The organism is Pseudomonas sp. 6D_7.1_Bac1, assembly GCF_025465945.1.
GTDB lineage: Bacteria > Pseudomonadota > Gammaproteobacteria > Pseudomonadales > Pseudomonadaceae > Aquipseudomonas.
Map to the genome: position 1 here is coordinate 57,207 of NZ_JANLNW010000051.1, position 230,686 is coordinate 287,892.

Below are 230,686 nucleotides of genomic sequence, written 5' to 3' on the forward strand. Positions count from 1 at the left end.
CGGCTGCGCCACCGAACGCAGCCTCGCAGGCTCGGCAGCTGCTACGGGAGTTGTACCCATAAATTATCGGAGCGCCACGATGTCCTCCTCGCCCCAACCGACCTGGCCCGAGGGCCATAAAGCCTGTCTCGCCTTGGCCTTCGATCTCGACGGCCCGACTGGCGATGCGATGCTCAATGGTTCGATCTGGCACAAGCCCGAGTATTTCGGTTTCGGCGGTTACGGGCCGTATCGGGCCTTGCCGCGGATTCTCGACCTGCTGGATGAGTTCCAGATCCCGACGACTTTCTTCGTCCCGGCCTGGGTCGTGGAAAACTGGCCGAAACAGTGCCAGTCGATCATCGAGCGCGGGCATGAAGTGGCTTACCACGGCTACAAACACGAGTCCTTCTATGCACTGACGCTGGAGCAGCAAAAGGACGTGATGAATAAAAGCCGCGAGGTGTTCTGGAAGCATCTGAACATCCGCGCAGAAGGCTTTCGCACCCCGTCCGGCGACTGGCGGGCCGAGACACCGGCCATGCTGGTGGAAGCCGGTGTCACGTACTCCAGCAGCATGCGCGGCGATGACCGGCCGTATCTGGTGAACGTGCCGGGCGTTGATACGCCGCTGGTGGAAATCCCCGGCCGCTGGGAAATGGACGACTACGCCTCCATCGCCTACACCCGTGCGCCGGACTTTCCCTCGGGACTGGACCGTACCGCCAGCTACGAGCTGACCCTCGACAACTGGTGCCGCGAGTACGACGGCGCGATGAATGAAGGGCTGTGCCTGACCACCCTGTTCCACCCCAAGATCACCGGCAAACCGGGGCGCATTCTGCTGCTGGAGAAACTCTTCGAGCACATGCGCCAGCGTGAAGACGTGTGGTTCGCCACCTGCCGCGATGTCGCCCATTGGTGGCTCAAGGAGCATCAACATGGCTGAGTCGACTGTCTGGCCCAAAGGCTACCGCTGCGCCGTGGTGTTGACCGTCGACTACAACGACGTACACGGCATCCTGACCCAGGCCCCGGAAGTCGCCGGCCGCGACAAGACCCTGTCGGTGTGGCGCTACGGTACCCAACGCGGGGTTGAACGTTTGCTCGCACTGTTCAAGGAACTGGGGGTGTCCAGCAGTTGGTGCGTACCGGGCATCGTGGCCGAAGAAAACCCGGAACATATGCGCTCTATCCAGGCGGCCGGTCATGAAATTGCCTGCGCCGGTTATCGGCATCAGAACTACGACACCCTGAGTCTGGCCGAGCAGACCGCCGCCCTTGAGCACGGCTGCCAGGCACTGGCGGCCATTACCGGCCAGCGTCCAAGCGGTTTCCGGATTCCCGCCGGCAACTGGGCGCCGGGTTTTACCGAGGCATTGCGCGAGCAAGGCATTCGCTGGTCGTCGTGCTGGCGCGGCGATGACCTGCCGTTCGCCCATCCGACAGCGCCCGAGGTGATCGAACTGCCGTTGCATTACGAGCTGGAAGACGAACCGTACTTCGCCTTCAACCTGAGCCCGGCGGTACCGCCAGCCCAATCGCGGATCGCCTCTTACAGCCACACCCTGGGCAACCTGCAAATGGACTTCGCCGGGTTTCATCGCTTTGGCCTGTGCTACGTGCTGCGCCTGCACCCGGAGATCATTGCCACACCGGGGCGCATCGGTGTCTTGCGCGAGTTGCTGCTGGGTATCCGGCAACGCGACGACGTGTGGATCGCCACGGCGGGTGAAGTCGCCCAGTGGTGGAGCGAGCGCGCCGCGCCGATGGACGAAGAACATCCGTCAGCCGTGTATGAGCGGCATTATCGAGCGTACTTGCCATGAGCGAACGATTGCAGCGTCTGGCGCAGTTTTGCGTCGAAACCCGTTTCGAAGACTTGCCGCCGGCGCTGGTTGCCCAAGCCAAGCGACACATTCTTGATACCGTCGGCGCGACCCTGGCCGGGGCCGCCAGTGAGATTGCCGTCGCCACCCGACAAACCTTCGCCAATGAAAGCGGCGAAACGCTGGTCTGGGGCACCGCGCAGCGCGTCGGTGCCGCACAGGCCGCAATGCTCAATGGCATCGCCGCCCACGCGCTGGAACTGGACGATACCGGCGGCTGCGATCACTCCGGCGCCGTGGTGCTGCCGGCGGTGATGGCGGCGGTCAGCCTGAATCCCGTACCGGTGAACGGTCACGAGCTGATCACCGCCGTGGTGATCGGTTATGAGATCGGTCGTCGCGTGCTTGAGGCCTGTGGCGGTTACTCGGCACACAACGGCGCCGGCTGGCACTCGACCGCCACCTGTGGCGTGTTTGGCGCGGCGGCGGCCAGTGCGCGAATACTCGGTCTTGATCAGGCACAGACCCTCGCCGCATTGGGCATCGCTGGCAGTTTCAGCGGTGGCCTGTGGGCGTTTATCCACGATGGTTCGCAAAGTAAAAAGCTTCATAGCGGACGGGCGGCGGAAGGTGGCCTACTCGCTGCGCGGTTTGCCGAGCAAGGGATCAGTGGGCCAACGAAGTTGTTCGACGACGTCTGGGGTGGTTTTCTCAAGACCCTCGCCGCTGAACACGCGCAGCCCGAGGCGCTGGACGCGGAGCTTGGCGTGGTGTGGAAACTCGCCCGCTGCTCGATCAAACCTTACGCCTCCTGCCGTGGCACACACTCGGCCATCGATGCCTTGGGTTTGTTGCTTGAGCAATTACAGATCGAAGCCGATCAACTGGAAGACGTTCACGTGTCGTTGTGCGGCTTTCTCAACGAGATGTGTGGCGGGCGCGATGTCAGCAGTTTGGCAGCCGCACAAATGAGCCTGCCGTATGCCCTCGCCGCTCGGCTGGTCTATGGTCATTGCCGGCTGGAAGCCTACGACGACGCGCGCCGTCAGTCAGCGGAAATCGTCCATTGGTTGCAGCGCGTTCACCTTGAAGTGGACCCGCAACTGTCAGAGGATGGCGAGCCGGTCGTGAGCATGCGCAGCCGCGATGGTCGTGAGGCCAGCCTGTGTGTCGAGGTGCCATTGGGGGCGCCGGGCAATCCATTGAGTGATGGAGCGCTGGAGGAGAAGTTTCTCCGCCTGGCGACGCGGGTGATGCCGGTAGAACAGGCGACTGGATTGCTGGAACGGTTGTGGCAACTCGAAAAACTGGAGTCGGTCGCAACGCTGGATCAACGACTTTCATTGCGAACACCAACCCCGTAGCAGCTGGCGCAGCCTGCGTTCGAGCGCGAAGCGGTCGCAATTCAGACAACCCGGTATTTCTGAAAACCGCATTGCCTGATTTTACGACTGCTTCGCAGCCGAACGCCGCCTTCGGCAGCTGCTACGGTGGGGTCGAAACGCTGGAATCGTATTTCAAGAACAAGGACTCGTGCACCAACGTGACCACTTACTCGCTCGTTATTCGTCGCCTGATGATCTGCTCGCTGACCATCGTCGTCAGTCGCGCCATCACCAGCCCGCTGCTGACGCTGTTCCTCAGCAACAAACTGGGCCTGAACCAGCAGGACGTTGGCCTGTTGCTCGGCATCGCGGTATTCATCGCCACCCTGCTTGCGCTGTATGGCGGTTACATCATCGACCGTCTGGAAAAGCGCCGGTTGCTGATTCTGGCAATGCTCTCCAGTTCCATCGGTTTTGTCCTGCTGACCTTCGCCCACAACCTTTACCTGACCACCCTGACGCTGGTGATTACCGAAACCGCTTCGGCACTGTTTTTGATCGGTTCCAAAGCGATCCTCAGTGAAAACCTGCCGATGGGCCAACGGGCCAAGGCGTTTTCGCTGCGCTACACCCTGACCAACATCGGCTACGCCACCGGCCCGATGCTCGGGGTGGTAATCGCCGGGGTTCAGCCGCTGGCACCGTTCCTGATTGCCGGTGGCATCGCGTTTTTCAGTACTTTCCTGATGAGAGGAATTCCCGGATCGGTCAAGGAAGCGGCTGTGGGTCAGCCGCAAAGTTTTCTTAAAACCCTGGTGACCCTGAAAAACGACCGCACGCTGATCATGTTTACCTGCGGCTGCCTGCTCAGCACCGTGGTCCACGGGCGTTTCACCCTGTACCTGTCGCAATACCTGCTGGTGACGCAAAACGAGCATATTGCGCTGAAAACCATGGCGGCGATCCTCGCCTGCAACGCGATCAGCGTGATCCTGTTGCAGTACCAGATCGGTCGTTTTCTCAAGCGTGAACAGTTGCGTTACTGGATCATCATTGGCAGCAGTCTGTTCATCGTGGGGCTGATCGGTTTCAGCTTCGCGCAGAACCTGGTGCAGTGGTGCCTGGCGATGTTTGTCTTCACCTTGGGCGAAATGATCATCTACCCGGCGGAGTTCCTGTTCGTCGACACCCTGGCCCCGGAAGAACTGCGCGGCAGCTATTACGGCGCGCAGAACCTGGCAGCGCTGGGCGGTGCGGCAAGCCCGGTGATTTGCGGCTTTTTGCTGACCCACACGGCGCCGGCGACGATGTTCTATGCCCTCAGCACACTGACGGCCATGGGCGGTTTGCTGTGTTTCCTGAGCGGACGACGCGTCGCCATACTTCAAAATTAATGCATTTAAACCGCATTAATATGAATTTGTCAGCTAGTGGATAGATCGGCACACTGTGCCGGTTCCTCCCCCAAATGTTGGAACGCTTAAAGGGCTTTCTGGTGATCCAGACGAGCCCTTCTTTTTGCCTGCTCATTGTCATTGGATCGTGTTCATCATGCTCGCTCGCTGGATACCCGCTGCCATCAACACCCGTCCCACCGAATGGAGCCGCGCTGCCATCGGTATGTCGTTGGGCACCCTATTGAGCGTCTGGGTCTGTGGCCAGGTGTTCGGCATGGACGTGGCCTTGCACCTGATCGGCCCGTTGGGCGCATCGGCGGTGTTGCTGTTCGCGGTGTCGTCCGGCGCACTGGCGCAGCCATGGTCGATTCTCGGCGGTTATTTGTGCGCCGCCGTGTTGGCGCTGCTGGTGGCCCACGTGCTGGGGCGAACCTTGGGCAGCGCCTGTCTGGCGGCCGGCATGGCGCTGATTCTGATGTGCTGGCTGCGTTGCCTGCATCCGCCGGCCGGCGCGTTGGCGTTGCTGCTGGTACTGGCTGACCCGGCGACCATCGCCATGGACTGGCGCGCGCTCGCTCCGGTGATGCTCGGCGCGACGTGCATGCTGCTCAGCGCCCTGGCCTATAACAACCTGACGCGGATCCGCTACCCCAAGGGCCACAGCGAACCGGTCGCCGTCGTACCCGCCGATCATCCGCCCGCAGACTCACAGGCGATCACCGCCGAAGACCTCAAACTGGCCTTGGCCGACCTGCAGGCGTTCTTCGACGTCACACCGGACGACCTTGAGCAACTGATCCACGCCAGCGAGCTGCACGCCAAGCGCCGCAGCATTGGTGAAGTGCTCGCCAAACGGGTCTAGGCCGCCGACAACTGCCGTGCGGGCACCGCCAGGCTCACCGCCCGCACCGACGCGCCGGCACTCAAGCCCAGTGCCTTGGCGGTTTGTGCGTCGACAATCAAGGTACCGGCAGCGACCCGTGCTGGCGCGGCGGTGATCCGGCAATCGGCGAACTGGCGGTTGTGAACCAGATAGACCGCCGCCTGCTCGCCCGGTGTGCCGATGCTCAGTTGCAGCACCTGACTGTCACGCACGGCGCGAATATCACCGGTCGCGCACTCGATCAACGGGCCGCCATCAAAGATGTCGATGTAGTCCTTGTGCTCGAACCCTTCGGCCTTGAGCATCCCCAGCGCCGGTTCGGTGTTGGGATGAACCCGGCCGATCGTCGCCCGCGCAGCCGCGGGCAGCAAGCAGGTCGGCAGCGGAAACTTGGGCATCAGTTCAGCGATGAAGGTCTTGTTGCCGAGCCCGGTGAGGTAGTCGGCGTCGGCGAAATCCATCTTGAAGAAATGCCGGCCCAACCCTTCCCAAAATGGCGAGACGCCCTCTTCGTCCGAGTAACCACGCATTTCAGCGATGACCTTGTCGCCAAAGTGCTGGCGAAACTCGGCGAGAAACAAAAACCGCGCCTTGGACAACAAACGGCCATTCAAACCGCTGCGATGACCGGCATGCAGAAACAACGAACACAGTTCTGATTGCCCGGTCATGTCATTGCCCAGAAACAACGTCGGCAAATGCTGGTTGATCCCGAGATCTTTCGAAGCGGCGACAAACAGTCCCATCCGGTAGTTGTACCAGGGCTCGCGCAGCCCAACCGCACCGGCCAGGGCACAGATACCGACCGCGTCCCCGCTGTCTGCCTCCAGTACAAACAGGTAGTCGGCATCAGCCCGTTCGGCTTCACCGGCAAAGGTTTTTTCGGCCCATTCCAGGCGCTGACGCAAGCGCGGGGCATCAGCCGGTAAGGTGGTCAAACCGGTGCCGGCGCTGTGGGCCAGGGCCAGCAACGCCGGCAGGTCATTCATCGTGGCAGGACGGACGATCATCAATGGTGCTCCTGTGGGCTCACGCGTTTAGGCAGATAGACTTCCGCGAGCATGCAGCGCGCACTGCCGCCGCCAATCCGCTCGATGGTGTCGATTTTCACTGGCAGGGGTCTGGCGTGTGCTTCGACCATCCGGCGCTGGTCGGCATGCAGCGACCGCCAGGCAGTGCGCGACATCACCAGCAACGGCTCGCCAGCGGCGTTGTGCACTTCGAGCATGTTGCCGGCGAACGATTCCAGCTGATCGAAGCTCAGGGTCATGACCTGCTTGCCGCTGCGTTCCAGGCGCGAATGCAAGGCTGAACGTTCGTTTCGATCATTGACCGAGTCGAAGCACGCCACCGCCAGGCGCGTGCCGACGCTCATCATCACGTTGGTGTGATAGATCGGCACGCCGTTACGGTCCATCGCATTGAACGCGCAGAGTTCATAACCGAGGTGCTCAACCACTTGATCCAGGGCCTTGGCGTGAGTGCGGGTCGAATAGCCGGCGTAGCAGATCCGTTGCTCCCGATCGAGGACCATGCTGCCGGTGCCTTCGAGGAACACGTCCTGTTGCTCAAGGCTGGAGAAATCGAGCAATTGCTCGACGCGGTAGGCATCACGCAGCCCGTCGAGCACGCCTTTGTCCCGCTCCAGGCGCCGGTTGTGGCCTTGCATCGGATACAGCACCAGGGTGCCGTCGGGATGGCTGCTCCACCAGTTGTTGGGAAAGATCGAATCCGGGGTGTGCGGGGCTTCGCTGTCGTTATGCACCATGACTTCAACCCCGTGCTCACGCAGGACCGCGACGTAACCGTCGAACTCTTGCAGGGCCTTGAATTGCACGTCCTCGGCCACGGCCGCCGGGCGCTGGAATCGGTTGTTGGCCGCTGTGTCCTGGTTAAAGGAGAAACGTGTCGGGCGAATCATCAAAACGGTATTGGTGGTTTGCATGGGCACAGAATCAATGAGGGTTCAGAGGCGCTCATTGTCTGATTCGGCGCCGGAAAAACCCGGCTGTTAAGGAGGGAGGCAGTGCTGGAAATGGCTGAAACCAGAGTGGTTTGCAGCCGATTTAGTGGGTGTGATAAATCATCTGAAAACGATGATTACCGTAGCAGCAGGCTGCGCCAGCTGCTACGGAACTTCGGCGCTTAGCCTTTCTAGGTTGAGGTCTTGACCATCGCCAGCTCAGGGTGGCTGACCAGTTTGTCGATGTGCAAATCCGGGTCGTCGAACCAGACTTCGGTCAACACCCGGTAGTGTTCCATGTCGCGACAGCGCATGCGCAGGCTATAGTCGAAGGCGCCGCTGATCAACTGGCATTCCAACACCTGCGGACAGGCGCGGACCTTGGCTTCGAAGGCTTTCTGTGCGGCGCGTCCGCTCTGGTTCGATAGCGCCACCAGCACCAGCAGCGACAAGCCGGGGGTCAGTTTTTTCTCGTCGAGAATCGCCCCATAGCCCCGAATGACACCGAGCTGTTCGAGCTTGCGCACCCGCTCAAGGCATGGCCTTGGCGTCAGGTGCACGCGCTCGGAAAGTTTCTGGTAGGTGATGCGCCCTTCGTGGCGCAGCACCTCAATGATTGCCTGATCGATTCGATCAAGCACGATCGACAGATCGCGGATGTCCGCCATGTACGCCTTGCCTCACTTCAAACAGCCCGATAGAAATTGCTGCAAACGTTCGCTTTTCGGCTGGTCGAGAATCTTTGCATCGCCCTGTTCCTCACCCGGCCTTGAGCACTTCGTTGTCACCAAAGCGTTTATACAGATTCGGTGCACCACCGCAAGGCCGGCCACACCCCACCCTGAAACCCTTGGCGCAGACGACTTCGAATGGAGCGCCAGAATGCCGGCAGACGATTGTGTCGAGGTGTCGTAAGGGCTGGCGCAGACAGCTCGCTTGTGCTGATGTCAGCATTTTCACAGCCGATTCTGTCGTGAACGCCCTATTGGGGTATTTATGCGATGAATGAGCGTGTGGGCATTACAAAAATGCAGACCTGACCTGCATCTATCACGGTTGTACATCGCAAATTTGCACTGTTACGATCCGGCATCGTTCGCGCGCGAACACTTCTATAAAGAACAATAAAAGCAGGGAGTTAGTGATGACTGCTCAGGTTTCATCCCAGGCGACACGGGGCATTGATGCCACCGCCAACGACGTGCTGGCCGAGGTTCGCAACCATATTGGCCACCTGACCCTCAATCGCCCCGCCGGCCTCAATGCCATTACCCTGGACATGGTCCGCAGCCTGCACCAACAGCTCGATGCCTGGTCCCGTGACCCGCACGTCCACGCCGTGGTGCTGCGCGGTGCTGGCGAGAAAGCCTTCTGCGCCGGCGGCGATATTCGCTCGCTGTACGACAGTTTCAAAAGCGGCGACACCCTGCATGAAGACTTCTTCGTCGAGGAATACGCCCTCGACCTGGCGATCCACCATTACCGCAAACCAGTACTGGCGCTGATGGACGGTTTTGTCCTCGGTGGCGGCATGGGCCTGGTACAAGGCGCAGACCTGCGAGTGGTCACCGAACGCAGCCGCCTGGCGATGCCTGAAGTGGCCATCGGTTACTTCCCGGATGTCGGCGGCAGCTACTTCCTGCCCCGTGTTCCCGGCGAACTGGGCATTTACCTTGGCGTCAGTGGTGTGCAGATTCGCGCCGCCGATGCGCTGTATTGCGGGCTGGCTGACTGGTACCTGGAAAGCGAAAAACTCGCCGAGCTGGATCAGCGCCTCGACAGCCTGAAGTGGCACGACACCCCGCTCAAGGACCTGCAAGGTCTGCTGGCCAAACTGGCGGTACAGCAACTGCCCGACGCACCGTTGCAGGCACTGCGGCCGGCCATCGACCACTTCTTCGCCCTGCCGGATGTGCCGAGTATCGTTGAGCAGTTGCGCAACGTTACGGTTGCCGACAGCCACGACTGGGCAACGGCCACCGCCGACCTGCTCGACAGTCGTTCACCGCTGGCCATGGGTGTAACGTTAGAGATGTTGCGACGCGGTCGTCAGTTGAGCCTGGAAAACTGCTTCGCCCTCGAACTGCACCTGGACCGCCAGTGGTTCGAACGCGGCGACCTGATCGAAGGCGTCCGGGCCTTGCTGATCGACAAAGACAAGAACCCACGCTGGAACCCTCCAACCGTGCAGGCTCTGGACGCCAGACAGGTTGCGAGTTTCTTCAGTGGTTTTGACCGGAGCGGGAGCTGAGCCATGCACGATATCGAATTGACCGAAGAGCAAGTGATGATCCGCGACATGGCCCGGGATTTTGCCCGCGGCGAAATCGCCCCCCACGCCCAGGCCTGGGAAAAGGCCGGCTGGATCGATGATGCGCTGGTGGCAAAAATGGGCGAGTTGGGTTTGCTCGGCATGGTGGTTCCCGAGGAATGGGGCGGCACCTACGTCGACTACGTGGCCTACGCGCTGGCGGTGGAAGAGATTTCCGCCGGTGACGGTGCCACGGGGGCCTTGATGAGCATCCACAACTCGGTGGGCTGCGGGCCGGTCCTCAACTATGGCACTGAAGAACAGAAACAGACCTGGCTGGCCGATCTGGCCAGCGGTCAGGCCATCGGCTGCTTCTGCCTGACCGAACCCCAGGCCGGTTCCGAGGCGCACAACCTGCGGACCCGCGCCGAACTGCGCGACGGCCAGTGGGTGATCAATGGCGCCAAGCAGTTTGTCAGCAACGGCAAACGGGCGAAACTGGCGATTGTGTTTGCCGTGACCGACCCGGAGCTGGGTAAAAGAGGCTTGTCCGCATTTCTGGTACCCACCGATAACCCGGGTTTTATCGTCGACCGCAGCGAACACAAGATGGGCATTCGCGCCTCCGACACCTGTGCGGTGACGTTCAACAACTGCATCATCCCCGAAGCCAACCTGCTGGGTGAACGTGGCAAGGGTTTGGCGATTGCCTTGTCCAACCTTGAAGGCGGCCGCATCGGCATCGCCGCGCAGGCGCTGGGCATCGCGCGTGCAGCCTTCGAAGCGGCGCTGGCCTACGCCCGCGACCGGGTGCAGTTCGGCAAGCCGATCATCGAACACCAAAGCATCGCCAATATGCTGGCCGACATGCACATGCAACTGAACGCCGCACGTTTGCTGATCCTCCATGCCGCACGGCTACGCAGCGCCGGCAAGCCCTGCCTGTCAGAAGCCTCGCAGGCCAAGCTGTTTGCCTCGGAGATGGCCGAGAAAGTCTGCTCGTCCGCCCTGCAGATTCATGGCGGCTACGGCTACCTGGAAGATTATCCGGTGGAGCGCTATTACCGCGATGCGCGGATCACGCAGATTTACGAAGGGTCGAGCGAGATTCAGCGGATGGTGATTGCGCGGGAACTCAAGAACTACCTGGTATGAGGCCTTAAAAGCATCGCGAGCAGGCTCGCTCCCACAATGACCTCTGCGTACCGGAGATCCAATGTGGGAGCGAGCCTGCTCGCGAAAGCGCCCGCGAGGGCGCTACATCATTTACCTTGGAACTCGGCCTCACGCTTGGCAATAAACGCTGCCATGCCCTCTTTCTGATCCTGTGTGGCGAACGCCGCATGGAATACCCGACGTTCAAAGCGCACGCCTTCGGACAGGCTGACTTCAAAGGCGCGGTTAACGCTTTCCTTGACCATCATCGCAATCGGCAAGGATTTTTTGGCGATCAGCGCTGCAACCTTCAGCGCCTCATCCAGCAGCTCATCCACCGGCACAATGCGCGCGACGATGCCGCAGCGCTCCGCTTCCACCGCGTCGATCAACCGCCCGCTCAGGCACATTTCCATGGCCTTGGCCTTGCCCACGGCGCGGGTCAGGCGTTGGGTGCCGCCCATGCCCGGCAGCACGCCGAGGTTGATTTCCGGCTGACCGAACCTGGCGTTGTCGCCGGCCAGAATGAAATCGCACATCAGCGCCAGCTCACAACCACCGCCCAAGGCGAAACCGGCGACAGCGGCAATGATCGGTTTACGTCGGTTGGCAACCCGATCACTGTCGCTGAACAGGTCGTCGAGGTAGATCTGCGGATAGGTCAGCTCGGCCATTTCCTTGATGTCGGCGCCGGCAGCAAAGGCCTTCTTCGAGCCGGTCAGCACGATGCAGCCGATGTCCGGGTTCGCTTCCAGACCGTCCAGCGCGTGGTTCAGCTCGCTGACAATCTGCGCGTTCAAGGCGTTCAGCGCCTGCGGGCGGTTGAGGGTGATCAGACCCACGCGGCCCTGGACTTCCAACAAAATCGTTTCGTAGTTCATGCAAGCGTTCCTTCTCAAAGATTGCGCGAAATGACCATGCGCTGAATATCGCTGGTGCCTTCATAGATCTGACAGACCCGCACGTCGCGGTAGATCCGCTCCAGCGGGAAGTCGCTCAGGTAACCGTAACCACCGAGGGTTTGCAACGCCATCGAGCAGACTTTTTCGGCCATCTCCGAGGCAAACAGCTTGGCCATCGAAGCTTCCACCAGCGCCGGTTTGCCGCTGTCACGCAAGGCCGCAGCGTAATGCACCATCTGCCGGGCGACGGCGATTTGCGTGGCCATGTCGGCCAATCGAAAGGCTACCGCCTGATGCTCGATGATCGCTTTGCCGAAGCTCTCACGCTCGCGGGCATAATCGCGGGCGGCTTCGAAGGCGGCGCGGGCCATGCCGACCGATTGCGAGGCAATGCCGACGCGTCCGCCTTCAAGGTTGGCCAGGGCGATTTTGTAACCTTCACCCTCCTCGCCCAGACGATTGGCCACCGGCACTTTCACGTCCTCAAAGAGGATCTGGCAGGTGTCCGAAGCGTGCTGGCCGAGTTTGTCTTCAATACGCGCCACCTTGTAGCCCGGTGAGTCGGTGGGCACGATGAAGGCGCTGATCCCGCGTTTGCCGGCACTCGGATCGGTGATCGCGAAGACGATCACCACCCCGGCGTTTTGCCCGGAGGTGATGAACTGCTTGCAGCCGTTGAGCACGTAGTGATCGCCGTTCAGCCGGGCACGGGTTTTCAGGCTGCTGGCGTCGGAACCGGCCTGTGGTTCGGTCAGCGCAAAGGCGCCAAGCATGGCGCCGCTGGCCAACGGTTTGAGGAAGCGTTCTTTCTGATCATCGTTGCCGAACTTGAGGATCGGCACGCAACCCACCGAGTTGTGCACGCTCATGATGGTCGAGCAGGCGCCATCGCCGGCGGCGATTTCTTCCAGGGCCATGGCGTACGCCAGGTAACCGGTGTCGCAACCGCCCCACTGCTCCGGCACCAACATGCCGAAGAAGCCCAGTTCGGCCATCTCGCCGATGGCCTCCTTGGGGAAGCGATGCTCGCGATCCCACTCGGCGGCGAACGGTTTGAGCCGTTCCTGGGCGAATTGCCGGGCCGCGTCGCTGATCTGTAGTTGTTCGTCAGTCGGTAGCATGTTGATTCCTTAATACAGGCATTCAACGGCCATGGCCGTCGCTTCACCGCCGCCGATGCAGATGGCTGCAACGCCGCGTTTCAGGCCTTTCTGGCGCAATGCCGAGAGCAAGGTCACGAGGATCCGCGCACCAGAAGCGCCAATCGGGTGGCCCAGCGCACAGGCGCCGCCGTGGACGTTGACCTTGCTGTGAGGAATTTCCAGCTTGGTCATGGTTACCAGGCTGACCACCGCGAAGGCTTCGTTGACTTCGAACAGCTCGACGTCATCCAGCGACCAGCCGGTTTTCTTCAGCAGTTTCTTGATCGCGCCCACCGGTGCTACCGGGAACAGCCCCGGTGTATCAGCGAAGGCTGCGTGACCGTGGATCACCGCCAGGGGTTTCAGGCCGCGCTTTTCCGCTTCCGAGCGACGCATCAGCAGCAACGCCGCCGCGCCATCGGAAATCGAGCTGGAGTTGGCCGCCGTGACCGTGCCGCCTTCGCGGAACGCCGGTTTCAGGCTGGCGATCTTGTCCAGTTTGGCTTTAGGCGGTTGTTCGTCATCGCTGATGAGTTTTTGCTCTTTACCGACCATGACTGAAAGCGGAACGATTTCAGCAGTGAAACTGCCGTCCTTGATCGCCTGTTGGGCACGGGTGGTCGAAGCCACTGCGAACTCATCTTGCGCTTCACGCGTAAAGCCATTGGCCTCGGCGCAGTCCTCGGCGAAGGTGCCCATCAGGCGGCCCTTGTCGTAGGCGTCTTCCAGACCGTCGAGGAACATGTGGTCGAGCACTTTGCCGTGGCCCATCCGGTAGCCACTGCGGGCGCGGTCCAGCAGGTACGGCGCGTTGGACATGCTTTCCATCCCGCCGGCGACTACCACATCAGCACTGCCGGCCAGCAGCATGTCGTGGGCCAGAATGGCAGCTTCCATGCCCGAGCCGCACATTTTGTTCAGGGTGGTGCAACGGGTCGATTTGTCCAACCCGGCGCCCAGTGCAGCCTGGCGTGCCGGGGCCTGACCGAGGCCGGCGGACAGCACGCAACCAAACAGCACTTCTTCTACCGCGTCGGCAGCCACACCGGCGCGCTCGACGGCAGCGCGAATCGCTGCGGCGCCCAGCTGTGGCGCGGTGAGGCTTTTCAGTTCACCTTGAAAACCGCCCATCGGGGTGCGGACAGCGCTGACAATAACAATCGGGTCGTTGGAAATAGTCATGACAAATACTCCTTATTTGGCGGCCATACGCAAGGCACCGTCGAGACGGATCACCTCGCCGTTGAGCATGCTGTTTTCTATGATATGCCTGACCAGAGCGGCGTACTCAACCGGTTTACCAAGGCGCGGCGGGAACGGCACGCCAGCGGCCAGCGAGTCGCGAACTTCCTGGGTCATGCCAGCCATCATCGGCGTTTCGAAGATGCCCGGGGCGATGGTCATCACACGGATGCCGAAGCGCGCCAGTTCACGGGCGGCGGGCAAGGTCAGGCTGACAATCGCACCTTTGGACGCCGCGTAGGCGGCTTGGCCAATCTGGCCGTCGAAGGCAGCTGCCGAGGCGGTGTTGATGATCACCCCGCGTTCACCGTCTTCATTGGCTTCGGTTTCGGCAATCGCCGCAGCCGCCAGACGCAGCATGTTGAAGCTACCGATCAGGTTGACGTTGATCACCTGGCTGAAACTGGCCAGCGCATGCGGGCCGTTCTTGCCGAGGATTTTCTCGCCGCGAACCACACCGGCGCAGTTGACCAGCCCGTGCAGGCCGCCAAAGGCTGCGACCGTTGCCTGCACCGCTGCTTCTGCGGCCGCTTCCTGGCTGATGTCTGCCACGACGCAGTGTACGCCGAGCCGTTTTGCCTGAGCGGCGACGGCTTCGGCATTCAAGTCCACCAGCATGACTTTGGCACCGGCACCCACCAGCATTTCAGCAGTGGCCGCGCCCAGGCCCGACGCACCGCCGGTGACGAGAAAAACCTTGTTTTCGATCTGCATCATTGTTTCCTTGGATTCAAGCTGAAACGTTCTTCGCTGCGGCCTCTTGAGCCTTGGCGATTTCCTGGTTGCGCAAGATAAAGCGCTGCAATTTGCCGCTTGGGGTTTTCGGCAATTCGCTGACAAATTCGATTTCACGCGGGTATGAGTGCGCCGCCAGACGCTTGCGTACATGCTGGCGCAGCTCTTCGGCGAGCTCAGGTGAAGCACGGTATTGCGCACTGAGCACGACGAAGGCTTTCACCAACTCGGTGCGCTCCGGATCCGGTTTGCCAATCACGGCCGCCTCAACAACTGCCGGGTGCTCGATCAACGCACTTTCAACGTCGAACGGGCCAACGCGATAGCCGGAGGTGGTGATCACGTCGTCACTGCGACCGACGAAGCTGATGCTGCCATCCGGGTTCAATTCGACGGTATCGCCACTCAGGTAATAGTTGCCGACGAAGGCTTTGGTGGGTGCGCCTTCGTAACCGGCAAACCAGCACATCGGCGATTGCGTGCGGTCAATGGCGAGGATCCCCGGCTGGCCGATCGACAATTCGTTGCAGGCCTCATCCAGCACCACGATCCGGTGCCCAGGCGAGGCAAAGCCTGCCGCACCGACATGCACCGGATGCTCAAGGCCATGGTGGTTGCACAGCACCATGCCGAGTTCGGTCTGGCCGTAATGGTCGTGGATCACCACGTCGAGGTTGTCGGCAAACCAGCGGATCACTTCCGGGTTCAACGGCTCACCGGCGCTGCTGACGATCCGCAGTTTGCCCCTGATCGAACGGGCGAATTCATCGCCGCCAGCGATCAGCAAACGGTAGGCGGTGGGTGAACCGGTGAGGTTGCTGATGCCGTATTTGTTGATCACCCGGCAGGTGCTTTCGAGGGTGAACGGGCCATCGTAAAAGGTGATCGGATGGCCCATGGACAACGGTCCGGTCACCCCAAAATAGATGCCATAGGCCCAACCCGGATCGGCGACGTTCCAGAACGCATCTTCAGGGCGCAGGTCCACCGCGTCACGGGTGTAGCTCTGAAACGCGACAATCGCCTTGAGCGGCACCGACAGGGCTTTCGACGGGCCCGTAGTACCTGAGGTGAACATCAGCAGGAACGGGTCTTCGCCGCTCAGCAGCAGCGGTTCGCATTGGGCGGAATAATTGGGCAGTTCGGCCCAAAAACTGAAGTCGCCGCGGACGATGCCCTGACCTTTCGGGCCACCCACGGTGACGATGCTCGGGCAGTCGGCGACTTCATTGAGCTTTGGACGATTGACTGCATCGGTCACCACCACGGCGGCACCGGAACTGTTGAGCCGGTGTTCGATGGCTTTCGGGCCGAAGGCGGTAAACAGCGGTTGGTAGACCGCGCCGATACGCCAGGTGGCGAAGACCACAATCAGCAACTCGACATTGCGTGGCAAGAGGCCGGCAACCTTGTCGCCCTTCTTCACGCCTTGGGCCAGCAGGAAGTTGGCAAAGCGCGCGGCTTTGTCCTGCAGATCGCTGAAGGTGTATGTGGCGCTGGCACCGTCGCGACCCTCCCAGAACAAGGCGATGCGTCCGGGCAAGGCATGTCGGTCGCAGCATTCAACGCAGGCGTTGAGGGCTGTCAACGAGCCTTTGAGCGCAGCATCGACGGTGTGCTGGTAGTTGAACTGTGAAGTCGCAGACAGGTAATCGCGCATTGCCAGAATCCCTCTGTATTTTTATTAGGTTGGGGGAACCGTAAAAATCAGGGAAATACTCGCTCCGCGGGCGACGCGGGACAATGGTCAAAGCTATCAAGTTGCGTGACTGGTTTGGCCAAGACTCAAGAGATGCGGCGTCTGGTCTGGCGCTTTCGCGAGCAGGCTCGCTCCCACAGGGGAACGCATTCCAAATGTGGGAGCGAGCCTGCTCGCGAAGAGGCCGGCTGCATCAATACAAAGTCTGGATCAGTTGGCTTCGTTGAGGATCAAACTGCGGTAATGCCCGGGATTGGACCCCGACCACTTGCGAAACGCCTTGTAGAACGAACTGGCATCGGCAAACCCAAGCCGGGTGGCGATTTCGGCGAAGCTGATCGAAGGTTCCGCCAGCCAGACAATCGCCAGTTCCTTGCGCACGCTGTCCTTCAATCCCTGATAGGTCTGCCCTTCTTCGGCCAGCCGACGACGCAGTGTCGAAGCGGACATACACAATTGTTGCGCCAGGCTGTCGGTTTCCGGCCACTGTTCGGCGGGCAGTTGCCGCAAATCGTGTTTGATCCGGCTGGCGAGGCTTTGCGGATCGCGGTACTTGACCAGGATATTGGCCGGCGCATGGGCCAAAAAGCGCTTGAGTTCGTCGCTGCTGCGTTTAATCGGTAGATCCAGGCAGTCGGCCGAGAAAATCATCCGTGTGCGCGGTCGGTCGAAGCGCAGATTCTGCGAAAACATCACCTTATAGTCATCACAGAAGTCCGGTTCCGCGCAGCGCAGTTCGATGGCCAGAATCGGTATCCGGCGCCCGGCCAGCCAGCAGGCAACGCCATGCACGATCATCCAATAGGTGAAATAAGTGAAGGCGCGACGCGGGTCCTGGTCGTCTTCGAGCAGGACGATTTCCGCCAGGCTTTGCTGATGAACCAACTGCGCCGGCATGCGCTCCAGCATCAACGACAAAAAACCCAGCCCGGACGTCAATCCCGCCGCCAGCGTCGGTTGGGCCATGGCACAACGGCAGAGAAACTCCAGGCTGCCGGATTTCAGCTGGCGCGGGTCCATGCCAAAGAACTCGTCGTCCATGCGCCGCGCCAATAGTCGCCACAACCTTGCATAAGCGGTGGCCGGAACACGAGCGTCAGCCACGTCAAGCAAGCGCGGCTCAATCCCGACCTTGAGCAATACCTCTTCGCTGTCCGCGCCCGGCTCGCAGCTTTGCAGCAGTGCTTCGCGCACCAAATGAATGGAGATGGTGTCTTTTTCCGACATTGAGCGTGGTGAACCCTTTTTTGTTTGTCGGCCATCTTAGCGCAGGCACCGTGTTCTTATCAGGCTGCGTCAGCTCCCGCGTGGGAATTAACCGTTAGCCTGCTTCCTTTTGTTTCTTGCCCACGCCATGATGCCGTTCTCTAACCGCCTGCCCGCGAACGAGCCCTCATGTCCGCACAACAAACGCCCCCCGTCAGCTCCATGGCGATCACCTTGCAGATCGTCTCCATCGTTTTTTATACCTTTGTTGCCTTCCTCTGCATCGGCCTGCCGATTGCGGTGTTGCCGGGGTATGTCCATGAGCAGTTGGGGTTCAGCGCTATCGTCGCCGGCCTGACCATCGGCTCGCAGTACCTGGCCACCCTGCTCAGCCGGCCCATGGCGGGTCGCATGTCTGACAGCATCGGCACCAAACGGGCGATTGTGTATGGCTTGCTGGGCATTGTGCTCAGTGGTGTGCTGACGTTGCTATCGACTTTGTTGCAGAGCCTGCCGTTGCTGAGCCTGATGATTTTGATCGGCGGTCGATTGTTGCTGGGGATCGCCCAAGGGTTGATCGGTGTCGGCACCATCAGTTGGTGCATGGGCCAGGTGGGTGCCGAGCACACTGCCCGCTCGATTTCCTGGAACGGCATTGCCTCGTATGGCGCGATTGCCATTGGCGCACCACTGGGTGTGGTGATGGTCGGTGCGTTGGGGTTCACGAGCCTTGGGATTGCGCTTTCTGTGTTGGCGCTGGCTGCGCTGCTGCTGATCCGCAACAAACCCTCGGTACCGGTGATTCGCGGTGAGCGGCTGCCGTTTTGGGCGGTGTTCGGGCGCATCGCGCCCTTTGGTGCGAGCCTGAGCCTGGCTTCGATCGGCTACGGCACACTGACGACCTTTATTACCCTGTTTTATATCAGCCGCGGCTGGACCGGTGCGGCCTGGTGCCTGACGGTTTTCGGCATCTGCTTCATCCTCGCGCGCCTGCTGTTTATCTCCAGCGTCAATCGTTTTGGCGGGTTCAGCTCGGCCATCGCCTGCATGAGCATCGAAACCCTGGGGCTGGGCCTGCTGTGGTTGGCACCGACAACGGCGGTGGCGTTGATTGGCGCGGGGCTCACCGGGTTCGGTCTGTCGCTGGTTTATCCGGCGTTGGGTGTCGAGGCGATCAAGCAGGTGCCGAGTACCAGTCGTGGCGCGGGTTTGAGTGCCTACGCGGTATTTTTCGATCTGGCGCTGGCGATTGCCGGGCCATTGATGGGCGCGGTGGCGCTGAATCTGGGTTACTCGTGGATTTTCTTCTGCGCAGCGCTGCTGTCGATCACCGGACTGGGGCTGACCCTGCTCCTGAAACGTCGCGCAGCACTCAGCCCACTGTAGACGCAGATTATGCCAGCCTACGGGGTTGTCTCGTCGGCGGTCTGCATCCCGGCCCGGCTTGGCTTGGCCAGTGTGTGAGAAAAGAAACGCCCGGCTTCGGAGATCAGGTTGCGGTGAATGTCCTCACGGTCAACACCGTCGGCATCGGTGCACAAGGCCGGCATCGCCGCGAGCTGCTCTTTGGTACACGGCGCCATGAACACGAAGTGCCCGGCCCCGGCCAGCAGTTTGAAATCCGGGGCAATGGGTAGTTTGCGAGCGAGCGCGGCGGCGTTTTTATCGAGCGCGACCAGTTTGTCGCCATCGCCGCTATAGAGCAGCACCGGCACATGCACGCCGGCCAAGGTATGGCGACCGAACTTCAGGCTCAGCGGCGCCATCAGCAACAGGGCGTGAACCCGCGGGTCAGCGACTGGCTGCAGGTCATCGCGGTCGACGATCAGTTCACCGTTGGTGCTGCAGGCGTCTCCGTCGTCAGGACGCTCCTTGCAGTAACGCCGCAAACGGTTCAGGTCCGGTGTGGCCCCCGAAAGAATCAAGGCGGTTTCACCACCGGCCGAGTAGCCGATCACCCCAACCTCGTCAGGATTGACGAACGGCGACAGCATGGGGTCAGCGAGGGTTGCAGTAATGGCTTCGGAAATCTGGATCGGCCGCCCATAGAGGTTGCTCAACGTACCGAGGCGGCTGTGGTCCTTGGAGTTGTCACCGGGATGAATCACCGCCACCACCACAAAGCCTTTACGTGCCAGCGATGTAGCAAGGTCATGCAAAGCCAATGGAGTACCGATGTTGCCGTGGGACAGCATCAGCATCGGAAAGCGCCCGATGGCGACTCTCGCGTCTTCGGTCGCCTGGATTTGATAGCCTTCGACCTTGCTTGAATGCTCGATGCCGGTCGACGGGTAAAAGGCGATGGCCCGCATCGGTTGCAAATCCAGCGGGTCGAGAAACGTCAGCTGATGGTAGCCAACGCTCCAGTTAGGGTGCGGCGCAGGCGCGGCTTGCACTGTGTTCAGGCTGCTGAGCAGGCAGATCAGTAACATTGCACTAAGTCGCACCATGGGATGCCCCACCTTGTTACCTGATTGGAATACCCGTTTTTTTTCCAATCCCTTGGATTTAAAGCCTTGCGCCAGCGTTTACCGCTTTCACGATCCATGCAGAACGGAGCCGATAACCCGACGCTGCATAACCTGGGCCAACACCTGAAACACCCGTACATTTTATTCAGAAACAGAAAACTCCGTACCCCGATCGTTTTACGACGATCAGGGTACAGAGTCTAGTGGGTATTGCCTGGGCTTCTTAACTCTTTACGAAAGCCTTACGCAGCAGCGAATAATTGCTCGCTGATCTGCGCCTGAGCGTCGCTCATGGCTTTGCTGCGAACGTCATCACCGTAAGCCAGGCCATGGGCGCGGACGAACTCGATGTCGGTGATGCCCATGAAGCCCAGCATGACTTTCAAGTACTCTTCGTGCGCTACGCCGGTCGGTTGACCCACGTGCATACCACCGGAAGTCGACACCACCACGACTTTCTTGTTGCCGCACAGGCCTTCAGGGCCGGCTTCGGTGTAGCGGAACGTCTGGCCGGCAACGGCAATGCGGTCGATCCAGGCCTTGAGTTGGGTCGGGATAGTGAAGTTGTACATCGGTGCTGCGATCACGACCGCATCGGCAGCGAGGAATTCGGCCAGGGTCGAAGCGCTCAGTTCGGCTTCATGCTGTTGCGCGGCGTTACGCAGATCCGCGGTGGTGCCGGCAGCGACCAGAGTGGCCGCAGAAAAGTGGCTGATCGCATCGCTGGCCAGGTCGCGGTAGGTAACCACGGCAGCAGGCTCGGCGCCTTTCCAGGCCTGGACGACACTGTGGCTCAGCTGACGGGAAGCCGAGTTGTCGCCAAGGATGCTCGAATCGATGTGCAAGAGTTTCATGTGGGATCTCCAAGTGAGGACCGCCACCGGGCGATCTAGTGGGGACAATCCTACAGATGAAACCAATAGCTGATTAGCCAGCAACAATGCGATAGTTCGTCCCACTGACAGGACAATCGAGTGCAGCCATGCAAGACCTCAATGACCTCTACTACTTCGCCAAAGTGGTCGAAGCCGGCGGTTTCGCCGCCGCCGGACGCTTGTTGGGCATTCCCAAGTCGCGGCTGTCGCGGCGCATCGCCGAACTTGAAGAGCGCCTGGGCGCCCGCCTCCTCCAGCGCACCACCCGCCAGCTCAAGCTGACGGCTGTCGGCGAGCGTTATTTGCGCCATTGCCAGGCGATGCTGCTGGAGGCCGAGATGGCTGACGAGGCCGTCGCCAGCATGTCCAGCGAACCCCGAGGGCGGTTGCGGGTGTCCAGCCCGGTGGGCCTGGCTCACGAGTTTCTCCCGGTGGTGATCAGCACCTTTCTGGAGAAGTTTCCCCAGGTGCAGCTTGAGATGCAGTTGCTCAATCGCCGGGTCGATCTGGTCAACGAAGGCATCGATGTTGCACTACGGGTGCGTGAGTTGGGTGATGAAGATCCGTTGCTGGTCACCCGCCGCTTGCGTCAGGCGCAAATGATGATGGTCGCCAGCCCGGCCTTTTTACGCGATCACGCCATCAACAACCTGGAAGACTTGAAGCAGGTTCCCGTGCTTGGCGCGCTGGAGGCCGATCGCATGGTGCATATACGCATGCTCGATGCCCAAGGCAAAACCTGTGACGTGACGCTGGAAGCACGGCTGGGGATCGATGACTTCATTGTCCGCAAGACCTGCGCCCTTGCCGGCCTTGGCTTTACCTTGCTACCAATGATGAATTGCGAACAGGAACTGGAAAACGGCACGCTGGTGCAGTTGCTGCCCGAATGGTCGCTGCCTGGCGGCTGGCTGCAAGCGGTCTACCCTCATCGGCGCGGCGTGCTGCCGGCGGTGCGCGCCTGGATTGATCATTTGACCGAATCATTCAACGCCTGCGGGGATCGACTGTTATGAAGGCTAAACCCATGACCGAGGAAGACGTGGCGCGTTTCTGCCTGGCACTGCCCGGCGCGCAAGAGGATTACAAATGGGGTGGCGTGCGGGTGTTTTCAGTCGCCGGGAACAAGATGTTCGCCCTGCAAAACCTGCGAGGAGAGTCATTGGCGTTCAAGGTCGACAAAGAGCTGTTTCTGGGGCATGTCGACCGCCCGGGCATTGGGCCAGCACCCTATCTGGCAAGGGCGCAGTGGATCATCATGCAAACGCCCTACCCGCTGGGTGCCGAAGAACTGCAAGACTTGCTGCAACGTTCTCACCAACTGGTGGTGAGCAAGTTGCCCAAGCGCGTGCAGGTCGGGTTGTTACTTTAGAACAGGCTAAAGAGGCCAGTGCCGAGGAATAGCTGGTCGATCCAGAACACCTGATGCAGCAGCACGATGATCCAGAACACCAGTTGATAGGACACTTTGCGCGTCTTGTGCCGAAACGCTTGCTGGGCAAGCAAGGCGCCCGGCCAGCCACCGGCCAGTTCGACTGCATGCAGTATGTTTTCCGGTGTCCGCCAGCGGTCTGTCCGAGCCTTGCGCTTGTCGTTCCAGTACAGGAAAAATGCCAGCAGGCTGACAATCGCATAGGCCGCGAGCGGAATCAGCGAGATCCCGCGCAACCCTAGCAGCGTCGAACCAACAGCCGGTAAGGCGCACAGCCCCAGGAACACCAGACCTTTGAGGCGCGGGTTTTGAATCCCGCGCCCATTGCGTGGCTCGATCATGACTCGGCGGCTGCCCAGTCGACCCAACCGAACTGCCAGGTTGCGAGGATCAGCAAGCCGAACGCGATCCGGTACCAGGCAAACGCTGCGTAGCTGTGGCTGGCAATGAACTTGAGCAAGCCCTTGACCGCGATCATCGCGAATACAAACGCCGTGATGAAGCCGATGGCGAACACCGGGAGATCAGCGGCCTGGAACAGGTCGCGATACTTGTAGCCGGAGTACACCGCGGCACCGACCATGGTCGGCATGGCCAGAAAGAACGAAAACTCGGTGGCGGTTTTACGCGACAGGCCAAACAACAAGCCGCCAATGATCGTCGAACCAGAGCGCGAAGTGCCGGGAATCATCGCCAGGCACTGGGCAAAACCGACCTTCAGGGCGTCTTTCCAGGTGATATCGTCAACGGTTTCAGCGTGCACGGTGTGCTCGCGACGCTCAGCCCACAACATGATGATCCCGCCCACCACCAGCGCCGTCGCCACAGTGATCGGGTTGAACAGGTATTGGTGGATCACATTGGCGAAGATCACCCCCAGCACCACTGCCGGCATGAAAGCGATCAACAGGTTAACGGTAAACCGTTGGGCACTGCGCTGAGTGGGCAACCCTGTCACCACGTCGAGAATCTTGCGGCGAAATTCCCAGACCACGGCCAGGATCGCGCCGAGCTGGATGATGATATTGAACGCCATCGCGCGCTCGCCACCGAAATTGAGCAAATCGGCGACGATAATCTGGTGCCCGGTACTGGAGATGGGCAGAAACTCCGTCAAGCCCTCTACAACGCCAAGAATCAATGCCTGAGCGGCGGTCCAAAAATCCATTAATCCCCCAATGAAGCGATGCCTCCAAGGCATGCCTCGTTAATAATATTTAAGCGTCCATGGCGATCAGCCGCCATTGAATGACATCGCGCACAATCCCTGTGCGAAACGTTAAAAATCTGCTGAAAAATCAGCGCACTTTCAGGTTTTTGCTGACGCGGCCGAAATCCTATCAGACATGCCTGAACAACGCTGCGCCGTTATTAGACTTGAGTAGGGTTGGCTCGCCTGCAAAAGCGTGCCTGAATGCTGGCGGTCGTTTATGACAAGAACAAGAACAGAAACCTGGAGTAACACAGTCATGAATAGCTTGCGCAGTGTGTCGATCAGCCGTCGTTTGTGGCTCATCTTGATTGTGGCTGTGCTGATGCTGTTGACGTTGGGTGTGCTGATGCTCAAGCAGATCCACGATGACCTTTATCAAGCCAAGGCACAAAAAACCCAGCACGTGGTGCAGACCGCCAGCGGCATTCTGGCCTATTACCACGACCTGGAAACCGCCGGCACCCTGACCCGTGAAGCGGCGCAGAAACAGGCATTGAGCGTGGTTCGCGGACTGCGCTACGACCAGAACGACTATTTCTGGATCACCGACCTGACGCCCGTGATGGTCATGCACCCCACCAATCCGAAACTCGAAGGCCAGAACCTTTCCTCGATCAAGGATCCGGACGGCTTCGCGCTGTTCAACGAAATGGCGGTCATCGCCAAGGCCAAAGGCGCCGGCATGGTTGACTATCGCTGGCCAAAACCCGGCGCCAGCACGCCGGTCCAGAAGACCTCCTACGTGAAACTCTTCGAACCCTGGGGTTGGGTCATTGGTTCTGGTGTGTACATCGATGACATGCAGGCCGAGTTCTACGCTCAGGCATGGCAAACCTCGTTTGTCGGGCTCGCCATCGCCGTGCTGATGGCGTTGTTGGTGACCGTGATTGCCCGCAGCATTGTGCGACCGCTCCAGGAAACCGTGAACGCCATGGCTAACATCGCCAGTGGTGAAAGCGATCTGACCCGTAGCCTCGATACCCACGGGCAGGACGAAGTGACCGAATTGGCGCGGCATTTCAACGCCTTCACGGCTAAATTGCGCCAGGTCATCAGCCAGCTGCAACTGTCCGCCAGTGCGTTGGGGCAGTCCTCCAGCGACCTGGGCAACGATGCCGCCCAGGCCCAGGCACGCAGCCAGCAACAGTCCCAACAAATGGAGCTGGTGGCGACCGCCATCAATGAAGTGACCTATGGCGTGCAGGACGTGGCCAGGAATGCCGAGCACGCCGCCAGTGAAATGCGCGACGCCCAAGCGCAGGCACAACAGGGGCAAGTGAACATTGATGGGAGCTTGCAGCAGATCGATCAGCTGTCGAGCACGATCGATCAAGCCGTCGAGGTCATCCGCACCCTGGCCGCTGAAAGCACCCAGATCGGCAGCGTGCTCGAAGTGATTCGCTCGATCGCCGAACAAACCAATCTGCTGGCGCTCAATGCGGCCATAGAAGCGGCCCGCGCCGGAGAGCAAGGGCGGGGTTTTGCGGTGGTGGCCGATGAAGTCCGGCTGCTGGCGCAGCGCACGCAAAAGTCCACGGCTGAAATCCAGTCAATGATCGAGCGCTTGCAAAACCATTCCGAGGCCGCGGTCAAAGTGATCGGTGACAGCAGTCGTGCCTCGCAGCTGACGATTGAACAGGCCGGGTTGGCCGGTGCCAGCCTCAATGCGATTGGCCAGGCCCTGCACAACCTCAACGGTCTGAACGCCTCGATTGCCAGTGCAACTCTGCAGCAGGCGCATGTGGTCGAGGACATCAATCAAAACGTCACCCAGGCGGCGGGTTTGTCTCACAGCACGGCATTGGCTGCTGAACAGTCGAGCGTCGCGAGCGTGCATTTGAAAGAGCTCAGCGAGCAGTTGAATGACCTGCTCAAGCAGTTTCGGGTGTAGACACATTTTGCGGTGAAACGCTGCCCCTGCGGTTACACGACTCGTAGCAGCTGCCGAGCCCGCGAGGCTGCGTTCGGCTGCGAAGCAGTCGTAAAAATCAGACACGATGTTTTTCAGGTCAACCGTGGAGGCAGGATTTACGGCCGCTGCGCAGCCGAACGCAGGCTTCGCCAGCTGCTACGAGGAATGTGCCTAGCCTGAGCCCCCTCGCCACAATCCCCACCTACGTTACAATCGGCGCCCTTTTCAACTTGACCAAGGAACCTTCATGTCCGGGCTTGAACTGTTTGCCGCCGCACTCGGCGTGATTGCCGTCTGGTTGACGGTCAAACAGAACCCCTGGTGCTGGCCGATCGGGCTGGTCATGGTGCTGCTCTATAGCTGGATCTTCTTCGAAGTGAAGCTGTATTCGGACATGCTGTTGCAGGTGATCTACGCCGGCTTGCAGCTCTACGGCTGGTGGCAGTGGACCCGCGCCGGTGAAGCGCAGGATGGACGGCAGGTCACGCAACTGGACGGCCGCTCGATGTGGACGGGGTTGGCCGTCGGCGCCCTCGGCAGCTTGCTGCTGGGCGCGGCCATGGCCCACTGGACCGACGCCGCTCAGCCCTGGCTGGATGCGGCATTGACCGGCTTCAGCCTGGTGGCGCAAGGGTGGATGGCGCAAAAACGCCTGCAATGCTGGCCGCTATGGATTGCCGTCGATGTGATTTTCGTCGGGTTGTTTATCTACAAGGGCTTGTACCTGACCGCTGCACTCTACGGCCTGTTTACGCTGATCGCCGTGCAAGGCTGGCGTGAATGGCGGGCCGATCCGGCGTTGCGCGCATGAAAGTATTGGTACTCACCGGCCCGGAATCCAGTGGCAAAAGCTGGTTATCGGCAGAGCTCCAACGCCATTTTGGCGGGCTACTGGTGGGGGAATACGTACGTTACTTCATCGAGCAGAACCCCCGTGATACCTGCCTTGCCGATATCCCGGAGATTGCCCGCGGTCAAATGGCCTGGGAGGACAGCGCTCGGGCCAAATGCCCTGAGTTACTGATTCTCGACACACACCTGTTGAGCAATGTGCTGTGGAGCCAAACCCTGTTTGGCGAATGCCCCGCGTGGATCGAAGAAGCGCTGCTGGCCAGGCATTACGACCTGCACCTGCTGCTTTCTCCCGAATCGATTGACTGGACGGACGACGGCCAGCGCTGCCAACCGGACCCAAGTCAGCGCCTGGCGTTCTTCAACGCGACCAAAACCTGGCTGGAACAGCACCAGCAAAGACTGCAGGTCATCAACGGCGATTGGGCCGAGCGCCGTCGTCAGGCCTTTGCTGCCGTGGAGCAATTGCTAACGTCGTGACGGCATCCCCGTTCAGAACTTCCCCCGGTTTCCCCCTGTTTTTAGAGCCATGTGTCCGTTTCTGAAACACTCCAATGCGGCGCAACTGCCCATATCAAAGGTCTTCATCCTCTTGTCATGCTGACTGTTAAGTCATTGATACACCCCCTCGCAAACTCTTGATCTAGAGCTTTTCGATCAGCATGACCGACGGGAGGCGGCATGCACCGTCTCACCGTTGATACAGCCCGAACATCGCCCTTCCCGACCTGCCCCTCAACGTATTGAATTCAATCAAAAAATAAAAAGCGGCACAGCTTCTGCTCTCTCCTTCACAACGCTGACCAGAGCCAGCGCGCACAAGAAGATGGAGTGCCGACGTGGAGACAATCAATAAAGGCTTTACCCTCCTCCTGCTGATCGGATGTGCGTTCAGCTCTGTTAGCAGTCTGCCTGTCCAGGCCGCCGATGGGATCATCATCATCCAGCGGGACGTCCAACCGCGTAACGCGACTCGCCGCCCCCTGGTTCCCGACCCTAACCCCCTGACCGTCAATGCCAACCCGTCCAAGCAAGTCATCAGTGCAACCAACGAACTGACGGACAGTGACATTTCCGGCATCAGCAGCGGTGCAAGCATCGCCGGCATCGTCGCTCAAGGCACCGGCGCGCTGAGCGGCAACATCAACGGTCAGTCACAACTACCCGGCTTGTCCGCTGGACATTCCGCAGGCTCCGGCAACGGTGTTGCCAATAGGATCAACAGCACCATTCAGCTAGGTCTGGGCGGTCTGAAAATGTTATCGGGGGGACAATGAAATGAATCGCACTCTGCTGATTCTGGCCATGTTTTGCAGTGCGCCGACCTTTGCCCAACCTCCTGTCATCGATACGGCCACCATCGACAACTCCGGCATGCAGTACCAGGGCAACTTCTCGGTCAACCAGGCTGCCGGCGATCAGCAACAACAGGCCAACGCCCGAGCCATCGCCATTGACACCAACGCCAGCGCCACCACGCAGATTCGCCAACGGTTGCGTACTCAAGTCGATCCCAGGATCGATGCCCAATCAACCATCAAAGGCAACGCCTTCAGTAACGGCAATGGCGTACTGGGGGTCAACCAGAGCTCGGGCACCAGCAACCAGCAAGCCAACGCCCTGCGGATAAGCATCAGTGCTACGCCGCAAAGTATCGACGACAGCGTCCTCAAGCAACAGAACGTGGCGCTGCTCAACAGCTCCGATTCAACGGATCTTACTCCTGGCCATCGCCAGGTCGCGACCAGCGACCAGGCCTTCACCGGTAGCCTTGGGGTGATCCAGTTGAATCAGAGCGCCGGGGTGGGAAACCGAACGGCCAACACCCTGAGCGTACGGGTCGCGGATTGACCCAAAAGGTAAAAAACAACACTTAACCTAAAATAAAGTACGGAGAATCAGCATGAAACCTTCAATGGCACTCAAGCCTCTGGTTTTCGCAATTGCTGCGGTAATGGCTATTGCTGTGCAAGCTGGCCAGGGTGGTGACGACAATCACCACCACCATCACCCAGTAGTCAATCCAAAAGACACCACCAATGCTGGCGCCACTGCCAACGCCACAGATACTCAAAGCAGCACTTACAACTACATCAGCAATGAAGGGACTAAAAACACTGCCAACATGACCAACTCGGCCACGGGCGCCTCCGGTAACGTGGGCGTCAACGTTGCAGCAGGCGACGGCAACCAACAAGACAATGCTGCCGCCATTGCCAGCGGCGATGGCTCGTTTGTCTTTGGGTCTGTGGTGGCAACCGCCAAGGTCACGCAAACCCAAAACAACAACGAGGTCGACAACGCCTCCACCAACAACAACGCCAACATGAGCGGTTCGGCCAACGGCGGCAGCGGCAACATGGGCATCAACATGGCTGCTGGCGACCTTAACCAACAGAAAAACACCATGGCGATCGCTGTGTCTGGCGGTAAGCACGCTACCGCAACCGCGAGTGCCGATCAAACAGGCCCAGGCCTGAAGGTGTATAACGACGCCGATCGGACGTACCGCCTCGATACGCTGTCGCGTACCACCACAGCCAGCGGCGATGAGTCTTTCAGCAAGTCCTCCGCATCGCACTCTGCTTCGGACTTTGCCAAGTACTCTGCTTCGGCCTTTGCTGAGCAATCTGCTTCGAAATCTGCTTCGAAATCTGCCAGCGACTCTGCTTCGCACGCTGCTGTTAGCGCTAATCTGGATGCGAACGTGGACGTGGACTTTAGCGCTAGCAAGAATAATGGCTGGCACCACAGCAGCAGCAGTGCGGATCTCAACGCATCGATCGACGCATCGCTCCAAGCATCGATCGACAAATCGCACAGCAAATCGAACAGCAAATCGAGCAGCGCATCGAGCAGCGCATCGGGCAGCGAGTCTTACGGCGCAGCTGGCAGCGAATCGAAAGACAAATCGCGTAGCTTCAGCGAGTCCAGTTCTTTTGACTTGAGCAACACCGTGACCTGGCAAGTGCTGACCCCAACTGGCTGGGCAAACCCTGTGACCAACACTGCTAACCTGAACGGTTCGGTTAATGGCGGCAGTGGCAACCTGGGCGTCAACGTGGCTGCCGGTGCTGGCAACCAACAAAGCAACTCGCTGTCCATTGCATCCGGTTGCAAAACCTGCCTGTAAACTAAGCTCCAGAGTCTGGAGAGCCCCCTTCGGGGGGCTTTTTTTCACTCTTGCACGAAGGCTTCCAACCATGCGCATTTTCGCCCTGGTGTTCCTGGTTTTTCTGGCTGGCCTGAGCGAAGCGGGACAAATGCCGCTTTCCGTCTTGCCAGGTGGAGCGGTCGTTTTCAAACCGATCCAGAGCATGCGTGAGCGCAAATTTGCCGACCTGGTCCAACAGAAAACCGACTTCAGTTGCGGTGCAGCTTCCCTGGCGACCATATTGCGCCAGGCCTATTGGCTGGACGTAACCGAGGCACAAATCATCGAAGGCATGTTGGCTCACTCCGACAAGGATCTGGTTCGCGTCCAGGGCTTCTCCATGCTCGACATGAAGCATTACGTGGAAAGTATCGGCATGCGGGCCCGTGGTTACCGGGTATCGCCGGAAACTCTGACCAGTGTCGCCATTCCGGTCATCGTGCTCATGGACATCCGCGGCTACAAGCACTTCGTGGTCATGCAAAAAGCGGAGAAAGACTGGGTGTATATCGGTGATCCGGTACTCGGTCACAAACGCTTCAAGTTCGACGACTTTGTCAAAGGCTGGAACGGCATAGTCTTCGCCGTCATAGGCCAGGGCTACGACAAGACCAACGTCTTGCGCGAACCACCTTTGCCACTGACCGCCAAGAACCGCATCAACACCTTCAGCCCGGTGCCGGACACAGAGTTGTTGGATTTCGGATTCATCCAGAGCGACTTCTTCTAATGACAAGGGAGCACGAAGCTCCGGGAGCATCCAATGAAGACTCCATACTGGCTGGCCGTCGTTTGCCTGGCCGCCAGCCTGCCAACACAAGCACTCACGTTCAAACCGATTGAACTCAAGGATCAGGAGTTGGCGACCCTTCGCGGCCGGTTTGTCATGCCGGGCCGGATCATCAGTTTCGGGGTTGTCATGACCAGTACCTGGCAAAATGCCCGTGGTGACGTGATCGGGGCAACCTCCTCGATGCAAATTCAGGAATCGACCATCAAGCCACAGTTCTATGTGTCGATGATCAACCAGAAAGGTAATGGTTCGCCGGTCTCCCAGGGTTCCGGCAATGTCAGCGGCGGCGGCGGCCTCAGCACCACCCAGGGTGTAACCCAGGTCGTGCGCGCCGCTGGCGACTACAACAGCGCGTACAACAATGTCGACATCAACGTCAAAGCTGCCAACCAGGCACCACAAATGGATACCCAGGGCCAGCCATTGGCCGCCGGCACGACCCTGTCCGCTTCCAACGGTGCCGGGACCTTCAGTATGGCGTCGAGTGGCGCTGGCGTGCAGTTGAGCATCCAGGCCAACAACAATCAGGGCAGTACCGTGCAAAGCCTTGCCCAGGGCGGCCTGATGCAGAACACGACCTTGCTCGGCGGAGGAAACCAGGTGAACAACCTGACGGCCCTCAATGTTGTCCTGCGCAACAACCTGCCGACCGTCGGGGCGCTGGACTGCAGTCTGGACCAACTAAAAGGCCTACGCACTCTCGGATACTGATCTACGCTCAGTCTCATCAAATGTAGTCAGAAGGGACGACTAACCCATGTACCGATCGTTCGCGTTCAGAGCTGTCGTTTGTTTGAGTACCCTGGTCCCGGCCACTTTGCTGCAAGCAGCACCGGACCCCGAGGTAGAAGCCCTAAAACAAGAACTCACGGAGTTGAAAAAACGCTACGAAGCACAACAGAACGCGCTGATGGTACTTGAGCAGCGCGTTAAACAAGTCGAAGAAACACCTGCAACGCCTGCTCCCAAGCGCCTGACCCGCTCCCCTGCCGAACAGACCACAGGCGCCAAGACCGTGGCCACGGGTGCCCCTGGGACCAGTTCGTATGGGCAGTCGCTCAAGGACGACTCGGCACCGGCGCAAAGCGTGTCCAACCTGTATGACGAAGCCAGCGGCTTCTTCGGTGGTGGCAAGTTCAGTCTCGAGACGGGCCTGACCTATACCCACTATGATACCCGTGCATTGGTGCTCAATGGTTTTCTGGCTCTTGACTCGATTTTTCTCGGTAACATCAACATTGACCGCATCAAGGCCGACAGCTGGACCCTGGACCTGACAGGCCGCTACAACCTGGCGCAACGCTGGCAATTCGACGTCAACGTCCCGGTCGTTTATCGAGATTCGACGTACTCCTCTGGTGGTGCAGGAGGCGCAGCCCCGATCTCATCCGACGCCACCGTTACCCGCGATCCGACCATAGGCGATGTCAACTTTGGTGTTGCCTACAAGTTCCTGGATGAATCGGACAATCTGCCCGACGCGGTCTTCACTCTGCGAGTCAAGGCGCCGACAGGTGATAATCCGTACGGAATCAAGCTGGTCAATGACCCGAACAACAACAATTTGTCGGTACCTCAGTCACTCCCTACCGGCAACGGTGTCTGGTCGATTACCCCGGGTATCTCGCTGGTCAAGACCTTCGACCCTGCCGTGCTATTCGGCAGCCTGTCCTATACCTACAACAAGCAGGATTCCTTCAGCGATATCAGCCCCACTATAAATTCCACGGTCCCGGGAGACGTGAAACTGGCCGATTCCTGGCAGGTCGGCGCCGGCATTGCGTTTGCCTTGAACGAGAAGATGAGTATGTCGTTTTCGTTTTCCGACCAATTCGCCGGCAAAAGCAAAATCAAACCAAGCGGCCAGGACTGGCAATCAGTCCCAGACAGCAACTACAACGCTGCCAACTTCAACATCGGCCTGACCCTGGCGGCAACCGACAAACTGACGATAGTCCCCAACCTCGCCATCGGCATAACCCAGGACGCACCGGCCTTCTCCTTCAGCCTGAAATTCCCGTACTACTTCTAAACGCCACACAAGGAAAAGGCCCGCTGCGACGTAAATCGCAGCGGGCCCTTTCGTTTCTCCGCGCCCTAGCGGATCTGGTGCTTGTGCAGCAATCGGTAAAAAGTCGGCCGTGAAACGCCCAGTACTCGAGCGGCTACGCTGAGGTTGTCACTGTGGCGGTTCAATACATCGCACAATGCCTGGCGTTCGGCGCGGGTCTTGTAATCTTCGAGGGTACCCATCGGCGCGGTGATCGCCTGGTGGCCGATCAGCCCCAGATCCCGCGCCTCGATCTGTCGGCCTTCCGCCAGTACCAACCCTCGACGCACCCGGTTGGCCAGCTCACGGACATTGCCCGGCCAGTCGTGCTTGCCCATGGCGACCAGCGCATCTTCACTGAAGCTGCGCGGCCGACGTCCGGTTTCCTGGCTGTAGAAGTGGGAAAAATGGTTAGCCAGCATCGACAGATCGCCGTGACGTTCGCGTAGCGGTGCGGTGACCACCTGCAGGACGTTGAGCCGGTAGTACAAATCCTCGCGGAAGCGTTTGGCTTCGATCGCGGATTCCAGATCCACGTGGGTGGCTGCCAAGACCCGAACATCCACCGGAATAAGTTGACTGCCGCCCACCCGTTCGATGTGTTTTTCCTGCAGGAAACGCAACAGATTCGCTTGCAGTTCAAGGGGCAGATCGCCTATTTCATCCAGAAACAGGGTGCCACCGTTGGCCGCTTCAATGCGTCCGACTTTACGTTGATGCGCACCGGTAAAAGCGCCCTTTTCGTGACCAAACAGCTCGGACTGAATCAGATGCTCGGGAATCGCACCGCAATTGATCGCGACAAACGGTTTGCTGCGGCGTTGCGACTGACGGTGCAGGGTTCTGGCGACCAGCTCTTTACCGGTGCCGCTTTCCCCTCGAATCAATACCGGCGACTCGGTAGGCGCCAATTTGCTCAGCAGTTTGCGTAATTCGCGGATCGGCCGGCTGTCGCCCAGCAGTTCATGCTCGGGCTGGTTGACGTGAATTGTGCCCTGACCGCGCAAACGCGCCATGCCGAATGCTCGCCCAATGGTCACTTGAACCCTGGAGACGTCGAACGGTAAGGTATGGAAATCGAAAAACCATTCGCAGACAAAATCGCCGGCATTCTGCAACCGCAGGAGTTCCTGGTTGAGAACAGCGATCCATTCAGTGCCGCTGCGGCTGATCAGATCTTTGACGGCTTCCGGGCGTTCAAGATGAAAAGGTTGAAGGCGCAGCAAACCAACATCGCAGGAACGATCGGCGGCGTTCTCCAGCATACAGCTGTCGACATCCCAGCCGACCGTGCGCAGGCCGGGTAATAGACGATGGCAGTCGTCACACGGATCAACCACTAGCAAACGTCGCAATGCAGGCGTTTCGATCATGACTGTTCCTTGGCGCCAAAAATTAGAAAAGTTATTAGAAACAGTCGTTTGGCGGTCCTAAATGTAACGTTAGCAAGATCTTGACGCTACCTTGTATCGTTTAACTATAAGGTTCACATCATTTTCGTTATAAAACAGACTTTAATGAGTCACCTAACGAGTTTGAACCTTTCATCCAGCTTTCAACGCGCCCCTTGATGTTGAACCTATAAAAGAAAGTTGAAATTTCTTTTGATTGTGTGTGACCCGCCCCCCTATTGCGCGCATCAGTACAAGTAACCAGCCGAACGGTAAGCCCAACCGACGGCACATCACTTGATTGGGCACAGACGAGAGAAGACCCCATGAACGCCCCGCTCCGTATCAACGAAGCTCTTTTGATTGCCGACCGCGCATTTACACCCTTCCAATGCGTGGCCTGGGCCCCACAGGAAGGCACTGGCGAGCTCAGCCTGACCATCATCGACCGCACCAACACGCCTATCAGCCGTACACAGATCCCGAGCAGCGCCTACACCGATCCGGCCCAACTTGAAGACTTGCTGAAACAGGCTCGCGCCGAATTGAGCGAGGAAGGCTATCAGTTGCAATCCTGGACAATGCCGCGATAAATGAAATGAAGTGCGGATCACAGCGAAGTGATCCGCACTTTTTTATCGAAGCACCTCAAGAAAACTCAAGAACTTGATCTTCCCGGGCTGTTACGGCAAGTTGCGCGCTTCTTGATAGAAGGAGCAACTGATGTCCGGTTCAATGGCCCAGGCGTTTACGCACAATTTCCTAGGGCATTCACCGCGCTGGTACAAAGCAAGCATTCTCGCCTTCCTGATTCTCAATCCACTGGTGCTCTGGACAGCAGGTCCGGTGGCGGCAGGCTGGTTGCTGGTGGCGGAGTTCATTTTCACCCTGGCCATGGCACTCAAGTGCTACCCGCTGATGCCCGGTGGCCTGCTGATGGTCGAAGCGCTGCTGTTGCGCATGACCACACCTGAAGCCCTGTATGACGAACTGCTACACAACTTCCCGGTGATCCTGCTGCTGATGTTCATGGTGGCGGGCATCTACTTCATGAAGGACCTGCTGCTGTTTCTGTTCTCCCGACTGTTGCTTGGGGTTCGTTCCAAGGCATTGTTGGGGCTGATGTTCTGTTTTCTGTCGGCGTTTCTTTCGGCATTTCTCGATGCGTTGACGGTGACCGCCGTGATCATCAGTGCGGCCGTGGGGTTTTACTCGGTCTATCACCGCGTGGCTTCGGGCAATGACCCTCGGCAGGACAGCGAATTCAGCGACGACCACACGCTGCCTGTCCTGCATCACGAAGACCTTGAGCAGTTCCGCTCATTCCTGCGCAGTTTGTTGATGCACGGCGCCGTGGGTACGGCGCTCGGCGGTGTTTGCACCCTGGTGGGCGAGCCGCAGAACCTGCTGATCGGCCACGAGATGAGTTGGCACTTTGCAGCGTTTTTCCAAAAAGTCGCCCCAGTCTCGCTACCGGTGCTGGTGGCGGGCCTGGTGACTTGTGTGTTGCTGGAGAAATTGCGCTGGTTCGGTTACGGCACTTTGCTACCGGACAACGTCCGCGTGGTGCTGGCCAACTATGCGGCACAGGACAACACTGAGCGCACCGACCGCCAACGCGCGGCGCTGTGGGTTCAAGGCCTGGCGGCACTGATACTGATTGTCGGGTTGGCGCTTCACATCGCCGAGGTCGGGCTGATCGGCCTGATGGTGATCGTCTTGATCACGGCGTTCACCGGCATCACAGAAGAACACCGGATTGGTAACGCCTTCAAGGATGCGATGCCGTTTACCGCCTTGCTGGTGGTGTTCTTCGCCGTCGTGGCAGTGATTCACGATCAGCAGCTGTTCACGCCGTTGATCCAGTGGGTGCTGACCCTGCCGGCAGACCAGCAACCGGGCATGTTGTTTATCGCCAATGGCGTGTTGTCGGCGATCAGCGATAACGTGTTCGTGGCGACGATCTACATCACGGAGGTCAAGCAGGCGTTCATTTCCGGTCATATGAGCCGCGAGCATTTCGAAACCCTGGCGATTGCCATCAACACCGGCACCAACCTGCCGAGCGTGGCAACACCCAACGGGCAGGCGGCGTTTCTGTTTTTGCTGACCTCGGCGATTGCCCCGCTGATTCGGTTGTCTTACGGGCGCATGGTCTGGATGGCCTTGCCCTACACCGTGGTGATGGGCGTATTGGGCTGGTATGCAGTGAGCTACTGGTTGTAACACCTACCCTGTGGGAGCGAGCTTGCTCGCGATAGCGGACTGTCAGTCAACTTAGATGTTGCCTGACACACCGTCATCGCGAGCAAGCTCGCTCCCACAGGGTTTTGTGTGAATTATTACCTGGCTCAGCCGAGGCTGTGCCAGACACGACCATCACGAGCCAGTAACTCATCAGCGGCATCCGGCCCATTATCGCCGGCAGCGTAGGTTTGCACGCTGGCGTCCTCCTTCCAGGCATCAAGGAACGGCTGAACCGCGCGCCAGCCGTTTTCAATATTGTCAGCACGCTGGAACAGCGTCTGATCGCCGGTCAGGCAGTCGTAGATCAAGGTTTCATAACCAGTGGAAGGCTGCATTTCGAAGAAGTCTTTGTAGGCAAACCCCAACTCGATGTTGGCCATGTTCAGCGCCGGCCCAGGACGCTTGGCCAGCAGGTCGAACCACATGCCTTCATTGGGTTGAATCTGGATCCTCAGGTAAGTCGGTTGCAGCTCATCGACTTCGGTATCGCGAAACTGCGCGTAGGGCGCAGGCTTGAAGCAGATGGCGATTTCAGTGTCGCGTACGCTCATCCGTTTGCCGGTACGCAAGTAGAACGGCACGCCGACCCAACGCCAGTTGTCGATCATCACCTTGAGCGCAACATAGGTTTCCGTTGTGCTGCCGGGGGCGACGTTAGGCTCTTCGCGATAACCGGCCAACGGTTTGCCGGAAATTTCGCCGGCAATATATTGGCCGCGCACCGAGTTGGCCTGCGCCTCTTCGGTAGACCAGGGACGAATCGCCCCGACCACCTTGGCTTTTTCACCTCGGACCGCATCGGCACCGAATGCCGCCGGTGGTTCCATCGCCACCATCGCCAGCAACTGAAACAGGTGATTGGGAACCATGTCCCGCAGCGCGCCCGTGTGCTCATAGAAACTGCCACGGGTTTCGACACCCACGGTTTCTGCGGCGGTGATTTGTACGTGATCGATGTAATGGTTGTTCCAGAACGCTTCGAACAGGCTGTTGGAGAACCGGCTGACCAGAATGTTCTGCACGGTCTCCTTGCCCAGGTAATGGTCGATCCGGTAGATCTGCTTTTCTGTCATGACCTTGAGCAAGCAAGCGTTCAAGGCTTCGGCGGTGTGCAGGTCGGAGCCAAAGGGCTTTTCGATCACGACCCGGCGGAAGGCGTCGTCGCCCTCCTCCAGCAGCCTTGACGAGCCCAGTCGGCGAACCACTTCACTGAAGAAGCGCGGCGCGGTTGCCAGATAGAAAACCGCATTGCCGGTCCCACTCTCGGCGATTTTTGCGGCCAGCGCCTGATAGGTGCTGTCGTCGAGAAAATCGCCCTGGACGTAGCTGATGCCCTTGGCCAGTTTGGCCCAGAGCACCGGGTCCAGGGTGTCATGGCCGTTGCCGACTTTATTGGCCGCCTCGGTGCGAATGAAGTTTTCGAGCTTTTTGGCGAAGTCCACGTCGCTGATCGCGTTGTGGTCGACACCGATGATCCGCAGTCCATCACCGAGCAAACCGTCACGACTGAGGTTGTACAGCGCCGGCATCAACAAACGCTTGACCAGGTCGCCGTGAGCACCGAACAGGAACAGCGTGGTTGGCGGTGCGGGGTGTGCTTTGGATTTCTTGCGGATCGAAGTCATTTTTTCGGCGTCTCGACATGGCCGCCAAAGCCGAAGCGCATGGCCGAAAGGATTTTGTCACCATAGGCGCCTTGCTGGCGCGAGCGGTAACGGGAAAACAGTGAGCTGGACAGCACCGGTACCGGCACCGCTTGCTCCATGGCCGCTTCGATGGTCCAGCGACCTTCGCCGCTGTCGGCGACGGAACCGGAGTAACCGTCGAGCTTCGGATCGCTGGCCAGCGCATCGGCCGTCAGGTCCAATAACCAGGACGAGACCACGCTGCCACGACGCCAGACTTCGGCAATATCGGCCACGTTCAGGTCAAAACGCTGATCTTCCGGCAGGATCTCCGAGGCCTTGGTCTTGAGGATGTCGAAGCCTTCGGCGAACGCCTGCATCATCCCGTATTCGATGCCGTTGTGAATCATCTTCACAAAATGACCGGAACCTGCGGGGCCGGCGTGAATGTAGCCATGTTCGGCGCGATTATCTTCGGCAACCCGGTCCTTGGTCCGCGGAATGTCGCCCAGGCCTGGCGCCAGTGCAGCGAACAATGGATCGAGGCGATTGACCACATCAGCGTCGCCACCAATCATCATGCAGTAGCCGCGCTCCAGCCCCCAGACGCCGCCGGAGGTGCCCACGTCGATGTACTTCAGGCCTTTTTCCGCCAAGGTCTTCGCGCGGCGAATGTCGTCCTTATAGAAGGTGTTGCCGCCATCGATGATCACATCGCCGGCGTCCAGCAACTGGCTCAAGGTGTCGATGGTTTCTTCGGTCGGCGCGCCGGCTGGCAGCATGACCCAGACCGCTCGGGGTTTATCCAGTGCCGCGACCAGCTTGGGTAAGTCCGCAACGCCAGTGGCGCCCTCTTGACTCAGGGTGTCAACGAACGCGGTGTTGCGGTCATAGACCACAGTGGTGTGCCCGTTGAGCATCAGGCGCCGCGCAATGTTGCCGCCCATGCGGCCCAGTCCGATAATCCCCAGTTGCATGTGCTGATGCTCCTTACTACAAATAAAGGTGTGCCAAAGGTTATAGCGCAATGAGCCTGATTAAGGTTAGCCCAGAGCGCTGCAACATAGTTTCCGGGCGATTTTCCCGAGCTATAGGGATAACGTCCAAAACATTGGCGAAGACACAGGGACAACGAAAAATGAAAAAGTTCCCTCAATGACAGATAAAAACCAAAATTGGCGCTAGGCGCCAATGAAAAAGGGCATCCCCAAGGGTAATGCCAGTCAGTTAGAGAAAAGCGCGCCGAACGCAAAACCTGTGGCGAGGGGGCTTGCCCCCGTTCGGCTGCGAAGCAGTCGTAAACCGGCAAATGCATTCTTCCTGAAGCAATGCGACCATCGATTTTAGGGCCGCTTCGCGACCCAACGGGGGCAAGCCCCCTCGCCACAAATGTCCGCCAGACTAAAGATTTACATTAACTGACTGGCATTCATCCCCAAGGTTGCCCTCTCTTGTTCAAAGCGCCTTGGTCCAGAACAGCATACGGCCATGCGCCGGGTCGAACATCCCCGCTGAAAACCCGAACTTGCTGTAGGAACCCTGCGCGACGGCGTTGCCCTCCAGCACTTCCAGAGTAATTTTGCAGCAGCCGCGCTGACGGGCGATGTCCTCGACCTTTTGCAGCATTTTCTGGCTCAGCCCCAACCCGCGGAATTTTCCGACCACCGCCAGATCGTGGACGTTGACCAGTGGCCGGCAGGCGAACGTCGAGAAACCTTCGAAGCAATTCACCAGCCCCGCCGGTTCCCCGTGAACAAACGCGAGAACACTGAACGCATGGGGTCGCTTGGCCAGTTCGCCGGGCAGTTGCTGCAAGACATCAGCCGATAACGGCGTGCCACCGCCCATCGGGTCTTCAGCGTAGTGGTTCAGAACCAGACTGATCGCTTCGGCATGTATCGGATTGGTGTAGCTGGCCTGGAGTACCAGGATTTCTGCGGATTCCATTTCCATCCTCGATCGAACAGTGAGTGTGCATTCCTGCGTGCATCGCTTGTCAGCGCTGGGTTAGCCGACCTTAGCGTGCCGGGAACACTGCGGACAACTGCCAATCACCACAGCCCAGTGTTTTTTTCGGCAACTTTACGGGACTACCCCCTTCGCCCCTCCCTGGCACAAAAAGCAGGAGTTTTCCGATTTTTATGAAAGCTAAATACACGAAATAAACACAACAGGCAGGACGATGCGCCATAAACACCGCTGAACCACAGATAAACAGGGGCTTTGCGAGCATGGCTCGATGTCTGACCCGTTGTAGGACGCCTACAACAAGGTTTTATTAGTCAACCAAAAGCATTGACAGCGGAATTGGATCCGGCAACTCTTGTATCCAACGAAAACAAAAAACATGAGACTGCCAACCATGAGCCACTCCCCGTTCCCTCTCGTCGAAATCAGCGGTCCCCCCTTTGAACGCGGCGTTCAATACGGCCAAACCGTCAGCCAGCGGATTCACAAAAGCATCGAAATCTACTCTGTCCAACTGCTGAAGATGGGTTACACCTGGGCCGACATCCGTGGCTTCGCCAACGAGTTTGTGCCGAGCATCGAAGCGTTCGAGCCGGAGTACGCCCAGGAAATGCGCGGTATCGCCGAGGGTGCGGGCTGCGATTTCGAAGCCATTGTGCTGATCAACGCCCGTACCGAAATCATTCAACTGGGCCGGCGCAAGGCGCGTCTGCCCGATCCGGACGGCTGCACCGGGGCGGTGATTCTGCCGATGGCTTCGGCGGCAAACGAAGTGATTCACGGACAAAACTGGGACTGGCGCGCGGAATGTGCCGAAAGCGCCATTGTGTTGAAAGTCCGCCGCGAAGACGGCCCGGATGTACTGACCTTCACCGAGGCCGGTGGCCTGGCCCGCAACGGGTTGAACTCGATCGGCACCGCGATCACCGCCAACTACCTGGAATCCGAACGCGACTACACCCAGGTCGGCGTGCCACTGCCGTTCATTCGGCGCAAGGCACTGGAGGCCGCGCACTTCGCGCTGTCGATCAAGGTGGTCGCCACCACGGCCAAATCCACCTCCAACAACATGATGCTCAGCCACGCCGGCGGGTATGCCATCAACTTTGAATGCGCCCCCGACGAAGTCTTCCCGATTCAGGCCGAACAGGGATTGCTAGTCCATGCCAATCACTGGCAGAGCCCGGTGGCACTGGGCAAGCTGCGTGAAGCCGGATTGTGCAGCGTGCCGGAAAGTCTCTACCGCGATGTGCGCGTGCGGCAGATCCTCAGCGAAACGCCCGGACAATTGACCGCAGAGCACATGAAAAAAGCCTTCTTCGATGACTTCGGCACGCCTTGGGCCGTGTGCCGCCCACCGCTTTCCAACATGGCCGGCAACCTGTCGGCCACGGTCGCCATGGTGGTAATGCGGCCGGCCAAGGGTTTGATGGACGTCGCACCATTACCGGCCGTCAATCGCGAGTTCACTACCTACTCGCTGGCAATGGAGGGCGACATCAACCGCTACCTCAAGTAACTCACGCGACACCCACGCCCTCTGGGCAGCACAACAAGAACAATAAACAACCAACGGTGTGCGACGGCTGCCGATTCCAACCGTCGCACACCGCCCATGGAGCATCACTCCCGTGCATACATTCACTCGTATTGCCCTGACGCTAGGGTTCAGCAGTCTCGCCCTTGGTAGTGTGAGCGCCGAAGCCGCCAGCACTCTGCGCGTGGCCCTCAACGCAGACATTCGCAGCACCGACCCCGGCGTCAACCGCGACGAAAACACCGACGCGGTGGTTCTGCACATTGTCGAAGGCCTGGTGGCCTACCGCGAAGACGCTTCGGTCGGCCCGCTGCTGGCCAGCAAGGTCGAAGTGTCGGCCGATGGCCTGGAATACCGTTTCACCCTGCGCGACGGTGTGAAGTTTCATAACGGCGCCACCCTGACTTCCAGCGACGTACTGTGGACCTGGAAACGTTATCTCGATCCGCAGACCCAGTGGCGCTGTCTGGCAGATTTCGACGGCCGAGGCGTGGCGAAAATCGCCGACATCAGCGCGCCCGATCCATTGACCGTGGTCTTCACCCTGGACAAACCCAATGGCTTGTTCCTCGCGCAAATGGCTCGTTCCGATTGCGGCGGCACCGGCATCCTGCATCCGTCTTCCGTGGATGCCAGCGGCAAATGGCAAGCGCCGATCGGTACCGGACCGTTCAAATTCGCCGAATGGAAACCGGGGCAATACGTCGATCTGCAACGCTTTGCCGACTACAGCGCCCGCCCGGAGACGGCTCTCGATGGCTACACCGGCAACAAACAGGCCTTCATCGACGATCTGCGCTTCATGGTGATTCCCGATGCCGCCTCAGCCAAAGCCGCACTGCAATCCAAAGGCGTCGACGTACTGCCCGATGTCACGGTGATGGACGCTCGCGAACTCAGCGCCTTGCCGGGCATCAAGACCTCCAGCAGTTCCAACATGTCGCTCAACGCGCTGCTGTTCCAGACCCGCGACCCGCTGCTCAAGGACGTGCGCATCCGGCGTGCCATCGCGCTGTCGCTGGACAGCGAGCAAATGGTCCAGGCATTGACCGAAGGCACCTCCCACGCCAACAACTCGGTAGTGCCAGACACCAGCCCCTACTACAAAGACGTTCAGAAGCAAGGCTACACAGCCAACATCGAAGAAGCCAAACGCCTGCTCAAGGAAGCCGGTTATAACGGCCAGCCGTTGAAGATCATCACCAACAAGCGCTACCAGAGCGTATTCGACATGGCGGTGCTGAGCCAGGCCATGGCCCAGGCCGCCGGGTTGAACATCGATATCGAAACCCTCGAATGGGGCACGCAACTGGAGCGCTACCAGAGCGGTGCGTACCAGGTCATGGCATTTCCCTATTCGGCGCGGTTCGACGCGGCGCTGAACTTCGAGTCGGTGATGGGCGACAAAAATCAGCAACCGCGCAAGGTCTGGGACAACCCCCAGGCGCAAGGCTGGATGCTTGAATCCATGCGCGAAACCGCGCCACTCAAACGTCAGGCGCTGTTCGACCAGTTGCACCGGCAGATGCTCGCCGATGTGCCCATGGTGGTGATGTACAACGGCAGCACTGTCGGCGCCTTTCAGGATCGGGTCGACGGTTACCGCTCCTGGCCCATCGCCAAACCGCGCCTGTGGGGCGTGAAACTGGCCGAGTAGGAGATCGATCATGCTGCGATTTATCGCTCAACGCCTGGCACTCTCCGTGCCGACCCTGTTGCTGATCTCCGTAGTGGTGTTCGCGCTGATCCGCTTCATCCCCGGCGATCCGGCGCTGCTAATGCTCGGCGATATGGCCGACCCAAAAAGCCTGGCCACCACACGTGCGGCACTGGGGCTGGATCACTCGATAGGCGTGCAGTTCGCCTATTGGCTGCAGTCAGTGCTCAGCGGTGACCTCGGTGTGTCGATCACCAGCAAACAACCGGTGCTGGAACTGATCCTCGACCGTTTCTCGGTCAGCGCCAGCATCGTGCTGGTAGCGGTTCTGCTGGCGGCGCTGATTGCCGTACCAGCCGGCCTGTTCGCTGCCTGGAAACAGGACAGTGCGCTGGACCTGGGGCTGGTCACCGGCGCGACCCTGCTGCTGTCGATTCCCAGCTTCTGGCTCGGCCTGCTGTTGCTCTACGCGTTCGGGATCAAGCTCAACTGGCTGCCCGTGGTGGGTTATGTGCCGTTCGCGCAGAACCCCGGTGAAGCCGTGACCTATCTGGTACTGCCGATTGTCACCCTGACGCTGGTGGAGTTGGGGGCGATTACCCGGATGGCCCGGGCCAGCACCATCGAGGTGCTGCGCCTGGAATACATCGCCCACGCCAGAGCCAAAGGTTTATCGGAACGCGCGGTGCTGTGGCGTCACGCGCTGCCAAATGCCTTCGCGCCGACCTGGACCTTGATCGGCTTGATCCTCGGCAATTTGCTGGGCGGTATCGCGGTACTGGAAACGGTGTTCACCCTGCCCGGCATCGGCCGTTTGATGGTCGACGCCATCTACGCTCGCGATTACCCCGTGCTGCAAGGCTGCCTGCTGTTGATCACCTTCATCTACGTGGCGGTCAACCTGCTGGTGGACCTGCTCTATCCACTCTTCGACCCGAGGGTGAAGTTATGACCGTCTCCCTGCCTCCTGTATCTGTCAGCCCCACGCCTACGCGTCGCCCGCTGCGTTGGCCACCGGCAAACGCCTTGATTGGCGGCACGCTGTTGGCACTGCTGATCAGCATGGCCTTGCTCGGCGTGTTCTGGACACCTTACGACCCGCTGAAAATCGACTTGCTGACTCGCCTCAAGGCACCCTCGGCGCTGCATTGGCTGGGCACCGACGAGTTTGGTCGTGACGTGCTCAGCCGGCTGATCATCGGTGCGCGCACCAGTTTGTGGATCAGCCTGCTGACCGTGTGCCTGGCGCTGTTTTTCGGCAGCCTGATCGGCATGCTCGCCGGCTACCTGCGAGGTTGGACCGATCGCGTGCTGATGATGATCAACGATGCGCTGCTGGCCTTCCCCGGCATTCTGATGGCGCTGGGGTTGATGGCGATCATCGGTGCCAGCCAGTACGGAATTGTGCTGGCCTTGAGCATCGCCTACACACCGTCGGTGGTTCGGGTGGTGCGTGGCAGTGTGCTGTCGCTGCGTGAACGCGAGTTCATCGAAGCTTCACGGGTGATCGGAAATTCAGAGTTCTACACGCTGTACCGGCACGTCGCACCCAACTGTGTCGCGCCGCTGTGCGTGCTCGCCACCAGCATGTTCGGCTGGACGCTGCTCTCGGAAAGCGCCTTGAGCTTCCTCGGCCTGGGTGTTCCGCCACCTGCGGCGACCTGGGGCAACATGCTCGCCGCCAGCCGCCCGTACATTGCCAACGCCACCTGGCTCGGCCTGTTCCCGGGGCTGTTCATCGCCCTGGCGCTGGTCGCCATCAACCTGTTCGGCGACGCCTTGCGCGACCGCCTCGACCCTCGAATGAGCCGTTGATCATGCCCAGTCAAACACCGTTGCTTGAAGTCGACCATTTGCTGATCCGCGCTGGCGCCCAAGGCCCGCTGGCGGTCAACGATCTGAGTTTCACTGTCGCTCCCGGCGAGATTGTCGCGCTGGTGGGTGAGTCCGGGAGCGGCAAGACCATGGCCGCACGTGCAGCGATTGGCCTGCTGCCCCTGCCGATGGAGGTCTGTGGCGGCGCGATCCGCTTTGAAGGCCAGGACCTCAATCAGCTCAGTGGCGCGCCATTGCGTGACATCCGCGGCGCACGGATCGGCATGGTGTTCCAGGAACCGATGGTGTCGCTCAACCCGGCCATCCGCATCGGCGAGCAAATGGCCGAAGGCCTGCGCCTGCACACCGACCTGAACACGGCACAGATTCGCGAACGCTGCGTGGACATGCTGACGCGCATCGGCATTGCCGACCCCGAACGCTGTCTGAGCGCCTATCCCCATGAGTTCTCGGGCGGCATGCGTCAGCGGATCATGCTCGCCTCGGTGATGCTACTGCGTCCGGCGCTGCTGATTGCCGACGAACCCACCACCGCGCTCGATTGCCTGGCGCAACTGGACGTGATTGAACTGATGCTGGAGCTCACCCGCGAACAAGGCACGGCGATCTTGTTCATCAGCCACGATTTGTCACTGGTGGCGCGTTATGCCCACAAGGTCGTGGTCATGCGTCACGGCAAGGCAGTGGAGCAAGGCTCGATCAGTCATATTCTGCTGGCCCCGCAACACGCCTACACCCGCCAATTGCTCGAAGCACTGCCCAAGCGCGGCGAACTGACTGCGTTGCCTGCGGCCGACAAACCCTTGGTGGAAATTACGGGTGTCAGCATCGAGCATCCGGGTCATGCGCGGTTCTGGGGTAAATCGCAGCCCAAGCGCGCCGTGCACAACGCCAACCTGTGCATCGCCCCCGGTGAAACCCTGGCACTGGTGGGCGGCAGCGGGTCGGGCAAAACCACGCTGGGACGTGCGCTGGTGGGGCTGGTCACCCCCTGCGCCGGCGAGATTCGCTTCAAGGGCATTGATATTCTCAAGGCCGGTCAGCGTGAGCATCGGCTGCAATGCCAGATGATCTTTCAAGACCCCTACTCGTCCCTCGACCCACGGATGCGCATTGGCGAAACCCTCGCCGAACCGCTGCGCCACCTGCCGGCGCTCAGCGCAGAACAAAAACGTCAACGCGTCGCCACCACACTGGTGGACATCGGTTTGTCGCCAGACTTCATGGAGCGGTTTCCCCATCAATTGTCGGGCGGTCAACGCCAGCGAGTGGCCATCGGCCGAGCGCTGGTTCGGCACCCGCAACTGGTGATCGCCGACGAACCGATCTCGGCGCTGGACATGACCATCCAGAAGCAAATCCTCGAACTGTTCGAGCGCTTGCAGGCGCAATACGGCTTTGCTTGCCTGTTCATTTCCCATGACCTGGCGGCCGTCGAACGCATCGCCCATCGGGTGGCGGTCATGCATCAGGGTCATATCGTGGAAATCGGCAGCCGTGACGCGGTCTTCGATAAGCCCCTGCATCCCTACACCCGGCAATTGCTGGCGGCCGCGAGCCCACTGGAACAACTTGCGGGTGGCGGTTACCGCCTACGACCAAAACCCGCAAGCCTGCAACCCACGCCTTAGTTAATCACTGACTTCACCGCAGGCGCCTTCAGATACCGCTGAAGACGCCCATGGCGAAGCCATGCCCGAAAAACAACAAAGAGCCCTCACAGGAGCCAACACCATGAACGCACGACTCATGCAGCACTTGACCTTGATCGGCGGCACCAGCCTGCTGCCGATGGCAGCCGAGGCGGAGTTTCTCAAGGACAGCAAAGCCGCTCTGGACCTGAAAAACTACTACTTCAACCGTGATTACCGCGAAGGCGATGGTCAGTCCAAGCGCGACGAATGGGCCCAGGGATTTCTACTGAACCTGCAATCGGGCTACACCGAAGGCACAGTCGGCTTTGGCCTGGACGCACTCGGTATGCTCGGGCTGAAACTCGACTCCAGCCCGGACCGCTCCGGTAGCGGCTTGTTGTCCCGGGAAAGCCAGGCCGAACCCGGCAAACCGAGCTACGCCAGGCGTGCCCACGACAGTTATTCCAAGCTCGGTCTGACCGCCAAGGCCCGCATTGCCAAGAGCGAGCTACGCATCGGCCATTTGCTGCCCGACCTGCCGCTGCTGCAACCCAACACCAGCCGGGTGCTCCCGCAGACCTTCGAAGGCGCCCTGCTCAGCTCCAACGACATCAAGGGCCTGACCCTGCGCGGCGGGCAGATCGATCAAGTCAAACAACGGGAATCGACACACTACGAAAAGATGGGCCTGACCAGCCAGAGCGGCGCTTACAAGAGTTCGGCAAAAAGTGACGAGTTCAGTTTCGGCGGCGCTGATTACCAGTTCAACCCAACGCTGACTGGCAGCTATTACTATGCGCAGCTTGAGGACATTTATCAGCAGCACTACGTCGGCCTCAAACACAGCCTGGCGCTGGGCGGTGGCACCCTGAAAAGCGATATTCGCTACTTCAGCGCCGACGAGGCAGGTGCAGGTCTGGCCGGCACCGTCGACAACCGCGCGTTGAGCACACGCTTCATGTACACGATTGCCGGGCATTCCATTGGTGGTGGCTTCCAGCAGCAGTACGGTGAAACACCGTTTGCCTACGTCGACGGCAGCAACACCTACCTGTTCACCGAGTACCAACTGAGCAACTTCTCGCAAACCAAGGAACGCGCCTGGCACGCCCGCTACGATTTTGACTTCGCTGCAGCGGGCATTCCGGGGCTGCTGTTCTCTACACGCTATGCCAAGGGCGATCAGGCACAGATCAGGAAGTTTGTCGGCGAAGGTCGGGAATGGGAACGTGACATCGATCTGGGCTACACCATTCAGAGCGGTCCGCTGAAGAACGTCAGCGCCCGCTGGCGTAACGGTTTGAGCAAGAGCAACTACCAGCGCGACACCAACGAAAACCGCTTGATCATCAGTTACAACATCAAGCTCTGGTAATACGGCGTTGAGGATCGCAGGCTGCGCTAAGGCTGTGGCGTAGCCTGCGGTGTTTCAGGCCTCGGCAAAGCGCTGCAGTTGCATTTCCTTCAGCCGGCTATGGGTCCGGCGAAACGGGAATTCCAGGTAGCCCTCGGTGTACAGCTCATCCATCGACACCTGCGCTTCGACGTACAACGGCACTTTACGGTCGTAGCACTCATCGACCAGCGCGATAAAGCGCCGCACGCTGTCGTCGTGTACCGACAATTGCGGCAATTCACGGTCGCCGGCCTCGACGCGTTCGGCGCCATCCTCGGTGCCCCTGGCGATGCGTCCGGGCCGTTGGTGAGCACTGAGATTGGGCACTTCGCTTAACAGAATAGTGCTGAAGCGATCACACAGCGCCATGAAGTCCATCGCCGCGAAAGGTTGCTCGCACAGGTCCGCGTAACGGCACCAGAGCACGGTTTCACTGGCTTGCACCGCAATCACCGAGCGATAGCCGATGGTCACGGGATCGCTGGACACTGGCTGTCCTTCAGTCAGTTTCTTGAACACTTCGCTCATCGGGCTGGGCTGACCGGGTGCGCTGACCCAATAACGTTGCAGGCCCTTTCCTGGATGCAAGCGGTGATCTTCGCCACCGTCCACTGCCACCACCTGCATGTGGCCCTTGATCGCAGCAATCGCCGGCAAGAACCGGTCACGGTTGAAACCGTCCGCGTACAACTGCTCCGGTGGTTGATTGGAGGTGCAGACCATCACCACACCTTCGTCGAACATCACCTGGAACAGCCGCCCGAGAATGAGTGCGTCGCCGATGTCGTTCACGAACAACTCGTCAAAACACAGCACCCGCACATCCCGGCTCAGCTCACGGGCCAGTGCCCGCAACGGGTCAGCGGTGCCAGTGAGTTGAAACGAGCGCTGGTGCACCCAGCCCATGAAATGGTGAAAGTGTTGACGCCGGGCCGGGACCCGCAGGCTTTGGTAGAACTGATCCATCAACCAGGTCTTGCCGCGCCCGACCGGCCCCCAGAGGTAAACCCCGGTGATCGGCGTCCGGCCCTGATGCAAGGCTTCGTGACAATGCTGCAACGCCAGAACGGCGTGCTGCTGCGCTGCATCCGGGACGAAGCCTTTTTGCAAGAGGGCATGGTGGTAAGCGCTGAGAGGCGAATCGAAGGTCATACCGGTCTGTTTCGCAGCGGAAAGTGCGAAGTATGGCATGGCCGTGCGACTGTTTTGCAGTCGATCGCTGGCACGCCAGCGCCACAACACATCAATGCCACTCAGTAATTGCTGGTGTCCGGGTCTCGGGGCGGTGGGTTGGACGGGATATACGGTTTGACCGAACCCGGCGCAGTGCCGCTGCGCGGATAGCCGTTGCCGATCCCGCCGTTTTCAAGGGTTGGCGGACGGGGAACCGGTACGGTAGTCGATCCGCGAACGGCCGGCGCGTTGGGCTGGGTGCCTTGCATACTGTTAGGGTTGGCCCGGCGAATCGGACTGTTGTAGGGGTTATCGGTGTTGTCAGGAAGATTCTGGGCGAGAACGACCGGCTCCCCCACCACTGCAGCCAGCATGCCGATATCTGCGCCGGCCTGGGCCAGAGTGCCAAGCAAGCCACTCAACGCCAGCGCGGTGGTCCCAAGCACAAACCTGTTCATGGTGGAGTTCCTCCCATACATGCAGATTGGGTCTTCGCTTACACGCTACGCGCAGGGTTCGCCCCTGTGAAGAAAATACTCCAGTGCAGATGTAACACCGATTGACCGCACTATAGACCGGCGGGGAAACCTCAACACAGCGTCAGCAAGGACTGCTGACGCCGTTGATCGTGCTTATATCAAAACAATAATGGCCAGCAAACCGCCGAAAATCGCCCACTTTTCCAGGTAGTAGCGCGTCCGGTTACGTTTTTTCAGTTCTTTACCACGCAGGCGGACTTTGTAGATCTTGCCGAAGAACCGGTTCAAGCCACCGGTTTTATCGCCGGCGTCGTTAGGCGCGCCGGCAGCGGACATCACGTTGCGGCTGAACCAGCGATTGAATGCTGTTGCCCAGCGGTACTTCATCGGACGCTCGATGTCGCAGAACAGGATGATGCGGTTCTGCTGGGTGGTGTTCTCGGCGTAGTGGATGTACGTCTCGTCAAACATCACCGCCTCGCCGTCACGCCAGTGATAACGCTCGCCGTCGACGTCGATGTAGCACCCCTCATCGTTAGGCGTTTCCAGGCCCAGGTGGTAACGGTACGAGCCGGCATACGGGTCGCGGTGACGGACCAGCTTCGAGCCCGGCGGCAATTCAGCGAACATCGCCGCCTTGATCGAACCGATGCTTTGCACCAGCTCTGTCGTACGCGGGCAGAGCTTGGTGGCCGACGGGTGGCTGTCGCCATACCACTTCAGGTAAAAGCGCTTCCAGCCGGTTTTGAAGAACGAGTTGAAACCCACATCGTCGTATTGGTCCGAGCGCTTGATCTCCCCTGCCCTGAGCAGGTTCTGGCCTTCGGCGCGGATTTCCTGCCAATTGGCCTGCAACGGGCTCAGGTCCGGGAAGTCGGCCGGATCGAGGTAAGGCTTGTTGGGGATTTTCGAAAACAGGTAGAGGAAGCAGTTGATCGGGGCCAGAAAGGTCGAATGATCACTCAACTGGCGACTCAGTTTGTGTCGGATACGGCCACGCAAATGTACATACGCGATGGATAAAACGTAGAGGGAGACAATGATCAGCTTCACGGGAATTCATCACAGTTCAGAAGAGTACATGCCGCGCGCCACAAGGCTGATATGAACGCAGCGTCCGAGATTCAACTATCAAGTAAATCGGTAAAGCATGGGAGTTTGAGCAAAAAGCTAGCTCTTGGCCACTGGTTCGTATTCTAGTCACACTTTGTAACCAAGGGTTAACTTACATTTGTGAAAATCTGTGGGGAATTCGAGCCAGAAAAACACCTGTTCAGCTCAACAAACACAGGGCACCATGGGTAGCTGCCGATGCCTGCCAGCCGGGCGCACCCCCTATTCATGGATGAATGCTTGATGATCTTAGCCGCACTTTCCAGACACCTTCATACACGCACCGCGGCGTTGCTCGCCATTTTGGCCGCCTCGACGACCTTCGCGAGCGAGTTTCCCGATGCCGCCGCCAGCGACCCGGCAACACTGGGCTGGATGGTCGGCACGCCACCGCCCGCCGATCGCATCGTTCGCTTCGAAGATGGCAGCTACTTCAAGTTTCCGGCCCTGCGCTGGAGCGTCTCGAATTTCCGTCAGTTGATGCCCACGCTCAACGTCTCGCGAGGGCTGGGGTCCCCCACGGCGCTGCCAGAGGCGCTGGATGAACACATCAATGCGCTGACGTTCAAAACCCTCGATTCAAAACAGTCGCTGACCTGGGAGCAATCGCTGGCGGCCACCTATACCGACGGGATTATTGTTCTGCATCGTGGCAACGTGGTCTACGAGCGCTATTTCGGCGTGCTGAAACCTCAAGGCCAGCATGCCGCAATGTCCGTCACCAAGTCGGTGATCGGCACCCTGGGCGCGACACTGGTGGCAGAAGGTCGTATCGACCCTGACAAGCATGTCGCCGATTACGTACCCGAGTTGGCAAAATCAGCCTTTGGCGAGGCTACCGTGCGCCAGGTGCTGGACATGACCACGGGTCTCAAATACAGCGAAGACTATGCCAACCCGAACGCTGAAGTCTGGGCTCACGCCAACGCCGGCAGCCCGCTGCCCAAGCCGAAGGATTACCAGGGGCCACGCAGCTACTATGAGTTTTTGCAGACTGTACAGCTGCAAGGCCAGCACGGTGTCGCCTTCGCCTACAAGACCATCAACACCGATGTACTGGGCTGGGTGATCGCCCGGGCAACCGGTCAAAACGTTGCGCAGTTTCTCTCGGAGCGTATCTGGGGTCGCCTGGGCGCCGAACAGGATGCCTACTTCACCGTGGATTCGATCGGTACACCGTTTGCTGGCGGCGGCCTGAACACCGGCCTGCGTGACATGGCACGCTTTGGCGAGATGCTGCGCAACGACGGCCAATTCAATGGTCAGCAAATCCTGCCCAAAGCCGTGGTCGATGACATACGCCACGGTGGCGACAAGGCCGCTTTTGCCAAAGCCGGGTATGGGCTGCTGCAAGGCTGGAGTTATCGCAACATGTGGTGGGTCAGCCACAACCCGGATGGCGCGTTCATGGCTCGCGGCGTTCACGGGCAAAGCATCTACATCGATCCGAAGGCAGAAATGGTGATCGTGCGCTTCGCTTCACATCCGGTAGCGGGCAACGCAGCCAACGATCCGGTCACGTTGCCGGCCTTCGACGCGCTGGCCCAGTATCTGATCAAGCAGCCTTGAGGAGTTGATGAGCTGCCGAGACTAATCTGAAATAACTGTCCTGTTTCTCCCGCTGGACTTGGCAATGTATAGCGCTTTATCGGCTGTACCGACAAGGCTTTCGAGAGTATCAACTTCCGCTCCAGAAAGCGCGCTAATGCCAATGCTAATAGTGACCACCCCTAATGGGGACTCATTATGTTGTATTTTGTTTTGTTCCAAATCGAGTCGGATCTTTTCAGCGAGCAGAAAAGCCCCAACATAATCTGTGTTTGGAAGTACAATGGCGAACTCCTCGCCGCCGTATCTGGCGGCAAGGTCGCCGATACGATTGGCATGTTTTTTAATTATTGAACCCACGGCCTTCAGGCATTCGTCGCCCTGAACGTGGCCGTAGTGGTCGTTGTAACTCTTGAAGAGATCAACGTCGATCATGATGAGTGCTGTGCCATCCAGCCTGCGCTTTATTCGAGCAATTTCAGCCTCTATAAAAAAGTCAAATTGACGTCGATTGGCAAGCCCTGTAAGTCCATCTTCCAGAGCCATTAACCCAAGAACCTTATTCGCTTCAATATATTTCTTTTGGGATGCCTGCAATTCTCTTTGCGCTTGAAGTTGTTGGCTCATAAGCCTGACAAGTCGATAACCTATAAACCCAAGGATTGCCAGTAATATGGAGGATATGATTAAGCTGGCAAAGGATTCCCTCCGCCAGTCAGAAAGTATTTCATTTTTATCAAATGCAGCAATAACGACAAGAGGGTACCCATTGATACGTCGAAAACTAATTACCCGCTCTACGTTGTCTATAAATGACCTTATGGTTGCAGTGCCTGAGCTTACATCAGGTTTCAATAGTGCGAATATTTGACCCTTTGATATGTTGGTGCCAACGTCCAAGTCGCGAAATGGTTTGCGCACAACAATATTACCGCTTGAGCCCACCAAGTTGATGAGGCCATTTTTCCCCATGTCTACGCCGTCGTACAGGCTGAGAAAATAGTTAAGATAAATTGTAGCGATCGCTACCCCGGCAAAACTCCCGTCAGGATGGTTGACTCGGCGCGATACCGGCATGATCCATTCATTTGTTGAGCGACTAAGGATCGAAGGGCCAAGATAAGGACCGAGGTCGGCATGGTCACGATGGTAAATAAAGTAATCGCGATCCGAGTTGTTTGCGCCGGCTGGAATCTTGTCATTTGAGTTAAGTAGCCGGCGCCCCTGTTCATCATATATAGAAAAGCCATGTATTTGAGGCAGGCGCTTTTGTTGGGCTTTAAGTAACCCATCGAGTCTTTTTAAGATTTCCGCGTCACTGCCTTCAGACTCCAGACGTTCCTTCACGCCTAACAGCACCGTGTCCGCCTGAGTTATAGTTGCCTCGATATTGGACGATAAGGTCTTGGAGAGACTTGACATCTCGGTTTCTTTGTCGCGCAAATGGTATTCCAGGGAGTTGAAGACCCCCCAGGTGCTTATCGCGATTAGTGAGAAACACACTACTGCAACGAAGAGGACTACATGGCCGACCTTGAGTTTGGTATCAGTCCACTCGGCGGCAAAAAACGAGGCTTTCTTTGTCAGCATTGAGTCTCATCCCTAAGACAGAGGATCAGGACAAGCGTAGCTCATATTTCGCTGGGGTAGAATTTTTTGCAATTAATCCGGATGGGCATACAGGGTCAGCTGTGCGGTCTCGAAAAACGGGGGGCTTGCTCATTGAGCTCTGCCCTGGCGTGCCGCTCTCGAAATAATCGATACGGAAATTCAAGATAACTATCTTTACGCCGAACGGAATCAACCTCATGACCAAAGCGATTGAATTGCAAGTGCATTTATGAAGAAACATTGCATTCACACATTCAATTCAGCATTAAACAACATTGCACATCGCGACAGGCCGACTACTTTAAGAGGAAGGACTGCCACACCTTTGTAAGCGGCAGACAAGAAATTGACCCGTGATTACCGCTCATGCTCCACGCTATACCAACACTATGTTTTTATGATGATTTTAACGTTTGTGTACCCACGTTATAGCGACGTACTGAAGCCTCTCCATTAGATTATAAAAAGGAGACACCATGATAAAACCTATAGAGAAATTACGGGTGTCGTCCCTTCCTTTCTGGATACTCTCTGCACGGCAGCTTTGCGATCTGGAGTTGATCCTTAACGGGGCCTTCTCCCCGTTGACGGGCTTTTTGGGCGAAGACGACTATGCCTGCGTTGTTCGCCATATGAGATTGACTTCTGGCGCCCTTTGGCCAATTCCCATTACATTGGATATCCCGCAAACTCTGGCCCTCGAGCTGACGCTGGGCGCGGAGCTGGCTCTGCGTGACCCGGAAGGCGTTACGCTTGCCGTACTGACCGTTGATTCAATCTACCAACCCGACCATGACATCGAAGCGCTAGAGGTACTGGGTACCCTCGACAGGGGCCACCCCGGCGTAGCGGCGTTGTATCGCCAGCATCGTTTCAATGTCGGCGGCCGCCTTAAAAAAGTTGAACCCATTACACATTATGATTTTACTGACTTGCGTTTGTCGCCCATTCAAGTCAGAGACGAGATAGCACGTCGCGGCTGGGAGACAGTCGTCGCCTTTCAGACACGTAATCCAATGCACCGTGCCCATGTGGAGTTAACGCAGCGAGCCATGAAACAGGTCAATGCTGCCTTGTTGCTACAGCCAGTAGTGGGACTGACCAAGCCTGACGACATTGATTATTACACCCGTGTCAGGTGCTACAAGCATGCACTCAAGTCTTACGCCCCCGACGTCGTTTTGCTGTCACTGCTGCCGCTGGCCATGCGTATGGGCGGCCCCCGCGAAGCAATTTGGCACGCCCTGATTCGCAAGAATTTTGGGGCGACGCATTTTATCGTGGGCCGTGATCACGCCGGACCTGGCAATGATATGCACGGCAAAGCGTTTTACGCCCCCTATGCCGCCCAAGAGATGGCATTGGAGCATGCGCAAGAAATCGGCCTTCATATTCTTGCCTTCGAGGAAATGTTGTATCTCGCGCAAGAGCAGCGTTATGTCCCTGCCTCGCAGGTGCCGCCTGGCGCAGATGTGCTGAGCTTGTCGGGAACAGCCATCAGGGAAAAGCTGGCCAGCGGTGCCGAGATTCCAAATTGGTTCAGTGCACCCGATATCGTGGCAGAACTACGTCAGTCTTATCGTCCGAAACAGCAGCAAGGATTTGTCCTCTTCTTTACAGGACTGTCTGGCGCTGGCAAATCGACGATCGCCAATGGCGTTGCCGTGCGACTGCGCGAAGGAGGAGGACGCGTCGTCAGCTTGCTGGATGGCGATGTTGTCAGACAAAAACTCTCCAAGGGCCTGGGCTTTTCAAAAGCAGACCGTGAGACCAATGTCGAACGTATTGGCTTTGTGGCGGTAGAGATCGCTCGGGCCGGTGGTGTCGCGCTGTGCGCGTGCATTTCACCCTACGCAAGCACACGCCAGGTATGCCGAGAGTTGGCCATGGATCATAAGACGGCCTTTTTTGAGATCTACCTGGCTACGAATTTGGAGGTCTGCGAGCAGCGTGATCGCAAGGGCTTGTATGCCAAAGCGCGGGCCGGGGAATTAAAGGGTATGACCGGTATTGATGCTCCCTACGAACCGCCTCTTTGTCCCGACTTGCAGATTGATACCGCATGTTTAAGTGTGAACCAGTCGGTGGAGTTGATTATTTCCAGCCTGATCAAGCTGGGCTATCTCCCCCACCACTCATGAACCCTGAGGAGAAGGATGTGAACATCACTAATAAACAGGTGTCCGACGGCAACGCACGTCCAAGGCCCATATTGATGATTCCATTACGTCGGTGCGGTAGTCACGCGTTGCGGCTACGCCTCAATCTTAATCCACAGTTCCATTCACCTTATCCAGTACACATCGCTGATTTCATGCCGGTTGTTCCCCTGTACGGTGACCTTGCAGATGACAATGCCTACTTTCGCATGGTGGTCGATGTCGTCGGCCTGCAGGCGGCAAGCATAGTCAAATGGCCAGGCGCCTCCTTCGATCCGATCGATATCTTCGAGAGGGTCCGCTACGAGGAACCACGAAGTGTGCATCGAATCGTTTGGGAGCTGCTGCTACGCTCCGCAGAACAGCATCAAGCGCAAGTAGTAATGGACAAGTCTCTCGACAATGTGCACTACGCTCATGAACTGATGCAAACGTTTCCACATATGCTACTTCTCAATGTCGTGCGAGATCCACGCGCTCAAGTTGCGTCGATGAACCGCGCAATCATTCATGACTTCGACACGTTGATTAACACGCAGACATGGGTTGCTGCGCATCGTGCAGCCCAGTCCTTGATCGAGCGATACCCGGAGCGCGTGCTGACAATACGTTATGAGGATTTTCTTCTTGATCAAGAGGCTACGCTTAAACGGATATGCCATTTCTTCGGCATTCATTTTTTGGACAAAATGCTGGAGATTTCCGAATCACAGGAGGCAAGACAGATCTCACAGATATCGGCGCTTTGGTCATCAAACTGCTTTCCACCTATTGCTGCGAACATCGACAAATTTAAAGTACAACTGAAAACTCATGAAATCGAAATTATCGAGACCTTGGCAAAGGAGTTCATGTTGCGATATGGATATGAGCTGATGACGGACGCTGATTTTGCATTTGACTCCCACATGCTGGTGACCGCCACTGAACGCTCAAATGATGCCAAGGGACTTGCGTGGCGAGAGTTAGAGCAGAGGAATTTCCAAGACTACATTTTGCGCCAGTACCGTGCGGACTACCTGGCTTCTGTGCGCGGCCGGCTCGAACGAAGGATAATCACATCTGCTCCATCCCTACAGGGGCGGTCATAAAGGTTCGGTAATCATGATGATTGCCCCACCCCACCGTCGCTTGCCAATGCAGAGCGGCAGCGGAGCTGCTTTTACCTCATTGGTTCCGGCCCGCAGGTTTCAGTTCCCTTGGGGGCTTGGCCGAGGCACACCCGCAAATATTCCATGCGTTGGTAAACGCGAACGGACGTTAACTGTATGACTCTTCGTAAACTCGCACCAAAACGGCCTTCCACCCGGGTTCGAAACTTGGCTGCCACCGTCCTCTGGCTCCTGGTCTGCACGGGCTGCGCTGTCCAGGAAGCCAGCCATGCCGCAACTTCTAAGGCAGTGACTCCCGGCAAGCAGGTGGCATGGCCAAGTGCTGAGCTGGTTGATTCGCTACGCGCGTCACCAGAGCGATGGTCCGCACTACGTGCGACGTGCGATCGGAACCTTGACTACACCCCTCATCCAGTCGCTGATTTCACACCGCCACCGCACTATGTCGATCGGGCAGGCGAGCAACGCATCGCCAAGTCACTGGGAGACGACGGCCACACCGCCTATCGTGAGGCGCTGTGTTTCGCGCTGAGCGGCGATCGGCGATACGCGCAAACGAGTGAGCGCATACTCGATGCGTGGGCGGCAGGCGTGCAACACATAGACCGCGGGCAAGGTGCCGCCGATTTCAACTTCACATTTCCCGAGTATGTGTTGGCCGCGGCGATGCTTCGTGCCGACAGTCAGTGGCATGACGCTACGTTCAAGAGCTTCCTGCGCGAACGAGTGCTGCCCCTTTCGGTAGCATCGCGATCAAACAACTTTGGCAATTGGGGGGTGCTGCTTGAAGCAAGCAGTGCCGCCTATCTCAATGACCGCCGCCTCATGGAGCAGGCAATAAGTCGCTGGCGCGCCCTGATGCTCAGTCAAGTGTCGTCAGATGGATCAATGGCGGCTGAAATCTGTCGGAGCAACACAACGGATTGGTGTGGCGGACCCGATAAAGGGGTAAACGGCCTTGCGTATACACACTATACGTTGCTGCCCACGACACTGGCGGCGGAAGTCTTGCGCAATGAGGGTTTCAACGTTTATGCGAGCAACGCTGGCCAGCAACTTGCCTTGGCCTATGCAAGGGCAGCGGGCTGGACCTTGCATCCGGAAACCTTCCCTTACTACGCCAGCAACGGTGGGCACCTGAATGGTGTGCGCAACGCGGCATATTTTCGGATTTTGCAGCGCAGGGTTCCCCGTACTGACGGCGGTGTTGCCATTCACCAGGGTAATCTCGGAATGGATGGATACGAAATCGCCTTGTTGTATGGAGAGGTTCAGTAAGTCGTTGCCCTACCCTCATGCCATCGACGAGGAACGCTTCCCATGCCCTGGAGTTCGCCAAAGAGCAGGCCGAACGTCGGATGCAGTATGCATCGGGGTTTTCTGGTAGGTCATGAGTAGCAAATACGGGGGGCTATCCCCCTCCAAGACACAGCAAAACACTCCAGTTGGTATCAAAATTGGTATCAGCTGGTGAGCCCTCCTCCGGCGTCCTGCCGACCGTACACCACCCAATATCCTACAGCTCGTCGCCCGATCTTCTCCTGAGTGAAAACCATCAGCAGCATAGTCACTGTTCGACTAGGCTCAATCTCTCAACAGGAGCCAAGCCATGAAAAACAAGGATCAGGATCAGCTCTACTCCGCTCTCTATCATTTAAATCTAACGCAGCTTGCTATTGGTTCAGCCCTTGAAGACCTGACAGCATTGATTGAGCAGATCAGTTGCCTCGAATCACCGATGTCAACGTCTCTAAGGCGTCAATTATCGACTATTGAGCGAAACTCCGATCGCTCCTGTGAAGCTATCTATTCGCTCATCAGCTCGCGCCAAAAACCCGAAGCGCTCTGGTCACCCCATACCCATACCCGCTAGCCACCATTTTTTCGCCTCATGCTCACAAATCAATACTTGGGCAGTAACTCGACGCTCGCGAACGCGCGCCCTCGAGTCTAAGGACAGGACGCAATGCTCACAAAAAAAGCCTCAATTTTTGCCGCCGAATGGACCGATGCCAAGCTCAAGGTCGGTCATGTAGTCCTATTCGTTTCGGTGGTGTGCATTTCATTAATAGCGATCAGCACCTGGGGAGTCTTCAACTCTCTGGAATATCACCTGCACGACAAAGAGACCGAGATGTCAAATCTCTCCAAGACTTTGTCATCCAATATCGAGGCGGCTCTCACCCAGGCTGATTCAGTGCTTTTAGGAGTGAAAGAGCGCCTGGAGTCTGAAGGTAGCGATGCGGAAAATTTAAAAAAACTAGATGAGTTACTTAAAATTCAACAAAAACGCCTACCTCAAATACACGGTTTTTTTATCTATGATGAACAAGGGCGCTGGTTACTGAACTCGAACGATATAATCCCAGCTGGCGCAAACAACTCAGATCGCGATTATTTTATTTACCATCGCGACCATGCCGACCTCGTTCCTTATATTGGCCCTTCGATACGTAGTCGCTCAACAAATGAATGGATCATGACTATATCACGCCGAATCAATCATCCTGACGGGAGTTTCGCCGGGGTAACGATAGCTACGATCTACCTTAACTATTTTCTCGGCCTTTACGATGGTGTAGATATGGGGGCAAACGGCCTCATCAACCTGGCAACATCAAGCGGAAGTATTATAGTACGTAAACCATTCCGCGATTCAGACGTCGGACTTAACATATCAAATGGATCAATCTTCCCCATACTAAAACCGGACATGAGTTCAGGCACTGCAACCATAAACTCATTTATAGACGGAGTAGAGCGGGTCATCGGTTTTCGCCGCATTAATGGATACCCGCTTATAGTCATCGCGGCATTTGACAGAAACGAAATACTTGCTGATTGGCGAAGCGAATCCCTTGCCAGTTTAATCATATCTTCAACATTGCTAACAATTCTTAGCTTCATAGGTTACCGACTTATCAAACTCATGAGCCAGCAGATTCAAGTGCAAAGAGAATTGCAGGCATCCCAAAGAAACTACATCGAAGTCAATAAAACCCTCGGATTAATGGCCTTCGAAGATGGGCTCACAGGGCTTGCCAACCGACGTCAATTTGATTTTTTCATAGAGACTGAAATTACTCGAATAAAGCGCAGGCTAGACGGCACAGCACTCATCATGATCGACGTTGACCTTTTCAAGAATTACAACGATCACTACGGCCACACACAAGGTGACGAGTGCCTGAAGGCCGTGAGTGCCATAATTAAAAAGCACGCAAATCGAATCGGCGATCTTGCCGCCAGATACGGCGGCGAAGAATTTGCCATTGTGCTTCCAAATACAGATTATGTCGGGGCTTTCCTGCTAGCCGAAAAGATCCGACTCGATTTAGAGCAAAGCAAAATACAACATACTAAATCGCCGCTAGGGGTGGTCACTATCAGCATTGGAGTTAGCGCGCTTTCTGGAGCGGAAATTGATACTCCCAAAAGCTTGGTAGACACTGCGGATAAAGCGCTGTACATCGCCAAATCGAGCGGGAGAAACAGAACAGTTATTTCAGACTAGTTTTTGCATCATGTCAGTTTTGCTTCGCCCCCACATCAACAAAGCAATTGTTCACCGGACCACTTCTTTGACGTACGCCTGACACGCCGCCAGCGCAATCAGTCCCTGGTCACCGGCGTCGGTGATGCCAATAACTCGTTGAGCATGCGCCGGGGCAAGTCATGGGCGCGCTCCGCCATGATCCACGCTTCCGCCGCCGGTATTGGTTTTGTACGGAGATGAGCAGCCCCGCACTCAGCTATGCTGAAATCTCCACTGGAGGACTTTGCCAAACCGCGCCATTACGCCAATCGACGGGTGGTATGAGTGGGTAGATGAAGGTGGCCCCAAGAAACAGCCCTACCTTATCCGGCGCCGAGATGGTGCCCCTGCCTTCTGTGCCTCCATCGGCCAATTTCCCGACAGCGATGAAGGCCCTGGAGAGCATGACGGGTTTGTGATCATCACCGCCGGCCAGTGGTGCTTGCACCGGAGCTGGCGCGGGAGTGGCTGGTCCTGGTCACGCCAAAGGAGCGCGCCGAGCAGATGGTGCTGGACCAAGGCGAATCTGCCGATGTGTTTGAGTGGTTCAGAGTCGGACTTAAGGTAGGTAATGTACTAAATCAAGGAGCAGAGCTAATAAGGCGAGAAAACTGATAAAGATTCGTAGAACCCAAAAACGCCCACAAGGATGAATAAAAATGATTTCAGTATATACAATTGGACATGGATTTGAGCATACAGGAAAGCAAATAAACACGGAGCGCTGTACAGTTTATAAATTTGTCCCGTCCGGTTTTATGCATGACGGGCGGAATAACAAAAAAATAATTGACGGTGGTTATGATGCATTGATGAACAGCGATACCTCCTCCCCAGATACAGAGTTAGCGTCGAGAGCAAAGACCGTAGCTGGCGGGGTTAATCCAGAAGGGGCCGCCTCTTTTGGATCAGAGGCAATGATGTTCTATAAATACCCTCCGGGTCATGCCATGAACGAGATGTACGGAGTCACAACAATAGACACATACAAAGACAAGTTCTCGGAAACATTTGGCCCATCCGCAAATGATCAAAAGTCAGAAGCGTACATTTCACTGACAACAGAAAACACCGGAACCCTTTACAGAAGCACAGTAGACCCAAGCAAATATTACTTTGTGGGCACGCTAAACCCTAAAGAAACAAGATCCCACTTCAAATTATCAAGCTTAATTAAAGGCCTCCAAGCATACTTCATCAACGAAGAAATAAAAATCCATTGGACATGCTGCCGAGTCCATATACCACTGGACAAAGTAAGCGACACAGAAATAAGGAGCTGGATAACATCCGAACTATAACAATGTGGCTATTGTAATTAAATCATCAATTACAATAGCCACACCAGTAAGCAGATGCCACGCCCACAAAATTTCGTGAGCAAGGAGTGCGGCATTTACTGATGTATTCATGCAGCCCCAGCTACTTGGACGTAGACAATTCTTTAACGAAGGACTGGCAAGCCTGCAGCGCGATCAGTCCCTGGTCGCCGGAGTCGGTGATCCCGATAATTCGTTGAGCATGTGCTGGGTCAAGTCGGGCGCGCGCTCCTCCATGAACCACGCCGCCGGCGCCGGTAGCGGTTGGCACTGCGCAACTACCGGCTGAATCCGCTGCGTCGATAAGGACTGACAGCCGTAGATCGGAAGTAGCCCAACCGGAAACGGTGCTTTGATCAACCTTGAGCTTTTCAGCGGCCTCCTGGGTGCCGAAGAAGGCAACAAGGTCCTTATAAATACTTTTCATGCTGCCTCTCCATACGGGAATACCCATATGATATGGTTATGGGAATGCCGATTTGCAGGAGTACGGGAGCGCCCGTAATACTTCGCGGATGGAATTTAAAGAACGACTCAAAGCCGCCCGTCGACACGCCAAGCTCAATCAGACTGAGCTCGCCGAACGCGCAGGCCTCACGCAGACCTCAATCTCCGACCTCAATCTCCGACCTCGAGCGTGGGAAATCGAAGGCGACAGCCTTTGCTGCCCAGATCGCCTCTGTGTGCGGCGTTTCGCCGATGTGGCTCGCTGAAGGAGTCGGCGACATGCTCAATGCCACCCCAGACGGGCGTATCCAGCCAAGCGTGTCGATGTCAGACATCTGCCCTTGGGACGACAACACTCCTCTCGATGACGACGAGGTCTACGTTCCTTTCCTGCGCGAAGTGGAACTGGCCGCCGGCTCAGGCCGGTTCGTGATCGAAGAAAGCGACAGCGCCAGGCTGCGCTTCTTCAAGAAAGACCTCCGGCACAACAACGTGCAATTCAGCAACGCAAAGTGCGTGGTCGTCAGCGGTAACAGCATGCTGCCGGTGCTGCGCGATGGCGCGACCGTGGGCATCCACGTCGGCAAGAGCTCGCTGGGCGATATCGTCGATGGCGACATGTACGCGATCGCCCACCACGGCCAGCTCCGCGTAAAGCAGCTCTACCGCCTCCCTAGTGGCATCCGTCTGCGCAGCTTCAACCGTGACGAGCATCCGGACGAGGACTACACCTTCGCTGAGATTCAGGATCAGCACATCGCGATTTTGGGACATGTGTTCTGGTGGGGAATGTTTACCCGCTAAAATTTGAAAGACAAAGCAATGCCCTGCAGAAGGGTTACTGAAATGCCGAAGAAACTGCCGGAAGGTAAAGTAGCAGCGACCGCTGCTGAAATTGAGCACTCTATCCAGGCCCTGAACAAAATGGCTGAACGCCTTTGGGGTGATGGCCGGGAATCTGAGGCCAAAGCCCTCCTCGATGCCTTGGATGCATTAAACCGGGCCCTCGATCGAATCAGGATTGGAGAGAGTCGCAGGGTTGCGACCCTTCATTAAAGCTTACGAGTCAGTCGGCGCGACGTAGATTTGCAGGAGGTTCCATGCCCTTCACCAAACCCAATCAAGAGCTGCGCCGTGAGCTCAAGGACGTGGCGTCTAGTCTTGAGCAAGCCGCAAGTGAAGTGCTCAGCCTCACCAAGGGCTGCCAGGGCGAAGAGGTGACAGCCGTCCTGAAGCTTATTGCAAAGCTGTATGAGGATGCGGATCGGCTTGCTGCGCTTGCTGATGAGGTGAAGGCGGGAAAGATTGTGCGGGGCAAGCCAGTATAGTTTTTGAACTAAGACGCCAATCAAACCCCGGCCCTATACCAAACCTTCTGTTTCTGCTCTGTCATACCTTCGTCACATCCACCAAGCACAATGCGGTCAGCCAAAGGGATTTGGCTCCATCTATAGAGAGCCCGCCAACTGCGGGCTTTTTCATTCCAGCGTTTCGTCGCCCCGCCTTGGCCGCCACCAACCTGATCTACACTGAGATCAGCTGACGGATCAGCGCCCCTTCGACAGAGAGCCCGCCACCTGCGGGCTTTTTGTTAGTAGTCGTCTGCGTGCCCTCACGGTGACGCCTTCTGTCGGAAGTCTGAGAACTATAGACAAGGCTATGCGTCCTAATTCATGCAAACCCTCCCCCAATCGGTGGAAGCAATCATGCTTTTGAAGAAGACGAATCTCGTTAGCTGTGATGACATGCGTAATGATGCTGGCCGCAGCGCCTTTACTCCCAATGTCCTCTGCCTATGCAAAAAGTGGTGGCGGTGGTAACAGCGCAGGTCACGGCAGCAGTAGCAGCGGAGAGGGAGTAGGTCATTCTGCCGATGCTGACAGCAATGGCCGTAGCGAAGGCCAAGAAGTCGATCATGACGGTAGAGCCGTCAGGGATCACGGCATCAGTGGCCATCACACTGGCCGCACTCGTAATGACAGCAAAGGCCATGGCGTGGCTACTTCCGGGATTGCCCACTCCAAAACAACGCACGGACTTACAAAGGCCACTGCGATCTCAACGACCACACCAGGAGATCACAACTCAAAGGGCCTGAGTAAAGCGACTACTTCCAGCACCAAACAAGATCAGTAAGCCCAACCCTTACTGACGTACGAGCGTTTCCATGCTCTCGTGCGATGCAGAGAGCCCGCCATGTGTGGGCTTTTTGTTGCCTGCCCTCCCCAGCTGCTACGTTTTCGATTCTTCGAATGAAACCGACCCATGCCTGATCAATACCCCTCCCCGACTGAGGCAACCCACTCGAGCCACAGAGCTCGCTACCTCTCGACCTGCCTCAGTGAGCAATATCACGATGAGACAGTTTTTCAGGAGCGCTTCCGGCTACTTGAACCAGAGCTTCTAGCAATTCTTCGGTGTGGTTTATTGACTCGCGAATTTCATCAAATGCCTCGTCGAGAGCCTGCTCAATAGCAAGCACTGGCGTACCACGCAGCGTCTCTTGAATCTCAAGCTCGTCCCGCTTGAACTGCGATAGGCTGGCGCGCAACCCCTCTAATCGAAGAGATATCTGTGAGATATGGTATTGGCGGCGCTGAACCATGATGCTTCTCCTGCTGAGCTCCCATACCTATTTAGAACTCTGTCTGCAAAGAGATGTTCAGCATTTCCTGACCAAAGGATTCGATCACGGCAAAAGTTCTTTAGGAATTTAATACAGATTCGAATCCCCCACTTCCTTCCGCCCTTGCCAAAATATGGCAGGATACAAATACTGTATATGCATACAGTAAAAGCGCGAAGCGCACATTGCATTTGTCTACATCCGCGGCAAGTAAACCCAGAAATTCTTATGAGCTTGTCGGTCGACGCATCCAGCAACTAATTGCGGCGCCCAGCGTCCAGGAGGAACAAGCCATTGTCGTATCCAGGCGCAAGGACGAAAGCCCGGAAGTATGGCAGCAGGTAATGCTGGCTGAGCGCATCTCAACCTTTGCAGCCAGCGACCGGCTGCGCGAGATCATCGACGCCAACGTCGAGAAGATGTTCAAGGACCTGGCCATCACCAACCACCGAGAAATGCTCGGTTGTTCAACTCAACTCAGAGGATACGACCATGGAATAAACACCTCACCCGAACTGTTCCTCATGAACACGGCGGGCGCGTCACGTAGGAAGGTAAGCCCGGTTCGCCGGGCTTTTCATTGTCGAAACCAGTCGCATGCCCTTCCCCTCGCCCAACGGCAAATATCGGGATGACAAGGGCAGCCGAGTGTTTTCAGCAACCAAACAGTTGGAGGCAATCATGAAAACCGCACCAATCCAAAATGCCCATAAGCCCCGTCCCGACGTCCACGATTGCGCGAAGGGGCGGATGCATGACCCTGCAGCCAGGAAAGTCGTTACCACTATGCCGGGCGGGTATATCGCCTAACGCACACCGCCGATCTGGAGGCGATCATGAACGCAGCATTGAAAATTTGTCAGGCTTTTCACGATGCGCAGTTGCCTCCTGGGGTATGCGACACCGAAGAAGAGCACGAATGGCTAGAGCATGCCGCCGAGCAACTGGTATGCGGCTCTGACATAACGTTGAAGTGGCGCTTCGCCGGCTGAAAGGTGCTGGAGCACTGAAAGAGCTACCTTATGTCTTTCCGCCATCTAAGATGAGCGAGCACATCAAGCAAACCTCAGACCTGCACCATCAGTGGCGACCAGCCCTGGAAAAGCTGAGTATCCGCTACCGTCCGCCATATAACTGTCGTCATACGTATGCGACAATATGCATAATGTCTGGCATGAACCCCGCATTCATATCACAGCAGCTCGGCCATAGCGTGCAGATGTTGCTGTCGACCTATGCCCGCTGGATAAACTCAAGCTCCGATTGGAGCGAGCTGGAAAAACTGAAAATTGGTATCAAATCGGTATCAGCAGAACCCAGCCTCAGCTAAGTTATTGATAGGTAAGCTCTTTGATCTCCACAGCAAATATCACGATGCAGTTCGGCGCCAAGCCGTTGTTCGAGAACGTTTCGGTCAAATTTGGTGCTGGTAACCGCTATGGCCTGATCGGCGCCAACGGTTGCGGCAAGTCGACCTTCATGAAAATCCTCGGCGGCGACCTCGATCCGTCCGGCGGCCAGGTCATGCTCGAGCCGAACGTGCGTCTGGGTAAACTGCGCCAGGACCAGTTCGCCTACGAAGAATTCAGCGTGCTCGACACCGTGATCATGGGTCACGAAGAGCTGTGGAAGGTCAAGGCCGAGCGTGACCGCATCTACTCGCTGCCGGAAATGACCGAAGAAGACGGCATGGCGGTCGCGGAGCTGGAAACCGATTTCGCCGAGATGGACGGCTACACCGCCGAATCCCGCGCCGGTGAATTGCTGCTGGGCCTGGGTATCGGCATCGAGCAACACAATGGCCCGATGAGCGAAGTCTCGCCCGGCTGGAAACTCCGCGTCCTGCTGGCTCAGGCACTGTTCTCCGATCCGGAAGTCCTGCTGCTCGACGAACCGACGAACCACCTGGACATCAACACCATCCGCTGGCTGGAAAACATCCTGACCCAGCGCTCCAGCCTGATGATCATCATCTCCCACGACCGTCACTTCCTGAACAGCGTCTGCACCCACATGGCGGACCTGGACTACGGCGAGCTGCGCCTGTTCCCGGGCAACTATGACGAGTACATGACCGTGGCGACCCAGTCCCGCGAGCAGTTGCTGTCGGACAACGCCAAGAAGAAAGCGCAGATCTCCGAGCTGCAATCCTTCGTCAGCCGCTTCTCGGCCAACGCCTCGAAAGCCAAGCAGGCCACTTCCCGCGCCAAGCAGATCGACAAGATCCAGCTGGCCGAAGTCAAGCCGTCGAGCCGCGTCAGCCCGTTCATCCGCTTCGACCAGACCAAAAAGCTCCATCGCCAGGCAGTGATTGTCGAGCGTATGGCCAAGGGCTTTGACGGCAAGACCCTGTTCAAGGACTTCAGCTTCACCGTTGAAGCCGGCGAGCGCGTGGCGATCATCGGTCCGAACGGGATCGGCAAGACCACCCTGTTGCGCACCCTGGTCAACGAACTGACTCCGGACGCAGGTACCGTCAAGTGGACCGAAGCGGCCGAACTGGGCTACTACGCCCAGGATCACGCGTCGGACTTCGAAGACGAATCCAACCTGTTCGACTGGATGGGCCGCTGGACCAAGGAAGGCGAGCAAGTGGTTCGCGGCACCCTGGGCCGCATGCTGTTCTCCAACGACGAGATCCTCAAGTCGGTCAAGGTGATCTCCGGTGGTGAGCAAGGCCGTATGTTGTTCGGCAAGCTGATCCTGCAAAAGCCGAACGTGCTGATCATGGACGAACCGACCAACCACTTGGACATGGAATCCATCGAAGCGCTGAACCTGGCGCTGGAAAACTACCCGGGAACGCTGATCTTCGTCAGCCACGACCGTGAGTTCGTATCGTCCCTGGCTACTCGAATCATCGAGCTGAGCCCAAGCGGCGTGATCGACTTCAGCGGCACCTACGATGACTACCTGCGTAGCCAGGGCGTAGTGTTCTAAAAGCAGCCTTAAGCTTTCAGCTGCATGCTCCAAGTAAAAGCCCCGTCCATGTGACGGGGCTTTTGCGTTTTCGGTTACAAGATGCGATAGAGCAAACTCTCGATCCGCACCCGACTGACCCGACGCAGAAACTTGCTCACCGCCGGTGGGTACTCCAGCAAGGTTTCCAGTTGCTGATAGCGCTCAATGCGGCTGGTGTTGCGCATGATCTGCGCCAATTCGCTGCGCCGGGGTTCCTGCAATTCACCTTTGGGATCATCGATCAGCAAAGCGTTCTCCAGGTCCAGGCGGAACGCACGCGGGTTGAGGTTGTTGCCGGTCAACAAGGTGTAGCGCTCGTCGATCCACATGCCTTTGAGGTGATAGGTGTTGTCACCGTCGCGCCACAGATGCAGGTTCAACTGACCGCTGTCGATCACCCGCTGGTGGCGCTTGGCAAAGCGTCGCAGGCTGATTTCGTAGAGATACGGTAACGCTGCGATCACCTTGAACGGCTCGCTCGGCGGGATATAGAAGTCGTTGGCGGTCTTGTCGCCGACAATGATGTCGATCCTCACCCCGCGTGCCAGTGCACGGTTGATCTCACGGGTTACCGGCAATGGCAGGTTGAAATACGGCGTGCAGATGGTCAGCTGATGGTGAGCGCTGGCAATCAGTTCACAGATGACCCGGCTCAACACATTATTTTTACCGACCCCGAGCAGCGGGCTCACTGACAGACCGCCCTTGACCAGCGTTCCCGCCGTAGTGTCGTACGTCGCGTGCTTGAGGCGGCTGCGCAGGTCGCCGATATCGTTGCGCAGGCTGCGCGTGGTCGGCAGGTTCGGTGTGTCGAGACGGTGCACGGCTTTGGAAGCGATCAACCCGTGCTGCACCAGGTGTTGCATGGAGTCGGCCAGTGCGCGGTTGTGCAGCAGGTGATAACGATCGAAACGGTATTTGTCGAATTTGTGCAGATAGACGTTGTTCAGGCTGGCGCCGCTGTAAATCACACTGTCATCGATCACGAAGCCTTTCAAGTGCAACACACCGAACAGCTCGCGAGTCTGCACCGGCACGCCATACACCGGCACTTCGCTGGCGTGTTCGCGGGTCTGTTGCTGATACCACGCCGAGTTGCCAGGCTGCTTGCCGGCGCCGATCAAACCGCGCTGCGCCCGCAGCCAGTCAACCACGACCACCACGTCCAGTTCCGGGCGCGCCGCTTTAGCGGCGTGCAAGGCATCGAGGATTTCCTGGCCCGCTTCGTCGTGTTGCAGATAGAGCGCGACGATATAGATGCGCTGGGTCGCCTGAGCGATCTTCTCCAACAGGCAACGACGAAACTCGGCGGCGCCAGAAAGGATGGAGACCGCATCGGCGGTCAGCGGAAAACTGCGCAGCTTGGGCAGTAGAGAGCGTTTGAAAAGCGACGGCATAGGGCTCGCAAAAGGGTCGAATCCGAAGAACCCGAGAGCTTACACCATGTGTGGCGAGGGGGCTTGCCCCCCGTGGACTGCATAGCTGCCGAAAATGCCGAGAATGTGGTTTCTGATTTACCGCTCACTATTCTTTTGGACCCGCTTCACGGCCGAACGCGGCCTCGCGGGCTCGGCAGCTGCTACGGGTGTTTATGCTTGACGTCACAACCTCAGTCGCGGGCTACAGCGCCTTGCGTTGCGGCCTACACTTGCGCCAGAATCCGCCGGCTTGTGCGTCTTGGGCCTGACCCCTATTGTTTCCGTGTCGCTGTCACTTCAGCGGCACGGGCTTGGCGGCCCGGTATTGAATGCGTGCAACAACGCCCCACAACATGATTGACGGCACTTTTGGGTGCCTGCTCTCCTGTGTCATGGCGGGTTGCCCAAGGATCCCTTCGGGGATGCCGGCATTTTTACGCTTTGAGCCGGTCCGCCAAACTTGTGTAACCCGCCACCCAATCTGCTTGGCGGCAGACGGTGGTAACTCACAATGACAAAGCGAGGTTCACCATGTTCAAAGCCACCCCCAATCCCCCCGAAACCGATCCGGTTTCCCCCTACGCCTCCCTCGATTCAAAAGAACTCCACGCCGCCGCGCACCGTGCGCTCGATCACTACCTGGTGCTACCTGAGACCAAGGCATTGCTAGCCGACCGACGCCCCGGCTGCATTTTCGTCATCGCCCCCGACGTCGACAGCGAAACCCTGCTGGCCCACGCCTGCGAAACCCTCGCCTCGGCCAATGTCATGGCCAGCGATCTGGCTTTCGACCTCGAAGGCCCCAAGCGCAATACCGCACTGGCGATTCAGCAGATGATCTCGCTGGCTGAACTGGCGGTGAATCGCGCACTGGATCACCTCGACCCACCGGACTCGCCGGAGTAGCAGACAAGCGCCAGGCCCCCCGTAGCAGCCGTCGAGCCAGCGAGGCTGCGTTCGAGGACGCAGTCCTCGCCAATCCTGTGCACGCGGTTTACCTGAAAGAACGCGCTGCCTGAATTTACGACCGCTTCGCGGCCGAACGCAGCCTCGCGGGCTCGGCAGCTGCTACGGGCCGGACTCGCCGCAGTAGCGGACCAACGCGCTGATCGTTCCCATGCGCGTGGGAACGATCATGTCAGGTATTAGAGCGGTCGCAGGGGGCGGCGGTTATGGGTAAGATGGCGCCCTGCCTTAACCTCTCTGCCCCGCCGAATAAGTCGACCTCATGCCTTTCGAACTCAGCGTAGACCTCACCACTCTGGCCATTTTGGCCATCGTCGCGTTCATTGCCGGTTTCATCGATGCCATTGCCGGCGGTGGCGGTCTGCTGACCACCCCGGCGCTGCTCACCGCCGGCCTGCCGCCGCATCTGGTGCTGGGCACTAACAAGCTCAGCTCGACCTTCGGCTCTGCCACCGCCAGTTTCACCTTCTACCGACGCAAGCTGTTCCACCCCAAGCAGTGGATGCACGCGATTATCGGGACCCTGGTGGGTGCACTCACCGGCGCGATCGTTGCGCACTACCTGCCGGCTGAATGGCTGAACAAGATGCTCCCGGTGATCGTCTTCGCCTGTGGCGTGTATCTGCTGTTTGGCGGCACACCGAAAGCACCGCTGGACAGCGACGCACCGATCAAGAAGAAGTGGCAGTCGAGTCAGGGTTTCAGTCTGGGCTTCTACGACGGCGTGGCCGGTCCCGGCACTGGGGCGTTCTGGACCGTCAGCAGCCTGCTGCTCTACCCCATCGATCTGGTCAAGGCCAGCGGCGTTGCGCGCAGCATGAACTTCGTCAGCAACATCGCAGCGCTGTCGGTGTTCATGTTTTCCGGGCAAGTGGACTGGATCATCGGCCTGAGCATGGGCCTGTCGGTGATGGTCGGCGCGTTCTTTGGTGCACGCACCGCCATCAGCGGTGGGGCGAAGTTCATTCGCCCGGTGTTCATCACCGTGGTGCTGGGCTTGACTGTGCGTCTAGCCTGGCAACACTGGTTCAGCGTGGCCTAAGCGCCGCGCTACATAGACGTCGATCAGGTAGCGGGCAATCGAGCGCGACGCCGGCAACGGCGGCAGCGCATGGATGTTGAACCACTGGGCGTCTTCAATCTCATCGACTTGCGGCACGATCTCGCCGCCGGCGTACTCGGCATGAAAGCCGAGCATCATTGAATGCGGGAACGGCCAGCACTGGCTGCCCAGGTACTGGATGTTCCTGACCTCGATCTGCACCTCTTCGCGCACTTCACGAATCAGGCAATCCTCGGCCGACTCGCCGGGCTCGGCAAAGCCTGCCAGGGTGCTGTAGACACCGGCGACAAAGCGCGGCGAGCGTGCCAGCAGGACTTCGTCGCCACGGGTGATCAACACGATCATGCTCGGCGAAATCCGTGGGTAGCTGCGCAAATCACAAGGTTCGCAGTACATCGCCCGCTCACGCGGCAGCTGCGTCATGCGCTGGCCACAGTTGCCACAAAACCGGTGTTCGCGCGCCCAGGTGCCGATTTGCGCGGCATACCCCAGCACCTTGTAGAGCGTGTGATCGCCCTCGAGCATGAACGCTCGCAGGCCTTTCCAGTTGCAGCCCGACACCTCGCTGGACGCCTTGAGCTCCAGCAAATACACCGGCTCGCCATCCAGGTAACCGATGCCGTGCTCAGCGAGAATCGACAGGTCCTGACGTTTCAACCATTCCCGTGGAAACAGCGCGCCATTGTCGTCAAACAAAAAACCTTCAGGGCTGCGGGCCACGGCCCAGCCACCCGTCAGGTCGGTGTCGAGTACTGCAGTGGTCCAGCGTGAGTTCATGTGTGCTCAGTCCAGAAATTCGGGTTTCTGCTTGCTCATCGATGCCGCCATGGCGACCCGCAGGTCGGTGGATTGCAGCATCGCGGCGTTCCAGGTTGCGATGTATTCCAGGCCATCGTTGATGCTGTGATCGCGCATGTAGCTGATCATCTCTTTGGTCCCGGCAATCGCGATCGGCGATTTTGCCGCAATTTCACGGGCAATGCCCATCACCCCATCCAGCAGGCTGGCCGTGTCCGGATAGATACGGTTGACCAGGCCAATGCTACGCGCTTCCTCGGCGCCAAAGGTGCGACCAGTGTATGCCAGTTCGCGCAGCATGCCGTCACCGATGATCCGCGGCAAGCGCTGTAAGGTGCCAACGTCGGCGGCCATGCCCATGTCGATTTCCTTGATCGAGAATTGCGCGTCTTCAGCGGCATAACGCATGTCGCAGGCGGAAATCAGGTCGATGGCGCCGCCCAGGCAATAGCCCTGAATCGCCGCCAGCACCGGTTTGCGACAGTTGTCGACCGCGTTGAACGAAGCTTGCAACGCCAGGATCTTGCGCCGTAGCAGACGCGCATTGCGGCCCACGTCCTTGCCCATTTCATTGGCCACCGAAGCCAGCATCATCAAATCGATGCCCGAAGAGAAATGCTTGCCGGCACCGCTGATCACCACTGCGCGAACTTCATCGGTATCGTCGATCCACTGGAAGATTTCGATGATTTCAGTCCAGAACACCGCGTTCATCGCATTGATCTTTTCCGGGCGGTTGATCTGCACATGGGCGATGTTGTCGGTCAGTTCGACACGAAAGGCTTGGTATTCGGACATGGCAGTGATCCTTGCTGGCGCTGTAAATGAGGCCAGAACTATAACAAGTCATCACGCGTGGCTGTAAGGCAGTGCATCGGCCAAAAGCGGGACTGAACGTTCGCAGTCCACGCTGGCGTCTACACTGGCAGGGTCAGGCCTTTACTCAAACAACGTAGACGATCAAAAAAGGTTGTCGTCATGACACTGCCCTATGATCCAGGCCGCAGAGCGCTCTACAAACCCGAAGAGCGAGCAAGCATTTTTACTTCGCCCGCCGTAGATGACCTGCAACTGTGCACCGAAGCCTCCCGATTGGCGTACGTGCGTTTCGAGCAATCGACGGCAGCGCGCGCAAGGCTGTCGAACGCACTGGCGCTGGCCGGGTTCAGTCATGGACTTGAGCACTTTATCGATGTCCCCACCGACGGTGCCGGCTACGGCGTCATGAGCGATCCCAAGGGCACCGCATTGGTGGTGTTTCGGGGCACTCAACCGGATCACTTGCTGGATCTGGTTACCAATATTCAGTTTCTCCTTGAACGCTGGGATCTGTGCAACGGTCGCGGTCACGTCCACCATGGATTCAAGATGACCGCATTAGGTCTCTGGGAGCCGGTATCGACATGGCTTGCCGGACCAGCCAGCTCCCGCAGCCGCCTGATCATTTGCGGCCACAGCCTGGGCGCGGCAATCGCCACGCTGCTGGCCAAACCGGCGAATGCCGACCTGCTGGTGACCCTCGGTTCCCCCAAGGTCGGTGACACGACCTTCGTTGCCAGTTTCACCGAACTGCAAAGCATCCGGATCGTTGACTGCTGCGACCTGGTAACCACCGTACCGCCTGATTTTCTCGGCTATCAGCACACTGGACAACTGCACTACATTGACTTCAATGGTCTTGTTCACCCGACGCCCGGCCAGCCGTTCATGGATCAGGACCAGCAACTGGGCGAGCAGTATTACAACGCCCACTACAAGACACCGCCAGGAAACGGCAACGTCATAAACCGGCGCCTGGCTGACCATGCGCCGTTCAATTATGTCCGGGCGTTCTGGTAAGGCGACTCAAGCCGTCAGGATCGGCCTTGACCCGAGACGCTTTCTTTCAGCGGTTGAGCGCGAGTCCCATCGACAGTAGCTCTTTTCTGAGCAGTGGAGGCTCGACAGCGACCAGCCCTGTCTGACAGTCGACCTGCAATAGACAGCTAAGCTTGTGTTGGCTGACCACAGGTTCGACCAGAAAGTAGCTCTTTGCCTCACCGATGCTGATGACGTTGAGTATCCAGTCATCCCCTTGTGCATCGAGCCATCGGCTCATCGCCAGTCGGTGCTGTTGTACAAGGGCCTCAGCGTTCCAAACCGCCATCTGCGCGAACACCTGGGGCAGATTGCTCTGCGGCCGCATTATTTTCAGGTCCGCGGCCAGGGCCATGGGCAGGTCAGCTTCAATCGCCGCCTGACATTCGAGAAAGTAACGTTCAGGCCAGTCCGACGCCAACCCTGCGAGCGACCTCAGAACCTCAAAGGCCCTGAGATCCTCATCAGTGCTGTACAGCCCGGTGAAACACAGGGTGTTATCCAGAATCGCCGTGGCCAGCAGCGCCGCACTCTGCGCGCAGATGTGAGGCAGCAGGCCCGAGTTTTCCCAGCGCTTGAAAACCTGAGTCGCTGCCGCACCGATCTGCCGAATGTCAGCATTCGGCCCCAAGGTTTCGGCCCAATAGGCCTCGAAGCCAGGATGATGATCAATCACCTCCACCACACGATCGAGCTTCACCACCGGGTCGAAGTGGTGATAGTCAGACACGTCCATCACCACAAATTCGTCATCGGGTCGCGGGGTGTAATCATCAAAGTGTTTGTTCCACCCCAACACCGTTGCCGAAACACTGGCGTTGGGCCGCGCACTGCTCACGGCCCGGGCATCGACACCGGTGAGATTCAGCCATTCGGCATAAGCGATACAGCACGCATAAGCATCGATATCCAGATAGGCCGAACCGGAGGTCACCACCCTCATGACAGGTCTACCGCCAGCCTGTGGTGCCGCTCACTTGGGCAAGGCAAGCCCGGGGCGTGCGCGAAACGGTAAATCGACATCACATGTCCTTAACATCCATATCCACATTACGTAACAGGGCGTCCACCCTGCTGCAGTTGTTACCTGATACTTCAGGCGGCGCAAAATCTCACAGAGACATGACGAAAATGTGACGAAACGATAGGGGTATTGAAGTGCCTGTTCGGATGGAGAGGCTTTATGCCCCTCCCCCCACACTCGGCGAGACCTCAGGCCGCCAACTGACCACTGGCAATCGCCGCCGAGGCCGCTAGCATCGCCCGCAACAACACCGCACAACCGGCCGCCAGATCATCCGGCGCGGCGTTTTCGATTTCGTTGTGGCTGATGCCGCCCTCGCAGGGGACGAAGATCATCCCGGCCGGCCCCAGTTCGGCGAGGAAAATCGCGTCATGCCCTGCCCCGCTGACGATGTCCATGTGCGACAGCCCAAGACCTTGCGCCGCGCCACGCACTGCCTCGATGCAACCCTTGTCGAAATACAGCGGCGGGAAGTCGGCAGTCGGGGTCAGTTCGAAGGTCAGGCCGTGCTCATCGCACGTGGTATCGATCACCTGCCGCACCTCAGCGATCATTGAGTCCAGCCGTGCCGGTTCCAGATGACGGAAGTCCAGGGTCATGCGTACTTCGCCAGGGATCACGTTGCGCGAACCCGGATAGGCTTGCAGGCAACCGACGGTGCCACAGGCGTGAGGTTGATGAGCAAGGGCGGTGCGGTTCACCGCTGCGACGACAGCGGCGGCGCCGACCAACGCGTCCTTGCGCAAATGCATCGGTGTTGGCCCCGCGTGGGCCTCGACGCCGCGTAGTTTCAGGTCGAACCATTTCTGCCCCAGCGCGCCCATCACCACGCCAACGGTTTTGCGCTCGTCTTCTAGAATCGGCCCTTGCTCGATGTGCGCTTCAAAGTAGGCACCGACCGCGTGGCCACTGACCTTGCGTGGGCCGGCATAACCGATGGCGTTCAGCGCATCACCCACGGTCACACCGTCAGCGTCGGTCTTGGCCAGGGTTTCTTCCAAGGTGAATTTTTCGGCAAACACCCCGGAACCCATCATGCACGGGGCGAAGCGCGAGCCTTCTTCGTTGGTCCAGACCACCACTTCCAGCGGCGCTTCGGTTTCCACGCCAAGGTCGTTGAGGGTGCGCAGCACTTCGACGCCGGCCAGCACACCGAAGCAGCCGTCGAACTTGCCGCCGGTGGGTTGGGTGTCGATATGGCTGCCGGTCATCACCGGTGGCAGCTGCGGATTGCGCCCGGCGCGGCGGGCGAAGATGTTGCCGACCGCATCGATCGTCACGCTGCACCCGGCCTCCTTGCACCACTGCACGAACAGGTCGCGGGCTTGGCGGTCGAGGTCGGTCAGGGCCAGGCGACAAACGCCGCCCTTGACCGTGGCGCCGAGTTTGGCGAGTTCCATGAGCGACTGCCAGAGTCGGTCGCGGTTGATGTGCTGATGGCTGGACTGCAGAACGTCTACGGCTGCGTTCATGGTGATCTCCTCAGGCTATTTTTATGGGTTTCTTCAGGCATTTCCTTGGTGCTTTTGAGGCATCATCGCGAGCAAGCTCGCTCCCACATGGGTTTTGTGAGCACTGGATATCTACTGTGGGAGCGAGCCTGCTCGCGATGAGGCCATCCGTCACACCGCAGATTTAGCAACAGACGGACTTGTTCGCATCGTGCACAACCCGTAATACATCAGGCCGCCAAGCGCCGAGCCAGTAAACCAACCGTAGCTGTAGAACCAGCTGAAGGCATCGCTGCCCAGCGACAGCAAGGTCAACACCACCGGCACGCCGAAGGCGATGAAGCCGTTCCAGTTCCACGCCGGGTACACGTCATCGCGGTACAGCCCCGCCAGATCCAGTTGTTGTTTCTTGATCAGGAAATAGTCCACCACCATGATCCCGGCAATTGGCCCGAGCAGGCTCGAATAGCCGAGCAACCAGTTGGAATAGACCGTTTCCAGGCTGACATTGGAGACGATCAAGCCAAGTTTTTTCAGCAGTTCGTGGCCCATCAGCGCCAGCCCTACCAGACCGGTCAGCATCACCGCTTTGGTGCGGTTGATGACTTTGGGGGCGAGGTTCTGAAAGTCATTGGTCGGCGAAACGATATTGGCCGCAGTGTTGGTCGACAGCGTGGCGATGATGATCAACGCCATGGCGACCGCCACCCAGACCGGGCTCTGGATATGCCCGATCAGACTGACCGGATCCGAGACGGTCACGCCCACCAGTTTCGCCGACGCAGCGGTCATCACCACACCCAGCGAGGCGAACAGGAACATGGTCAGCGGCAAGCCGAAAATCTGCCCGAGGATCTGGTCCTTCTGGCTTTTCGCGTAGCGGCTGAAGTCCGGAATGTTCAGCGACAAAGTCGCCCAGAAACCGACCATCGCGGTCAACCCGGCGAGGAAGTAACTGGTCACACTGGCGCCTTCAGGGCGTTTCGGTGGTTGAGCCAGCAACTCGGTCAGCGACACATTCGGCATCGCCCAGACCAGCAAGCCCAACCCCACCAGAACCAGCAGCGGCGCAGAGAGCGTTTCCAGCCATTTGATCGACTCGGCTCCACGCAGCACCACCCACAGGTTCAGCGTCCAGAACACCATGAAGCCAATAACTTCGCCAGTGCCACCGAGGGATTTCCAGCCCTCGAAGATCGAGCCAAGAAACAGGTGAATCGCCAGCCCGCCAAACATTGTTTGAATGCCAAACCAGCCGCACGCTACCAGCGCACGGATCAGACACGGCACGTTGGAGCCGATCACCCCGAAGGATGAACGCAGCAATACCGGAAACGGAATCCCGTACTTGGTACCGGCAAAGGCGTTGAGGGTCAGCGGAATCAGCACAATGACGTTGGCCAGCAAAATCGCCAGCAGCGCCTCACCCACCGTCAAGCCAAAGTACGCGGTGAGCACGCCGCCGAGGGTATAGGTCGGCACGCAAACCGACATGCCGATCCACAGCGCAGTGATGTGCCATTTGTTCCAGGTTCGTTCGTGCACCTTGGTCGGCGCAATGTCGTGGTTGTACCGGGGACTGTCGAGGACGTCGCTGCCGGCGTCCAGTTCGTACAACCCTTCGCGCTCGGTGACGTGCGATCTGTTCTGCTGCATGGCCGCTCCACTGTTCTTTTGATTATTTTGCTCATCGGGCTGGCCAGCAGTTGGACCGCGAGCCGGCGATGGCCGGAGAACTTACGACTTTTACCGACCAGCCAAGGTGTCAGCGGCGGCAATTATTTTGTATTTTTTCTATCAGCCACAGGCGCACCTCAAATAGCTGATTTCACATAGGAAATCTTGACCATATTTCGATCCTGTCAAGCTCGTCAAAATGACGAGAGGCCTCACCGCCTTGCCGTTTTCTACTTTTATTCGTTTAATTTCAATTAGTTAATATCGATATAAGCTTATAAAAAATATTCTTGCCCAATCCGATATCTCCAGCTAGCGTTTATTCCTGACAGCGCTGACAGGAATACAACTTCCTTAGCCTGCTACATATAAAAACTTTAGAACCGGCAAAAGCCGGTCAAGCCTGCGAGGAACTCGGAATGTCTCTGTTGATCCGTGGCGCCACCGTTGTTACCCATGATGAAAGTTATCGCGCTGATGTCCTGTGCGCCGACGGCGTGATCAAAGCCATCGGCAATAACCTCGATACACCCGCAGGCTGTGAAGTACTCGACGGCAGCGGTCAGTACCTGATGCCCGGCGGCATCGACCCGCACACGCACATGCAACTGCCCTTCATGGGCACCGTGGCCAGCGAAGACTTTTTCAGCGGCACGGCGGCAGGTCTGGCCGGCGGTACCACCTCGATCATCGACTTCGTGATTCCCAATCCACAGCAGTCGCTGCTGGAGGCCTTTCATCAGTGGCGCGGCTGGGCCGAAAAGTCAGCGTCCGATTACGGTTTTCACGTCGCCATCACCTGGTGGAGCGAACAGGTTCGCGAGGAAATGGCCGAGCTGGTACGCCTGCACGGGGTCAACAGTTTCAAGCATTTCATGGCTTACAAGAATGCGATCATGGCCGCCGACGATACCCTCGTGGCAAGTTTCGAACGCTGCCTGGAACTCGGCGCAGTACCAACCGTGCATGCGGAAAACGGCGAGCTGGTCTATCACCTGCAACGCAAGCTGATGGCTCAAGGTATCACCGGCCCTGAAGCGCACCCACTGTCGCGACCCTCCCAGGTGGAAGGCGAAGCCGCGAGCCGGGCGATTCGGATCGCTGAGACTCTTGGCACGCCGCTGTACCTGGTTCACGTCTCGACCAAGGAAGCACTCGACGAAATTACTTACGCCCGCAGCAAGGGCCAACCGGTCTACGGCGAAGTGCTGGCCGGGCACTTGCTGCTGGATGACAGCGTCTACCAGCACCCGGACTGGCAAACCGCTGCCGGTTACGTGATGAGCCCGCCCTTCCGTCCGCGCGGCCATCAGGAAGCACTTTGGCGTGGATTGCAATCAGGCAACCTGCACACCACCGCCACTGACCACTGCTGTTTCTGCGCGGAACAAAAAGCCGCTGGCCGTGACGACTTCAGCAAGATCCCCAACGGCACCGCCGGCATCGAAGACCGCATGGCGGTGCTCTGGGATGAAGGGGTCAACACCGGGCGCCTGTCGATGCAGGATTTCGTCGCGCTGACCTCCACCAACACCGCAAAAATCTTCAACCTCTACCCGCGCAAAGGCTCGATCCGCGTCGGCGCCGATGCCGACCTGGTGCTCTGGGACCCGCAAGGTACGCGCACCATCTCTGCCAAGACCCATCACCAAAACGTCGACTTCAATATCTTTGAAGGCAAGACCGTACGCGGCGTGCCCAGCCACACCATCAGCCAGGGTCGACTGGTCTGGGCCGACGGCGACCTGCGCGCCGAACGGGGTGCCGGACGCTACATCGAACGCCCGGCCTACCCGGCGGTGTTCGATTTGTTGAGCAAGCGGGCCGAGTTGCACAAGCCGACAGCTGTGAAACGCTGAAAGCGGCCATCGGCCTATCGCGAGCAGGCTCGCTCCCACATTTGAAATGCGTTCCCGTGTGGGAGCGAGCCTGCTCGCGATAGCGTCGTCACTGACAACAAAAAAACAATGCCCATCAGAGGCAGTACCTCAAATAACCGTGAGGCCAACACCGTGATCAAGACGCTGAACCACTTGCCCCGTCCCGTTGAGGATGCGGCTACTCTCGCCGGCCATTTCACCGATCTGGCACCGCCGCTCAACGACCGTCAGGCGCATCTGGAAGCCTCGCGGTGCCTGTATTGCTACGACGCGCCGTGCGTCAACGCGTGCCCGAGCGAGATCGACATCCCGTCGTTCATTCGCAACATCCATCAAGAAAACGTCCAGGGCGCGGCACAAAAGATTCTCTCGGCGAACATTCTCGGCGGCAGTTGCGCCCGGGTCTGTCCGACAGAAATCCTCTGCCAGCATGCCTGCGTGCGCAACAACGCCGAGGAATGCGCGCCCGTGTTGATCGGGCTGTTGCAGCGCTACGCCATCGACAACGCGCACTTCACGGAGCACCCGTTCAAACGCGCAGCGGCTTCTGGTAAACGGATCGCCGTGGTCGGCGCCGGGCCAGCCGGATTGTCCTGCGCTCATCGCAGCGCCATGCATGGTCACGACGTGGTGATTTTCGAAGCTCGGGAAAAGGCCGGTGGCCTTAACGAGTACGGAATAGCCAAGTACAAACTGGTGGATGACTTTGCCCAGCATGAGCTGGATTTCCTGCTGGAAATCGGCGGCATCGAAATCCGCCATGGGCAAAAACTGGGCGAGAACCTGAGCCTCAGCGAACTGCACCAGCAGTTCGATGCGGTGTTTCTCGGCCTCGGTCTGGCCGCCAGCAAACAGCTGGGGCTGACCGACGAAGACGCCCCTGGGCTGCTGGCCGCCACCGATTACATCCGTGAACTGCGCCAGGCCGACGACCTGACACAACTGCCGCTGGCCGAGCATTGCATTGTCCTCGGCGCCGGCAACACCGCGATCGACATGGCCGTGCAAATGGCCCGCCTCGGTGCGCGCGACGTCAATCTGGTGTACCGCCGGGGTCTTGAGGACATGGGCGCGACCGGTCATGAGCAAGACATCGCCAAGGCCAATCAGGTACGGCTGATGACCTGGGCCCAGCCACAGGAAGTTTTACTCGACGATAAAGGCCAGGTGCGCGGCATGCGTTTCGCCCGTACGCGCATGGAAAGCGGTCGACTGATCAGCACCGGGGAAACCTTCGAACTGGTCGCCGATGCAATCTTCAAAGCCATCGGCCAGCGCTTCGACGACCGCGCGCTGAGTGACCCGCTGGCCCGCGAGCTGAAACGCCAGGGCGAGCGAATTCAGGTAGACGAGCAGATGCGTACCAGCATCCCCGGCGTGTATGCCGGTGGCGATTGCACCAGCCTCGATCAGGACCTCACCGTGCAGGCCGTGCAGCACGGCAAGCTGGCGGCTGAAGCGATCCATACCCAACTCATGCTCAATGTGGAGGCTGCGTAAATGGCCGATCTCTCGATTGTCTTCGCTGGCATCAAAGCCCCCAATCCATTCTGGCTGGCGTCCGCGCCGCCCACCGACAAGGCCTACAACGTGGTCCGCGCCTTCGAGGCCGGCTGGGGTGGGGTGGTCTGGAAAACCCTCGGCGAAGACCCGGCAGCGGTCAACGTCTCGTCACGCTACTCCGCACACTTTGGCGCTAACCGCGAAGTCATGGGCATCAACAACATCGAGCTGATTACCGACCGCTCGCTGGAAATCAACCTGCGGGAAATCACCCAGGTCAAAAAGGACTGGCCGGACCGCGCCATGATCGTTTCGCTGATGGTGCCCTGCGTCGAGGAATCCTGGAAAAATATCCTGCCGCTGGTAGAAGCCACCGGCGCCGATGGCATCGAGCTGAACTTCGGCTGCCCCCACGGCATGCCGGAACGGGGCATGGGTGCCGCGGTGGGCCAGGTGCCGGAATACGTCGAGCAAGTCACCCGCTGGTGCAAGACCTACTGTTCGCTGCCGGTGATCGTCAAACTCACGCCGAACATCACCGACATCCGCCTCGCCGCTCGGGCAGCCCACCGTGGCGGCGCCGATGCGGTGTCGCTGATCAACACCATCAATTCGATTACCAGCGTCGACCTCAACCGCATGGTTGCCCTGCCCATGGTTGGCAGCCAAAGCACCCACGGCGGCTACTGCGGTTCAGCGGTCAAACCGATTGCACTGAACATGGTCGCCGAAATCGCCCGCGACCCGCAGACCCAAGGTTTGCCCATCTGTGGCATCGGCGGTATCGGCAGTTGGCGTGACGCGGCGGAATTCATGGCACTGGGCAGTGGCGCGGTGCAGGTCTGCACGGCGGCGATGCTGCATGGCTTTCGGATTGTCGAGGAGATGAAAGACGGACTGTCGCGTTGGATGGACAGCCAAGGCTATTCAAGCGTGCAGGATTTTTCCGGGCGTGCGGTGGGCAATACCACGGACTGGAAGTACCTGGACATCAACTATCAAGTGATCGCCAAAATCGACCAGCAGGCCTGCATCGGCTGCGGCCGTTGCCACATCGCCTGCGAAGACACCTCACACCAGGCCATCGCCAGCCTGAAACAGCCGGACGGCACCCACAAATATGAGGTGATCGACGACGAATGCGTGGGCTGCAACCTGTGCCAGATCACCTGCCCCGTGCAGGACTGCATCGAGATGGTGCCTGTCGATAACGGGAAACCGTTTCTGGACTGGAACCATGATCCGAGGAATCCGTATCACGTGGCCAGTTGAGATCCGCGTCGCCTGATCGGACGCCATCGCGAGCAGGCTCGCTCCCACATGGGTTTTGTGAACACTGGGGATCCACTGTGGGAGCAGCCGGGCGGCGTTCCGTATGCTCGCGATGAGGCCAGTAGCCACACCGCCAACCTTACGGCTCCAACCCTATCCCCCGCAGAATCACGCTGGTCACAGTCTGCACCGCGCGCTCGAACTGCATGTCCGACAGCGCTTGATGGTCGTTGAGGATGTTGATCTGATGATCGAAGTCGGCGTAATGCTGGGTCGAGGCCCAGATCATGTACAGCAGGCTTGAAGGCTCTACTGGCAGGATGCGTTTGTCCTCCACCCATTGGCGAATTTTCGCTTCCTTCATCTTGGCCCAGTCGTACAGGCTGGCGTCCAGCGCCTCACCCAGCGTCGGCGCGCCGTGGATGATCTCATTAGCCCAGACTTTCGAGCCGTAAGGCCGGCTACGGGAATGATTCATCTTGGCGCGGATGTAACTGCTAAGCACCACCCGTGGGTCATCGAACATCTCGAAGCACAACGCGTCCTGCTTCCAGACCTCCAGCAAATCGAACAGCACCGCGCTGTACAGCTCGCTTTTGGTGCTGAAGTAGTAATGCAGATTGGAGCGCGGCAGTTGCACTTCTTTAGCGATGTCGGCCATCGCCGTGCTGCCAAAACCTTTCTCGGCGAAGACCTTCTCGGCGGCCAGCAGGATTTTCTCGACGTTGCTGCGACGGATCTCGATCTTGTGATTGCCCATAAGGGCTCCCTGACAACTGCATCGACCAAGACTAGCATTCGCCACCTGCGAAACGAAACGTCGTACAGCGCGCGAGGCGAAGGTAAACTGACGCCTCTTCCAATCTGCCTGAAAGGGACTTAACGATGCAATTGAAGAAAACCCTGACCGCCGTCGCCCTGCTCGGCTCGCTGTTCGCCGCCTCCTCGGTGTTTGCCCATGCCCACCTGAAAAGCGCGACTCCGGCCGCCGACAGCAGCGTTGCCGCCCCCACCGAATTGCGCCTGGTGTTCTCCGAAGGGGTTGAGGCCAATTTCACCAAAGTCGATATCAGCAAGGACGGTGTGGCCGTTGCCGTGAAAAGCATCGCCACCGAAAGCGCCGATAAAAAGACCCTGGTCGTCACCCCCGCCGCACCTCTGACCGCCGGTAACTACAAGGTCGTATGGCACGCGGTGTCGGTCGACACCCATAAAAGCGATGGCAGCTACAGCTTCAAGGTGAGCCAGTAATCGATGTCGAGCGCGCTGGTCCTGTGCCGCTTCCTGCATTTCACCGTCGTGCTGATGCTGTTTGGGGCCTGTGTCTTCAGGCCCCTGCTGCTACGCCATGAGCCGCTGACCCAAGCGCTCGCGGCACTCGATCAACGCCTCGCCGGGCTGAGTCGGCTGCTGGCCGGATTTGCCTTGTTCACCGGGGTTTGCTGGCTGTTGCTGATTACTGCCAGCATGGCCGGCTCGCTCGATGGACCGTCACTGCGGCTGGTGCTGAGTAATACCTTCTTTGGCCAGGTCTGGAGTTGGCACCTGCTGTTCAACGTTCTGTTGTTGGCCTGTCTGCTAAGTCCGCTGAAAAATCTGTTCACCCTGCGCCTGGGCTTGAGCAGCCTGCTGCTGTTCACTCTGGCCCCGGTCGGCCACGGCGCCATGCTCGACGGCCTCAGTGGCCAGTTACTGATCCTCAACCAAGTGATTCACCTGACCTGCGTCGGTGCCTGGCTGGGTGGGTTGATGCTGCTGGTGATGATTCTGCTGCGCCCGGCCAGCCACGCTGTCGGTCCGATATTGCAACGCTTCAGCGGGATCGGTTATGGGTTGGTGGCGGGTTTACTGGTGACCGGCCTGATCAACGTCCGGGTGTTGACCGGAGCCTTCTGGCCGACACCACTGCTGTCGGGGTTCGCGCTGATTCTGCTGATCAAGGTGCTGTTGGTCAGCGCCATGCTTGGCCTGGCGCTGTTCAATCGCTTAAGCGTCAAGGACTGCGAACAACACCTGTCGACGCTGCGTATCAGTGTGATGCTGGAGTGGTTGCTGGGGGTAGCGGCCGTGGCGGCGGTTTCCCTGCTGGGTACGTTGCCGCCGATGGTGACCGGTAACTGATCGTTCCCCGATGGCAACGATCATCGGCACCTACGGATTGTCAGCGACGGCGTCACCCTTACCAGACGTATCGATACTCACCACCACCGACATCCCCGGCCGCAGGCGTTCGCTCTGCGCCTGGTCCGCGTCGACGGTGATGCGCACCGGCACGCGTTGGGCGATTTTGACGAAGTTGCCGGTGGCGTTGTCGGCTTGCAGCAGGCTGAACTCGGAACCGGTGGCCGGTGAAATGCGCTGTACCCGACCGTGAAATTTCTGGTGGTTCAGGGCATCGACGGTGAACGTAACCGGCTGGCCGATATGAATGTTGTTCATCTGGGTTTCTTTCATGTTGGCGATCACCCACAACTGACTCGGCACCAGTGCCATCAACTGCGCGCCAGAGTTGACGTAAGCGCCAAGGCGCACGCCGATCTGCCCGAGCTGACCGTCCTGCGGGGCGACTACCCGGGTGTTGGACAGATCGATCCGCGCCAGCTCAACCGCCGCTTCGGCGCTGACCACCGCCGCCTCCAGAGAGCCTCGATTGACGATCACTGTTTGCAGGTCCTGTCGGGCGATTTCCAGGCTGGCCTGGGCTTGCGCCACGGCGGCGATGGTTTGCGCATTGGCCGCGCGGGTAACATCCAGCTCACGCTTTGACACCGAACCGTCGCTGATCAACGCTTCGTTACGCCGCAGGTCCGCCGCGCTTTTTTGCACCTGGGCCTGGCTGTCGGTCAGCGCCGCCTGACGCAGTTTGATGGTCGCCTCGGCACTGTTGCGCTGCTGCACCGCATTGGCCAGTGCGGCTTTCTGCACCGCCAATTGCGCCAACGACTGGTCCAGACGTTGCTTGTAGATCCGGTCATCCAGCCGCACCAGCAGGTCGCCGGTCTTGACGAACTGGAAGTCCTGCACCGGCACTTCAAACACATAGCCACTGAGTTGCGGACCAATGATCGTCACCTGGCCGCGAACCAGCGCGTTTTCGGTGCTTTCAATGGCGCTGCCGAACGGTGGCAACTGCCAGGCATACAGCACGATCAACACCCCGATGATGGCAATCGCGGCAAAGCCCAGGGACGAGATGATCCGTACCGGCAACGAACGCGGCTCGGTGCCGGATGTTTTAGGCGGTGCCACGCCCTCGGGCATCGAGGCAATGGCATTGGTGGTTGTGGTGATAGGTTCGGTCATGAAGAAGAGGCACCGCTGGATTGAACGGAAGTCGGACTGACCGGCGCGGGAACGACAGCTTTGGTCGTGCTCAGCAGCCACAGGCTGCGAATGAAGATCCAGAGCATGGTCAGCATCGCGATCACCGCGATCAGCATGAACACGTCGTTGTAGGCCATGACATTCGCCTCCCGAGTCGCAGCCGCCGCCAGGGTGCGCATGCCCTGGGTGGTACGGGCCGACGGGTCGGCGATGGTCGACGCATAACTCGCGCTGCTGCCTTGCAGGCGGCTGAGCACTTGCGGGTCGATCAGGGTCAGGCGCTCGACGATATGACTGGAATGGAATTTCTCCCGGGCGATCTGGAACGTCCCCAACAGTGCGGCACCAATCAAGCCACCGAGGTTCTGGCAGATCCCGAACAGCACTGAAAAACTCACCAGGTTGCGCGGATTGGTCAACACATTGCGGGTGCCGAGCACCATGGTCGGCCCCAGGAAAAACGTCCCGCCAAAGGCCAGCAGAAACTGACTGAGGTACATGTTCTCCGGGCGTGTCAGATTGGTCGAGAAGCTGTCCATCACGGAACCGGTGGCCATCAGCGCCAGGGAAATGATCAACGGCATGAGCAGGTGCGAGGGATGGATGGTCAGCGCGCTGGTGGCAAGGCCAGCGACGCTGCCCAACAGCATGACCACGTAAAGGCTGTGCATCTGCTGGCTGCCCAGGTTCAGGGTTTGCAGCAAACCCACAGCCCCGGTCGACTGCTCGGTGAGCACCATGCGGATGAGGATCACCGCCAGTGCCAGGCGAATCATCACCCCGCTGCCCAGCCAGCGAGTCATCAGCATCGGGTTGCTGCGGTTATGTTCGATGGCCAGGCCCGCCATGATCAACACGATCGAGCCGGCCGAGGCAACGCCGATCCACGGTGCTTCGAGCCACCAGTCGATACGCCCTAACGACAATACGGCGCAGAGCAGCGCCACACCGCCCGCCAACAAGGTGAAGGTCAGGAAGTCGAGTTTTTCGAAGGTTTTGAAGCGGTCGCCCGGCGGCAACTTGAGCATGAACACGCAACCCAATGAGGTCAGCGCCATGCCCAACTCAAACAGGTAGAGCCCACGCCATTCGGCGATCTGCAACAGGTCTTCGGAGAACAGCCGGGCCAGTGGCAAGGCTAGCTGGGAAGTGCCCAAGCCCAGCACCAGCGCCTTCATCCGCCACTTCGCCGGGAAAGCCTGAACCATGTAATACAAACCCAGCGAACTCAGCGCCGCGCCGACCATGCCGTGGGCGGCGCGCACCGCAATCGCCGAACTCAGGTCGTTGACGAACAAATGGCCGAAGGTCACCAGCGCATACAGCACCAGGAACACTTCGGTGAACGCCCGCAGGCCGAACTGCTGACGAAACTTCACCAGCAGCAGGTTCATCGATACGTTGGTCATCACGTATGCCGCCGGCAGCCAGGCCATCTCGGCGGTCGTCGCTCCCAGCGCCCCTTGCAGGTAAGGCAGATTGGCGACCACCAACGCGTTGCCCAGGCCACCGGTCAACGCCACCAGCAACCCGACCAACGCATAAGCCAGGCGCTTGGGCGTCGGGTGCAATGGCGTCGACGGGGAGCCAGGCAGGCTTGGCCGTTCGTGGGGCTGCCAGTTGCGTGGGGCGTAGTGGTCCATTCAGTGGCCTTGTCATCGGTATAGAAGGCAGTAAACCTGAGCCAGAGATTTCTTGCCAGTTCACTGCACCGCAACCACTGATTTCAAGCCTTGAGCAGCATGTAACCGGCCACCACCAGGCAAACGCTGGCAAAACCCACTTGAAGTGCCCGCGCCGGAACCCGGGCACACAGCCGGCGGCCAACCAGCATGCCGACGATGCTGGCAACAATGAACCCCGCACCCAAGGCATCGATGGTCACACCGGCATGAAAGGCACCCACCACCCCGATCGCCGAGATCAAACTGATGACCATCAGGGACGTGGCGACGATGCCGCGCATCTGTACGTCAGTCAGTTGCTTGAATGCCGGGACGATCAGGAAACCGCCACCGACCCCGAGCAGCCCTGACACCACCCCGGTCACCGCGCCCAGCGCCGCCAGGGTGGCGGTGCATTTGGCGGTCCAGGAAAAGCGTCCGGTCTGTTGATCGAGCATGCAGTTCTTCTGGCCCCAGTTGGCGTGGCCATGATCGCTCGGCCCAGGCTCCTGTTTTTCTCGCCGCAGCATCCGCCAGGCCACCATGAGCATCAGCAGACTGAACAGGATCATCAGGACTTTTTCCGGCAACTGATGGGCGAAGTAGATCCCCAGCGGAGAAAACACCGCACCCAATAAGGCAATCAACAATGCCGCACGGTAGCGCACCAGCCCATGACGCAAGCCATCGATGGCGCCGACCGCCGCCGCACTGCCCACCGCAAACAGCGCCACCGGCGCCGCGTGGGTCATGCTCCAGCCCAACCCGAGTACCAGGGCCGGCACCGCAAGAATACCGCCACCGGCCCCGGTCAACCCCAGGACCAGGCCCATCACCACACCAAACAATGTCGCCAGCAGCATAGGGTTCTCTCAATCGACCTTGGACACACGGGTCAGCCACTCGCGACCTTTGAGCATGCCGTTCCAGTAAAACCACGGCAGCAAGGTCGCCTTGAGAAACCACGCCGAACGCCGCGCCACGGTCGGGTCGAGGGGAAAGGTCGGCAGCAACTTACCGGCGTAGCCGAACTCGGCGAGGATCACCTTGCCCTTCTCCACTGTCAGTGGGCAGGAACCATAGCCGTCGTACTTCAGCGGCAAGGGTTGCTGTTTGCGCAAGGCCAACAGATTCTGCGCGACCACGACGATTTGCTTGCGCACGGCGGCAGCAGTTTTGGCATTACTGGTGGAGCAGACATCGCCGAGGGCGAACACGTCCGGATAACGCACATGCTGCAAACTGTGGACGTCCACCTCACACCAGCCAGCGGCATCGGCCAGCGGACTGTGGCGGATGAAATCCGGGGACACCTGCGGTGGCACCACGTGCAACAGGTCGAATTTTTTCGCCTGCAACGTTACCGCGCCAGCCGCGTCCTTGACTTCGAACCAGGCGGTTTGCGCCGGCCCGTCGACCTTCACCAGGTTCGAGCTGAACGCCAGTCGCGCACGGTATTTCTCGATGTACTTCATCAACGGCGGGACAAAGGTCGCCACGCCGAACAACGCGGCACCGGCCAGGTTGAACTCGACATCGACGTTCTTCAGCACACCTTGTCTGAGCCAGTGATCACAGGACAGGTACAGCGCCTTTTGCGGCGCCCCGGCGCATTTGATCGGGATGGCCGGCTGGGTGAAGATCGCCTTGCCGCCGCGCAGGCCTTTGACCAGTTGCCAGGTGTAGGCCGCATGCTGATAGCTGTAGTTGGACGTGACACCGTGCTGCCCGAGGGTCTCTTGCAAGCCTTCGATTTTCTCCCAGGCCAGTCGTAGTCCAGGGCACACGATCAGGTGTTGATAGCTCACGTTGCGACCGTCATCGAGGGTCAGCAAGCGGCTCTCGGGGTCAATGTTGCTGACCGCAGCCTGTAACCACCGAGCCTGACGCGGCATCACCGCAGACATCGGCCGCACAGTGTTCTTGAGTTCATGGGCGCCGCCGCCGACCAGGGTCCAGGCCGGCTGGTAATAGTGCTGGGCGCTGGGTTCGATGACGGTGATGTTCAAGCCCGGATCGCGCTTGAGCAGGCTGGCGACGAAGCCGATACCGGCAGTACCGCCGCCTATCACCACGATGTCGGCACTGATGGTCTGGCCCCAGTGTTGATCGTTCATAGGTTATTCCTTGTGAGTGCACGGGCCTGTCATCAATTATTTCCTATGCCGCGTTGTTGTCTGGCCCGCTTTCAGACACAACCCGAAGGGCCGGGTCTGCTGTGGCGCAGGGCTGCGTTGCTCGGAGCTTATTTGGAATGACCAAACCACACTCCTCGCGCCTTGCCCTGCACCACAGCAGACCCGGCGCGGCAAAGGAAATAATTGATGACAGGCCCTCGGGTCGTTGCCCAAAAAAGCTCACGCCCAGCTTTTTATCACCGCGCCGCAATACAGGCCGGAGAGTGTTTTCATCACCTGAATCACTTCGTGGCTGGCCAGGCCATAGAAAATGTACTTGCCTTCACGCCGAGTGCTCACCAGCCCTTCGTCGCGCAAAATGCCCAACTGCTGGGACAGGGTCGGTTGACGCACGCCGGTCATGGTTTCCAGCTCGCCGACGTTGCGCTCGCCCTGCGTCAACTGGCAGAGGATCAGCAGGCGGTCTTCATTGGCCAACGCCTTGAGCAGCGCACAGGCCTTGGAGGCCGAGGCACGCAGTTGCGCCACTTCACCTTCGCTAAGACTGGATTGCATTTGCAGATAACCTGAGTCGTCATTTAAGCTGCGGACATTATGTTTAAACATAAACTGTTGCAACCCTTTGTGTCTTTCTGTCATCCAGCCAGGGCCCATCTCCATGCCAGCGTTGATCCAAGCCTTTCTTGACGACGCATCAAAGACCTACACCTATGTGATCTACGAACGCGACGGCGGCCCGTGCGCGATTGTCGACTCGGTGCTCGATTACGACCCGGCGTCCGGTCGAACCGCCACCACCCAGGCTGACCGGGTGATCACGTTCGTCCGTGAGCACCAACTGCACAGCCAATGGCTGCTGGAAACCCACGCCCATGCCGATCACCTGTCCGCCGCGCCTTACCTGCGCCGCGAACTGGGCGGCAAGATCGCCATCGGCCAATCCATCAGCAACGTGCAAGATGTGTTCAAGCGCCTGTTCAACCTTGAGCCGGAGTTTCGCAGCGACGGTTCGCAGTTCGATTATTTGTTCGCACCGGATGAGGAATTTGCCATCGGCAACCTCAAGGCCAAGGCACTGCATGTCCCAGGACACACCCCGGCGGACATGGCCTATGTGATCGACGATGAATTGATTCTGGTGGGCGACACGCTGTTCATGCCTGACGTCGGCACCGCTCGCTGCGACTTCCCCGGTGGCAACGCCAATCAGCTATTTGCTTCGATGCGCAAACTGCTGGCCTTCCCTGCCGACACCCGCCTTTACGTCTGCCACGACTACCCGCCCGCCGGCCGCACATCGCAATGCCAGACCACCGTTCGCGAGCAGCGCAACAGCAATATTCATGTGCATGACGGTATCGACGAAGCGGCGTTCGTCGAGATGCGCACCCGACGCGATGCCGGTTTGTGCATGCCGACGCTGATGCTGCCGGCGATTCAGGTGAATGTGCGGGCGGGGAACCTGCCGCCGGCGGAAGATAATGGCGTGGTTTACCTGAAGATTCCGCTGAATCAATTTTGACCCGAACACATCCCCCGTAGCAGCTGTCGAGCAGCGCGAGGCAGCGTTCGGCGGCGAAGCCGTCGCAAAACCAGCAACCGCTTTCTTTCAGGCAGACCGCGTCAACCGGATTACGACTGCTACGCAGCCGAACACAGGCTCGCGGGCTCGCCAGCTGCTACGAGAAGTGTGCAGCGCCTGCTCAAGGGACCAACACCCAACCTGTGGCGAGGGAGCTTGCTCCCGCTGGGCTGCGCAACTGCCCCAATATAGGCAACCGTGTTGATTGATCGTGTTTAGTTGGCCAGCGTCAAGCCATTCGCCGGCAACGGCAACGCAGTTTTGTAGCGCACCTGCTTGAGCGCAAAGCTTGAGCGGATGTTGGCAACACCAGGGACTTTGGTCAAAAAGTCCATCATGAAGCGCTCCAGCGACTGAATGGTCGGTACCAGTACGCGGATCAGGTAGTCCGGATCACCGGCCATCAGGTAGCACTCCATCCATAAACGCCGTCGTTAGGATCGTCGCGGCGGATTCAAGGGGCGGCAACTGCATAAACCAGCCCTTGACAATCCTTCTCAAGGGCTGGTTTATGCAGTTTGTGACGCAGATTATATCGCTAGGTTTGCTGTGGGACTTAATAAATCCGTCCCGAATGGCACTTACTTAACCTTCTTCGGGTGCCCATTCCTCCGTACCTCAGCCCTTGCCGATCGACGTGTTTGCATCAGCATGGGGTAAGGCTTGGGTCTTCGTTTTAAAGCACGGGGTTCTATCCTGTCAGGCCGGTTTCCGACACGTTTGCAGGCACTTAACTTGAGTAGGCTCAACAACTCATCGCCGTATTCGCCAACCCCGTACTGCCTCAATGCAAGGCACAGCTGAAGACTATGCTTGAAACTCAGCTCTCGCGGTAAACAATCAGCTAACCGCGCTGATTGGGCCATGATCATCCGAATCAGATTGTGCGCCAGCAGATAGATCCATAACTCTTTGACGGCCATGCCAGGTATCTTGCAGCTCAGCGTTTCAAGTCCCAATGTTGTCTTGAGATTGCGTAGATCCAGCTCAACATGCCATCGGCCCTTATACAGCGATTTGAGAGCTGCTTTCGGTACTTGCTGCGGGCAGCTCAAGGTCGTCACCAGGATTTTTCCACCGGTTTTCAGCTCACGTACTGTCAGTGTCTCTGGCGCATCGTCGTAATAGGTCTGACTCATCCAGTAAGGCCGCTGCTTGGGCTTTTTCAATTCAACCAAATGATCTTCCGACCCCAACGATTTCCCCAGTTGAAAATCAGTGCTACGTCGTCATGCGCCATATTGCTCGAACACCCCATCGACTCCACGACGTTGCAGTTCACACAACAAAAAATACGTCGCGTAGTAGGCATCGCCCAACACAATGTCACCTCGATTCAAGGTGTCGAGCATTGTTCAGAGCAGCGTCTGCTCATCGCCGCCTTTGCCTCGAAAACGCCCCAGCGAGGCGTCTAAAGCTGCTCCGCTGGCGAGGCAAATGATTCCCACCAAACGGCAGATGGGAAAGCCCAATCCGGCTTTTTGTCCACAAGATTGTGGATACGCCTCTTGGTTGGCCAGCGTATCCGGCATGGTGACCGTGGTGCCATCCACAAGACGCACAGGTCGTCCCATCCAGCGCCATGACGGCGGTGCCTTGTTGCTCATTGATGTGCCGGTGGAGCGCAACAAAGTCGAAACCATCTCTACTGGCAACCGTGCTCGGGCTTTGCAATAAGCCCCGGTATGAACGCTGCTGGGCTTTAAACCATCGCAGGAACGCTTGATCGACAAGTCATTCACAGCATTCTGGCAAGAGCGATCAGCATTCATCGCCTGGGCCAAAAACATCGACAGTGTTTCGGCTGGTGGGAACAGCCGCTGACGATGTTTGGGTATCGTTGACTCAACGCGTTGCAGTAGCTCTGGATCGATGAGCAGCTTGAAGAAGGCGTGAGCATTACCGTGGGTGGCGTGTTGACGAATGCGCTGCTGTTGATGCCTGACGATTTGACGTCTACGATTCACTCGGGCTGGTCCTTGCTCTGTGGGTGTGTGTTCGCAACTATCACCGTAGACCAAGGCCAGCCTTTTTTCATTTTTTTTCAGTCACATCAGCTAGTTAGCTGCTAAGTAAGTGCCATTCAAATCCGTCACCTTTGTTGCTTTCATTGTTTTGTGGTGCTTGAAATTACAAGCTAAACCACAAGTGCTCTAATAGGAGCGTAATTCGGCGCAGTATGAGCAATGTCCTCAGTGCCATTAAATAAGTGTACTGCTCTTACAACTCCTGATCCCGCAGAGGTAGAAGACCAAAAATTCCCGGCTGGACCAGCGTCTTGCCAGTCTGAATCTAGTCGATGCACCGTGTTATACGTCGTCCTAACCAGGATTAGTTCATCCCTGGTTAGAATTCGCCCTCTACTTGCCGCCGCCGCATAGGGTACTACCCCTGTAAAGGAGGCCGGCATTACATTTGAGACAATAACCTGACAGGACTTGGTTTGACTCGCACTATCCCGGACAGTAATTATTGCCACCCCATTGCCTCTGGAGGAAATGTTTCCATAGATATCTACTGCTGCAATGCCTGCATTACTTGACGAGTATGCATACGGGGGAATGCCTCCGCTTGCAACTCGTGAAATGTAAGTATTTTGTGGCCATACATAAATTACTTTATTTAGCAAAATTAACTGCCCATTGAGCGATATAGTGCTGGTGTCAAAAATCAACTCGCTGAGCACGGTCAAGATCCACGGGGCGGATGTCTGCCCCGCGCCATACAGCGCTTTGGCCGTCAGACTCCGTGCACCCGCCGCCACGGTAATGGTTGTGCTCCAGTTTCGGTCAGCGTCAACATCGACGGTAGCAATGACGTTGTTTCCATCCCGGATTTCCACCTGTTGCCCGGCCGTGGCGGTACCTGTGAGCGTGATACTGGTCGCTGTAGTGCTGCCACCATTCGGAATCTCAACCCCTCCACCGTTGACCGAGTTGATCGCTGGTCTCTCATCCACCAACACACTGACGGTATAAGTCTGTACGGGGAAGGTCGTTGCCGTTGCGTTGTCGGACACCCCGTCAAAGTTCACGCTAAATCTGATGGTCAGCACACTGCCATTTTTGAGCAGCTTCAACCAGGCCAGCGGCACAGGACTGCTGAACCCTGGCAACGTGGTATGTGGCTCACCTTTGCGATCGTCGAAAGTCACCGCTGTGCCATTGGCATCGATCCCTTCATAACGCAGCCAGACACACTGCCCAATCACCTGCAGCAGCCATTCGATCACCCACAGTCGATCACTGGCCTGCAGTTTGCTCACTTCCAGTTCGTTGCCGGTCGCGCCATCAATCGCCGGTGTCGGCAGCGCGGGATGGTTATCCGGGATCTTGCCGATGGAAACGGTCAGCTCCTGCGAGTCATACGGGGTGCCGTTACGGAACAGCACATAACGCAGTGTCACCACTTTGCCCAGGTTGGCCGCGATAAAGGCCTTGCTCAGCGGGAAATTGGCGCGGCTGTTGGTGTTAAGCGGCTTGGGCTGGAAGGTCGGGGAGCCCGCGCCGGGGGCGCCATTGACGATGAGCTGGACGGTGTCGCCCGGGCGAAACCCCAACACTTCCACCCGGCCCGTGGCACCTTGCCGGTTGGCCGGGTCCAGCGGGTCGAGCACGCCGTTGGCGGATTTGATCAGACTCGGTGGCAGCAGGTTCGGCAGCCCTTCACCGATCACCCGTGCGTTGGCGGTCCTGGAGGTGGCGATGATCACGCCATTTCGAATCAGTTGATAATTGACCCGCACGACACTGTTGGCGAGCACCTTGTCGTTGGGCACCAGAAGTACGCAGGGTTTCTTCTGGCCGAAGGGGTCGGTCTCGACAACCCCCGTGACTTGCACCACCACATCCGGCTGACCCGGCAACGTGGCAATGTAGGTGATGGCGATGCTGTCGCCTTTCTGGAAGCGGCCGTCGCCGGTCAGGATGACCACCGACAGGTCGTTGCTGCGCAGTTTTTCCAGGTCGATGGTGTTCGGGTCGTCGTTAGCGTCGTCGAGGATTTCGCGCAGGATGGGCGCCGGCAAGCGATTACCCCCCAGGTCGACATCGACGATTTGCGAGGCCGACCAGGGGTTGTTGGGGTCGGGGTTGTTGCCGAGCTGATCGGTGACCGTGTAGGAGAAATTAAACTGCGGATTGTCCCTGGCCTGTTCCAGGTCGGCGCGGGTGACGGTAAAACACACATGGGTCGGGGTGTCCGAACCCGGATCGGGCGGCGCGGGGGCCTCGCCCGGTGTGACCGTGTGGTAGACCGGGTAGCCGTTGCAGTTCAGCCAGATCCGGTCGTAGGCGCGGCAATAGGGGTAAGACACGCACACCTGGGCACTGACGAAGTCAGGGCCAACACCGTTCTTGATCGCGTCGGGCAGGATCAACTCCAGCTCGGAATGGCCTTCGACATTTGGAAAACGGTCCACGTTTCCCGGGCGGACGGCGTTGTACAACATCTCCAGCGGCGGCTCGGAGGTGCCCATGTTCTGGCTGCCGCGGGTTATGGTGCAGGTGAGGCGGTTGACGATCCCTGCCAGCAGCATTTTCTTGGGGATGTAAAGCGTGGTGATGCTGCTCGCGGTGTCGGTCTGCGTGCTGACGATGGCTGTTTGGCCATTCAGGTTGATCGAGACGGTATCGCCCGGCGCCTGATCCAGATAAGGATCTACGTCTACTCTGAGTCCCATGGGCGTCAGGTCATAAATGCGCAGCGAAACGCCAAGATGAGCCCCCTCCACTGGTTCTGTTGCGCCGGGGATCCTGGGTGGAAACAGGGCCAACACCGTGATGTCGAGCAGGTCGGATTGCAGGCTGGTCATGGTTGTACCCCTTGTCACGGTGAGGGCTGATGGGCGTTATCAGATACCGATAAGGAGGTTGCGGCTACTGTCAGAAGTACCAGGTTGGGGTGGGTTTGAGATGAGTGGTCGCAGACGGTCGACGGATCGTAGGCTCCACATGGGAGGCGTACCACTCGAGTATGTCAGCTCGTTAGCGTCAACCCATTCGCCGGCAACGGCAACGCAGTTTTGTAGCGCACCTGCTTGAGCGCAAAGCTCGAACGGATGTTGGCGACGCCCGGGACTTTGGTCAGAAAGTCCATCATGAAGCGCTCCAGCGACTGAATGGTCGGCACCAATACCCGGATCAGATAATCCGGGTCACCGGCCATCAGATAGCACTCCATCACCTCCGGACGGTTGGCAATCGCCGCCTCGAACTGCGCCAGCGCCTCTTCCACCTGCTTCTCCAGGCTGACGTGAATGAACACGTTGACGTGCAGCCCCAGCAATTCGGCGTCCAGCAGCGTGACCTGCTCGCGAATCAATCCCAGCTCTTCCATCGCCTTGACCCGGTTGAAGCACGGTGTCGGTGACAGGTTCACCGAGCGTGCGAGGTCGGCGTTGGTGATACGGGCGTTCTCCTGAAGGCTGTTGAGAATGCCGATATCCGTACGGTCCAGTTTGCGCATGAGACAAAACCACCTGCTTTTTATGTTTATGCAGAATTTTTATCCTCAAATGATCTCAAGCGCAACGAAACAGAGATAAATATTCTTCTGGGGCCGGCCTATGATTGTTGTAGGACAAAATTCCTTCTACCCGAAGGATGACTGTCAGCTCACTACAAGAAATTCACAAGATCGAGCGTAGAAAGCCATGACCCAACCGTACGAACCGTTGCGCCTGCACGTGCCTGAACCCTCGGGCCGTCCCGGCTGTAAAACTGACTTTTCCTACCTGCATCTGACTGACGCCGGTACGGTGCGCAAACCCCCAATCGACGTAGAGCCGGCCGACACCGCTGATCTGGCCAAGGGCCTGATTCGCGTGCTCGACGACCAGGGCAATGCCTTGGGTCCGTGGGCGGAAGGCGTGCCGATGGAGATTCTGCGTAAAGGCATGCGCGCCATGCTCAAGACGCGAATTTTCGACAACCGCATGGTGGTCGCCCAGCGTCAGAAGAAGATGTCGTTCTACATGCAAAGCCTCGGCGAAGAAGCCATCGGCAGCGCTCAGGCCCTGGCCCTGAACATCGACGACATGTGCTTCCCCACCTATCGCCAACAAAGCATCCTGATGGCCCGCGAAGTGCCGCTGGTGGACCTGATCTGCCAGTTGCTGTCCAACGAGCGCGATCCGCTGAAGGGCCGCCAGCTGCCGATCATGTACTCGGTGCGCGATCACGGTTTCTTCACCATCTCCGGCAACCTCGCCACCCAATTCGTACAAGGTGTGGGCTGGGGCATGGCTTCGGCGATCAAGGGCGATACCAAGATCGCTTCGGCCTGGATCGGCGACGGCGCCACCGCTGAATCGGACTTCCACACCGCCCTGACCTTCGCCCACGTGTACCGTGCGCCGGTGATCCTCAACGTGGTCAACAACCAGTGGGCGATCTCCACCTTCCAGGCGATTGCCGGTGGTGAAGCCACTACGTTCGCCGGCCGTGGCGTCGGCTGCGGCATCGCCTCCCTGCGGGTCGATGGCAACGATTTTGTCGCGGTCTACGCCGCCTCTGCCTGGGCCGCCGAGCGCGCCCGCCGCAACCTCGGCCCGACCATGATCGAATGGGTCACCTACCGTGCCGGTCCGCACTCGACGTCCGATGATCCATCCAAGTACCGCCCTGCCGACGACTGGAGCCACTTCCCACTCGGCGACCCGATTGCGCGCCTCAAGCAGCATCTGGTGAAAATCGGTCAGTGGTCCGAAGAGGAACACGTGGCCCTCAGCGCCGAACTCGAAGCCGAAGTGATCGCCGCGCAAAAAGAAGCCGAGCAGTACGGCACCCTCGCCGGTGGCCAGATTCCAAGCGCCGCGACCATGTTCGAAGACGTCTATAAAGAGATGCCGGAGCACTTGAAGCGCCAGCGTCAGGAGTTGGGGATCTGACATGAACGATCACAACAATAATATCGAGTTGGAAACCGCCATGACCACAACCACCATGACCATGATCCAGGCCCTGCGCTCGGCCATGGATGTGATGCTTGAGCGAGACGACAACGTCGTGGTGTTCGGCCAGGACGTCGGCTACTTCGGCGGCGTGTTCCGTTGCACCGAAGGCCTGCAAAACAAATACGGCACCTCGCGGGTGTTCGACGCGCCGATCTCCGAAAGCGGCATCGTCGGCGTCGCCGTGGGCATGGGTGCCTACGGTCTGCGCCCGGTGGCCGAGATTCAGTTCGCCGATTACGTCTACCCGGCGTCGGACCAGATCATTTCCGAAGCCGCACGCCTGCGCTATCGCTCGGCCGGCGAGTTCACTGCCCCGATGACCCTGCGCATGCCTTGCGGCGGTGGCATCTACGGTGGCCAGACCCACAGCCAGAGCATTGAAGCGATGTTCACCCAGGTCTGCGGCTTGCGCACGGTGATGCCGTCCAACCCCTACGACGCCAAAGGCCTGCTGATCGCCTCCATCGAAAACGATGACCCGGTGATCTTCCTTGAGCCAAAACGCCTGTACAACGGCCCGTTCGACGGCCACCACGACCGCCCGGTAACGCCGTGGTCGAAACACCCGGCCGCACAAGTGCCGGACGGTTACTACACCGTGCCGCTGGACGTCGCCGCCATTACCCGTCCGGGCAAGGACGTGACCATCCTGACCTACGGCACCACCGTGTATGTGTCGCAAGTCGCTGCTATCGAGGCCGGCATCGACGCCGAAGTCATCGACCTGCGCAGCCTGTGGCCATTGGACCTGGAAACCATCGTCAAGTCGGTGAAGAAAACCGGGCGCTGCGTGATCGTTCACGAAGCCACCCGCACCTGCGGTTTCGGCGCCGAACTGGTGTCGTTGGTTCAGGAACACTGCTTCCACTACCTGGAAGCGCCGATCGAGCGTGTGACCGGTTGGGACACTCCCTACCCGCATGCGCAGGAGTGGGCGTATTTCCCTGGTCCGTCCCGTGTGGGCGCGGCTTTGAAACGGGTTATGGAGGTCTGAGAATGGGCACGCACGTTATTAAAATGCCGGACATCGGCGAAGGCATTGCAGAAGTAGAACTGTCGGTGTGGCACGTCAAGGTCGGCGACATGGTCGTCGAAGATCAGGTACTGGCCGACGTCATGACCGACAAGGCAATGGTCGACATCCCGTCGCCGGTGCATGGCAAGGTCATCGCCCTCGGTGGTGTACCCGGCGAAGTCATGGCGGTGGGTAGCATCCTGATCAGCATCGAAGTCGAAGGCGCGGGCAACGTCAAAGAGTCCTCCCAGCCGGCTGCTCTGAAAGAAGTCAAAGAAGAGGCGCCGAAAGCCGCCGCCGTTGCTGCCCCCAAGGTTGAAACCGTGGTTGCCAGCAAACCTGCGCCAATCTCTCGCCCTGCGCCGCAAGCGCCGGTGGCTCGCGAGGCCGACGAACGCCCATTGGCCTCCCCGGCCGTGCGCAAACATGCACTCGACGCCGGCATTCAGTTGCGTCTGGTTCAGGGCACTGGCCCTGCCGGGCGGATTCTGCATGAAGACCTCGACGCGTATCTCGCCCACGGTCCATCCGTTACATCGACTGCCGGCACCGCATACGCCGAACGCAACGACGAACAGCAGATCCCGGTGATCGGCATGCGTCGCAAGATCGCCCAACGCATGCAGGACGCCACTCAGCGCGCTGCACACTTCAGTTACGTCGAAGAAATCGACGTCACCGCCGTGGAAGAACTGCGTGCGCACCTGAATGAAAAACACGGCGCCACTCGCGGCAAGCTGACCCTGTTGCCATTCCTGGTACGCGCCATGGTCGTTGCCCTGCGCGACTTCCCGCAGATCAACGCCCGTTACGACGACGAAGCCCAGGTCATCACTCGCCTCGGCGCCGTGCACGTGGGCGTCGCCACCCAAAGCGACATCGGTTTGATGGTGCCGGTGGTGCGTCACGCCGAGGCGCGCAGCCTGTGGGACAGCGCCGCGGAAATCTCCCGCCTGGCCAGTGCCGCACGCAATGGCAAGTCCAGCCGCGATGAACTGTCCGGCTCGACCATCACCCTGACCAGCCTCGGCGCTTTGGGCGGCATCGTCAGCACCCCGGTGCTGAACCTGCCGGAAGTGGCCATCGTCGGCGTCAACAAAATCGTCGAACGGCCGATGGTGATCAAAGGCCAGATCGTGATTCGCAAGATGATGAACCTCTCCAGCTCCTTCGATCACCGGGTGGTCGATGGCATGGACGCGGCGCTATTCATCCAGGCCATCCGTGGCTTGCTCGAACAACCCGCCACGCTGTTTGTGGAATAAGTATTTGTGGAGCAAGGCATGCAACAGACTCTGAACACCACGCTGCTGATCATCGGCGGCGGCCCTGGCGGTTATGTGGCAGCAATTCGCGCCGGCCAACTGGGCATCAACACTATTCTGGTAGAAGGCCAGGCACTGGGCGGCACCTGCCTGAACATCGGCTGCATTCCGTCGAAAGCGCTGATTCATGTGGCCGAGCAGTTCCATCAGACTCAGCACCACAGCCAGCACTCGGCCCTCGGAATCAACGTCTCGGCGCCGACCCTGGACATCGGCAAAAGCGTCGAGTGGAAGGACGGCATTGTTGATCGCCTGACCACCGGCGTTGCGGCGCTGCTGAAAAAGCACAAGGTCCAGGTCATTCAGGGCTGGGCCAAGGTCATCGACGGCAAGACCGTCGAGGTCGGCGACACCCGCATCCAGTGCGAGCACCTGCTGCTGGCCACCGGGTCGAAAAGCGTCAACCTGCCGATGCTGCCGATTGGCGGACCAATTATCTCCTCCACCGAAGCCCTGGCACCGAAAAGCCTGCCAAAACGGCTGATCGTGGTCGGTGGCGGCTACATCGGGCTTGAGCTGGGCATTGCCTACCGCAAGCTCGGCGCTGAAGTCAGCGTGGTCGAGGCGCAGGACCGGATTCTGCCGGCGTACGACGCCGAACTGACCCAGCCGGTGAACGAAGCACTCAAGCAACTCGGCGTGAAGCTTTACTTGAAGCACAGCGTCGAAGGCTTTGATTCACAAGCAAATACCTTGCAAGTTCGCGACCCGAACGGTGAAACCCTGAACCTCGCCACCGATCAGGTACTGGTGGCGGTCGGACGCAAGCCCAACACCCAGGGCTGGAACCTTGAAGCGTTGAACCTGGACATGAACGGTTCGGCGATCAAGATCGACAACCGCTGCGCGACCAGCATGCGTAACGTCTGGGCCATCGGCGACCTGAGCGGCGAGCCGATGCTCGCCCACCGCGCCATGGCACAAGGTGAAATGGTCGCCGAGCTGATTTCGGGCAAACACCGCGAGTTCAACCCCACCGCCATCGCTGCCGTGTGCTTTACCGACCCGGAACTGGTGGTAGTCGGCAAGACCCCGGACGAAGCCAAGGCCGCAGGCCTGGATTGCATCGTGTCGAGCTTCCCGTTCGCCGCCAATGGCCGGGCGATGACCCTGGAGTCGAAAACCGGCTTCGTGCGGGTTGTTGCGCGGCGTGACAATCATCTGATTGTCGGCTGGCAAGCGGTCGGTGTCGGGGTGTCCGAGTTGTCGACGGCGTTCGGCCAGTCCCTGGAAATGGGCGCTCGCCTGGAAGACATCGCCGGCACCATCCATGCGCACCCAACGTTGGGCGAAGCGGTGCAGGAAGCGGCGCTGCGGGCGTTGGGCCACGCGCTACACCTGTAAAGATCGCGCAAACTCTGTAGCAGCTGTCGAGCTGCGCGAGGCAGCGTTCGGCGGCGCAGCCGTCGTAATCCGGCTGATGCGGTTTGTCTGACGAAACGAGGTGGCAGGTTTTACGACGGCTTCGCCGCCGAACGCTGCCTCGCCCGGCTCGACAGCTGCTACGAATGGATCAAATTCCGGGCTGCGAATTCGGCCCGGAATGAAGTATTGTTGTCCCCATCCAGAAAAACGCCAGAAGCCTTGAACCGTTCAGGCGATTGTTAAGTGATAGAGGGTGTCATGGGTAACGAAAGCATCAATTGGGACAAGCTGGGTTTTGACTACATCAAGACAGACAAGCGTTTCTTGTCGTACTGGCGTAACGGCTCCTGGGACAAAGGCACCTTAACCTCCGACAACGTGCTGCACATCAGCGAAGGCTCGACCGCCCTGCACTACGGCCAGCAATGCTTCGAAGGCATGAAGGCCTATCGCTGCAAGGACGGTTCGATCAACCTGTTCCGCCCGGACCAGAACGCCTTGCGCATGCAGCGCAGCTGCGCTCGCCTGCTGATGCCGCAGTTCGAAACCGAAGACTTCATCGAAGCCTGCAAACAAGTCGTACGGGCCAACGAGCGTTTCATTCCGCCGTATGGCACTGGCGGCGCGCTGTACCTGCGTCCGTTCGTGATCGGCGTGGGTGACAACATCGGCGTGCGCACCGCACCCGAGTTCCTGTTCTCGATCTTCTGCATCCCGGTCGGCGCCTACTTCAAGGGCGGCCTGACCCCGCACAACTTCCTGATTTCCAGCTACGACCGCGCCGCCCCACAAGGCACCGGCGCAGCCAAGGTCGGTGGCAACTACGCCGCCAGCCTGATGCCCGGCTCCGAGGCCAAGAAGGCGCATTTCGCCGACTGCATCTACCTGGACCCGATGACCCACACGAAAATCGAAGAAGTCGGCTCGGCCAACTTCTTTGGTATCACCCACGACAACACGTTCGTCACGCCAAAATCCCCTTCGGTGCTGCCAGGCATCACCCGTCTGTCGCTGATCGAACTGGCCAAAACCCGTCTGGGAATGGAAGTCATTGAAGGTGACGTGTTCATCGACAAAATCGGCGACTTCAAGGAAGCCGGCGCCTGCGGCACTGCTGCGGTGATCACGCCAATCGGTGGCATCGAGTACAACGGCAAACTGCACGTGTTCCACAGCGAAACCGAAGTCGGCCCGATCACCCAGAAGCTCTACAAAGAGCTGACCGGTGTGCAGACCGGCGACATCGAAGCGCCAGAGGGCTGGATCGTCAAGGTCTGATCCAGCGCTTGCGGCACTCAAAAGCCCATCCATCGCTTGCGCGGTGGGTGGGCTTTTTGTTTGGGTCATCCCGCGATCAACCGCCCGATCTGGGTGGCATCCTCTTCGATTCTTGAAAACAGCCACTCCAGAAAAACCTGAGCGTGCGCCGTCACATCCGGCGCTACACCGTAGTAATAGCGCGGCAACGGCATCCGCAGTCCGGGCAATGGGCAAATCAGTCGGCCGCTCGACACATCACTGCCCAGCAAGGAGGCCGGACACAAGGCAATGCCCTGCCCCTCCACGGCGGCTTCAAGTACCGGTTGCATGTGATCGAATTGCAGCGTTGTCTGAGTGTCTGACTGCGTTTCGCCAAACTGCAGGGCCCAGTTGTGCCAGTCCTCACGACGGGTCTTGGCGGTCAGCAGGGTATGTCGGCTCAGGGCGCTCAAGTCGTCGAGCGGTAGACGCTTGATCAGCGAAGGCGCCGCGACCAGCAGCAGTTCGTCTTCAAACAGTACCTGAGCGTGAATGTCGGGCGCCCAGCCGTCTCGGCCACGTCGAATAACAATGTCGAACCCGTCTCGTGCGTGATCGGGCGCCAGGGTAGAAGTGACCACCGCAGGTTTGATGTCTGGATACAGTGCCATGAAATCCGCCAGCCTGGGCGTCAACCAGCGCAGGGCAAAGGTGGGGCGGACGTTGATCTTCACTGTGCGCAGCGAGGCGTGTTGTTTGAGCGCCGCTGCGGCGTTGGCAATCTGGGACAGTCCGGCGCTGACCTGCTCGAAGAAACTCTGCCCTGCCGGCGTCAGCACCGATTGCCGGATGCGCCGTTCGAACAGCTGCACGCCCAGGTGTTCCTCAAGCAGTTTGATGTGGCGGCTGACGGCACTGTGGCTGACATGCAACTCCTCGGCCGCGAGGCTGAAGCTCTGATGACGAGCAGCGGCCGCAAAAGCGCGAACAGCATTCAAGGGTGGGAGTGAATTGATCATGTGTCTAATTTAGTCACATATGCGGCGCAATTAAAGCGTTTGTCACGCCATCCTCGTCACGCCAATCTGCGGGCACGCAACCAGCGCCACCTGATGGAGTGTGAGATGAATAGCTACGGATTATTTTTACTGTTTGCCACCTTGACCATTCTCAGCCCCGGCCCGGGTGTGGTGCTGACGCTTACCAACGCCTTGCGTCATGGCTGGACTGGCGCACTGCCGGGTATTCTGGGTATTGCTTTGGGAGCCTTTGTCGTCGCCGGCATCAGTGCAACCAGTGTTGGACTGATTCTGGCCACCTCCGCCAGCGCGTTCACCGCGTTGAAATATGCAGGCGCGGCCTATCTTTTGTACCTGGGTTACAAATCCTGGCGCACTGATCGTTTCATCCCTGAGCTTGAAGCGAAATCATCCAGCCCCGGCTATCGCTTCGTCGAGGCGGCATCGCTCCAGCTGTTGAACCCCAAGGCCGTGTTCTTTTTTCTGGCCGTGTTTCCGCAGTTCATCGACACCTCGGCGCATTACTACAGCCAGTTTTTCACCCTGGTCAGTTCCTACAGCGTGCTGGTGATCGTGATCCATGGCAGCTATGCCTTGCTCGCCAATGCGGCCAAAGGCTGGCTGTCGAGCCAAAAAGGTTCCTGGCTGGCGGCGAAGGTATCAGGCGTCACATTCACAGGCTTCGGCGTACTCATGGCCACCGCCAGCCGATAGCGAACACCTGCTGCTATGGCGAAGGGCTGGTGACTGAGCGAGGGCTTGTCTCGGTGGACTTGCTTCGCTCTATTGGCGACTGAGCCGGCAGTTCAACCGCGAACCTGGTCGAGAGTTCTTTGCGTCCGGTCGCTGTCAATGCCAGCGCCCGGCTGTCCAGATCCTGCGTCAGCCATTTGCGCTTGATCGCCGTTTGCAACAAAGCCGCGCCCAATGAGCCGCCGAGATGCGGGCGGCGCATGCTCCAGTCCAGGCAGGAACAGGCAAAGCGTCGGCGCAGAGTGCTCAGGGTTTTCACGTCGATGCCCAGCCCTTCGAAAAACCGCTCACCGGTTTCACTCAGCACATAGTGCTGATCGCCCTGCTCCGATATCACTAACCAACCCGCTTCCAGCATCCGGTCATGCAGCAGCACCGCCAAGGTGCCGGCCATGTGGTCGTAGCAAGTGCGGGCGAATTGCAGGCGATCAGGGGTGCGGGGAGTGAAGGTTGGCGCAGCGTTCTGGCCGATCACCATCAGCGCTTCCAGGGCCTGGGCGACCCGTTGATCCGCCAGGCTGTAATAACGATGACGGCCCTGGACGTGCAGCCGCACCAGCGCCAGGTCCTTGAGTTTCGCCAGATGAGCACTGGCGGTAGAGGCGCTGACGTCGGCGATCACTGCCAGTTCGGTGCTGGTGCGCGCGTGGCCGTCCATCAGCGAGCAAAGGATTTTCGTCCGGGCCGGCTCGGCGATCGCCGCCGCCACGTGCGAGACGCCGATGTCGTGTTGCTCTACGTTCATATTTCGCTCCCGGACGAATCGTCGTCCATTCGGACTGGAGATAGTAGCAACACTTTCCACCGACGAATAAGGCTGCGCCTCATGGACCCGATCATCGCCGCGACACACCTCGACCCTTATCCTTATTACGCCAGCCTGCGAGCCGACGGCGGCCTTTCATTTCATCAAGGATCAGGCCTGTGGGTGGCCAGTAGCGCCCGGGCCGTCGCCGCCATATTGGCCCATCCTGACTGCAAGGTTCGGCCGGCCCACGAGCCGGTACCCAAGGCCATCGCGCAAGGCGCGGCCGGCAAGGTGTTCGGCCAGTTGATGCGGATGAACGAGGGTGAGCGCCAGCGCTGTCCGAGGTCAGCCATACAACCAGGACTGGAACTGATCGACGCGGAGGCGGTCAGCGCACTGGTCCGGGCCCGGCTGATAAGCCCATCCGCCGACGGGCTTCGCAAAGCCATGTTCATGGGCCCCGTTTGCGTGGTCGCCGCATTGCTCGGTTTTTCACCGACAGAGGGTCGAGCCACCAGTGAGCTGACCGCCGATTTCGTGGCGTGCCTGTCGCCCCTTAGCAATCAAGCCCAACTGGATGCAGCCCATGTGGCAGCGGAGCGCCTGGGCGGTTACTTCGTAGAGCGCTTGAGCGCTGGAGACAATCAAAGCCCACTGCTTGAGGGTATCCGTCAACGCTTGGCAGATCACGACACCCTGCTCGCCAACCTGATTGGCCTGTTCTCCCAGACCTACGAGGCCACCGCCGGATTGATCGGCAACGCCCTGCTGGCGTTGATCCGCAACCCGCAGCTCAAGGGTGAAATGCAGCGCGACCCGGCACGGGTCAGCGACCTGCTGGCGGAAGTCCAGCGCCATGATCCTTCGGTGCAGAACACTCGTCGCTTCGTCAGCGCACCCTGTGAAATCGGCGGTGCCAGCCTCAAACCCGGCGACGCCATTCTGGTGCTGCTGGCCTCGGCCAACCGCGACCCGCAACTCAACGACAACCCGGACACGTTGATCCTCGACCGCCCGACCCGCCGCAGCTTCACCTTCGGCGCCGACCGCCATCAATGCCCCGGCCAGGCACTGGCCTTGAACATCGCCAGTGCCACGCTCGGTGAAATCCTGACGCGCAACATCGCCCTGGATCAGCTGGCCTGGGAGTACCGCCCTTCCCTGAATGGTCGCATCCCGTTGTTTACCGAGTTGTCGGAGGCTCAACCGTGATCGAGGTGATGTTCGAAGCCGTGCCCCATGCCGAACATCGCCAGCGTTACCCAGGTGCTATACAAAATCCCTTGGGATACCTGGATGTGTAAAATCACCACCATCAAAGGGAGAAGCTCATGACGGAAAAGCAATACAATCAACCAACTTGAACCGTAGCAGCTGACGGATGCACCATGGATATTCTGCCGGGTACCACTACGCAAAGCGGTCCACTTTTCAGCTACACCATCAAATGTTCACAGCATGGACGAGTGGCGATTTTTCTACCCCAACGCCAACTAATCTCCCTGGTCGAAGGAACATCTCAGCATCAGGTCGAGCTAGGCTTTTCTCCCAGCCGACTGCTTGAATTACTGATCAAAAAATCCAACAGCATTGTGGCCCGCAAAGAAATTCTAGACTACGCATGGCCAGAGCGTGTAGTCACGCAGAATAGTCTTAACCAAGCAATTTCACGACTGCGAGAACTACTGGGGGATGAACAAGATAAACAGATCATCCAAACCGTTCCTCGCCGCGGTTATCTTTTCAACGCGAGTTTTCTTGTCGCTACACAAGAACTTCCGGTCATCGATGATGATGCCCGCGGCACACAGACAGTTTTCGCACAAGAAACCAGCTCAACCTTGACCTGGAGTTCCCTGCCGCTTGGCTGGCAATTACCAATCAGACTGCTCCTGGTAGCCACTACAGTATTGATGTTGAGCAGCCTTGTATTGCGTATTGACTGGGATCTGTTATTACAACCTGATCTGGCCATCAATACTCAACAAGAAAAGGGTCAGCACCTGATATACACAGCGCCGAACCCAGCACTGTTAGAAACCCTGAAAAGTGACGTATCGAAACTACGTGAGCGTCTTGTATCTCTTTCAAACTCCCCTGAAACCCTGATATTCAACCGAACACAAGACTACTATGACGTGATCTGTATCAACCAGGGGATAGCAAAGTTCATGACTATTCACCATTCTCAACTGTCGACTATAAATGACCAACAGCTACTGAGCTGCCTAAAATGATCAAGCTCAACACTTTATTATGCGGTCTGATAGTAGCAGGCGGGATAACTCACGCAGGATACTCATTTTTGGTTCAAGAACGCGCACCGAACGGTACTTATTTTTCGACCGGCGTATTTATAATGAGCGATGGTAGCACTACGCCTGCCAACCTTCGCATGCAACTGGACAACAATAATGCTTATGACTTTATCCAGGTAGGCGCTTGGCATCATGATTTTTTTAGAAAAATAGAAAGTCGTGTTTCAGGAAATTTAAAACTGAAAACTGTTTCCGCCAGTCCCTCACAGGAAGTTCCAGCACCCGCCTACAGCGATGAGGACATTGTGTTTAACAAGGCCTACAGCAGCAAGCAAGGAACCACCTTGACACTATACGCATTACCGCATGATCAAAATGCGTTATGCTTTTATATTAAAGAGCTGAGCAAAGTGCGTTGCGTCAGCCAGAATCGCCCCCGCAGTCTTCATCCATAAGCTCATGGTTTTCTGATAAACATCTGCAATCGCTTGGGTACTGCGCTCAAAACCGGAAATAGATAAGGTTAAGCCATCGCTGGCTGCAGGGCGCAGAAGCGACCGCCTTGGTGTGAATTGCGCACGACTCAAAACGCACAGACCTATCCCAGGCTGCGTACATAAACCATGTATCCAAAGCCGAATCGTTCAGTCATGTCGCGCCATGTGGCATCTAAGCGCAGAACCCGCAGGATGCTGTTGAGCATCAGCCTGTCGGTGCTTCGTCGGCGTCCAGTCTTTTAAGCCGGCGAAAGGCCGCATACCGCCAAGTGCTGAACCGAAAGAAAATAGAAGGTGCAAGCGGACGGCCGAAAAAACTCGTGAATTGATGTGATTTGACAGCTATTAATTTCGCATTTAAGAATTCCTGCACGATAGTTACCGGTAGGACTGATCGAGCAGGAGCTCAAGCAACGCAAAGAACGCAAAGGTAGGGCAATGCAGCATATTTTTTTCACTTCACGTCAACGAGAGGCATCACGGGTCCCTGTTTTTTTTTCGTCAGCATTGGCTGTTTTGTATCTGCCATGGGAAAAATTGGGAACACACAGGATAAGTCCTCTTGCTCCTGTTATGTACAAAACTTTCAAAAAAGGCTCCCGCTCGCCTGGGTGCGTACCTGACTATATTCGCCACTATCTTCACCTATTAGTTAAAGCACCACTTTTCAAGTGCTATTTTCACCTTGCAAAGTTTTAAGGCGAAAACATGAGCTCCACAATTATAAAAGAGCCTCGTAGCCCCTTGGAGCAGGATCAGCACTCTGATACTGCAAACTCATGCGCGATGCTGCAGACTCAAGACCGCTATATCATACGTTGCACCACGACCGGGTACTACGCTTATTTCGAGCCTACTCGCCAGTTGTTAACATCGTTGTTCGGACAACAGGTAACCGCCAAGGTTGAACTCAGCTTTTCCACATCGCACTTGCTCGAACTGCTGATTCTCAGAGCAGATACGATTGTCGCGCGAGAAGATATTTTAGCGTATGCCTGGCCAGACCGCGTTGTAACCCAAAACAGTCTGAATCAAGCTATCTCGAACCTCCGAGAGCATTTAGGTGACGACCTCACCAAGGAGATCATACAAACGATGCCTCGTCGTGGCTATCAACTCAACTCTCGGTTTCTGATTAGTCTAAAAGAATGGTCGGCATTGCAAGATAGCTCAGACTCAACGCCTACTGTCGCCTCCCCCGATCCTCGTACAGTGACAGAACGGTCAAGAGGTGTTATTCAGCACCGCCGCCTTTTCCTTCTTTTGCTCATTACCCTTTTGTTCGGGACTTTGATTTGGCGTATCAATTTTACTTTACTCCTGCAACCCGGGCCAATTTTCAGCAGCCTACAAATAGATAATCAATACTTCTTATATACCGCCCCTAGTCAAGAACAACTTTTAGCCCTACAAGCTGACACCACTTCCTTGCGAGCAAGATTATTATCACTACCCGAACCACCACGCAATTTACTCTTCAATCGCATGCACAATTTCCTTGATGTAATCTGCATCAACAAGGACAATAAAGTTTCTTCTATACTGCTACACGAATCCCAACTACCGACTATCACCGACCATCAACTAATGGCGTGTGCAAAATGATTCGCTCAGATCTAGGACTTTACGCATTGGCACTCCTGCTCATTCTATTGCACGCTGGCTATTCCGCTCTTGAGCGACAACGCCCCTATGGCTCTTATTTCTCTCACGGAGTAGTCTTACTCGAAAACGGCGAATCATTAACCCAAAGTGCGCGCTTACAGTTCCAGAAGAATATGATTTACGACTACCAACAGATCGGCAGTTCATCAAGCATTTTACCTCTCGAAATAAAAAGTAGCGTCCTGGGTAGCTTTGACTTAAAAACCACCTCCACCAACGAAAGTCTGAACAGGGTTTCAGAAGGGTATATCAATAGTCAAATAGCCTACAATCAAGTCTATTATTCGAAAAAAAACATGCCACTTACATTTCATCAGCTCCCCACTGAGCCAGGCATTTTTTGCGCCTATATAGACGAACTCCAAAAACTGCGGTGTTTTAGCATGACACACTAAGGATACCTATACGTCAGGTTTATGTCACGCCAGGTACTATTTGACAGGATCATCCATCCTCATGGCACCCGCCAACCACCGACTCTCTATATATATCACCGCGGTTAGGCTCTTATCGCATAGAGCCTTTGTCACAACTTTTAATTGCGTGACTCTGGTCGCCGCATGCTAACGAAGATAGAATTCGATTAGACGTGCAGCGCGATTTTCTGCATCAAAGACTCAACACTTACGTTGCACGAATAGACTTTAAAGACGGGTTTAATTGCGCCAGAGTGGGAACTCTCATGAGCAGGGAATACTTCACTACCAAAACCTGCCTGCTCCGTCGAAATCAGTGTTTGGCGTTCAATCCAGATGCGATCGCATCGGCGCCAGGCTTGGTAGTGATTAGCGTGGTCGTCGCCATGGTCCACACCGCCGTCGGCATAGCCCGGTACGACAGCCACGACAACACGCTCCAGATACCCTTCAACTACTGCAGTCAGCGCGTGAAACCGTGGCGCTCGAAGTGCGTCGCATCCAACGTCCACGATAGCTCGTAGAGCTCTCCTTGAATATGAAGCCCCGCATCTCCATGCGTACAGCGTGCAACGCTTCCAGGAAATGTATCCAGAGCGAACTAGGCATCGGCGACCTCTCTGCGGAACTCAAAACCGTGTAATCCAAGGGGACTGGAATACAACTTTAAATCAAATATCAAAAACCCTCAAAAATCCTCAAGCACGGTAATAGCTTGATGGATGAGCGTGCCCCACTCCAGCGCGACCCAAATAATACAAAACCAGCATTACCCCCCCCTCAAAAAAAACAAAACACCCACCTAACAAATAGTAAAAACGCAGTCCACCACTGCCTTCACAAGTTTCTGTAACACTATTTTTCATATGCCGCACAAATCTAAACTTCGGCACAACTAAATCGGTCCACAATCAGACTTTGTATTGAACCCTTTATTTTTCAGAAAGACAATCGAATGGACGCCCCTTCTACCTTACAGCACTTAATCTCTACAGGAAGGACCAAGAAACTTTCACCAACAATCTACCGTCCTGCGCGACAAACTATAAATCAATAAACGCACACTTTCTTTAATACCGATGCAGCTACATTCGCCCCCACAAAACAAGGAACGTAAAATGAACAACATTCATCTATCCGGCTTCAATTGTGGAAACGAAAAATCCGTAAACGCTAGCATTCGCTACTTATATGCCTGGATTAAAAAAAACGGAGCAAAAAAAACTGTCAACCCCGGAGAGGAGTTGCTGGAAACTGACGAAAATTCGATATTTTCGATTGAGAGTGGCGCATGGCGATTATTGGTTGGCGATCAGAAGGTCATCAGCATCATCGGGCCAGGCGGAATCGTGCTTCTCGACCATCAGCCCCAATACCATAATGTCCCTTCCAGCCGATACGAAGTAGTGTCCTGCTCTACTTATTATGAGTTCCCCATGGAAGGTATCCATCTAGCCGCATCAGACAAAGAGCTACTTAAAGGACTATTTGACTTCATGACCTGGAGCGCTTGCGACATCTCAAACAAATGGCTGATGCAATGCTTGGGGGATAGCTACACTGAAGTCAAATCAGCACTGGAATGGATGAACGCCTTACCGGAGGCTATCCGCTCAAAGTTTACCGCCATTGCATTCATAACAGATACAACAGGCGTCTCCAGATCCCACGCATTATCAATCATGAAATCCTTGAAACAAGGAGGGTATATCGAAATGGACGGCGGACACCTCATAAACATTATAAAAAAATTACCTGACGGGTATTGAAATTCAGATAAAACAGAATGCCGCAGTAACTGATAACTGGTTATGCGGCACTCTCACCTCACCCAGAATCACTCCAAACAAATCACACCACTCCTCGACCATCCTATATAGCACTGTCAGCCATACTCCCCACCGACTAAAGCATTACAATTGCTTGAGCGGAACGCCGCTGCATAGAAGCAGACAATGTTACCGCATTTAAAGCGATCTCCTTAGCTTAAGACTGAATTAAACACCTACCTTGCCACCGGCAAGAATATATCGAGAGACCAAGTGATCAATTGATCGTTCGTGCTGACCATATCCGGCACCAGGAAGGCTTGCCCAGATATTACGACACTTTGAAATAGCTCCAACAACTCTCCCAACTTTGATATCCTCAATCGCTCTCTGCTCTCGAATCTGCTTGATGGCTACTCGATCTTGATTTTCCGGTGTGAAGCCACCGACGAGTTTTAGAGAGAGTCTATAAGCATCCCAATATCGCGCCAGCAGTTGATATCGACCAGCCGCTGTAGATTTGATACCAAGCCTTGGTAATGCCACCATTACTCTCGGGTGATCCTCATAGCTGCTGAATAGTTCCCCCCCGACGATAACGTCATACCCATGATTCAATGTCGCTTGCTTCCCATCATCGGTACCTTCTGACCATGCAAGCATGTCCAGGAATGCGACAACATTGCACCCGCCAGCTTCACTTTCACTTATTTTTGCCATCTTTAGTTGCCCCCTTGATTTGAAACTCGATAAACTCCTGCTGCTCAACTGCTAACGAAACCGCTTCCTTCATGACTGTCCGCATATGCGCAATAGCAGAATACATATCCACAGCATTACTTAAATTTATCTCTCTCAATTTAAACTCAAGACTCCTCATATAAGCTTCTCGCTTCTTCGCGCTTTCAAGTCGTGACTGCAACTCATCAACGTACAGAGTTTTTACCTCCTCAACCTTGGTCTGCATGGTGAATGCAATACCTGCCGCAATAACTGCAGACGCTACTAATGCATACCCCAAAATCGATCGCGCCCTATTACTATTTTCCACCATTACGCCCCTCCAACTTCCCGATATTCAGTTTTTTATAAATATACGACTGCAGCAGCATCAAGGTGGCATCCGCCCCGAGCCAACCACAAAGCCCGATTACAACGCCTGAAATCTCCGAAGGAACCGCTAATGCTCGACATCCCAAAAGAACCAAGTAACCGGAAAATGCTGCACCGACACCTTGTAAAATCGTCTCGCCTATATGTATTTTCTGGCCTGATCCCAACCGGCGCATCATATGCCCAAGAACACCACCCGTCGCAGCAATGGCAATATATATCCAAGACTTTATAAATTCAGAAGCCAGATCGCTCCCACTCATATGGTTCACCATCCAAAAAAAATATATTGAACACCAGGGCTCATAATGAGCCGCTGCACTTCCCTGCGTCTCTTATGCCTGCTAGCAACCCAACCCCACAATGACTTCTAAGGCCCAATCAATTCCTCTTCTAATACTAAAAAATTATTCATTAACCCTCGAAACTCATTATCCAAAAGCAGCAAGCCACCTCGCAAGAAAAAGAGCAATTTCAGACCATCTATTCATAAATACACTGGTCACCGGGCACAGCAATCGACATGCTCTGGGGCGAAGCTCAAGCCCTGGAGATTAACTTGAGCATTGACTATCAGACCGCACTTCAATTAACCGATATACCTGCGAATTCGATAAAACTCACCATCAAGCAGTCTGCCTATTGTGAATCTCGGGTACAGTTTGCACGCCCTTGGAAACAATTAATCAGGCGCATTAGCTGTCCACTGCTCAGCAAGGACATACGCCATATCTAACGGCTGCCGACTTCTGATAATTTCATGTATCAAACTTCGATCTTTCCTCGGTATTTTTTTTATGCACCGCTTTGCGCAGGCTCTTACAGCCTCATCCGTGCCGTGAATGCGAGCAGCGAGAAGCAGTATGAGAACAGCATCAGTAAAGCTCATGATGATCCATGTCGTATGCATTGAGTACAATGCCTCCTTTTTGAATTTAATTGAGTACGATCAAACCCCGTTGATGAAACTCGCACGTCAATCGAAGACTCCTGCCTGCGAAAGCTCTTGAAGAGTCCCCCCGCAATTGTGCATTTCTCAATTGCGCTCTGGCGAACTCACATCCACTTCGATTCAAGCGATCTTTTCATCGCCCTATTCGATGGCAGATTTACCTGAGACACATTGCGATATAACTCGACTGCTCCAGCCACCACGGCTATTTCCTGTTGAGTGGCGCCCAACACGTCGAGCGCCACGTACAGAAGTGAGTCGCCCCGGGTGCGCGAAATGCTGACTGGAGCTCCATCAACGGTGATTGACAGGTACTCACACAGTTGGTCATGCATTACATAGGCCTGCCCAAGCTTGCCCCAAGGGGAAACGAAGCTCTGGGCAATTCGAGGGATAGTTCCACCGTCAGTCAGAATCCCGGCCGGAACGGCAACCCACTGCCGTTCACTGAGCATTAGCCGAAAAGGCTGAAGCACTCGCCAGTGATCTTGGCCGAGCAATCTGCTGGCTTCAGCCTCATAGCGTGTGTCCAGTGGAGCATCGAAATATGGATACGTGCGGCTCATAGGCGGCTTGCTCTCCTCAAGCGGTGATAGGCGATAGCGCGTCTTTTATCTGGTACCCGCATCTCTCAATGGTCAATTGGGTGTTCCGGCACTTGATTGTTACTTGCGCTATTTACGTGACCTTGTTTTTCTCGATGACATCGTAGCCGTCGTCAGGGTGTTTCAGGTAATCGGTTCTGGTTTCAGACCCACCAAATGAGGTGTATCCGTTTAGGGGAAGGGCGGTCTAACCGTGGCGATCAACCGTGTAGTTGGAAAGCGGTCAACTGGTCTGTTTGAGAAGAACGCAGGTAACGACTGAATCCCCCTAATAGTTGAGAGGACGCCTTCCAGCGGGAGAATAAGGAATCGTCAAAAGAACCAGAATCTGACACGGTAACAAGCTCTATTCTAGGTGTGCAGCCCCTGAAAAGTAGAAACTGCTGCAATCGTTGATAACCATACAAAAAACATTTAGGGAAACTCTGAGAAAGACTTCCATCTCTGGTGAAATACTCGCCTAACACGAACCGAATGGTTGAGCCCCGATGAAACAGATGTCCTTCGCCGATGCCGATTGGCGACCCTGACATTCGGCGGGAGCGTAATAGCAGGTCCTGAATCAGACTCCAGAGTGATAGATCAAAACACTTCTGATAACGTCAAATCGACACACCCGCTGTTGGTAAAACGAAAGCTCATTCAATCAGACGAAGTGAATATCTGAAATCGGACCTGATACTTCCGATGTGTTTGTTCTAGAGTTAGCCAGCAGCAAATGAGGTTCGAAAGGGTTCGGACCTATTATGCGTCGCTAATAAATAATGAGGTGAATGATATGGCTGTCCCACTAAGCGCAACAGTACTTGATAGCAACCTGGCGCAGGAAGCAGTGGATTTGATTGCAGGCAAAAATCCTGAATCGGCACGCGATGCAGGCATACTAACCAAGGTAGACATAATTGCGATCAAACAATATGTAAAAAAAGCGCTCTCGCTTCCAGGTGACTTGAATCAAGTTGAGGCATATTTGCTGTATAAAACCGTGGGAATTGCCGGGCTTGAACCCGTTGATATTCAGGGTCTATTCAGAAGGATTTCACTTCACGCCTCCAGTTGGGATGGGGTGGAACACCAAATGATTCAGCAAGGCGTTCATTTAGGTATTGCCGCACAAAATATCCTGATCACGGGCGGCGAGATCGTTGCCGTAATTGACCAAATGCCCATCCTGGAAAAAGTGAGGAATACTCTGGGGGGGTGGGGCAGTACTGAACTGTCAGGAATTAAATATACGTCTGATGACGGAGAGATTGCAGTAGCTGTAAGTGAGATCATTGCGTCGATGAGGGGCGACATCCTAAAGCAGCAAAGCACAACGCAATTGCTTGTAGAAAAGCTTACCGCTTTCAGGACCGGACTGGTGGGAGAAGAAGGTAAACCCGATTCAGGTTTACAGCCTCTGGTATACGGTAAGTTCCAACTGATGCAACGAAACAATTTCATTAAATCCATTGCCGAAGATCAAGCCACCATCGCTGAAAAAAAGGCACGAATAGTCCAGTTGGATAACGACTACGACCAGTATGTCAAATATGCGATAAGCGGGATCGCGGGGGGGCTTATCGGCCTGGCCATTACCGGTGGGATATTCGGCGATAAAGCGGAAAAGGCAAAGAACGAGCGTAACGCCCTTAAAGAGGAAGTTAAAACTTTGGAAGGACGCGTCAAGGACAGACAAAACCTGCAGGCCGCTTTGGAAAATCTCAGCCTGGATTTTACTGATATGAATATCCGCATGCTCGGTGCTGAACAGGCACTGAACTTATTGAAATTGGCCTGGGATACCATTCTGGCGAATATTAATGAGTCAGCTTCACAATTTGAAACAATTAATGACGCACAGAAACTTACCTCGTTTGTTATCAACTTTAAAAAGGTGATTGCACCGTGGGAAGCGGTAAAAGATAGATCCGGAGACTTGGTCAAGGTGCTTAACGAGGCGCTGGAAGAATACAAAAAATTCTACAATTGATTTCCCACTGACAAAAGGATGATTATCATGAATCCCGTAACCCCGATCAATGCTGGCCTCATTCCTGCGATTGATGTGAAGAGCATCATTCAAACCACTCGTGACATTTCAAAGCTCACGAACTTTAGAGCTTATCTGCCTAATGACTTGTTGCAGGAGAGGGCTCGGCAAGTAGCATTGTATTTGCAAATGACCGATACGACGCTGCGGGAATCTTTTCCGATACTGCTGACAGCGCTGAAAAACGCTGATGGCCAAGGCTATTTTTCTGTTCTTGACGAGTTAAAAGCTGCATTGGCCGGTGACTTGTCACCCGCTGATCGAGAAGCGTGCAACGACGAGGTCGTGAATATCAAAGCTGCTCTCGCAAACATGCTGGAAGGGGTGTCGGCAAAATTTACCTTTCGTTCCGAGAGCGTTAAAAGCCAAGCTATGAGCGTTTACAAAGTTGAAATTGGTGAGCGAGTTAACCCGTCCCTCCAGTTGGCGAAAGACCGAATTTCCCGGATCTCGGATGACTTAAATAAGCTCTATCTCACCAAGGCAACCTGCGTGGAACAGCGTGACACGCTCGTCAAAGCGCAAGATGTGATTCGCAAAACCAACTTGGCCGACATCTTTCAAACTTACCTGCCTGACGGCGACGACCTGAACAATCTGGATTTGGCCACTCCTGAAAAAGAGGCTATCAAGCAGGCGATTGCCTTGGTCAAGAAAGCCCTGGGCATTTTATCTGACGGTATTAAATACATTGAACTTGCAACAGCCAGGAACAATCTAGACAAAGAGATTGAGAGCCTTACTAAGTCCATCACCGAGTCCAATAGCGAATTCAAGAAGGCACAGGATGCTTTGAGCGACGTAGTGGCCGTTGGGGACATCGACGGTCTGCGCATGGTGGCGGTTAATGAACTCGATTTAGTGGCGTCCATCTGGATGGGGTGTTCATCGAGCCTTGCGGGGCTAAAAAATACCGATTTCACTCAGTCTGACTTATCCAGTTTGCTCAGTCGATACAAAATGCATCTGGAAAAACTGAGCGCCGACTACAACAACTTCATGCTCACCTGACGAGAAGGTGTGGTTGATCTTGCCGGATTGTCCGCACCTGATCTGATTCCGAGTTACATTCACCCTTCATCATTGCGCTGACTCTGGCGCTAGCAGCGTCTCCCAGGGGCACGTTGATTTTTCGGATCTTCGTACCCGGAATGCCATGGAGGTTTATATCCAAGGACAATAATCGGGTTTTTTTGAGTAAATCAACGCCCCCCTGGAGAGATCCAAAGAAAACGTATGACCCAGACTTGTACACTTAACGTTTAATAGACAGAGGTGAATCATGTTAGTTATTTTTGAAGAGTCAGTAATGAGCAATAACGCCGCCCCCCCTAACACTAATGATCTTCCGAGGGATGTGTCACTCATGATTTCGGGGGGGAACGAAGTAGCACGCGCTCCTGGGGTAATGACCAAGGAAGATATAATAGAAATGAAGAAATATTTGAGAACAGTTACCCTTCTACCTAGCGGATTGCTGGAGGTTGAGGCCTTTCTTAAATATAGAACTATTGGCATTCCCGGACTTGAACCTTTAGATATTCTGAACTTGTTTCACAAGATCAAAATGCATGCTTGCGACTGGTACCCTATAGAAAGCGGAGTCATTCATCAATGCTATTATTTAGGAGATACCGCTATAGATATCCTCAGGAATGGAAAGCAGATCATTGCCCAAATCAATAATATGCCTATCCTGCAGAGAGTTAGAAGTACCGTGGGAAACTTGAGCGACATTCAACTTGAAGGAATGAAGTATACGCCTGATGATTTTAAAGTCGTACAATATATAGGAGATATTATTCAAACGATGAAATTCGATATTACGATGGGACAATTGTCTACGCAACAGCTCAAAGATTCTATTATCGACTTCAAGGTCAACCTCTCTGGCGGAGCGTTATCGAACGGCAACCCAGTGCTTGGGCTACAGTCCGAATTAGACTTGAAATATACCTTGATGCAGCGAAACAATCGTCTAAAATATATCGCCGAAAATAACGCCGCCATCAGCGCAAAAATAGCACAAATTGCTCAATTGGATAAAGATTACGACTATTACGTTAAAATGTGTTTTTCAGCGGGGCTTCCTTTCCTTTGGTGGATTTCAGCCTCCATTTACGGCCCGAAAGCAGAAACCGCCCGAAAAGAGCGTAATAAGTTAAAAGCCGAGGTTGACGCTCTGAGACTATTAGTGACTAACCAGGAAAACTTACAGAATGCCATGGAAAGCACACTGGCTAATTTAGGTGGCGTAGGTCTCCGCATGCTCGGTGCCGAAGCGACACTTAATGTTTTAAACACGATGTGGCAAACCATAATCGCTAAAATTGACGCATCGGCTGAACAGTTCGCTAATATCAATGATGCATTGCGCCTCACATTATTTGTCGCGGAGTTCTCGAAAGTGATCGCGCCATGGCAGGATGTACAAGCCGCTGGCGAAACGTTGGTTAACGAGTATTACTTAGCAATGAGAGAATACGAAACTAACAATCCTTTAAGTTATTACTAAAAGAAGAATCATGTCAAAAGCTAGTCAACCCGCCTATTACATGACGATGCAGTGCGGAAAGGACACGCCAGGTCGCTCGGGGTGTCCCTCCGTGAACGAAGCGTTCCGACTCTACCCCAAGCGGTGTTATCGGCACTTGCGCACACGATTGCTTACGGAGTTTCTGAGCGAGCGGATTGTCCAGTTGCCGGGATTCGAGGCGTAACAGCGATCAGTCGTCGCGGGTCAGCACTTCGAGCAATTCAATCTCGAAAACAAGGTTGGAATTGGGCGTGATGGCACCCATCGAACGCTCGCCGTAGGCCAGGTGCGCCGGTACCCACAACTTGCGCTTGCCGCCGACCTTCATGCCCATCAGGCCTTGATCCCAGCCCTTGATCACCCGGCCTGTGCCGATCACGCATTGGAAGGGTTTGCCGCGATCGTACGACGAGTCAAAGGTCGTACCGTCCTCAAGAAAACCGCGGTACTGGGTGGTAATCAAGGCGCCTTTTACGGCCGCTTTGCCGTCGCCCAACTCAAGGTCGATGACCTGCAATTCTTCGTTCATTACTGCTCTCTCGTTAGCGATGACCCTAAACACGGACCGCGTTTTCTCAGATTTCGCCTTGCAGGGCAATCCTGTTGGAGACACTGGTGCCTGCAGCGGCTCAACGCTCTATCGGCATGACCGCCAGAATCTGCCCGTTGGTGGTCTGCACCAGCATGTACTTGTCGTTGACCTGCACCCATTGGCTCTGGCTTTGCGGGGTTTTCAATCCACGCTTCTTCCAGTCCGCCAGGGCCTTGTTGCTGCTGGTGTAGGAATCCGGCGCACGGTCGCCGACTTTCAGGTTACGGGCATTGATCGGCGAAGCCTGGATACTGGCTTGCACGGGATCGTCGGCCAGGGCCATCGAGCTGACAACGCCAAAGCTGGCAAGCAGGACCAGGATCGCCATAAGTTTTTGATCAGCCATCGGTATTCCTCCAGTGAATTCGTGGCACTCGCTCCGGGACCTCGATTGCATCCAATCATTCGAACGCTCACACCTCACTGTAGCGATGATTCTGTGATCGGCCGCACCTCAGTGATAATCAGCACGCATCAATAGATGCTAAATATGCACTTATCATATCGATCGACCTACCCCAGTATCCCGCCCTAATAAGATCCATGCGCCACGTTGCGCATGTCATAAAAAGCGCGGGAGACACAACATGCAGACTTCAACCCATCCGCCAGCGACAACCGCTCGCAGCAAGGCCAGTGCGATTTTCCGGGTGACCTCGGGCAACTTCCTGGAACAGTTCGACTTCTTCCTCTTCGGTTTCTACGCCACGTATATTGCGGCGGCGTTCTTCCCTGCCAGCAGCGAATTCGCCTCGCTGATGATGACCTTCGCGGTGTTTGGTGCAGGCTTTCTGATGCGCCCGTTGGGTGCGGTGATTCTCGGTGCATACATCGATGACGTCGGCCGTCGCAAAGGTTTGATCGTCACCCTGTCGATCATGGCCAGCGGCACGATTCTGATTGTGCTGGTGCCCGGCTACGAGACCATCGGCCTGCTTGCCCCGGCGCTGGTGTTGATCGGCCGCCTGCTTCAGGGGTTTTCCGCAGGCGCGGAACTGGGCGGCGTGTCGGTGTACCTGGCGGAAATCGCCACACCGGGCCGCAAGGGTTTCTTCACCAGTTGGCAGTCGGCCAGTCAGCAAGTGGCAATCGTCATTGCCGCCGCGCTGGGCTATGCGCTAAATCAATGGATGCCGGCGACAGTGATTGCCGACTGGGGCTGGCGCATTCCGTTTTTCGTCGGCTGCATGATCGTGCCGTTCATCTTCCTGCTGCGGCGCAATCTCGAAGAAACCGCAGAGTTCACTGCCCGTCGCCACCGTCCAAGTATGCGTCAGGTGTTCGGCACACTGCTGCAGAACTGGCAGATTGTAATCGCCGGGATGCTGATGGTGGCGCTGACCACCACCGCGTTTTACCTGATCACCGTGTACGCACCGACCTTCGGCAAAACCGTGCTGCACCTGAGCACCGCCGATGCGTTGCTGGTGACCTTGCTGGTCGGTGTGTCGAACTTCTGCTGGCTGCCACTGGGCGGCGCACTGTCGGACCGCATCGGTCGGCGTCCGGTGTTACTGGCCATGACTCTGTTGACGTTGGCCACGGCCTACCCGGCGTTGTCGTACCTGGTCCAGGCACCCAGCTTCATCAACATGCTGCTGGTGCTGCTGTGGCTGTCGTTCATCTACGGTATGTACAACGGCGCAATGGTCGCCGCGCTGACCGAAATCATGCCGGTGGAAGTCCGCGTGGCCGGTTTTTCCCTGGCCTACAGCCTGGCGACCGCGGTGTTCGGCGGCTTCACCCCGGCGATTTCGACCTTGTTGATTGAGTATTCCGGCGACAAGGCCGCCCCCGGTTACTGGATGAGCTTCGCCGCGCTGTGTGCGATGTGCGCAACGCTTTACCTGTACCGGCGCTCGACCGGCCGGTTGCAGGCTGCCGTGTAATAAGCCGTCCGTTTACTGAGATTTCTCGATGAAAAAACGACTAAACCTCGTGGCGCTGACCTTGATCGGCGTCATGGCCCTGAGCGCCGTGGCACAGGCTGAAGAACTTCGGGTGATGACCTCCGGTGGTTTCACTGCGGCCTATAAAGTACTCGGCCCGAAATTTGCCGCCGCCACCGGCAACACCCTCGACACCGCGCTCGGCCCGTCGATGGGCAAGGCGCCCGAGGCGATCCCTAATCGGCTGGCCCGTGGCGAACCCGCCGATGTGGTGATCATGGTCGGCTACGCCCTGGATGAGCTGATCAAGCAAGGCAAAGTCTTGCCCGAGTCGCGGGTTGAACTGGCCGATTCGAGGATTGGTCTGGTGGTGCGCGCGGGTGCGGCGATGCCGGACATCAGCTCGGTCGAGGGGCTGAAGACGACGTTGCTCAACGCCAAGTCCGTAGCCTATTCCGACAGCGCCAGCGGCGTGTACATCCAGGACCAGATGTTCAAGCGCCTGGGCATCGAGCCGCAGCTCAAAGCCAAATCGACCATGGTGCCTAAAATCCCGGTGGGCTCGGTGGTTGCCAGCGGCGACTACCAACTGGGCTTCCAGCAGGTCAGTGAGTTGCTCCCGGTGCCCGGCGTGACTTTCGTCGGCAAGATCCCGGAACCGGTGCAGTCAGTGACACGTTTCGCCGCCGGCATCCCGGTCGGCGCGCAACACCCGACGCAGGCCAAGGCACTGCTCGACTACCTCGCCTCCCCCGCGGCCCAACCGGATGTCACGGCCACCGGACTCGACTCGGTCAGCCGTTAAGCCTGGCGCCGGTCTCAGTCGATCTACGCTGAGGCCGGTTCTGGTGGTTGGCAGACCTTCATTTCGACGATCAACCGCTCCAGCTCCAACGCAGCCGGCGTCAAGCTTCGTCCGCGGCGCTTGAGCAGGCCGACGCTGCGCATCACTTGCGGGTCGGTCAGCGGTACATGGGTCAGAATCGGGTGTTCACTGCCGGGCATCGCCATCAATGGCACGGCGGCAATGCCAAGCCCGGCTTCGACCAGGCCGATCATGGTGGTGACGTGTCGGGTTTCGCAGATGCTTTGCCGTTGCGGCACGATCCCGGCCAGCGCCTGATCCAGCAAAAAACGATTGCCCGAGGTTTTGTCAAGGGAGATGTAATCCTGCTGGTACAGCTCGTTCCAGCTCACACTTGCGCGACCGGCCAAGGGATGATCGCGCCGGCAAGCAACCACATAACGCTCCTGCACCAGCGCTTCGAACTCGACCTCGGCCTCCAGCGTGCCCATGAAACTCAAGCCGAAATCGGCCTCGCCATTGACCACCGCGCTCAGCACGTCGTGTGCGCTGGAGTCGAGAACCTTGACCTTGATTCGTGGAAAGCGCTGATGGTATTGGGCGACCACTCGCGGCATGAAGTAGTAGGCCGCCGAAGGCACGCAAGCCACGGTGACGTAACCCAAACGGGTCGACGCCACGTCGCTGATCCCCAGTAGCGCCACATCCAGGTCGTCCAGCAAACGATCGACACTGGGCGCAAACGCGCGCCCTGACTGGGTCAGGCTAACGCGGCGAGTCGTGCGTTCGAACAGTTTGACGCCCAAGGCGTCTTCGAGCTTTTCAATCCGTCGGCTCAGCGCCGGCTGTGAGATGCGCACCGTGTCGGCGGCCTTGCGAAAGCTGCCCTGCTCGACCACGGCGCGAAAAGCCTGCAAATCATTCAGGTCGAAATTGATGGCCATGACGCCCACTCACCGGCAAACGAATTGATCAGCTTATCCTATGAATGTAACAAATTGATGCAAATTGTAACGCGTTAATCCGCGATAGCCGGTATTCATGACTGACTGATGCCGGTCCAGCCTTTATCCTTGACGCCTTTCTGATGTGTGTCGTTCTACGTATTTCCAGGAGTAAGCCATGCCCCATGAAGGCAACCTGTTGCAAGCCGCTGTGGTCTTTCTGTTCGCGGCGGTGCTCACCGTGCCTTTGGCCAAACGCCTGCAACTGGGCGCGGTATTGGGCTATCTGCTGGCCGGGGTCATCATCGGGCCCTCGGTGCTGGCGCTGATCGGCAACCCGCAAAGTGTCAGCCATATTTCCGAACTCGGCGTGGTCCTGTTGCTCTTCATTATCGGCCTTGAGCTGTCGCCACGACGGCTGTGGGTGATGCGCAAAGCGGTGTTCGGCGTCGGTCTGGCACAAGTGCTACTGACCGGTTCGGTGATCGGCGTGCTGGCGTTCTACGTGTTTGGCCAAGCACTCAACAGCGCGATCGTGCTCGGTCTGGGGCTGGCGTTGTCATCGACCGCGTTCGGTTTGCAAAGCCTGGCTGAACGCAAGGAGCTGACCAGCCCCCACGGTCGGTTGGCATTTGCCATTCTGCTGTTTCAGGACATCGCGGCGATCCCTCTGATCGCCATGGTGCCGCTGCTCGCCGGCAGTGATCACACCACCACGGCGGCCGAGAACTTGAACCATGTCCTGCGAGTGCTGGGTAGCATCGCGGTGGTGGTGATCGGTGGGCGTTACCTGTTGCGACCGGTGTTTCGTGTCGTTGCCAAAACCGGTCTGCCGGAAGTCTCGACCGCCACGGCGCTGCTGGTGGTGATCGGCACCGCGTGGCTGATGGACCTGGTCGGCGTGTCAATGGCGCTTGGCGCGTTCCTCGCCGGTTTGCTGCTGGCGGACTCGGAATACCGCCATGAACTGGAAGCACAGATCGAACCGTTCAAGGGCCTGCTGCTGGGGCTGTTTTTCATCAGCGTCGGCATGGGCGCCAACATCAGCCTGCTGTTCAGCGCCCCGGCGACCGTGCTGGGCCTGACCCTGCTGCTGATCATGCTCAAGCTGCCCCTGCTGTTTGTCGTCGGTCGGCTGGCCGGAGGCTTGAATCGCCTGAGTGCGCTGCGCTTGGGCATCGTGCTGGCGGCGGGCGGTGAGTTCGCGTTCGTGGTGTTCAAGATCGGCCGCGATCAGGGCCTGTTCGAACCACGCCTGTACGACCTTCAGGTGCTGACCATCACCCTGTCCATGGCCGTGACACCGCTGTTGCTGCTGATGTGCGGCCGACTGGTGAAGTCGAAAATCCAACCCGTCGCCGTGCCGCCGCACATGCGTGAAATCGACACCGACGCACCCCGCGTGGTGATCGCTGGCCTGGGCCGCATGGGACAGATCGTGGCGCGGATTCTGCGGGCGCAGAAAATCAAATTCGTCGCCCTCGACACCTCGGTGGAAACCATTGAGCTGACCCGCAGTTTTGGTGGCGTACCGGTGTTCTACGGCGACCCGATGCGCCCGGAAATTCTCAGCGCGGCCAAGGTCGGGCAGGCGGAGTTCTTTGTCATTGCCACCGATGACCCGGACACCAACATCAAGACCGCCGAGCTGGTGCGCAAGCTCTACCCGCACCTGAAAATCATCGCCCGTGCCCGTAACCGTCAGCATGTGCACCGTCTGGTCGACCTCGGTGCCGAAGCAATCCGGGAAACCTATTATTCAAGCCTGGAAATGAGTCGCCAGACCCTGCTCGGTCTGGGCCTGAGCCAGACCCAAGCCGATGCCCGCATCGAAACGTTCAAGCATCACGACGAACAAGTGCTCGAAGCCCAGCACGCGATCTACGACGATGCCGAAAAAGTCTTGCAGAGCGCCCAGGAAGCCCGGACCGAACTGGCGCGGCTGTTCGAGGCGGATCAGCTTGAGGAAGAGACTGTCAAACCTTGAAGCCCTCATCGTCGCATAGGTATCTACGCAACGTCGAAGTACGGTGAAGGACTATGTCCGTAGCAGCTGCCAAGCCTGCGAGGCTGCGTTCGAGGACGCAGTCCTCGCAAATCCTGCATATGTGGTTTGCCTGGAAGAGCGCGCTGTCTGATTTGACGACCGCTCCACGGCCGAACGCAGCCTCGCAGGCTCGGCAGCTGCTACGGGAGTTGGATCGCAAAGATGTATAGATACTTATGCTCATCGCGGTTTATCCGGTAACCGATTTTCGAAAGGAATCCTTGATGACCACCGCCGACCAAGCCTCCCCCGCTCTGAAAGAAATCTTCAACGCCGAGCGCTTGCAACACATCGCCACTGAACTGCGCGCGGTTTACCCGGCGTTCAACGCCAAGGCCTTCCTGAAACTGGCCAATGAAGGCCTGGCCGAGCTGTCGGTGATGCAGCGCATGGCGCGGGTTGGAGAATGCCTGCACGCGGTGTTGCCGCTGAACTATGAGCAGACACTGGAGGTGTTGCGCCCGCTCGCTCCGCGCCTGAACAGCAGTTTCGTCAGCATGTTCCTGCCCCAGTACGTCGCCACCTACGGTGCCCACGCGTTCGAATTGTCGATGGACGCACTCAAGTACTTCACCACGTTCGGTTCATCGGAATTCGCCATTCGGCATTTCCTGCGCAGCGACTTCGAGCGCTCGCTGGCGCTGATGTGCGACTGGTCGCGGGATGACAACGAACACGTCCGCCGCCTGGCCAGCGAAGGCAGTCGCCCGCGCCTGCCGTGGTCGTTTCGCCTGGAACCCTTACAAGCCGACCCGACGCTCGCCGCGCCGATCCTCGACAACCTCAAGGCCGACAGCAGCCTGTACGTGCGCAAGTCGGTGGCCAATCACCTCAACGACATCACCAAGGACCACCCCGAGTGGGCGCTGAGCCTGATCGAAGGCTGGTCGCTGGAGGACCCGCGCACTGCGTGGATCGCCAAGCACGCCCTGCGCAGCCTGATCAAACAGGGCAACCAACGAGCGCTGGCGATCATCGGCGCTGGCGGTAGACCCGAGGTCCAGATCCACAACCTCAAGGTTGAACCGGCAGTCATCTCGCTGGGCGAAACCATCACCCTGTCGTTCGACCTGCAATCGAGCACCCGTGACAGCCAGCGACTAGTGGTCGACTATGCCATCGACTACGTCAAAGCCTCGGGCGCTACCTCGACGAAAGTCTTCAAACTCAAAGGCCTCACCCTACCCGCCCACGCCCGCCAAACCCTCAGCCGCACCCAGCAGATCCGCGAACTGACCACCCGTAAACACTATGCGGGCACGCATGCGGTGCACATCATGATCAATGGCGAGCGACTGGGAAGCACCGCGTTCGACATCACCCCGTAGGATTCGTCCCGAGCAGCAGCGCCTGCTCGCGATCACACAACCCCACCACGTAATCCCACAGCACTCGCAGCCGCACTGACTTGTGCAATTCGCGGCGGGTGCTGATCCAGTAGCTGCGCTGGATGCTTTCGGCCGGTAGCAGCGGTACCAGTTCCGGGTCGCCGCTGGCCATGTAACACGGCAGCACGGCGATCCCCAAGCCTGAACGCGCCGCCTGTTGCTGGGCAATGACGCTGGTGCTGTGAAACACCACGTGAGGGCTGCGGCAGAAGCTGTTGAGGAACATCAACTCCTGACTGAACAACAGATCGTCGACGTAACCGATCCAGGCATGCCGCACCAGGTCTTCGCGGCTGCGCAAGGGTGGCGAGCGGTCGAGGTAGGCCTGAGTGGCGTAGAGCGCCAGGCGGTAATCGGTGAGTTTGCGAGTGACCAGCATGTCGGCGGCCGGGCGTTCCAGGTGAATGCTGATCTCGGCTTCGCGGTTGAGGATGCTGACAAAACGCGGTACCGCCACCAGCTCCACTTCCAGCCCCGGATAGCGATCAAACAAGCCCTGCATGCGACTGGCGAGGAACATGATGCCCAAGCCTTCGGTCACACCGACGCGGATCTTGCCCAGCGGCGCGCTGGACTGGGTGATTTCTTCCTGAGCCAGCAAGGCAACGTTTTCCATGGCCTCGGCGTGTTTGAGCAATGCTTCGCCGGCCGGGGTCAGTTCGTAGCCCTGGGCTTGCTGGACAAACAGTGCGGTGCCGAGACTCTTTTCGATCGCCTCGATGTGCCGTGCCACCGTGGCATGAGTGGTTTTCAAGCGCCGGGCGGCAGTCAACAAGCGACCGCTGCGTTGCAATTCGAGAAAGAACCGCAGGTCATTCCAGTCGAACATCAGCCTTCCTTGAATGCTTGAATGAACTTTGCTGTTTAAAAACGCACAGCAGCTGAGCAAAAACTAACATTCTTTTGCCGAAAACTAACAACTAGGATGGATCCCAATAAGAACAACACGCTGCGAGGTCATGGATGCAACCTGCCGTTGATGCATACGATTACATCGTGGTCGGCGCCGGGCCGGCCGGTTGCCTGCTGGCCAATCGACTCTCCGCCAACCCGCAACACCGGGTGCTGCTGCTCGAAGCCGGCGGGCGCGATAACTACCCATGGATTCACATCCCGGTCGGTTACCTGTTCTGCATCGGCAACCCGCGCACCGACTGGTGCTTCAAGACCCAAGCGCAAACCGGCCTGCAAGGCCGCAGCCTGAGCTACCCGCGCGGCAAGGTGCTGGGCGGTAGCTCTTCGATCAACGGCATGATCTACATGCGCGGCCAGGCCGGCGACTACGACCGCTGGGCTGCCGAGGGCAACCCCGGCTGGAGCTGGAACGACGTACTGCCGCTGTTCAAACAGAGCGAAAACCATTTTGCCGGCGACTCGGCGTTTCACGGCGCTGCCGGGGAATGGCGCGTCGAACGTCAGCGCCTGTCGTGGCCTATTCTTGACGCCTTCCGCAGCGCTGCCGAACAAACCGGCATCGCCAGCATCGATGACTTCAACCAGGGCGACAACGAAGGTTGCGGCTACTTCCAGGTCAACCAGAAGGCCGGCGTACGCTGGAACGCCGCCAAGGCCTTTCTCAAACCGATTCGCCATCGACCGAACCTCACGGTGCTGACCGACGTTGAAGTCGACCGCGTGCTGCTGGAAAACGGCCGGGCATCGGTAATCAGTGCTCGCTGGAAAGGTCAGACCAGGACCTTTCGCGCACAACGGGAAATTATCCTCAGCGCTGGCTCCGTCGGCTCGCCGAGTATCCTGCAGCGCTCCGGAATCGGCCCCGGCAGCCTGCTCAAACGCCTGGGGATCGGCGTTGTCCACGAACTCAATGGGGTCGGCGGCAACCTGCAGGATCACTTGCAGTTGCGGTTGATCTATAAGCTTGAAAACGCCCGGACCCTGAACCAGATCGCGGGCAGCCTGTGGGGCAAGATGGGCATGGGCCTGCGTTATTTGTACGACCGCAGCGGCCCGTTATCAATGGCGCCGAGTCAGCTCGGCGCGTTCGCCCGCTCCGGGCCGGAACAGACCTCAGCCAACCTCGAATACCACGTCCAGCCGCTGTCGCTCGAACGCTTCGGCGAACCTCTGCATGCGTTCCCGGCATTCACCGCGTCGGTGTGCGACCTGCGCCCGCAAAGCCGTGGCCGGGTGGAAATTGGTTCGGCCGACCCGCAGCAGGCGCCGCTGATTCAGCCCAATTACCTGAGCCATCCCGAGGACCTGCGCGTGGCCGCCGATGCCATTCGCCTGACCCGACGTATCGTTGCCGCGCCGGCCTTGCAACCGTTCAAACCGGTCGAATACCTGCCGGGCGATGCCTTGCAAAGCGAAGAACAACTGCACGAAGCCGCCGCGCGCATCGGCACGACGATCTTCCATCCCGTGGGCACCTGCCGCATGGGCAACGACGCAGACGCGGTGGTCGACGCCCAGTTGCGGGTCCACGGCATTCCCGGCCTGCGCGTTGCCGATGCGTCGATCATGCCGCACATCACCTCGGGCAATACCTGCTCGCCTACACTGATGATTGCCGAGAAAGCGGCGCAGCTGATTCTCGCCGCATCGACCCTCAGGTATCTGCACAACGTTGAAATAGGTGAACAACTATGTCCGTAGCAGCTGCCGAGCCCGCGAGGCTGCGTTCGAGGACGAAGTCCTCGCAAATCCTGAGCCCACGATTTGCCAGGAAGAGTGCGTTACCTGACTCGACGACGGCTTCGCCGCCGAACGCAGCCTCGCGGGCTCGGCAGCTGCTACGGGGGGTGGGACAGAAAGATGTGTAGATGCAATGGAATAGCAGCGCCAGCCCACAAGGCCGGCGCTGACAGTGGAACAACAATAAGTAAACACTGTGAGGGATACCGACATGTCAGAACAGGCTCAAACCATCGCCGCGACGCTCAGCGCCGGCACCAGCAAGGACACCCAGAAAGTCATCTTCGCCTCGTCCCTCGGGACGGTGTTCGAGTGGTATGACTTCTTCCTCTACGGCGCCCTCGCGGCGGTGATCAGTAAACAGTTTTTCGCCGGGGTCAACGACACCACGGCGTTCATCTTTGCGCTGATGGCCTTCGCCGCCGGCTTCATCGTGCGGCCGTTCGGCGCGCTGGTGTTTGGTCGCCTGGGAGACATGATCGGGCGCAAATATACGTTCCTCGCGACGATCATCCTGATGGGCCTGGCAACGTTCTGCGTCGGTCTGTTGCCGACCTACGCCAGCATCGGGATTGCCGCGCCGATCATTCTGGTGGTGCTGCGCATGCTCCAGGGTCTGGCACTGGGCGGTGAATACGGTGGCGCGGCAACCTACGTCGCCGAGCACGCGCCGCTCGGTAAACGCGGCTTCCACACCAGCTGGATTCAGTCCACCGCCACCCTCGGTTTACTGCTGTCGTTACTGGTAGTGCTCGGTTGCCGCTACTTCACGGGGGATCAGTTCGAAGTCTGGGGCTGGCGCATTCCGTTCCTGCTGTCGATCGTTCTACTGGGCATTTCAACCTGGATTCGCCTGAGCCTGCACGAGTCGCCGGCCTTCTTGAAAATGAAAGAGGAAGGCAAGGGCTGCAAAGCGCCGATCCGCGAATCCTTCGGCAACTGGGAAAACCTGAGAGTGGTGCTGATCGCGCTGTTCAGCATCAACGCCGGGCAAGCAGTGACCTTCTACGCCGCGCAGTTCTACGTGTTGTTCTTCCTCACCCAGTTCCTGAAGATGGACCCGGCCCTGGCCAATACCTTGCTAATCATCAGCGTGGTAATCGGCGCGCCGTTCTTCATTTTCTTCGGCTGGCTGTCTGACCGGGTCGGGCGCAAACCGGTCCTGATGCTGGGCCTGCTGCTGGCGACCGCGCTGTACTTTCCGATTTTCAAAACCCTGGCCCACTACGCCAACCCGGCCATCGACCGGGCCAGCCAACAGGCACCGATCACCGTACTGGCCGATCCGGCCACCTGCACCTTCCAGTTCGACCCGGTGGGCAAGGCGCGTTTTGACAGCCCTTGCGACAAGGTCAAAACCTTCCTGGTCAAGCAAGGCCTGCCTTACAGCAGCGAAGCCGCCCCTGCGGGCAGCGCGGTGCAAGTGAGCGTTGGCGACGTGAAGATCGATGGTTACGACGAGGCGGCCCTGCGCGGTGCCGTAACCCTCGCCGGCTACCCGCAACAGGCAGACACGCAGCTCATCAACAAACCCATGATCGTGGCGCTGATCGTCGCGCTGATCATCATCTCCGCGATGTGCTACGGTCCGTTGGCAGCGCTGATGGTCGAACTGTTCCCGACGCGCATCCGCTACACCTCGATGTCCCTGCCCTATCACATCGGCAACGGCTGGTTTGGGGGGTTCCTGCCGACCGTGTCGTTCGCGCTGGTGGTGTACACCGGGGATATTTTCTATGGCTTGTGGTACCCGGTGCTGATCACCGGCGTGAGCCTGGTGGTGGGCATGATCTGCCTGCGTGAGACGAAAAACGTGGACCTGAACAAAAACTGACGGCATAAAAAAGTCCGCCCATGTTGGCCCTGGGCGGACTTCTACTTCACAGAACCGCGTCTGCGGTTCTTGTCATCAGAGTTTAGGCCACAATGTCCGTGGTTGCCGCCTGGCCCACCACACCCAGTGCAAAATCCACCGCACCGTGGCCGGTCAGGTCGACATACAGGCTGGTCTGGTTGGTCTGGGCGAAGTAAGTCAGGATTGCATCGCCGGCATGGCCGGTGAAGCCGCTGACGAAGTTCAGCGTGGCAGCGCCAGAGGAGAACTGCGCGATGCCCGACAGGTCGATTTTGTCCTCACCGCTGGTGAAATCCATGATCCAGTCTGGCGCGGTCATGGTCGAGTCGGACGCCGTACCGTAGACGAAGGTGTCCGCCCCGGCTCCGCCCCACAAGGTATCGCCGCCACCGCCACCGTAGATGATGTCGTTACCGGCACCGCCCATGATCAGGTTGGCCACCGCGTTGCCGATCAGCAGGTCATTGCCCGAACCACCGATGGCGTTTTCCACGGTCACGCCGTGGGCGATGGACACGTTGCCGACCAGACCGCCGACATCAGAGAACGAACCTTCATTGAGGTTGATCTTCTGATTCTGATTGAAGCCGGAAAAATCCAGGGTGTCGTTGCCGCCACCGTCCCACACCGAGAACACCACTTTGGAATCAGACGAGGTGGCACTGTAGAAGTCGCGACCGGCGTTGGAGTGGAAGCCGTAGACCGTATCATCGGCACGGGTGCCGAGGTTGGCACCGTAGAGCTTTTGCACCGCGACAATGTCGTCCATCAACGGAGCTGACGCATAAGCACCACTGCCGTCCTTGCTGAAGTTCTGACCGGTGTTGCTCTCACTCCAGTAGCTCATGAGGCTGTAGCCACGGGTGTCCTGAGCATAGGTCACGTCGTTATAGGTCGGGTTGCCGTTGCCTGCGTTATAGACGCCAGGATGGGACAGGCCCAGGCTGTGGCCGATTTCGTGGGTCAAGGTCTGACGACCGTAGTTGTTGGTGCCCGGCGTCTCATTGACCCGATACTGATCGTTGATCAGGTACCAGGACTGGCCATCGTAGCTGCCACCCGAAGGCAAGTAGGCGAACGCCGCACCGCCGGTGCTGACATCGTAGTTACCGAAACTCAGGTGCCCGTCGCCGCCCGTCGCCCCTTCCTTGAACGTCACGTTGGCGACGTCCGACCAGGATTGCAGAGAGAGTTTCGCCTGGGCTTTCTGCAGATCGCTGAACTCGCTGAAATGGCCCAGCTTCGTGTTGTAGTTCGCAGGCGCCGAGGACATGAAACTGAAGCTCAGTTCGACTTTGCCGTTGCCATCATTATCGTGCCAGGACAGGTTTTTACGCAGAATCTGATCGGCCGCTTGATCCGCTGTGAATGACGGCTTGCCGTTGATCAACTCAGTGCCACCGCGATCATACAAATGGCTGAAGGCATCGACCTGGCTGTAGGCCGAACTGACCTGCCCTGCAGGAATGACGGCTTTTGCTTTGGCTTGTGACATCACTACGTCCTTGTTTCAAATAATCGGTTCCGATAGACCACGGCGACCCCTTCGCGAGATCGTCCTATCACTCGCCCTGTTGAAGGCGTAACAAAACTGACACAGGTTGAAGTGACGGGGCTATTGAATTTTTAGATAGCGGCCCGCTCAAGGGCAAAGCGCCACGCCCCGATTGGCCTGACTGACGGTACGCCCCTTTATCGTCAGCCCATTGACGTCCTCTCCCGGCAAGCGCCAGATAATGAGTCCGGCAATGTTCGGACAAGGGTGGTTCAACATGGCAAAAGTCACCGTTTTGGCAGGAGATTTTCTACAAGGCGATAGTGAATACCGTGAAGGGGCGTTCCGGCTGAAAACCCCTTTCAAACCTAACCAAGGAACCAAAGTACAGGCTTCGGCGTTCAGAACCGTGGAGGTTGCGTCCCAGGATTCTACCAACAAGGGTGCCATTGGCTACGGCATCGCGGGCGCCTTGCTGCTTGGCCCCGTCGGGGCAATCGCAGGCTACCTGATGGCCGGCAGGGAGACTGAGATCACGTTCATCGCCACCTTCAAGGATGGCAGCAAGCTGTTGGCGGCAACTGACAGCGACACGTATCGGGATATATCCCGACACGTGAGCCATTAAAATTGCGCACCAACCCTCGTGCTCATGACATTCAGCCGTAATGTCGTGAGCACTTTCGTTTAAACATCGATAACTATCGAATATAACTATTCTGATATTTTCTACTATGCTCATCAACTCCAGTCCTTACCTGTCTAATACCTAAACAGAGTGGTTTTGATGTTGACTTCAGCGGCCTGCCTCAGTACATTGCGCGGGCCGGTAACTCAGGCCTTTTTTCAACTCACAAAAGAATCCAATGGACACAGTATCTAGACGCTGTCTGGCTGATGCGAATTCGCAGAGCTGGGCACTTAACCCAGAAAATGACGGGACTCGACTCTTCGGTCGGGTGAGCTGCGCTAGGGCTTGACGCTCCATCGTAACTTGCCTCTCCGGCGTCAGTCCGGTTGCGAGGCATGTTATGAACTTCAAATCTGCTGTAATGCCAGGTGTACGCGCCTTCGCCTCGACGATGCGCGTAAAACTCTGCCGTGAGCGCCCTGTGGCGACTCGCTCTCCATTCTCCCCCTCTTCGCACACTCAGGCTCACCTGCGTGCCAATTGGCGCGTCTGCCCGTCGACCGGCCAACTCCAGCAACGCTGGAGCGTCGACGAAAGCCAGGAACCACCGAGTCGGTGCTTTGCGCACCTGCTGCAGCAGGCCAGCCTGATGCTGGGCCTGTACCTCGGAGCGCGCACTTTCAGCTGATCTGAAAGTACTTCCACGCCGTGAACCAGCGTTTTCCTTAATAAGGAATTCGGCAACTTTCTATTGCCCGCTTAAACACACATTTATTGGAAACCGTTATGGACGAAGCCAGTTGTAGGTTCGCTGTATACCGTTTGTTATTGGGTATGCAGCGAACGTTAAAACATAAAAAACACAACGCCCTGAATCGATCGCTTACTTGCGCTTCGACATACTTTCGCTCGCCTTTAATTAGCTGAGTTGTCTGTGTGTCGTGCCGCAAGCCTGCGGCAGGAGTACACACAATGACCGCTGTAAAAAATCGAAACACATTTACCCAAGGCGCCACGAGCGACGACACCAAGCTGTCGATGCGCGCAGCCCGTGAGGCACAACACGGCCTCGCAGTCACCCTCGCCAACGTGAAAGCCTCCAGCGACGGCCTGACCGAACTCGATGCAGAAGGCCGTCTGCAACGCGAAGGCTTTAACGAAGTGGCCCATGACAAGCCGCCTCATGCGCTGGTGCAGTTGCTGCTGGCCTTCAACAACCCCTTCATCTACGTCCTGATGACACTGACCGTCATCAGTTTCGTCACAGAATTCTGGCTGCCCCTTCAAGCCGGCGAAGAAACCGACCTCACTGGCGTAATCATCGTGCTGGTGATGGTGTTGGCAAGCGGCCTGATGCGCTTCTGGCAAGAACACCGTTCAGCCAAGTCCGCCGAAGCCCTCAAGGCCATGGTCCGCACCACCGCCACCGTGCTGCGGCGCGAGCAGATGGGCATGAAGCCCAAGCTGCGCGAAGTACCTATGCGTGAACTGGTGACAGGCGACATCGTTCAGCTGTCCGCTGGCGACATGATTCCGGCCGACATTCGTTTGATCGAATCCCGCGACCTGTTCATCAGCCAGGCGGTGCTGACCGGCGAAGCCTTGCCGGTCGAGAAGTACGACACCTTGGGCAACGTCGCACAGAAGTCCGCTTCAGCGACGCCGGCTGATCAGTCCAACCTGCTGGATCTGCCGAACATCTGCTTCATGGGCACCAACGTGGTCAGCGGCACCGCCAAAGCGGTGGTGGTCGCGACCGGTTCACGCACGTACTTCGGCTCACTGGCCAAAGCCATCGTCGGCTCCCGCGTGCAAACTGCCTTCGACCGCGGGGTGAACAGCGTCAGTTGGCTGTTGATCCGTTTCATGCTGGTCATGGTGCCGATCGTCTTCCTGCTCAACGGTTTCTCCAAAGGCGACTGGACCGACGCATTCATGTTTGCCCTCGCGGTGGCGGTAGGCCTGACCCCGGAAATGCTGCCGATGATTGTCAGCGCCAACCTCGCCAAGGGCGCGATGGCGATGGCTAAACGCAAAGTCGTGGTCAAACGCCTCAATGCGATTCAGAACTTCGGCTCGATGGACGTGCTCTGCACCGACAAGACCGGCACCCTGACTCAGGACAAGATCATCCTGGAACACCACGTCGACATCAGTGGCAAGCGCGACGATTCGATCCTTGAACTGGCGTGGCTCAACAGCCATCACCAGAGCGGTATGAGAAACCTGATGGACCAGGCGGTGGTGCAGTTCGCCGAACGCAACCCGAAGTTCAAGATACCGTTCGCCTACAGCAAGATCGATGAGCTGCCGTTCGACTTCATCCGTCGTCGTCTGTCGATCATCGTCAAGGACAGCCGCGACGATCATCTGATGGTGTGCAAGGGTGCAGTGGAGGAGATGCTGAGCATTTCCAGCCACATCCACGAAAATGGTGTGGTCGTTGCACTCGATGAGCAGCGTCGCAAAGAGCTGCTGGCGATGGCCAACGAGTACAACGAAGACGGTTTCCGGGTGCTGGTGGTGGCGACTCGCGAGATCCCGAAAGCCCAGAGCAAAAGCCAGTACAAGACGAGCGACGAACGCGAACTGGTGATCCGTGGCTTCCTGACCTTCCTCGATCCACCGAAGGAAACCGCTGGCCCGGCGATTGCCGCGCTGCGCGACATGGGAGTCAGCGTCAAGGTACTGACCGGCGACAACGCCGTGGTGACCTGCAAGATCTGCCGCGAAGTCGGGCTGGAGCCAGGCACGCCGCTGCTCGGGCAAGACATCGAGAAGATGGACGAGTCGACCCTCAAGCTGCGGGTCGAAGAGCGCACGGTGTTTGCCAAGCTCACGCCGCTGCAGAAGTCCCGGGTGCTCAAGGCCTTGCAGTCGAACGGTCACACCGTGGGCTTCCTCGGCGACGGCATCAACGACGCCCCTGCCCTGCGTGACGCCGACGTCGGTATTTCGGTCGACAGCGGCACCGATATTGCCAAGGAATCGGCCGATATCATCCTGCTGGAAAAGAGCCTGATGGTGCTCGAAGAAGGCGTGCTCAAAGGGCGCGAGACCTTCGGCAACATCATGAAGTACCTGAACATGACCGCCAGCTCGAACTTCGGCAACGTCTTTTCGGTGTTGGTGGCCAGTGCCTTCATCCCGTTCCTGCCGATGCTGTCGATTCATCTGCTGCTGCAAAACCTGATGTACGACATCTCTCAGCTGGCGCTGCCGTGGGACAAGATGGACAAGGAATACCTGAGCAAACCGCGCAAGTGGGATGCCAAGAACATCGGGCGCTTCATGCTGTGGATCGGGCCGACCTCGTCGATCTTCGACATGACCACCTTCGCCCTGATGTGGTACGTGTTCTCGGCCAACAGCGTGGAAATGCAGACCCTGTTCCAGTCCGGCTGGTTCATCGAAGGGTTGCTGTCGCAGACGCTGGTGGTGCACATGCTGCGTACCCAGAAGATCCCGTTCTTCCAAAGCACCGCGGCATTGCCGGTGATCCTGATGACCGGACTGGTGATGGTGCTGGGCATCTACATCCCGTTCTCGCCACTCGGCACTCTGGTCGGCCTGCAACCGCTGCCATGGCAGTACTTCCCATGGCTGGTGGGCACCCTGCTCAGCTACTGCGTGTTCGCTCAGCTGATGAAGACCTTCTACATCCGCCGCTTCAAGCAATGGTTCTAAGGGCCTGACCCAGGCGCGGCCGGCGAGTGACGCCGGCCGCACCCTCACTCAACGGCGCCCAGGACGCTGTGGGTTTTCAGGGAGCACAGACATGAAACCTGTCGCACAACAACACCTTTACGCCCTGGCAAAACGCGCACTGGTGTCGCTGCTGGTGATCGGCCTGAGCCGAATCGCAACACTGCTCACCTGCGCCAGCGTCAGGCTGTATGTCAGAGGCTGGTTGAGCGGCATTGAAATCAGATTCCTGCTGGGGTTCTCCAGTGCCATACATCGCACCGCTCTGCGGCTCGCGGTCCGCTAGAAAATGAAACAGCAAAAGGAGAGTCCTCATGTCGGGAACTACTCTATTGATCAACCTCGCAGGCTCCATCGCACTACTGCTCTGGGGCACCCACATGATTTCTTCGGCGCTGTTGCGCGGCTTCGGCACGCAACTGCGTCACTGGCTGGGACAAAACCTTAATAACCGCTGGATGGCCCTGCTGTCGGGCATCGGTATCACCGGCATTTTGCAAAGCAGCACCGCCGTCAGCCTGATGGCTACCTCCTTCACGGCCGCCGGGACCCTGGGCCTTGCGCCTGCACTGGCGGTGATGCTGGGGGCCAACATCGGCTCCACCTTAGTGGTGCAACTGCTCAGTTTCGACATTTCGATCGTCACGCCGATTGTGCTGTTGGTCGGGTTCATCGTGTTTCGGCTACGCGATGACTCACGCTACGAGAGCGTCGGTTGTGCGCTGATTGGCCTGGGTTTGATGCTGCTGGCGCTGCGCATGCTCGGGGCGACACTGGGAGACGTAGAAAGCACGCCGATCTTCCACGCCATCATGCAAAGCCTGGACGGCGACATTGTCATTGCCTTGCTGGTGGCCATGCTGCTGACGTGGATCTGCCATTCCAGCGTGGCCGTGGTGTTGCTGATTGCCTCGCTGGCCGGGACAGGTCTGCTGTCGCCCGTGACCGCCATGGCACTGGTGCTGGGGGTGAACATCGGTGGCGCCCTGCCCTCGGTGCTCAATGCCAGTTCCAGCGTGGCCCGACGTTTGCCGGTCGGCAATCTGCTGGTACGCGTGACCGGCGCGCTGGTGCTGTTGCCCTTCGTGCCGATGCTCGGCGAAACCCGCCAGATCACCGAACTGGCACCGGCGCTGCTGGTGGTCTACCTGCACAGCCTGTTCAATCTGGTACTGGCGCTGGTGTTCATCGGCCTGACAGAACTGCTGGCCAAACTGCTGACCCGCCTGCTGCCGCAACCGGTGCAGGACATCGACCCTGGCATGCCGCTGTATCTGGACGAAGCCGGCCTTGAGGTGGCCAACATCGGGCTGTCCAACGCGGCACGCGAAGCCCTGCGACTCGCCGACATGCTGTCGGTCATGCTCAACCGCGTGTTGCAACTGTTCCAGACCTCGGACCAGACCAATGCCGATGAGGTCCGGCAGATCGATCAATCCCTGGACCTGCTGAGTGCGGCGATCCGCGCTTATCTGGCGGACATCGGCAAAGAAGGCATCAGTGACAGCGATGCTGATCGCTCGCAGGAAATCCTGATGTTCGTGATCAACCTGGAGCACGCCGCCGACATCCTTTCCACCAGCCTTGCGCAGTTGGCGGCGCGGCGGCTGCGGCGTGGCGAGACCTTCTCGGCCTTCGAACTCGGCACGCTCTATCCGCTGCACAACGAGTTGCTGGAAAGCCTGAGCCTGGCGATTACCGTGTTTCTTCGCGAAGACCTGCCAACCGCCCATCACCTGGTCAATCGCAAGGAGTCGGTAAGAAGACTGGAAGCCGCGGCCAGCCGGGAACATTTCCGCACGTTGCGCGAAGACAAAAGCGCCTGGGCCGAATCCGGCGACATCTTTCAACGGCTGCTGCGCGATTACCGACGCGTGCATCACCACATCGCCGCGTTGGCCTACCCCGTACTCGAACGCGCCGGAGAACGCGATATCGAGCGCAGCTACCCGGCAGAAATTCATCCGCAACCCTCTGACGACAAGGATGAACTGCAATGCGCGTCCTGATTTGTTCCGGGCGCTATTACGCCGATACCCGTACCTGCCGCCGCGTACTGGAAGCCTTCCAGCGCCTGCACGAAGTGCGTGTGCTGATTCACGGAGGCAATCAGTTTTTGGGCGGCGAAATCGAAGACTGGGCCCGGGAACTGGGTGCCGACATCGTGCGCTATCCCGCCAACTGGCAACTGCACGGCAAGCTGGCGGAGCGCCTGCGCAACAGCTTCATGCTGCAGGACAGCCGACCCGACATCGTCATTGCGCTACCCGGTGGGGAAGACACTGAAGAGCTGGTTGCACAAGCCAGAACCGCCGGCATTCAAACGCTGTCGGTGAACGAACGGGGCTAGTTCGCCCCTATTTAATACGCAGTTTCTCTGCGTAAAAACCGAGACAAGGAAAGACTTCTTCGTGCTTGCGCGAGGGGGCTTTTCGCCAAGGAAAAACTGAGGTCACCCATGCCAAAGCACTCTCCTGATCACCGCGCCACCTCATTTACCCGTAACCTGCCGCCCTCCAAGCGCCGGATACTGCACCGCAACCTGATGTTCGTCGGCATCACGCTGACCGTCATCGCCTGCCTGAGCCTGATCTCCAAAGCCAACGCCGCCGGAGGCTCCTATGTAGTCGACGACGGCGCGATCAATGCCCCCGGTGAATGCAACGTCGACCTCTGGAACAAGAGCGTCCGGCACGACAGCTCCTCCAATGACCTGGTAGTTTCCCCGGCCTGCACCTTCAAAAGCCTGCCAATGGTTCAACTCGGCGCCGAGGTGGAGTACAGCCGCGACGACGGGGAGTCTGAAACCCAACTGAGCCCGCAGCTCAAGGCACAACTCTGGAACCGCGAAGACCTCGGTCTGCAACTGGCGGCATCAGCCTCCGCGCACTTTGTCATCAATCGGGCGCATTCCTTCGACGGTGTCGACCTTAGCCTGCCCCTGACCTTCACCCCCATTCAGGCCTTGCGCCTGAACTTCAACGCCGGCTGGACACAAGCCTATGACAACGGCGAACAGAATCGCCGTTGGACCTGGGGCACAGGCGTTGAATACGACCTGATCGATTCCCTGACCCTGATCGCCGAGCGCTTCGGCCAGCAAGGGGGTCAACAGGCATGGCAAGCCGGACCACGGCTGCACATTGGCGAGCATATCGACGTGGACCTCGTAATCGGACGCAACCTGACCGAAGATCGGGATCAGTGGCTGACCACCGGGGTGACGTTGAGGTTCTAGGGTCTGTACGAAAACTCGCCGAGCGGCGATCAGGCAAGGCAAAAACAGGCGAGGAAGCGGAGTTTAGGCCTCTAAATGAGCATTCCGAGCCTGTTTTTAACGCAGCCTGGTCGACGCGCAGGCAGTTTTCGTACAGAGCCTAAGCCCTGCTCGCACATCCTTTGCCCTTATTGCGCTGGCGGCAGCGCAATAAATGGCAACGCCAAGGCTGTACATCCATACAGATAAAGGTTGCTCCACTTCGCCGTACCCCGCATGCTGTCACCCTTTCCAACCCTGATGACTGATGGTGGTTATGCGGCTGTTTCTCTGTGAAAAACCTTCCCAGGCCAAAGACATTGCAGCGGTACTCGGTGCCAGCCGACGCGGCGACGGTTGCTGGCTGGGAACGGACGTCACAGTGACCTGGTGCATCGGCCACCTGCTGGAAACCGCGCCGCCGGATGCCTACGACGCACGCTATAAACGCTGGGTACTGGAAGACCTGCCGATCATTCCCGAGAAGTGGAAGATGCTGGTCAAACCCAAGACCGCCAGCCAGTTCAAAGCCGTCAAGCGGCTACTCGGCGAGGCTCATGAGCTGGTGATTGCCACCGACGCCGATCGTGAAGGCGAGATGATTGCCCGTGAGTTGGTGGAACATTGCCGTTATCGCGGGCCAATCCAGCGCCTGTGGCTGTCGGCACTGGACGACGCCTCGATTCGCAAGGCCCTGGCGGCACTCAAACCCGGCGCCGAGACCTTCAGCCTCTATCACTCGGCACTCGGCCGCTCGCGCGCCGACTGGCTGATCGGCATGAACATGAGCCGCCTGTTCACCCTGCTTGGTCGACAGTCCGGCTATCAAGGCGTGCTGCCGGTAGGCCGCGTGCAAACCCCGACCTTGCGTCTGGTGGTGGATCGCGACCGCAGCATTGCCGACTTCGTGCCGGTGCCGTATTGGGCCATCGACGTGCAGCTGCTGCACGACAACATCCCGTTCACCGCCCAATGGCGTGCGGCACCGGACGTCTGCGACGAGCATGACCGCTGCCTGAATCAGGCGCTGGCCCAGCAAGCAGCGACTGCGATGCGCAACGCCGCCCGTGCGCGGCTGGTCAAACTGCGCACCGAGCGGGTCCGCGAAGCCGCACCGCTGCCCTTCGACCTCGGCACACTGCAAGAAATCTGCTCGAAAAAACTCGGCCTCGGTGCTCAGGAAACCCTGGACGTTGCCCAGGCACTGTACGAAACCCATAAAGTCATCACCTACCCGCGCAGCGACTGCGGCTACCTGCCGCTGAGCCAGCACAGTGAAGCGCCGGCGATTCTTGCCGCCCTTGGGCGTGCCGATCCGGGCCTTGGCGAACTGCTCAAGCACCTTGAGCCGCAGCGCCGCTCGCGTGCCTGGAATGATGCCAAAGTCAGCGCCCACCACGGGATCATTCCCACTGCTGCGGCGAAAAACTTCGAACGCCTGACCGGCAAGCACCGTGCGGTCTACACCTTGATCCGGGCGCGATATCTGGCGCAGTTCCTGCCCAATCACGAATACGACCGCACCCAGGCTGACTTCGACTGCGCCGGGCAAGCGCTGCGTGCCGTCGGCAAACTGATTGTCGAACCGGGCTGGAAGCGCGCGCTGCCCGAAGCGTTGGCCCCGGCTAAAGGGCGGGAAGCGCCGGCACCGCAGATGCTTCCGGCACTGGCTGAAGGATGCGAATACACCGTTGCCAACGTGACGCTGAAGGATCTCTGGACCCAGCCGCCCAAGCCGTTTACCGAAGGTGACCTGATCAAGGCGATGAAGAATGTCGCCAAACTGGTGGAAGATCCGCTGCTCAAGCAAAAGCTCAAGGACACCACCGGCATCGGCACCGAGGCGACCCGCGCCGGGATCATTCAGGGGTTGCTGGACCGGGGTTATCTGGTCAAGAACGGTAAAGCGCTGGCCGCCACACCGCCAGCCTTCAGCCTGATCGACGCCGTGCCCCGGGCCATCGCCGACCCCGGCACCACGGCGATCTGGGAACAAGCCCTGGACATGGTGCAAAGCGGCGAAATGAGCCTTGAGGAGTTCGTCGCCAAACAGGCTGCCTGGATGAGCAAACAGGTTGGCCGCTGCACCGGCCTGCGCCTGACCATCAGTGGCCCCGCGAGCCCGGCCGGCAAGGGTGCGGCACCCTGGAAGAACAAACGTAAAACCACCAAACGCAAAGCCGCACCCTCCACCCGACGAGCGGCAAAACCCTAATGCAGGCGTAGTTTTCCATTTTGATCTGATTTTTTTTCAGCTTTTTTGAAATTCTATGAGGAGCTCCGCACATAGGAACTAAGGATTCGGGTCAAAGGGTGGACGCATTTTTGTAAAGAACTCCCACAATCATGAAGTTATAAATTAATCGGTCAACCCACTCAATTCCGGTGTGGGTTGGCCGTTTTCCATCAGATTAAAAACGTAGTCAATTCCACCTGGTCGCTCGGGGGCCGGGATCACTGATACACCCCATATTCCAGACGGTTCAGGAACTCATCGACCGGCTCGAAGCCCATTGGGTTGGTCAACAGATCGGTGGGCTTATTATCATCAGGTAAAAGCCTTTGCCCGTACCGTCTCCAGGCGGTGCGTTTTTTTGCGCACCAACGAAGTGGACCCGAACCGATATCGCTTTCAGTCACGCCCCCTCTCGAAAGGCTAGCCGGGTGATATCTCCCGCTATGAATAAAGGTGAATAGAGCGCTCTTAATTTCGCAATGAAACACCTCCGCAGGATACTTGGCAGGAACATTCAGTTACGACGGCACGCTTCTCAGGTTTGCATCGGGCTGCGTTGCAGGACTTTCCACCTATTCCAAAGAGCGATCACTCTCGATGAATCATCTTCCCATCGCTAAGAACTCACTCACAGCCCAGGCCCATGCCATCGGTCAATTGGCTGAACGGCTCAATGGCGAGTTCCAACAAGCTGTCGAACTCATTTTGGCGTGCGAAGGTCGTGCAGCGGTCTGCGGCATGGGTAAGTCCGGACTCATTGGCAAAAAAATGGTGGCCACCTTTGCCTCCACCGGTACGCCGAGTCTTTTTCTGCATCCCGCTGAAGCTTTTCATGGCGACCTGGGCATGCTGATGCCCAGCGATGTTCTGATCCTGATCTCCTACAGCGGGGAAACGGAAGAAGTCATCAAGCTGATTCCCAGCCTGAAATCTTTTGGCAACAAGATCATCGCCATGACCGGTAATGGCCAGTCTACGCTGGCCAAACATGCAGATATCTGGCTAGACATCAACGTCGAGCGAGAGGTCTGCCCGAATAATCTGGCGCCGACCACCTCTACCTTGGCAACCATGGCCATGGGCGACGCGCTGGCCGTCGCGTTGATTGATGCGCTGGACTTCAAGGCCATGGACTTTGCCCGCTATCACCCAGGCGGCAGCCTCGGCCGACAATTGCTGACGCGTGTAACCGATGTCATGCAAACCCGTCTGCCCCACGTGTCAAAAACCACAAGTTTCCATGACTGCCTTCTGACGATGACCTCAAGTCGCCTGGGCCTTGCACTGGTGATGCAAGAGGACAGGCTCGTGGGCATTGTCACCGATGGCGACGTGCGCCGCGCACTGCTGAATAACCCGGCGGTGGTCGACAAGCCGGTCTCGACTTTTATGACTGCGAGCCCGCATACGGTTAAAGCATCAGTGCAACTGTCTACCGCTGAGGCGTATATGCGAGAGCACAAGATTCGCGCCCTGGTAGTCATGGCCGACGAGAGCCATGAAGTAGTGGGTGTGGTAGAGATCTTTGATTAGCTCGCCCTGCTTGCGCGCAGGTGCAACTACTTCTCTCATAGGATCACCCGTACTCACATGAGAAATATTTCTCCTTATCGCCCCCGTTTGCTGGTGCTGTCCAAAGGCGCCCAACAACTGTCCACGCTTGCCGCGCTTCTGCCGGAGTACAGCATCATACCGGGCTCAATATGCGAGATCACCTCGGCCGATGCACTGTTGGCGTGGGGGCGTAAACCCAGTGCCCTCCTTGCACAACGCGAAGCGCACAAAGCCGGCCTGCCGTTATTGACCGTTGAAGATGGTTTTGTGCGGTCCATGGGGCTTGGTTTTAATGAGCCGCCACTGAGCGTGATTGTCGACGATCTTGGCATTTATCATGACGCGAGCGTGCCTTCGCGTCTGGAAACGTTGATTCCATCTCTTTTGAATGAAGCCCAGATATTTCGAACTCGAGCGTTACAGACGCTTTGGCAGAACGAGCGGGTTTCCAAATACAACAATGCTCGCATCGAGCCCCTTCAACTGCCCCAGCCTTGTGTCCTGCTGGCTGACCAGACCAAGGGGGATGCCTCGTTACAAGGGGCGAGCGAGGCTGATTTCGAACGCATGTTGCAAGCCGCGCTGGACCAACATCCGGGTTGCACGGTGGTGGTCAAGGTGCACCCGGATGTCGTGACGGGGAGAAAGCAAGGCCACTTTGACCTGGCTGCACTGTGCAAAAGACCCCGAGTCTATGTGATCACTCAAGATGTTCACCCTGCCGAGCTGCTCCCACAGGTCCAGTCCGTCTATGTAATGACTTCGCAGCTGGGTCTGGATGCCCTGCTGTGGAATGTCCCGGTGCACACGTTCGGCATGCCGTTTTATGCCGGCTGGGGCCTGACCCGGGATTCCCGCCCCGCCCCTTCACGCCGCCATCCGGTCAGTCGCGAGCAACTGCTGCACGCGGTACTCATTGAGTATCCACGCTACATTGACCCCGAATCCGGCCAACCCTGCACGCCTGAAGTCCTGATTGCCTGGCTGGGCCTGCAGCGCCGCATGCGCAGCCGTTGGCCGCGAAACCTGCAGATGCTGGACTTCAGCAAATGGAAAAGGCCGGTCGCAACTGACTTTTTCAATGGGTCGTCACTTCGTTTCGCACGCTCTAGCGCTCGCTTGAAAAAAACGGCGCCGATCATAACCTGGGGCGCTCAGCACGATGAAGCATTGGCTCAAGACAACCACTACAACCATTGCGCTCGAGTCGAAGACGGCTTCCTGCGCTCGGTAGGGCTGGGTGCCAATAAGGTTCGGCCCCTGTCCTGGGTCGTGGACGATCTGGGTATCTATTACGATGCCAGCCGCCCTTCGCGGCTGGAACACATGCTGCAAAATGACGCGTGTACGCCTGAGTTGCTGACCCGCGCCAAGGTGCTACGTGAATCAATTTGCAGGATCGGGACGACCAAATACAACCTCGCCGGCACGCCCTGGAAAAGGCCCGCCGGCGTGAACAAAGTCATTTTGGTGCCTGGACAAATCGAGTCCGACGCCTCGATTCAATATGGTGCTCGCAGCCTGCGTCACAATCTTGATTTATTGCAAGCCGTACGCAAGCGCCATCCTAATGCCTGGCTTCTTTACAAACCGCATCCGGAAGCCATCGCCGGTACGCGTCCACCCGGCAAGGACGAGAGCCAGGCCTCACTGTGGTGCAATCAGGTCATTGGTAACGTGCCCTTTCATCAATTATTACTGGACGTTGACGAGGTCCATGTCCTGACGTCCCTCTCCGGCTTCGAAGCCCTGCTGCGCGGGGTGCCAGTGACGACCTATGGTCAGCCCTTTTATGCAGGATGGGGACTGACGACCGATGAGGATATTCACCCGGATGTTCAAGCGCGCCGTACCCATCGGATCAGTCTCGATGAGCTGGTGGCCGCAACTCTGATTCGCTACCCCGTCTATGTCAGCCGTAAGACCCGGGTCTTCACCACCCCTGAACGGACCTTGATAGAACTACAGAGCTGGCATCACGACCCTATTCAAAGAGGATGGCTGACATGGCGAGAAGTAATTCGGCGCTGGCTCCCTACCACCGCGAACCTATAACCCAGGAGCAAGTGCTGGTTAAGCGCATGACTGGAGATCCCGGGTCATGCGGCTCCCGGCACTCCTTCCTGTTCCTGCAAAGTGTCAGCTCCCCGTTCTTCGCACAGTTGGGCCAGGCTTTGCGCGCCGAAGGTCAGTACGTCACATCGGTCAGCTTCACGATGGGCGACATGCTCTACGGTTCGGGCTCACGGGTCCTTTGCACCTCTGCTCCGGAGCAACTGGAAGACTTCTACCGTCAGTGCTTCGCCAGCCACAGCATCACGGACGTTGTGTTGTTCGGTGACCAACGCCCGGTGCATCAGCCAGCCATACAGTTGGCCAAACGCCTTGGACTGCGAGTGCATGTTTTTGAAGAAGGCTACTTTCGCCCCTACTGGATCACGCTTGAACGTGACGGGGTCAACGCCAACTCCTTGTTGCCACGTGATCCGACGTGGTATCGAGACGTTGGCAAATCCATACCCACATACCGTAACGGTCAGTCGTTTCGTCTGTCGTTTGCCGCTCAAGCGTTCCACGATGTGATGTATCACGCCAGTGGTGCATTGAACCCTGTCGGCTTCCCACGGTATCGCACGCACGCCCCGTACAATGCAGCCGTCGAATATGCCAGCTTCATTCGCCAGAGGATTCGCCAGGTGTTGGCCACGACAAGGGACAGCGCCGTGATCAGTCACTTGGTGCACCAGCGTCCCCGGACATTCCTGTTGCCATTGCAACTGGATAGCGACGCGCAGATTCGCGATCACTCGTCGTTCAAGGACATGAGTGAAGTGCTGGAGCGCACTCTGCGCTCATTCGCTACCCACGCACTGAGCGATACCCGATTGCTGATAAAGAACCATCCGTTGAGTCCCGGCCTTGTGAACTACCATAAAGTCACCCGTGAGATCGCCAGGAAGTACGCAATCGCCGACAGGGTTGATTTTCTGGAAAGTGGTCACATGCCGACCCTGTTATCCCATAGTGCAGGCGTGGTCACTGTCAATAGCACGGTTGGAGGTTCTTCGCTGATGCACAACCTGCCCACCCTCGCCCTGGGCAATCCAATTTATGCGCTCAAAGGCTTGACTCACTCGGGTAACCTGGAGAGTTTCTGGCGTATGCCACAGCCACCCGATGCGACGCTTTTCCAACTGTTTCGCAATACGGTAATTCATACGACCCAAGTCAACGGGGGATTTTACACTCAGGACGGTATCGGTATGGCAGTGAGTAACGCGATGCGCGTGCTCATGGCCGAAACCTCCCGGATCGAGCAGTACTTATGACCTCTCGCCGCACCCCAAACTGCATTCTCATCACGGGTGCTACAGGAGGAATCGGCGGTGCGCTGGCCGAGGTCTACGCCGGGGTCGGTGTCACCCTGATTTTGCAAGGTCGACGGGCGGAACGCCTGGAAGGGCTGGCTAAACGGTGTCAAGCCGCTGGGGCCAGCGTCGTTTGCCAAACCCTCGACATCAGGGACCTTGAGGCCCTGCACAATTGGGTCACGCTGGTTTGCCACACCCTGCAACCGGACCTTATCATCGTCGCTGCCGGGCTTAACACCTCAACCGGGCCAACGGCCGAGGGTGAGGTGTGGGAGCAATCTCAAGCCGTCATTGACGTGAACGTACTGGCGACCATTGCCACCGTACAGGCGGCGCTCCCCGGTATGCGCTTGCGCAAACACGGTCAGATTGCCCTCCTCAGCTCCCTCGCCGCCTGGCGCGGCCTGCCCGCGACCCCGACCTACAGCGCCAGTAAAGCCGCCATCAAGGCCTACGGTGAGAGCCTGCGCGACTGGCTGGCTCCTGACGATGTGAAGGTCAATGTCATCATGCCGGGTTATGTCGAATCCAAAATGTGTTTTGAGATGCCCGGCCCCAAACCGCTGTTATGGTCAGCGGACAAAGCCGCGCTTCGAATTCGTCGAGGCCTTGCCGCCAATCAGGCCCGGATCAGCTTCCCGTTCCCCTTGAACCTCGGGTGTTGGGCTTTGGGACTGATGCCTCATTGGATGTCATCAATGATTCTACGCAGGCTCGGTTACAGTGCTTGAAGTCTTGAACAGCGGACTCTTTTGGGTGATTGCCGCCGGGGTTATCCTGACTTACGCGATAGAGGCCATGCTGATTCCCCGCCCCTCGCTACGACGGCCCTTGCGCAGCTGGCTTTTACACGCAGGGGTATGGCTTTTCCTGGTGGCAGCACTTTATACCCTGACCGGGCGTCCTGTTTTCAGTGCCTTGAATGTACTGGCCTTGTGGCTGCTGATTGTGTTGGTGAGTAACGCCAAGTACCACTCGCTACGCGAACCCTTTGTCTGCGCAGACTTCGAGTACTTCAGCGATGCCATACGCTATCCCCGGCTGTACCTGCCCTTCTTTGGCATCGGTAAAGCGATTGCTTTGACGCTGGCCTTTATGACGTATCTGGCTTGCGGCCTCTATTTCGAACCTGCAACGGCCCATGCGATACCTTTGGGCATGATGCTGCTGATGGGGGCGACCGGGCTTCTGGCCCTCGGCAGTTGGAAGCCCTTGCGACCCACGTTTGATGCGCATGAAGATTTGTCTCGCTGGGGCTTGGCCGCCAGCCTGTGGACTTACTTTTTATCTGCCCGGCGCAAGGTGAACATTGACGAACTGAACTCGCCATTTGCAGCTCATACAAATGATTGCAGCGAACAACTTCCTGATGTCCTGCCGGACCTGATTTCGGTTCAGAGTGAATCGTTCTTTGATGTTCGTCGGCTATGGCCTGGCATTCGCCAGCAGGTACTTACTCACTACGATCACCTATGCTCGGAAGCCCAGGTCCATGGCCGCTTGCAGGTCGCTGCCTGGGGCGCCAATACCGTACGTACGGAATTCGCCTTCCTCACCGGCATTGCCGGCGACAAACTGGGCGTTCACCGTTTCAACCCTTATCGCCATCTTGCGCGCCAAGGGCTGCCCAGCATCGCGGCACATATGAAGAGCAAGGGGTATCGCACGGTATGCATTCACCCTTACTCAGGCAGCTTTTACGGCCGGAATCGTGTACTGCCGATGTTGGGTTTCGATGTATTCATTGATATTCGCAGTTTCAATGATTCACAAAAATCCGGACCATTCATCGGGGACCTGAGCGTGGGAGAGAAGATCATCGAACTGCTCACCGATAACGCTCGCCATCAGCCCTTGTACATCCACGCCGTGACCATGGAAAACCATGGCCCCCTGCACCTCGAACAGGTCCCCGACGATCAGTGGCCAGTCTGGTTCGACCGACCGGCCCTCGACGGCCTGCGAGATCTCGCAGCCTATGTGCGGCACTTGAGCAACGCCGATCAAATGCTTGGGCAATTGCGCAAACAGCTGCTGGCAACCTCAACGCCGGCCGGCTTGTGTTTCTTCGGCGATCACGTGCCGATCCTCCCCGAGGTGTATATCGCATTGGGTGAGCCGAATGGCGATACCGATTACTTCATCTGGTCCAATACCGCACGCACATCCTGCTTACCCACGCCGATGGCCGTTGAGCAACTGGCCAGTCACTTTGTCGATCAATTCAAATGAACATACCTGCGCTGAATACACCTGCACTTGAGCCCCAATCACTGATAGACGGTCCGGGCTGGATCGGAATCCTGTCGCAGTGGGCGCTGTGGCGCGTGTTGCATCTGGACGAGTTCCTGGCCCCGGAAGGCGCACCTTTCTGGTTATGGCAACGAGGCTCCCGAAAACCATCAGGGCTCAAGGCAATCGCCGGAATAGGTTACAAGCGCTCCTCCGATCACGCCCGGGTGCTCTGCCAGCGCTGGGGAATTCCTTATATCGCGCTAGAGGACGGGTTCTTGCGATCCTCGTCGCTTGGCGTCGAAGGTGCCCCCCCCCTTTCCATGGTGGTAGATCCCATCGGTATCCACTATTTATCGGATCGCCCGTCACTGCTGGAAAACATCCTCCAAAAGCCCGAACAATTGACCGTCCAGGAGCTGATGACAGCCGGCGCCTTGATCACGCTGATGCGCCAAAGCGGCATTGGCAAATACAACAATGCACCCGATCTGGACCCAAACGACCCATTGGGTCGCACGTCTGCATTGGTATGGGTGGTGGACCAGACTTACGGCGACTTTTCCATTGCCGGGGGCGGCTTGTGCGAGGCGGACTTTGTCAGGATGCTCGATGCAGCAATCGCTGAAAACCCGGGGGCGGATGTCCGGGTACGTATCCACCCGGATTGCCTGGCCGGTCACAAAAAAAGCTGCCTCCTGGAGGCGGCTACCGCACGCGGAGTCACGCTGGAAAGTCGTAACCTTTCGTGGGCCTCATTGGCGCGCCGAGCCCGGCGGGTATACGTCGCGACCAGTCAAGCGGGACTGGAGGCGTTGATTCAAGGTGTCGCGGTCACGTGTTTCGGCGCCCCCTTTTACACGGGCTGGGGCTTGACCGATGACCGACTCGCCATTCCCCGCAGGCAAGCCCGACCCAGCTTGGAACAACTGGTTGCCGCGGCCTACATTCGCTATTGCCGCTACGTTGACCCCATGATCGACCGGCCCTGCAACGTGATGACGGTTGCCCGACAACTGGCCCGTCAAAAGGCACAGGACACACGGTTTTCCGGAACATTGACCGTCATCGGCGTCGCTCGTCGTGACCGGCAGCGAGTTCATCAACTCGTTGCCAGCCGCTGGGGACGTCTAACCTTTGCCAACGACAGCCCCACGCTCATGGCACAGGTCAAAGAGCGTGGCGGGAAACTGTTGGTGTGGGGGGCGAACGCGTCGAAAGACTTCGAGGCGCGCGCCGAGGCGGCGGGTCTCACCGTCTGGCGTTTGTCCACGACAGACATGACCGACTGCGCGCCCACCACGGTCATCATCGATCACCGGACAGAAGCCTGGGCCCGACTGGCGATTGCGAACAACAACACAATCCGCTATCGACAACTCGCCAGCTACATAAAACGGCTGCTCCATCTCGGTCATCGTCAACACCATTAGCCCCTGCCTCACTCACAATCGCTTCAGCTCCTCGGACACCGCCACTACCGTCTGCGCGATCTGCTCCGGTGTATGCTCGCATGAGACAAAAAAACGCACTCGAGCCGATTGTTCCGGTACCGCTGGATACAGGATGGGTTGTGCATTGATACCACGACGAGACAGCGCGGCCGAGAGTTGCGCGGCCTTGAGCGAACTGCCGGTGATCACCGGAATCACCGCCAGACCGGTGCTGCTCCCGGTATCGAGTTCCGCTTCCTGAGCCAACCGCAAGAACTGCCGACCTCGAGCCTGCAACTTCGCCACGCGCCCTCCACCCTCCTCACGCAAACAACGCAAGGCTGCCAGCGCGGCCGCAGCCACCGGAGCCGGCATCCCGACACTGTATAGAAAACCTGGCGCCAGGAATTTCAGGTGTTCGACCAACGCGGCTTCCCCGGCGATATAACCACCGCAACTGGCCAGGGTTTTGCTCAATGTGCCCATCCAGATATCGACATCACTGCCAGCCAGACCGAAATGCTCGCGAATACCTTTACCGGAACGCCCCATGACACCCAGTGAGTGTGCTTCATCAACCATCAGAAAAACTTGATGCTTTTGCCTGAGCTCGACAAAACGCGGCAAATCCGGGTAATCGCCATCCATGCCATAGATGCCTTCAACCACCACCAGCACTCGCTCGAAGTGTTGACGTTGATTGCTCAACACGCGATCCAAAGCCATCCAGTCGTTGTGAGCAAAGCTCAATCGCCGCGCCCCGGACAGCTGAATCCCCTGCAAGACGCTGTTATGGATCAACTCGTCGTGCACGATCAGGTCCCGCGGCCCAAACAAGTAGCCCAGTGTTGTCACGTTTGTGGCATGACCACTGACGAAGGTGATGGCCTCCTCAACGTCATAGAGTTGGGCGAGTTCTCGCTCCAGCTCACGATGAACCGGGCGGTCACCGGAGACGGGACGACTGGCCGACACCGATGTTCCGTAGCGGTCAATAGCTTCCTTGGCGGCCTTCGCAACCTGCGGGTGCCCTGAATACCCCAGGTAGTTGTAGCTCGCAAAATTCACATAGTGGCTTCCGTCGATAACGGTTTCAGCCCCGGCCAGTCCTTCGTGCAGCTTGAAGAACGGATTGCTCAAACCAAAACGTGCTGCCCCCTGCTGCATGATGCGCAACTGCTGATAGCCAGAATGTTGATCGAAGCGGTAAAACTGCTCCGGGACTCTGGCCGCCAGACTCAGCACCTGCGACGAATCAGAGGGACAAACGTCAGCCTGTAGCAGACGCCTTTCCAGCGCCTGTCTGATCAGCTTCTCTTTCATCGTCGGCGCCAGGGTCGAAATTCCTTCAGAAGACATGGTCAGGACTCATTTAATCAAGCGAAAAAGACTGGACTCAGGGCAACTCAGTCCATCGTTCAATTGCACAATGTCGTCCTCCCCAAGCGCTCCACCATGGCGAGCAAGCATATCGGCGGTCAACACCTGCAGATGACTTGCGTTATCCGGTAGGGGCTCGTGATGCTGGCGGCCTCTCAACAGTTCAAGAATATGCTCGGTAACTTTAGAAATGCTGGCGGTTTCACCGAGCGCCATTACCGGCAGACGAATACCAAATCGAGCTTCGACGGCTACCACCAATTCAACACTCATCAAGGAATCCAGTCCCAACTCTTGAAGCGGTCGGTTTATATCCATTTTGCTGGTTGGCAGGCGCAAAATTTCACTGATCTCTTGTTTGAGCATTTCAGTGAAGTGTTCGATCAACGTCTGATCATCCATTTCAACCAACCACCGCTGGATGTTCTCATCTGCGCCCTCCTCGCCCTGCTCACTCCCCTGAAGCCTTGCCAGCTCCTGGAACTTCGGTGTCTTCGCCGTTGGCAGAAAACGCGAGAGCGCTCGCCAATCCAGCTCCAGCACACCCAACCCCGAACGCCCTTGCAGCAGCAGTGTTTCGAGCGTGTCCAATGCGGTTCTAGACGACAACGCTGCGCCCCCCATGCGATGTTGAAGCGCATCCTTGGTCACCTGGTTTCGCGCCAGGAAGCCAACATCCTCGATAGCGCCCCACAATACGCTGGTCGCCGGCAGCCCCAAGGCCAGACGATGGCGTGCCAACGCTTCCAGCCAATGATTAGCCGCCACATAACTGGCCTGTCCTGGATTGCCAAACAGGGTAGTGGCCGAGGAAAACAGCACGAAGAAATCCAGAGACAGATCAGCCGTCAACTCGTGCAAGTGCTGGGCGCCTTTGGCCTTGGGCTCCAGAACCCGCTGCAGTTGCTGCGTGGTCAGATGACGAATCAGACCGTCCTCGAACACTGTCGCCGCATGTACCAGCCCGCGCAACGGATAAGCGCTGGCCTTGATGCCAGCCATGATGGCTGTCAGTTGAGCGACATCCGTGATGTCACAGGTCAGCGCCTGTACATCAATGCCTTGTGCGTGCCAGGCCGACAACCATGGCTGTGCCTCCTCAGTCAAAGCCCCTCTACGTCCGAGCAACACTAAATGACGAGCGCCCTTTTCCAACAACCATTGCGCGGTGCGCAGGCCAAAGCCACTGAGCCCGCCCGTGACCAGGTACGTCCCCTCGGCGGCCAGTTGCAAAACAGTCGGTTGTGCCGCAGGTGCGCTCAATACGTGCTGTATCGGCGTACGATACGTCACGACGATCTTGCCGATTTGCCGCGCCTGCTGCATATAACGGAACGCCTCGACCACCTGATTGGCATCAAAGGCTCGATAGGGTAACGGGCTCAAAATCCCGTCGTGAAACAGGCGCATCATCTCGCCAAACAATCGTCGGGTCAGCGCGGGGCGCTCACTCATCAACTGATCGGCATCAATGCCAAAGTAGCTGATGTTGTTGCGAAACGGGCGCAAGCCAATTTTGGTGTTCTGATAGAAGTCACGCTTGCCCAGTTCGAGAAAACGGCCGAACGGCTTGAGCACCCGTAAATTGCGATTGATTGCCTCACCCGCCAGGGAATTAAGCACCACATCGACCCCCCGACCGTCAGTGACTGCCAGGATGTCATCGGCAAACGCCAGCGAGCGTGAATCGAACACCTTGTCGACGCCCAGCAAACGAAGGAAATCGCGTTTTTCATCGCTGCCGGCCGTGGCGTAAATTTCGGCACCGCACCATTTGGCGATCTGAATCGCCGCGATGCCCACGCCACCGGCAGCACCATGAATCAAAATTTTCTCACCGGACTCCAGCCGCGCGAGATGATGTAACGCGTAATAGACCGTGAAGAACGTGCTCGGAATCGTCGCGGCGGCCTCAAAGGACATGCCTTCGGGGATTCGGGCGACCGCGTTGGCCTGCGTCACCAGCCGGTTGGAAAAACTGGCCGGCCCAAAACCGACTACCCGATCACCCGCTTTAAAGACACCCTCGACCTGTGCACCTTTACCGCGAATCACACCGGCAAATTCGAAACCCAATGTAGGCCCGGAGAAACCGTTTTCAATCGCCTCATCGGACAACAGACCCAAGGCATACATGACATCCCGAAAATTCAAACCCGTGGCCTGGACTTCGATGTCGAGCTGGTCCACTGCCGGCGTCAATGGCTGACGGGCTTCCCAGCGTAGATGCCGTAACTGACCGGGCAACTCAAATCCGAGCGTAATCCGGGTCTCGGTGTGCTCGGGTGTTGCTGTCACTGGCGACTTCTCCTGGACTCGAAAACGGGCGACATAGCGCTCACCCGCTGTACTGACGGCAAATTCGGTCTCGTGATCGGCATCGAGCAACGCCGGCAATAGTGCCTCGACGCTCGTTCCTTCTGCCATATCCAGCAGACGGATTCGGCAACCCACCGCTTCATTGGCCAGGGTCTGCCCGAAGCCCCATAACGCCGAGTCCGCGAGAGACTGTAATGTCCCTTCTTTCTGTTGGTCAGGCGGCAAGAGGAGGCTTGCGGCGCCACAGGTCAGCAACCAGCAATCAGCTGTTATACCGGCCGACTCGCAAGCCAGGGTCAACGCCGCCGCCTGCATGCAGCGATCCGCCTGCCCGGCCAGCCCTTTGGGGGAAAAGAGACCGGCCAATAACAGAACATGTTGAGGTGGCGTCGCCTGTTGAAGGAGTTGCCCAGACAATTGATCGGTCGTGCCTGGCGTCAGGAATCCGACCCTTTGCCCTTGCTGCTCCAATGCACAATATAGCGCTTGAGCGAACAGGGCATCCGGTCCCTCCCCCTCGGTGGCGAGCAGCAGCCAGTGCTGGCGTTCAGGAAGCGACGCGGCGGCCATTGAATCAGCAGTGTCATTGCTGGCCAACAGCACATAGCTTCCGGTAGCCGCTTGAGGAGTGAGCTCCAGAGGTTCCGAGATCTTCAAACCCTGACGCTGCAATTCCCGTTGCCAGAAACCAGGGGACTGCTGCAACGACAAGGCCTTTTGTTGCTCCGACGTGTCCAACCACCAGGAAGATGCGCCACCAAAGATAAAATCGCCCCACCGAGCGGGATGCTGCGCCAACAACAATACTTCAGCCTTGTGAGCAAGACGTTGAACCGCATAACGCAAACCCTGGCTGATATCCTGCAGCGGCGCCAGATCAGTCAACAGCAACACCAGATCGAAACGATCGGCGGGCTCGACAGGTCGCTGGGCAGCCTCTGCCAATGACCATAGTTGAAGGTCCGGATACTGTGCCTGAGCCATCAACGCCGGTTCAATATCCTGCGCACAATACTGATAATCCACACGGTCGAAATCCAGCCAGGCACACAAATCGATCGCCAGCGGCGCCCCGCCAAAACCGAGTTCGATAATTCTCAGGCGCTGACCGCTGGGCAGCACACTCAATCGTTGCGCGACATAGCCTTTGACCGTAGCTAGCAATGCCTGATGCCCCGAGACGCCCAGTACCTGGCGCGCCAGGTAAGCCGGAGTCGTCTCTCTGGGCAACAGGGTTGACAGCTGCACTTCACCGTTCAACAGCGCCAACAAATGCAGGCCGACTCGTCCCGCCGAATGAATCAATTGAAAGTGTTCTGGGTAACTGCGCAACAACTCCTGCCAAATCGCTTGTGCGGATAGTCTTTCTCCGAGGTCGGCAACGTGCAAGTCGCCATCATCGGCCGTCACCAGGCTACCCTCCTTCAGCGCCAACCCCAGCAGTCGGTCGACATAGCCGGTCAGAGGCCGACTCTCTGCCTCCCAAACCGAACGTTGCTGTAACGTCAGTTCACCGCCCAAGGCATCGATGGCCTCTAACAGGAACGTGCCGCAGAGGCTATCCAGCAGTGGATCGATTTCATTGGCATACCGGGCAAGTGCCGGATCACGCCGTGCGATAGCCATCTGCTCCTTGAGTATTGCCTCAAGCGCAGAATCCGGCAGCGGTGAAGGACGACCCATGGTGGGATAGGGTTTGGCGACGCCGCAGACACTCACAAGGTTGATATCGTCGCCAGGATCGCGGATCAGGCGCACCGCCCGGAAACGAGCTTCCTGGATACAGATCACCGCTTGTCCCTGGGTGTCAAACAACGTGAAGTCAGCCAGCAGTGAGTGCTCTGAACGCCGTACCAGGCGAACTTCGGCCAGACAAGGAGTCTGGCGGCCGGCGGCAAAACTGATCCGCCCCAGTTTGACAGGTACGAAGGCCCATCCCTTTCGGCGACTGATCTCCTGGCTCAGTAACGGTGTGATCAACTGAAAGGCACTGTCCAGCAACGCCGGATGCAAATGCAAAAACTCTGACTCGGCTTCGATCGAAACCGGCATGCTCAGACGTGCCAACACCTGGCTGCCATTGATCCATCCCCCGTCAATGGCCTGATAGGCCGGGCCGTAATGGAGTCCGACGGACCGCGTCAGGGCCAAATGCTCGGACAAGGTGAAATCAGGAGGCCGGGTTGGCAATATGGGAGCCTTGCGATCCAGCAGCTCGCCCCGGGCCTCTCCCGGGAGTCTGGCGACGACATGCTGCGCCCAGGGTTCGGTCTGTGCGATACCGCGTGAACGAATCGCCACAGCGCCATCTGCACTGTCGATCAGCACGCGCACCTTCTTGCTCGAGTCCTCGTGAAGCAAGAGCGGGTTATGAATTTCCAGCTCTTCGATGTCCACAAATTCACCGGGCTGGTAGTGCAGCGCGGCCGCCATGACCAGCTCAATGAACCCCGCACCGGGGAACACCACGGCGTCACCGACCTGATGATCGGCCAGCGTGGGGAATAGCTGTGTATCCAATCGGTTTTCCCAGATCAGCGCTTGCCCCGACATCGGGTACCCCAATAGCGGGTGCGCACGATCCCGATAAAGCCTGCCGGAACTCTGCGCTGTCGGTTCGAGCCAGTGATGCTCGCGCTGCCAGGCGTAATGCGGCAAGTCCACGAAACGACCGCGTTCAGGGAACAGGCACTGCCTATCGATTTCGACGCCGGCAATCATGATTTTTGCTACGGTTGTGTCGATGAGCTGCACGGTCTCCTTGTGCCGCAGCCCCGTCGCCACCACCACGCCGTCCGAATGTCGGGAAGTCAACGCGTCGGCGACATAACTACGCAGGATCGGGTGCGGACCGACCTCTACAAATACGTTGTAGCCCTGCCCGACCAAACCGTCACAGGCTGCCTGAAACTGCACCGGGTAACGAATGTTGCGCCACCAGTAATCAGCGTCCAGAAGCTCCCCACCCAGTACGCCCCCCGTTACCGTTGAATAAAACGGCACGCGTTCGGGCTCCGGCCTGAGATCATTCAGGGCCTTGACCACCTGATCACCAATCACGTCCATCGCCGGCGAGTGAAACGCGTAGTCCAGATCCAGTCGGCGTACGAACACATCACGCGCGAGCAATGATTGCTCCAGGCGCTCAAGTCCCGCGATTGAACCGGCCACGGTCGAGCCTTTAGCACTGTTCTCACCCGCGACAACCAGTTGATCGGCCAGCCCTTGTGAATGCAGCACGCCGTCCAGCTCGATACCAGACAAACCCACCGCCGACATCTGCCCGTTACCTTTGGTCAGCCCCTGCAGGCAGCTGCGATGGTATATCACTCGGGTCGCATCATTGAGCGTCAATGCTCCACTGGCCCAGGCCGCCGCTACCTCACCAACGCTATGGCCGACAACAGCCATCGGAACGACACCTCTAGCTGCCAGCATTCGGGTAACACCTACCTGTAGCGCGAACAAGGCTGGCTGGGCAATTTCCGTCAACTGATAACGATCCTCGCCATTACCACCCGCCAGCTCAGCCAGTAATGAATAGCCTGACAGTGGTTGAAAAAACCGGTCTACCTCAACAATCGCCTCATAGAAAATCCTGTCGTCGAGCAATGTTTTGCCCATACCTTGCCACTGTGAGCCATTACCGGAATAGACAAACACGGGGCCTTTGGCCGATTCAATGGCACGGCCGCTTTCCACCACCACCGACGACGGGGGCACAAGCGTCGGATCCGCGACAAAATCCAGCAAGGCCTGGGCACAGTCTTGAAGGGTCGCGCTGCTGACGATCAATCGCTGCGCATGCCGCTCCCGATGAAACATCGTCTGATAGGCCACATCGTAAAGATTGTTTTCAGCGTTTTCGGATAGAAACACGGCCATTTGTTCAGCCATGGTGGACAGCCCCTCGGCACGCTTGGCGCTGATCAACAGCGGTACCGAACGACCGAAAACACCTGTTTCCAGCGAGACGACCTCGGGCATCGGGCTTTCGAGAATGACATGAGCATTGGCACCGCCAAAACCGAAAGAATTGACCCCCACCACCAGCTTGCCCTCTGGCTTGAGCGCTTGAGTCTCGGTGACGACCTGAAGATTGAGATCAGTAAAAGGAATAGCCGGATTGAGCTTTTTGATACCGATTGTGGCGGGCACCTTGCGTTCTATCACGCAGTGCAATGCTTTCATCAACCCGACCACACCAGAGGCTGCCTCGAGGTGGCCGATGTTGCTCTTGACCGAGCCAATCGGCAGAGGCCGATCCGCCGGTCGCCGCTGCCCCAATGCCAACCCGATGGCCTGGCTTTCAATCGGATCGCCTACGGGCGTCCCCGTTCCATGGGCTTCAATGTAATCTATGTCGAGCGGGTCAACGCCCGCCGTCGCGTAAGCCTGGACCATCAGCGCGGTCTGCGCTTCAACACTTGGAACCGTCAGACTCGACTTATGACCATCCGAATTGACTGCGCTGCCCGCTACCACTGCCAGAATCCGGTTTCCGTCCGCAATCGCCTTGTCGTAATCCTTCAAAAAGAACAGGCCGCCCCCTTCGGAACGGACATAACCATCAGCCGACTCGTCGAACACATGGCATTGCCCAGTGCGCGACAGCATTGACGCCTTGGAGAAAATCAGGAAGCCGAACGGGTGTAGATGCAGGCTGATACCCCCGGTAATGGCCTGCTCGATCTCGCCGGTTTGAATGGCCTGACAAGCCTGATGGAAAGCCACCAGGGACGAGGAACAGGCAGTATCGATAGCCATGCTGGGACCACGCAAATCGTAAAAATACGACAAGCGATTCGCCGCGATGCTGACTGTATTGCCGGTGGCGGTGCAAGCCTCGATCGCCCCCAAATCATGGGCGAGACGATACGCGTAATCAGTACTGGCGATCCCCAGAAAAACACCACAATCACTACCACGCATAGCCGACGGCTTGATTCCGGCACTTTCCAGTACCTCCCAGCTCAACTCCAACAGCATGCGTTGCTGCGGGTCCATGACGGCGGCTTCCCGAGGGGAAATATTGAAAAAGTCAGCGTCGAACCCACAAACGTCACCCAACGAGCCGGATGCAAACGTATAGGCCGTGGCAGGGTTAGCTTTGTCTGGATGGAGAAATTCGTCTTTCGACCAACGAGAAAAATCCACCTCGGTGACCAGGTTGTCTCCGGCCAACAACCGTAACCAGAAGGTCGCTGCGGTTGAGCCTGGAAAACGCAACGATGTGCCTATGACTGCTACTCTTTTCGGTACTGCCAAGTCCGTCATCCTTATTGCTTCACAAATCAAACGATCACCGCATTTCATTATCGATAGACGGCTCAGAGACTCATCATCGGAAAACGTTACCGACCGGAACTCAGCCCCATAGAGACTACTTGAACAGGCCCACCTAAAATTTCCTCCACCAGTACCAACACTCTTTTTTTCGCATCACCAAATCCCTGGGAGACAAAACTCCCCCAGAAATAGAAGTACAACAAGTCGTTCATTTCCGGTTTGAGAATGTCAGAGATCGACTCGATTTCTTCCAGATCAGAAAGCTCCTCCACTTGGTGAGCCACACGGCTGTATTCTGCCAGACCAAAACAAAAGAGCGGCTTGTGCGCCAGAATAGCGTCCCAGCCCACGGAAGAATTACAAAGCGCCACCACTTCAGAGTGCCAGATAAGTTCACGGGTTGATTCATCGGAAATAAAAACGTCAGCCGCCTTCGGAAGACGACTTAAATAATCCGTAACTTCCCGATCCTTGCACTGGGGATGACGGCGCAGGACGATGTTCAACCCCTTGGATCTGAAATAACGAATGCAACTGTCGACCATTTCCTGAAAACTGAAGGGCGACAGTCGCTGTACGGAGTCTCCCGGAATTTGCAGCGGCACCACCGCAAAGCGTCCATATTCACCAAACCTCGAGCATCGTTCGGGTGTTTCCCCAAAGGTCCGAATCCGTGCTGCATCGCAAAACTTTCTGGCCTCATCACGACCCAATGACTCAAAAGCATGCCGCCGTGGATAAGCTTGTATTTCCGACCACCCCGAGTATCCACCTCGCTCGACCTGAACGTATCCATTGCCAATAGCTTTGTAATGAACAAAGCACCCAATTTTGCTGTACTTGTGACAATCCACAATGGCCATGGGATAACGCTGATGCCGGGAGAACGGTGTATACAACGATGGACCGGGAACTGACAGTTGTGGTGCCAACCGGACGTGATGTCCTTTGTGCCGCAGCTCGCGGGCGAACAGAAAGCCATCGGGCAGACGTTCAGGATTGATGATTTCCCCGCTCGCCAGAGCACCCCATACGTTTGGAGAAATACGAACAATAACAGTTGGTTGGTCAATCAACAGTCGCGCTTTTGTCTGGATGGCACTGGCCGCTTGAGGCAACTCTTCAGGGTCAGATCCCGAGGCACGACAAACCTCAAGATAATTGTCCATAGTGGTCGCAAGCTCTGCACGCAATGAAGCCTCATTGATCAGGCTCGCAACCCGTTGAGCCAGGTTGATATTGAACACGCCCAAGGCCGACCGGGCCGCGTCCATCAGAACGGCATCCCCCTCGGCTTGCATAGCGAGCAGCGCCTCATCACTGAGCGCGGCCTCAAAGGCATGCAGCCCCTGCGCCATGCGTAAAACGCTACCCGACATTTCAGCCAGCGTGACTTGATTTCGCAAGATCACTGGCGCGATCGCGCGATTCAATTGGTCTGCCCTTTTCAGCATAAATGGCACTAATGCATTACGCGACCGATTGAAAAAGGCCATGCGAGTAAAGGCATTCAACATCGTTGGCGTTTCCATATATCGCTCATAGAGCTCAATAGCGCCTTCAAGCTTGCCAGCTAACAGCAATTCCTTTACCAGTCCTTCTATGACGTGGGTCATCGTTGTCGCCATATTTTTATTTGCCTTATTCATCTATTGCGCTCGCACACAGGATTAAAGGACGCAATAGGCTCGCTTAAGTGGCGATGCCCAACGCAGACTGTAAATATTTCTCAGCGCCCGATAAGTATCTGACCGTTTGTACGTAGCGCATAAAGACTCCCAAGGCCTCTCACTACACGTGATTTGGAGTCTGCAAAAAATTTATCCGGCGAGACCTCGAATTTTTTGAATTTCTTATCGTTAGAAGTGGCTTTCACCAGCCAACGAATAACCCTGCACTCTACGGGACGGCTTTTCCCTTCAGCAGAGTCTGACAAGCCCACCTCCGAACTCCTGACAGGTTTGCTCTCTGTCTTTGGAGGCTGGTTATTTTGTGCTGCGCGTTTTAGCACCTCAGCTCCGACTTTCCAGACACACTCAGCCTTCAGGTTCACATCCACCGAGAGAATTGTCTTCAAGCCTGCGCCCCCATAGGTGTCCTCGAACACCAGGTCACAAAACATTCGGGCATCGACTGGATGTGGCGCCCTGAAGAAACTTTCCAGCACCCGTAATGATTTAACGGGTTCAATATCCAGAACACGAAGATGACGACCCAAAATGCGTACCGTCTCGTCGATAAAACTTAGCGCTCCCTCGTGAATGCGCCGAACCATTGCCTCGCGCTTTTCTTCACCAGCAAAACGATCCATGAAGACAGGTGTCAGACAACCATTCCAGTCGCGATCCATACGAACAAAAGAAGTGTCGACACTGCTGAACAACGTTTCATAAAGAGGCACATTGCGGCAGAACGGATGATGGGTATCGTGACGATCCACGAACTCCCCCAGATAACCCTTGATGGGCATGCCATAGGCATCTACACGCTTCAAGGCCTGACGAAAAGTCATCAGGTAATAGCCACCGAACACCTTGCGACGATCAGTCAACAGGTACAAGGACTCCTGCATCGTGCCGGCATAACCGATGTCCACCAGCGCCACGTCGCCCTCGTCCAGCAGCCCGGTACCTTGCAGATACTCGAGGTAATTGGCGCGCTCGACGCTGGCCACGTCGACAATCAATGGAAGAAGGTCCATCAACAGCAGTTTGAGTAAACCCCGTTGATCAATGGTCACGATCGTTTCAAGCGTCATGCCATGTTTGGCAAGAATGTCGCCTGGAACACTGGTCGGACTCAGACCAAACCGTGAGAACAGCAAATGCTGAAGAGTGTTCCTCGCATATTCGACATGCAGCAAGTCCATCACACCCTGCTCATCGCGCACCTTGGCCAGGTTCACCGCTCTGCGCGAACACAGTAGGTAATGACTGCTGGGCGCGTCAGGATAATGTCGGGCGATGCAGTCGTAGGCCTGCTTCATGATCAAGCCATCGCGAGCGAGAAAATAAAGACGCTTTACTCCGTCCCGAATGGCTTTCTCCATCAGCCACTTGGTGTATCCCAGCAACATCGGCCCTTGGCCGTAATAGCCCAAACGCCAAGTATCACCAGAGAACAGCGTCCCGCGACGATGGGGCAGATACGGATTGTCATGCATACGGTTACCCACCACCGCCATCAGCATCTTCCAGTCAAGCGAGTGCCGCGCCTCATCTCGGGACCAGGGAGCCGTATAGCTCTCGCATTTGGCAAAAACCTCTGACGCCTTGATCAAATGAAACGGTTTGATACCCCGCTCTTTGGCCCGTACTACGTCAGCCGCGACATTGTCCCCGACGTGCAAAATTGTCTTGGCATCCACGCGCAGATCGGCAAGAACATGATCAAACAGTCGGCCATTATGTTTTTTGACGCGCACCTCACAAGAAACATAGAAACACTCGTAGCCTTCATAGCCATTCTTTTTCAGGACAGCGACGAGGAACTCGCGAGGCAAGTACATATCGGAAATGAGAATGATGCGTTTACCCAGGCTGCGGGCCTCGTTGAACGCCTTGAAACCAGAAGAGCGTGGGTAGAGCAGATCCATTTCCATCTGCATCTCCAACGCCTGAACACGCGTCGCCAAATCCTGATCCAAGCCGGTTTGGGTGGCAAATTCCTGGTAGATTTCCTCTATCCGGACCTCACCGTCACCTCTTGCGATAGCGGCCTCGAAAGCCGCTTTTTCTGCCGCGCATCGTGCTGCACGAAAATCCAGGGAGGGAAGCCGGCAAATCTGACGAGCTTCTTCGGCCATGAACTCAAACAGGTCGGACGGCGATTTGAACGGTCGATACAACAACGTATCGAACACATCAAAAGAAATGATCGGATGACGCAGAATCTGCTGTGACAGTTCACGGCAATGATCAATGGAAGACTCTTCTCGCACTTGATCAAAATAACCCAATTGCTTCAGGTACTCCGCTTCCCTGCGCAGCTCCATCAATGTCTCTGCTATAGGTTTGTCATTGGTCCAGCATGGGAAATCGCCAGCGGGGGACGCAAGGACTTTTCCCAGCCAGGTCGCATAAGCGCAGCCCTCATCTGCCAACATTTTCGCTGGCAGATGGCGCGAGCGCAGAGTCGTGATGATACGTTTGTCGCGTGCAATAGTAAGTCCTTCGTTAACCTGCCCAAAAAACTCTGCCCAACCGGTGGCAGTAGCAAACGAACTGATATGACTTTTACCCATCACAAGCAGGGGCTTTTGCCAGAAGGCTGCTTGATAGCCAACGGAAGATGAGATAGTGATCACACCGTCCATGTCCGGAACCAGCAGCTGCGAGACTGAAGGTGTTTTATTGAAATGTTCAAAGTAGGCAAAATTCGGAAACCGCGAACGCAGGTAGCGAATATTGTGCTCAGTCAATACAGTACTGCGCGTCTGCCCGGACCAGTAATTGGTCACCACCAGTGCATGGTCAGACGGCATGTGATTCAAGGTATCGAGCAATACATCAAACTGGCTGCGCCGTGCCAGTACGGCGTCGATCATAAAGTAACCGTCGATCTGCAACGGCAAGAGAATCACCCGTCGGAAGCGTTGCTTCAGCTCATTGATTGATGCTTGTGTGGGTGTAATAGAGCCCAGAAATCGGACTTCTTGACTTCTCAGAACATCAAGCGCCTCGATTTCCGCAACACTGACAGACTGCAACGGCGCAATGGAACAATTGCCCAGCAGACCGGTATCAAATGCAACCATCGAAGCAAAAGGGGCGCGAGAGAAGAAACCGGGCATTTGATAAATGATGCGTGCGTTGGGATATATATCTTGCAAATACGACGACGGCGACTCCCAAACAATGATGATGTCGGGTTCCATGTCGGAAGGAACGCCCGCCTTGAGCAAGCCTCCCAAGCGTACGTGCTCTCCATCCTTATAGACGCCCGCCTGATGCCTGAGCGAACGTTCAAGAGTGTTTTCGCCCTCGGTCCAGGCCAATGGGTCAATCACAGAAACAGAACCCAGTGCGGCAAGATGCCCATCTCGTAGTGCTCGTTGCGCGACGACCTCACTGATAATGGTATGAATATTCACACCTGCACGGCGCAAAGCGACAACTTGCGGAACGATGGAGTTGCGCAGGGTGGCGTAACGAAACTCAGGATTACCTAACTCAATGGAGGGGTCCAAATAGAAAAAGACGTTCATTTCAATACCTTTGAATATTCTGAAGTGTTTTCTGCAGGAACACGTCTTGCTTTAACGAGTCAGCGCTACGCAACAACCAGTGCCTGAAACCAATATTCATATAAAAAACAATCACGACGCCTTATCACTTGGACGAGGCATACATGAAAACGGCTAAGGACCGACTCCTACCGCGCGTCCAAGTACCAACGTCTGTACCAACGGCCCAATAATTTTTTGCCACTCATAGACCGCAGCGTTAGTGACGTAAATCGTGTCGTCCGGTTTTAAGATGACCTGCTGGGCATAGAAAATGGCTGCAGGCTCCCGCATATCAATGCGCATCACCGTCGGTCTGGCGTTATCGAGATTGCCCATACGGAAAACAAAAACCCCGGACGGATTGGCATTGCCTTCCTTCAACCCGCCAACGACCCCCAACGCATCCAGCAAGCTTGTATTCTGGGCAGGAAGGTCATGAAGTCCTGGCGTTCCCACGGCGCCCATGGCCACGAACCGTTGGCGGGCACGCTCGACGATTACCTGTGAGTCCGCTTCAAGTGGCTGATCGCTGCCTGTCAGCACGTCTTCATAGTTGAGAGTGGTCACCTGACCACCAGCACGCAGGGTAACGTTGACCAAATGCGGCTCAACGAGCGGCCCACCCGCCTGGTTGATGGCATCGAGCAGGGTCAAAGGCCCCTGCAAAGTGGAGAACCGTCCTGGGGATTTCACTGCGCCCGCCACCAAAACGGAACCGGAACGCTCACCCACCAGTTCAACATGGGCCTGTACATCCGATGTCACACCTTTGAGGCGCTGACAGATCATCGTTTCGACTTCGGTCGGTGTCATCCCCTTGACAGACTGATGCCCGACGTAAGGCAGTGAAATCATGCCCTGAGCGTCGATACGGACAGTCAACCGCGTTCCTCCGGTCGCTAAAGGCGCGAACAGACCGGTGCCCTGCGGCGCGTTGTCGGTAATCAGGACATTGATCTGGTCACCGGACATCAGGCGCAGTGTCTTCATTTTTGGGGGGGCATACACCCTCAACGGAGCCTGAGGTGCCGGACGCATAAAGGGGGCGATGGTATCGGCATTGATATCTACCAGATCATAGGCCGTGTTCTTGCCTTCAATATCATCCCTGGCCGGGCCGGCACCGGAGAGACCATGGCTGCATCCCGACACTATAAAAGCTATCAGACACATACCCGCGGCGATGCTACTGCGCCGACCGACACTCATGAAATGAGGAGCCGAACCAACAATAGATTTATTCACGGTGATCCTCGATTGATGCAATGACGAAGCGGGTAATGCCATAAACGATAAACAGCACCATCAGAATGGTCAGCACGTTGTAAACCCGTTGAGGGTAAAGGGCTATTTGCGGCGTATTGGCACTCACCACCGTCACCAACGTTCGGATCTTTTTGCTGGCCTCGACCCGTGCGTTTTCAACGGCCGTCACCGCAGCCTTGTAAATCTGTTCGGCAATACCGGCATCCAGCGTCAACTGCTGAAAGTGGGAGGCTTGCACGTTGAGCTGATCACCGTCCGGGGCTGAAACCAGTACCCGCTTTTCCGCATCCAGTTGTTCGCGTAGGGCCTTCACCCGTTGCTGCTGATGCTTGACCTGCGGTGAATCCGGATGAAGTTTGTAAAGCATTTCGATCGTCACGACCTGCGCCCTGGAATACTCGGCTTCTATTGCACTAATGAGGGCCGCGCGACTGTCAGCCGAGCTTTTTCCGTCCAGTACTTTGTGGGCATGCTGAAATTGCAATAGCGCGTCTTGGTGCTGGGTATAGATGTTCCTGGCACTTTCCAACTCGTTAACAGCAAAGCGCATCTGTTCACGCGCCATGCTGTGCGACACCTCGTTCACAAATTGCTCGCTGGCTTGCAGAATGACTTTAACCATTTGTTTCGCCAGCTCAGGCGTGAACGCCTGAACTTCGACCCTGAGCAGGCCGGTCGTTTCGTCATAGTGCGCGGACACCATGCGCTGGTAATAGGCCAGCAAATCCTCACGAGGCGCGTCCTTGCTCAACCAGAAAAAGACGTCCTTACGTTGCTGGCTATAGCGCTCGACCCACTGCAAGCGCTTTTCAAGCAAATCCATCATGTCCATCGAGACAATGTACTCACGCAGGTACAACGTTTCTTCGCGGGAAGCAGGATTTGTACCGGTCAACAACATGCTCAAACCAGGCAGCTGTGCCTCAGGATTGCGGCCCTCCTGACGAACCACAACCTGTGCGAAGCTGACAAATCGATCCGCAGACAAAAACACGTAATAAACGACGGCCAAAACGAATGGTACTAACACCATCGCAATGATTAACCGCCGATCTTGGAGTTTATGAGTACTGCTCATGTAAGAACCTATTTATTAAATGAACCCGTGACGCCACCAGGCGCTCAAGTGTTGTAGGCATGAATACCTTGCGCTACATCCTCAAAGATCTGAACGCCACCGTCGCTCACCAGCAGCACGACATCACAGAGTCTCTGTATTTCATTCATGGAATGAGAGACCAGGATGACGTTGGTTTTTTGTAATTTTTGTTCAAATTCCGCATTGCACTTGCGCTTGAAATGCGCATCACCCACCGACATCACTTCGTCGATGAGGTAATAATCAAAATCAAACGCCATACTCAGCCCAAACGCCAAGCGTGAACGCATCCCTGATGAGTAGGTTTTGACCGGTTCGTCGATCCAGTCACCGATCTCCGCGAAGTCCTGCACATAGCGCACTTTTTCACGCATCGCGTCGCCCACGGCACCATGCACACGGCTGACGAACTTGATATTTTGGCGACCGGTCATGCTGCCCTGAAACCCTCCCGACAAACCCACCGGCCAAGAAACTGACCGGTCAGTGACAATACGTCCGGAGTCGGGAATGTCCGCACCGCCCAGCAAACGCATTAACGTAGACTTGCCTGCCCCGTTACGGCCGATCAAACCAATATTCTTCTCTGCCGGCAGGGTCAGACAAAGATTACGAAATATATGGCGTCGCCCTTTGCGGGTCAGGTATGACTTGTTCACTTTTATGAGTTCAAACATAAGAACTGCCGTTAACCATTTTTCGTGGAAATCAAATGCAATCGACGAACGCGATAGGCACCCAACGAGATAAATAGCAGAGCCAACGTGGTCGCTATTACGTAATAAATAGACACCCCTTCTACGGGCACATAATGCGCAAATACCTGCGAACGAATCAGCTCCAGCAAATGTAAAAATGGATTAAGCAGCAGCAGGGGTAACAGCGCGTGAGGAAGAAGCGCTGCTGGAACAAGAACGCCCGAAATAAAATACAGCGGAAAAAAAATCATCCGAATAAAGACATTACTTCCCGGGATGGCATGCGCAATCAATGCCAGAAACACACCAAGCCCAAATGCAAACAATAAGCCCAGCACGAGAGTCAACAACCATTCGACAGGTGCCTTGATCGACATATCAAAGCCGTACCAGGCAAATCCCGCGATCAGAATGATGTACACCGCCGCCACAATACATACTTCAACTATGGTACGGGCAATAAAGGTGTCAAGCGGTTTGATTTGCTTGTAAGCAAACAACTCCCGATTGGCCTTTGGACTGTCCATCAATCGCAGCGCGACATTGCGAAACAACAAAAAAGGCGCCAAGCCTACCAGCACAAAAATGGGGAAATCGATACCGAAAACTTTATCGCCACGTGTCAGTGTAAATAACAGACTAAAGAGTAGCAGGTGACAAATCGGCTCAAGCAAAACCCATAAAGCGCCCAAGCGCCGGTCACCAAAACGGGCACGAGCCTCACGCAATACAAGCGCAAAGATGGCTGATTTTTTGATCTGAAGAGGCGTGCGAGATTTCAAGTTCAGCTACCCGTAGAGTGACCGCGGACAACTATCGAGCACACTCGCACTAACGAGAAATCAATACTTATTAATTCACTACAATTAAGCTCTAACTTTATTAATTCAGTAAAATCGCCAGCACGGATCACGCTCCACCCGTCCAGACACAACTTCGTCGGTGGTTTCACCCGACAGCCCATATCACCTTATCCTCAAGCGACCGGACCGTCAGGAGCGCCATCAGCCATGATTCCCCCTACGCCCGAAAGATCATGGTGTGTCTAGAAGTGGGGTTATCGCTCAGGACCTAACAGCGGTGGACCGAGACTGGGGATGTTCAAACCGATACCCGTATGATCACCGTGCAACCCGCTATTGACTAACAGAACTGGTAAATTTCGAAAAGCAGACATCCTCGTGACTCGCGAGGGAATCCTGGCGTTCGCCTGGCCGGATAGAGTAATGACTCAGAACAGCCCCAATCAGGAAAATTCACGACTCCGGGAACTGCTGGGAGATGAAAAAAGCAAACAAATAATCCAGACGATTCCCCGGCGTGGTTACGTGTTCAACTCGACGCTTCTTGCCACCGCTGTAGAAACCCAAGACTCCGACGGCGAATCATGGCCACCTTACCCCGTTATTACGCTGAGTTCGATTTCCGAAATGCATTCTCAAATCAGCCATCAATCGCAGAATGATGATCATGAGATCAAGTTCAACAGAGCTTATTACTCTCAAAACGATACACCTTTGACATTTTACCGTTTGCCCACCGACCAAAAGAGTCTTTACATCTATGTAAGAGAGTTACGAAAACTTCGCTGCCTGGGCCCCGCGCCCTGACATCACGCGACCACCGGATCGTGTAGCGGCTTAACTTACCGGCATTGGGTCACAAGCCCGAGCACTAGAACACCGACCAGCCAATGCGCTGGCTCAGCAGCTCCAGCGCCGCCATGCCCACCAGCGAATTACCCGCCGCGTTCAGCTCCGGCGACCAGACGCACACGGTGAACCGGCCCGGCACTACGGCCACGATGCCGCCGCCCACGCCACTCTTGCCCGGTAGACCGACGCGATAGGCAAAGTTGCCGGCTTCGTCATACAGACCGCTGGTGGCCATAATCGAATTGACCTGCTGGGTCTGGCGCGCAGTGAGAATCTGCTCGCCGCTGTGCTTGCAGAACCCGTCATTGGCCAGGAAACAGAACGCCCGGGCCAGGTCGACACAATTCATGCGCAACGCGCAATGGCTGAAATAGCTGCGCAGGACTGCTTCCACATCGTTATGAAAGTTGCCGAACGACTGCATCAGATACGCCATGGCCGCGTTGCGCGCGCGGTGCTGGTACTCCGACTCGGCGACTTTACCGTCCACCATCACCTGTGGGTTACCGGACAACCGCCGCACAAAATCACGCATCGACAACGCCGGCGCAGCAAATCGTGACTGGTTGATGTCGCAGATCACCAACGCTCCGGCATTGATGAACGGATTGCGCGGCCGACCGCGTTCGAACTCCAGTTGCACCAGCGAGTTGAACGGTTGGCCGGAGGGCTCGTGACCGAGTCGCTCCCAGATCGCCTCGCCGGAATGCTCGATGGCCTGCACCAGGCTGAACACCTTGGAAATGCTCTGTACCGAAAACGGCGTGTACGCATCGCCCGCGCAATACAACTCGCCGTCATTGCCATACACCGCAATGCCCAACTGATCGGCCGGCACACTGCTTAGCGCAGGAATGTAATCAGCCACCTTGCCCTGTCCGATCAGGGGGCGCACCGTCTCAAGGATTTCGTTCAACAACGCTTGCATGCCGGGTTCCGAATTCACGCCCCGTACCACTGCGGGGACACAGACGCTAGACGCCACGCGCACGCGTCAGAGCACAGTTTTGCGCTCAACGCCCAACGCCACGCGCTAGACCGAATAACAACTATCCTGCATCGTGTTGTGAATCCCGGCAACCGGAGCGCTGACCATGTTCGACAGCCCCATCCGTGAACAGCTCGACCACCTTCAGAACCTGATGGCTGACCAGCCGTTGCTGGTGCTCACGGGCGCCGGCATCAGCACGCCGTCGGGCATCCCCGATTACCGCGACACCGATGGGGTGCGGCGCGGTCGGCAACCAATGATGTATCAGGAATTTCTGAAAGCCCCCGAGTCACGCCAGCGTTACTGGGCGCGGGCGATGCTCGGTTGGCCACGGGTTCGGCAAGCACGGCCGAACCAAGCTCACGAAGCCTTGGCCACGTTGCAGGCGCAGCAGTTGATTGCCGGGTTGATCACCCAGAACGTCGACACCTTGCACGATCAGGCCGGCAGCCCGGACGTGATCGAGTTGCATGGCAGCCTGCACCGGGTGCTGTGCCTGGATTGCGGCCAGCGCAGTGACCGGGACTCGATCCAGCGCATCATGGAAACGCAAAACCCGTATCTGGCGGGCGTCGACGCAGTTCAGGCACCCGATGGCGACACCCTGCTCGCCCCGGCTTTCGTGTCGCACTTTCAAGTCCCCCGTTGCCCTCACTGCGAAGGCGAGCGAATGAAACCGGACGTGGTATTTTTCGGCGAGAACGTTGCGCAAGCCACTGCCGCCAAGGCCATGGCTGCTGCTGAACAGGCCGCGGGGTTACTGGTGGTGGGCTCGTCGTTGATGGCGTTCTCGGCGTTTCGCCTGTGTCGCGCAATCACCGACCGTGGCAAACCGCTGATCGCCATCAATCTGGGCAAGACCCGCGCCGATGATTTGCTGGACATGAAGATCGAGGCGTCCTGCGAACAGCTGTTACCGCTGTTGGCAGAACGCCTGAGCCCTGTCAGGCCATTTCTGCCTGTTTGATCACAGCCGTTTTCTGCGCCTCAAACCGATCCGCCAGGAACGGTGTGATGTCCAGTGGCAACGGTTCGTTATTCACTAATTTGTCCAGCAACACCCCGGTGATCGCCGACGTCAGGATGCCGGTGCGGAAATGCCCGCAAGCGTTGAGATAGCCCTGAACCCCCTTCATCGGCCCCAGAATCGGCAATTCATCCGGTGAACCTGGACGCAACCCCGCCCAGCAGCGCTTGAGGTTGATGTGTTCAAGCTCGGGAATGCAGCGGATCGCGCCTTGCACCAGGCCATTGATTTCTGGGAGGGTGGTGGTCACGTCGAAACCTTTGTCTTCGGTGGTGCTGCCGATCAGGATTTCGCCGTTATCTTTCTGCGCCAGGTAGCAATCACTGGTGGTCAGGCAGCCGCGCAAGACCTTGGGCATGCGCTCGGTCAGCAAAATCTGGCCTTTGACCGGCTTCACCGGAATGCTGATGCCCGTGGCTTTCAGGCTGAGCTCCGCGGCCCAGGCACCTGCGGCGTTGATCAAGGTGTCACAACGGAACGCTCCGGCCTCGGCCGTCTGCACGCCGATGACCCGTGAACCCTGGCGCAACACGTCAGTGACGTTGGTGTTGAAGTACATGTCGACGCCATTCTGCCGGGCACCTTCGGTGTAGGCATCCGCCAGACGAAACGGGCTGACCTGATGGTCGCAGAGAAACTCCAGCGCTCCGCGTGCTTCATGGCTGACGCTCGGCTCGGCCTCGCGCAGCGCGGCCTGATCCAGCCAGCGCACCTGATCGGCCAGGTGTGGAATGCAGGCAACAATGTGCTCGGCGTACAAACGGTCCTCATCGTCGTAGATCACGAACTTCAGCCCGGTTTTTTCGAACTTGAAATCCATGCCGTGATTCTCCTGCAACTCGCGGTGCAGGTCCGGGTACATCGCATTCGATTGCAGGGCAAAATCAAAGAACGAATCCGGCAGGATGTGCGGTGTACTGGAGTCGACCGCCACCGCTGCGCCCTGGGTTTCGCGCTTGCGGTTGGCCGACATCATACGAAAGAAGATCACCCCGCAGCCCAACCCCACCGACTCGCCAATCGCCCAGAGGCCGCCGGCTGATGCGCGGGTTGCGTTGCCTGGGCGCTTGGCGTCGATCAGCGCGATTTTCAGATTTTTGCGTTTCGACAGTTGATAGGCACACGAAGCCCCAATCACACCGCCACCGGCAATCACCACATCGTAGAACTTACTCATGATTCAACGCATCCGTGCCAAGGTTCTGGAAAGCTGAAAAAGGAATCGGATCAATCGGGAAACGCGGTCGCAACCAGCCCACATCCGGGCGTCCGGTGGCTTCTCGCAGGCGATCGCTGCAATAGCCGACACACATCCGCCCCTGACAATCGCCCATGCTCACCCGCGTGCGCATTTTCAGGCTGGCCATGTCTTGAACGCCTTGGGACAGCGCCCGGTCAATGTCGGCACGGGTGGCTTTTTCGCAGCGGCAGATCACTGTATCGGCAGCCGGCAACGCCGTTTGCCCGGCACCGCGCTCGGTGTAGCGATCCACCGCCGCGCGAAAACGCACGATGGACTTGAGCTTCGCCAGGTAGCCATTGCGCAAATGCAACGCTAGCTCGGTGCTCAGCACATCGCGCTGCACGAGGATCGACAGCGCTGCGATTCGACCGCTGAGCATCGCTGCTTCACCGCCACGAATCCCGCCCATGTCGCCGGCCAGATGAATGTGCGGTTCGCTGCTTTGCTGCCAGATATTGGCCGTGGCTCGCAGATAACCGTCATCGCTGAAGCCATGCTCCAGTCCCATTTGCTGACTGAGCTGAGTGCGCGGAATAAAGCCATAGCCCACCGCCAGGGTCTGCGCCGCCACCTGCTCGGCGCGACTCAGGTCTGGCTGCCAACTGCTGGAATAGGGTGCGACCGTCACACTGCGCAACTCACCCTCGCCTTGCGCCTCGACCACGCCCCAACCGTAGCGCATCGGGATCCGGTGCAACTTCAGATAGGCGAGCATGCTCAACCCGTCGAGGAACAATTGCGGCTTGTTCAGCAGTGCCAGGCTTTCCTTGGCGATCTTGCCGAACGCACAGGCCTCGAATACACCGGCGACCTTCACCCCGGATGCATGCAATTGACAGGCAACCAGCGGCAACAACGGACCGGTGCCAGCGATCACCACCGGGCTTTGCGGCTTGACCACACCACTCTTGATTTGCAGCTGCAAACCGCCCAGCAGTATCACGCCCGGCAAGGTCCAGCCAGGGAACGGTACGCTGCGTTCATGGCATCCGGCGGCGAGCAACAATTGCGGGTAGGTGATTTCCTGCACGTGTTCGTCAGCGTCCAGCATGACCAACGCCCGAGTCCCTTGCGCACCAATGACCCGAGTGTTCAAACACACATCGATCAGCGCACAACGGTCCTGGAAGTCGCCATGCAGCCTGGCCAGATCCTCGGCGTAACGCGGCCCCAGATAATCAAGCTGTACGCCGTCACGCAACGGCCCGCGATACACCACGCCGCCCAGTCGAGAAGCCTCTTCGAGCAACGTGCAGTGCACGCCGTGCTCGGCCAGTTCAATGGCCGCCGCCATGCCGGCCGGGCCGCCGCCGACGATTACCGGATGCAGGCTCATAGTGCCTCCTGCTCGGCAATACGGTTGACCACGGTTTCGACCTGCATTCCCGGCTGCACCAGGGTCTGGCAGGCGCGGCGCTTGTGTCGGCCGTTGATTTTCACCAGGCAGCATTGGCACACGCCCATGCCGCAATAGGCCCCGCTGATCTGATCGTGATCGTTGCGTGCGACCTGGCGCACGCCGAGGGATTGAATGACCGTCAGCACGGTTTCGCCAATCGCGGCGCTGACCGGCTGGCCATTGAGTTCGATGGTCATATCCGCCTGTTGCAGCGGCTGAATATCAAAGGTTCGATCTAGGCGTTGCATTGCATAGTTCATCCGTGAAGGGGTTGGGTAAAGGTTGCCAGCTCCATGCTGCACTAGGCTCTGTACGAAAACTGCCTGCGCGTCGACCAGGCTGCGTTAAAAACAGGCTCGGACGAACGGAGTGAGAACGTCCGAAGGACGGCCCGAAGGGGCCGCGCAGCGGATAATGCTCATTTAGGGGCCTAAAGTCGGGTGCGACCCCAGCCGTTCCTCGCCTGTTTTTGCCTTGCCTGATCGCCGCTCGGCGAGTTTTCGTACAGACCCTACACCTTGCAAGTCGGCTGATCCGCAAAAAATGCGCCGACCTGTACCGGTAACTCGAAACGCAACATGCGCGCGCCACGGCAATGTAGCCGATGCCATGCGACAGGCCTGGAGCGCATACGTTAGGAGTTATTTCACGGGACAATATTGATCCAGGCCAGTGAAAGCCTGGACTCATCCATTTTTGCAGAACGAGATGATGCGCGCAGGGCGCATCAGTTGGAGAAAACGTACTGCCCCTTGACCTTTTTCGGACCGAAAAAGGCGAAGTCCGGAAACAGCAACGACCTCAGACGCATGACAAAAAACAAAATACCCAACGTGAACAACGCCCCCACAGTGGCCACCAGTGGTGCCTCGGCGGCCCCCGAGAACAATCGCGGCAGTTGGGTAATCGCCAGAACGATGTAGATGTTGTAGGCCTGTGCCGAGTTCTTGTAGAAACCATAAGCAAACAGCAGCGGGACCACGCCGGCAATCGCCGCCAGGATAAAGCTCGCGCTGGGCCCTATGGTCGCCCCAATAAAATACCCCAGCGCTGCGCCCAGAAATGCCTGAATAAAGCTGATGGTCACCAGCGTATTGATTTTTCGGTAATGCGCTTCGTACAGATCCCGATCCGGATAGGCGGCGATCCAGTAGGCGAGCACCCGGTCCCCGACCCCTCCACCGGAAAACGCTTTGAAGGTCTCCGTCCTGGAGCGGCCTGCTTCAAGCATCGCCTCCAGTTGTCGCTTGATTTCCTTTTTGTCCAAAACACTTCCCCTTCGTGGATTCAGGCACAGTCGTTATCGGCCAACGCTAGTAGAGCGCCGGCATCTTGTCCATCCGTGGCCAGCACCTGAAAGTGGCCACGTCTATCAAGGTAAAAAACAAAAATCGTGTCACCTTGCCCTGTGTTTCCAGCATCGGCTACTTTCGTTTATAGCTGTAGCGCCTCCAGGCAGGCATGGCCTGATGATATCAATGATTGCCTATATAAAAGTTTTTTTAGAAACCTCGCGGGCATTTCTTGGCACACTGCCGCCCCGTGTATTTCATTTACTCTCAGGCAAGCCCCATGACTCGAATCCTGACCATTGAAGACGATGCGGTCACCGCACGAGAGATCGTTGCCGAGCTGAGCAGCCATGGCTTGCAGGTGGACTGGGTCGCCAATGGTCGAGAGGGCCTGGCGCGTGCAGTCAGCGGCGACTACGACCTGATCACCCTGGACCGCATGCTGCCGGAGCTCGATGGCCTGGCGATTGTCACCACCTTGCGGACCATGGGCGTATCGACGCCGATTCTGATGATCAGCGCCCTGTCCGACGTCGACGAGCGCGTTCGCGGCCTGCGTGCCGGCGGTGACGATTACCTGACCAAGCCCTTCGCCACCGACGAAATGGCCGCCCGGGTCGAAGTCCTGCTGCGACGCCAGAACACCGTCAAGGACTACACAACGACCCTGCGCGTGGCCGACCTTGAACTCAACCTGATCAGCCGTGAAGCCAGCCGCGCCGGGCAGTTGCTGAGCCTGTTGCCCACCGAATACAAACTGCTGGAGTTTCTGCTGCGCAATACCGGGCAGATCCTCTCGCGGATGATGATTTTCGAAGAAGTCTGGGGCTATCACTTCGACCCAGGCACCAATCTGATCGATGTGCACATCGGACGTCTGCGCAAAAAGATCGACCCACCGGGCCAACTGCCGCTGATACGGACTGTGCGAGGCTCGGGTTATGTCATTGCTGAACCCGTCTAAAGGCTGGCGCTCCTCCAGCAGCCGTTTGCTGGCGCTCTACAGTTCGCTGTTCGTGGTCTGGAGCGGCCTGCTCATGGGGGTGATGTATTACGAGGTTTCCAGCTACCTGGAGAACCTCGCCAAACATTCGCTGATGCAACGCCAGCACCTGTTTTCACGCTTCCACGGCGAGCAACTGGATGAGGCGTTGATCGCCAGTATCACCTTCGACCAGCGCGGCATCGACGCTTACGGGCTGTTCGACGACCAGCATCGGCCTCTGCACGGGTTGATCCGCAAGATCCCTGCCGGCCTGCCGCTGGACGGCAAGATCCATGAACTGGCCGACTGCGCCGACCCGGATGACGCCAGCATGCCGTCCGACAGTTGCGACGCCGTGGCGACTCGCACCCTGGATAACCGCTGGCTGGTCCTGGTGCGTGACAACGGTTCGTTATTCGCCGTCACGCGGATCATCCTGTATGCCCTGTTCTGGGGCGTCTCGCTGACCATCATCCCCGGCATCGCCGGTTGGCACCTGCTGCGCCGTCGGCCACTGCGGCGTATCCGGGCCCTGCAAGCGAGCGCCGAAGCCATCGTCGCCGGTAACCTGAACCACCGTTTGCCGCTGTCCAGCCGCCGCGATGAGCTGGACATGCTCGCGGCCATCGTCAACGCCATGCTCGAACGCATCGAGCGTCTGGTGAACGAGGTCAAAGGGGTTTGCGACAACATCGCCCACGACCTGCGCACTCCGCTCACCCGGCTGCGCGCACAGCTTTACCGCATTCAACAGCAGGCCGCCGAAGGGTCCGCCGAAGCGACGCAGCTGGATCAGGTGATCGCCGAAACCGACACCCTGATGGCGCGTTTCCGTGGATTGCTGCGAATTTCCGAGCTGGAGGATCAACAACGGCGTTCGGGCTTCGTGCTGTTCGATCCGTTGCCGTTGCTGCAGGAACTGCACGATTTTTACCTGCCACTGGCCGAAGAAGGTCAGTTGAACTTGAGCCTGCAAACCCCGCCAACCTTGCCAGCGCTGAACGGCGACCGGGCGTTGTTGTTCGAAGCGCTGTCAAACTTGCTGAGCAACTCGATCAAGTTCACCCCGGCGGGCGGTCAGGTCATTGTGCGGGCAAGCGACAACGCCGGCAGCACACGCATCGAAGTACTCGACTCCGGCCCCGGCATTCCTGCGGACAAACGCACAGCGGTATTTCAACGTTTCTATCGCGTTGACGACAACGCTATAAAGGGTGGTTTCGGCCTGGGCTTGTCGATTGTCGCGGCCATCGTCAACCTGCACGGGTTCAACCTTGACGTCGGCAGCAGCGAACTCGGCGGCGCCCGACTGACACTCGATTGCCGCCAGCGTTTGCTGCCCGCGGATTAATGCGCTGCATTGGGGGAAATGTCCTACAGGTTTTCAAGGTTGCCGGGTGGGAAGGCGTCGCTCATCCCTTGAGTAAGCGCTGCACACTCTCCGTAGCAGCTGGCGTAGCCTGCGTTCAGCCGGTCCGGGGCGTAGCGGTCGTATTCCCGGCACCACGGTTAATCTGAAAGACCGCAGTGCCTGATTTTACGACTGCTGCGCAGCCGAACGCAGGCTACGCCAGCTGCTACGGGGAATGTGCCGTGCCTGAAATCCCATGACTTACCGGCATTAGGGTAAGCTCCCCTCACCACAGGGTGTGGTGGTAATCGCCAATGAATAAAAGTGTTTGAGCTCCGTGAGCTGAACCAGACGCTATGCTTCAGGCTTCACTTCCAGGGAGGTAACCGGCCATGGCGTCCACATCTGCTCAAACACACTGCGCCCTGCTGGTCATTGATGTACAAAACGACTTCACCCCCGGCGGCCGTTTGGCAGTACCCGAGGGCGATCAGATCATTCCCTTGATCAATCGCCTTGCCGGTCAATTCACCCAGGTGATCATCGCCCAGGACTGGCACCCGGCCGGGCATGCTTCGTTCGCTTCCAGCCACCCCGAACGCGAACCCTATGACGTCATTCAACTGCCCTACGGCGCCCAGACCCTGTGGCCGGAGCACTGTGTGCAAGCCACTGGCGGCGCCGCACTGCACGCCGAGCTGAACCTGCCCCACGCCCAATTGATCATCCGCAAAGGCTGTAACCCCGACATCGACAGCTATTCGGCGTTTCTGGAAGCCGATCGCACGACTCCCACCGGCTTGGCCGGGTACCTGAAGGAACGCGGGATCGACACGGTTTTTATGGTCGGACTGGCGCTGGATTTCTGCGTGATGTTTTCAGCGCTGGATGCCCGCGCAGCCGGGTTCAATGCCACGGTGGTGCTGGATGCCTGCCGGGCGATCGACTTGAACGGCTCGCTGGCCACGGCAATGGAGCGGATGGACCAGGCTGGCGTAGGGTTGATCACCGCTGCTGAAGTGTCCGTTTGAGCGAGGGGCCCCGTAGCAGCTGCCGAGCCCGCGAGGCTGCGTTCGGCTGCGCAGCAGTCGTAAAGTCGTAAAGTCGAACAACACGTTCTCCCAAGCAAACCGAGTGCAGAGGATTTGCGAGGACTTCGTCCTCGAACGCAGCCTCCCGGGCTCGGCAGCTGCTACGGATCGCGTTACAGCATCACACCAAGAGAGATCAGACCGGTGTCGGCAACCACAACCGGAACCTCGCCCCGCCCAGCGGCGAGGTTTCGGCCGTCAGCGTGCCGCCCTGGGCTTCCAGCGCCCTACGGCTGATGGCCAGGCCCAGGCCAAACCCGCCCGTGGCGCGGTCGCGGCTGCGGTCCAGCCGATAGAACGGCTCGAAGATCCGCTCACGTTCGTCTTCCGGGATGCCGATGCCGTCGTCGTCAACCCAGATTTCGCAGCCTTTGGGGCACACCTGCACGCCGATCTGAATACGTTTTTCGCAGTAACGCATGGCATTGCGCAGCAGGTTCTGGATCGCTCGGGCAGCCAGGCGCGGGTCGAGGCTGAAGCGTTCGAGTTGACCGTGCAGCAACACGTCGATGACGATATCCGGTGACTCAAGTTCCTCATCGACGCTGCCCAGAATGCTGTCGATGAACTCATCCAGCGACACGTCCACCTGCTCAGGCATTCGCGCCGGATTTTGCAGGCGGCTGTAGGAAAGCAATTCCAGCACCAGTTCATCCAGTTCACGAATGTGTGCAACCAACCCTTGCAAACGCTCGCGGCTGGCGGCCGGCAAGTCGTCGGACAGCGCCAGCGCCAGGCCGAAATCCAGTCGGGTCAGCGGCGTGCGCAGTTCGTGGGACACCGCATTGAGCAAGTCACGCTGCTGGTTCAAGAGGTTTTCGATGTCGCCGGCCATGGTGTCGAAGACATGGGCCAGGCTGCCGATGTTCGAGCTCGGCGCAATCTGCGTGCGCTCGCTCAAGTGGCCCTTGCCGAAGCGCTCGGCGGTATGTTTCAGGCGCTCCAGGTCGCGCCAGTGCGGCCGCAGCCAGATCAGCAGGCAAGCCAGCAGCGCGGCACCGATCAGCACGTTGATGCTCCAGTACAGCAAATTGACGTCCAGCGGATCCGGCGGCACCACCAGTTTCACCGACAGCTGTTCATCCAGCGGTGACACCGCCAGGGTGCGCCAACCCCAGTCGCCCATGCGGATGACCTTTTCACCGCGCTCCAGACGTTCACGTTCGTAGGGTGTGAAGTCCGCGTCGTCATTGCGCACCAGCACCACATGCAGCGGGCTGAAGTCTTTGTCCAGTTGCGTCGCCAGGCGCGTCCATTGCTCGCTCGGCACCGCGTGAAACTGCTTGACGATCAGGTTCTGCAAACCCCGGGACTGATCAAGGTTGTAGTTCTGGAAACGCTCGTGAAAAGCCTTGATCACCAGATCCGGAATGAAATAGATCGCGGCACTGAAGGTGACGATGGTGATCAGGTAGAGGCGGATCAGAATGCGCAGCATGGTGTCAGCATTCCCACTCGGAACGACTGAACAGATAGCCCTTGCCCCACACGGTCTTGATCTTGCGCGCTTCGCCGGCGTGGTCGTCGAACTTGCGCCGCAGCTTGGAAATCGCCACATCCACCGAACGGTCGGTGCCGTTGAATTCAATGCCGCGCAGGCGCTGCAGGATCTGGTCGCGGCTGAGCACTTCACCGGCGTGGCGAGCCAGCACCACCAGCAGGTTGTATTCGCCGCTGGACAGTTCGACCAACTGTTCGCGCCAGGTCACGGTGCGCTCCGACAGGTCAATGCACAGGTTGCCCATGAGGATCCGGTCGCTGGCGGTCTGTGGCTCGTTCAGGCTGCTGCGCCGCAACAAGGTGCGCACCCGGGCCAGCAACACTCGCGGCTCACAGGGTTTAGTCACGTAATCGTCAGCGCCCATCTCCAGCCCCAACACCTGGTCGTGACTGTCGTCGCGGGCCGTCAGCATGAGAATCGGCAAGGTCGCCGAATCGGCGCGCAGCAAACGACAGACCTGCAGACCATCAAGGCCCGGCAGCATCAGGTCGAGGATCACCAGATCCGGCGGATTGACCCGCGCCCGTTCGCGCACCTGGTCGCCCCGGCTGATCACACTGACCTGATAGCCATTGCGTTCAAGGTAGCTGGCGATCAGTTCAGAGAGCGCGGAGTCGTCTTCGACCAGGAGGATGTTGGGCATGGGTGTTTCCAGAAAGTGCAGTGGCTTCTGTTAAACCGCTATCGCGAGCAGGCTCGCTCCCACAAGGGATCTGTTGTGCACACAGATGTTGTGAACACCACCAAACCACTGTGGGAGCGAGCCTGCTCGCGATAGCAATCTATCAGACGCAAAAAAATTCAAGGCGCAAAGGATATACGCCCTCACGCGTGCGTGAGTAAAACCCTTACACAATTTCACACAGCACCTACAAAGCTTCACCGCTACGCTCGTCCCCTCCCCGTAGGATGCTGGGGGTCATTATTGGGGTATTCACATGTCAAAGAACCTGTTTGCGAAGCTCGGCCTGATTGCCTTGGCAATGACGCTGAGCGCGTGTGACAAGTCCTCCACCGCCGAAAACGCGGCGCCGCTGGCCACGGTCCGGATCGAAACCATCGAAGCCCGGCCACTGTCGATCAGCAGCGAACTGAGTGGGCGGATCGCCGCACCACGGATCGCTGAAGTCCGCGCCCGGGTGGCCGGCGTCGTCTTGCAACGGACCTTCCACGAAGGCGGCGACGTCAAACAAGGCGACGTGCTGTTTCGCATCGATCCGGCACCGTTCAAGGCCGATCTGGACAGCGCTCAGGCGGCGCTGCGCAAGGCCGAGGCCAATGCCTTTCAAGCGCGATTGCAGGAACAGCGTTACGCCCAGTTGATCGAAGGCAATGCCATCAGCGGCCAGGATTACGACAACGCCCGCGCCAGTGTCCGGCAGACCGCCGCCGATGTCGCGGCCAATCAGGCAGCGGTGCAACGGGCGAAACTGAACCTGGGTTACGCCACCGTCACTGCACCGATTTCCGGGCGCATCGGTCGCGCGCTGGTCACCGAAGGCGCACTGGTCGGGCAGAACGAAAGCACGCCCTTGGCGCTGATCCAGCAACTGGACCCGATCCACGCTGACCTGACCCAGTCGACCCGCGAACTCAACGATTTGCGCCGGGCCTTCCGTGCCGGGCAGTTGCAGCAGGTCGGTCAGGATCAGGCCAAAGCCACGCTGATTCAGGACGACGGCAGCCTCTATCCATTACCGGGCAAGCTGCTGTTCGCCGACATCAGCGTCGACCCGAGCACCGGCCAGATCATCCTGCGCAGCGAGTTCCCCAACCCGGACCTCGACCTGCTGCCAGGCAGTTTCATCCGCGTGCGCCTGGAGCAAGCGGTAAACCAGCAAGGTATCAGCGTGCCGCAACGGGCGATCCTGCGGGACAGCGCCGGCGTTGCTCAAGTGCTGTTGCTCGACGCCGAAGCCCGCGTCAGTCAGCAACCGGTGCAGCTTGGCCAGGTGCAGAAGGATCGCTGGATCGTTACCGGCGGCCTCAAACCCGGCGACCGCATTGTCATCGAAGGCCTGCAGCACGCCCGTCCCGGCGAAAAAGTGCAGATCGACAACACCCCTCTTCCACTTGCCCAGGTAACCGGGCAGTAGGCAGGACACAGACTTTATGCCGCAATTCTTTATCGACCGCCCGGTGTTCGCCTGGGTGGTCGCGCTGTTTATCCTGTTGGCAGGTAGCTTGGCCATCCCACTGCTGCCGGTCGCGCAGTACCCCGACGTGGCGCCGCCGAAGGTCGAAATCTACGCGGTGTACCCCGGTGCCTCGGCGCAAACCGTCGATGAAAGCGTGGTCAGCCTGATCGAGGGCGAACTCAACGGCGCCAACCACCTGCTGTATTTCGAATCCCAGAGCAGCCTCGGTACCGCCACCATCACCGCAACCTTTCAGCCTGGCACTGATCCGGAAATGGCTCAGGTCGATGTGCAAAACCGCCTCAAAGTGGTCGAGTCGCGCCTGCCGCAAGCGGTGATTCAGCAAGGCTTGCAGGTCGAAAAAGTCTCGTCCGGCTTCCTGCTGTTGATCACCCTCACCTCCAGCGACGGCAAGCTCAATGACGTCGCGCTCAGCGACTATCTGGCGCGCAACGTGATGAACGAAATCAAGCGTCTGGACGGCGTCGGCAAGGCCCAGTTGTATGGCGCCGAACGGGCCATGCGGATCTGGATCGACCCGCAGAAACTGATTGGCTTCAACCTGACCCCGGCCGACGTCAACGCCGCGATTGTCGCGCAAAACGCTCAGGTCTCGGCCGGTAGCATCGGTGACTTGCCGACCCGCACCACTCAGGAAATCACCGCGACGGTGCTGGTGAAAGGTCAGCTCTCGACCCCGGAAGAGTTCGCCGACATTGTGCTGCGGGCCAACCCCGACGGCTCCACGGTGCGTGTGGGCGATGTGGCGCGGGTCGAAATCGGCAGCCAGGAATACCAGTTCTCCACCCGCCTCAATGGCAAACCGTCGACCGCTGTCAGCGTGCAGCTGTCGCCCGGTGCCAACGCCTTGAGCACCGCCACCCTGGTGCGCGAGAAGATGGACGAACTGGCGCGCTACTTCCCGGCCGGCGTGGAGTACAAGATCCCGTACGACACTTCGCCGTTCGTCAAAGTCTCGATCACCAAAGTGCTCGTCACCCTCTTTGAGGCCATGGTGCTGGTGTTTGCGGTGATGTTCCTGTTCCTGCAAAACATCCGCTACACGCTGATCCCGACCCTGGTGGTGCCGGTGGCGCTGATGGGCACCTTTGCGACCATGTTGGCGCTGGGCTTTTCGATCAACGTGTTGACCATGTTCGGCATGGTGCTGGCGATCGGCATTCTGGTGGACGACGCCATCGTGGTCGTGGAAAACGTCGAGCGGATCATGGCCAACGAAGGCCTGTCGCCCAAAGAAGCCACGCGCAAGGCGATGAGCCAGATCACCGGGGCGATCATTGGCATCACCTTGGTGCTGGTGGCGGTGTTTATCCCGATGGCGTTCATGCAGGGCTCGGTCGGGGTGATTTACCAGCAGTTCTCGCTGTCGATGGCCACTTCGATCCTGTTCTCGGCGTTCCTGGCCCTGACCTTGACCCCGGCACTCTGCGCCACGCTGCTCAAACCGATCGCCAAGGGTGAACATCACGCCAAGGGTGGTTTTTTTGGCTGGTTCAACCGGCGCTTTGAACAACTGACCGAGCGCTATGAAGGCTGGGTTGTGTATGCACTCAAACGCAGCGGCCGTTATCTGCTGATTTATGGTGTGCTGTTGATCGGCCTGGTGTTTTGCTTCAGCCGCCTGCCCTCTTCATTCCTGCCGGTCGAAGACCAGGGTTACACCATCACCGACATTCAACTGCCGCCGGGCGCCAGCAAGAACCGCACGGTGCAGGTGGTGGAGCAGATCGAAGCGCACAACGCTACTGAACCAGGCGTCGGCGACAGCACGGTGATTCTCGGCTTCAGTTTTTCCGGGAGCGGCCAGAACGCCGCCTTGGCGTTCACCACACTCAAGGATTGGTCTGAGCGCGGTAGCGCTGACTCGGCGGCCTCGATTGCCGACCGCGCCAACATTGCTCTGAGCCAGATCAAGGACGCCGTGGCCTTCGCCGTGCTGCCTCCGCCCGTGAATGGTTTGGGTACGTCCAGCGGTTTCGAGTTCCGTCTGCAAGACCGGGGTGGCCTTGGCCATGCCGCGCTGATGCAAGCACGCACTGCGTTGCTGGCGGCCGCCGAGAAGAGCCCGATCCTGATGAATGTGCGCGAAAGCGCCTTGGCTGAAGCACCGCAAGTGCAACTGGAGGTCGACCGCAAGCAGGCCAATGCCTTGGGCGTTTCGTTTGCCGATATCGGCAACGTGCTGTCCACCTCCGTGGGTTCGGCCTATATCAACGACTTCCCCAACCAGGGGCGGATGCAACGGGTCGTGGTTCAGGCCGAAGGTGATCAACGCAGTCAGGTTGATGACCTGCTGAAGATCCACGTGCGCAACAACACCGGAAAAATGGTGCCGTTGTCGGCGTTCGTCCAGGCCAAATGGACCCAGGGGCCGGCGCAGCTGACGCGCTATAACGGTTACCCGGCCATCAGCATTTCCGGTGAACCGAGCCCCGGTCACAGCACCGGTGAAGCGATGGCGGAAATCGAGCGCCTGGTCGCCCAAGGCCCGGCGGGCCTGGGTCAGGAATGGACCGGGTTGTCGTTGCAGGAACGGCTGTCCGGCAGTCAGGCACCGATTCTGCTCGGCTTGTCGTTGTTGATCGTGTTTCTGTGTCTCGCGGCGCTGTACGAGAGCTGGTCGATCCCGACCTCGGTGCTGCTGGTGGTGCCGCTGGGTGTGCTCGGCGCCGTGCTGGCCGTGACCCTGCGCGGAATGCCCAACGACGTATTCTTCAAGGTCGGGCTGATCACCATCATCGGTCTGTCGGCGAAAAACGCGATCCTGATCATCGAGTTCGCCAAGAGCCTGTACGACGAAGGCCATGACCTGATCGACGCCACAGTGCAAGCCGCGCGCTTGCGTCTGCGACCGATCATCATGACCTCGCTGGCGTTCATCCTCGGCGTGGTGCCGTTGGCCATCGCCACCGGCGCCAGTTCCGCGAGCCAGCAAGCCATCGGCACCGGGGTGATCGGCGGGATGATCACCGCCACGCTGGCGGTGGTGTTTGTGCCGGTGTTTTTTGTGGTGGTGATGAGACTGGTGCGCAAGCGACACAAGAACATCTAACAAACAACACCTATCACCTGTGGGAGCGAGCCTGCTCGCGAAGGCGGTCTGTCAGTCAACATCTTTGTTGGATGTTACGGCCTCATCGTCGGAACGCCGCCCGGAGCCGGCTCGCTCCCACAGGGGTTTTCGTCTGCCTGCTGACTGTGGTCACAAAGGACCTCGCCGGGCTAAGGTGTTGCAAAACCCTGACCCATCGAGCCTCCATGCCACACCTCCTGCGCACCCACCCTCGCCTGACCGCCGCCACCCTGCTGGGGGTAGCGGTCGGCATCCTGGCTCCCGCCGACTCGCTCATCAGCAAAATCCTCATCGGCTGGAATGCCGGCGTCTGGATTTACCTGGTGCTGATGCTCTGGCTGACCATCCGCGCACAGGCCGATGACGTAAAACGCATTGCCGAAGTCGAGGATGAAAACGCCGGGGTGGTGCTGTTCATCGTCTGTATCGCAGCGATTGCCAGCCTCGCCGCCATTACCCTGGAACTGGCCGGCAGCAAAGACCTGGAAACCAGCCGCAGACTACTGCACTACGCCTTCACCGGAATGACGGTGATCGGTTCGTGGTTATTGGTCGGGGTGATTTTCAGCGTGCATTACGCAAGGCTTTTTTACACCTGGAACGGCAAGGACCCGGCACTGCGTTTTGCCGAGGGCCTGCTGACGCCCAATTACTGGGACTTCCTGTACTTCTCGTTCACCATCGGCGTGGCGGTGCAGACCTCGGACGTCGGGGTAGCGAGCCGCAGTTTGCGCAAGATCGTGCTGGCACAGTCGTTGATCGGGTTTGTGTTCAACACAGCGATTCTCGGGTTCTCGATCAATATTGCGGCGGGGCTCTTTAGCTGATGGCTACAAAAATGCCCCGATTTCAGTCGGGGCATCTCTATGCACTCATTTAGTCGCGAGGTTCAGAAGTTGTAGCTGATCCCTGCACTGGCATTCCACTCCTGATCAATTGTCTTGCCTTTGCTGGCGCCCAGTTCAGCGTAGACCTGCCAGTTCTTCTGCGCAGGAGCCCAATTGAGCCCGGCGCCGTACTCAGCGCTGGTGGTCGAGAGATTATTATTGAAGTCGTTATCGTTGACCCGAACTGCGTTGTTTTTGACAAACTCATGGCCGACCGCTACACGCACTCGAGGTTGCAGCTTGCTGCCATTATCCAAAACGATTTCCCGGCCAACGGACATGCCCACTTTGCCCAGCAGTGAGCGCGTGGCCTCAGCATCCACCTGCAAACCATTGTCCAGTTGGTAGTGCTTGCCCTCGATCGCGGCAGCCGCCACCTGAACGTAAGGCTCCACGAAATAACCCTGGTCAAAGCGGATGTGTTTGCCCACCTCCACCGATGCGCTCAGCCCCAGGCTCTTGTAATCGCCCTTGGTTCGAGTCCCGTCGCTCATCGTGACGTTGGCCTTGTTGTTGAACTGGTTGACCTGGCTCACGACATCCACATACATACCGCTTTGGGTGTCGAGCAGCGTACCGTAGATACCCGCATTGAGACTGTCCACCGTCGCTGTAGAGTTATTCTTGAGGTCCATGTCGGTACGACTGGAGCCCACGAATGCCCCTAGCAGCCATTGCTGACCGCCCAGTTGCGTCTGTGTGTCGGCCCCCAGGGAAAAGCCGGACTGGTTCTGGGTATAACCGCCGCCATAAGCGTTGGACACGTTGTACTGGTTGCCATAGGTGCGCATCCACACGCTGTTGCTCAGGTTTTTCACCGCCGTGTCGCTCATTGCCTGGGACGAAGTATCCCCACCACTGCTGTTCAGACGACGATCACCCAGCCGGCTGTTGAGCGTGGTCAGTCCTGCGTAAAGAATGCTCGGCCCGTTGCCAGCAATGGCCAGCACCGTGTTGGTAGAGGCACTGACTGTTTTGTCCGGTTGCAGGAATAAGCCTTCGCCGTCTTTCGATAACTTGTAGGTGAAGGCACCTGCATCGACCAGGCCATTTTGCAAGGCAAAACTCGCGTCCCCGGACGCGACATTGCCGATCTTGACGGGCGCGGCGCTGACCGGCTCGTTGCCGGTCGCCGAGACCTGCAGTTGATGTTGACCACTCGCATTGCCGGTGACGTTCAGGAAGTCGGTGTGACCGTTACTCAAGTCCGTGCCCATGACAAAGGTGCCGTTACCCGACAGATTGACCACATCCAGTTGCTGAAACCCGTCATTTGCGCCCATGCGCACCACACCATCCTTGAGTGCCAGGTTCTGCACCGAACTATTACCGGTCATCACCCATTGCGCCGAGTTGTTGATGCCCAGGTTTGTCGAGTTGTCTATCCGGCCGGTCAGGGTGGAACCATTGTCCAACAGCACGGCACCACCGGTGTCGGCCAGTACGTCACCGGTCAGGGTGCTTCCATGGTCCAGAGTGAGGTTGATGACGTTGTTGACGTTACCCTTGAGTGCCGACGCATTGTCGATCCGTACTGTCGCTCCGCTACCCGCCTGAGCCAGTACATCGCCGGTCAGGGTGCTTTGGGTGTCGAGAATGACCTGGGCAACGTTTTGCAGATTACCGTTCAACGAAGCACCGTTCTGGAAACGCGCCTGGACATTGCTGGTGGCATCGACGACCACATTGCCGGTCAGCGCACTGCGATCAACCGTCAGGCCGACCGTTGATCCATCATTGACCTCCAGCACGTTGCCATTGCCACCTATCAGGTTCGAACCATTGAGGACATCAATGGCGACGTTGATCCCCGGTCGCCCCTGGTAACCGACAATGATTGCGGAGCCCGTCTTGCCCTCGACACTGGAGTTGTCGAGCGTCACGTTCGACGCCTGGGCGAGCGCTGCCTCGGTGCCGACCTGCACACCATTGTGCCCACCGATAATCGTGCTGCCCGTCGCATTGAGCCCGGCATTGGTCAGTCGAATACCATAGCTGGCGGCGTCCGAGGCCTGTACAGAGGAGTTGGTTAAATTCAGTTGGCTGAAGCCAGTGAGAAATGCGCCACCGTTCAATGCCATCACAGAACTGTTAGTCAGGCTTGCCGTGGACCCTGTCTGAGTGGCATTGCTTCTGATGAGTTGCAGTCCAATGTCGTTGCTGGTCAGTTGGCTGGCGTTGACGCTCGCCGTACTGTTACTCAGCAATAGGGCGGCCCCGGGACCTGCATTCCCGACGGTTACACCTGTCAGGGTGAATGTGGAGCCGATCCGACCGGAAAGCTGTTGGGTACTGCCCCCATTCGCGACCAGGGTGCCGGTGTTGGCAGAGATGTCCAGCGTGTGGGCGCCATTCGAAATCAGCGTGGAACCGGGATTGAGAAACCAGCTTTCAATCGTGGGATACGTGTTGTCGATGGTCTGACTGCCACCGACGGGAAGTGTGGCGGCCTGCGCAAAGTTGCCGATGAACATCAGCAGTAAGAGTGACGCCTCGCTTCGGCCTTTGACTGAAGTTTTTGGCGACAAGAATGGCGTTATCATATTGATAGATGACCCTTTAAGTGGCACTTCGCAACTTTTTCTTCGCGCAGCCATGCGGAAGATAGTACGTATGAAGGGTCGATAGGCTACAGACCGACAGTCTAATGATCTGTAGGAATAATCTCCCTATTCGTACGAATAGTCTCACGCGCACAGTCATCCGCACTTCAAGTGCAGGTCAACACCAATCTCGACCAACATGAAGGACTGACCTCCATATTGGTCGGGACAAACAACGGTTATTGCTCGAAACTAGACGGCTAATCCGTCACAAAACAGACTGCTGGTATTACGTACGTTTATCCGATGAACAAACTCTGGCGATTTAATGGTTGCCCCTCCGACGTTAATTTCGTACGAGACGGCAAGATAGTGATAAATCGGATCGGTACCAGGAGGTGTCACCGGGCCTTGCATGGGTCTTATCAGTGCAAACGGCACATCAAAAACCAGTGCAGCGGCGGCGTTTGTTACCGGTTTTGTCTCCTTGAACGGCGCAAGGGCCAGTGGTTTTGTTTTCGCGATATCTTCATAACCGACTGCGTTCATTGTCACTTGCATGCCTACCGGAAGGGAGGGCTGGCCGCCGGGCACCGACACTCGCCACAGCCGTTCACCGGCGACCACATCGAAACTTGGGCAACTGACGACACGGTCGGTGTTGTAGGTTCTTGCGGTGTGTTGCAGCAGATTGATTTGTTGCGACTCAAACACCACCTGGGTTTTTACTTTTTGCCTGACGATATTCGGGTTCCCCGGATACTCAAGCGTTACATAGGCTTCTTTACGTCCGATCCCTTCAAAGGCGATAAGATTGAAAGCAACCTTGATCTCCGCAGAGTCCTGACCTGGGTCCAGGGTCTGATCGCCCATGGCTTTTCCATTATAGTAGTACGTCACGATCGCTTGTTCAGTCAGATCGTCGCCAAGATCCAGCCCCCATTTGACAAATAGAAATGTAACCAGCCCACCAAAATCGCCCGGAACAAGATGGTTAAGCGTGTTGGTTATCCCGCGCACTTCCACCGGAGGAAGATTTTCGCTGTCCAGATCCGGCGGTGGTAAAAGATCAGGCCCGGGATAGGTAAAGTTGAGGATTACATTAGTGTCCGGGCTTGGAATATCGACGCCATCGCGCGTCAGCGTGTAATGGGCTAGTGTCGGAACCTCATTGGCAGCGTTATTAAAAATCGCTTCGCAGGTATCGTACGGCACTAGTACACGGATATCCGCAGTGCCCTCACCCAATGTAAAGGTCGCCAGCACAAGACCGCCAAGAGTGACAGTAATGTCATCGGCAGGGTCACCATTGAGCGGACGCTTGAATACTGCATAGATCTCGGTGCCCGGTGGATTGTAGGTAGCCAGTGTGATCGCAATGGCGCCATCTGGCCCGGTCACCGGGACTGTTAACGGATAAAGTGTCGGAGCTGGCGGAAAGCGGGTTTCAAGGTCTCTTACCGCTACGGAGGGCAGGCTTTCGTTACCGACCCGGTCAAGTTGGGTAACCACCTGATAGAGCTGAACATTGGCTGGCAGCAAGGCCAGTTTATCGGCAGGTACCGTAAAGTCACCTGTGGCACCTACTACCCCTTCATATATAGGGGTGTCAGCAGCGCTGATATTGCTTTGTCGTAGCAAGTAAAACTTGATGGTGTCCAAACCATCACGCATAGGGTAGTCGACATCAACGGTGCATCTCAGCCCTCCTGGATTGGCTGTAAGCCACGCACGATTGATAACTCCGTCAGCAGGACCATTTAGATAGTCCACTTTGGGCGGACGGCTTCGAGCAAAAGGTGATTTGGTTTGCCGTGGGGGGGTTCTGTCGCTAATGATGGGAAGCGGACTGGTCGAGTGGTCTTCGTTCCCGTCTGCGTCAACAATCTTGAATTCGGCAAAATACTCTGTCGGCGTCTCTGGTGTTGGCGCCTCAGGAAGCAAAGCGGTTGGCAGATCGAAAGGCAGTGGGAAGTCCGCAGGCGTCAGCCCCGCCAGGGGTTTTACCTGCACCAGTTGCCTGTCTGCTTGGGTTCTGTATAACCACAACTCTGCAGTGCCGCCGCCTCCTTCGTTAGTCAGCGCAGGCAAATACACGGTCAGGTTCGGTGCCGCCAGTGCGGTTTTAAGAATCCGACCATCGTCAATCTGAACGCCGGCCTCAAGTATTGGCGGGTCGGACAGTACGCCAGAACCGCTCTTCAAGGTCGCCAAACCAGAGGCAACAAAACCTTCTTCTTTAATAGTCATTTCATACACTCCATGAGAGATAAACACACTATTGCTTCACAATTACTTGCCGAAAGATCCAGGATCGAAATCACTTCACCACCGACTGCCCAGGCGAAGATATCCCTACTGCGCTCCAGCAAGACCCATTTACTGATAACCCATACGCTGTGCCCTCTTCGTCACCGGGGCCAACTGCAGCGAACATCTGTTCCCAGGTGTCATAACCACCCGAGTACTCGAGTGTTCAATCAGCGAAATAACAAGGCAGGACTTCTCCAGAAAGCACTCTGTCGATCTTCACCAACGCCGGCGTTGACTCGCCCACAAGCCTGCCACCCCGGTAATACCGATAAATAACTAAGGCCGAGCCGGTAAAAACATCCTTTTTGCGTTCATCATCAAAAAACTTTATATCTTTGACATATTTGGCGAAGGGAACGACCAACTCGAAGCCGTTGAGAATATCTTCAGTGTTCAATAGCTTTTGAAATTCACCGAACGTACCGCCAATCGGCACTTTAGCGTTCAGAGCTTCATACCCTTGCCATTCCATAAGGCATAGGTCGTCGGGCCTGCCGAAGGTTTGCGCTGGAATCTTCACTGTGACACCTGAACTCAATGGTGGACGGGTAGCACAGTTGAGATAGCCCCATAACGTGGCGTGTGGGAATTGCGCCTCTTTGAGTTCCTGAACCGGCACTTGGGTGTGATCAATAGTGAGTTTCCTGGGCGGCGCGGGATCAGGGTTCACATCTGCATCGTTGACCTCATAGGAAAGCCAGGCGATACCGTCTGTACTCATTTGCGCGGCGCTAATCGGTACCTCAATCTCAAGCACGTCGACCGGCGTGTAGAACCCGTCATGAATCAGACTTTTGACCCCGTTCTGTTCCCAGTAGACACGCAAATGGTCGGGATTCGCAGGGTCGGAGGAATAGTTTTCCCAGCGCGGTACCCTGGCTATCGTGCCGTTAAGCAGCTTATCGAGTGGGATATTGCCCTCCGGATCATTGGGATCGACGCCGTCTACGGTGATGATCACCGCCAATATCCCCACTGTTGCCCTGGCTGCAGCACCATCGCGCAGAAGGTGGTCGACATCTTTGGGGGTTGGCATTTTCAGGGACCTTCCTCAGCGAGTACCGCTTTGATCGATCAGTGCGCCGTTTATGTTTCGGATAGCAACGGGGCCGCGTTGAAATGATTAGATACCCAAACATTTACCCTGCCTACTGTCAGATCTGACAGGTATTTCGACCGTTCGTCGGGCACGGCGGTATTTCCTCTGATTAATGGCCTGCGTTGCCCTTGACGAACGATTTGTTTTTGATGTCTTCTGAAACCGGTTTCAGCGATCTCGACTGAACCCGTAATTCCAATAACAAGGTCGCCCAACCGTGAACGATTTCTCCACCGCCCAGCGCAGCCGCGTGACGATGCTTGACGTTGCCGAGCGCGCAAAGGTCTCCAAGGCCAGCGTGTCGCGCTTTATTGGCGAGGACCGCGCCCTGCTCTCCGAGGCCATTGCCTTGCGCATCGAGCAGGCGATTGCCGAGCTGGGTTATCGGCCGAACCAGATGGCTCGCGGCCTGAAACGTGGGCGCACTCGCCTGATCGGCATGCTGGTGGCCGATATCCGTAACCCGTATTCGATTGCCGTGACGCATGGCGTGGAAACCGCGTGCCGTCAGCACGGTTACAGCCTGGTGGTGTGCAACACCGATCGCGATGACGAGCAAGAGCGTCAGCATTTGGCGGCGTTGCGCTCGTACAACATCGAAGGCTTGATCGTGAACACCCTTGGTCATCACCTTGATGAGCTGCGCGAGTTGCACCGTGAACTGCCCATGGTGCTGGTGGATCGCAAGGTCGATTTGCTGGAGAGCGACCTGGTCGGGCTGAATAACCCGGCTGCGGTCGAGTTGGCCGTCGCCCACCTTGAAGAACGCGGCTATCGCGACATCCTGTTGCTCAGCGAACCGTTTGACGGCACCAGCTCGCGGATAGAGCGGGTGAACAGCTTCAAGGCTCAGGTCGATCAGCGCCCTCATCTGAGCGGTGCGGTGGTCGAGATCGGCAACGACCTGAACGCGCGCCTGAAATCCTTTCTGGCCATACCCGGTCCCGGTCCGAAAGCGCTGTTTTGCGCCAACGGCATTGCCGCGTTGGCCGGCACCCGCGCCTTGCGCGAACTGGGTTGCACGCTGTTTGAAGACATCGGTCTGATCGCCCTGGACGATCTGGACTGGTACCCGCTGGTGGGCAGCGGCATTACCGCCCTCGCTCAGCCAACGGCGGAAATTGGCGCAAGCGCGTTCGAGTGTTTGCTCAAGCGCTTGCGTGGCGATGACGGGCCGGCGCGAACCCTGGATTTTGCGGCGCGGTTGATTGAGCGTGGGTCTACACGTGGGCATTTGGGTTGATTGTTCTGGCGCTATCGCGAGCAGGCTCGCTCCCACACTGGATTGCATGCACACACAGATTCCCTGTGGGAGCGAGCCTGCTCGCGATGAGGCCCTCAAAATCACAACACAAATCAACGACTGACTATTTTTTTGAACAAAAATGAAACCGGTTTCAGAGATCAATAACAATGAATAAATCCCCCGTTTCCATCAGTCTTTCCAGCTACGGCGCCGATCTGGTTCGCCAGCGTGGGCAGTTGAGTTTTGTCGCGTTACTGGCCGCTGCCGGGGCTGACTGCATTGAGCTGCGTGAAGAGCTGCTCGCTCATGAAGTCCCTGGTGACGTGGCCTCGGCCATCGAACAAAGCGGCTTGGGCTGTGTGTATTCCTCACCACTGGAACTGTGGCTGGCCGATCAGGCCGAACCCAATCCTGAGCTGGCGAGTACCTTGCTACGGGCTCAGGCTTTCGGCGCCCGCTGGCTGAAAGTGTCCCTGGGCTATTTCACCGACAACAACGACCTGCTGGCCCTTTCCCGTCAACTGAGCCAGAGCCCGGTGCAGTTGCTGGTGGAAAACGATCAAACCCTGCACGGCGGACGCATCGAGCCGTTGCAACGTTTTTTCAGCGCCATTGAAGAGCATGCGCTGCCGGTGCAGATGACCTTCGATATCGGCAACTGGCACTGGCAGGACCAGTCCGCCGCCAGCGCCGCACGCCTGCTCGGCCGGCATGTCGGCTATGTGCATTGCAAAGCGGTACGCCGTCGCGCTGACGGCAAACAGGTCGCCGTACCGCCCTCGCCCGGTGATTTGCAGGAATGGGAACAGCAGCTGCAGCACATGGCCCACGGGGTGATGCGAGCGGTGGAATTTCCACTGCAAGGCGAAGACCTGCTGCAGTTGACCGCCGAGCATGTCGCCACCCTCGCCCGCCTCGGTCAATCACGGCTGGAGAGCGCTCATGTCTGAAATCGATGTTCTGTCGTTTGGTGAAACCATGGCGATGTTTGTTGCCGAACAGAGTGGTGATCTGGTCGACGTCGGGCAGTTCCACAAACGCATCGCCGGTGCCGACAGCAATGTGGCAATCGGCTTGTCGCGACTGGGGTTCAAGGTGTCATGGCTGAGCCGGGTCGGCGCCGACTCACTGGGCCGGTTTGTGGTCGACACCCTGCAACAGGAAGGTCTGGATTGTCGCTTCGTCGAGACCGATCACACGCACCCGACCGGTTTTCAGCTCAAGTCGCGTGCTGACGATGGCAGCGATCCTCAGGTCGAATACTTCCGTCGCGGTTCGGCGGCCAGTCTTCTGTCCGTGCAGTCGATCGCGCCTGAACTGCTCGAAGCCCGGCATTTGCATGCCACCGGCATTGTGCCGGCGCTGTCCACCTCCGCTCGGGAGATGTCTTTCGAGTTGATGACCCGCATGCGCCAGGCCGGGCGCAGCGTCTCGTTCGACCCCAACCTGCGCCCGACGCTGTGGGCCAGCCAACAGCAGATGATCCGCGAGATCAATCGGCTCGCGGCTCTGGCCCATTGGGTGCTGCCGGGGTTGAGTGAGGGGCGCTTGCTCAGCGGTTTCGATGACCCGGCCGACATTGCCGCGTTTTATCTGGATCAGGGTGCCGAGGCCGTGGCGATCAAGCTCGGCCCCGACGGCGCCTATTACCGCACCCAACGCGATCAGGGCTTTGTACCCGGTGTGCCGGTGGCCAGGGTGGTGGACACGGTGGGCGCCGGGGATGGTTTTGCGGTGGGCATGATCAGCGCTCTGCTGGAGAACTTCAGCGTGCCCGACGCCGTGCAGCGGGCCAACTGGATTGGCAGCCGCGCGGTGCAGAGCCGCGGCGATATGGAGGGTTTGCCGACCCGGGCCGAATTATCGACAGGGTTTGAGGCCGCCAATCGCGAGCAGGCTCGCTCCCACACGGGATCTGTGGGTGCATGCAATCCAATGTGGGAGCGAGCCTGCTCGCGATGAGGGCCGCACTGTCACTGATTTTTTGAACCGTTACCTGTTGCGACAAAAACAACAAGCTCAGGAGCACCACCATGCAAACGCTAAACCTCGCCACCCGCCGCTGGTGGTACATCATGCCGATTGTGTTTATCACCTACAGCCTGGCGTATCTGGACCGCGCCAATTACGGTTTTGCCGCTGCCTCAGGCATGGCCGCCGACCTGATGATCACGCCGGGCCTGTCCTCGCTGCTCGGTGCGCTGTTCTTTCTCGGGTACTTTTTCTTTCAGGTCCCGGGAGCGATCTACGCGCAAAAGCACAGTGTGAAGCAGCTGATTTTCGTCAGCCTGATCCTCTGGGGCGGCCTGGCGACCATGACCGGGATCGTCTCGAACGCCTACTGGTTGATCGTGATTCGCTTCATGCTCGGCGTGGTCGAAGCTGCGGTAATGCCAGCGATGCTGGTGTACCTGTGCCACTGGTTCACCCGCGCCGAACGCTCGCGGGCCAACACCTTTCTGATCCTCGGCAACCCGGTGACCATGCTCTGGATGTCGGTGGTGTCGGGGTATCTGGTGCAGCATTTCAGCTGGCGCTGGATGTTCATCATCGAAGGGCTGCCGGCAGTGCTCTGGGCGTTCATCTGGTGGCGCCTGGCCGATGACCGGCCGGCCGACGCCAAATGGCTCAGTGACCAGGAAAAGCAAGACCTGCAAAGCGCCCTGGCCGCTGAACAGGTTGGGATCAAAGCGGTGAAGAACTACGCCGAAGCGTTCCGTTCACCCAAAGTGATCATCCTGGCCTTGCAGTTTTTCTGCTGGAGCATTGGCGTTTACGGTTTTGTGCTGTGGCTACCCTCGATCCTCAAACACGGCGCACAGATGAACATGATCGAAGCCGGCTGGCTGTCGGCGTTGCCTTATCTGGCGGCGGTGATTGCGATGCTCGGGGTGTCCTGGGGCTCGGACCGGATTCAGCGACGCAAACGCTTTGTCTGGCCGCCGCTGTTGATCGCCTCGATCGCGTTTTACGCCTCCTATGCCCTCGGCGCCGAGCACTTCTGGTGGTCCTACGCGCTGCTGGTGGTTGCCGGCGCCTGCATGTACGCCCCTTACGGGCCGTTTTTCGCCATCGTCCCGGAGATCCTGCCGGCCAACGTTGCCGGCGGTGCCATGGCGCTGATCAACAGCATGGGCGCCCTCGGCTCGTTCGGCGGGTCATATCTGGTCGGCTATTTGAACAGCTCCACCGGCTCGCCCGGCGCTTCTTACCTGTTGATGAGCGCGGCCTTGATGCTCTCGGTGGTCCTGACGATGTTCCTCAAGCCCGGCGCCAGTGACCGGGCCCAGCCCACGCGTGCGCCCACCCGGCCCATAGCGGCGCATTCCTGAATTGAACAAGAGACTGATCCGATGAAAAAGCAGGTCGTGCTGTACAAAAAACTTTCTGCGCCACTCATGGCCCGCTTGCATGAACAGGCTCAGGTGACGCTGATCGACAACCTCAACGCCGAGGGTCTGAAACTGTTGCGCGAAGCGCTGCCCAGTGCACATGGCCTGCTTGGCGCCAGTCTGAAGCTGGACGCCGAACTGCTCGACCTGGCGCCACACTTGAAGGCCATTGCCAGCGTCTCGGTCGGCGTCGACAACTATGACATCGACTACCTGAACCGTCGGCAGATCCTGCTCAGCAATACGCCGGACGTGTTGACCGAAACCACCGCCGACACCGGTTTTGCGCTGATTCTGGCGACTGCCCGGCGCGTGGTTGAACTGGTCAACCTGGTGCGTTCCGGTCAATGGAACCGCAACATCGGCCCGGCGCATTTTGGCAGCGATGTGCACGGCAAAACCCTGGGCATCATTGGCATGGGCCGCATCGGCGAAGCGTTGGCCCAGCGTGGACATTTTGGTTTTGGCATGCCGATTCTCTATCACAGCCACAGCGCCAAACCTGCGGTGGAGCAACGCTTCAACGCGCAGTACCGCAGCTTGGCGGACTTGCTGCAGCAGGCTGATTTTGTCTGCCTGACGTTGCCGTTGACCGCTGAAACCGCAGGATTGATGGGCGCCGAGCAGTTTGCGCTGATGCGCCCTGAGAGCTTTTTTATCAATATTTCCCGAGGCAAGGTGGTCGATGAAGCGGCGTTGATCGAAGCGTTACGCCAAGGACAAATTCGCGGGGCAGGACTGGATGTGTTCGAGCGCGAGCCACTGGCCCACGACTCGCCGTTGTTGCAATTGAACAACGTGGTAGCGACCCCGCACATGGGCTCTGCCACTCATGAAACCCGCGAGGCCATGGCCCGCTGTGCCGTCGATAACCTGCTGGCGGCGCTGGCCGGTGAACGCCCGGCGAACCTGGTGAATGGCCAGGTGTGGAAAGCTTGATGGTTTTGGCGCCTGTCAGATAGCTATCGCGAGCAGGCTCGCTCCCACAGGGGATCTGTGTGTGCATTCAATCCAGTGTGGGAGCGAGCCTGCTCGCGATGGGGTCATCAAACTCAGCACACAACTTCAGACTGATCATACCCGTCGGGCTTCCAGCAGCTCTGTAGCACACCGCACAATCCGGCGGCAGGCTTCGGCCAGGCGCTGTTGATCCAGCACCAGTCCAATGCGGATATGCCCCGCCGCACTGGGTCCGAACGCTTCACCGGCCAGCACCGACACGGCATAGCCTTCCAGAAGCCTTTCAGCGAACGCCTGCGCGCCCACCCCGGTGTGGCGCACATCGACCATCACGAACATCCCGCCATCCGGGATCACCGGCTTGATACCCGGGCAGTCACTCAAGCGCGCGCACACCAGATCACGGCGCGCCCGGTACTCGTTACGCATCCGTTCAAGCTCCGGCAGATCCGTCTCCAGTGCCACTCGCGCGGCGGTCTGAACGAAGTCCGGAATACCGAAGAGCATGCACAACGACAAATGCTCCAAGTGTTCAGTCAACGGTTTTGGACCGATCACCCAACCGATTCGCCAGCCACTCATGGCGTGGGATTTCGACAGGCTGTTGACGGTCGCCGTACGTTCAGCCATCCCCGGCAGGCTGGCCGGACTGATGTGCTGGCCTTCATACAACAGATCGCTGTAGACCTCGTCGCTGATCAGCCACAGGTCATGCTGGATGCACAGGCGCGCCAGGGCCTGCCAGATCGGTAGCGACAGGCTTGCCCCCGAGGGGTTGTTCGGGCTATTGAGCAGGATCGCTCGGGTTTGCGGGGTGATTCGTGCGGCGACGTCCGCCGGGTCAACGCGAAAACCGTTTTCCGGCCGCACCGGCACCGGCACCACCTTCGCCCCGCAGGTGCCGAACACGCCTTCGTAGGTCACGTACATGGGTTCTGCGACCAGCACCTCGTCACCCGGGTCGAGTAGGCATTGCACCACCGAGTACACCGCACACTGCGCACCCGGCAGCACCTGCACGTGGTCGGCATCGACCGCTTGACCGCTGCGCCGGGTGTGACGACGGGCGATGCTGGTACGCAGCGACCGCGTGCCGCGCACTTCCGAATAGTGGGTATCGCCGGCCAGCAAGCTGTCGATGGCGGCCTGGACGATCGGCTTCGGTGTATCGAAATCCGGATCGCCGACCGACAACAGCAACACATCGACACCTTGCTCGCGCAACTCCAGCGCTCGGTAGTGAATCTGCCAGGCATCGGCTCCGTCGCCGGCAATTCGTTGGGTCAAGGCTGAATAGCGCATGTCTCTCTCCTGTCGCGCGGGCTCCAGCCTCAACCCTATCTCAAATCACGAAACGCGCCACCATGGCATTCAAATCGACCGCCAGGCGCGACAGCTCATGGCTGGCGGCGCTGGTCTGGTTGGCACCGGCGGCCGATTGAGTGGCCAGGTCGCGGATGTTCACCAGGTTGCGGTCCACTTCGCGCGACACCTGCGCCTGTTCTTCCGAGGCGCTGGCGATCACCAGATTGCGCTCGTTGATCTGATGGATCGACTGAGTGATCTGCTCCAGCGCCACGCCGGCCGCACGGGCCAGTTCCAGGGTGGAGTGGGTGCGCTGGTTGCTTTGCTGCATGGAATCGACCGCTTGGCCGGTGCCGTTCTGAATACCGGCGACCATTTTTTCGATTTCCTGGGTCGATTGTGCGGTGCGATGCGCCAAGGCGCGGACCTCGTCCGCCACTACCGCAAAACCACGCCCGGCTTCACCGGCCCGCGCCGCTTCGATGGCGGCGTTGAGCGCCAACAGGTTGGTCTGCTCGGCAATCGCCCGAATCACGTCCAGCACCTTGCCGATATCACGGCCCTGAGTGGCCAGACCTTCGATCATCAGCGACGTGGTTTGCACGTCATGGGTCATGGTCTGGATGGCGTTGACGGTTTCCACCACGCGGTCGCGACCCTCACGGGCGGCCTGGGTCGATTGATTCGATGCCTCGGAGGTGGACACCGCATTGCGTGCGACCTCTTCCACGGCGGCGGTCATTTCGTTGACGGCTGTCGCGGCCTGTTCGATTTCGTTGTTTTGCTGTTGCAGACCGCGCGACGCTTCCTCGGTCACGGCACTGAGTTCTTCTGCGGCGGCACCCAACTGATTGGCGGAGCCGGCGATCTGCTCGATGGTTTTGCGCAGGTTGGCTTGCATGGTCGACAAGGCACCGAGCAAACGCGCCGGCTCGTCCTTGCCGTCGACTTCGATGGGTTTGGTCAGGTTACCGCCAGCGATGGATTCGGCGGCAGCCAAGGCACGGTTCAGCGGTGTGACGATGCTGCGGGTCAGCAACCAGGCCAGCAACACTGTCACCAACGCGGCGATCACCGAAACCGCGATGATCCCGTTGGTGGCGTAAGCGTATTGGTCGCCAGCGACAGCGTCGGCCTCGGTTGCGCCCGCCTGGTTAATCGCGATCAGCTTGTTCAACTGCTCACCCATCAGATCGGTACCGTCCTTGATACGCGTATTGATCAGGTTGCGCATGTCTTCGATTTTGTTCTGCCGCGACAGCTCCATCATCTGGCTTTGGGCTTGCAGATAACTGTCCAGGGTGGCAGCAAAGGCTTTAGTCAGCGCCGTTTCTTCCGGGCCGGCTGGCAAGGCTTCATAACTCGCCTGTGCTTTTCGGGTCTTGTCGACCAGTACGTTGATGCGGCCTTCTGCTTCCTGCAACCCGGCGGCTTCACGGTTGATCAGTACGCGGAACGACAGAAGGCGCAAGCGCAGGACGTCTTCTGTGATATTCCCAAGGAAGGCTACGCTGGGTAGTTGATTGCTTTCCATGTCGATGGAGGCCTGGCGGATGATCGACATGCGGTTCACGGCAAATACGCCGAGCACGACCACCAGCAACGCAATGAAAGCAAAACCCAGGAAAGCTCGAGGCGCGATATTCATGTTACGCAAGGACATAGGATGAGTCTCGGAGTAGTGATGTCTTCGAGCATCCATGCAGTGAACGCTGGCAGGCAGGAAATCGCTCCCGGCGTGCAGGTAGGCGACTTTGTTTGAAGGGGTGTGCGCCTATACCCTGTATCGGCCGGGCTTTAGCTTTTATGCAGGCTTGAGAAAAATATATTTCTTGGTGTGACAAGTGTTTCAAGGGTGAAACACTTGTCAGGCGATGAGGGTTATCAGCCCTTAGCTGCAATGCGCCAGACCCGGGCGATGTCCCGCGCTCGCTCACGCAGCAGGCGCGGGGCGTCGGCACAGGCTTGCTCCAGCGTCATCGGTCCGGACGCGAGCGCGAATGCGGCGTCCACGCCATGTTGGTACATCTGCTGGTAGCCGTCGCCGAGGGTGCCGGCGATGACGATCACCGGTACGCCCTGCTGCCGGGCGATACGCGCCACGCCAAACGGCGTTTTGCCGCGCAAGGTCTGGGCGTCGAAACGGCCCTCACCGGTGATCACCAGGTCAGCATTCGTGACTGCATCGGCCAGGCCGACCAGTTCGGCGACCACTTCCACGCCAGCACGAAATTGCGCGCCAAGAAACGCCTTGGCCGCAAACCCCAGACCGCCCGCCGCGCCACTGCCCGGCTCGTCACGCAGATCTTTTTCCAGGGCTTGGGCGCAGAGCCCGGCAAAATGCCCGAGGGCCTGATCCAGCTGTTGGACCTGTTCGGCTGAAGCACCTTTCTGCGGACCGAAAATCGCTGAGGCACCGTGAGGGCCGCACAGCGGGTTGTTGACGTCGGCGGCGATCTCAAAGCGTACGTTGGCCAGACGCGAGTCCATGTCACTCAGATCGATCTGCGTCAGTTGCGCCAATGCCAGGCCACCGGGTTTCAATGTCTGGCCCTGGGCATCGAGCAATCGCACACCCAGCGCCTGTAATGCACCGGCACCCGCGTCGTTGGTGGCACTGCCGCCGATGGCCAGGATGATCCGCTGCGCACCCGCATCGAGTGCCGCGCGGATCAGTTCGCCGGTGCCGAAGGTGCTGCTGATGCACGCATCGCGCTGGCCCACCGGTACCAACTGCAAACCGCTGGCCTCGGCCATTTCGATGATCGCGGTGTGGCTGTGGGGCAACCAGCCCCAATGCGCGTTGACCTTGATACCGAGCGGCCCCTGCACGGTGGCGCTGTGCAGCTCACCCTCACAGGCGGCGAGAATCGACTCGACCGTCCCTTCCCCACCGTCCGCCATCGGGCACTTGACCAGCGTCGCGTCGGGCCAGACCTCAGCCAGGCCCAACGCGATGGCGTCGGCCACGGCTTCGGCACTCAGGCTGTCCTTGAACGAATCGGGGGCGATGACGATTTTCATGTGAATTCTCCAGTTCCAATGGAGCCCATGCTGCCAGTTGAACTGAACAATGACGCCGGTCCGCTGCACAAGTGCAGCATGGGTTTATTGTTCATTTCTACAAATAGCTGCTACGGATTAGTGTGTGACTGTTCGGTCTGCGGCAGCAGTTGCACACCCAGGTACAACGCGAGCATGCCGTCGAGGCGTAGCGGGTCAACGCCGCTGAGTTCGGCGATGCGCTCCATGCGGTAACGCAAGCTATTGCGGTGGATGCCCAACGCATCGGCACACGCCTGGCTTTGACCGTCGTGTTCGCACCAACTGCGCAATGTCGCCAACAGTTGGCCGTTACCGTCCTTGGCGATGACTTTGCGCAGAGGAGTGAGCAATTCGTCCAGCGCATCGTCATTGCGATGACGCCAGAGCATGACCGGCAGTCGATAGCGGTTCAGCGTCAGCAAACGGCTGTTGGGCAGCACGTCACGCCCATAGGCCAGCAAGTCGCCGACCCGCCGATAGCAACGGCGCAAGCCCTGTAATCCATCCGCCTGACCGCCAACAGCGATCCGCAGAATGTTCCAGCCCTGGCCTTCGAGTTTTTCCAGCAAGCGTTCGTTGTCCACTGCTTGCGTGGTCGGACGGCACCACAGCAGCGATGATTTGGCGGAACTCACGCACCAACTGTCGGGATAGCGTGAGATCAACCAGGCACTCAAGGCCTCGGCGGTTTGCCCGGCGCCATGCTCCAGACTCAGTTCAAACAAATAAGGGGTACGCGACAGTTGCGGTTTGAGGCCCATTTGCTGTGCTTCGTCGATCAGCCGTGGCGAATCTCCCGCCTCGCTGAGCAGCAACGCCAGCAGATCATCGCAACGCTGACGACGCCATTGCTGTTCGGCCTGTTGGTTGCGCTGGCCGACCAGCATCTCGGCAGTCATGCGCACCAGTTCCGCATAGGTACGCAGCTGCTCGGGCTCACCGGTAATGCCCAGCACGCCAATCAAACGCTGATCGAGCAGCAGCGGCAAATTGATCCCCGGCTGCACACCTTTGAGGTGCGCGGCGGTCTGCGCGTCGATTTCCACCACCCGCCCATTCGCCAGCACCAGCTGCGCACCTTCGTGCCGGGTGTTGATCCGTTCCGGCTCACCACTGCCGAGGATCAGCCCCTGGCTGTCCATGACGTTGACGTTGTACGGCAGGATGGCCATCGCCCGGTCGACGATATCCTGCGCCAGGTCGTGATCAAGTTCGAACATGCGGGGTAATCCTTGAAAACGTGCGGTGATTGATTGTTCACCCGCACAGGCTGTTGGCGCAAACCCTGTGCTCAGGCACAAAGACATCCGCTCAGGGGTGACCGAGACTCTTCAGGCGACCAACGTTACCCTTGCCTCGCAAAAAATCATAATAAAGAGAGACCCGCCATGTCACAGAGCGCCGCTGCCACCCTGGCCACCGATGACGATAAAAACGCCGTCTACAAGCGCGTTACCCTGCGCCTGATCCCCTTCATCTTCATCTGCTACCTGTTCAACTACCTCGACCGGGTCAACGTTGGATTTGCCAAACTGCAGATGCTCGACGCGCTGAAATTCAGCGAAACCGTGTATGGCCTCGGGGCCGGAATATTCTTTATCGGCTACGTGCTGTGCGGCGTTCCGAGCAACCTGGCGCTGACCCGATTCGGCCCACGGCGCTGGATCGCGGTGATGATGGTCACCTGGGGCGCGCTGTCGACCTGCCTGCTGTTCGTCACTACACCGACCGGGTTCTACACCCTGCGCCTGTTCACTGGCGCCGCCGAAGCCGGGTTCTTCCCAGGCGTGGTGCTGTACCTTTCGCAGTGGTTCCCGACGTTCCGCCGTGGCCGCATCATGGCGTTGTTCATGTCGGCGATCCCGGTGTCAGGCCTGCTCGGCAGCCCGTTCTCTGGCTGGATCCTCAACCACTTCGCCGCCGGTCAAGGTGGCCTCGCCGGCTGGCAGTGGATGTTCCTGCTGCAAGGCATTCCGACCATCACCCTCGGCGCCCTGGCGTTCTTCCTGCTCAGCGACAACTTCGCCAGTGCCAAATGGCTCAAGCCGCAAGAGCGTGCTGTGCTTGAAGCCGATCAAGCCATTGATTGGGCCAACAAACCGAAAACCACCACCGACTCACTGCTGGCGGTATTCAAAAACCCGGCGATCTGGGCGTTCGGGCTGATCTACTTCTGTATTCAAAGCGGCGTTTACGCGATCAACTTCTGGCTGCCATCGATCATCAAGAACCTCGGTTTCGCCGATAATCTGGTGATCGGTTGGCTCAGTGCAATTCCGTACTTGCTGGCGGCAGTGTTCATGTTGATGGTGGGTCGCTCGGCCGATCTGCATAAAGAACGCCGCTGGCATTTGGTGGTACCGATGTTGATGGGCGCGGCAGGTCTGTTGATCGCCGTGAACTTTGCCGCCAACCCGGCTATTGCGATTCTTGGCCTGACCATCGCCACCATGGGCGCCCTTACCGGCCTGCCGATGTTCTGGCCGGTACCGACCGCGATGCTCAGCGCCGGCGCTGCCGCCGGTGGCCTGGCATTGATCAACTCCATGGGGCAGATGGCCGGTTTCCTCAGCCCGTACCTGGTGGGTTGGGTCAAGGACAGCACCGGCTCGACCGATGCGGCGTTGTACCTGCTGGCGGGTGTGATTGTCAGCGGTAGTTTGCTGGCGCTGCGGATGACCCGCACACTGCGGACTTGATCACTGCCAATCTTCCAATGTGGGAGCGAGCCTGCTCGCGATGGCGGCATGACAGTCAACATTGATGTTGAATGTAAAGCAGCTATCGCGAGCAGGCTCGCTCCCACACTGATTTCAGTATTGACCGGATAATTCCGTTTGCCCCGTACGGTTGTTCTGGTATTTGATTGAGCCTTTCCCACCGGCAAAAGGATTTCGCACATGACCTACCGCACACTGGGCCACTCCGGACTGCAAGTGTCCACGTTGACCCTGGGCACCATGATGTTTGGCGAACAGACCCGCACCGAAGATTCGCTGCGGATCATCGAAAAGGCCTGGGATCAGGGCGTCAACTTCATCGACACGGCGGATGTATACACAGGCGGTCGCTCCGAGGAAATCGTCGGTGAAGCCATTGCCAGTCACCGCCATGAATGGGTGGTGGCGTCCAAGGTCGGTTTCGGTCCGGTCGACGGTGTGCCTAATCGCAGCGGGCTGAGCCGCAAGCATCTCTTCAATGGTATCGATGCCAGCCTGGCCCGCTTGGGCACCGACTATCTGGACATCTATTACCTGCACCGCGAAGACCACAACACGCCGCTGGAAGTCACGGTGTCGGCCATCGGCGACCTGATTCGCCAAGGCAAGATCCGTTACTGGGGCCTATCCAACTACCGTGGCTGGCGCATCGCTGAGGTAATCCGCGTTGCCGAGCGACTCGGTGTCGACAAACCGGTGATCAGCCAGCCGCTGTACAACATCGTCAACCGCCAGGCCGAAACCGAACAAATCACTGCGGCCAGCGCTTACGGCCTCGGCGTGGTGCCTTACAGCCCGTTGGCCCGTGGTGTGTTGAGCGGAAAATACGCGCCGGACGTTACCCCGGATGCCAACAGCCGCGCCGGGCGGCAAGACAAGCGCATTCTGGAAACCGAATGGCGGGTCGAGTCACTGCGCATTGCCCAGCAGATTCAGACGTACACCCAGGCGCGCGGCGTCGGCATCGTCGAGTTCGCCATCGCCTGGGTCTTGAACAACTCAGCGGTCAGCTCGGCCATCGTCGGCCCCCGCACCGAAGAACAATGGGACGCCTACACCAAGGCCCAGTCGGTGAAGATCACCGCTGAAGACGAAGCGTTCATTGATTCGCTGGTGACGCCGGGGCACTCATCGACGCCCGGGTTCAATGACGTGAGCCATTTCGTCTCGGGGCGTAAACCACGTTCCAACTAAATAAACACATACTCATGTGGGAGCGAGCCTGCTCGCGATAGCGGTCTTCCAGCCAACATCAATGTTGCATGTGAAGGCGCCATCGCGAGCAGGCTCGCTCCCACAGTAGGCATATGTTGATAGGTCGGACAATATTTAGCTCCAATACCACGTATCCTCTGCACCCGCTTCACGCTCACATCAAGTCTCGCGAGGACAGTTTGTCTAAAGGTATTGCTCTATCGGTGTCAGCCTCGGTGCTGTTCGCCGTCATGTATTTCTACACCTCGTTGCTGTCGCCCCTGAGCGGCGTGGAAATCTTCGGCTGGCGGATGCTCCTGACCGTACCGTGCATGACCGTGTTCATGCTGGTTTCCGGCGAATGGAAGCGCGTGGTCGAACTCCTCCGTCGGGTCGGTAGTAAACCGGCATTGTTGGGCGGTCTGCTGTTGTCTTCGGCATTGCTGGGCGTGCAACTGTGGTTGTTCATGTGGGCACCGCTGAACGGCCACAGCCTCGACGTTTCGCTGGGCTACTTCCTGCTGCCGCTGACCATGGTGCTGACCGGACGCATCGCCTACGGCGAACAGCTCTCATACCTGCAAAAGATCGCCGCGTTTTTCGCCACCCTCGGTGTGCTCAATGAGCTGTATCAGGTGGGCAGTTTTTCCTGGGCGACCCTGCTGGTGGCCATCGGTTATCCGACCTATTTCGTGCTGCGCCGACGTCTGGCGGCGGACAACCTCGGTGGTTTGTGGCTGGACATGGCGCTGCTGCTGCCGGTGGCCTACTGGTTCGTGCACAGCGGTGAACAGGGCTTCGCCGTATTCGATCAGCATCCATGGTTGTCGCTATTGACCCCGCTGCTTGGGGTGATCAGTGCTTCGGCCCTGGTGGTGTACATCATCGCCAGCCGGTTGTTGCCATTCAGCCTGTTCGGGCTGTTGAGCTATGTCGAACCGGTACTGCTGCTAGGCGTTGCATTGCTGCTGGGAGAAAGCATCAAGGCCGGAGAATGGCTGACCTACATCCCGATCTGGTTGGCGGTACTGGTGCTGGTGTTTGAAGGGTTCAAGCATCTGGTCAGGCAGCGAAAGAAGTCGGTATAAAAATCAAAAAGAAGCCGGTCAGACATTACGTCTGACCTAATATTTTCACGTGCGAGCCTCATTGGCCAAGATTGAGCACGACTTTGCCACGTGTATGCCCGGCCATACTTTTTTCTACGGCCTGCTTCACCTGCGAGATCGGAAACACTTCGACCTCTACAGAGAGTTGACCGGCATCGAACATCTCGGCGATGGCCGTGAGTTGCCTGCCATCCGGCCGAGTGGCGAAATTTTTCGCTGAAACGCCGTGCACCGTCGCCAACGCCGCGTCCGGCGCGCTGACCGGCGACACCAGGACCCCGCCCCGCTTCAATACCTTCCAGGAGCGTAGCTGGGTTTCGCCGCCAATCAGGTCAAGCACGATATCCGCATCCGCCACCACATCCTCGAAGGCCTGGCTACGGTAGTCGATCACCTGATTCGAGCCGATTTTTTTCAGGTAGCCATGGTTGCCGATCGAAGCGGTGGCAATGACCGTGGCGCCGGCATGTCTGGCTATCTGCACGGCCATGCTGCCGACTCCGCCGGCGGCACCGTGAATCAGTACTCGCTGACCCGCCTTGATGCCCGCATGCTCATGCAACGCTTGCCAGGCCGTCAGTGCCGCCACTGCCACACCGCTGGCCTGCAGGGCAGAAAGGCTGCGCGGCCGGTGCGCCAGGCGATCAGCTGATACCACAGCCTTTGTGGCATAGCCACCGACGAGGCCAATAAATCCAAATACCTTATCGCCGACAGCAAAACCACTCACCCCCTTGCCGATCGCGGCAATCGTGCCGGCCACTTCGACGCCCGGCGTGTAGGGCAACGGCAACGGGATGAAGGCTTTCATGGAACCCGAAAGAATCTTCCAGTCGATCGGGTTGACCGCTGCACCCTCCACGTCGATCAGCACCTCGCCCTCGCCCGCAAGCGGGTCGGCGACGTCTTCCAGGCGCAGCACATCTGGGCTGCCGTATTCATGCACACGTATGGTTTTCATGGGGAATCCTCGGATTATTTCAAAAGATGAAACCAGGAGGCGCCGCAAACGTTCATCCACTGCGGCGCCATTGGCTCAGCGACGACGGGCATCGAGGCTGAAGCGACCGGCGCCGAACGCGACGATCTGCAACAGGCCACCCGCCATGGCGATGTTCTTGAAGAAGTGGATGAACTGGTTCTGGTCGCCCAGACTGTTATGGAATGCCAGCGCGGTGACCACGCTGAACAGGGCCAGCACCAGCGCCACGGTACGGGTGCGGTAGCCAGCGATCAGCGCAACGCCGCCACCGATTTCGATGATGATAGCCAACGCTAGAGCGAGTTGCGGGAACGGCAAACCAACCGAACCGATGTAGCCGATCATCATCGCCGGGGCGCTCAGTTTGGAGATGCCCGAGAGGACGAAAATGGCGCTGAGAAACACACGACCGACCAGAGCCGCCGTGTCGGTGGTAGCGACAGAGCTGGACAGTTCATGGGTGTCGCGGGAGGTAGTAGCGGTAGATTGAGACATGAGATGTTCTTCCATCAAATAGGGCACATCCACCATGGAGCGCCGCATGGAAGAAACTCTGCCACCGACTCTACAATCGTAATAGCCGACTAATTTCGACGATTACGTTCTAGTTTTTCGAAATGGGTTCACGTCCTACTCATCGGGTTCTTGCGGCACTACTGCACGTGAAATCAACATAAATGCCCCGCAAGCGTTCAAGGAAATCGAAATGATCTCAGACCCAGGCACCCCCACTCTCGATCAACTGCGTGTATTCCTGACAGTGGTCGAGGTCGGCAGTTTTGCGGCCGCCGCAAGAAAACTGCACCGAGCCACTTCAGTCATCAGCTATTCGATTGCAAATCTTGAGATGCAACTCGGCGTGGCGCTTTTTGACCGACAAACGACTCGTAAACCCCAGCTCACCGATGCCGGCCGCACCGTTCTGGCCGAAGCCAGAACCATCGCCAATGGTATTCATGGATTACGCGCCAAAGTAAAAGGCCTGCTTCAGGGTCTCGAAGCCGAAGTTCATGTCGTACTTGATGTCATGCTTCCAGCTGAGCGCGTGGTGGACGCACTCAAATCATTTCGAGAGGCCTTTCCTACGGTTGCACTCCACTTGCATATGGAGGCTCTCGGCGCAGTCACTGAACTGGTGATCAACGGCGGCGCGTCAGTCGGCGTCAGTGGCCCGATGAATGAGGGGATTGATGGTATTGAAAGAATTGGGGTCGGCAGTGTTGAGCTGATTCCGGTTGCAGCCCCGAATCATCCACTGGCTTCAAGCGCGTCGAATACGCCAGGTGCTGGGCGTGAGTTCATCCAGCTTGTGCTGTCCGACCGCTCGCGCCTGACAAAAGACAAGGATTTCGCAGTCCTCAGTACCCGCACGTGGCGGCTGGCGGATCTGGGGGCTAAACACATGTTGCTACGTGAAGGCATTGGCTGGGGGAACATGCCGATCTCGATGGTCCGGGAAGATTTGGATACTGGCCGACTCGTACACCTGCAAATGCCGGAATACAAAAGCGGGATCTATACTTTCGACGCTATCTATCGCACTGATCTGCCGCCAGGACCCGCCGCAAGGTGGTTGATTGATCGGTTCGTTCAACAAAGCTCAGAGGTCGATGCGCCAGCGCTTCGAAAGCACGAGGAGCATTTGCATCACTGACCGTAGATCTTCCATCTTTTCTATTTTTTAGAACCTGGACTTCGATTTTAACCTGGTTTTTCTGAACAGAAATCTATGGGAGATTCTCATTAATCGCGGCATACAGCCGTGACATGACGAAGGAATTTCTCCCATGGCTAAAGTTCTCGTTCTCTATTACTCATCCTATGGCCACATTGAGACCATGGCACAGGCCGTGGCAGAAGGCGCCCGCCAAACTGGGGCACACGTCGATGTAAAACGTGTTCCAGAAACCGTTCCGGAAGAAGTTGCCAAAGGGGCGTATTTCAAACTGGATCAGGCAGCACCTGTTGCCAGCATCGCCGACCTGGAAAACTACGATGCAATCATTGTCGGTACAGGTACCCGATTTGGTCGGATGAGCAGCCAAATGGCCGCCTTCCTGGACCAGGCCGGTGGACTCTGGCTCCGTGGTGCATTGCATGGAAAAGTGGGTGGCGCGTTCACGTCCTCCGCCACTCAACATGGCGGCCAGGAAACCACGCTGTTCTCGATCATTACCAACCTCTTCCATTTCGGCATGATCGTCGTTGGCCTGCCCTACAGCCACCAAGGGCAAATGAACATGACGGAAATTGTTGGCGGTGCACCCTACGGCGCAACGACGATCGCCGGGGGCGATGGTTCACGCCAGCCGAGTGAAATCGACTTGGCCGGTGCTCGCCACCAGGGTGAATTGATTGCGAAAACAGCGGCTAAACTTTTCGACTAAGCCGTTAACGGCAGCCGGTGCAAACCGGCTGCCAAACCATGGAGGTAAAAGATGAACAACGCCCAGGAACTGCTGATGGCGCATTTCGACACCTTTGTCGTCGACCATGGAAAATGGAAATCGATCATCTCGGACGAGCTTGTTTGGGAACTACCCTACGCACCCGGGCTCGGACACCCAGCCAAATTGACAGGGCGTGATGAGGTACTACGTCATGTCGACTGGTTTATCGGGGCCGTTGAGGATTTTCGCTATTTTGATCTCCATATCAGCGCTTTTGCAGATTCGTCCATGGCTGTCGCTGAAGTGAAAGCTGAAGCTCGGATCAAGACGACAGGTCGAATCTACAAGCAGGACTACGTTTTGTTCGCGCGGGTGGAAAATGGAAAACTCACATTTATCCGCGAGTACTTTGACCCTATTCGAGCGGCTCATGCGATGGATGCAGAAATCAAGCAATCGACAACCTGAGCCTTGGATATTGAGTTTGGGTCAAGCGCTTAGATGCTTGAGCGTGGTTGAGATTGCCGCTGTCATCAAAGGATACCGGCAGGCCGCGCGCCTGGCCATAGAGGCCGGTTTCGACGGTGTCGAGTTGCATGCCGCTTCGGGGTAGCGGCCGGTGGTCGTTGCCTTTCGCTTGTCACCGACGTTTAGCTAAGCTGAATAAATCAGGGTGAACCGGAACCTGAGTGATAGCGGTCATCAGCGGATCTGGCTTGGCGTCAAGACGGTACTCCCAAAGGAGACGACTATGTATGCAGTTATAAGAACCTACTTGGGTACTGGAGCAAAGCAGCTTTTCAAGCTTCTAGAAGAGCGCAATGCCGACGTCGAAGCTACCCTGCGGAAAGTGCCTGGCCTCGTAAGCTACACACTGCTCAATACGGGTGATGGCGGTACGGCGGTGACTGTTTGCACGGACAAGGTCGGCACCGATGCGAGCTTGAAAGTCGCGCGCGACTGGATTCAGAAAAATGCCTCGAATATCCACACAAACCCGCCGATCGTAACGGAAGGTCCGGTCATTGTGCAGATCAAATAGCGCGCCCCTCGATTGATCTCACGACACTATCGCTGTCGCAAGTTTTGTATGTTTGCTTGGCAGATGTGCGTGGCCCCATGACCTGGGTCGCGGTGGGTGCCGATCCTGCAAGGTGACTGGCGCAACTCCACGGGCTAAGCACTGGGCCGGATCATGGGCAAACACCTGCCCTTCTACAGCACCTACGAAAAAGCCCGGCTAAACCGGGCTTTTTCACGTCAGAGCGCACTCGCCAACAGGCTGAGCACTGCGCTTACTGAACGTTTTTCAGCTTGACCACATCACCGGAGATCTTGGTGGTGTAACCGGTCAGGACCCACGCCCAGAACCAGTTTTCCTGCACCTGGGTGTTGATCATTGCATCGCCACCCTTGGCCTTGATCGCCGCGTCTTGAGCACGAATAAAACGGTTGTTCTGCTGAATCGGGATGCAGCCAAACAGCAGGAGGCCAGTGGCGCTCGCTTCACTGTGACCCAGAACGGTGTACTGGCTGCTGTCATACTGCTGGGTCTTCATCGAGGTGCCGGTGCAACCCGCCAAAACCAGGCCGAACAGGGCAACGGCAACCACTTTGCTGAGGTGTTTCACTGATGTAACTCCATGAGAAAAGCCCGGGATCCATCTCTCGAGCGGCGCACACTTTAACGGACGAGATGGCAAATTGGTATCACCTTTGAAATCAGCTAACCCGCTCGTCACCTGTGATAAAAATACCGTCCCTGCTTCTGGAGCCCGCCATGGACCCGATATGGCTACCGCACGTCCTGTGTGGCCGGGCTTGGGCGTTTGCTGGCGTTCGCCGGGATGATTGCGTTGGCCTGAGCTGGGCTGGCGGTGTCGATACGGCTGACCGAGTTGACAAGAAGCGTCGCAAGTATCTAGACCGCTACCACCAACACAAACCCGCGACTGCACTGCAAGGTCTCTATCGACGAAAACTACCACCACCACCACCACCACCACCACCACCACCACCACCACGCTCGGTCTGGGTGTGGCGTCGGCTCTGGGCTGCGCCTCGCTGTCGATTCTGCATGTCCTTGTTCAACTCACTCACTGGCACCTGTCCGCTGGGTCTGTTATAGCCGCCCGCAGGATTTTGTGGATTGCCCGCACTGGGTCTGTTCGGAGTCGATGGCGTCGGACGCTGCTGTTGACTGCTCTGCGTTCTTTGCTGAGCGGTCGCAGCATTACCGGTCTGGGTAGTGGTGGGTCGTAGTTGTTGAGGGCTCTGTGCTCTTTGTTGGGCGGTGGTGGAGCTGGCCGTCTGACTTCCGGTCGGGCGCGATTGTTGAACACTCTGCGCTGTCGGTTGCGTGCCCTTTGGCGTGGGCTTGTTGATCGATGACCATGAGCCATTGTCGTATTTCTGCCAACTACCATTGGTGTTCTTGTAAACACTGCCGTCACGCCCGGCGTACATGTCGCCATTCGCGGTTTTGCCCGCCGCCGCGCGGCCGTTGACGCTCGTGCTGGCAATGGCTTTGCCGCCTGCCGAATTCTGATACGTACCGATCGACCCCGTGGCCGTCGTCGTATGCTGCGTCGCCGCCCACTGGTTGCCCTTCGTGACGACAGAACTTCCCCACTGGCCGTACGCGTTCGAGCCTTGGCGCGTCGCCGCATAGGCGCCGGTATAGGGATTGTAGGCCTGCGCCACACTGGCGCTGCCGTACCGCCCGGAAGCTGTCGCGCCGCGTGCATAGGTACCGGTGTTCGGGTTGTACGATGCGCCCCATTGCGCGCTGCCGTTCGGTCCGTAAGCGCCTCTTCTCACACCACTGGCGCCCGTATAAGGGTTGTACGTGTGATAGCCGTAGGGCACCGGGCGTGGATAGTAAACCGGATAACGTCCTGGTCCCCGACCGATATAGGGCGGATAGTAATACCCGTTGCCGTTCGCAATGATCGCGCCAACCACCGCACCGGCGATAAATGCGCCGACATACCCCGCCGTGTAGCTTGCCTGCACGCTGCCGCTGGGGGTGACCTGTTGCGTGACATAGGTCACGTTATAGACGGGTGAACTGGGCGGGATCGTATAGATGACCGGGGGTACAGTCGTGGTAGTTTGCCAGGGGCCGGCGGGTGACGAAGCATCGAACCACACGCCTTTCGTGCAGACATAGTAACGATTGTCCGCCTTGATCACTTTGTCAGGCGTGTTCGTTGCGTACGAGAGCGCAGTGCCTTCAATCGGCTGGAACTCGGGTTCGCCGTTGTACGCAACCTTGACCTCGCCCGCCGCCGCAGCGGGGTCCACCTCAACGGTTGTCGGGATCTGTGCGAGCAGAACAGCATCTGCGGCTTCCGGTGTCCCGGGTACGGAACCGAGGACCCAGGCGGCCGCGCTGTCACGCGGAATCTTAGCGAAATCAGGCGGTAACTGATTCGTCGCGAACGTCCACGGTCCGCCAAGTGCGGGCGCAGAAAACCACCGGCCGCCCGTCAGATAGTAGAAAGTCCTGGTCGGTGAAAAGACAAACACATCACTCTCGGTATTCTTGGCGAAGACCAGCCCGGTCCCGGGAATCGGTGCATAGACCGGCTGCCCGTCGAAGGCAATCAGCTCAGCGGGGGCACTGCTGAAGAACACTCCTGACGCCTTGGTTTTTTGCCCTTTAGGTGGCGGAATGTAAGGCTTCAAGTCTGCCCAAGTGGGATCGGCAGGAACCTTGGACATCGTGGCGGGAAGCGCTTTCGTTTCTGCCCATCCGCTTTTCAGATCGGTCGATGTCATCCATGACTGCCCGGTGAACAGGTAGTACTGGTGGCTGGGGTTGTCGGCAAACAGCGGCCAGTTGGCATTGACCACGAATGAAAGGTCTGAATTCTGAATCGGCGCGAGTGTCGGTTCGCCGTCCACAAACAGCAGGATCGCCGGCCCGTAACTCACGAAGATCGCCGGCGGATCGTTCTTGACCTCTGCAACCGGAGGCGTTTTTTTGCTCTCCACGCTCGCGACCAGGCGGTCGACTGACAGGGTCAGCGAAGCCTGCGGATTGAGAAAATTGCGCACAAGCTGATCCAGCTTTTGGCTCGTTGCCTGGTCCGCACCGGGGAACGCGGTACTGACAATCTGCGGGTTGCTTAACAATGCGTTGCGACTGTCTATATCCACATCGGTATGCGTTTGCAACGTGACCACGCCTACCTGTGGCTTGCCTCCAGGCGGGATGATGCTGATCGCCATACGACCGGTCAGTTGCTTGAAATCCGTCCAGTCGTCGATCTGTGGCTGGTAATAGGTAAGGGTCGTACCGTCCCGGACAACTTCACGCGGCCAACCGGGGTCCAGTGTCGCAGCGCGGATCGGCTGGATGGCAAACAATGCCAATGCCAGTGTGAAGACTCGGATGGGCCGACTTGACGTTGCCATGTTTCGCTCCTGACCCGCCTCAATGACACTACCGCTGCGCGGCGAGCCCCATGGACGGAAGGCGATTCAACAGACACTGGGATGATCCTGGCGTTCGGGTCGCTATCGCCGTCAGGTATGCGGATTTATAACGATAGTTGAGTACAGCGCGCATGCAAGATACCGGGCAGTGATCGGGCGTTGTGAGCTTCGATCACCGCTGACCGGTGCAAGACTATCGAGGGCGACACGATGGTGTTGGCCGACTTCGCCAAGCCGCTGGCCATTCCGTTGTGCGATGCCTGCGACGTGATGGATGTGATCGGCAGACACCTGCGGGAGAGGCTTCGAGAGGAAGGCATCGCTGGAGGAAAACCGGATATATGCGGTACTTCGACAACGACTAAGCTCTTGAGATTGCCCCTCGCCTCCCAAGGAGATCTCTGTGAGCACCGCTTCCCTGTCCGAACTCGATGCCGCTCTGCCCGGCCTGGCCCGCAAGATCCGCGTGCTGGAAGCCCTGTCCTGGCCGGATGGCGTCGAGGAAGTATTCCTGGCACGTTGGCGCGCCGGGCGAGCAGAACTGCCCAAGGTCGAGCTACGTCCGCGCGAACACAGCGCCGATATCGCCGCCCTGGAAACATTTACCGGCCGTTGCGACGAGGGGCATCCGGCCGGGCGCTACCTCGCCATGACGGCACGCAGCTATGCCACGGCCGGGCGCATGCTGGGCGCCATTGGCACACCGGCCTTCACCCAGTACTCGTCAGCGCTGTACCGGCGCCCGGATTTTTACTACCCAAGCCAGAAACTGAGCATGCTGGACGCGGCGCATTTTTTCCTCAAGACCACCGACGCCCTTCTGGGCGGAGCCCGAATTCCACCGAGCCTGGCCGAGATCCCGGCCGAGGCTTTTGCCGCCTGGATGCAGCCGGAACTGGACTGCTTCTTCGGCCCGGGACGGATCACGGTGGAGCTCGATCCGACCCTGGCCGCCAAGGCCATCGCCGGCGCGAGCCGCATCCGCCTGCGTGCCAGCGCCCTGTTCTCCGAACTGGACAAGGGCCAGCTATTGCAGCATGAGGCCTTCGTGCATGTTGCTACGGCACAAAACGGCGCGCTCCAACCCAACCTGAAAAGCCTGGGCCTGGGTGCGCCACGCACGACCCAGACTCAGGAGGGCATCGCCACTCTGGCCGAGCTGTTCACCGGCAGCATGGACATCAACCGCCTGCGCCGCCTCGCCTTGCGCGTGCTCGCGGTCCAGCAAGCGCTGGATGGCGCCGATTTCATCCAGGTATTCGAAGGTTTTCTCGCTGCCGGTCAGTCGCAGGAGGAGTCCTTCCGCTCGACCCAACGGGTATTCCGCGGCGCCGACCTGCGCGGCGGTTCGGCGTTCACCAAGGATGCGGCCTACCTGACCGGTTTGCTCGGTGTCCATACCCTGTTGCGCATCGCAATCCGCGACAACCGGCCGGAACTGGTGGGCCATCTGTTCGCCGGGCGCCTCAGTCTGGGGGATACCGTACGCCTGGCGCCGCTGTTCGAGTCCGGCTGGTTGCACAAGCCGGTCCATCTTCCGGCCTGGGCCGCCGATATGCGTCGACTCGCCGCCAACCTGGCCTTCTCCACCTTTATCGCCCAGATCAAGCTGGATGTGCTCGACCTGGACGTGCTCATGGCTTTCGCAGACGAACATGAGACTGATGCCAGTGCCTGAACCCCACTGGTGAACGACTGCACCTCAACGCCTTTACCGCGCATTGGCGTTTCGAGACGACAAGCTGAAGAGAGATTACGAGAGTGCGGTGGCCATAGCTTGTGGCTTTCTCTGGTTACCCATTTGGAACGTCAACAGGCCTTAGTGCATCTGAATCCACTGGCGGTACTTCGGACGGCGAGCGCACCTGAATGATCAGCAATGCGGCAATTACCGCCGGAATTGCGCAGAGGAAAAAGATCTGCTGCACCGGGATGTGCATAGCCAATAGCATACTGCCGAACAACGGGCCGAGAATCGAACCGAACCGTCCAACGCCCAACGCCCAACCCGTGCCGGTGGCACGAACATGAGCCGGGTAAAAGTTACTGGCAAAGGCGTTGAGGGTCAGCTGCCCGCCGATAATACAAAACCCGGCAGCGAACACAAACGCCACCAAGTAACGCGGATTGTCGTGGTTCAGGCCCAGCAGAATGGTGCAGACCGCTGCCGCCGCCAGCACCGCTGACAGCAGGCGAACCTTGCGCTTGAGACGGTCGGCGAACCACGCCATGCCGATCGCTCCGAGGGTGCCAGCGAACAGGAACATCGAGGTCACAAGGTTGGCTTCATTGAGCGTCAAGCCACTTTCCAGCAAAAGCGTTGGCAGCCAGCTAATCATGAAATACAACAGGATCAGACTGACGAAAAAGGTCGACCAGATCAGTAGCGTAGGCCGTGCATAACCGTTGCGAAACAACTCGACGACTGTCAGCTTGCTGCCCTGTTCCTGTTCATTCTGTTGAACCGAAGCCGCCGGTGGCTGCCAGTCCGGCAGCATGTGCGCAGTGACTTTGAGCAGCCGTGCATAAGGGGGTTGATCGCGTAGCAAGCGCGGCAGGGATTCGGGGAGGAGCCAGGCCAGAAATGGGAACAGCAGCAATGGAGTGATACCACCCGCGAGGAACACCGCTTGCCAGCCAAAACTGTCGATGAAGCCAGCCGCCACAAAGCCACCTGCGGCGCCGCCAAACGAGAAACCGCAAGCGGCGAGGGTCACCATCAACGTGCGCAGCCTCGGTGGCGAATACTCGGACATCAGTGCCATCGCACTGGGCATCGCTCCGCCCATGCCGATGCCGCATATGAACCGTGCGACCATCAGGGTGTTTAGGGAGTCCGCAAATACCATCAGCACCGTCAGACTGGCGTAGATCAACACGCAGCCCAGCAGAATCCGTCGCACGCCAAACCGATCAGCCAACGGTGTGACCGCCAGCGAGCCGAGGGTCAGGCCCAACAGGTTGGCGCTGAATACTGGACCGAACGCGGCTTTTTCCAAGCCCCAGTCCTGCGCCAACGCGGGCACTACATAACCCAAAACTTGTGCGTCATAGCCGTCGGTCACCAGCAATAACGCCAGAAGCAAAAGGAGCAGCCACTGATAACGCGATACCGGACGGGCGTCGAGTGCAGCTCGGAAGCTGGCAAGCTGATTGTGCATTCAAGGTACCTGTATTGTTTTTATGGTTATGTGCAGCAACAACGGCGCCCATCATTCCGACGAGCATTTCGCATTCGCTGCACTCTCAAACCGTGCGACTGCGCAGAGTTCAGTGGAGAGGCGCAATCGTCCCAGCTTCGACTTCAGCCATCACTTGCTATCGACAATGAAGAACCCTCGCTCCTTGGAGCGATTGGGCGTTACTTCATCCAGCGGACCTCCGGCTAATTACCGTTCCCGCTTGACTCACACCTAATGATTCGCCGTATATCCAAGTACGCCGGGGCTTAGCTGCTGAGTTTGCTCCAGAAACCTGACTGATGAGCCCGGACCAGTGCCCCTGAATCGAGGTTCATGGCACCTCCAAAATAGAGAGTAGGCAGTGGCTCACGGCTCTTTTCCAGAAATTCTGACACTACCAGTGTTAATTTTCGTAATCAGATTACGCATACCGTAATTTCATTACCACTGACCGTCAAGCCATGAAAAACGCCCAATTGTTTCGAAAGGTACGTGTCGTTAAGCGTACCCAAATGATCCCTGGATACCGAAGATGCACATCATTCGCTTGAGGTTATAGGCCAGCACATGAAGGCTCATTTCAGTGCTCACCCTCAGCAGGGTTTTGGTCAGAAAGGGTGGTGTCCATCCAGTATTTGAGTGTCCCAAAAGGATGCTCGACGGTCTGCCGGCGGACTTTCATTTTCCCGGGATCATGTTCCAACCGTTCGATTCGTGTGAGATAGGTATTTCATCGCAGACGTAAGTCTTTTTCAGATGGTATGGACGCCTCCCCCCCGATAGCCGGCTCTTCTGCCGCAGCGCACAGCGCATATGACAACCTGTCATAGCTAAATCCCTACCACACGTAACTGCCACGACTGTTTTCTAAAAAATTAACTTTCCAACAGCGCCGGCTCGCTACGTATGGAGCGGTAAAGGAGAGGATATCTTGAACAAGATACAGCGAGCCCGTGAGGCAATACGCAATTAACTTTTGGTTAATCAGTGGCCACCAGAATGACTGGCAGGACTAACGGCTGACGCAAGGTGCGCTGCCATTCTGATCACTACTTAAGGGCTCTATGATGACTATTCGTAAACTTGCCTTGATTCCTCTCTTCTGTCTTATGTCTGCCACCGCATTTGCCGAAGGTGGTGCGGATCGGTTGAAAGAGTGGCATGCAAAGTTTGCCCAGCGCCAGGAACAAGCAAATGGCCAGCTGGAACTGGCTCAGCAGAAAACCGACGACACGCAAAACAAAACTTTAAATCCGGGCAACACAACAACGGCACAAGATCCCACCGCTGCCATATCTGAACTAGCTCAGCCATAACGGCGACTTTCAAACCGCCAGGCCATCACATTGATTGCCTGGCACTGACTGGAGACCACTGATGACACTGCAACTTTGATTCTAAATCGGCTGACCGCTATGGGTCGACTGCAGCCCTTGGCGACTGGCAGAAATCGACCCTTTGCCGTCGGTCATGCTTCCCGGAAGCTGTCGTTCAACGCCGAGCTAACAGGCCGCAACCTATGCCGCGCAGCGGCAGTCTTCGGTTGCGGTCCGGGTTGAGGGAAGGGTTAGACCTCAGTTGGCCGCGCATGATGATTTGGACTTTGGCTTACGCCTCCGTCGCCGACGGCCAGCCGACCCGTGCCGCACTACGAAGATTGGACTGAACGACTAAGCGATGAAACGGGGCAATGAGAAAAATATAGAGACGACCTAAGCGATTGTGGCAATGAACAACGGTCGACAGAATCAAGTGACGTTTAGCTCCCGGCGACGACTGACCGGAACACAGAACAGAGAGCCTGAAGTCCAGGTGCTTGTCGTCTTCTCCAAGAACAACTTCAGTTGGACTTGTGCTGTAGATCTTAAAGATGCCGAGTCGGCCCGCTCCGCTCTCCGCATCCAGTGATGCGAGATGCTTAGCTGTCTTGAGGCCGAAACCGGCTACGAGCGCGTCTCGAACCGTCAGGAGGCTGCTGACCCAAGGCGCTTGGTGAGCGAAGATGAACCTCGCCAACAATTCGGGATTGGTTGACGCTCCGGTGGGAAGCTCGATCGAGTAAGCGTCGGCGAGATTCATCGATGCGTAGGCTTTAGCAATCGCCGACTCCGGAGGAAGCGACACAGAAGTTGCGTGATGGTGTTCGGTTGACATGTATGCGGCCTATGGTTCGTTTCTGAGGTCTAACGCCGAGCTGACCGGCACGCTTCGTGACGGCGTCGAGTGACAAGTTAAATTGGGGTCTGAACTGCATAGACGACGAATTCTTCTCCACTCAAGTCGATAGTCTTTTTCCACACGTGCTTTCGATTCGGCACTTCTGAAAACTCGCCTCGATATGCTTTCTGTGACAGTTCACCTTTTAATGCCGGAGTAAGACCTGACAAGGCATTTGGCGGTAAATTTCCAGACCAACTCGAAACAACCCTTTGAAATTGCTGTAGCTACCCTGCGCAGCATACGTTGAGCCTTTAAAAGCGACGATGTCTGTGTAGAGCGGCATATTGAAATTTAACTGTACATTTCACAGGCTTGACCTGTCCATCATGCACGGATCGCTGATCGGATGACAAGCCGCTTGGGGCTTAGCGTGCGGGAGATCGGCCGATTTAACAGGAAACATAAAAATCCGAGTAAGACAGACACCTTTGGCGCCAGTCCATGTCGCGACGGTGTATGTGAAGATTGCATCATCAGCAACAAATCTGCATTTGGAAGAACTCGAACGGCAGTTATCTGAGAAATTGCTAGATGGCAGCTTCTGGCCGATAACGGGCGTTCACGACTGACTGCTTTCGGCCAAAACCTGCCGGTCGGAATGTCCATCAAGTTGCCCGATAGCGGCCGTTGGAGGCTTGCTTTGTGGGTGCTGGCGACAGCGCGCGAAAGGCAGATCCCTGCGTCAGCTCGGTTCGGCTAACGCCATCCGCTTGCGCCAGCTTATCCAGCCGACTACAAGTGACAATGTCGCCACGACGAGTGGTGGCACAGCGTGCCCGTATTCGCCGTGGATGATGACGGTCGCGAGGGCGGCAAACATGACAGTACAGCCGAGCGCCGAACCTAACAGGCGACTCGGCGCCCGGAAAAGCAGAATGGCAGCAGTGAGTTCCAGCGATCCGGTCACGAAATGGAACCAGCGCGGGTACCCCCATTTCAGGTATTCCTCGTAGATAGATCCCGGGGCGAAGATGTTGCTGAGTGAGCCCACGACGAAGAAAGCGGCAAGAGCTAAGGGTAAGACTTGGCGCCAGGAGATTTTAGACATTTGTCCGACCTTAGATGATGAGTTTGCTGCCGAGGAATGGTGTGACTGCCTGACCGACAAGCTGGCTGATTTCCGACGAATGCCGCGGCTGGAAAAGGTGATCTACGAGACCCGTCCTCATCACAGGAGGACGGGTGTCCGCTTCAACCAGGTGTTAGTCGCCAGTTGCTCCACCACGAACCGAGCGACATCCGCGCGTGCTATTTTCCCGCCGTTGACGCCGGCGAGGTCGGTAACGGCCCTGAAACTTCCGCGAGCTGAGTCGTTGGTGAGCATGGCGGGCCGAACTATGACCCAATCTAGTGAGCTGGCGCGGATCGCGGCTTCCTGACGCCCCTTGTCCTTGTAGGCATGGCGAAGCAGCAAGGGCATGAAGAGCCGGTCGAATACGAAGCCGCCGTGACCGCGGCTGTCTCCGACCCCCAGGGCGGAGATGCAGACCAGACGGCGGACACCACTGCGCCTCATCGCCGAGACCAGCGCGTGTGTCGCTTCGGTCAGCAGGCTGACCTCGCTGAAAGGGCTAAGGCCGGTCCCCAGCAAGCTGACGACAGCATCGCAGCCGTCCAAGGCGCGCATGAGGGCGCCTTCGTCGCGAGCATCGCCCTCGATGATGCCTGCTCCCGGGAGATCGGGCGCGCGCGCCTTCGAGCGAATCAGCGCCACTACGGAATGTCCCTTCTCCAAGGCGTCGTGAACGATCAGCCGTCCGGTTCCGCCAGTTGCACCCAAAACAAGAACCTTCATATTCGACCTCGATCTTTGTTGGTATGAACGCCGCAGTTCACAGGGAAACGGGCTGTTTCGGCCTCTCTGCCAGAATCGCGATGGGGATGCGAATTTCCGGAGTAGGTTCCGAAAGTCTCATTCCACCGCTGATCCGCGGACCTACGCTGTAGCGGCCTTCTGGGCCGCCGCGAAGACATCGCGGGCGGACGTCGCGCCCGGGACGTGCTCCGTACCCTCGACCCCGAGGTCCATCCAGCCTGAGTTGACGGCGTCAAACATCGCTTCGGCCGGTCCCGTCTGGCCCTTCGGAATGCCGAACTGCTCGAACGCCGCCGGCCACCCGGCCCGCGGGATAGCAAAAGCTTTGACGTCGACCTTCAAGACCTCACCCAATTGTGTCGCTACTTCATCCGCGCTGACCATCGAACCGAGCTCGATGACACGATGCTCCAACCATGCCGGCCCGGTCAGAAGCGCTGCGATCTCGGCGCCGATATCATTGGTCGCGACCATGGTCGATTTCCGATCTGTCGGGTTGTAGTAGACGGGGAGCGTGCCACCCTGGGCAACATGTAAGCCGTAGAGGAAGCTTTCGAAAAACCCGCCGGCGCGCACATAGGCAATCGGCAATTTCAGGTCGCGAAATCCTTGCTCCAGAAGCGACAGGGCCGTGATCATCCCCAGCACGCTGGTTCTGTTCGCACCCATTGATGAGAGTGCTACCACCCGCGGCGGTGCTGCCTGGGCAAGCGCACCGACGTAGTTTGCAATCACAGCCTTCGCTTCTTTGTAATCAGGCGAAGGCGCCCATTCAGCTGGCAACATGACAAACGCGCCTTCGACATCTCTAAGCGCCATCTCAATGGCTGCCGAATCATTCCAGTCGCCGTCTACCAGTTGCACGCCTTCGTCGGCCCACTTCGCCGCCTTTCCACGATTCCGGACGAGCGCGCGTACTTCTTTGCCTTGCGCTAACAGATGTTTTGCCGTTGCGCCGCCAACTTTTCCCGTAATTCCCATGACTAAAAACATGAGCGTTCTCCTGATCTTTAGGATTTTTGTACGTAAAGGCCAACTAACAGGCAGGAATTCCTACCGATACGCTTTAGTTGGAGTAAGTGATTCCAAACCATCGCCCCGCTCAATCGTCAGACGGCGAAGCCGCTCCAAGCGTGATCCGCCCGTATGCCGGAGCCAGTGACGAGAAAGCGGGCGGGAACAGATGGGGACATGGAGACTCCGTGAGCGGGGGACTTATTACTTGGGGTGGGTCTACTATAGAGACCGCTGCCGCGTGCCGTAAGGAGGCAGTTTTTTGTAACCAGCAGATTTCGAGGAATTCCGCATGAGCAACGCATTGAGGGCGATCGAAAGATTCAGCCAATATCCATTGGGCGAGTCCCAATCCGTGCACTGCCCGGTTCGAGACGTGCTCGACCGTATCGGCGACAAATGGAGCATGCTCATGATCATGGCTCTCGCGATGCGACCGCACCGCTTCAGCGAGCTTCACCGCGCTGTCCATGACATTTCCAAGCGCATGCTCACCCAGACCTTGCGTGATTTGGAGCGCGATGGACTGATCACCCGTCATGTCTTTCCGACCAAGCCGCCGGGCGTTGAATATCGGTTGGCCCCGCTGGGCCAATCGCTTCTGGAACCGATGGCGAGCCTCATCGATTGGGCGGATCGTTGCTATGGCGACATCCATGCCGCACGCGCCCGCTTTGACGGCACGCCCGGTGATGCCCCCACGTCAGGCTTTTCCTGCTCGATCGAAGGTGCCGCCTGACAGCACCAACCGGCAAGGGTGACCAACTCAAACCGGCACGCTGTTCACTCCCTACCAGCACCCGCAGTTGAAGACAGGGCTTCCCAAAAGCAGCCGCTCGCGACCGCCTGCAACGGGTCGAAAGCGGCCTCCCAGGCCGGTTCCACCCACCAGGCTGCGGTGAAATCAAGCTGGGCCCAAGCAACCCGAAAACCATTCTGATTTTCACCGCATCCTCCCGCAGTTCGTCGACCCAACGCAGGCCGTGACGCCGCAGTTTGCGGTGTTGGGCGCGTTGTTTTTGTGTCTCGAATGGATCGCCATCAGCGCCTACGCCTACATGGGGTTGCACATGCGTCGCTGGTTTGCCGAGCCACGCGGCAAGCGGATTTTCAATCGTTGCTGCGCCGGGCTGTTATCGGCGGCGGCGTCGGTGTTGCTGATGGCGCGGCGAGCCTGAATTCGTAGCATTTTCAGGGCACAATCAGCGCTTGAAGCAGCGATGGCAGTGTGTGTGTGATAAAGGACGAGTGCCATGAGTAAGGTGTGCGCATCAACCGTTGAAGAGAATCTGCCGAGGCCGGGGGCGATCAGTTTGCGGGAGGCGTTCTGGTTCTGGCTGAAGTTGGGTTTCATCAGCTTCGGCGGGCCTGCGGGGCAGATTTCGATCATGCATCAGGAGTTGGTCGAGCGGCGGCGCTGGATTTCCGAACGGCGATTCCTGCATGCCCTCAATTACTGCATGTTGCTGCCAGGGCCAGAGGCGCAGCAGTTGGCAACCTACATCGGCTGGCTGATGCATCGCACCTGGGGCGGCGTGATTGCCGGGGGGCTGTTTGTGCTGCCGTCGCTGTTTATCTTGATCGCGTTGTCCTGGATGTACATCGCCTTTGGCGAAGTGCCGGTGGTCGCCGGTCTGTTCTATGGCATCAAACCCGCAGTGACGGCGATCGTGGTGCAGGCGGCGCATCGGATTGGCTCGCGGGCGCTGAAAAACAACTGGCTGTGGGCCATGGCGGCGGCGTCGTTCACCGCGATTTTCGCGTTCAATGTGCCGTTCCCGCTGATCGTGCTGGGGGCTGCGTTGATCGGCTATGTCGGCGGCCGCCTGGCACCCGAGAAGTTCAGAACCGGCGGCCACAGCGCCGCCAGAAAATCCTTCGGCCCGGCCTTGATCGATGATGACACCCCATCCCCCGAGCATGCCCGGTTCAGCGGGTTGAAACTGGCGCTGCTGGCACTCATCGGCGCCGCCCTGTGGGCGTTGCCGATGGGGATCCTGACCACGCTGTTTGGCTGGGAAGGCACCTTGACGCAGATGGGCTGGTTCTTTACCAAGGCCGCGTTGCTGACCTTTGGCGGCGCCTATGCGGTGCTTCCGTATGTCTACCAGGGCGCGGTCGGGCACTATGGCTGGTTGACCCCGACACAGATGATCGACGGGCTGGCATTGGGGGAAACCACGCCGGGGCCGCTGATTATGGTGGTGGCTTTCGTCGGGTTTGTCGGCGCTTATGTCTTGCAGGTGTTCGGCGCCAACCAGGTGTTTCTGGCGGGTGCCGTCGCGGCCACGCTGGTGACCTGGTTCACCTTCCTGCCTTCGTTTTTGTTCATCCTCGCAGGCGGTCCGCTGGTAGAATCGACCCACAATGAACTCAAGTTCACTGCGCCGCTCACCGGTATTACTGCCGCTGTGGTGGGGGTGATCCTCAATCTGGCCTGTTTCTTTGGCTACCACGTGCTCTGGCCCAAGGGGTTCAGCGGCAGCCTCGATTGGCCGTCCGCGCTGATCGCAATGGCCGCGGCGATTGCCTTGTTCCGCTTCAAGCGCGGTGTTATTGAAGTATTAATTGCCTGCGCTGTCGCGGGTTTGGCTGTGCATCTATTGCGCTAATGCGCGTCGGTGGAACTGAACACTAATGAACCTGAGCATTTTCTACGCCCTGAGCGCGGCCGCACTGTTTGGCGCCAGCACACCGCTGGCCAAGCTGTTGGGCGTGGACGTCTCACCGGTTTTACTGGCCGGGTTGCTGTACCTGGGCAGTGGCCTCGGTTTGACCATCGTCAGGTTTATCCGTGACCGTGGTTGGCAGGCAACCGGCCTGACGGCCGGCGAGTGGCCATGGTTGATCGGTGCCATCGCCTTCGGCGGGGTGCTCGGTCCGGTGGCCTTGATGTTCGGCTTGACCCTGACGTCGGGGGCGACGGCCTCGCTGATGCTCAATCTGGAATCGGTGCTGACGGCGCTGCTGGCCTGGCTGGTGTTCAAGGAGAACGCTGATCGGCGCATCGTTGCGGGGATGCTGGCCATCGTCGCGGGCGGTGTACTCCTCGCCTGGCCACACGACTCGACGCAGGCACAAGGCTGGATCGGACCGTTGGCGGTCGCCCTGGCCTGTGCCTGCTGGGCCATCGATAACAATCTGACCCGCAAGATCTCGGCATCCGATGCGTTGTTCATCGCCGGTATCAAGGGGCTGGTCGCGGGGGCGGTCAACTGTAGCCTTGCGCTTCTGTTGGGGGCCAAACTTCCGAACATCACCACGCTTGCGCCGACACTGCTGGTCGGCTTTCTGGGTTACGGCATCAGTCTGGTGCTGTTCGTGCTCGCCCTACGCGGATTGGGCACGGCCCGTACCGGGGCGTACTTCTCGACCGCGCCGTTCCTCGGCGCGGCGATTGCGATCCTGATCCTTGGCGAGCCTGTGTCACTGACGTTCTGGATCGCTGCCCTGCTGATGGGCATTGGCGTCTGGATTCATCTCACAGAAAGCCATGCACACGACCACCAGCATGACCCGCTCACCCATGGTCATCGGCATGTTCACGATGAACATCACCAGCACGAACACGATTTCGAATGGGATGGCACTGAACCTCACAGCCACGTTCACCAGCATCTGGCGATCCGTCACAGCCATCCGCACTTCCCGGACATTCATCACCGGCACCGGCATTGAGGTGCGTTCAGGCAACCTGACACAGATCTTTGTCGGCTCCGACGATTGAATGCCTTGATGGCACCACAACCTCTGTGAAGTTTCAGCGCAAGAGACCGGGTGCGATTCTGCGGGCAGCCCCTTAATCTGCCCGTAGCGCCCAAACCTCTGTCCGGAACCCCCATGCCCTATCACCACGCCAGCCAATTCCTGTCCGCCATCGACCCGGACTGGGCGCGGCACATCGCAACAATCGGCCCTTGCCTGCATCAACCCAAACCGGCTCGCGATCCGTACGAAGGGTTGGTGCGCGCTATCGCTTACCAGCAACTGCACGTGAAAGCCGGCGACGCAATTCTCGGTCGACTGCTGGCGTTGTTTCCTGAGCAGACCTTCCCCAGTGCCGAACAGCTTCTGAGCAGTGAGACCGACGTACTGCGCAGCTGCGGCTTTTCCGCGAGCAAGGTCGCGACGATACAAGGCATCGCCCGGGCCCGGCTGGACGGGATCGTTCCGGATTATTCCAGTGCACAGGCGATGGACGACGAAGCGCTGATCGAGCGCCTGACTCAGCTACGCGGTGTCGGCCGCTGGACCGTCGAGATGCTGCTGATCTACACCCTCGAACGCATGGACATCCTGCCCGCCGACGACTTTGGCGTGCGCGACGGCTACCGCCGTCTCAAAGGTCTGGAGCAACAGCCGAGCCGTCAGCAGATGGTCGACATCGGTCAGGCATGGAGCCCCTATAGAACCGTGGCGGCCTGGTATTTGTGGCGGGTGCCGAAGCCATGAAACGCTTTGTGTTGCTCAATGCTCAGGGCGAGCCGGTCGACAGCGTCGAGCCCGGGCAATTGGGTGGCCATCGACGCTCGCGAATCTTCGGTCGCCTGAACTGCCCTGCTGCGCTGCATGCCATTGCTCGTGGCGGCTATGTCGCTCATCGGGTGTTTTTTGCCGATGAGGCCACGGCCCGCGCCGCCGGTTATCGACCCTGTGCAGTGTGTTTACCGCAGGCTTATGCGCAATGGAAAAAAGGAGACTGCGGATTCAACCGGTGTCGATAACCGTGCTCAGACAAGGAGTTCGACGGTCTGCAACATACGCCGATAAGGCGAGGCCGGATGCCCCATCTCGAAGTGAATGGTTTCGATCAAACACTCCAGAAACCGCTCGGCCGCCGGCCGCAAGGGTTGCCCGCTGCGGCTGATGGCTCCCACTGAAGCGCTGCTGACCGGCTCGCGCAACGGCAAGGCGCACAAGCCTTCTCTCTGGGCGCAAATCTCCACCAGCGGCCATGGAAAGATGCTCAACATGTCGGTTTCACGCAGCAAGCTCAAGATGATCGACAGCGAATGGGCGAAATGCACATGCCCCTGCGTCGTCATCGTCCCGTCTTGCTGCGAGGCCAGAATCCAGTCGGCCGACGCCAGTTCTTCCATGGATCGACAATTCGACAAAGGGTGTTGCTGACGGGCCACCACCGCACAATCGGCCGTGAACAGAGGTAGATAGGTCAGGTCTGCGCTGGAACACTGGGTATCAAGCCGTCCGATAAAAAGATCGACGCTCGCATCCCGCAGCCGCGGACAGGCGACGGACGAAAGACCTTCATGCAACTCAAGTTGCACGTTTGGAAACAGCTGGCGAAAACGCACGACTGCCTTGGGCATGAGCGTCATCGCCAACCAGGGTGTGACCGCTACCGACAAGCGTCCAACCAGTTCCCCGTTGCAATCAGCCAACACTTGACGGGCACTGACCATCTGCGCCACCAGCAAGCGTGACTGAATCAACAGCTTCTTGCCGAGTTCGGTAAACACAATCCCGGAGGTATTGCGTATCAGCAATTGTGTTGCTGTGTCTGCCTCCAGTTTCTGTATCGCTTTGGTGACTGCGGCTGGCGAGGTGTCGAGCCGTTTTGCAGCGCCGCGAATGCTGCCTGCGTCGGCTACCGCCACCAGTGCATTGAGTTGATAGAACTTCATAGTATCCGCCGGTGTTAACCCTGGGTTGCCTTGTTCACTTTCGATTGCCTATTGGCCCTTCCCTTTGCCCTCTAAGCTCAAACCAACGCCGCCTGGGCTTCCAGCATCACCAAAAGACCGTATCAGAAAAAGCGTAGGCATTTTGATGAAACGTATGATGCCGTGAGCCATAGCGTGGGAAGTGGCGCGGTGACAGATCTGTTTCTCCTCCTGGTCACAAAGGAAAAACGCTGCCAATGACCCAGTTCCTGACGCTACTCAAAGAGATCGAGCATGAAATGCGCGAACTCCGCCAACATATCCATGCCAACCCCGAACTCGGTTATCAGGAG

General features: G+C 57.9%; 195 protein-coding genes and 14 pseudogenes (1 of these 209 running past the window's edge). 118 read left to right on the forward strand and 91 right to left on the reverse strand.

Going from position 1 to position 230,686, the window contains the following annotated elements; genetic code table 11:
- Positions 1 to 79 precede the first annotated feature (79 nt).
- The 5 genes from NTD87_RS11855 (at position 80) to NTD87_RS11875 (ending at position 5,392) form a co-directional block, all read left to right on the forward strand.
- Positions 80 to 928, forward strand: a complete 849-nt coding sequence (locus tag NTD87_RS11855) for a polysaccharide deacetylase family protein (protein ID WP_262114128.1) — start codon at positions 80 to 82, stop codon at positions 926 to 928.
- Positions 921 to 1,808 carry a polysaccharide deacetylase family protein gene (locus NTD87_RS11860; RefSeq protein WP_262114130.1) on the forward strand — a complete coding sequence of 296 codons (888 nt, stop codon included), beginning with the start codon at positions 921 to 923 and terminating at the stop codon, positions 1,806 to 1,808. Before NTD87_RS11855 ends, NTD87_RS11860 begins: the two co-directional genes overlap by 8 nt.
- Complete coding sequence (locus tag NTD87_RS11865) at positions 1,805 to 3,172, forward strand: MmgE/PrpD family protein (RefSeq protein ID WP_262114131.1); 1,368 nt, start codon at positions 1,805 to 1,807, stop codon at positions 3,170 to 3,172. The genes NTD87_RS11860 and NTD87_RS11865 overlap by 4 nt, the downstream gene beginning before the upstream one ends.
- Positions 3,173 to 3,351: 179 nt before the next feature.
- Complete coding sequence (locus tag NTD87_RS11870; protein WP_262114346.1) at positions 3,352 to 4,527, forward strand: MFS transporter; 1,176 nt, start codon at positions 3,352 to 3,354, stop codon at positions 4,525 to 4,527.
- Positions 4,528 to 4,684: 157 nt separating this feature from the next.
- Positions 4,685 to 5,392 carry an HPP family protein gene (locus tag NTD87_RS11875; RefSeq protein ID WP_262114132.1) on the forward strand — a complete coding sequence of 236 codons (708 nt, stop codon included), beginning with the start codon at positions 4,685 to 4,687 and terminating at the stop codon, positions 5,390 to 5,392.
- Here the strand turns inward: NTD87_RS11875 and astA are convergent.
- The 4 genes and pseudogenes from astA to NTD87_RS27860 all read right to left on the reverse strand — a co-directional run.
- On the reverse strand, positions 5,389 to 6,423 hold the full coding sequence (gene astA, locus NTD87_RS11880) for an arginine N-succinyltransferase (protein WP_262114133.1): 1,035 nt from the start codon (positions 6,421 to 6,423) through the stop codon (positions 5,389 to 5,391). The genes NTD87_RS11875 and astA overlap by 4 nt on opposite strands.
- Positions 6,423 to 7,358: a citrulline utilization hydrolase CtlX gene (gene ctlX, locus NTD87_RS11885; RefSeq protein WP_262114134.1), complete on the reverse strand. Its 936-nt coding sequence runs from the start codon at positions 7,356 to 7,358 to the stop codon at positions 6,423 to 6,425. Before ctlX ends, astA begins: the two co-directional genes overlap by 1 nt.
- A 209-nt stretch (positions 7,359 to 7,567) precedes the next feature.
- Entirely contained in the window at positions 7,568 to 8,044 is a 477-nt protein-coding gene (locus NTD87_RS11890) for an Lrp/AsnC family transcriptional regulator (protein WP_071550219.1), read from the reverse strand.
- 12 nt (positions 8,045 to 8,056) lie between these two features.
- Positions 8,057 to 8,137: pseudogene (locus NTD87_RS27860) on the reverse strand (histidine/lysine/arginine/ornithine ABC transporter ATP-binding protein); the annotation flags it as partial.
- 383 nt (positions 8,138 to 8,520) lie between these two features.
- Between NTD87_RS27860 and NTD87_RS11895 the strand changes: the two are divergent.
- Together NTD87_RS11895 and NTD87_RS11900 are read left to right on the forward strand one after the other, a co-directional pair.
- Positions 8,521 to 9,627, forward strand: coding sequence for an enoyl-CoA hydratase/isomerase family protein (locus NTD87_RS11895; protein ID WP_262114135.1), 1,107 nt, complete (start codon positions 8,521 to 8,523; stop codon positions 9,625 to 9,627).
- Positions 9,628 to 9,630: 3 nt separating this feature from the next.
- Positions 9,631 to 10,782, forward strand: coding sequence for an acyl-CoA dehydrogenase family protein (locus NTD87_RS11900; protein ID WP_262114136.1), 1,152 nt, complete (start codon positions 9,631 to 9,633; stop codon positions 10,780 to 10,782).
- Between the two features lie 107 nt (positions 10,783 to 10,889).
- On the opposite strand, the gene NTD87_RS11905 is transcribed toward NTD87_RS11900, so the two are convergent.
- From NTD87_RS11905 to NTD87_RS11930, 6 genes are all read right to left on the reverse strand, one after another.
- A complete protein-coding gene (locus NTD87_RS11905) occupies positions 10,890 to 11,663 on the reverse strand; it encodes an enoyl-CoA hydratase (RefSeq protein ID WP_262114137.1) in 774 nt (257 codons plus the stop codon).
- A gap of 14 nt (positions 11,664 to 11,677) precedes the next feature.
- The gene (locus NTD87_RS11910; RefSeq protein ID WP_262114138.1) at positions 11,678 to 12,805 is read right to left on the reverse strand and encodes an acyl-CoA dehydrogenase; all 1,128 of its coding nucleotides are present in this window, start codon (positions 12,803 to 12,805) and stop codon (positions 11,678 to 11,680) included.
- A 9-nt stretch (positions 12,806 to 12,814) separates the two neighbouring features.
- Positions 12,815 to 14,008: an acetyl-CoA C-acyltransferase gene (locus tag NTD87_RS11915; protein WP_262114139.1), complete on the reverse strand. Its 1,194-nt coding sequence runs from the start codon at positions 14,006 to 14,008 to the stop codon at positions 12,815 to 12,817.
- A gap of 12 nt (positions 14,009 to 14,020) precedes the next feature.
- Positions 14,021 to 14,782, reverse strand: coding sequence for an SDR family NAD(P)-dependent oxidoreductase (locus tag NTD87_RS11920; RefSeq protein ID WP_262114140.1), 762 nt, complete (start codon positions 14,780 to 14,782; stop codon positions 14,021 to 14,023).
- 16 nt (positions 14,783 to 14,798) lie between these two features.
- The gene (locus NTD87_RS11925; protein ID WP_262114141.1) at positions 14,799 to 16,463 is read right to left on the reverse strand and encodes an AMP-binding protein; all 1,665 of its coding nucleotides are present in this window, start codon (positions 16,461 to 16,463) and stop codon (positions 14,799 to 14,801) included.
- 249 nt (positions 16,464 to 16,712) lie between these two features.
- Positions 16,713 to 17,729 (reverse strand): AraC family transcriptional regulator, encoded by a 1,017-nt coding sequence (locus tag NTD87_RS11930; protein WP_262114142.1) that lies wholly within the window; start codon positions 17,727 to 17,729, stop codon positions 16,713 to 16,715.
- 168 nt (positions 17,730 to 17,897) lie between these two features.
- Here NTD87_RS11930 and NTD87_RS11935 point away from each other — a divergent pair, with 168 nt between their 5' ends.
- A complete protein-coding gene (locus tag NTD87_RS11935; protein WP_262114143.1) occupies positions 17,898 to 19,094 on the forward strand; it encodes an MFS transporter in 1,197 nt (398 codons plus the stop codon).
- Between the two features lie 17 nt (positions 19,095 to 19,111).
- Here NTD87_RS11935 and NTD87_RS11940 read toward each other — a convergent pair whose 3' ends face one another.
- Together NTD87_RS11940 and NTD87_RS11945 are read right to left on the reverse strand one after the other, a co-directional pair.
- Complete coding sequence (locus tag NTD87_RS11940; protein ID WP_262114144.1) at positions 19,112 to 20,158, reverse strand: alpha/beta hydrolase family protein; 1,047 nt, start codon at positions 20,156 to 20,158, stop codon at positions 19,112 to 19,114.
- Positions 20,159 to 20,421: 263 nt separating this feature from the next.
- On the reverse strand, positions 20,422 to 21,033 hold the full coding sequence (locus NTD87_RS11945) for an FMN-dependent NADH-azoreductase (protein WP_262114145.1): 612 nt from the start codon (positions 21,031 to 21,033) through the stop codon (positions 20,422 to 20,424).
- A gap of 128 nt (positions 21,034 to 21,161) precedes the next feature.
- On the opposite strand from NTD87_RS11945, the gene NTD87_RS11950 reads away from it, so the two are divergent.
- Positions 21,162 to 22,070 carry a LysR substrate-binding domain-containing protein gene (locus NTD87_RS11950; protein ID WP_262114146.1) on the forward strand — a complete coding sequence of 303 codons (909 nt, stop codon included), beginning with the start codon at positions 21,162 to 21,164 and terminating at the stop codon, positions 22,068 to 22,070.
- Positions 22,067 to 22,426, forward strand: a complete 360-nt coding sequence (locus NTD87_RS11955; protein WP_262114147.1) for an MmcQ/YjbR family DNA-binding protein — start codon at positions 22,067 to 22,069, stop codon at positions 22,424 to 22,426. Before NTD87_RS11950 ends, NTD87_RS11955 begins: the two co-directional genes overlap by 4 nt.
- Here NTD87_RS11955 and NTD87_RS11960 read toward each other — a convergent pair.
- Positions 22,423 to 22,827, reverse strand: coding sequence for a DUF1294 domain-containing protein (locus tag NTD87_RS11960; protein WP_262114148.1), 405 nt, complete (start codon positions 22,825 to 22,827; stop codon positions 22,423 to 22,425). The genes NTD87_RS11955 and NTD87_RS11960 overlap by 4 nt on opposite strands.
- On the reverse strand, positions 22,824 to 23,654 hold the full coding sequence (locus tag NTD87_RS11965) for an undecaprenyl-diphosphate phosphatase (protein ID WP_262114149.1): 831 nt from the start codon (positions 23,652 to 23,654) through the stop codon (positions 22,824 to 22,826). The genes NTD87_RS11960 and NTD87_RS11965 overlap by 4 nt, the downstream gene beginning before the upstream one ends.
- 301 nt (positions 23,655 to 23,955) lie before the next feature.
- Between NTD87_RS11965 and NTD87_RS11970 the strand changes: the two genes are divergently transcribed.
- From NTD87_RS11970 to NTD87_RS12010, 9 genes are all read left to right on the forward strand, one after another.
- Entirely contained in the window at positions 23,956 to 25,590 is a 1,635-nt protein-coding gene (locus NTD87_RS11970) for a methyl-accepting chemotaxis protein (RefSeq protein ID WP_262114150.1), read from the forward strand.
- A gap of 268 nt (positions 25,591 to 25,858) precedes the next feature.
- Positions 25,859 to 26,422 (forward strand): nicotinamide riboside transporter PnuC, encoded by a 564-nt coding sequence (pnuC, locus tag NTD87_RS11975; protein ID WP_262114152.1) that lies wholly within the window; start codon positions 25,859 to 25,861, stop codon positions 26,420 to 26,422.
- Entirely contained in the window at positions 26,419 to 26,943 is a 525-nt protein-coding gene (locus NTD87_RS11980; protein ID WP_262114153.1) for an AAA family ATPase, read from the forward strand. The genes pnuC and NTD87_RS11980 overlap by 4 nt, the downstream gene beginning before the upstream one ends.
- 359 nt (positions 26,944 to 27,302) lie before the next feature.
- Positions 27,303 to 27,740 carry a hypothetical protein gene (locus NTD87_RS11985; RefSeq protein WP_262114154.1) on the forward strand — a complete coding sequence of 146 codons (438 nt, stop codon included), beginning with the start codon at positions 27,303 to 27,305 and terminating at the stop codon, positions 27,738 to 27,740.
- A 1-nt stretch (position 27,741) separates the two neighbouring features.
- Entirely contained in the window at positions 27,742 to 28,314 is a 573-nt protein-coding gene (locus NTD87_RS11990; protein ID WP_262114155.1) for an adhesin, read from the forward strand.
- A 52-nt stretch (positions 28,315 to 28,366) separates the two neighbouring features.
- Positions 28,367 to 29,596 (forward strand): heme utilization protein, encoded by a 1,230-nt coding sequence (locus NTD87_RS11995; protein WP_262114156.1) that lies wholly within the window; start codon positions 28,367 to 28,369, stop codon positions 29,594 to 29,596.
- Positions 29,597 to 29,666: 70 nt separating this feature from the next.
- Positions 29,667 to 30,347 carry a C39 family peptidase gene (locus NTD87_RS12000; protein WP_262114157.1) on the forward strand — a complete coding sequence of 227 codons (681 nt, stop codon included), beginning with the start codon at positions 29,667 to 29,669 and terminating at the stop codon, positions 30,345 to 30,347.
- A gap of 33 nt (positions 30,348 to 30,380) precedes the next feature.
- Positions 30,381 to 31,121 (forward strand): hypothetical protein, encoded by a 741-nt coding sequence (locus NTD87_RS12005; protein ID WP_262114158.1) that lies wholly within the window; start codon positions 30,381 to 30,383, stop codon positions 31,119 to 31,121.
- A 46-nt stretch (positions 31,122 to 31,167) separates the two neighbouring features.
- Positions 31,168 to 32,442 carry a hypothetical protein gene (locus NTD87_RS12010; protein WP_262114159.1) on the forward strand — a complete coding sequence of 425 codons (1,275 nt, stop codon included), beginning with the start codon at positions 31,168 to 31,170 and terminating at the stop codon, positions 32,440 to 32,442.
- Positions 32,443 to 32,507: 65 nt separating this feature from the next.
- Here the strand turns inward: NTD87_RS12010 and NTD87_RS12015 are convergent, their stop codons facing one another.
- Positions 32,508 to 33,833, reverse strand: coding sequence for a sigma-54 dependent transcriptional regulator (locus NTD87_RS12015; protein ID WP_262114160.1), 1,326 nt, complete (start codon positions 33,831 to 33,833; stop codon positions 32,508 to 32,510).
- Positions 33,834 to 34,177: 344 nt separating this feature from the next.
- On the opposite strand from NTD87_RS12015, the gene NTD87_RS12020 reads away from it, so the two are divergent.
- A complete protein-coding gene (locus tag NTD87_RS12020) occupies positions 34,178 to 34,444 on the forward strand; it encodes a hypothetical protein (protein WP_262114161.1) in 267 nt (88 codons plus the stop codon).
- Between the two features lie 130 nt (positions 34,445 to 34,574).
- Positions 34,575 to 36,077 (forward strand): sodium/proton antiporter NhaB, encoded by a 1,503-nt coding sequence (nhaB, locus tag NTD87_RS12025; RefSeq protein WP_262114163.1) that lies wholly within the window; start codon positions 34,575 to 34,577, stop codon positions 36,075 to 36,077.
- 125 nt (positions 36,078 to 36,202) lie between these two features.
- Here the strand turns inward: nhaB and zwf are convergent, their stop codons facing one another.
- From zwf to NTD87_RS12040, 3 genes are all read right to left on the reverse strand, one after another.
- The gene (zwf, locus tag NTD87_RS12030; protein ID WP_262114164.1) at positions 36,203 to 37,723 is read right to left on the reverse strand and encodes a glucose-6-phosphate dehydrogenase; all 1,521 of its coding nucleotides are present in this window, start codon (positions 37,721 to 37,723) and stop codon (positions 36,203 to 36,205) included.
- Positions 37,720 to 38,724 (reverse strand): phosphogluconate dehydrogenase (NAD(+)-dependent, decarboxylating), encoded by a 1,005-nt coding sequence (gnd, locus tag NTD87_RS12035; RefSeq protein WP_262114348.1) that lies wholly within the window; start codon positions 38,722 to 38,724, stop codon positions 37,720 to 37,722. The genes zwf and gnd overlap by 4 nt, the downstream gene beginning before the upstream one ends.
- Before the next feature lie 454 nt (positions 38,725 to 39,178).
- On the reverse strand, positions 39,179 to 39,670 hold the full coding sequence (locus NTD87_RS12040) for a GNAT family N-acetyltransferase (protein WP_262114165.1): 492 nt from the start codon (positions 39,668 to 39,670) through the stop codon (positions 39,179 to 39,181).
- Positions 39,671 to 40,085: 415 nt separating this feature from the next.
- Between NTD87_RS12040 and NTD87_RS12045 the strand changes: the two genes are divergently transcribed.
- The 6 genes from NTD87_RS12045 to NTD87_RS12070 all read left to right on the forward strand — a co-directional run bounded on the left by NTD87_RS12045 (position 40,086) and on the right by NTD87_RS12070 (position 47,730).
- Entirely contained in the window at positions 40,086 to 41,210 is a 1,125-nt protein-coding gene (locus NTD87_RS12045; RefSeq protein WP_262114166.1) for a C45 family autoproteolytic acyltransferase/hydolase, read from the forward strand.
- Positions 41,211 to 41,382: 172 nt separating this feature from the next.
- Positions 41,383 to 42,885: an ABC transporter substrate-binding protein gene (locus NTD87_RS12050; RefSeq protein WP_262114349.1), complete on the forward strand. Its 1,503-nt coding sequence runs from the start codon at positions 41,383 to 41,385 to the stop codon at positions 42,883 to 42,885.
- A 10-nt stretch (positions 42,886 to 42,895) separates the two neighbouring features.
- A complete protein-coding gene (locus NTD87_RS12055; RefSeq protein ID WP_262114167.1) occupies positions 42,896 to 43,837 on the forward strand; it encodes an ABC transporter permease in 942 nt (313 codons plus the stop codon).
- A complete protein-coding gene (locus tag NTD87_RS12060) occupies positions 43,834 to 44,700 on the forward strand; it encodes an ABC transporter permease (RefSeq protein WP_262114168.1) in 867 nt (288 codons plus the stop codon). The genes NTD87_RS12055 and NTD87_RS12060 overlap by 4 nt, the downstream gene beginning before the upstream one ends.
- Positions 44,701 to 44,702: 2 nt before the next feature.
- The gene (locus NTD87_RS12065; RefSeq protein WP_262114169.1) at positions 44,703 to 46,352 is read left to right on the forward strand and encodes an ABC transporter ATP-binding protein; all 1,650 of its coding nucleotides are present in this window, start codon (positions 44,703 to 44,705) and stop codon (positions 46,350 to 46,352) included.
- Positions 46,353 to 46,455: 103 nt separating this feature from the next.
- Entirely contained in the window at positions 46,456 to 47,730 is a 1,275-nt protein-coding gene (locus NTD87_RS12070) for an OprD family porin (RefSeq protein WP_262114170.1), read from the forward strand.
- A gap of 54 nt (positions 47,731 to 47,784) precedes the next feature.
- On the opposite strand, the gene zapE is transcribed toward NTD87_RS12070, so the two are convergent.
- The 3 genes from zapE to lpxO form a co-directional block, all read right to left on the reverse strand.
- Positions 47,785 to 48,903, reverse strand: a complete 1,119-nt coding sequence (gene zapE, locus NTD87_RS12075) for a cell division protein ZapE (protein WP_262114171.1) — start codon at positions 48,901 to 48,903, stop codon at positions 47,785 to 47,787.
- Between the two features lie 101 nt (positions 48,904 to 49,004).
- Entirely contained in the window at positions 49,005 to 49,382 is a 378-nt protein-coding gene (locus tag NTD87_RS12080; protein ID WP_262114172.1) for a hypothetical protein, read from the reverse strand.
- A 174-nt stretch (positions 49,383 to 49,556) separates the two neighbouring features.
- The gene (gene lpxO / locus NTD87_RS12085; protein WP_262114174.1) at positions 49,557 to 50,456 is read right to left on the reverse strand and encodes a lipid A hydroxylase LpxO; all 900 of its coding nucleotides are present in this window, start codon (positions 50,454 to 50,456) and stop codon (positions 49,557 to 49,559) included.
- A gap of 303 nt (positions 50,457 to 50,759) precedes the next feature.
- Here lpxO and NTD87_RS12090 point away from each other — a divergent pair, with 303 nt between their 5' ends.
- On the forward strand, positions 50,760 to 52,085 hold the full coding sequence (locus NTD87_RS12090; protein ID WP_262114175.1) for a serine hydrolase domain-containing protein: 1,326 nt from the start codon (positions 50,760 to 50,762) through the stop codon (positions 52,083 to 52,085).
- Between the two features lie 21 nt (positions 52,086 to 52,106).
- Here NTD87_RS12090 and NTD87_RS12095 read toward each other — a convergent pair whose 3' ends face one another.
- Positions 52,107 to 53,654, reverse strand: coding sequence for a sensor domain-containing diguanylate cyclase (locus NTD87_RS12095; RefSeq protein WP_262114176.1), 1,548 nt, complete (start codon positions 53,652 to 53,654; stop codon positions 52,107 to 52,109).
- A gap of 497 nt (positions 53,655 to 54,151) precedes the next feature.
- On the opposite strand from NTD87_RS12095, the gene NTD87_RS12100 reads away from it, so the two are divergent.
- From NTD87_RS12100 to NTD87_RS12120, 5 genes are all read left to right on the forward strand, one after another.
- Entirely contained in the window at positions 54,152 to 55,816 is a 1,665-nt protein-coding gene (locus NTD87_RS12100) for a bifunctional sulfate adenylyltransferase/adenylylsulfate kinase (protein ID WP_262114177.1), read from the forward strand.
- 17 nt (positions 55,817 to 55,833) lie between these two features.
- Complete coding sequence (locus NTD87_RS12105) at positions 55,834 to 56,925, forward strand: sulfotransferase family protein (protein ID WP_262114178.1); 1,092 nt, start codon at positions 55,834 to 55,836, stop codon at positions 56,923 to 56,925.
- Positions 56,926 to 57,102: 177 nt separating this feature from the next.
- On the forward strand, positions 57,103 to 58,224 hold the full coding sequence (locus tag NTD87_RS12110; protein ID WP_262114179.1) for an alginate lyase family protein: 1,122 nt from the start codon (positions 57,103 to 57,105) through the stop codon (positions 58,222 to 58,224).
- A gap of 331 nt (positions 58,225 to 58,555) precedes the next feature.
- A complete protein-coding gene (locus NTD87_RS12115; RefSeq protein WP_262114180.1) occupies positions 58,556 to 58,819 on the forward strand; it encodes a hypothetical protein in 264 nt (87 codons plus the stop codon).
- A gap of 93 nt (positions 58,820 to 58,912) precedes the next feature.
- Positions 58,913 to 60,460, forward strand: coding sequence for a sensor domain-containing diguanylate cyclase (locus NTD87_RS12120; RefSeq protein WP_262114181.1), 1,548 nt, complete (start codon positions 58,913 to 58,915; stop codon positions 60,458 to 60,460).
- Positions 60,461 to 60,511: 51 nt separating this feature from the next.
- Here NTD87_RS12120 and NTD87_RS12125 read toward each other — a convergent pair.
- Positions 60,512 to 60,619 (reverse strand): annotated as a pseudogene (locus tag NTD87_RS12125) (lysis protein); the annotation flags it as partial.
- A gap of 109 nt (positions 60,620 to 60,728) precedes the next feature.
- Between NTD87_RS12125 and NTD87_RS12130 the strand changes: the two are divergent.
- Together NTD87_RS12130 and NTD87_RS12135 are read left to right on the forward strand one after the other, a co-directional pair.
- Positions 60,729 to 61,096, forward strand: a pseudogene (locus NTD87_RS12130) (SOS response-associated peptidase family protein); the annotation flags it as partial.
- 44 nt (positions 61,097 to 61,140) lie between these two features.
- Positions 61,141 to 61,782: an immunoglobulin heavy chain variable domain-containing protein gene (locus NTD87_RS12135; RefSeq protein WP_262114182.1), complete on the forward strand. Its 642-nt coding sequence runs from the start codon at positions 61,141 to 61,143 to the stop codon at positions 61,780 to 61,782.
- A 121-nt stretch (positions 61,783 to 61,903) separates the two neighbouring features.
- On the opposite strand, the pseudogene NTD87_RS12140 reads toward NTD87_RS12135, so the two are convergent.
- Positions 61,904 to 62,134, reverse strand: a pseudogene (locus NTD87_RS12140) (lysis protein); the annotation flags it as partial.
- A gap of 137 nt (positions 62,135 to 62,271) precedes the next feature.
- Here NTD87_RS12140 and NTD87_RS12145 point away from each other — a divergent pair.
- Genes NTD87_RS12145 through NTD87_RS12155 form a run of 3 tightly spaced genes read left to right on the forward strand, consistent with a single transcriptional unit; the run spans position 62,272 to position 63,575 of the window.
- Complete coding sequence (locus tag NTD87_RS12145) at positions 62,272 to 63,051, forward strand: S24 family peptidase (RefSeq protein WP_410017487.1); 780 nt, start codon at positions 62,272 to 62,274, stop codon at positions 63,049 to 63,051.
- Positions 63,052 to 63,093: 42 nt separating this feature from the next.
- Positions 63,094 to 63,303, forward strand: coding sequence for a hypothetical protein (locus NTD87_RS12150; protein ID WP_262114183.1), 210 nt, complete (start codon positions 63,094 to 63,096; stop codon positions 63,301 to 63,303).
- A 44-nt stretch (positions 63,304 to 63,347) separates the two neighbouring features.
- Positions 63,348 to 63,575 carry a hypothetical protein gene (locus NTD87_RS12155; protein ID WP_262114184.1) on the forward strand — a complete coding sequence of 76 codons (228 nt, stop codon included), beginning with the start codon at positions 63,348 to 63,350 and terminating at the stop codon, positions 63,573 to 63,575.
- Between the two features lie 445 nt (positions 63,576 to 64,020).
- Here NTD87_RS12155 and NTD87_RS27865 read toward each other — a convergent pair whose 3' ends face one another.
- Complete coding sequence (locus tag NTD87_RS27865; protein WP_315975302.1) at positions 64,021 to 64,239, reverse strand: hypothetical protein; 219 nt, start codon at positions 64,237 to 64,239, stop codon at positions 64,021 to 64,023.
- A 346-nt stretch (positions 64,240 to 64,585) separates the two neighbouring features.
- The gene (locus tag NTD87_RS12165) at positions 64,586 to 64,852 is read right to left on the reverse strand and encodes a hypothetical protein (protein ID WP_262114186.1); all 267 of its coding nucleotides are present in this window, start codon (positions 64,850 to 64,852) and stop codon (positions 64,586 to 64,588) included.
- A 212-nt stretch (positions 64,853 to 65,064) separates the two neighbouring features.
- On the opposite strand from NTD87_RS12165, the pseudogene NTD87_RS12170 reads away from it, so the two are divergent.
- The 5 genes and pseudogenes from NTD87_RS12170 to NTD87_RS12190 all read left to right on the forward strand — a co-directional run.
- A pseudogene (locus NTD87_RS12170) lies at positions 65,065 to 65,208 on the forward strand (DUF1654 domain-containing protein); the annotation flags it as partial.
- Positions 65,209 to 65,217: 9 nt separating this feature from the next.
- Positions 65,218 to 65,508, forward strand: coding sequence for a hypothetical protein (locus NTD87_RS12175; RefSeq protein WP_262114357.1), 291 nt, complete (start codon positions 65,218 to 65,220; stop codon positions 65,506 to 65,508).
- Positions 65,509 to 65,709: 201 nt separating this feature from the next.
- Positions 65,710 to 65,865: a hypothetical protein gene (locus NTD87_RS12180; RefSeq protein WP_262114187.1), complete on the forward strand. Its 156-nt coding sequence runs from the start codon at positions 65,710 to 65,712 to the stop codon at positions 65,863 to 65,865.
- Positions 65,844 to 66,203 (forward strand): annotated as a pseudogene (locus NTD87_RS12185) (site-specific integrase); the annotation flags it as partial. The gene NTD87_RS12180 and the pseudogene NTD87_RS12185, both read left to right, overlap by 22 nt.
- Positions 66,204 to 66,223: 20 nt before the next feature.
- Positions 66,224 to 67,813, forward strand: coding sequence for an ABC-F family ATPase (locus NTD87_RS12190; RefSeq protein ID WP_248798520.1), 1,590 nt, complete (start codon positions 66,224 to 66,226; stop codon positions 67,811 to 67,813).
- 74 nt (positions 67,814 to 67,887) lie between these two features.
- Here the strand turns inward: NTD87_RS12190 and pssA are convergent, their stop codons facing one another.
- Positions 67,888 to 69,231: a CDP-diacylglycerol--serine O-phosphatidyltransferase gene (pssA, locus tag NTD87_RS12195; RefSeq protein WP_262114188.1), complete on the reverse strand. Its 1,344-nt coding sequence runs from the start codon at positions 69,229 to 69,231 to the stop codon at positions 67,888 to 67,890.
- 552 nt (positions 69,232 to 69,783) lie between these two features.
- Here pssA and NTD87_RS12200 point away from each other — a divergent pair.
- Positions 69,784 to 70,158 (forward strand): DUF6124 family protein, encoded by a 375-nt coding sequence (locus tag NTD87_RS12200; protein ID WP_262114189.1) that lies wholly within the window; start codon positions 69,784 to 69,786, stop codon positions 70,156 to 70,158.
- 322 nt (positions 70,159 to 70,480) lie between these two features.
- Entirely contained in the window at positions 70,481 to 71,260 is a 780-nt protein-coding gene (locus NTD87_RS12205; protein ID WP_262114190.1) for a TSUP family transporter, read from the forward strand.
- Here the strand turns inward: NTD87_RS12205 and nudC are convergent.
- Together nudC and NTD87_RS12215 are read right to left on the reverse strand one after the other, a co-directional pair.
- Positions 71,228 to 72,058: an NAD(+) diphosphatase gene (gene nudC / locus NTD87_RS12210; RefSeq protein WP_262114191.1), complete on the reverse strand. Its 831-nt coding sequence runs from the start codon at positions 72,056 to 72,058 to the stop codon at positions 71,228 to 71,230. The genes NTD87_RS12205 and nudC overlap by 33 nt on opposite strands.
- A gap of 6 nt (positions 72,059 to 72,064) precedes the next feature.
- Positions 72,065 to 72,877: a crotonase/enoyl-CoA hydratase family protein gene (locus tag NTD87_RS12215; RefSeq protein ID WP_262114192.1), complete on the reverse strand. Its 813-nt coding sequence runs from the start codon at positions 72,875 to 72,877 to the stop codon at positions 72,065 to 72,067.
- 180 nt (positions 72,878 to 73,057) lie between these two features.
- On the opposite strand from NTD87_RS12215, the gene NTD87_RS12220 reads away from it, so the two are divergent.
- Entirely contained in the window at positions 73,058 to 73,918 is an 861-nt protein-coding gene (locus NTD87_RS12220; RefSeq protein ID WP_262114193.1) for a lipase family protein, read from the forward strand.
- Between the two features lie 46 nt (positions 73,919 to 73,964).
- On the opposite strand, the gene NTD87_RS12225 is transcribed toward NTD87_RS12220, so the two are convergent.
- The 3 genes from NTD87_RS12225 to NTD87_RS12235 all read right to left on the reverse strand — a co-directional run bounded on the left by NTD87_RS12225 (position 73,965) and on the right by NTD87_RS12235 (position 78,067).
- The gene (locus tag NTD87_RS12225; RefSeq protein ID WP_262114194.1) at positions 73,965 to 74,879 is read right to left on the reverse strand and encodes a DHH family phosphoesterase; all 915 of its coding nucleotides are present in this window, start codon (positions 74,877 to 74,879) and stop codon (positions 73,965 to 73,967) included.
- 269 nt (positions 74,880 to 75,148) lie between these two features.
- Positions 75,149 to 76,432: a Zn-dependent hydrolase gene (locus NTD87_RS12230; protein WP_262114195.1), complete on the reverse strand. Its 1,284-nt coding sequence runs from the start codon at positions 76,430 to 76,432 to the stop codon at positions 75,149 to 75,151.
- A 150-nt stretch (positions 76,433 to 76,582) separates the two neighbouring features.
- Entirely contained in the window at positions 76,583 to 78,067 is a 1,485-nt protein-coding gene (locus NTD87_RS12235; protein WP_262114196.1) for an NCS1 family nucleobase:cation symporter-1, read from the reverse strand.
- Between the two features lie 440 nt (positions 78,068 to 78,507).
- Between NTD87_RS12235 and hydA the strand changes: the two genes are divergently transcribed.
- From hydA to preA, 3 genes are all read left to right on the forward strand, one after another.
- Complete coding sequence (hydA, locus tag NTD87_RS12240) at positions 78,508 to 79,947, forward strand: dihydropyrimidinase (protein WP_262114197.1); 1,440 nt, start codon at positions 78,508 to 78,510, stop codon at positions 79,945 to 79,947.
- A gap of 153 nt (positions 79,948 to 80,100) precedes the next feature.
- Positions 80,101 to 81,468 carry an NAD(P)-dependent oxidoreductase gene (locus NTD87_RS12245; RefSeq protein WP_262114350.1) on the forward strand — a complete coding sequence of 456 codons (1,368 nt, stop codon included), beginning with the start codon at positions 80,101 to 80,103 and terminating at the stop codon, positions 81,466 to 81,468.
- Positions 81,469 to 82,743 carry an NAD-dependent dihydropyrimidine dehydrogenase subunit PreA gene (preA, locus tag NTD87_RS12250; protein WP_262114198.1) on the forward strand — a complete coding sequence of 425 codons (1,275 nt, stop codon included), beginning with the start codon at positions 81,469 to 81,471 and terminating at the stop codon, positions 82,741 to 82,743.
- 139 nt (positions 82,744 to 82,882) lie between these two features.
- On the opposite strand, the gene NTD87_RS12255 is transcribed toward preA, so the two are convergent.
- Positions 82,883 to 83,503 (reverse strand): TetR/AcrR family transcriptional regulator, encoded by a 621-nt coding sequence (locus tag NTD87_RS12255; RefSeq protein WP_262114199.1) that lies wholly within the window; start codon positions 83,501 to 83,503, stop codon positions 82,883 to 82,885.
- A 125-nt stretch (positions 83,504 to 83,628) separates the two neighbouring features.
- Here NTD87_RS12255 and copC point away from each other — a divergent pair, with 125 nt between their 5' ends.
- Positions 83,629 to 83,994 carry a copper homeostasis periplasmic binding protein CopC gene (gene copC / locus NTD87_RS12260; protein ID WP_262114200.1) on the forward strand — a complete coding sequence of 122 codons (366 nt, stop codon included), beginning with the start codon at positions 83,629 to 83,631 and terminating at the stop codon, positions 83,992 to 83,994.
- 3 nt (positions 83,995 to 83,997) lie between these two features.
- On the forward strand, positions 83,998 to 84,864 hold the full coding sequence (copD, locus tag NTD87_RS12265) for a copper homeostasis membrane protein CopD (protein ID WP_262114201.1): 867 nt from the start codon (positions 83,998 to 84,000) through the stop codon (positions 84,862 to 84,864).
- Positions 84,865 to 84,894: 30 nt separating this feature from the next.
- Here the strand turns inward: copD and NTD87_RS12270 are convergent, their stop codons facing one another.
- The 5 genes from NTD87_RS12270 to NTD87_RS12290 all read right to left on the reverse strand — a co-directional run bounded on the left by NTD87_RS12270 (position 84,895) and on the right by NTD87_RS12290 (position 90,424).
- A complete protein-coding gene (locus NTD87_RS12270; protein ID WP_262114202.1) occupies positions 84,895 to 86,046 on the reverse strand; it encodes an HlyD family secretion protein in 1,152 nt (383 codons plus the stop codon).
- Complete coding sequence (locus NTD87_RS12275; protein WP_262114203.1) at positions 86,043 to 87,710, reverse strand: MFS transporter; 1,668 nt, start codon at positions 87,708 to 87,710, stop codon at positions 86,043 to 86,045. Before NTD87_RS12275 ends, NTD87_RS12270 begins: the two co-directional genes overlap by 4 nt.
- An 83-nt stretch (positions 87,711 to 87,793) precedes the next feature.
- Positions 87,794 to 88,594 (reverse strand): sulfite exporter TauE/SafE family protein, encoded by an 801-nt coding sequence (locus NTD87_RS12280; protein WP_262114204.1) that lies wholly within the window; start codon positions 88,592 to 88,594, stop codon positions 87,794 to 87,796.
- A gap of 9 nt (positions 88,595 to 88,603) precedes the next feature.
- Complete coding sequence (locus NTD87_RS12285) at positions 88,604 to 89,848, reverse strand: FAD/NAD(P)-binding oxidoreductase (RefSeq protein ID WP_262114205.1); 1,245 nt, start codon at positions 89,846 to 89,848, stop codon at positions 88,604 to 88,606.
- Positions 89,849 to 90,088: 240 nt separating this feature from the next.
- Positions 90,089 to 90,424 carry an ArsR/SmtB family transcription factor gene (locus NTD87_RS12290; protein WP_123424882.1) on the reverse strand — a complete coding sequence of 112 codons (336 nt, stop codon included), beginning with the start codon at positions 90,422 to 90,424 and terminating at the stop codon, positions 90,089 to 90,091.
- Between the two features lie 103 nt (positions 90,425 to 90,527).
- Here NTD87_RS12290 and NTD87_RS12295 point away from each other — a divergent pair, with 103 nt between their 5' ends.
- On the forward strand, positions 90,528 to 91,391 hold the full coding sequence (locus NTD87_RS12295) for an MBL fold metallo-hydrolase (protein WP_262114206.1): 864 nt from the start codon (positions 90,528 to 90,530) through the stop codon (positions 91,389 to 91,391).
- Between the two features lie 275 nt (positions 91,392 to 91,666).
- Here the strand turns inward: NTD87_RS12295 and NTD87_RS12300 are convergent.
- From NTD87_RS12300 to bkdR, 4 genes and pseudogenes are all read right to left on the reverse strand, one after another.
- A pseudogene (locus NTD87_RS12300) lies at positions 91,667 to 91,870 on the reverse strand (Lrp/AsnC ligand binding domain-containing protein); the annotation flags it as partial.
- Between the two features lie 162 nt (positions 91,871 to 92,032).
- A pseudogene (locus NTD87_RS12305) lies at positions 92,033 to 93,418 on the reverse strand (IS4 family transposase).
- A gap of 170 nt (positions 93,419 to 93,588) precedes the next feature.
- A complete protein-coding gene (locus tag NTD87_RS12310) occupies positions 93,589 to 96,264 on the reverse strand; it encodes a hypothetical protein (protein ID WP_262114207.1) in 2,676 nt (891 codons plus the stop codon).
- 164 nt (positions 96,265 to 96,428) lie between these two features.
- Complete coding sequence (gene bkdR, locus NTD87_RS12315; RefSeq protein ID WP_262114208.1) at positions 96,429 to 96,917, reverse strand: Bkd operon transcriptional regulator BkdR; 489 nt, start codon at positions 96,915 to 96,917, stop codon at positions 96,429 to 96,431.
- 187 nt (positions 96,918 to 97,104) lie between these two features.
- Here bkdR and NTD87_RS12320 point away from each other — a divergent pair, with 187 nt between their 5' ends.
- The 5 genes from NTD87_RS12320 (at position 97,105) to NTD87_RS12340 (ending at position 103,389) form a co-directional block, all read left to right on the forward strand.
- A complete protein-coding gene (locus NTD87_RS12320) occupies positions 97,105 to 98,340 on the forward strand; it encodes a 3-methyl-2-oxobutanoate dehydrogenase (2-methylpropanoyl-transferring) subunit alpha (protein WP_262114209.1) in 1,236 nt (411 codons plus the stop codon).
- Position 98,341: 1 nt separating this feature from the next.
- Positions 98,342 to 99,400: an alpha-ketoacid dehydrogenase subunit beta gene (locus NTD87_RS12325; RefSeq protein ID WP_262114210.1), complete on the forward strand. Its 1,059-nt coding sequence runs from the start codon at positions 98,342 to 98,344 to the stop codon at positions 99,398 to 99,400.
- A 2-nt stretch (positions 99,401 to 99,402) separates the two neighbouring features.
- Positions 99,403 to 100,686, forward strand: coding sequence for a dihydrolipoamide acetyltransferase family protein (locus NTD87_RS12330; RefSeq protein ID WP_262114211.1), 1,284 nt, complete (start codon positions 99,403 to 99,405; stop codon positions 100,684 to 100,686).
- Between the two features lie 18 nt (positions 100,687 to 100,704).
- A complete protein-coding gene (gene lpdA, locus NTD87_RS12335) occupies positions 100,705 to 102,090 on the forward strand; it encodes a dihydrolipoyl dehydrogenase (protein ID WP_262114212.1) in 1,386 nt (461 codons plus the stop codon).
- Between the two features lie 279 nt (positions 102,091 to 102,369).
- Entirely contained in the window at positions 102,370 to 103,389 is a 1,020-nt protein-coding gene (locus NTD87_RS12340; protein WP_262114213.1) for a branched-chain amino acid aminotransferase, read from the forward strand.
- 65 nt (positions 103,390 to 103,454) lie between these two features.
- Here NTD87_RS12340 and NTD87_RS12345 read toward each other — a convergent pair whose 3' ends face one another.
- Positions 103,455 to 104,369, reverse strand: a complete 915-nt coding sequence (locus NTD87_RS12345; RefSeq protein WP_262114214.1) for a LysR substrate-binding domain-containing protein — start codon at positions 104,367 to 104,369, stop codon at positions 103,455 to 103,457.
- A 105-nt stretch (positions 104,370 to 104,474) separates the two neighbouring features.
- Here NTD87_RS12345 and NTD87_RS12350 point away from each other — a divergent pair, with 105 nt between their 5' ends.
- Positions 104,475 to 105,083 (forward strand): LysE family translocator, encoded by a 609-nt coding sequence (locus NTD87_RS12350; RefSeq protein WP_262114215.1) that lies wholly within the window; start codon positions 104,475 to 104,477, stop codon positions 105,081 to 105,083.
- 13 nt (positions 105,084 to 105,096) lie between these two features.
- On the opposite strand, the gene NTD87_RS12355 is transcribed toward NTD87_RS12350, so the two are convergent.
- Positions 105,097 to 105,867 (reverse strand): ArsR/SmtB family transcription factor, encoded by a 771-nt coding sequence (locus tag NTD87_RS12355; protein ID WP_262114216.1) that lies wholly within the window; start codon positions 105,865 to 105,867, stop codon positions 105,097 to 105,099.
- An 81-nt stretch (positions 105,868 to 105,948) separates the two neighbouring features.
- On the opposite strand from NTD87_RS12355, the gene NTD87_RS12360 reads away from it, so the two are divergent.
- From NTD87_RS12360 to NTD87_RS12370, 3 genes are all read left to right on the forward strand, one after another.
- A complete protein-coding gene (locus NTD87_RS12360) occupies positions 105,949 to 107,082 on the forward strand; it encodes a cytochrome P450 (protein WP_262114217.1) in 1,134 nt (377 codons plus the stop codon).
- A gap of 176 nt (positions 107,083 to 107,258) precedes the next feature.
- Positions 107,259 to 108,107 carry a transcriptional regulator gene (locus tag NTD87_RS12365; protein WP_262114218.1) on the forward strand — a complete coding sequence of 283 codons (849 nt, stop codon included), beginning with the start codon at positions 107,259 to 107,261 and terminating at the stop codon, positions 108,105 to 108,107.
- Complete coding sequence (locus tag NTD87_RS12370; RefSeq protein ID WP_262114219.1) at positions 108,104 to 108,583, forward strand: hypothetical protein; 480 nt, start codon at positions 108,104 to 108,106, stop codon at positions 108,581 to 108,583. Before NTD87_RS12365 ends, NTD87_RS12370 begins: the two co-directional genes overlap by 4 nt.
- A gap of 155 nt (positions 108,584 to 108,738) precedes the next feature.
- Here NTD87_RS12370 and NTD87_RS28065 read toward each other — a convergent pair.
- Positions 108,739 to 108,864 (reverse strand): annotated as a pseudogene (locus NTD87_RS28065) (IS5/IS1182 family transposase); the annotation flags it as partial.
- 469 nt (positions 108,865 to 109,333) lie between these two features.
- On the opposite strand from NTD87_RS28065, the gene NTD87_RS12375 reads away from it, so the two are divergent.
- Together NTD87_RS12375 and NTD87_RS12380 are read left to right on the forward strand one after the other, a co-directional pair.
- Positions 109,334 to 110,230: a transcriptional regulator gene (locus tag NTD87_RS12375; RefSeq protein ID WP_262114221.1), complete on the forward strand. Its 897-nt coding sequence runs from the start codon at positions 109,334 to 109,336 to the stop codon at positions 110,228 to 110,230.
- The gene (locus tag NTD87_RS12380) at positions 110,227 to 110,685 is read left to right on the forward strand and encodes a hypothetical protein (protein WP_262114222.1); all 459 of its coding nucleotides are present in this window, start codon (positions 110,227 to 110,229) and stop codon (positions 110,683 to 110,685) included. Before NTD87_RS12375 ends, NTD87_RS12380 begins: the two co-directional genes overlap by 4 nt.
- A gap of 188 nt (positions 110,686 to 110,873) precedes the next feature.
- Here NTD87_RS12380 and NTD87_RS12385 read toward each other — a convergent pair whose 3' ends face one another.
- Entirely contained in the window at positions 110,874 to 111,134 is a 261-nt protein-coding gene (locus NTD87_RS12385; RefSeq protein ID WP_262114223.1) for a hypothetical protein, read from the reverse strand.
- Between the two features lie 690 nt (positions 111,135 to 111,824).
- Between NTD87_RS12385 and NTD87_RS12390 the strand changes: the two genes are divergently transcribed.
- Positions 111,825 to 112,475, forward strand: a complete 651-nt coding sequence (locus NTD87_RS12390; protein WP_262114224.1) for a helix-turn-helix domain-containing protein — start codon at positions 111,825 to 111,827, stop codon at positions 112,473 to 112,475.
- 228 nt (positions 112,476 to 112,703) lie between these two features.
- Here NTD87_RS12390 and NTD87_RS12395 read toward each other — a convergent pair whose 3' ends face one another.
- From NTD87_RS12395 to NTD87_RS12415, 5 genes are all read right to left on the reverse strand, one after another.
- Positions 112,704 to 113,195, reverse strand: a complete 492-nt coding sequence (locus tag NTD87_RS12395; protein ID WP_262114225.1) for a glycoside hydrolase family 104 protein — start codon at positions 113,193 to 113,195, stop codon at positions 112,704 to 112,706.
- Positions 113,179 to 113,529, reverse strand: a complete 351-nt coding sequence (locus tag NTD87_RS12400) for a hypothetical protein (RefSeq protein ID WP_262114226.1) — start codon at positions 113,527 to 113,529, stop codon at positions 113,179 to 113,181. The genes NTD87_RS12395 and NTD87_RS12400 overlap by 17 nt, the downstream gene beginning before the upstream one ends.
- Entirely contained in the window at positions 113,516 to 113,851 is a 336-nt protein-coding gene (locus tag NTD87_RS12405) for a phage holin family protein (RefSeq protein ID WP_262114227.1), read from the reverse strand. Before NTD87_RS12405 ends, NTD87_RS12400 begins: the two co-directional genes overlap by 14 nt.
- Positions 113,852 to 114,270: 419 nt before the next feature.
- Positions 114,271 to 114,477, reverse strand: a complete 207-nt coding sequence (locus NTD87_RS12410) for a hypothetical protein (protein ID WP_262114228.1) — start codon at positions 114,475 to 114,477, stop codon at positions 114,271 to 114,273.
- Between the two features lie 167 nt (positions 114,478 to 114,644).
- Positions 114,645 to 115,106, reverse strand: coding sequence for a DUF1353 domain-containing protein (locus tag NTD87_RS12415; protein ID WP_262114229.1), 462 nt, complete (start codon positions 115,104 to 115,106; stop codon positions 114,645 to 114,647).
- 817 nt (positions 115,107 to 115,923) lie between these two features.
- On the opposite strand from NTD87_RS12415, the gene NTD87_RS12420 reads away from it, so the two are divergent.
- From NTD87_RS12420 to NTD87_RS12430, 3 genes are all read left to right on the forward strand, one after another.
- The gene (locus tag NTD87_RS12420; protein WP_262114230.1) at positions 115,924 to 117,120 is read left to right on the forward strand and encodes an alpha-xenorhabdolysin family binary toxin subunit A; all 1,197 of its coding nucleotides are present in this window, start codon (positions 115,924 to 115,926) and stop codon (positions 117,118 to 117,120) included.
- Between the two features lie 27 nt (positions 117,121 to 117,147).
- Entirely contained in the window at positions 117,148 to 118,191 is a 1,044-nt protein-coding gene (locus NTD87_RS12425) for an alpha-xenorhabdolysin family binary toxin subunit B (protein WP_262114231.1), read from the forward strand.
- A gap of 271 nt (positions 118,192 to 118,462) precedes the next feature.
- Positions 118,463 to 119,695: an alpha-xenorhabdolysin family binary toxin subunit A gene (locus NTD87_RS12430; RefSeq protein WP_262114232.1), complete on the forward strand. Its 1,233-nt coding sequence runs from the start codon at positions 118,463 to 118,465 to the stop codon at positions 119,693 to 119,695.
- 211 nt (positions 119,696 to 119,906) lie between these two features.
- Here the strand turns inward: NTD87_RS12430 and NTD87_RS12435 are convergent, their stop codons facing one another.
- Positions 119,907 to 120,245, reverse strand: a complete 339-nt coding sequence (locus NTD87_RS12435; RefSeq protein ID WP_262114233.1) for an FKBP-type peptidyl-prolyl cis-trans isomerase — start codon at positions 120,243 to 120,245, stop codon at positions 119,907 to 119,909.
- Between the two features lie 100 nt (positions 120,246 to 120,345).
- Positions 120,346 to 120,654: an RcnB family protein gene (locus tag NTD87_RS12440; protein ID WP_262114234.1), complete on the reverse strand. Its 309-nt coding sequence runs from the start codon at positions 120,652 to 120,654 to the stop codon at positions 120,346 to 120,348.
- 241 nt (positions 120,655 to 120,895) lie between these two features.
- Here NTD87_RS12440 and NTD87_RS12445 point away from each other — a divergent pair, with 241 nt between their 5' ends.
- Both NTD87_RS12445 and NTD87_RS12450 read left to right on the forward strand, forming a co-directional pair.
- Complete coding sequence (locus NTD87_RS12445; RefSeq protein ID WP_262114235.1) at positions 120,896 to 122,197, forward strand: MFS transporter; 1,302 nt, start codon at positions 120,896 to 120,898, stop codon at positions 122,195 to 122,197.
- Between the two features lie 28 nt (positions 122,198 to 122,225).
- Positions 122,226 to 123,002: a substrate-binding domain-containing protein gene (locus NTD87_RS12450; RefSeq protein WP_410017486.1), complete on the forward strand. Its 777-nt coding sequence runs from the start codon at positions 122,226 to 122,228 to the stop codon at positions 123,000 to 123,002.
- 23 nt (positions 123,003 to 123,025) lie between these two features.
- On the opposite strand, the gene NTD87_RS12455 is transcribed toward NTD87_RS12450, so the two are convergent.
- Complete coding sequence (locus tag NTD87_RS12455) at positions 123,026 to 123,946, reverse strand: LysR family transcriptional regulator (RefSeq protein WP_262114236.1); 921 nt, start codon at positions 123,944 to 123,946, stop codon at positions 123,026 to 123,028.
- A gap of 178 nt (positions 123,947 to 124,124) precedes the next feature.
- Between NTD87_RS12455 and NTD87_RS12460 the strand changes: the two genes are divergently transcribed.
- Positions 124,125 to 125,933 carry a monovalent cation:proton antiporter-2 (CPA2) family protein gene (locus NTD87_RS12460; protein ID WP_262114237.1) on the forward strand — a complete coding sequence of 603 codons (1,809 nt, stop codon included), beginning with the start codon at positions 124,125 to 124,127 and terminating at the stop codon, positions 125,931 to 125,933.
- A gap of 284 nt (positions 125,934 to 126,217) precedes the next feature.
- Positions 126,218 to 127,321 carry a DNA alkylation repair protein gene (locus NTD87_RS12465; RefSeq protein WP_262114238.1) on the forward strand — a complete coding sequence of 368 codons (1,104 nt, stop codon included), beginning with the start codon at positions 126,218 to 126,220 and terminating at the stop codon, positions 127,319 to 127,321.
- Here NTD87_RS12465 and NTD87_RS12470 read toward each other — a convergent pair.
- Positions 127,311 to 128,210, reverse strand: a complete 900-nt coding sequence (locus tag NTD87_RS12470) for a LysR family transcriptional regulator (protein ID WP_262114239.1) — start codon at positions 128,208 to 128,210, stop codon at positions 127,311 to 127,313. The genes NTD87_RS12465 and NTD87_RS12470 overlap by 11 nt on opposite strands.
- Positions 128,211 to 128,344: 134 nt before the next feature.
- Here NTD87_RS12470 and NTD87_RS12475 point away from each other — a divergent pair, with 134 nt between their 5' ends.
- A complete protein-coding gene (locus NTD87_RS12475) occupies positions 128,345 to 129,997 on the forward strand; it encodes a GMC family oxidoreductase (protein ID WP_262114240.1) in 1,653 nt (550 codons plus the stop codon).
- A gap of 250 nt (positions 129,998 to 130,247) precedes the next feature.
- A complete protein-coding gene (locus NTD87_RS12480; RefSeq protein WP_262114241.1) occupies positions 130,248 to 131,870 on the forward strand; it encodes an MFS transporter in 1,623 nt (540 codons plus the stop codon).
- 82 nt (positions 131,871 to 131,952) lie between these two features.
- Here the strand turns inward: NTD87_RS12480 and NTD87_RS12485 are convergent, their stop codons facing one another.
- Positions 131,953 to 133,386 carry a serralysin family metalloprotease gene (locus NTD87_RS12485; protein WP_262114242.1) on the reverse strand — a complete coding sequence of 478 codons (1,434 nt, stop codon included), beginning with the start codon at positions 133,384 to 133,386 and terminating at the stop codon, positions 131,953 to 131,955.
- Between the two features lie 277 nt (positions 133,387 to 133,663).
- Between NTD87_RS12485 and NTD87_RS12490 the strand changes: the two genes are divergently transcribed.
- From NTD87_RS12490 to NTD87_RS12525, 8 genes are all read left to right on the forward strand, one after another.
- Positions 133,664 to 134,014, forward strand: coding sequence for a hypothetical protein (locus NTD87_RS12490; protein ID WP_262114243.1), 351 nt, complete (start codon positions 133,664 to 133,666; stop codon positions 134,012 to 134,014).
- A gap of 403 nt (positions 134,015 to 134,417) precedes the next feature.
- Positions 134,418 to 134,705 carry a hypothetical protein gene (locus NTD87_RS12495; RefSeq protein WP_262114244.1) on the forward strand — a complete coding sequence of 96 codons (288 nt, stop codon included), beginning with the start codon at positions 134,418 to 134,420 and terminating at the stop codon, positions 134,703 to 134,705.
- A gap of 284 nt (positions 134,706 to 134,989) precedes the next feature.
- Positions 134,990 to 137,704: a magnesium-translocating P-type ATPase gene (gene mgtA / locus NTD87_RS12500; protein WP_262114245.1), complete on the forward strand. Its 2,715-nt coding sequence runs from the start codon at positions 134,990 to 134,992 to the stop codon at positions 137,702 to 137,704.
- Positions 137,705 to 137,795: 91 nt separating this feature from the next.
- Positions 137,796 to 138,008 carry a hypothetical protein gene (locus tag NTD87_RS12505; protein ID WP_262114247.1) on the forward strand — a complete coding sequence of 71 codons (213 nt, stop codon included), beginning with the start codon at positions 137,796 to 137,798 and terminating at the stop codon, positions 138,006 to 138,008.
- Between the two features lie 28 nt (positions 138,009 to 138,036).
- Positions 138,037 to 139,731 (forward strand): Na/Pi cotransporter family protein, encoded by a 1,695-nt coding sequence (locus tag NTD87_RS12510; protein ID WP_262114248.1) that lies wholly within the window; start codon positions 138,037 to 138,039, stop codon positions 139,729 to 139,731.
- Positions 139,719 to 140,072, forward strand: a complete 354-nt coding sequence (locus NTD87_RS12515) for a DUF2493 domain-containing protein (RefSeq protein ID WP_262114250.1) — start codon at positions 139,719 to 139,721, stop codon at positions 140,070 to 140,072. The genes NTD87_RS12510 and NTD87_RS12515 overlap by 13 nt, the downstream gene beginning before the upstream one ends.
- A 108-nt stretch (positions 140,073 to 140,180) precedes the next feature.
- Entirely contained in the window at positions 140,181 to 140,960 is a 780-nt protein-coding gene (locus tag NTD87_RS12520) for a hypothetical protein (RefSeq protein ID WP_262114252.1), read from the forward strand.
- A gap of 295 nt (positions 140,961 to 141,255) precedes the next feature.
- A complete protein-coding gene (locus NTD87_RS12525; RefSeq protein ID WP_262114253.1) occupies positions 141,256 to 143,193 on the forward strand; it encodes a DNA topoisomerase III in 1,938 nt (645 codons plus the stop codon).
- A 239-nt stretch (positions 143,194 to 143,432) separates the two neighbouring features.
- On the opposite strand, the gene NTD87_RS12530 is transcribed toward NTD87_RS12525, so the two are convergent.
- Entirely contained in the window at positions 143,433 to 143,618 is a 186-nt protein-coding gene (locus NTD87_RS12530; RefSeq protein WP_262114254.1) for a hypothetical protein, read from the reverse strand.
- Positions 143,619 to 143,811: 193 nt separating this feature from the next.
- On the opposite strand from NTD87_RS12530, the gene NTD87_RS12535 reads away from it, so the two are divergent.
- From NTD87_RS12535 to NTD87_RS12560, 6 genes are read left to right on the forward strand one after another with little or no spacing between them, the layout of a single operon-like run.
- On the forward strand, positions 143,812 to 144,747 hold the full coding sequence (locus NTD87_RS12535; protein WP_262114255.1) for an SIS domain-containing protein: 936 nt from the start codon (positions 143,812 to 143,814) through the stop codon (positions 144,745 to 144,747).
- A gap of 57 nt (positions 144,748 to 144,804) precedes the next feature.
- A complete protein-coding gene (locus NTD87_RS12540) occupies positions 144,805 to 146,823 on the forward strand; it encodes a capsular polysaccharide biosynthesis protein (protein ID WP_262114256.1) in 2,019 nt (672 codons plus the stop codon).
- A gap of 26 nt (positions 146,824 to 146,849) precedes the next feature.
- A complete protein-coding gene (locus tag NTD87_RS12545; RefSeq protein ID WP_315975308.1) occupies positions 146,850 to 148,097 on the forward strand; it encodes a capsular biosynthesis protein in 1,248 nt (415 codons plus the stop codon).
- On the forward strand, positions 148,094 to 148,870 hold the full coding sequence (locus NTD87_RS12550; protein WP_262114258.1) for an SDR family NAD(P)-dependent oxidoreductase: 777 nt from the start codon (positions 148,094 to 148,096) through the stop codon (positions 148,868 to 148,870). Before NTD87_RS12545 ends, NTD87_RS12550 begins: the two co-directional genes overlap by 4 nt.
- 25 nt (positions 148,871 to 148,895) lie before the next feature.
- Positions 148,896 to 150,371, forward strand: a complete 1,476-nt coding sequence (locus NTD87_RS12555) for an LTA synthase family protein (protein ID WP_262114259.1) — start codon at positions 148,896 to 148,898, stop codon at positions 150,369 to 150,371.
- Positions 150,368 to 151,804, forward strand: coding sequence for a capsule biosynthesis protein (locus NTD87_RS12560; RefSeq protein WP_262114260.1), 1,437 nt, complete (start codon positions 150,368 to 150,370; stop codon positions 151,802 to 151,804). Before NTD87_RS12555 ends, NTD87_RS12560 begins: the two co-directional genes overlap by 4 nt.
- Before the next feature lie 12 nt (positions 151,805 to 151,816).
- On the opposite strand, the gene NTD87_RS12565 is transcribed toward NTD87_RS12560, so the two are convergent.
- The 8 genes from NTD87_RS12565 to NTD87_RS12600 all read right to left on the reverse strand — a co-directional run bounded on the left by NTD87_RS12565 (position 151,817) and on the right by NTD87_RS12600 (position 169,864).
- On the reverse strand, positions 151,817 to 153,163 hold the full coding sequence (locus NTD87_RS12565) for an aminotransferase class I/II-fold pyridoxal phosphate-dependent enzyme (RefSeq protein ID WP_262114261.1): 1,347 nt from the start codon (positions 153,161 to 153,163) through the stop codon (positions 151,817 to 151,819).
- Positions 153,164 to 153,172: 9 nt separating this feature from the next.
- Entirely contained in the window at positions 153,173 to 160,771 is a 7,599-nt protein-coding gene (locus tag NTD87_RS12570) for a type I polyketide synthase (protein ID WP_262114262.1), read from the reverse strand.
- A gap of 86 nt (positions 160,772 to 160,857) precedes the next feature.
- Positions 160,858 to 162,441 carry a hypothetical protein gene (locus NTD87_RS12575; RefSeq protein ID WP_262114263.1) on the reverse strand — a complete coding sequence of 528 codons (1,584 nt, stop codon included), beginning with the start codon at positions 162,439 to 162,441 and terminating at the stop codon, positions 160,858 to 160,860.
- 80 nt (positions 162,442 to 162,521) lie between these two features.
- Entirely contained in the window at positions 162,522 to 165,998 is a 3,477-nt protein-coding gene (locus NTD87_RS12580; RefSeq protein ID WP_262114264.1) for an HAD family hydrolase, read from the reverse strand.
- Positions 165,999 to 166,151: 153 nt separating this feature from the next.
- On the reverse strand, positions 166,152 to 167,192 hold the full coding sequence (locus NTD87_RS12585; RefSeq protein WP_410017488.1) for a polysaccharide biosynthesis/export family protein: 1,041 nt from the start codon (positions 167,190 to 167,192) through the stop codon (positions 166,152 to 166,154).
- A gap of 64 nt (positions 167,193 to 167,256) precedes the next feature.
- Positions 167,257 to 168,363 (reverse strand): ABC transporter permease, encoded by a 1,107-nt coding sequence (locus tag NTD87_RS12590; protein ID WP_262114266.1) that lies wholly within the window; start codon positions 168,361 to 168,363, stop codon positions 167,257 to 167,259.
- Positions 168,364 to 168,407: 44 nt separating this feature from the next.
- The gene (locus NTD87_RS12595; RefSeq protein ID WP_262114267.1) at positions 168,408 to 169,061 is read right to left on the reverse strand and encodes an ABC transporter ATP-binding protein; all 654 of its coding nucleotides are present in this window, start codon (positions 169,059 to 169,061) and stop codon (positions 168,408 to 168,410) included.
- 11 nt (positions 169,062 to 169,072) lie between these two features.
- On the reverse strand, positions 169,073 to 169,864 hold the full coding sequence (locus NTD87_RS12600; RefSeq protein ID WP_262114268.1) for an ABC transporter permease: 792 nt from the start codon (positions 169,862 to 169,864) through the stop codon (positions 169,073 to 169,075).
- A gap of 444 nt (positions 169,865 to 170,308) precedes the next feature.
- On the opposite strand from NTD87_RS12600, the gene NTD87_RS12605 reads away from it, so the two are divergent.
- Positions 170,309 to 170,692: a helix-turn-helix domain-containing protein gene (locus tag NTD87_RS12605; protein ID WP_262114269.1), complete on the forward strand. Its 384-nt coding sequence runs from the start codon at positions 170,309 to 170,311 to the stop codon at positions 170,690 to 170,692.
- Between the two features lie 64 nt (positions 170,693 to 170,756).
- Here NTD87_RS12605 and glsB read toward each other — a convergent pair whose 3' ends face one another.
- Positions 170,757 to 171,665 carry a glutaminase B gene (gene glsB / locus NTD87_RS12610; RefSeq protein WP_262114270.1) on the reverse strand — a complete coding sequence of 303 codons (909 nt, stop codon included), beginning with the start codon at positions 171,663 to 171,665 and terminating at the stop codon, positions 170,757 to 170,759.
- Positions 171,666 to 171,831: 166 nt separating this feature from the next.
- On the opposite strand from glsB, the gene NTD87_RS12615 reads away from it, so the two are divergent.
- A complete protein-coding gene (locus NTD87_RS12615; RefSeq protein WP_262114271.1) occupies positions 171,832 to 172,695 on the forward strand; it encodes an NAD-dependent protein deacetylase in 864 nt (287 codons plus the stop codon).
- Here the strand turns inward: NTD87_RS12615 and hcnC are convergent.
- The 4 genes from hcnC to NTD87_RS12635 form a co-directional block, all read right to left on the reverse strand.
- Positions 172,673 to 173,932, reverse strand: a complete 1,260-nt coding sequence (hcnC, locus tag NTD87_RS12620; RefSeq protein WP_262114272.1) for a cyanide-forming glycine dehydrogenase subunit HcnC — start codon at positions 173,930 to 173,932, stop codon at positions 172,673 to 172,675. The genes NTD87_RS12615 and hcnC overlap by 23 nt on opposite strands.
- Complete coding sequence (gene hcnB / locus NTD87_RS12625; protein ID WP_262114273.1) at positions 173,925 to 175,334, reverse strand: cyanide-forming glycine dehydrogenase subunit HcnB; 1,410 nt, start codon at positions 175,332 to 175,334, stop codon at positions 173,925 to 173,927. The genes hcnC and hcnB overlap by 8 nt, the downstream gene beginning before the upstream one ends.
- Positions 175,331 to 175,645, reverse strand: coding sequence for a cyanide-forming glycine dehydrogenase subunit HcnA (gene hcnA / locus NTD87_RS12630; RefSeq protein WP_262114274.1), 315 nt, complete (start codon positions 175,643 to 175,645; stop codon positions 175,331 to 175,333). The genes hcnB and hcnA overlap by 4 nt, the downstream gene beginning before the upstream one ends.
- Before the next feature lie 479 nt (positions 175,646 to 176,124).
- On the reverse strand, positions 176,125 to 176,664 hold the full coding sequence (locus tag NTD87_RS12635) for a hypothetical protein (RefSeq protein WP_262114275.1): 540 nt from the start codon (positions 176,662 to 176,664) through the stop codon (positions 176,125 to 176,127).
- A 305-nt stretch (positions 176,665 to 176,969) separates the two neighbouring features.
- Here NTD87_RS12635 and NTD87_RS12640 point away from each other — a divergent pair, with 305 nt between their 5' ends.
- The 3 genes from NTD87_RS12640 (at position 176,970) to pncA (ending at position 180,056) form a co-directional block, all read left to right on the forward strand.
- Positions 176,970 to 177,653: a response regulator transcription factor gene (locus tag NTD87_RS12640; RefSeq protein WP_123424820.1), complete on the forward strand. Its 684-nt coding sequence runs from the start codon at positions 176,970 to 176,972 to the stop codon at positions 177,651 to 177,653.
- A complete protein-coding gene (locus NTD87_RS12645; protein ID WP_262114276.1) occupies positions 177,631 to 179,025 on the forward strand; it encodes a sensor histidine kinase in 1,395 nt (464 codons plus the stop codon). Before NTD87_RS12640 ends, NTD87_RS12645 begins: the two co-directional genes overlap by 23 nt.
- Positions 179,026 to 179,417: 392 nt before the next feature.
- Complete coding sequence (pncA, locus tag NTD87_RS12650; RefSeq protein WP_262114277.1) at positions 179,418 to 180,056, forward strand: bifunctional nicotinamidase/pyrazinamidase; 639 nt, start codon at positions 179,418 to 179,420, stop codon at positions 180,054 to 180,056.
- Between the two features lie 196 nt (positions 180,057 to 180,252).
- Here the strand turns inward: pncA and NTD87_RS12655 are convergent, their stop codons facing one another.
- Positions 180,253 to 181,554: an ATP-binding protein gene (locus NTD87_RS12655; protein ID WP_262114278.1), complete on the reverse strand. Its 1,302-nt coding sequence runs from the start codon at positions 181,552 to 181,554 to the stop codon at positions 180,253 to 180,255.
- A 4-nt stretch (positions 181,555 to 181,558) separates the two neighbouring features.
- Positions 181,559 to 182,260: a response regulator transcription factor gene (locus NTD87_RS12660; protein WP_262114279.1), complete on the reverse strand. Its 702-nt coding sequence runs from the start codon at positions 182,258 to 182,260 to the stop codon at positions 181,559 to 181,561.
- 295 nt (positions 182,261 to 182,555) lie between these two features.
- Between NTD87_RS12660 and NTD87_RS12665 the strand changes: the two genes are divergently transcribed.
- The 3 genes from NTD87_RS12665 (at position 182,556) to NTD87_RS12675 (ending at position 187,676) form a co-directional block, all read left to right on the forward strand.
- Complete coding sequence (locus NTD87_RS12665; RefSeq protein ID WP_262114280.1) at positions 182,556 to 183,713, forward strand: efflux RND transporter periplasmic adaptor subunit; 1,158 nt, start codon at positions 182,556 to 182,558, stop codon at positions 183,711 to 183,713.
- A 16-nt stretch (positions 183,714 to 183,729) separates the two neighbouring features.
- The gene (locus NTD87_RS12670; protein WP_262114281.1) at positions 183,730 to 186,828 is read left to right on the forward strand and encodes an efflux RND transporter permease subunit; all 3,099 of its coding nucleotides are present in this window, start codon (positions 183,730 to 183,732) and stop codon (positions 186,826 to 186,828) included.
- A gap of 206 nt (positions 186,829 to 187,034) precedes the next feature.
- Complete coding sequence (locus tag NTD87_RS12675; RefSeq protein WP_262114282.1) at positions 187,035 to 187,676, forward strand: DUF1345 domain-containing protein; 642 nt, start codon at positions 187,035 to 187,037, stop codon at positions 187,674 to 187,676.
- Positions 187,677 to 187,738: 62 nt separating this feature from the next.
- Here the strand turns inward: NTD87_RS12675 and NTD87_RS12680 are convergent, their stop codons facing one another.
- The 3 genes from NTD87_RS12680 to NTD87_RS12690 all read right to left on the reverse strand — a co-directional run bounded on the left by NTD87_RS12680 (position 187,739) and on the right by NTD87_RS12690 (position 193,628).
- The gene (locus NTD87_RS12680) at positions 187,739 to 190,279 is read right to left on the reverse strand and encodes an autotransporter outer membrane beta-barrel domain-containing protein (RefSeq protein WP_262114283.1); all 2,541 of its coding nucleotides are present in this window, start codon (positions 190,277 to 190,279) and stop codon (positions 187,739 to 187,741) included.
- Between the two features lie 252 nt (positions 190,280 to 190,531).
- Positions 190,532 to 192,529, reverse strand: a complete 1,998-nt coding sequence (locus NTD87_RS12685; protein WP_262114284.1) for a hypothetical protein — start codon at positions 192,527 to 192,529, stop codon at positions 190,532 to 190,534.
- 226 nt (positions 192,530 to 192,755) lie between these two features.
- The gene (locus NTD87_RS12690; protein ID WP_262114285.1) at positions 192,756 to 193,628 is read right to left on the reverse strand and encodes a hypothetical protein; all 873 of its coding nucleotides are present in this window, start codon (positions 193,626 to 193,628) and stop codon (positions 192,756 to 192,758) included.
- Positions 193,629 to 193,908: 280 nt separating this feature from the next.
- Between NTD87_RS12690 and NTD87_RS12695 the strand changes: the two genes are divergently transcribed.
- The 5 genes from NTD87_RS12695 to NTD87_RS12715 all read left to right on the forward strand — a co-directional run bounded on the left by NTD87_RS12695 (position 193,909) and on the right by NTD87_RS12715 (position 199,268).
- Positions 193,909 to 194,934 (forward strand): LacI family DNA-binding transcriptional regulator, encoded by a 1,026-nt coding sequence (locus NTD87_RS12695; protein ID WP_315975306.1) that lies wholly within the window; start codon positions 193,909 to 193,911, stop codon positions 194,932 to 194,934.
- Between the two features lie 170 nt (positions 194,935 to 195,104).
- The gene (locus NTD87_RS12700; protein WP_262114286.1) at positions 195,105 to 195,887 is read left to right on the forward strand and encodes a sugar phosphate isomerase/epimerase family protein; all 783 of its coding nucleotides are present in this window, start codon (positions 195,105 to 195,107) and stop codon (positions 195,885 to 195,887) included.
- Positions 195,880 to 196,899, forward strand: coding sequence for a sugar kinase (locus tag NTD87_RS12705; protein WP_262114287.1), 1,020 nt, complete (start codon positions 195,880 to 195,882; stop codon positions 196,897 to 196,899). The genes NTD87_RS12700 and NTD87_RS12705 overlap by 8 nt, the downstream gene beginning before the upstream one ends.
- Positions 196,900 to 196,970: 71 nt before the next feature.
- A complete protein-coding gene (locus NTD87_RS12710; protein ID WP_262114288.1) occupies positions 196,971 to 198,269 on the forward strand; it encodes an MFS transporter in 1,299 nt (432 codons plus the stop codon).
- Between the two features lie 21 nt (positions 198,270 to 198,290).
- On the forward strand, positions 198,291 to 199,268 hold the full coding sequence (locus NTD87_RS12715) for a 2-hydroxyacid dehydrogenase (protein WP_262114289.1): 978 nt from the start codon (positions 198,291 to 198,293) through the stop codon (positions 199,266 to 199,268).
- Positions 199,269 to 199,403: 135 nt separating this feature from the next.
- Here the strand turns inward: NTD87_RS12715 and NTD87_RS12720 are convergent, their stop codons facing one another.
- The 5 genes and pseudogenes from NTD87_RS12720 to NTD87_RS12735 form a co-directional block, all read right to left on the reverse strand.
- Positions 199,404 to 200,591 (reverse strand): pyridoxal phosphate-dependent aminotransferase, encoded by a 1,188-nt coding sequence (locus NTD87_RS12720; RefSeq protein ID WP_262114290.1) that lies wholly within the window; start codon positions 200,589 to 200,591, stop codon positions 199,404 to 199,406.
- A 40-nt stretch (positions 200,592 to 200,631) separates the two neighbouring features.
- On the reverse strand, positions 200,632 to 201,495 hold the full coding sequence (locus tag NTD87_RS28070) for a methyl-accepting chemotaxis protein (RefSeq protein ID WP_410017489.1): 864 nt from the start codon (positions 201,493 to 201,495) through the stop codon (positions 200,632 to 200,634).
- Positions 201,490 to 202,296 (reverse strand): annotated as a pseudogene (locus NTD87_RS28075) (MCP four helix bundle domain-containing protein); the annotation flags it as partial. The gene NTD87_RS28070 and the pseudogene NTD87_RS28075, both read right to left, overlap by 6 nt.
- Positions 202,297 to 202,478: 182 nt before the next feature.
- Positions 202,479 to 203,618: a glycerate kinase gene (locus NTD87_RS12730; RefSeq protein ID WP_262114293.1), complete on the reverse strand. Its 1,140-nt coding sequence runs from the start codon at positions 203,616 to 203,618 to the stop codon at positions 202,479 to 202,481.
- A 110-nt stretch (positions 203,619 to 203,728) separates the two neighbouring features.
- Entirely contained in the window at positions 203,729 to 204,859 is a 1,131-nt protein-coding gene (locus NTD87_RS12735; protein WP_262114294.1) for a sugar diacid recognition domain-containing protein, read from the reverse strand.
- A 168-nt stretch (positions 204,860 to 205,027) separates the two neighbouring features.
- On the opposite strand from NTD87_RS12735, the gene NTD87_RS12740 reads away from it, so the two are divergent.
- The 3 genes from NTD87_RS12740 to rarD all read left to right on the forward strand — a co-directional run bounded on the left by NTD87_RS12740 (position 205,028) and on the right by rarD (position 208,641).
- On the forward strand, positions 205,028 to 206,338 hold the full coding sequence (locus NTD87_RS12740; RefSeq protein WP_262114295.1) for an MFS transporter: 1,311 nt from the start codon (positions 205,028 to 205,030) through the stop codon (positions 206,336 to 206,338).
- Positions 206,339 to 206,539: 201 nt separating this feature from the next.
- Positions 206,540 to 207,553 (forward strand): aldo/keto reductase, encoded by a 1,014-nt coding sequence (locus NTD87_RS12745; RefSeq protein WP_262114296.1) that lies wholly within the window; start codon positions 206,540 to 206,542, stop codon positions 207,551 to 207,553.
- Between the two features lie 200 nt (positions 207,554 to 207,753).
- A complete protein-coding gene (rarD, locus tag NTD87_RS12750; protein WP_262114297.1) occupies positions 207,754 to 208,641 on the forward strand; it encodes an EamA family transporter RarD in 888 nt (295 codons plus the stop codon).
- 58 nt (positions 208,642 to 208,699) lie between these two features.
- On the opposite strand, the gene NTD87_RS12755 is transcribed toward rarD, so the two are convergent.
- Positions 208,700 to 209,623: an NADP-dependent oxidoreductase gene (locus NTD87_RS12755; protein WP_262114298.1), complete on the reverse strand. Its 924-nt coding sequence runs from the start codon at positions 209,621 to 209,623 to the stop codon at positions 208,700 to 208,702.
- A gap of 75 nt (positions 209,624 to 209,698) precedes the next feature.
- Positions 209,699 to 210,139, reverse strand: coding sequence for a DoxX family protein (locus tag NTD87_RS12760; RefSeq protein ID WP_262114299.1), 441 nt, complete (start codon positions 210,137 to 210,139; stop codon positions 209,699 to 209,701).
- A gap of 211 nt (positions 210,140 to 210,350) precedes the next feature.
- Between NTD87_RS12760 and NTD87_RS12765 the strand changes: the two genes are divergently transcribed.
- The 5 genes and pseudogenes from NTD87_RS12765 to NTD87_RS12785 all read left to right on the forward strand — a co-directional run bounded on the left by NTD87_RS12765 (position 210,351) and on the right by NTD87_RS12785 (position 213,076).
- Positions 210,351 to 211,298, forward strand: coding sequence for a LysR family transcriptional regulator (locus NTD87_RS12765; protein ID WP_262114300.1), 948 nt, complete (start codon positions 210,351 to 210,353; stop codon positions 211,296 to 211,298).
- A 133-nt stretch (positions 211,299 to 211,431) separates the two neighbouring features.
- Positions 211,432 to 212,031 carry an NAD(P)H:quinone oxidoreductase gene (gene wrbA, locus NTD87_RS12770; protein ID WP_262114301.1) on the forward strand — a complete coding sequence of 200 codons (600 nt, stop codon included), beginning with the start codon at positions 211,432 to 211,434 and terminating at the stop codon, positions 212,029 to 212,031.
- Between the two features lie 51 nt (positions 212,032 to 212,082).
- Positions 212,083 to 212,502, forward strand: a complete 420-nt coding sequence (locus NTD87_RS12775) for a nuclear transport factor 2 family protein (protein WP_262114303.1) — start codon at positions 212,083 to 212,085, stop codon at positions 212,500 to 212,502.
- Positions 212,503 to 212,539: 37 nt separating this feature from the next.
- Positions 212,540 to 212,644, forward strand: a pseudogene (locus NTD87_RS12780) (hypothetical protein); the annotation flags it as partial.
- Positions 212,645 to 212,785: 141 nt separating this feature from the next.
- Entirely contained in the window at positions 212,786 to 213,076 is a 291-nt protein-coding gene (locus NTD87_RS12785) for a hypothetical protein (protein ID WP_262114304.1), read from the forward strand.
- A gap of 253 nt (positions 213,077 to 213,329) precedes the next feature.
- On the opposite strand, the gene NTD87_RS12790 is transcribed toward NTD87_RS12785, so the two are convergent.
- Positions 213,330 to 213,665 (reverse strand): hypothetical protein, encoded by a 336-nt coding sequence (locus NTD87_RS12790; protein ID WP_262114305.1) that lies wholly within the window; start codon positions 213,663 to 213,665, stop codon positions 213,330 to 213,332.
- A gap of 153 nt (positions 213,666 to 213,818) precedes the next feature.
- On the opposite strand from NTD87_RS12790, the pseudogene NTD87_RS12795 reads away from it, so the two are divergent.
- Positions 213,819 to 213,896, forward strand: a pseudogene (locus NTD87_RS12795) (LysE family translocator); the annotation flags it as partial.
- A gap of 106 nt (positions 213,897 to 214,002) precedes the next feature.
- Here the strand turns inward: NTD87_RS12795 and NTD87_RS12800 are convergent.
- Positions 214,003 to 216,456 (reverse strand): hypothetical protein, encoded by a 2,454-nt coding sequence (locus NTD87_RS12800; protein ID WP_262114306.1) that lies wholly within the window; start codon positions 216,454 to 216,456, stop codon positions 214,003 to 214,005.
- A 424-nt stretch (positions 216,457 to 216,880) separates the two neighbouring features.
- Between NTD87_RS12800 and NTD87_RS12805 the strand changes: the two genes are divergently transcribed.
- Positions 216,881 to 218,155, forward strand: a complete 1,275-nt coding sequence (locus tag NTD87_RS12805; RefSeq protein WP_262114307.1) for a flavohemoglobin expression-modulating QEGLA motif protein — start codon at positions 216,881 to 216,883, stop codon at positions 218,153 to 218,155.
- Between the two features lie 115 nt (positions 218,156 to 218,270).
- On the opposite strand, the gene NTD87_RS12810 is transcribed toward NTD87_RS12805, so the two are convergent.
- Complete coding sequence (locus NTD87_RS12810) at positions 218,271 to 219,638, reverse strand: MFS transporter (RefSeq protein WP_262114308.1); 1,368 nt, start codon at positions 219,636 to 219,638, stop codon at positions 218,271 to 218,273.
- 519 nt (positions 219,639 to 220,157) lie between these two features.
- A pseudogene (locus tag NTD87_RS12815) lies at positions 220,158 to 220,365 on the reverse strand (transposase); the annotation flags it as partial.
- A 361-nt stretch (positions 220,366 to 220,726) separates the two neighbouring features.
- Between NTD87_RS12815 and NTD87_RS12820 the strand changes: the two are divergent.
- Positions 220,727 to 220,975, forward strand: a complete 249-nt coding sequence (locus NTD87_RS12820) for a hypothetical protein (protein ID WP_262114309.1) — start codon at positions 220,727 to 220,729, stop codon at positions 220,973 to 220,975.
- Between the two features lie 292 nt (positions 220,976 to 221,267).
- Here NTD87_RS12820 and NTD87_RS12825 read toward each other — a convergent pair whose 3' ends face one another.
- The 4 genes from NTD87_RS12825 to NTD87_RS12840 form a co-directional block, all read right to left on the reverse strand.
- Complete coding sequence (locus tag NTD87_RS12825) at positions 221,268 to 221,813, reverse strand: DUF2867 domain-containing protein (protein WP_262114310.1); 546 nt, start codon at positions 221,811 to 221,813, stop codon at positions 221,268 to 221,270.
- A 748-nt stretch (positions 221,814 to 222,561) separates the two neighbouring features.
- Positions 222,562 to 222,927 (reverse strand): DoxX family protein, encoded by a 366-nt coding sequence (locus tag NTD87_RS12830; RefSeq protein WP_262114311.1) that lies wholly within the window; start codon positions 222,925 to 222,927, stop codon positions 222,562 to 222,564.
- Positions 222,928 to 223,047: 120 nt separating this feature from the next.
- Positions 223,048 to 223,674, reverse strand: a complete 627-nt coding sequence (locus NTD87_RS12835) for an NAD(P)-dependent oxidoreductase (protein ID WP_262114312.1) — start codon at positions 223,672 to 223,674, stop codon at positions 223,048 to 223,050.
- A 141-nt stretch (positions 223,675 to 223,815) separates the two neighbouring features.
- Positions 223,816 to 224,688, reverse strand: a complete 873-nt coding sequence (locus NTD87_RS12840; RefSeq protein WP_262114313.1) for an NmrA family NAD(P)-binding protein — start codon at positions 224,686 to 224,688, stop codon at positions 223,816 to 223,818.
- A 313-nt stretch (positions 224,689 to 225,001) separates the two neighbouring features.
- Here NTD87_RS12840 and NTD87_RS12845 point away from each other — a divergent pair, with 313 nt between their 5' ends.
- From NTD87_RS12845 to NTD87_RS12870, 6 genes and pseudogenes are all read left to right on the forward strand, one after another.
- Complete coding sequence (locus tag NTD87_RS12845) at positions 225,002 to 225,448, forward strand: winged helix-turn-helix transcriptional regulator (protein ID WP_262114314.1); 447 nt, start codon at positions 225,002 to 225,004, stop codon at positions 225,446 to 225,448.
- 179 nt (positions 225,449 to 225,627) lie between these two features.
- Positions 225,628 to 225,887 (forward strand): annotated as a pseudogene (locus NTD87_RS12850) (LysE family translocator); the annotation flags it as partial.
- A 75-nt stretch (positions 225,888 to 225,962) separates the two neighbouring features.
- Positions 225,963 to 227,321, forward strand: coding sequence for a chromate efflux transporter (gene chrA / locus NTD87_RS12855; protein WP_262114315.1), 1,359 nt, complete (start codon positions 225,963 to 225,965; stop codon positions 227,319 to 227,321).
- A 25-nt stretch (positions 227,322 to 227,346) separates the two neighbouring features.
- Entirely contained in the window at positions 227,347 to 228,387 is a 1,041-nt protein-coding gene (locus NTD87_RS12860; protein WP_262114316.1) for a DMT family transporter, read from the forward strand.
- Positions 228,388 to 228,549: 162 nt separating this feature from the next.
- Positions 228,550 to 229,161: a DNA-3-methyladenine glycosylase family protein gene (locus tag NTD87_RS12865; protein ID WP_262114317.1), complete on the forward strand. Its 612-nt coding sequence runs from the start codon at positions 228,550 to 228,552 to the stop codon at positions 229,159 to 229,161.
- Complete coding sequence (locus NTD87_RS12870; RefSeq protein WP_262114318.1) at positions 229,158 to 229,433, forward strand: Ada metal-binding domain-containing protein; 276 nt, start codon at positions 229,158 to 229,160, stop codon at positions 229,431 to 229,433. The genes NTD87_RS12865 and NTD87_RS12870 overlap by 4 nt, the downstream gene beginning before the upstream one ends.
- A 6-nt stretch (positions 229,434 to 229,439) precedes the next feature.
- Here the strand turns inward: NTD87_RS12870 and NTD87_RS12875 are convergent, their stop codons facing one another.
- Complete coding sequence (locus tag NTD87_RS12875; RefSeq protein ID WP_262114319.1) at positions 229,440 to 230,354, reverse strand: LysR family transcriptional regulator; 915 nt, start codon at positions 230,352 to 230,354, stop codon at positions 229,440 to 229,442.
- Between the two features lie 236 nt (positions 230,355 to 230,590).
- Here NTD87_RS12875 and NTD87_RS12880 point away from each other — a divergent pair, with 236 nt between their 5' ends.
- On the forward strand, positions 230,591 to 230,686 hold the 5' end (the start) of the coding sequence (locus tag NTD87_RS12880) for a M20 aminoacylase family protein (RefSeq protein WP_262114320.1). 1,080 nt of this gene lie beyond the right edge of the window; 96 of the gene's 1,176 nt are visible here — the first part of the coding sequence; its start codon is at positions 230,591 to 230,593; the stop codon falls past the right edge of the window.

What these genes read in the sequence shown, in the direction of transcription:
- NTD87_RS11855 (WP_262114128.1), top strand. Translation starts at nt 80, where the DNA reads ATGTCCTCCTCGCCCCAACCGACCTGGCCCGAGGGCCATAAAGCCTGT.
- NTD87_RS11860 (WP_262114130.1), top strand. Translation starts at nt 921, where the DNA reads ATGGCTGAGTCGACTGTCTGGCCCAAAGGCTACCGCTGCGCCGTGGTG.
- NTD87_RS11865 (WP_262114131.1), top strand. Translation starts at nt 1,805, where the DNA reads ATGAGCGAACGATTGCAGCGTCTGGCGCAGTTTTGCGTCGAAACCCGT.
- NTD87_RS11875 (WP_262114132.1), top strand. Translation starts at nt 4,685, where the DNA reads ATGCTCGCTCGCTGGATACCCGCTGCCATCAACACCCGTCCCACCGAA.
- astA (WP_262114133.1), bottom strand. Translation starts at nt 6,423, where the DNA reads ATGATCGTCCGTCCTGCCACGATGAATGACCTGCCGGCGTTGCTGGCC.
- ctlX (WP_262114134.1), bottom strand. Translation starts at nt 7,358, where the DNA reads ATGCAAACCACCAATACCGTTTTGATGATTCGCCCGACACGTTTCTCC.
- NTD87_RS11890 (WP_071550219.1), bottom strand. Translation starts at nt 8,044, where the DNA reads ATGGCGGACATCCGCGATCTGTCGATCGTGCTTGATCGAATCGATCAG.
- NTD87_RS11895 (WP_262114135.1), top strand. Translation starts at nt 8,521, where the DNA reads ATGACTGCTCAGGTTTCATCCCAGGCGACACGGGGCATTGATGCCACC.
- NTD87_RS11900 (WP_262114136.1), top strand. Translation starts at nt 9,631, where the DNA reads ATGCACGATATCGAATTGACCGAAGAGCAAGTGATGATCCGCGACATG.
- NTD87_RS11905 (WP_262114137.1), bottom strand. Translation starts at nt 11,663, where the DNA reads ATGAACTACGAAACGATTTTGTTGGAAGTCCAGGGCCGCGTGGGTCTG.
- NTD87_RS11910 (WP_262114138.1), bottom strand. Translation starts at nt 12,805, where the DNA reads ATGCTACCGACTGACGAACAACTACAGATCAGCGACGCGGCCCGGCAA.
- NTD87_RS11915 (WP_262114139.1), bottom strand. Translation starts at nt 14,008, where the DNA reads ATGACTATTTCCAACGACCCGATTGTTATTGTCAGCGCTGTCCGCACC.
- NTD87_RS11920 (WP_262114140.1), bottom strand. Translation starts at nt 14,782, where the DNA reads ATGCAGATCGAAAACAAGGTTTTTCTCGTCACCGGCGGTGCGTCGGGC.
- NTD87_RS11925 (WP_262114141.1), bottom strand. Translation starts at nt 16,463, where the DNA reads ATGCGCGATTACCTGTCTGCGACTTCACAGTTCAACTACCAGCACACC.
- NTD87_RS11930 (WP_262114142.1), bottom strand. Translation starts at nt 17,729, where the DNA reads ATGTCGGAAAAAGACACCATCTCCATTCATTTGGTGCGCGAAGCACTG.
- NTD87_RS11935 (WP_262114143.1), top strand. Translation starts at nt 17,898, where the DNA reads ATGTCCGCACAACAAACGCCCCCCGTCAGCTCCATGGCGATCACCTTG.
- NTD87_RS11940 (WP_262114144.1), bottom strand. Translation starts at nt 20,158, where the DNA reads ATGGTGCGACTTAGTGCAATGTTACTGATCTGCCTGCTCAGCAGCCTG.
- NTD87_RS11945 (WP_262114145.1), bottom strand. Translation starts at nt 21,033, where the DNA reads ATGAAACTCTTGCACATCGATTCGAGCATCCTTGGCGACAACTCGGCT.
- NTD87_RS11950 (WP_262114146.1), top strand. Translation starts at nt 21,162, where the DNA reads ATGCAAGACCTCAATGACCTCTACTACTTCGCCAAAGTGGTCGAAGCC.
- NTD87_RS11955 (WP_262114147.1), top strand. Translation starts at nt 22,067, where the DNA reads ATGAAGGCTAAACCCATGACCGAGGAAGACGTGGCGCGTTTCTGCCTG.
- NTD87_RS11960 (WP_262114148.1), bottom strand. Translation starts at nt 22,827, where the DNA reads ATGATCGAGCCACGCAATGGGCGCGGGATTCAAAACCCGCGCCTCAAA.
- NTD87_RS11965 (WP_262114149.1), bottom strand. Translation starts at nt 23,654, where the DNA reads ATGGATTTTTGGACCGCCGCTCAGGCATTGATTCTTGGCGTTGTAGAG.
- NTD87_RS11970 (WP_262114150.1), top strand. Translation starts at nt 23,956, where the DNA reads ATGAATAGCTTGCGCAGTGTGTCGATCAGCCGTCGTTTGTGGCTCATC.
- pnuC (WP_262114152.1), top strand. Translation starts at nt 25,859, where the DNA reads ATGTCCGGGCTTGAACTGTTTGCCGCCGCACTCGGCGTGATTGCCGTC.
- NTD87_RS11980 (WP_262114153.1), top strand. Translation starts at nt 26,419, where the DNA reads ATGAAAGTATTGGTACTCACCGGCCCGGAATCCAGTGGCAAAAGCTGG.
- NTD87_RS11990 (WP_262114155.1), top strand. Translation starts at nt 27,742, where the DNA reads ATGAATCGCACTCTGCTGATTCTGGCCATGTTTTGCAGTGCGCCGACC.
- NTD87_RS11995 (WP_262114156.1), top strand. Translation starts at nt 28,367, where the DNA reads ATGAAACCTTCAATGGCACTCAAGCCTCTGGTTTTCGCAATTGCTGCG.
- NTD87_RS12000 (WP_262114157.1), top strand. Translation starts at nt 29,667, where the DNA reads ATGCGCATTTTCGCCCTGGTGTTCCTGGTTTTTCTGGCTGGCCTGAGC.
- NTD87_RS12005 (WP_262114158.1), top strand. Translation starts at nt 30,381, where the DNA reads ATGAAGACTCCATACTGGCTGGCCGTCGTTTGCCTGGCCGCCAGCCTG.
- NTD87_RS12010 (WP_262114159.1), top strand. Translation starts at nt 31,168, where the DNA reads ATGTACCGATCGTTCGCGTTCAGAGCTGTCGTTTGTTTGAGTACCCTG.
- NTD87_RS12015 (WP_262114160.1), bottom strand. Translation starts at nt 33,833, where the DNA reads ATGATCGAAACGCCTGCATTGCGACGTTTGCTAGTGGTTGATCCGTGT.
- NTD87_RS12020 (WP_262114161.1), top strand. Translation starts at nt 34,178, where the DNA reads ATGAACGCCCCGCTCCGTATCAACGAAGCTCTTTTGATTGCCGACCGC.
- nhaB (WP_262114163.1), top strand. Translation starts at nt 34,575, where the DNA reads ATGTCCGGTTCAATGGCCCAGGCGTTTACGCACAATTTCCTAGGGCAT.
- zwf (WP_262114164.1), bottom strand. Translation starts at nt 37,723, where the DNA reads ATGACTTCGATCCGCAAGAAATCCAAAGCACACCCCGCACCGCCAACC.
- NTD87_RS12040 (WP_262114165.1), bottom strand. Translation starts at nt 39,670, where the DNA reads ATGGAATCCGCAGAAATCCTGGTACTCCAGGCCAGCTACACCAATCCG.
- NTD87_RS12045 (WP_262114166.1), top strand. Translation starts at nt 40,086, where the DNA reads ATGAGCCACTCCCCGTTCCCTCTCGTCGAAATCAGCGGTCCCCCCTTT.
- NTD87_RS12055 (WP_262114167.1), top strand. Translation starts at nt 42,896, where the DNA reads ATGCTGCGATTTATCGCTCAACGCCTGGCACTCTCCGTGCCGACCCTG.
- NTD87_RS12060 (WP_262114168.1), top strand. Translation starts at nt 43,834, where the DNA reads ATGACCGTCTCCCTGCCTCCTGTATCTGTCAGCCCCACGCCTACGCGT.
- NTD87_RS12065 (WP_262114169.1), top strand. Translation starts at nt 44,703, where the DNA reads ATGCCCAGTCAAACACCGTTGCTTGAAGTCGACCATTTGCTGATCCGC.
- NTD87_RS12070 (WP_262114170.1), top strand. Translation starts at nt 46,456, where the DNA reads ATGAACGCACGACTCATGCAGCACTTGACCTTGATCGGCGGCACCAGC.
- zapE (WP_262114171.1), bottom strand. Translation starts at nt 48,903, where the DNA reads ATGACCTTCGATTCGCCTCTCAGCGCTTACCACCATGCCCTCTTGCAA.
- NTD87_RS12080 (WP_262114172.1), bottom strand. Translation starts at nt 49,382, where the DNA reads ATGAACAGGTTTGTGCTTGGGACCACCGCGCTGGCGTTGAGTGGCTTG.
- NTD87_RS12090 (WP_262114175.1), top strand. Translation starts at nt 50,760, where the DNA reads ATGATCTTAGCCGCACTTTCCAGACACCTTCATACACGCACCGCGGCG.
- NTD87_RS12095 (WP_262114176.1), bottom strand. Translation starts at nt 53,654, where the DNA reads ATGCTGACAAAGAAAGCCTCGTTTTTTGCCGCCGAGTGGACTGATACC.
- NTD87_RS12100 (WP_262114177.1), top strand. Translation starts at nt 54,152, where the DNA reads ATGATAAAACCTATAGAGAAATTACGGGTGTCGTCCCTTCCTTTCTGG.
- NTD87_RS12110 (WP_262114179.1), top strand. Translation starts at nt 57,103, where the DNA reads ATGACTCTTCGTAAACTCGCACCAAAACGGCCTTCCACCCGGGTTCGA.
- NTD87_RS12115 (WP_262114180.1), top strand. Translation starts at nt 58,556, where the DNA reads ATGAAAAACAAGGATCAGGATCAGCTCTACTCCGCTCTCTATCATTTA.
- NTD87_RS12120 (WP_262114181.1), top strand. Translation starts at nt 58,913, where the DNA reads ATGCTCACAAAAAAAGCCTCAATTTTTGCCGCCGAATGGACCGATGCC.
- NTD87_RS12135 (WP_262114182.1), top strand. Translation starts at nt 61,141, where the DNA reads ATGATTTCAGTATATACAATTGGACATGGATTTGAGCATACAGGAAAG.
- NTD87_RS12145 (WP_410017487.1), top strand. Translation starts at nt 62,272, where the DNA reads ATGCCGATTTGCAGGAGTACGGGAGCGCCCGTAATACTTCGCGGATGG.
- NTD87_RS12150 (WP_262114183.1), top strand. Translation starts at nt 63,094, where the DNA reads ATGCCGAAGAAACTGCCGGAAGGTAAAGTAGCAGCGACCGCTGCTGAA.
- NTD87_RS12155 (WP_262114184.1), top strand. Translation starts at nt 63,348, where the DNA reads ATGCCCTTCACCAAACCCAATCAAGAGCTGCGCCGTGAGCTCAAGGAC.
- NTD87_RS27865 (WP_315975302.1), bottom strand. Translation starts at nt 64,239, where the DNA reads ATGGCCTTTGCTGTCATTACGAGTGCGGCCAGTGTGATGGCCACTGAT.
- NTD87_RS12165 (WP_262114186.1), bottom strand. Translation starts at nt 64,852, where the DNA reads ATGGTTCAGCGCCGCCAATACCATATCTCACAGATATCTCTTCGATTA.
- NTD87_RS12175 (WP_262114357.1), top strand. Translation starts at nt 65,218, where the DNA reads ATGCTGGCTGAGCGCATCTCAACCTTTGCAGCCAGCGACCGGCTGCGC.
- NTD87_RS12180 (WP_262114187.1), top strand. Translation starts at nt 65,710, where the DNA reads ATGAACGCAGCATTGAAAATTTGTCAGGCTTTTCACGATGCGCAGTTG.
- pssA (WP_262114188.1), bottom strand. Translation starts at nt 69,231, where the DNA reads ATGCCGTCGCTTTTCAAACGCTCTCTACTGCCCAAGCTGCGCAGTTTT.
- NTD87_RS12200 (WP_262114189.1), top strand. Translation starts at nt 69,784, where the DNA reads ATGTTCAAAGCCACCCCCAATCCCCCCGAAACCGATCCGGTTTCCCCC.
- NTD87_RS12205 (WP_262114190.1), top strand. Translation starts at nt 70,481, where the DNA reads ATGCCTTTCGAACTCAGCGTAGACCTCACCACTCTGGCCATTTTGGCC.
- nudC (WP_262114191.1), bottom strand. Translation starts at nt 72,058, where the DNA reads ATGAACTCACGCTGGACCACTGCAGTACTCGACACCGACCTGACGGGT.
- NTD87_RS12215 (WP_262114192.1), bottom strand. Translation starts at nt 72,877, where the DNA reads ATGTCCGAATACCAAGCCTTTCGTGTCGAACTGACCGACAACATCGCC.
- NTD87_RS12220 (WP_262114193.1), top strand. Translation starts at nt 73,058, where the DNA reads ATGACACTGCCCTATGATCCAGGCCGCAGAGCGCTCTACAAACCCGAA.
- NTD87_RS12225 (WP_262114194.1), bottom strand. Translation starts at nt 74,879, where the DNA reads ATGAGGGTGGTGACCTCCGGTTCGGCCTATCTGGATATCGATGCTTAT.
- NTD87_RS12230 (WP_262114195.1), bottom strand. Translation starts at nt 76,432, where the DNA reads ATGAACGCAGCCGTAGACGTTCTGCAGTCCAGCCATCAGCACATCAAC.
- NTD87_RS12235 (WP_262114196.1), bottom strand. Translation starts at nt 78,067, where the DNA reads ATGCAGCAGAACAGATCGCACGTCACCGAGCGCGAAGGGTTGTACGAA.
- hydA (WP_262114197.1), top strand. Translation starts at nt 78,508, where the DNA reads ATGTCTCTGTTGATCCGTGGCGCCACCGTTGTTACCCATGATGAAAGT.
- preA (WP_262114198.1), top strand. Translation starts at nt 81,469, where the DNA reads ATGGCCGATCTCTCGATTGTCTTCGCTGGCATCAAAGCCCCCAATCCA.
- NTD87_RS12255 (WP_262114199.1), bottom strand. Translation starts at nt 83,503, where the DNA reads ATGGGCAATCACAAGATCGAGATCCGTCGCAGCAACGTCGAGAAAATC.
- copC (WP_262114200.1), top strand. Translation starts at nt 83,629, where the DNA reads ATGCAATTGAAGAAAACCCTGACCGCCGTCGCCCTGCTCGGCTCGCTG.
- copD (WP_262114201.1), top strand. Translation starts at nt 83,998, where the DNA reads ATGTCGAGCGCGCTGGTCCTGTGCCGCTTCCTGCATTTCACCGTCGTG.
- NTD87_RS12270 (WP_262114202.1), bottom strand. Translation starts at nt 86,046, where the DNA reads ATGACCGAACCTATCACCACAACCACCAATGCCATTGCCTCGATGCCC.
- NTD87_RS12275 (WP_262114203.1), bottom strand. Translation starts at nt 87,710, where the DNA reads ATGGACCACTACGCCCCACGCAACTGGCAGCCCCACGAACGGCCAAGC.
- NTD87_RS12280 (WP_262114204.1), bottom strand. Translation starts at nt 88,594, where the DNA reads ATGCTGCTGGCGACATTGTTTGGTGTGGTGATGGGCCTGGTCCTGGGG.
- NTD87_RS12285 (WP_262114205.1), bottom strand. Translation starts at nt 89,848, where the DNA reads ATGAACGATCAACACTGGGGCCAGACCATCAGTGCCGACATCGTGGTG.
- NTD87_RS12290 (WP_123424882.1), bottom strand. Translation starts at nt 90,424, where the DNA reads ATGCAATCCAGTCTTAGCGAAGGTGAAGTGGCGCAACTGCGTGCCTCG.
- NTD87_RS12295 (WP_262114206.1), top strand. Translation starts at nt 90,528, where the DNA reads ATGCCAGCGTTGATCCAAGCCTTTCTTGACGACGCATCAAAGACCTAC.
- NTD87_RS12310 (WP_262114207.1), bottom strand. Translation starts at nt 96,264, where the DNA reads ATGACCAGCCTGCAATCCGACCTGCTCGACATCACGGTGTTGGCCCTG.
- bkdR (WP_262114208.1), bottom strand. Translation starts at nt 96,917, where the DNA reads ATGCGCAAACTGGACCGTACGGATATCGGCATTCTCAACAGCCTTCAG.
- NTD87_RS12320 (WP_262114209.1), top strand. Translation starts at nt 97,105, where the DNA reads ATGACCCAACCGTACGAACCGTTGCGCCTGCACGTGCCTGAACCCTCG.
- NTD87_RS12325 (WP_262114210.1), top strand. Translation starts at nt 98,342, where the DNA reads ATGAACGATCACAACAATAATATCGAGTTGGAAACCGCCATGACCACA.
- NTD87_RS12330 (WP_262114211.1), top strand. Translation starts at nt 99,403, where the DNA reads ATGGGCACGCACGTTATTAAAATGCCGGACATCGGCGAAGGCATTGCA.
- lpdA (WP_262114212.1), top strand. Translation starts at nt 100,705, where the DNA reads ATGCAACAGACTCTGAACACCACGCTGCTGATCATCGGCGGCGGCCCT.
- NTD87_RS12340 (WP_262114213.1), top strand. Translation starts at nt 102,370, where the DNA reads ATGGGTAACGAAAGCATCAATTGGGACAAGCTGGGTTTTGACTACATC.
- NTD87_RS12345 (WP_262114214.1), bottom strand. Translation starts at nt 104,369, where the DNA reads ATGATCAATTCACTCCCACCCTTGAATGCTGTTCGCGCTTTTGCGGCC.
- NTD87_RS12350 (WP_262114215.1), top strand. Translation starts at nt 104,475, where the DNA reads ATGAATAGCTACGGATTATTTTTACTGTTTGCCACCTTGACCATTCTC.
- NTD87_RS12355 (WP_262114216.1), bottom strand. Translation starts at nt 105,867, where the DNA reads ATGAACGTAGAGCAACACGACATCGGCGTCTCGCACGTGGCGGCGGCG.
- NTD87_RS12360 (WP_262114217.1), top strand. Translation starts at nt 105,949, where the DNA reads ATGGACCCGATCATCGCCGCGACACACCTCGACCCTTATCCTTATTAC.
- NTD87_RS12365 (WP_262114218.1), top strand. Translation starts at nt 107,259, where the DNA reads ATGGATATTCTGCCGGGTACCACTACGCAAAGCGGTCCACTTTTCAGC.
- NTD87_RS12370 (WP_262114219.1), top strand. Translation starts at nt 108,104, where the DNA reads ATGATCAAGCTCAACACTTTATTATGCGGTCTGATAGTAGCAGGCGGG.
- NTD87_RS12375 (WP_262114221.1), top strand. Translation starts at nt 109,334, where the DNA reads ATGAGCTCCACAATTATAAAAGAGCCTCGTAGCCCCTTGGAGCAGGAT.
- NTD87_RS12380 (WP_262114222.1), top strand. Translation starts at nt 110,227, where the DNA reads ATGATTCGCTCAGATCTAGGACTTTACGCATTGGCACTCCTGCTCATT.
- NTD87_RS12390 (WP_262114224.1), top strand. Translation starts at nt 111,825, where the DNA reads ATGAACAACATTCATCTATCCGGCTTCAATTGTGGAAACGAAAAATCC.
- NTD87_RS12395 (WP_262114225.1), bottom strand. Translation starts at nt 113,195, where the DNA reads ATGGCAAAAATAAGTGAAAGTGAAGCTGGCGGGTGCAATGTTGTCGCA.
- NTD87_RS12400 (WP_262114226.1), bottom strand. Translation starts at nt 113,529, where the DNA reads ATGGTGGAAAATAGTAATAGGGCGCGATCGATTTTGGGGTATGCATTA.
- NTD87_RS12405 (WP_262114227.1), bottom strand. Translation starts at nt 113,851, where the DNA reads ATGAGTGGGAGCGATCTGGCTTCTGAATTTATAAAGTCTTGGATATAT.
- NTD87_RS12410 (WP_262114228.1), bottom strand. Translation starts at nt 114,477, where the DNA reads ATGAGCTTTACTGATGCTGTTCTCATACTGCTTCTCGCTGCTCGCATT.
- NTD87_RS12415 (WP_262114229.1), bottom strand. Translation starts at nt 115,106, where the DNA reads ATGAGCCGCACGTATCCATATTTCGATGCTCCACTGGACACACGCTAT.
- NTD87_RS12420 (WP_262114230.1), top strand. Translation starts at nt 115,924, where the DNA reads ATGGCTGTCCCACTAAGCGCAACAGTACTTGATAGCAACCTGGCGCAG.
- NTD87_RS12425 (WP_262114231.1), top strand. Translation starts at nt 117,148, where the DNA reads ATGAATCCCGTAACCCCGATCAATGCTGGCCTCATTCCTGCGATTGAT.
- NTD87_RS12430 (WP_262114232.1), top strand. Translation starts at nt 118,463, where the DNA reads ATGTTAGTTATTTTTGAAGAGTCAGTAATGAGCAATAACGCCGCCCCC.
- NTD87_RS12435 (WP_262114233.1), bottom strand. Translation starts at nt 120,245, where the DNA reads ATGAACGAAGAATTGCAGGTCATCGACCTTGAGTTGGGCGACGGCAAA.
- NTD87_RS12440 (WP_262114234.1), bottom strand. Translation starts at nt 120,654, where the DNA reads ATGGCTGATCAAAAACTTATGGCGATCCTGGTCCTGCTTGCCAGCTTT.
- NTD87_RS12445 (WP_262114235.1), top strand. Translation starts at nt 120,896, where the DNA reads ATGCAGACTTCAACCCATCCGCCAGCGACAACCGCTCGCAGCAAGGCC.
- NTD87_RS12450 (WP_410017486.1), top strand. Translation starts at nt 122,226, where the DNA reads ATGAAAAAACGACTAAACCTCGTGGCGCTGACCTTGATCGGCGTCATG.
- NTD87_RS12455 (WP_262114236.1), bottom strand. Translation starts at nt 123,946, where the DNA reads ATGGCCATCAATTTCGACCTGAATGATTTGCAGGCTTTTCGCGCCGTG.
- NTD87_RS12460 (WP_262114237.1), top strand. Translation starts at nt 124,125, where the DNA reads ATGCCCCATGAAGGCAACCTGTTGCAAGCCGCTGTGGTCTTTCTGTTC.
- NTD87_RS12465 (WP_262114238.1), top strand. Translation starts at nt 126,218, where the DNA reads ATGACCACCGCCGACCAAGCCTCCCCCGCTCTGAAAGAAATCTTCAAC.
- NTD87_RS12470 (WP_262114239.1), bottom strand. Translation starts at nt 128,210, where the DNA reads ATGTTCGACTGGAATGACCTGCGGTTCTTTCTCGAATTGCAACGCAGC.
- NTD87_RS12475 (WP_262114240.1), top strand. Translation starts at nt 128,345, where the DNA reads ATGCAACCTGCCGTTGATGCATACGATTACATCGTGGTCGGCGCCGGG.
- NTD87_RS12480 (WP_262114241.1), top strand. Translation starts at nt 130,248, where the DNA reads ATGTCAGAACAGGCTCAAACCATCGCCGCGACGCTCAGCGCCGGCACC.
- NTD87_RS12485 (WP_262114242.1), bottom strand. Translation starts at nt 133,386, where the DNA reads ATGTCACAAGCCAAAGCAAAAGCCGTCATTCCTGCAGGGCAGGTCAGT.
- NTD87_RS12490 (WP_262114243.1), top strand. Translation starts at nt 133,664, where the DNA reads ATGGCAAAAGTCACCGTTTTGGCAGGAGATTTTCTACAAGGCGATAGT.
- NTD87_RS12495 (WP_262114244.1), top strand. Translation starts at nt 134,418, where the DNA reads ATGAACTTCAAATCTGCTGTAATGCCAGGTGTACGCGCCTTCGCCTCG.
- mgtA (WP_262114245.1), top strand. Translation starts at nt 134,990, where the DNA reads ATGACCGCTGTAAAAAATCGAAACACATTTACCCAAGGCGCCACGAGC.
- NTD87_RS12505 (WP_262114247.1), top strand. Translation starts at nt 137,796, where the DNA reads ATGAAACCTGTCGCACAACAACACCTTTACGCCCTGGCAAAACGCGCA.
- NTD87_RS12510 (WP_262114248.1), top strand. Translation starts at nt 138,037, where the DNA reads ATGTCGGGAACTACTCTATTGATCAACCTCGCAGGCTCCATCGCACTA.
- NTD87_RS12515 (WP_262114250.1), top strand. Translation starts at nt 139,719, where the DNA reads ATGCGCGTCCTGATTTGTTCCGGGCGCTATTACGCCGATACCCGTACC.
- NTD87_RS12520 (WP_262114252.1), top strand. Translation starts at nt 140,181, where the DNA reads ATGCCAAAGCACTCTCCTGATCACCGCGCCACCTCATTTACCCGTAAC.
- NTD87_RS12525 (WP_262114253.1), top strand. Translation starts at nt 141,256, where the DNA reads ATGCGGCTGTTTCTCTGTGAAAAACCTTCCCAGGCCAAAGACATTGCA.
- NTD87_RS12535 (WP_262114255.1), top strand. Translation starts at nt 143,812, where the DNA reads ATGAATCATCTTCCCATCGCTAAGAACTCACTCACAGCCCAGGCCCAT.
- NTD87_RS12540 (WP_262114256.1), top strand. Translation starts at nt 144,805, where the DNA reads ATGAGAAATATTTCTCCTTATCGCCCCCGTTTGCTGGTGCTGTCCAAA.
- NTD87_RS12545 (WP_315975308.1), top strand. Translation starts at nt 146,850, where the DNA reads ATGACTGGAGATCCCGGGTCATGCGGCTCCCGGCACTCCTTCCTGTTC.
- NTD87_RS12550 (WP_262114258.1), top strand. Translation starts at nt 148,094, where the DNA reads ATGACCTCTCGCCGCACCCCAAACTGCATTCTCATCACGGGTGCTACA.
- NTD87_RS12560 (WP_262114260.1), top strand. Translation starts at nt 150,368, where the DNA reads ATGAACATACCTGCGCTGAATACACCTGCACTTGAGCCCCAATCACTG.
- NTD87_RS12565 (WP_262114261.1), bottom strand. Translation starts at nt 153,163, where the DNA reads ATGTCTTCTGAAGGAATTTCGACCCTGGCGCCGACGATGAAAGAGAAG.
- NTD87_RS12575 (WP_262114263.1), bottom strand. Translation starts at nt 162,441, where the DNA reads ATGAATAAGGCAAATAAAAATATGGCGACAACGATGACCCACGTCATA.
- NTD87_RS12580 (WP_262114264.1), bottom strand. Translation starts at nt 165,998, where the DNA reads ATGAACGTCTTTTTCTATTTGGACCCCTCCATTGAGTTAGGTAATCCT.
- NTD87_RS12585 (WP_410017488.1), bottom strand. Translation starts at nt 167,192, where the DNA reads ATGTGTCTGATAGCTTTTATAGTGTCGGGATGCAGCCATGGTCTCTCC.
- NTD87_RS12590 (WP_262114266.1), bottom strand. Translation starts at nt 168,363, where the DNA reads ATGAGCAGTACTCATAAACTCCAAGATCGGCGGTTAATCATTGCGATG.
- NTD87_RS12595 (WP_262114267.1), bottom strand. Translation starts at nt 169,061, where the DNA reads ATGTTTGAACTCATAAAAGTGAACAAGTCATACCTGACCCGCAAAGGG.
- NTD87_RS12605 (WP_262114269.1), top strand. Translation starts at nt 170,309, where the DNA reads ATGACTCAGAACAGCCCCAATCAGGAAAATTCACGACTCCGGGAACTG.
- glsB (WP_262114270.1), bottom strand. Translation starts at nt 171,665, where the DNA reads ATGCAAGCGTTGTTGAACGAAATCCTTGAGACGGTGCGCCCCCTGATC.
- NTD87_RS12615 (WP_262114271.1), top strand. Translation starts at nt 171,832, where the DNA reads ATGTTCGACAGCCCCATCCGTGAACAGCTCGACCACCTTCAGAACCTG.
- hcnC (WP_262114272.1), bottom strand. Translation starts at nt 173,932, where the DNA reads ATGAGTAAGTTCTACGATGTGGTGATTGCCGGTGGCGGTGTGATTGGG.
- hcnB (WP_262114273.1), bottom strand. Translation starts at nt 175,334, where the DNA reads ATGAGCCTGCATCCGGTAATCGTCGGCGGCGGCCCGGCCGGCATGGCG.
- hcnA (WP_262114274.1), bottom strand. Translation starts at nt 175,645, where the DNA reads ATGCAACGCCTAGATCGAACCTTTGATATTCAGCCGCTGCAACAGGCG.
- NTD87_RS12640 (WP_123424820.1), top strand. Translation starts at nt 176,970, where the DNA reads ATGACTCGAATCCTGACCATTGAAGACGATGCGGTCACCGCACGAGAG.
- NTD87_RS12645 (WP_262114276.1), top strand. Translation starts at nt 177,631, where the DNA reads ATGTCATTGCTGAACCCGTCTAAAGGCTGGCGCTCCTCCAGCAGCCGT.
- pncA (WP_262114277.1), top strand. Translation starts at nt 179,418, where the DNA reads ATGGCGTCCACATCTGCTCAAACACACTGCGCCCTGCTGGTCATTGAT.
- NTD87_RS12655 (WP_262114278.1), bottom strand. Translation starts at nt 181,554, where the DNA reads ATGCTGCGCATTCTGATCCGCCTCTACCTGATCACCATCGTCACCTTC.
- NTD87_RS12660 (WP_262114279.1), bottom strand. Translation starts at nt 182,260, where the DNA reads ATGCCCAACATCCTCCTGGTCGAAGACGACTCCGCGCTCTCTGAACTG.
- NTD87_RS12665 (WP_262114280.1), top strand. Translation starts at nt 182,556, where the DNA reads ATGTCAAAGAACCTGTTTGCGAAGCTCGGCCTGATTGCCTTGGCAATG.
- NTD87_RS12670 (WP_262114281.1), top strand. Translation starts at nt 183,730, where the DNA reads ATGCCGCAATTCTTTATCGACCGCCCGGTGTTCGCCTGGGTGGTCGCG.
- NTD87_RS12675 (WP_262114282.1), top strand. Translation starts at nt 187,035, where the DNA reads ATGCCACACCTCCTGCGCACCCACCCTCGCCTGACCGCCGCCACCCTG.
- NTD87_RS12680 (WP_262114283.1), bottom strand. Translation starts at nt 190,279, where the DNA reads ATGATAACGCCATTCTTGTCGCCAAAAACTTCAGTCAAAGGCCGAAGC.
- NTD87_RS12685 (WP_262114284.1), bottom strand. Translation starts at nt 192,529, where the DNA reads ATGACTATTAAAGAAGAAGGTTTTGTTGCCTCTGGTTTGGCGACCTTG.
- NTD87_RS12690 (WP_262114285.1), bottom strand. Translation starts at nt 193,628, where the DNA reads ATGCCAACCCCCAAAGATGTCGACCACCTTCTGCGCGATGGTGCTGCA.
- NTD87_RS12700 (WP_262114286.1), top strand. Translation starts at nt 195,105, where the DNA reads ATGAATAAATCCCCCGTTTCCATCAGTCTTTCCAGCTACGGCGCCGAT.
- NTD87_RS12705 (WP_262114287.1), top strand. Translation starts at nt 195,880, where the DNA reads ATGTCTGAAATCGATGTTCTGTCGTTTGGTGAAACCATGGCGATGTTT.
- NTD87_RS12710 (WP_262114288.1), top strand. Translation starts at nt 196,971, where the DNA reads ATGCAAACGCTAAACCTCGCCACCCGCCGCTGGTGGTACATCATGCCG.
- NTD87_RS12715 (WP_262114289.1), top strand. Translation starts at nt 198,291, where the DNA reads ATGAAAAAGCAGGTCGTGCTGTACAAAAAACTTTCTGCGCCACTCATG.
- NTD87_RS12720 (WP_262114290.1), bottom strand. Translation starts at nt 200,591, where the DNA reads ATGCGCTATTCAGCCTTGACCCAACGAATTGCCGGCGACGGAGCCGAT.
- NTD87_RS28070 (WP_410017489.1), bottom strand. Translation starts at nt 201,495, where the DNA reads ATGCAAGCCAACCTGCGCAAAACCATCGAGCAGATCGCCGGCTCCGCC.
- NTD87_RS12730 (WP_262114293.1), bottom strand. Translation starts at nt 203,618, where the DNA reads ATGAAAATCGTCATCGCCCCCGATTCGTTCAAGGACAGCCTGAGTGCC.
- NTD87_RS12735 (WP_262114294.1), bottom strand. Translation starts at nt 204,859, where the DNA reads ATGTTCGAACTTGATCACGACCTGGCGCAGGATATCGTCGACCGGGCG.
- NTD87_RS12740 (WP_262114295.1), top strand. Translation starts at nt 205,028, where the DNA reads ATGTCACAGAGCGCCGCTGCCACCCTGGCCACCGATGACGATAAAAAC.
- NTD87_RS12745 (WP_262114296.1), top strand. Translation starts at nt 206,540, where the DNA reads ATGACCTACCGCACACTGGGCCACTCCGGACTGCAAGTGTCCACGTTG.
- NTD87_RS12755 (WP_262114298.1), bottom strand. Translation starts at nt 209,623, where the DNA reads ATGAAAACCATACGTGTGCATGAATACGGCAGCCCAGATGTGCTGCGC.
- NTD87_RS12760 (WP_262114299.1), bottom strand. Translation starts at nt 210,139, where the DNA reads ATGTCTCAATCTACCGCTACTACCTCCCGCGACACCCATGAACTGTCC.
- NTD87_RS12765 (WP_262114300.1), top strand. Translation starts at nt 210,351, where the DNA reads ATGATCTCAGACCCAGGCACCCCCACTCTCGATCAACTGCGTGTATTC.
- wrbA (WP_262114301.1), top strand. Translation starts at nt 211,432, where the DNA reads ATGGCTAAAGTTCTCGTTCTCTATTACTCATCCTATGGCCACATTGAG.
- NTD87_RS12775 (WP_262114303.1), top strand. Translation starts at nt 212,083, where the DNA reads ATGAACAACGCCCAGGAACTGCTGATGGCGCATTTCGACACCTTTGTC.
- NTD87_RS12785 (WP_262114304.1), top strand. Translation starts at nt 212,786, where the DNA reads ATGTATGCAGTTATAAGAACCTACTTGGGTACTGGAGCAAAGCAGCTT.
- NTD87_RS12800 (WP_262114306.1), bottom strand. Translation starts at nt 216,456, where the DNA reads ATGGCAACGTCAAGTCGGCCCATCCGAGTCTTCACACTGGCATTGGCA.
- NTD87_RS12810 (WP_262114308.1), bottom strand. Translation starts at nt 219,638, where the DNA reads ATGCACAATCAGCTTGCCAGCTTCCGAGCTGCACTCGACGCCCGTCCG.
- NTD87_RS12820 (WP_262114309.1), top strand. Translation starts at nt 220,727, where the DNA reads ATGACTATTCGTAAACTTGCCTTGATTCCTCTCTTCTGTCTTATGTCT.
- NTD87_RS12825 (WP_262114310.1), bottom strand. Translation starts at nt 221,813, where the DNA reads ATGTCAACCGAACACCATCACGCAACTTCTGTGTCGCTTCCTCCGGAG.
- NTD87_RS12830 (WP_262114311.1), bottom strand. Translation starts at nt 222,927, where the DNA reads ATGTCTAAAATCTCCTGGCGCCAAGTCTTACCCTTAGCTCTTGCCGCT.
- NTD87_RS12835 (WP_262114312.1), bottom strand. Translation starts at nt 223,674, where the DNA reads ATGAAGGTTCTTGTTTTGGGTGCAACTGGCGGAACCGGACGGCTGATC.
- NTD87_RS12840 (WP_262114313.1), bottom strand. Translation starts at nt 224,688, where the DNA reads ATGTTTTTAGTCATGGGAATTACGGGAAAAGTTGGCGGCGCAACGGCA.
- NTD87_RS12845 (WP_262114314.1), top strand. Translation starts at nt 225,002, where the DNA reads ATGAGCAACGCATTGAGGGCGATCGAAAGATTCAGCCAATATCCATTG.
- chrA (WP_262114315.1), top strand. Translation starts at nt 225,963, where the DNA reads ATGAGTAAGGTGTGCGCATCAACCGTTGAAGAGAATCTGCCGAGGCCG.
- NTD87_RS12860 (WP_262114316.1), top strand. Translation starts at nt 227,347, where the DNA reads ATGAACCTGAGCATTTTCTACGCCCTGAGCGCGGCCGCACTGTTTGGC.
- NTD87_RS12865 (WP_262114317.1), top strand. Translation starts at nt 228,550, where the DNA reads ATGCCCTATCACCACGCCAGCCAATTCCTGTCCGCCATCGACCCGGAC.
- NTD87_RS12870 (WP_262114318.1), top strand. Translation starts at nt 229,158, where the DNA reads ATGAAACGCTTTGTGTTGCTCAATGCTCAGGGCGAGCCGGTCGACAGC.
- NTD87_RS12875 (WP_262114319.1), bottom strand. Translation starts at nt 230,354, where the DNA reads ATGAAGTTCTATCAACTCAATGCACTGGTGGCGGTAGCCGACGCAGGC.